The following is a 230,686-nucleotide window of genomic DNA, read 5'->3' as shown; positions in this document are numbered from 1 at the left end:
ACAGATGACGCGCCCGGGAGCCGCCGGCGTCGGCGTCATCGGCGCCGGGAACATCTCCTCGCAGTACCTGGCGAACCTGACCCGCTTCCCCGACGTCGAGGTGCGCTTCGTCGCCGACCTCGACACCGCCCGCGCCGCCGCGCAGGCCGCGGCCTACGGCGTCGGCGCCTCGGGGACCGTCGCCGAACTGCTCGGCCGCGAGGACATCGAGGTGGTGCTGAACCTCACCCACCCCGCCGTGCACACCGAGGTCGGGCACCTGATCCTCGCCGCGGGCAAGCACGTGTGGAGCGAGAAGCCCCTCGCGCTCGACAGCGCCTCCGCAGCGGCGCTGCTCGCCGAGGCGGCCTCGGCCGGGCTGCGGGTCGCCTGCGCGCCCGACACGGTGCTCGGCCCGGGCACCCAGGCCGCGCTGCGCGCCATCGCCCGGGGCGACATCGGCCGCCCGCTGACGGCGACCACGATGTTCCACGTGCCGGGCCCGGAGTCGTGGCACCCCGCCCCCGACTTCCTCTTCGCGCCGGGCGCCGGGCCCCTGTTCGACATGGGGCCGTACTACGTGACGGCGCTCGTGCACGTCTTCGGCGGCGCCACCAGGGTCCAGGCGGTCGCCTCCACCGCGCGGCCGACCCGCACCATCGCCACCGGGCCGCGTGCGGGCGAGGAGTTCCCGGTGCTGGTGCCCACCCACCACGCGGCGCTGATCGAGTTCGGCGAGGGGCGCTCCGCCCAGTCCGTCTTCTCCTTCCAGCACGCCATGCCGCGCGCCGGCGTCGTGGAGGTCAACGGCACCGAGGGCACGCTCGTGCTGCCCGACCCGAACACCTTCGACCAGGACATCGCGCTGTGGCGCTACGGCGCGGACGAACCGGTGGCGATCTCGGCCGGCGGCGCCGACTACGGGCGCGGGGCCGGGGTGGTCGACCTGGTGCGCGCCATCCGGACCGGCGGCGAGGAGCGGGCGTCGGGCGCGGTCGCCTCCCACGTCCTGGACGTGCTGCTCGGCATCCGCGACGCCGCGGAGAGCGGACGGCCGGTGGAGATCGACTCCAGCGTGGCCCCCGTCGCCCCGCTGCCCGAGGGCTGGGACCCGGCGGCGCCCACCCTCGCGGGCCTGCCCGGAACCTGAGGCGTCCGCGGGGCGCCGCCGTGCGGAAGCGCACCGGCGGCGCCCCAAGCGCCGGGCGGTCAGCCGCCGCGGGTCGGGGGGAGCAGCCGGGCGAGGACGGCCAGCGAGCGGCGCACGTCCACCCCGTCCGGATCCAGCAGCCACTGGAGCTGCAGCCCGTCCGACGCGGCGGCCACCAGCGCCGCCGCGTCGTCGGGGTCGATGTCCGCGGCGATCGTCCCGGCCTTCTGGCCGGCCCGCACCCGCTCGGCCAGGTCGGCGCGGACCCGCCGGAAGCGCTCCTGGACGAACTCGCGGGTCACCGGGTGCGCCCCCGCCTGGAGCGCGTCGGTGGTGAGCGTCGCGTACAGCTCGACCAGCCCGGGGATGGCGCGGTTGCGCAGGGCGCTGCGGTCCATCAGGTCGACCGCCGACACCTCCGGCTCCGCGTCGCACTCCGCCCGCGACTCGTGCTCGCGGTACACCTCCACCAGCAGCTCGTCGCGGGAGGCGAAGTAGTAGCGCAGGGCGGCGTGCGACACGCCGATCGCCTCGCCGATCGCGCGCAGTGACGCGCCCACGCCGCGTGCGGCGAAGACCTCGATGGCGCGCGTCAGGATCTCGGCGCGCCGCTGCGGCCCCTGCCGGTACGACCGCCCGCCCGTGTTCGCCGTGCGCTTCGCCATTCCGTCATCGTAAGCGCGGGCCGCCGCCGTGCACCTGCCCGGCCCGCGCGCCGGCGCCACCAGTGACGCCACGTCACGGCCGCACCCGGAGGAACGTCACGGCGGGGTGGTGACACGGCCCCACTGCCGGACACGGCCGCGCGGCGGTGGAATCGGAGCATGCCTTCCACACCCGACGCCGACCTGACCCTGCCGCAGCGCCTCTACCTGCTCAGCTACGACCTGGACAAGGACCGGTTCGACCCCGTCAGCACCGCCTACCGGGGCCAGCTGCTGTGCGCCGCCGCCCTGGCCGACCTGACCCTCGGCGGGCGGCTCAGCGCCCGCGGGGGCCGGGCCGAGCGCACCGCCGCCGGCCCGCCCGGCGACCCCTTCCTGGCCGAGGTGCTCTCCGACATCTCCCCGGACCGGCCGATGCACTGGATCACCGGCCTCTACCACCGGATGGGCGGCGCCGAGGAGGCCGTGCTCGACGGGCTCGCCGCGCGGGGGGCGGTCGCGGTGGACCGCGGCCGGGCGCTGGACCTGGTCCCCACCCGCACGGTCGCCCTCAAGCGGCCCGACCGCGTCCGCCTGCTGCGCGACCGCACCCGCGAGGCGCTCGTCGCGGGCCGCGAGGCGGCGGCGGTCCCCATGGCGGACGCGGCCGTGCTGGTGATCGCGGCCGAAGGCGACGTCTGGGCCGCGCTCAGCCCGCAGGAGCGCTCGGCGCACCGGCCGGCCCTCACCGCGCTCCAGCGGCGCTTCGACGCCGAGATCCCCGGCCTGCGCACCGCCATCCGCACGGCCGTCATGGCCACCGGCAGGGGCGCCGTCTACTAGCCCGGACCCCGAGACCACCAGAGACCCAGAGACAAGGAGGGCCCGCCATGCCGACCCGCCCCGAGCCCCCGCACGCGTCCGCTCCGGCCGCCACCGCCGCCGAGAAGCGCCCGGGCTGGCCCGAGATCATCATCGGCCTGCTCACCGCCCTGGCCGCCACCGCCGCGGTGATCCCCTTCGGCCCGGCCGGGCTGGACCTGGAGCCGGTGGCCTACGGACTCGTGCTGACCGCCTGGTCCGGCCTCATCGGCCTCGCCGGCTTCGCCGCGGCCGCGCTCATCCGCATCCGCTCCTGGGGCGCGTTCGGCGTGCGCCGCACCACCTGGCGCTGGATGGCCATCGGCGTCGCCGCCGGCCTGGCCGCCTTCGTGGTCAAAGGGGTGGCGAACTACGCCGTCATCACCCTGACCGGCTTCGACGCCGATCCCCAGGGCGCCTACTACGACGCGGCCGGCGGCGGCGTGCTGCCGCTGATCCTCACCTTCCTGTTCCTGTCCTTCCTCACCCCTCTCGGCGAGGAGTTCCTGTTCCGCGGCGTCATCACCACCGCCCTGCTGCGCTACGGCCCCGTCATCGGCGTCGTGGCGAGCTCGGTGGTCTTCGGCCTCTTCCACGGCGTCAACATCGCGCTGCCCTCGGCCATCGTGGTGGGCCTCTTCGCCGCCGAGATGCTGCGCCGCAGCGGCTCCATCTGGCCCGCCGTGGCCGTCCACACCGTCAACAACCTCGGCCTGCCCCTGTTCGTAGTGCTGACCGGAGCCACCGGCCCGGCGTGAGGTGCCGCGCAGGTCCCCGAGTCCGCCCCCGAGGGGCGGACTCAGCCGGTCGCGCCGCGGCGCTCCCGGTGCGCGCGCAGCAGGTCCTTGTACCAGTGGTAGCTGTCCTTGGGAGTGCGGGACAGGTCGTCGTAGTCGACGGCGATGATGCCGAACCTGCGGTCGTAGCCGTAGGCCCACTCGAAGTTGTCGAGCAGGGACCAGACGAAGTAGCCGCGCACGTCGGCTCCGGCGGCGATGGCGCCGGCGAGGGCGGTGAGGTGGTCGCGCAGGTAGGCGACGCGGTCCCCGTCGTGCACGCGGCCGTCTTCGGCCGGTACGTCGGCTTCGGCGGAGCCGTTCTCGGTGATGAGGACCGGCGGCAGCTCGGGATAGCGGCGGCGCAGGTCGAGCAGGAGCTCGGCGAAGGACTCCGGGACCACCGGCCAGCCCATGGTGGTGTGGCGCACGCCCTCGATCGGCACCTCCTCCGCGCCGATGTCGACGGCGGTGCGGGCCGCAGCGTCGGGGAGCGGCGCGTGCCGGATCCGCAGCGGCCGGTAGTAGTTCAGCCCGAGGAAGTCCAGCGGCTGGGCGATGAGCGAGGTGTCCGCGGGGCGGCGGTAGCCGCCGTCGGCCATGGCGCCCCAGGTGTCGGCCTCGTTCGCGGGATAGCGGCCGCGCAGCAGCGGGTCGAGCCACACCCGGTTGTGCAGCGTCTCCGCGCGGTCCACGGCCGCGGCGTCCTCGGGGGAGTCGGAGGCCGGGATCAGGCGGTCCAGGTTGAGGGTGATGCCGACCTCCGCCGCGCGCCCGTGCTCCGCAGCCGAGGCCCGCAGCTCCCTGGCGGCGAGGCCGTGGGCCACCAGCAGGTGGTGGGCGGCGGCGAGCGCCGGGGTGCCCTCCCGGGTGCCGGGAGCGTGCCGCCCCACCGCGTGGCCGACGAAGGCGGCGCAGTGCGGTTCGTTGAGGGTGATCCAGCGCCGCACCCGGTCGCCCAGGCGGTCCGCCACCGTGCGCGCGTACGCGGCGAAGTGCTCGGCCGTGGAGCGGACGCGCCAGCCGCCATCGTCCTCCAGCGCCTGGGGGAGGTCCCAGTGGTAGAGCGTGACCACGGGTTCGATCCCCGCGTCGCACAGGGCGTCGACGAGGCGGTCGTAGAAGGCCAGGCCCCCGGGGTTGACCGGGCCCGATCCGGTCGGCACGACGCGCGGCCACGCGGTGGAGAAGCGGTAGGCGTCCACCCCGAGCTCCTTGAGCAGGGCGACGTCCTCCGGATACCGGTGGTAGTGGTCGCAGGCGACGTCGCCGGTCTCGCCGCGGGCGACGCGGCCGGGCGTGCGGCAGTAGGTGTCCCAGATGGAGGGGCCGCGCCCGTCCTCGTCGGCCGCGCCTTCGATCTGGTAGGCCGCGGTCGCGGCGCCGAAGAGGAATCCGGGCGGGAACGCGGGCAGCTCGGGGCCGCTCATGGTGTGTCTCCGATCGCTGTGTGTCCGGGGGCGGGCGGTGGGCCGTCCGGGAAGATCAGTATCCGGCGGACTTGTCGACCACGTTGACCAGCGGCCGGCCCTGGACGTGGCGGCGCAGGTTGTCGACGAAGACCTCCAGCCCGCGGCGCCGGGTCGCCTCCGTGGTGGCTCCGTTGTGCGGGGTGACGATGACGTTCGGCAGCTCCCAGAAGGGGCTGGACTCCGGCAGCGGCTCCTCGCCGTGGGCGTCGAGCCCGGCTCCGGCGATCCACCCCTCGGTGAGCGCCCGCAGCAGCGCCCGGTCGGACACGATGCCGCCGCGCGAGACCACGACCAGGTGCGCCGACTCCTTCATCGCCTTCAGCTCCGGCTCGCCGATGAGCCCCGCGGTGGCCGGGGTGCCCGGGGCGGTGACCACCACGAAGTCGGACTCGGCCAGCACCAGGTGCAGGTCCTCGGGGGGATGGACCGCGTCGACGCCCGGACACGGCAGGCCGGTCCGGCGGCGCACCCCGAGCACCTGCATGTGGAAGGCCCGCGCCTTGGCCGCCAGGTCGAGGCCGCAGTGGCCGAGGCCGATGATCCCGCAGGTGAGGCCGTTGAGCTCGCCGTGCTGGAAGCGCTCCCACCGGTGCCCGGCCTGGGCCCGCGCCCACCGGGGGGCGTCCCTGTTCAGCATCAGCATGAGCATCATGGCGTGCTCGGCCAGCGGGATCGCGCCATTGCCGGTGGAGGAGGTGAGGACCGCCGGGTGCTCGTCCAGGCCGGCCGCGAGATCGCCGTTCACGCCCGCGGCCCAGCTGTGCACCCAGCGCACGGCGGAGGCCGCGGCCAGCTCCGCCCGGTTCGGGCTGCCGGCGATGACGGTCGCCGCGGCCAGCAGTTCGGCGCGGTCGCCGAGCCGCCGGACGAAGTCCACCGGGGCGCCCGCCGCCGCGGCGCGGATCCGCTCCTCCTCGGCGGGCTCGAAGCGCCCGCTCACGAGCACCGGTCCGTGCTCCGGCACGACCATCACACCCTTCGTTGGCTCTGGTATTTTGGTCCGACCGGTCAGGAGAGTACAGGGACGGAGTGTTCCGATGCCACAGGAGGGTCGCCCGGTCTTCCGCGCCGTCGAGCGCTCCAAGGTCTACTCCTCCGTGGCCGACCAGATCCTGGCCGGGGTGCGCTCGGGCGCCTTCCCGCCCGGTACGCCGCTGCCCGCCGAGCGGGTGCTGGCCGAGCGCTTCGAGGTCGGCCGCGGCTCGGTGCGCGAGGCCATCCGGGTGCTGGAGCACGCCGGCGTGCTCGACGTGCGCGTCGGCAGCGGCACCTACGTGGTCGGCGACGGCGGCTCGCAGGAGCGCGTGCTCCGGGCCCGCGCCGCGGTCGCCGGCGAGCACAGCCCGCTGGACCTCATCGTGGCCAGGGCGGCGCTCGAACCCGTGTGCGCCGAGCACGCGGCGAGCGCGCGCAACACCAACGACCTGCGCGTCCTCGAAGAACTCGTGCTCGAACAGGAGCGCGCGGTCCGCGAGGGGGAGGACCCCTCGGCCGCGGACGCCGACTTCCACCTGGCGGTGGCGGCCGCCTCCCACAACAGCGTGCTCTTCGCCCTGGAGCGGACCCTGGTGGAGCTGATGCGCGAGCGCATGTGGAGCGAGCTGAAGGACCACTCCCGCAGCAGGGGCCGGCGCGCCGAGCGCTACCTGGAGCACCACCGCCAGGTGCTGCGCGCCGTCGAGCGGCGCGACCACCGGCGGGCCCGGCAGCTGATGGCCGTGCACATGAGCGAGATCGAGACGGACCTGCTGACGGAGCTGGGCTCCTCGCCCGACGGTGCGCACTAGCGGGCCGCCCCCGGCTTGACATGGCGCGCGGCGCCCACTTAGCTTCACCATCGGTCAGGTGGTCGGACCAATTTCTCGATGCTCCGCAGTGGTCCGGCCGATCGCGGCACCGAAGCGAAGGGGGACGCCGTGGACACACCACGCTACGCCGTGAACTGCTCGATCATGATGAAGGACCGGCCGCCCGAGGGGAGGCTGGCGGCGGTCCGCGAGGCCGGCTTCGAGGCGGTGGAGTTCTGGTGGCCGTTCGGCACGCCCGCGCCCGCCCCGGACGAGGTCGACGGCTTCGTCGGCATGGTCCGCGCCTCGGGCCTGCGGCTGGTCGGGCTCAACCTCTACGCGGGCGACATGGCCGGCGGCGACAGGGGCGTGGTCTCCTGGCCCGACAGCTACCAGGAACTGCTGGCGAGCGCGCGGGTGGCGCGCCGCGTCGGCGAGGCGCTGGGCTGCCGGTCCTTCAACGCCCTGTACGGCAACCGCCGCGACGACCAGCCCGCCGCCGAGCAGGACGCCGCGGCCGTCCGCGCCCTGGGCGCGGTCGCCCGCGAACTCGCCGAGATCGGCGGCACCGTGCTGGTCGAGCCGGTCAGCGGCGCCCCGGCCTACCCGCTGCGCACGGCGGACGCGGTGGTCGAGGTGATCGACCGGGTCGAGCGCGAGACGGGGGCGGACAACCTGGGCCTCCTCTTCGACATGTACCATCTGGCCGCCAACGGCGACGACGTGCCGGCGGCCCTGGACCGGCACCGCGACCGCGTCCGCCACGTCCAGTTGGCCGACGCGCCCGGCCGCGGCGCCCCGGGCACGGGGGCGCTCCCGCTGCGCGACTGGCTGGCCGACCTGCTCGCGGGCGGCTACCAGGACTGGACGGCCCTGGAGCACGCGGGCGAGGGGGCGGAGCCCTTCGGCTGGACGCGTTCGTCGGAGCTGCCGGGCCTGCCCGGCGGCCGGGCGGCGTGAGGCCGGCCCGGCACCGCGGGCCGACCGCCGCGGAACACCCCGCCGCGGAACACCCCGGCGCGCCGTCCGGCGCGCCGGCACCGACACAGACCGGGAGGTCCCATTGAGTGCGCGCACGATCGCGTTCATCGGCCTGGGCGTCATGGGCGCCCCCATGGCGGCCAACCTCGTCCGGGCCGGCTTCGACGTGGTGGGGTACAACCGCACCGCCGCGAGGACCGACGCCCTGGTGGCCGCCGGCGGCCGCGCCGCGCCCTCGGCGGCCGAGGCGGCCGAAGGCGCCGACGCCGTCATCACGATGCTGCCCGACTCCCCGGACGTGGAGTCCGTAGTGCTGGGCGAGGGCAAGGTCCTGGACCGGATGCGGCCCGGCTCCCTGCTCATCGACATGAGCACCATCCGCCCCGACGTGGCCCGCGCCCTCGCCCTGGCCGGGGCCGAGGCCGGCGTCCGGGTCCTGGACGCCCCCGTCAGCGGCGGCGAGCAGGGGGCGGTCGAGGCGAAGCTCTCGATCATGGTCGGCGGCGAGGAGGACGCCTTCGACGCCGCCCGCCCGGTGCTGGACGCGCTGGGCGCGACGGTGGTCCACGTCGGCCCGGCCGGTGCCGGGCAGACCGTGAAGGCGGCCAACCAGCTGATCGTCGCCGGGGTGATCGAGCTGGTCTCCGAGGCGCTGGTCTTCCTGGACGCCCACGGAGTGGACCGCGGCAGCGCCGTGCGGGTCCTGGCCGGCGGCCTGGCCGGCAGCGCGGTGCTGGACCGCAAGGCCCCGTCGATGCTCGCCCGCGACTTCGACCCGGGCTTCCGCGTCGACCTCCACCACAAGGACCTCGGCATCGTGACGGCCGCCGCCCGCGAGGCCGGCGTCGCCATCCCCATGGGCGCCCTGGCCGCAAGCCTCATGGCCTCCCTCCGAGCCCAGGGCTTCGGCGACCTGGACCACTCGGCACTACTACTCCAGGTAGAACGCTTGTCCGGCCGCGAAGGAGAAACCTCCAACTAAGCCCATAGGGCGCCTGCCGGCCTTCCGACAGGCGCCCTCGGCGCGTTCGTCGCAGAACTCGCCCCGCCACGCCGGGCGGCTCACCCGTGTCCCAGGCGGCGAGCGGGGTCCCCAAAGCTCAGAAGGAATCCCCCGCGCCGAAGGCGGCAGAGCGGGGGTCCCGCGCCGAAGGCGCGCCTGCAGGACTCGCCGCGCCGAATGGCGCCTCCCGCGCCGAAGGCGGCAGAGCGGGGGTCCCGCGCCGAAGGCGGTAGAGCGGAGGTCAATTGTTAGGCTTGAAATATTGTCTGACAATGTGCCTATACTGGCCGGCCGCCGCAGCGGAGCGCCACCGGTCCGGAGGGCGGGCCGCGCCCGCGCGGCACCGCCGACGAGAGGACCAGCCATATGGCGCAGGGTGCGACGGAGAAGCGGCCCACGGCCACGGCCTCCGTGCCACGCACATCCGACTGGCATCTGGGCGCGACACGGTGGACCCAGCTCACGCTGACCGAGAACGACCCCGGGCGCTTCGACCCCGGCTTCTGGATCGAGGTCATGCGCGAGAGCAGGTCCAACGCGGCCTGCATCAGCGCGGGCGGCTACATCGCCTTCTATCCGACGGACGTCCCCTACCACTACCGGAGCGCCCACCTCGGCGACACCGACCCCTTCGGCGCCCTGGTCGACGGGGCGCGCGGCCTCGGCATGCACGTCATGGCCCGGGTGGACCCGCACGCCGTCCACGCCGACGCCGCCCGCGCGCACCCCGAATGGCTGGCGCGCACGGCCGACGGGAAGCCGGTGGAGCACTGGGGATACCCCGGCATCTGGCTGACCTGCCCCTTCGGGCCCTACAACCGCGAGTTCATCACCGAGGTGGCCAGGGAGATCGTCACCCGCTACGACGTGGACGCCGTCTTCGCCAACCGCTGGCAGGGCCACGGCATCTCCTACAGCGAGGCGGCGCTGCGCGGCTTCCGCGACGAGACCGGCTTCGACCTGCCGCGCCGGGAAGGCGACGCCGCGGACCCCGCCTGGCGCGCGTACGTGCTGTGGCGGCGGCGCAGGCTGAGCGAGCTGGTGAGCCTGTGGGACCAGGCGGTGCGCGACATCCGCCCGCACGCCCGCTTCATCCCCAACCTGGGCAGCATCGCAGCGCGCGACCTGGACCGCACCATGCTGGCCAGGCACTTCCCCTTCTTCCTCATCGACAAGCAGGGCCGCTCCGGGGTGGAGGCGCCGTGGTCGGCCGGCCGCAACGGCAAGCGGAGCCGGGCGGTCTTCAGAGACCGGCCGGTCGGGCTGATCACCTCGATCGGCCCCGAGCACCACCAGCACCGCTGGAAGGACTCGGTGTCGCCGGGGGCGGAGACGACCATGTGGATCGTCGACGGCTTCGCGCAGGGCGCCTTCCCGTGGTTCACCAAGTTCAACGGCATGGTCCCCGACCGCCGCTGGGTGCGCCCGGTGGCCGACGCCTTCGCCCTGCACGAGCGGCTGGAGCCCGAACTCGCCGCCCGCCGGATCACCGCGGAGGTGGCGCTGCTGGAGACGGGCGGCTCCGAGCCCTCGGGCGGCGGCGCCCGCGCGCACGAGGACGGCTTCTACCACGCCCTGGTCGAGGCCCGCATCCCCTTCGAGATCGTCGCCGAGCAGAACCTGACCGCCGAGGAGCTGGACCGCTTCAGGGTGCTGGTGCTGCCCAACGCCGAGCGGCTGAGCACGGCCCAGTGCCGGACCATCCAGGACTTCGCCGAGTCCGGCGGAGGCGTCGTCGCCGCGCACCGCTCCTCGCTGGATGACGAGTACGGCACCCCGCGGGCCAACTTCGGGCTGGCCGAGGTCTTCGGCGCCGATCTGAGCATGCCGGTGCGCGGTCCGGTCAAGAACAACTACATCGCGCTCACCGGTGAGCATCCCGTCGCCGGCGGTTTCGGCGGCGCCGAGCGGATCATCGGCGGTACCGAGCTGATCGACGTGACCGCCCGGCCGGGCACCGAGGTGCCCTTCCGCTTCGTCCCCGACTACCCGGACCTGCCGATGGAGGAGGTGTATCCGCGGGCGGAGCCGTCGAGCCCCGCGGTCGTCGCCAGGGAGCTGCCCGGGGGCGGGCGCTCGGTCTACGTGCCCTTCAACCTCGGCTCCCTGTTCTGGGAGGCGCTGCAGCCCGACCACGGCACGCTGATCGCCGACAGCGTCCGCTGGGCCCTCGGCGGGCCGGAGCGGGTCCGGGTCCGCGGGCGCGGCCTGGTCGACCTGGCGGTCTGGGAGAACTCCGAGTCGGTCGCGGTGCTCATCGTGAACCTGACCAATCCCATGGCGCTCAAGGGCCCGATGCGCGAGATCATCCCGCTGCCCGAGCAGGAGGTCTCGGTCGCGCTGCCGGAGGGTGCGGTCGGCGCCCGCGCCCGCCTGCTGGTCGCCGGTGCCGAGGTGCCGGTCGGCGTCCGGGACGGGCGCGCGGAGCTCACCGTGGGCGGCGCGGAGCTGATGGAGGCCGTCCGCCTCAGCTGGATCCGGGACGAACGGCCATGAGCGCGGACGAGCTGTGGTGGCGGCGGCCCTTCCAGATGTTCCAGACCAACCTCAGGGAGATCGACGCCGGGCTCGACGTCGAGCGGGTGCTGGACTACCTGGAAGACTTCGGGGCGCGCGCCTGGCTGCTGAGCGTCGGCGGCATCGTCTCCAACTACCCCACCGACCTGGAGTTCCAGACCCGCAACCCCGCACTGGCCGAACGCCCCTCGGGCGACCTGGTGGGCGACGCGGTCGCGGCCGCGGGCCGACGGGGGATACGGGTGCTGGCCCGGATGGACTTCTCCAAGGTCGACCACCGGCGCGCCGAGCGCCATCCGGAGTGGTGCTTCACCGGCGCCGACGGGACGCAGCAGGTGTACAACGGCCTGACCAGCGTCTGCCCGAGCGGCGACTACTACCAGCACCGCCTCTTCGAGGTGGTCGACGAGGTCCTCGACCGCTATGCGGTCGACGGCTTCTTCTTCAACTGGATGTCCTTCAACGAGGTCGACTACAGCAAGGCCCACCGGGGCTGCTGCCACTGCCTGGCCTGCCGGCGCGGCTTCGCCGCCTTCGCGCCCGGCACGGAACTGCCGGCCGGGCCCGGCTCCCCGGGGTACCCCGCCTGGCGGCGGTTCACGGCGGGCGTGCTGGACGAGCTGACCGCCCGGGTGCGCGCCCACGTCAGCGCGCGGCGGCCCGCGGCGCCGCTCATCCTCGGCGACCGCGCCGACATCGTCTTCCACGAGGCCAACAACGCGGTCGGGCGCACCCTGTGGCACCACCGGACGGCCGAGCACGTCAGCGCGGCCCGGACCCACCGGCCGGACGTGCCCGTGCTCACCAACGCCGTGGCCTTCGTGGACATGCCCTACCGGCTGGCGGGGGAGGAGCCCAACCACTTCGCCCAGTACCTGGTCCAGGCGATCGCACGCGGCGCCAACCCCTCCACCTACATCATGGGGACCCCGGACGACGTCGGCTACGAGTGCCTGGACGTGGCCGGGGAGCTGACCCGCTTCCACCGCGACCACGACGCCTTCTACCGCGATCTCGCCCCGGCGGCCCGCGTCCTGCTCGTCCGGCCGGATCCGCTGAAGCTCGCCCCGGAGCGCCTGGAGGAGGCGACGGGGGAGTTCCGCGGCCTGTACTCGGCGCTGCTCGAAGCGCACGTCCCCTTCGATGTGCTGCCCGAGCCCCGGGTGCCGGATGTCGCCGCCCAGGGCCGCCTGGACGGGTACGGGCTGGTCGTGCTGCCCGACCTGGGGCCGCTGGACCCCGCGGCGGCCGCCGCGCTGGGGCGCTTCGCCCGGGGCGGGGGAGGGGTGCTCGCCACCGGGGCGAGCGGCTTCGACGGCGAGGGCTCCCAGCTCGACGGCTCCCCGGTGCTGCGCCGGACCGCGGTCCGCGACACCGTCGAGTCGGTGCGCTCGATGCACCTGCGCCGCCCCGGGCGGGACGGGGCGCGGCCGAGGGGCGAGCTGCCGGTCGTGGGCGCCTTCCATGTGGTCGAGCCGTCGCCGGACGCCGAGACGGACCTGCCGGTGCTGTCCCGCGCCCCCTACGGTCCGCCGGAGAAGTGCCACGGCCATCTGCCCCTGGACATCCCCGGGGCGCTGTGGCGGGCCCACGGGGCGGGCCAGGTGGCGGTGCTGCCGTGGACGCCGGGCCGCGCCTACCACCAGGTGGGCTTGAGCGGGCACCGCGACGTGTTCGTCGAGGCCGCGCTGCGCACCGCGAACGGCCCGGTGCGGGTCGACACCGACCTGCCCGAGCAGGTCGAGGTCGTGCTGGGCGGCTCGGCGGCCGGGGGCGTGGTGCATCTGATCAACCACTCCGGCGAGGTGCCGCAGGGCTTCCGCGCGCCGCTGCCGGTCCACGGGCGCCGGCTGCGGGTGCCGTGGTGGTCGCGCCAGCCCTCCTTCGCGCTGCGCTCCCGTACCGGTCTGGACCCGGACGGCGCCGGCGCGCTGCCCCGCCTCGATCTGTTCGAAGTGCTGGTCGAGCGGCCTCCCGTCGCCGATCGGTAACTTTGTAAAACAAGTATTCATGAATTATTGACAGGCGAGATCTCCATCGGAAACATGGCCTGTCAGCTTGCACACTCACCCGGGTGATTCCCCCCGCAGTGAAGGGACTGTGATGAGAGACTTCGATCGGCGCGCTTTCCTCGCGCTGGCCGGCATGAGCGCGCTGGGGGCGTCCGCGCTCCTGTCGGGCTGCGGCGGCGGCAGCGGTTCGGGGATCGCCCTCAGGTACGCGTGGTGGGGCAACACCGTCCGCCAGCAGAACTACGAGCGCGCGCTGCAGCAGTTCCAGGAGGCGAACCCCGGCATCACCGTCGACCCGGAGTTCGCCGAGTACACCGCGTTCCAGGAGCGGATGACCACCCAGATGGCGGCCCGCAACGTCGCCGACATCTTCTGGATCGCCTCCCCCCAGGTGATGACCTACCAGGCGGCCGGCCTGTACCGCCCGCTCAGCGACATCCCCACCCTGGACCTCTCCGACTACAGCGAGGCCGACATCGCGGCCTTCTCCCTCAACGGCGAACTCCTCACCATGCCGCACGGCGTCTTCGTCCCGGTGGTCCGCTACAACGAGACCTTCCTCGAAGAGGACGGAGCGGAGCTGCCGGGTGAGGACTGGAACTGGGACCAGCTCTCGGAGTTCCTGATCGACTACGCCGCGAACGCCCCCGAGGGGCGCACCGGCGCCAGCTACACGCCCGACCAGGACATGGCCTTCGAGGCCTGGCTGCGCCAGCGCGGCCAGGACCTGTGGACCGCCGAGGGGACCGTCGGCTTCGACGCGGAGGCGCTGGGCGACTGGTTCGAGTGGTGGCGGGTGCTCCTGGACCGGGGGGCGGTGCTCAGCCTGGGCGAGCAGGAGGGCATGCAGCCCGACTTCGCCGACATCGGCGAACGGGTCCTGGTCAACTTTGGCAGCTCCAACCACATCATCGACGAGGCGGCGATGTTCCCCGACTGGCGGTACCGGCTCCGGTCCGTCCCGGTCGCCCCGGACGCGGCCGACGGCCACCGCTTCACCTACTATCCGCGCCTCGCCGTCTACCAGGGCATCGACGACGAGAAGCTGGAGGCCGCCGGGCGGCTGATCGACTACAACGTCAACAACGCCGACTTCCTGCGGACCGTCGGCCTCACCATGGGGGCGCCGCCCAACCCGCGGCTGCTGCAGGAGGCGTACGACTTCGCCTCCGAGGACGAGACGGAGATGCTGGCCGTGGTCGAGGCCGACCGCGCCGAGGAGCAGCGGCCCCGGTACGAGGCGCCGCCCGGGACCGGCACCTGGCGCGAGGCCCTGTCGCGCGCCTCCGAGACCATCGCCCTGGGCGACTCCAGCGTCTCGGCGGTGGCCGAGTCGCTGATCGCCGAGATCCAGGCCGGCATCGACCAGGCGGCGTAGGGCGTGGCGACCGCAGTGAAGAGCCGCCGCTCCGGGCCGGACGCGCCCGAGCGGGGCCGCCCCGCCCGGCCGGTCTCGCCGGAGCGGCGGCAGGGCCGCGCCGCGTACGTCTTCCTGACGCCCTGGCTGCTGGGCCTGTGCCTGGTGACGGCCGTACCGCTGGGCGCCTCGCTCTACCTGGCCTTCACCGACTACAACATCCTCAGCACGCCGAACTTCACCGGGCTCGACAACTTCGAGCGCATGCTCGGCGACGAGCGCTTCTGGGCGGCCTGCGCCGTCACCGCCCGGTACGTGTTCGTCTCGGTCCCGCTGCAGCTGGTCTTCGCGCTGCTGCTGGCCGTCGCGCTCGACCGCGGGCTGCGCGGGCTGGCCTTCTACCGCGGCGGCTTCTACCTGCCCTCGCTGCTGGGATCGAGCGTCGCGATCGCGATCCTGTGGCGCGAGCTGTTCGGCCACGACGGCCTGGTCAACGACGCCCTCGCCTTTGTCGGGATCGAGGGGCAGAGCTGGCTGCAGAACCCGTCGACCGCCCTGTCGACCCTGATCGTGCTGAACGTGTGGACCTTCGGCTCGCCCATGGTGATCTTCCTGGCGGGCCTGCGGCAGATCCCCGAGCAGTACTACGAGGCGGCCCGCGTCGACGGCGCCTCACGCCTCAGGCAGTTCTGGCACATCACCGTGCCGATCCTGACCCCGATCATCTTCTTCAACCTCATCCTGCAGACCATCGGGGCCTTCCAGACCTTCACCCAGGCGCATGTCATCAGCGGCGGGACCGGCGGCCCGGTCGACTCCACCCTCTTCTACACGCTGTACGTGTACCAGCAGGGGTTCAGGGACTTCGACATGGGCTACGCCTCCGCGCTGGCCTGGGTCCTGCTGCTGGTGATCGGCGCCGTGACCGCGGTCCACTTCGTCCTGTCCAAGTACTGGGTCTTCTACGGAGACGACTGATGATCGACGCCGCACCGCTCGCCGACGCGGGCGCCCGGCGGCGGCGCCGCAGGCGTCCGCCGACCGCGCTCCTCAAGCACGGCGCCCTGCTGCTCTTCCTGAGCCTGATGGTCTACCCGCTGGTCTGGATGGTCGTCAGCGCCTTCAAGCCGGCGCACCTCATCCTGACCGACCCCGGGCTGATCCCCGCCGAGGTCACCTTCGAGAACTTCCAGGAGGGCTGGTACGCCCTCAACCGGCCGTTCTCGCTGTTCTTCGTCAACTCCCTCGTGGTGACCGTCGGCTCGATCCTGGGCAACCTCTTCTCCTGCTCACTGGCGGCCTACGCGCTGGCCCGGCTGGAGTTCCGGACCCGCCGCCTGTTCTTCGCGATCACGCTCGTCTCGGTCATGCTGCCGATGCACGTGCTGATCATCCCGCAGTACATCTTCTTCTCCCAGCTCGGCTGGGTGGACACCTACCTGCCGCTGCTGATCCCCAAGCTGCTGGCGACCGACGCCTTCTTCGTCTTCCTCATGGTGCAGTTCATCAGGGGGATCCCGCGCGACCTCGACCGCGCCGCCGCGATCGACGGGGCCGGGCCCTTCCGGATCTTCTGGTACGTGGTCTTCCCGCTGATGCGCCCCGCCCTGGTGACCACGACCATCTTCACCTTCATCTGGACGTGGAACGACTTCTTCACACCGCTCATCTACCTGACGTCGACGGACATGTACACCGTGCCGGTCGCGCTGAGTTCGATGGTCAGCGCGGAGAGCCAGCAGGGAATCGGAATGCTGTTCGCGATGTCGCTGCTCTCACTGCTCCCGGTGATCCTCTTCTTCGTCTTCGCGCAGCGCTACCTGATCCGCGGAATGGTAACCAGCGGCCTCAAATGACGGCCGCCGAGGGCTATTCGGCCTCGGCCGCCTCCTGGGCCGCGGGCTCCAACTGCGCGAGGAGGCGGTCGCGGGCGTGGTCCAGATGAATCGCCAGGCTGAGGCGGGCCGCCTCGGGATCACCGGCCTGGATGCCCGCGAGGATGGTGGCGTGCTCGTGGGCGACGGTGCTGCCCTGCGCGGAGCGGTGGGCCTGGAAGCGGCCCATGGTCAGGTGGACCTCGCCCATGATGAGCTCGTGCATCCTGCTCAGCCGGTCGCTGCCCGCGCCGGAGACCAGCGCGGTGTGGAAGGCGATGTCGGCGTCGACCTGCTTCTCGAAGTTGCCGTCCCTGGCCGCGGCCTCGATGAGCAGCTGCGCCTCCGCCGCCTCGGCGGGCACCCGGCCGGCGCCGGCCAGGACGGTCACCGCCGCGCTCTCCACCGTGCCGCGGCTGAAGAAGAGGTCGCGGATCTCCTCGGCATGGAAATCGGGGACGACCGCCGTCTTGTGAGCCGAGCGACGGAGCAGGCCGAGCACGGTCAGCCGCTCCAGGCACGCCTTCGCGGTCGGGCGCGCGACGTCGTATTCGGTGGCGATCCGGTGCTCGGTCAGTTTCTCGCCGGCCGCTATGTCGCCGTTCACGATTCGGCGGCGCAGGGACTGGTAAAGCGCGTCGGTCAGAGACGAAGGCGCGAGGGTGAAGTTGGCCTGTCGGTTCACGGATTCATGGTGCCACAATCACATCACTGACACATACATCTGTCTGACCAGTGCACCGGTAAAACAGCTGCTGGCGGTACCGGTCAATCCGGCGGGCGCGGATCGGCGGCGCGGTTCAGCCGGGCCGCCTGCTTGAGCAGGTGCGTCAGCTCGGCCGTGCTGGACGCCGCCTCGGCCGCGGCCGCGTAGCGGCGCGCCGCCCCGGCGTAATCCCCGGCCCGCTCCTGCAGGTAGGCGGCGACGGCCTCCCGGCGCGGCAGGCCGGGGGCCAGCTCCTCGACCAGCCGCAGCCCGGCGAGCGGGCCGTCGACGTGCCCGACCGCGACCGCGCGGTTGAGCACCACCACGGGATTGCCGGGGACGAGCCGCAGCAACTCGTCGTACCACTCCAGGATCTGCGGCCAGTCGGTCTCCTCGGCCGACGGCGCGTCGTCGTGCAGCGCGGCGATCGCGGCCTGCGCCTGGTACTCGCCGAGCCGGTCCCGCACCAGCGCGCCCTGCAGCAGTTCGACGCCCTCGGCGATCATCGCGGTGTCCCACCGGGACCGGTCCTGCCGCGCCAGCGGCACCAGCTCGCCCGAGGCGTCGAAGCGGGCCGCGCGGCGCGCGTGGTGCAGCAGCATCAGGGCGAGCAGGCCCGCGACCTCCGGATCGCCGGGCACCGAGGCGGCCAGCTGCCGGGTCAGCCTGATCGCCTCCACGGCCAGGTCGGCGTCGGCGGCGCCCGGATCCCCGGCGGCGAAGCCCTGGTCGAACATCAGGTACAGCACGCGCAGCACGGCGCGCACGTCGCCCGGCCGCTCGAAGCTCTCGCCCGCCAGGGTCCGCTTGGCGCGGGAGATGCGCTGCGCCATCGTCGCCTCGGGGACCAGGAAGGCGCGGGCGATCTGGGCGGTGGTCAGGCCGCCCACCGCGCGCAGCGTCAGCGCGATGGCCGACGCCGGGGTGAGCGCGGGGTGGCAGCAGCGGCTGAGCAGCAGCAGTGTGTCGTCGGCCTGCTCGGCGGGGCCAGGGGGCGGTTCGAGGGTCACCGCCACCTCGCGCAGGGCGCGGGCCGAGGCCGAGCGGCGCGCGTCCAGGAACTTGCGCCAGGCCGCGGTGACCAGCCACGCCTTGGGATCGTCGGGCGCCTCGCCGTTCCGGCGGCGCACCGCCTCCACGAGCGCGTCCTGTACGGCGTCCTCGGCCGCCGCGAAGTCGGCTCCGCGGCGGACGAGGACGCCCAGCACCTGCGGGGTCAGCTCCCGCAGCAGGTGTTCGTCGATCATCGGTGCGGGATCACTCCACCACCGGCGGTTCGACCATGAACGGCCGGACCTCGATCCACTCGTGCAGCGGCTTCCCGCCCAGCCCGGGAGCCGACGACAGGTGGGCGGCGACCTCGTGCGCCCGCTCCTTGGACTCGACGTCGATGATCATCCACCCGGCGATGAGGTCCTTGGTCTCGGCGAACGGGCCGTCGGTGACCGGCGGCTCGCCCGCACCCCCGTACCGGACGAACTCGCCCTCGGCCGCGAGCGCCTGCGCGTCCACGAACTCGCCGCGCTCGCGCAGGTCGTCAGCGACCTGCCCCATGAAGCCGATGTGCGCCGAAATCTCCTCGGGCGTCCACCGGTCCATCTGCGCCTCGGCGTTGGGGTGCGGCTTCGGGCCGCCGCGGTAGTGCTTGAGCAGCAGGTACTTGGCCATGTCGCCATTCTCCGTTCCCCGGCGGCACCTCCTGCCGCCGACACCCCTGGGACGGAGCCGAACCGGGGTTCTCGACATCGGGCGGAGGTCTTTTCCGCGAAGTTTTTCGCGGCAATCCTCCCAGCACCCGCAAGCTCAGCGGCACAAGGCGTTCTCGCCGTCCATGTGCGACAGCTTCTCCGGGTTGCGCACGGCGTACAGGCCGGCGATCCGGCCGTCCGCCACCCGCACCGCCATGACGGCGCTGAGCGCGCCGCCGTCCCGGAAGACCAGCGCCGGATGGCCGTTGACCTGCGCCGGCCGCAGCGAGAGCGTGCCGGAGATTCTGCCCAGGAAGGCGGCCACGGGGCCGGCCCCCGTGATGGGCGCCGGCGCGGCGGGCACCACTCCGCCGCCGTCGCCCACGAGGACGACGTCGGGCGCCAGGATGTCCAGCAGCCCCTGCAGGTCGCCCGTCTCGACCGCCCGCCGGAAGGCGTCGAGCGCGCCGCGGGCCTCGGCGGGCGAGACGGGGCCGCGCGGCCGGCGCTCGGCGACGTGGGCGCGCGCCCGGTGCGCGATCTGGCGGACGGCGGCCGGGTTCTTCTCGACGGCCTGGGCGATCTCGTCGTAGGGCAGGTCGAAGACCTCCCGCAGCACGAACACCGCCCGCTCGACGGGGGAGAGCGTCTCCAGGACCAGCAGCATCGCCATCGAGAGGCTGTCGGCCAAGACGACGTCCTCGGCCACGTCGGGGCTGGTCAGCAGCGGCTCGGGCAGCCAGGGCCCGACGTAGGACTCCCGGCGCCGGCCCAGGGCGCGCAGCCGCATCAGCGCCTGGCGGGTGGTGATCCGCACCAGGTAGGCGCGCTGGTCGCGCACTGCGCCGAGGTCGACGTCCGTCCAGCGCAGCCAGGTCTCCTGCACGACGTCCTCGGCGTCGGCGGCCGAGCCCAGCAGTTCGTAGGCGACGGTGAACAGCAGCCCGCGGTGGGCGAGGAACGCGTCGGTGGCCGGATCCGCGCCGCCGTCCCGGCCGGTGCCCCCGTCCTGGTGGACGGGTGCGGTGTGCGTCCTGTCGGCCATCCTCGCCTCCCTCTCACCCGCGAGTCTGCCAGCTGTCTGACGTCCGATACACCCGATTTGTGACGGCGGGCCGGGGCGCCCGGTGCCGAGGCGGCCGTCCGCGTGGCGCAGGTCACACGGCCGCGCTGTCACACCGGCAGGGCGGCCGGCATCTGGTGGTCGTCGCACGCGGGACCCGGCGGCACGGGCCGCGCGGACACCGACTCGGAAGGAACCCCATGAGCCCAGCTATCGAAATCCTCCGCCGCGACTTCGGCGGCGACATCATCGAACCGGGAGGAGCGGAGTACGAGTCCGCAAGCCGCTCGGTCCTCGCCTCGGGCACTCCGGCCTGCGTCCTGCGGCCCAAGAGCGTCGCCGACGTGCGCGCCGGCGTCGCCTTCGCGGCCGGTGCCGGGCTGGAGCTGTCGGTACGCGGCGGCGGCCACGCCTTCGCGGGCTTCGGCACCAATGACGGCGGCGTCGTAATCGACCTCGGCATGCTCGCCGAGGTGGCGGTCACCGACCCGGAGAACCATCTGGTGCGGATCGGCGGCGGCGCCACCTGGGGCCAGGTCGCCGACGCCCTGGCCCCGCACGGCCTGGCGATCTCCTCAGGCGACACCAGGACCGTCGGCGTCGGCGGGCTGACGCTCAGCGGCGGTATCGGCTGGAAGGTCAGGAAGTACGGCCTGGCGATGGACAGTCTGGTCGCCGCCGAGCTGGTCACCGCGCGGGGGGAATCGGTGCGGGCGAGCGCGGCGGAGAACCCGGAGCTGTTCTGGGCGATCCGCGGCGGCGGCGGCAACTTCGGGATCGTCACCGCCTTCGAGTTCACGGCGCACCCGACGACGGAGGTCCACTACGGCACGATCGCCTTCCCCGCCTCGGAGCTCGCCGACGTGCTCCAGGGCTGGGCGGAGTACCTGCGCACCGCCCCCGACGAACTGACCTCCACCGCGACCGTCGCCAACCCCTTCGCGGGCGGCCCCGAGGCGCCGGTGGTGGTCCATGTCGCCTTCGACGGCGACGATCCGGCACGCGCGGCCGCGGCGATCGACCCGATCCGGCGGCTCGGCACGGTGCTGGCCGACGATGTCGCGCCGCGCCCCTACGCGGACACGCTGGAGGAGGGCGGCACCCCGCCGCTGTCCCTCCGCTTCGTGGCCAGGAGCGCCTTCGTCGGCACGGAGTCAGTGCCCGCCGCGCTGCGGGTCCTCGCCGAGGCCCGCGCGTCGGAGGGCGCGCCGTTCATCGCCGTGCGCGCCCTCGGCGGCGCGGTCTCCCGGGTCCCCGACGACGCCACCGCCTACGCGCACCGCCAGGCGGAGCTGATGGTGGTGACCACCAGCGTGGGTCCGCAGCCGGCCGTCGAGGCCGCCCGTCCGCTGGTGGAGGGCATCTGGACGAGGCTCGCCCCGCACGTCAGCGGCGCCTACGCCAACTTCCAGGCGTCCGCCACCGAGGAGGACGTCGCCGCGGTCTACCCCGGCGAGACCTACCGGCGGCTCGCCGAGCTCAAGCGCCGCTACGACCCGGGCAACCTGTTCGCCGGCAACCACAACGTCCGGCCCCGGTAGGGTGCCCGGCCCGGCCGTGCCGGGCCGCCCGCGCCGGGCGGCTCGGCACGGTGGCCGCACGGCCGGTCAGAGCAGGTACAGATAGGCGGTGAGGCACAGGCCGGCGATGGCGATCACCCAGGTGTAGGGCAGGGTGGACCGCATGGAGCGCTCGGGGCGCACCCCCGCGTACTGGGAGCTCCACACGGTCTGCGTGCTGGTCGGGTCGGAGACGCCCAGGACCTGCCCGTAGGAGGCCATCAGCCCCACCACGGCCGGCGCCGGGTAGATGCCGCCGGCCACCAGCACCCCGGCCACCCCCGCTCCGAGCCCGAAGATGTTCATCGGTCCCCGGTAGAGGCTGAGCGGGGCCAGCAGCGCGAAGACGAGCACGAACAGCACGACGTTCCCGGGGCTGACGGCGACCACGATCGGAGTGAGCGCGCTGACGGCACCGGGCAGGTTCACCGCGGCCAGCAGCATGCCGATGGCGATGAAGAGCACGATGGGTGGCGCCGCCACGTCGAAGGCCCGGTAGAGGGTGCGCAGGGCCGTGCTCGTCATCTCCCGCCAGGGCACGGCGGTGGCCAGGGCGAAGACCACCCCGGCCAGCAGCGCGGCGACGATCGGGACCTCCAGTCCCAGGGCCAGCACGATCGGGACCAGCGGGGTGACCAGCGCGTACCAGGGAGCGTCGCCCCGGCGGCGGCGCTTGGCGGCCCGCTCGCGGCCGGAGCCCGTGCCGCCGCCGGCGCTCGCCCGCACCGCCCAGGTGTGCCGCACGCCCTTGCGGCGCATCTCGACCAGGATGTACGCCAGCCCGCCGAGCAGGGCGATCGGGAAGAGGCGCAGCTGGAAGTGCTGGACGGTGGCGACCGGCACGCCGATGGCGTCCGACAGGAACTGCCAGTTGATCAGCTCCAGCGGCAGCCCGGCGGCGATGCCGACGAGGACCGTCCCCGCGGCGACCGTGGGGGTGACGCCCACGGCGATCATCGCCGGGATGCCGACCACGCCGGCCAGCATCGCCGCCGGGGCCGAGCCCGTGATGCTGCCGCACAGGATCGCCACCAGGAAGATGCCGACCGCCACCGCGGTGGGGCGCTCGCCGCCGAACTCCACGATCTTGCGGACCAGCGTCGACGCGATCCCGGCCTCGGACATGAGCGTGCCCAGCCAGCTGCCGAGCAGGATGGCCACCATGGTCGCGGCCAGCCGCGGCGCTCCCTCCTGGACGACGGTGCCGACCACGCTCTCGCCGTCCCCGGTGAGCGGTGTCCCGGCGATGAGGGCGATGGCGGCGGCGAGCAGGACGAGCGCGAAGGCGGTGGGCAGGCGGCGGGTCAGCATCAGGCCGACGCCCACCGCCATGGCGAGCAGGATTCCCAGGGCGGTCACGGGTGGTCTCCGAGAGGTGTCGCCGGGTCCGGGCCGCTCGGGTCCGTCCCCTGGTGGTCGAGGGTGGCGGCGATGGCCGCGGTCAGGGCGAGCGGGCTGCGGCGCAGTCCGCAGCGGACGCGGGCGTAGGCGTGCGCGGCGATCTCGTCGGCACCGGCGACGTGGCCGCGCAGCCGCAGCGGCCCCCACCGCAGCGGCTCGTGCCCGAGCCGGTCGCGCAGGGCGCGGCCGTGGCCGCCGTGCAGCAGCCGGTGCGCCTCCTCGTGCGCCAGGGCGGCCGCGCGCACGGTCGGCGGCGGGAAGTCGTCGGCCCAGCCGGCGGCGCGGGCCACCCGGTGCGCGTAGTCGAGGGCGTCGGTGTAGACGACGACCCGGTCGCCGGCGGAGCGGTGCAGGTACTCGGCCAGCAGCACCTGTCCGGGCGACACCCCGCCGGCGGCCCGTTCGACGACCTCCGTCTCCGCCGCCGCCCGGTGCGGGGCCCGCTCCGCCAGTTCGCGGCCGAAGGCGACGGCGCGGGAGGCCCACTCGCGCAGCAGCGCGGGATCCCGGTCCTCGTGCAGGGGCACCAGGGAGAGCAGGCCGACGGCGAGTTCCGTCTCGTCGGATCCGCCGATCCGGGCGTAGCTCCGGGCCAGGCCGGCCCCGTCCGCACCGGTTCCGGACGGCGGCCGCCGCTCGGCCGGGCGCACGGCGGCGGGGGCCGGGCGGCGGCTCACCGGCGCCGCTCCATGATCGCGATGACCTTCTCGTCGGGGGAGCGCCTGCCGATCTCGGTGCCGGCCAGGGCGACCAGGTGCCCGGCGTCCATGACCCCCGAGAGGTCGGCGATCTTGGTGCCGAGCAGCAGCCAGGTCGCGGGTGGGACCGCGCCGCCGTCACCGTAGGCGGTGCGCTCCTCGACCAGGTCCCTGAGCCGGCCCTCGGCCTGCCCGGCGACGAGGGTGTCCACCTCCGCGTCGCCGTTGTGCAGCCGGACGACGCCCTCGCCGTCGACCACCCTGATGTGCCTGCGCTCGCGGGCCAGCCGGCCGAACAGGCCCGGGGGCCGGCGCAGCAGCCCGAGCACCCGGTAGCGCCCGTTCGCGGCGTACTCGACCAGCTCCCCGGCGTCGGCGCCGAGGCTGGCCGCCGCCGCCGCGCGGGCGCCGGCCGCGCCGACGGCGGCGGTGCGGTCCTTGGCGCGCAGTTCGGTGGCGCCGGTGGCCACGGCGGTGACGAGGTTGCGCTGCGGGTCGACGGTGACGTCCACCTCCACGCCGTCCGGGTCGGCGCCCTGGGCGACCACGGCCTCCTCCGCCTCGGCCCGCACCGCCAGGACGTCGGCGTGGGTGGCCGCGGGGATGATGCGCTCGACGGACTCCCGCACCAGGGCGAGGGCGACCCCGAGCGGGCTGATCACCTCGCTGTGCGCGGCGATGCGGGAGCGCAGCCCCATCCGCTCGCCCAGGTGGGGGGTGATGGTCGCGGCGCCGCCGCCGCCCCCGACGAGCGTGCAGACCGACCGGTCCAGGGCGTAGTCGCGGACCAGGGCGTCCACCACCGAGGCGACCCGCTCCGTCGCCCGGTCCAGGACGGCGCGGGCGGCCCCGTCGACGTCGGTGCCCAGCGCGCGGGCCAGCGGCGCCAGGGCGGCGCGGGCGGCCCGGGGATCGGCCCGCGCGTAGTCGCCCGCGGGCACCCGGCCGAGGGCGTTCGCCGCGCAGGTGACGGTGAGGGCGAAGCGCCGGGTGCCGTTGTCCAGGACGGCGTGGTCGGCGGAGTCGCCGTCCAGCGGGGAGATCCGCAGCAGCCGGGCCCCGTCGAGTTCGGCGGGGTCGGCGAAGCAGGCGTAGGGGAGTCCGGCGATGTGCGCGCTGCGCGGCCCCACCTGGGTCAGCGCCGCGGCGCCGTCCTCCGTGCCGCCGCCGAGCCGGACGATGGAGCCGCCGCCGACGCCGACGGTGCGCACGTCCAGGGCCGACAGGTAGGTCTCCTTGCCGCCCAGTTCGGCGTGCCTGATCTGGACACGGCCGCGGCGGATGACGCTGATGTCGGTGGAGGTGCCGCCGGTCTCCAGGAAGACGCCCTCGCTGATCCGCTCGCCCATCAGGGCGCCCGCGACCCCGGCCGCGGGCCCGGACAGGACGGTGAGCAGCGGGCGCTTGCGCGTCTCGCCCAGGGACATCACCCCGCCGTCGCAGCGCATCACCATCAGCGGCGCGGTGATCCCGGCCTTGAGGATGCTGCGCTCGACCAGGTCGGCGGTCTGCAGCATGCGCGGCATGACGCCGGCGTTCAGCGCGGCGGTGCGGGCGCGCTTGGCCAGGCCGTAGAGCCGGGTGATCTCGTGGGTGGCGGTGGCGGGCACCCCGCGGCGGGCCGCCGCGGCCAGCACGGCCCGCTCGCCCTCGGAGTCGTCCACGCTGAAGGGCTCGGCGGCCACGACGACCTCGGCGCCCGCGGCGGTCACCGCGTCGACGGCGGCCAGCGCCGCCTCGGGGTCCCCGGGGCGGCGCAGGGCGGCGTAGCGCACCGGCAGCCGGTGCCCGGAGTCGAGGCGGAGCCGGCCCAGCGAGCGGAGCCGTCCGACGGCGAAGGCGTCGTAGCCGGTGCCGACGCCGACGACGCCGATGGTGGCCACATCGCCCTCCAGCAGGGCGTTCGTCGCCTGGGTGGTGCCGTGCGCGAGGAAGCCGACGTCCGCGGCGTCGACGCCGACCTCGGTGAGCAGGCGTTCGAGGGCGGTCATGATGCCGTGGGCGACGCCGTCGGGGTGGTCGTGGCTGGTGGGCACCTTGACCTGGCCGAGGAGTTCGAAGCTGGTGGCGCTGACCGCGACCGCGTCGGTGAAGGTGCCGCCGACGTCGATGCCGACGCGGACGGGGTCGCGGGCCGACCGGGCGGCCGGATCGCTCATGGAGGTGTCCCCTTTCGTGGGACGGGGCGGGGGTGCTCCGTCGGGCGGGCGGTGGTCAGTAGCCGCGGACGTCGGGCCAGTGGCGCTCGACGCCGGTGCGGTCCAGCAGCGCGGTGAACCGGTCCAGCAGCTCGTCCTTGGCGCGCACCGCGTGCGGCGTGGTGCCGTGGTCGAGGGCGAAGGCGGCCAGCCGCCCGGCGGCCTCGCCGATGTTCCACTCGACCGGGTGCAGGCGGAAGCAGCCGTTGGTGATGTGGGTGGTGCCGATGTTCTTGGCGGCGGGCAGCAGGTTGGTCTCCCGCTCGGGCAGCAGCGCCCCCAGCGGGATCTCGAAGGGCACACTGGCGATGTCGATGTAGTTGTTGCCGCCGGTGGAGGGGTGCAGGTCGATGCGGTAGGCGCCGACGCCGACGGAGTCCTCGCGGCGGACGATGCCGCGCGGGCCGCGCAGCTCCAGGGACACGTCGTGCTCGGTGACCGTGGTCGCCGCCCTGATCCGCCGGGACTCGCGCACGTAGGCGGCCTTGGCCAGGCCGTGCTCCGCGCCGGTGACGTCGGGCCGGGGCCGCAGGCCGGGGAAGCCGGTGCCGCCGTCGGGCCTGGGGGCCTCGGTCTGCAGCCAGTACAGGACGGACAGCGACAGCTGGCGGGCCTCCTCGTGCGCGCGGCGGACGGTGCCGGCGTCCACCAGGCCCTCGATCTCCAGGGCCGGGGTGAGCCAGTAGTCGTTCAGCGGCCAGTTGGCGAGGGTGATGTCGGAGTCGAAGGCGCCGGGCAGGTGCAGCCTGCGGGCCAGGATGCGCCGGAAGCCCCACAGCTCCTTGTCGCCGGCGTCGGCGCTCTGGTCGGCGGCGACGTCCAGGGGGTCGGTGCCGGGGTTGGGCACGAAGCGCCGGGTGACCGGCTCCAGGGTGCGCGGGTCCGGTGCCTGGAAGCCGAGCAGTGGGCCGGGCCAGAACCCGGGCCGGTAGGAGCGCCAGAAGCCGTACGTCTCCGGGCGGTCGATGGTGTGGTCCTCGCCCTCGTGGTGGGAGACGGCGAAGCAGTAGGTGATGCCCTGGAGGTTCGCCGGGTCGGCGGTCTCCGGGGCGTGCGGCTCGCCGTGCTCGGAGCGGGCCTCGGCCCCGGTGACGTGCTCGATCCCGGCGAGGGGGAGCAGGTCGCCGTTCTCGGTGGCGTCCAGGACGTAGTCCGCGCGCACCGTGTGCTCGCCGCCCTCGTGGTCGCGCAAGGTCACCGCGAGGACCCGTCCGCCGTCGGTGGCGGCGCCGACCGGCCGGTGCCGCACCAGGACGGTGATCCGCCCGGCCGCCCGGTGGGGGGCGATCATCTCCTCCAGGACGGCCAGGGCGACGCGCGGCTCGTGGCAGAGCTTGCTGACGCGGCCCGCCCCGGGGTTGAGCGCCCGCCAGGACGCGGCCCCGGCGCGCAGCGGATAGGCGCGGCGGTAGTAGTCGCGGATCCCCTCGCGCAGCCGCCGGTAGGAGGCGGTGGCGCCGAACATCTCGATCCAGGGGTGCTCGTCGGGCGGGACGGCCTGGGAGGTGAGCTGTCCGCCGATCCAGTCGGTCTCCTCGGTCAGGACGACCCTGCGGCCGGAGTCGGCGGCCGCCAGGGCGGCGGCGACACCGCCCAGGCCCCCTCCGACGACAAGGATCTCGGTCGCGCTCTCGGTCATATGGCCGGTCGGGCCCGCCGCCCTCCTGCGGGCGGCGGTGCCCTTCTCCTCTCTGCTGCGCCGCGCGGCGGCCGTGGCGGCGGCCGCGCGGGTGGACGTGGACGGGTTCGCCGGTGCGGGCGGGGTGCGCGCCGGGGCGCCCCGCACCGGTTCACTCCCGGCGCGGGTCCCGGCCGGGCGGGCGCGGCGGCGCGATGGTGCCGCCGTCGACCGGCTCGCAGGGCAGCAGGCGCCGGGTCTCGACTCCCTCCGCCCCCTCGATCAGCCGCAGCAGCAGGCGGACCGCGTCGCGGCCCATCTCCCGCATCGGCACGTCGAAGCCGCTGAACACCGCCCCGCCGCCCGGCGCCCGGCCGCGGGCGCCGACGGGCGCCCCCAGTACGGCCAGCGACAGGTCGCGCGGGCAGCGCAGGCCGGCCCGTTCGATGGCGGCCCCCAGCCCGGCCAGGGCGGCCCCCGTGTCGGTCTGCTCGACCACGACGGCCGTGACGCCGTCGTCCAGCCAGGAGGCGAGCAGCCCGTTGAGCCCGGTGCCGTCGGTGCGCACCACCAGTCCGGCGGTCTCGGTCCCCGTGGACCGGGCGCCGCGCAGCACCCCTTCCTCCCGGTCGGCGGAGGACGGGGCCTGGTCGTGCTCGCGCAGGTACCGGACCCTGCGGTGCCCGGCGGCGGCGAGCCCGGCCAGCACCGCGGCCGAGGCCGAGACGTAGTCGGCGCCCACGTAGGGGACGTCGGGCTCGTTCCTGCGGCCGATGTAGACGAACGGGAAGCCGTCCTCGGCCAGCTGCCGGATGGGTTCGTCCGGTACGTGGCGGCCGAAGAACAGGCAGCCGTCGGCGACGCGGACCCGCCGTAGCGAGGCGGGGTCGCCCGCGCCGGTGCCGCTCCGGGACGAGCCGGTGAACAGGATGAGGTCCTGCCCCTGGGCGGCCGCCTCCTCCTCGACCCCCGCGAGGATCGGGTAGTAGGAGTGGGCCACGTCGGTGGGGAAGGTGGCGCTGAAGGTGTAGAGCCCGAGCATGGCGTTGCCGGCCGCGGCCAGCCGCGTCGCCACCGGATCGGGCACGTAGCCCAGCCGCTCGGCGGCGTCCAGCACCCGCTGGCGCGTCTCGGCGGCCAGCGACATCCCGATGGTCGTACCGCGCAGCACCAGGGAGACGGTGGTCTGGGAGACGCCCGCGACCCGCGCGATGTCGGACTGGCGCGGCCGGCGCCGTCTCCTGCCGCCCCGTTGTGCGTTCTCCACCGGTTTCTCCTCGGAAGCGCTGTTCTAATGCGGATTAGTCCATGACTGTGAGCCGCATCTCAGCGCCGTGTCAAGGTTTCGGCGCGATTTCCAGCGTTTCACCCGAAGAGTTTCATTAATGCGTATTAGCGCCTTGACCAGTGCGTCGGCGCTGGTCGACACTCGGAGGCCATCGGTGCACCCGCCCCCTGGAAGGGAACCGTCATGGCCGACGCCCGCCCCCGACCGTCAACCGCACCGCACATCGACCGCAGGACCGCCCTGCTCGGCACCGGCACCGTCGTGGCCGGCGCCGTCCTGGCCGCCGCGATCCCCGCCCCGCCCGCCGCCGCGGACGTGCTGCCGACCTACCGCTTCGTCCGCGAGGCGCTGGACACCTCCTCGCTGGCCTACAACCCGACCGGGGAGCTGATCTTCCCCTGCCTGCGCGGCACCGCGGGCCGCCTCACCGACGCCCCCGGCCGCTTCCTGCTCTACTACGCGCCGCACGACGCGCCCGGCGGGATCTGCCTCGCCTACGCCGACAGCCCGGAGGGCCCCTTCACCGAGCACCCGGGCAACCCGATCGTGTCCCGGGTGTGGTCCCCGCACTACTCGGTGAGCCACGTGTCCTCACCGCACGTGATGTGGAACGCCGAGCACCGCGAGATGTGGCTGTACTTCCACGGCGAGAACCGCACCACCCGGCTGGCCCGCTCCAGGGACGGCGTGCGCTTCACCTACCAGGGCGTGGTGCTGGACACCTCGATGATCCCGGGCACCACCGAGACCTCCTACGCACGCGTCTTCGAGCACCGGCTGCCGGACCGCGGCGCGCGGTACGTCATGGTCTTCATGCGCAACGGGACGAACGACCACCGCGACATCGGCTGGGGCTGGTCCGCCGACGGCATCGACTTCGACTTCGCCCGCGACCCGCTCGTCCGCCACACCGACGTGGGCGTGTCGAACCTGTCAGGTCCGCACCTGGTCGTCCGCGGCGGCCGGACGCTCGTCGTCTACCACACCGACCGCGGCGACATCCGGGCGACCGAGGTCGGCGCCGACTTCTCCCTCCGCCGGCACCTGGGCACGGTCCACACCCCGATGCAGGGGGCCGCCCGACTCCGGCCGCTCCGCCGCGCCGTCCTTCGGCTCCGACGGCGGGGTGCAGTACATGTTCTACGAGGCGGGCCACCGCCTGGGCGCCACCATCGCCATCGCACGCGCCGACTGAATACCCCGGCGCCCCGGCCGGTCGGTGCCCCCGAGCGCGACGCAAGCGATAGATCACCGACCACCGGCCTGTCGCGGGCTCCGACGCCCCGCGAGCACTACGGCATCACCCCCGGCCGAGTTCGTCCGGCCCCGGCACCGCCGGGCCGCCGGCCGGGCTCGGCCGGCGGCCCGCGCGGTGCGGCCGCTATCCGGCGGCGAGGGAGTCCAGGGCGGCCGAGGCGTCGAAGGAGACCAGGCGCGCGTTCTGGAGGGCCGCGACCCGCCAGCGGTCGTCCTGCCACACCACCGCGAGCAGCTGCATCATGACGCGGCTCGTCGGCTCCTGCTCGCCCGGCATCACCAGTCCGACGCGGTGGTGGACCACCCCGGTGCCCGGACGGAGGATCCGGGCGAAGCGGACCTCGCCCCGCACCAGCAGGGCGCCCTTCAGCACCGTGTCGAACAGCGGCTGGTGGAAGGCCACCATCTGCTCGCGTCCCGTGTGGATGGTCCCCTCGAAGTCCGCGAACACGGCGTCGTCCGTGAAATCCGCGAAGAAGGCGGTGGCGTCACCGCGGTTCCAGCCCTCGTTCATCCGGGCCGGGATGGCGCTCATCGCCTCGACTGACTGTTCCATGCGCTCACCTTCCGTGTCAGCCACCATCGTCGCGGGGCCGACCGGGGGACGCCTTGACCGCGCGTGCCCGCTTGTTGGATGTGAGCGCCGCCGGGCTGTACCCGTAGGTCGCCTTGAACAGCCGGCTGAAGTGCGCAGGATCGGCGAAGCCCCAGCGGGCGGCGACGGCCGCGACCGTGCGTGCGGACCCGGCCAGCTCCGCGCGGCACCGCTCCAGGCGGCGCCGGCGGATGAGGGCCGCCACCGTCAGCGGCTGGTCCTCGAAGAGCCGGTGCAGGCGGCGCAGTGACATGTGGTGCGCCGCGGCCACCGCCGCCGGGCCGAGGTTCCGGTCCGGCAGCCGCGCCTCGATGAAGCCGACGATCCGCGCGCGCAGCGCCTCGTCGGAGGCCGGACGCGGATCGCCCAGCTGTGCCGAGAGCGCCACCGCGACCAGCTCGATCACGGCGGCCGCCGACCGGTCGGCCTCCTCGGCGCTGAACCCCGACAGCGAGCGCGCCATGTCTCCCACCAGCGCGGCCACCAGGGCGCCGGGGCCGCGGTCGCCGCGGACGCGCACCCCGGCCAGCCGGTCGGCGTCGCCGGGACGGAGCCGCAGCAGGCGGCGCGGCACCAGCATGGTCACGCTGGCGGTGGCGGAGCTGTCGAAGCGGACCGGCCGGATGGGGTCGACCAGGATCAGGTCGGAGGGGCCGAGCACGGCGGTGCCGCCGCCCTGCTCGGCGCGCACCCGCCCCCGCGTCACCAGGTCGATCTGCCACAGCTCGCCGTCGGCCTCCCGGGCGGAGCGGGCGTCCCGGAAGCACTCGCCCTCCGGGGTGACCAGCCCGGCCAGCCGCAGCGGCCCGAGATCGCGGGTCACCACCTCGGCGAGGAAGGGCGAGGCGGCGTGCCGCCGGCTGAGCAGCGGCGGCAGGCCGCTCGCCGCCATCTTCTCCTGGAAGGCGTCGAGACTGCTCATCCGGGCGGCACCCCGTCACGGTGCCGAGCACCGCCGCGACCACCCGGCGCACCGTGGTCCGCGCCCACTCCCATCGACCCCTCCGCTGCGCTCGGCCCGGCCATGGGGCAAGGCTTCCCGAGCGGCGGCGGGGAGTCAACGCGATGCCGTCGCCATGACGAGCGCCCCTGACAGCGCACCGGCGCCCACCAGGGCCAGGGCCCGCCTGCCGATGGGTGAGAAGGGGCTCACGAGACCGCCGGATAGACCTCCCGGAACGTGCGGGCCGGGCGGCCGGTCAGCCGTTCGACGGTGTCGGTGACCCGGTCTTCGGAGCCGGCCGCGATGCGGGTGTCCAGCTCGGCGAGCGTGGCGGCGAAGTCCGGAGGCAGGCCGTGCGCGGTGAAGTGCCGGGCCAGCTCGTCCGCGCCGACCGTCCGGTGGCGCAGCGGCCGGCCGGTGTGCCGGGCGACGATCTCGGCGACCTCGGCGTAGCTCAGCGGCTTTGGGCCGGTGAGGATGTGCTCGGTGTCGTGCGGCGGCTCGTCGATCAGGGCGCGGGCCGCGACCGCGGCGATGTCGGCGGCGTCGATGAAGGCCACGCGGCCCTCGCCCGTCGCGGACAGGAGTTCGCCGCCCCGCGCCCTGAGGGCGAGGGCGCCGCCGGTGAAGTTCTGCGCGAACCACGACGGGCGCAGCACCGTCCACTCGGGCATGCCGGTGCGCACCAGGCGGTACAGCGCGCCCATCCCCGTCGGACCCTCCGGCACCGCGGACGAGCCGAGCAGCACCACCCGCCGGACCCCCTGGTCCGCGGCCGCCGCCAGGAACGTCGCCACCAGCGGCGCGGGCTCGGCCACGCCGATGGGCGCGACGAGGTAGACGGCCGACACCCCCGACAGCGCGGGCGCGTGGGTCTTCGGATCGGCCCAGTCGAAGCGCACATGCCCGGCGAGCCCTTCGGTGCGGCTCGCGGCCCGCAGCGGCACCCCGCGCCCGCGCAGGAAGGCGGCCACCCGCGAGCCGGTGGTGCCGGTCGCTCCGATGACCAGGACCTCAGCCACCGCCGCCCCCGGCGAAGGCCTTGGTGAACGCCTGCACGCCGCCCATGGCCTCGGCCGCGGCCAGCGGGTTCCAGTAATCGCGGTATCGCCAAATCTCGCCGTCCCGCACGGTGATGACGGCGATGTAGCGCATCCGGTACGGCCGCCCGGTGGCGACCACCAGCCCGGCCGTCTCGATCTCGGCGATCACCACCTCCGGGTCGACGCTCTGGTGCACGGCCTGCTCGGCGATCTCCCGGACGTCGAGGATGCCGGGGTAGCCGCGCAGGTACTCCTCGATCGCGGCCCGGCCTTCGACCCGCTCCGGATAGCCGGGCGGCGCGAACGGGAACTCGATCACCCCGTCCTGCGCCCACAACCGGGCGAAGCCCCGCATGTCCTTGGCTAGTAGCAGTCCGAGAGCATGCTCGACCAGTTCGACTGATTCCATCGATACTCCTACGTCTCGACGGTACGGTACCGTCCCGTCGAGACGTTACACGGGACGGCCCCGTACCGTCCACTCGTTACACTGGCCCTCATGACCCGCCGCCCGCCTACCGGCGCGGCCGTCCTGCAAGCGACGGTCACCGAGGCCATCGTCGAAGCCGCCCTGGACGAACTGGCCGAGCAGGGCTACGCGCGCCTGTCCATGGAGGCCGTCGCCCGGCGCGCGGGCGTGGGCAAGAGCGCGCTCTACCGCCGCTGGCCCTCCAAGCGCGAGATGGCCATCGCGGTGATCGCCGATTTCACCATGGAGCGCGCCACCGTCCCCGACATCGGCTCACTCCGCGGCGACATCCGCGCGAGCCTGGACACCGTCGTCGACTGGCTGGCCCACCCCCGCTTCGCCCGGATCCTCCCCGACCTGGTCACCGAGGTCGCCCGCGACCCCGCCCTCGCCGAAGTGGTCGACGCCATGGTCGGCACCCCCAAGCGCCGACGCAGCGCGGAAATGCTGCAACGCGCCATCGACCGCGGCGAACTACCCCCGGACACCGACCTCGACATCGCCCTGGACCTGATCGCCGCCCCCGTCTACTGGCGCCTCATCGTCCGAGCCGCCCCCGTCGATCCGCCCTACCTCGACCGCCTCACCGACACACTCCTACGCGCCCTCACCGGCACCCTCCCCGAGGACCCGCCCCGGGCCTGACGCGGCGACGGTGATCGGTGAACGGCGCTCGGTATGGATCAGTTCCTTAACCGGCGCCGTGCGAGCCGGAACCTGCCTGTCGGCCAAGGAACGTCGGTGAAAGGTCCGGAGATCATTGTCTGATCTTTGGTGCGCCGTTGGCGAATCGCGCCTTCGAACGCGTGCGCAGAATATGCCACGGGCTTGTCCAGGAGCGTGATCGATTACTGTCTCGGCCGGTTCTCTCCAGACGGCTCTCACGTTTCACGTCCGCGTACATCACGATCTGCGCGGCGAGTACGGCGATGGCGGCCAGTTCGACGAAGGACACGACCAATAAGGTTCTCGATCCTGGCAGGCCTGACCACATGCCGGACCAGTAGACGACGACGGCGACGAGCGGTGCGCCGCAGAAGGTGAGCATGTCGATCGCGAGCTGGAAGTACTTGCGGGAGATGCGGTGCCGGTCGGCGCGGTGCGCCACCTCCCAGCTGAACACAGTCGTCCGGTCGTCGGTGAGACTTGCCAGCCGCGGGGCCAACTCACCGCGAACGTACCTCCCGATCGCGGAGATCTTTTCGTCGTTGACGAGGTACGTCCATCCGAGGACGAGGCAGACTGGTGGAACCAGCAAGAGAAAAACACGGCTGCCCGAAGAGACTGTGACGGCGATGATTCCCGCCAGCGAGGCGAATGTGGCGTAGAGCAGGTTGTCCCTGAAGCCGATCCTGGTTTTCTGCTCATCCTTGATGTGCTCGTACTCCACAATGATCACTCGGGTGGCGACCTCCTCGGCCCAGGTCATCGACGGCCCTTTCCCCAACACCGCACATATCGAATGCCGTCAGTATCCGTGCTTTCCAACGACGAGTCGATAGCTCCGCCGATGATTTTCTGATCGGCATGTCCTATAGGCGGAAGAGGGCATAGCCGTGCCGGGTGGGTTGCCCACGATGATCGACAGCGGAATGCGCATCGTCGGGCCGTCCCGCCTCAGCGACGTTGGGAGCGTGGCAATGCCGCGCTGGTGCACGCTGCCAACTGCCCTCGGGTCACCGAAGTTCCATGCGGAACTCCTGCATGAGGCGGGCGCAGAGTTCCTCGGCGATCCCGCCGGCATCGGCGGTGATGCAGGTCAGCGGCACGACGTCATCAGCGGCGACGCGCACGGGCGCCGTCGAGGGCCGCACGCGGGCGGTGTGGCGCGGAAGATCTGACACGCGACCTTCGGCGACGAGAAGTGGTTCCGTGATACCCACCGCGCAGCCCACTTCGACCGGAGAGAACACATTGATCTGAAGGAGTACATTGAGCAGGAACTCCAGGCGTTCGGCCAAGTCCGCCGGGTCGAGCACTGCGCCGAGCCCGTCTTTCGGCAATGGCTGCCAGGCGGAGCGCTGACCGCCACGGGTGACGGCCAGGCCGCTGCCGGACTCGGAGGTCACCACCGCGAGGTCATCGGTCGACAGTGCCTCCATGGAATCGAACAGCTTCTGCGTCCTGCCCAGAGCCGCCAGCTCGCCATTGAGCGCCGCCAGCCGCCGAACTTCTAGCCGAGCCGTCTGGTCGGCGGGCACCAGGTGAAGTTCGAGACTCGCCGACGCTCGGCCGCGTCTGGATGTGAACTGGGAACACCAGGTGGTCGTCAGCGCCTCGGCAAGTGGTCGCCAGACCGTTCCGTTCTCGGCGACTGGCGCGGCCGTGTCCGACGAGGGCTGGGCCGCGGGCCGCTCGTTGACGTACAGGTTGCCGTGCTGAACCACGTTGAGGGTGTTCCCCGGCGCGCCCACGATCTCCTGCACCATCCGCGGTGTCTCCGGGCGCACTTTCACCGGCAGCACCCCGGCGAGTTTCCTGAGGAGCGCGGCGGCGAACGCTGCAGCATGCGAAGCAGCGATGGGCTGTAGTCCGGCCTCGTCGCTGAGATGCTTCTCTCCATCCGCCAAGTCGCTGATTCCGCGGATCGTCAGCAAGGGCAGATCGTCATTGAGATGTGCGGCGTCGGCAACGCCCGCACTCTCCATTTCGATGGCCACAGCGTCGCGATAGAACGTATTCAGCTGCTGCGCGAGCGGAGTCACCCGCGAATTGAGCACGATCTCACCGGCGGCGATCGGTTTGAAGTGGACGGCAGGTGCGGCGCTTCCGGCCTGCGAGGCGGCCCAGTCGTCATTGCGGCTGACCGCCCGCGCCGCCTCGGTGAGCCGATGGGCGCTGGGCCAGGCGCGGGGTGAGGCGTGGAATCCTGCCTGATCCTCCTTGCCGCCCCCGTAGGCGTACACCCACGAGGACACCACCACGTCGCCCAACCGGATATCGGACTTGAGACCGCCCGCGATGCCGACGACAAGCACCGCCACCGGATCGAATGTGTCGATGGCCCGCTCGGCCAGGACCGCCGCCGGGCGGTTGCCCTCTCCCGTCGCCGCCAAGGCGACCCGCCATGGCACCCCGGAAATCCGCCCGACTTCGAATAGGGTTCCCCGCGAGTGCGGGTACTCCTCCAGTTCGGTGACGAACGCGCGCATCGCGCGATACTCCAGCTCAAGCGGAGTCAGTAGCACCACGGTACCGGCCTGCTCAGCGGAAAGAGTCACACGGAGTTCCTTTTCTCGTCCGGTACAGGCGAATCGAACTCATGCTAGCTTCGGCGATCGGCATTATGGAGCTGTGCCCGAGAATCCGAACCCGCGCCTTCCCGCGCAGTACGTCCAGTGGATCGAGGCCCTGCCCGGCAGCCAGATCAACGTGCTCCAGCACGGGGACATGCACGTGAACCCGGAGGCGCCGTCGGCCGGTTCTCCATTCGAACGGCTTCAGGCCGTCAGCGACAACGCCGTGGCCTACTGCGACATTGTCGCGCCTCGTGACGGGGGATCCGTCGTGCGGCTCGCTGAGGGCGCCTATGTACGCCGCACCGTCGAGGAGAGGCTGTTGCGGCGATTGGACAGCCCCTCGCTCACGGCGCTGGTCGGCGAGGCCGGGTACGGGAAGTCCGTACTGATGTGGCGGCTCCACCAGCGCCTGCGGGCGGCGGGCCGCAATCCGCTGCTGATCCCCGCCACCTCGCTCCTCGGAGACGGCGACATGGAGGCGACGCTCTCCGTGGAGATGATCGCCGCGGCGCTCCAGGAGCGTCCGACGATACTGCTGGTCGACACCCTGGACCTGCTGCTGCACGAGCAGGCGGCCCAGGAGCGGGTCGCCCGCCTACTCGCGGCCGCCGCCGAGGCCCGGACACCGACGCTGGTGACCAGCCGTCCCGTCGAGGCCCGCACGCTTACCCTCCACGAGGACGGCGCCGATGCCGGTGGACTCCCCGGCGGTGCCATCCGCAAGATCACCCTGTCCGACTACGACCCCCGCGAGCGCACCGAAGCCATCGTCACCTACGCCGCGCAGTTCTACCCGGAGGACGGCCGCGCGGAAGTGGTCGAACGGCTGCAGAACGCCAATGTGCGAGGGCTACCGCTCCAAGAGGTGTGCCGGAACCCCCTCGCCCTGCGGCTGCTGTTCGAACTGTACGCACCGGATGAACCACCGGAGACGGACGTCGACACGATCGGTCTGTACGACCAGTACTGGCAACGGCGGGTCGTGTCCGATACCCGCGGTCCGGGCACGGCCGGTTCCGGGCCGGATCTGACCGCACACGCACATGGGGTGGCCCTGGCGCTGCTGTCCAAGGGGTCGATCGAGTCCACGGGCACCGACCTGGCCGAGCAGATCAGGCCGTTGAGCGGTGGCTCGGCCCTCCCCGCTGACAAGGCCGTCGGGGCGCTGCACGCTCGGGGCGTTCTCACGATGCCGCCCAGCAGTCGCCGCCTGCGCTTCTTCCACCAGACGCTGTTCGAGCACGCGGCCGCCCGCGCGGTGGCGGCGGTCGGTGAGCCGGCTGCCCGTGTGTTGTTCGACTGCGTCCGGCGCGAACCCCACGACCTCTTCTACGGTGAGGTCGCCGCCCAGCTGATGCTGCTGGCCAAACGGCGACTCGTTCTTGACGGGCCGGCCACCGCGACGCTCGTCGAATGGCTGAGCGATCAGGAGCGCGGGCTCCTCGCCCTGGCGATGCGCACCTATGCCCGTATCACCGACCCCGGACATGAATTGCGCGAGGCCGCCGCCAGGGCTCTCCAGTCCTGCGAACGAGATGTGGCCATCGACCACCTCACCCTGCTGCCCTCCGTCAACCACGGCTCGTTCGATCGGATCGGAGCCGAACTGGGTCTGCTCTGGCGGAGGGCCGAGAAGCTCCAAGAAGAGGCGGGAATCCAGGACCGGGTGACTCGGCGCGAGGGCCGCGCCATCGCACTCAACGTCCTGGAAGCGCTGTCGCGGCTCGCCGCGGCCCATCCCGACCAGGTCCTTCGATTCCTTCAGGAGCGCGAGTGCCTGTCGTGGCTGAAGAACATGCCTTCAGGCGACATGCGCAACCACAAGAGCCTCTACCTACGGGTCCTCGAACCTCTCTACGCCTACGCCCCACGCCGGTGCGCGTCCGCGCTCGTCGACTTCTTCGAGTCGTTCGCGGCTGATGGAAGCGTCGGCGGTGCAGCCGAAATCCTCGACCTGTTCGACCGCCATCCGACCCCGCCGCTCGCTGAGGCCGAAATGATGAGGATCATGCGGGCGATGCGGGTGTTCCGCAGCGACCAGGACGCCACGGCCCTGGAGATGCTGTACGTCCGTCTCCGTGAGCCGTGGCTCGCAGACCTGTCCGCCACCGAACTGCTCGAACGAACCCAGACCATGCTCGGTGCGAAGGAGTGGGAAACCGTCGGGCGGCGTGCGGAACTCCGGGCGCTGTCGCGGAGCGCGCTCACCCTGACCGCCGGCGAGGCCGGGGCGTACCTAGAGCCGCTGCTGCGCACCAGGAACCGAACGCGGCAAGAGCATCTGCTCACAGTGCTCGGCACCGTGCTCCAGGAAGCGGGTGAACCTCCGGCTCCCCTCACCGAGTACGCGCGCAAGCAGTGCCGGAGGCAACTCGCGCGGCTGCCGGCGAAACGGCGTGCGGACAAGGGCCGACCGCTGCCGCTGCTATTCGTCAATGCCCTTTACGGTGCCCGAACGAGCGGTCCCGCACTGCTTGCCGCGCTCCCTGAGGTCACGTCCGAGGAGCTGTGGTCGGATCCCGACGGCCTCATAGGGATTCTCGCCGCAGCGGCACTCGCCGGCCACGAGACCGCCGCCGCGTCGCTCAGACAGCTCCTGACGTCGCGCAGACGGAGCAACGTCCATGTCGCCGTGCTGGGTCGGCTTCGCGAGGCCGCCGTCGCGGGCTCGGCTGAAAGTGTCGACTATCTAATCCTCCATGCCGAGGCCACCGGTGATCTCACCGCGATTCGCGAGGTGCTTTCCAAAGCACCGGAAAGTCCCGTCGGCGTCAGGGAACGGCTGCACCGGCTCAGGGCTTCCTTCGTCGCCGCCAAGAACAAGGATGTGGTCACGCAGGGCGCCAAGTTGTGGCGCACACTGGTCGACCAACGCGTGGAGCCCTATCCCACACCCTCGGAGATCGTCGGAGCGGGCCTGACCCGGTCGGCGGGCCACTCGCTGTCCATGGCACTGCTGCAACTCGCCGACTCCTGCCTGCGTCGTGACGTGTGGACCGGTCAGGACGTGTCCGTCCTTGTCCAGGCTCTGGGCCCGTACGTGGAGGCCGACCTCGATCGTCGAACCGACAAGGCGGCGACGGTCAGCGCCACCGCACGAACCGTCCTGATCGGACTGCACGCCCGCCACACGCCTCTTCCCGCCGATCCGGTACGGCAGCGTGCTTTCGCGACGGACATCATGGAGCTCGTCTACACTTCGGCGACCGACCTGGAGACACAGCAAGGGCTGGCGGCGTTCACCCGATGCGTCGTCGCCGCGGCTCCGCTGCCGAACCGCATCGCCGATCCCACGACGACCATCGAGCTGGTAACCACCGTCGCCCGCAGACTGCACGAACTCCAGCCGCAATCCACTCGTTGGCGGCGCAACGCCGCCCAGTCCTGGCACACGGCCATCGCCAAGGCCGTCATCAGCGCACCCGCTGACGAGGTACGCCGCATGATCCAGGAGTTGCTGGGATCGGATGAGCAGATGGCCCGCCTCGCCGTGGCCGTCTGCGTCGACCACATGCGCCCGATCCCGGACTGGCTGAAAGAGATGGAGCCCCTGATGACCCCGGAAATCCACAAGAGAATGCGGGGAGTTATGAGCCGGAACGCCCGGGACGGCAGCCCGCGCAAGCTCCCCGCCCTCTACGAGAAGGCCATCGCCGCGGCCTCCTCCCCGGACCTGTAAGGGGTGGTGGCGCCGCCTCAGGCCCTATCCCGGTCCACTGGTGGCCCCGCGTCGCGCCGTGGTGCCCGTACGGATGGAGCCGGTTCGCGGGTCGCCGAGGGCGCGTTCGGCGTTGTCGATGAGTTCCTTGTAGGTGAGGACTTCGACCCGGTTGATGTGGGTGTTGAAAACGCGCAGCGCCTCGTTGATCTCTGTTTCCGGCACGTCGGCTTGCAGATCGGGGTGTCCGATGAGCACGACCGCGCTGGCGCGACGCGTTTCCAGGTCGAATTCGTCCCGGATGCGCTGCCGCTCTTCGTCGAGTCCGACGAGGTAGTTCACGGCCTGGGCGACGGCGTCGTGGACTTCTGCTGTGGGCACCCATGCGTTGCGGTGGCGCTTGACGAGTTTTCCGCTGAGGCCCATGGCGCGCTTGAGTTCGACGATGTGGAGCGAGCCGTCGCCGCGGATCAGCGGGATGTCGACCTCGTCGCCGGGGACGAGTCGTCGATGCTCGGACTCGTCGATGAACCGTCCGCCGAAGATCCAGTGCTGTCCGCTGAGCGCTCGCTGCAGGTCGTGCTCTGAGGCGTCCCGATCCTCGGCGGCCTTGCGCAGGGCGGCCAGGCCCGCCGATCGCCGTTGCAGTTCGGCGGCCCTGAGCAGGGTCTGTCCGTCGGTGTCATTGGCCAGGACGTTCAACGCGTCCGGAGACATCGCGATGCGGCGAGCGGCCTCAGCAGGCTGCTCGATGTCGATCTGACTTCGTAGGACGCGCTCCAGCCAGAGGGACAGTTCGGCACGACCGCGGACAATGCGGTAGCGGCCCGGTCTGTCCTCCGGGGCGTCTAAGAAGTCGGCGTCCGCAATGAGATCACTGACATGTGTGAGCAGGTCATCCAGGGTGAGCCCTGGTTCTTCAATGCGCAGCATGTGGACGGTATCGAGCACGTACTGGTAGGTATGGCGCATGGTCGCGGCGACGGCGTCGCGCCTTATGGAGTTGCGGACGGCTCCCTCCTGGAAAAGGCGGTACCGTTCATCGAAGTCGGGCTGCAGGATGCGCCCCTCCGCGTAGTCCAGGGAATCCTGGAGTATCCGCACGACATGCCACTCGTCCAGGTCCGCGGCCTGTAGGCGAGCGCGGACCAGTAGTTGTACCAGGGCCTTCCCGCCCCTGCGCTTGCCGCCGGACCCTTGAGACATATGCGCCAGCGCATCGCTGATCGCCGCCCGGGTCGATTCGTCGACGGCCTCCTTGCGGGCGGCCTCGAGTTGGAGTTCCAGTGAAAAATCCGCACGTACTGCCATGACAGCAATTATGGGCGGCGATATCTTTCCGGGACTCGTCTTCGGTGGAATCGCTCGACCTCGTCTCCCACGGAGCGAAGTCGGCGGGCTGGGACACAGGGAAGTGACGCGCCCCCCTTGGCGTACGCGATATCACGGCCGTGCGCCGGGGAGGAAGCGGCGGTCGTCCGGGGTGGGGCGGGGCGGGATGAGGTCGGGGTCGTCGTGTTCGGTGAGCTGCCCTTCGTCGGCGGCCTGCTGGGCCTGGGCGGCGGGGGGCGGGTAGGGGTCGTGGTCGGTGTCGCGGGGGGTTTCGGGGCCGTCGATGCCGTGGCGGACGATCGGGATGGTGCGGGCGATGCGGTAGGTGCGGTCGAGCACGGTGACGGCGGTGGGCATGCGGTCGGTGGCGCAGGCTTCGTGGGCGCGGCGGTAGGCGTCGCGGACGTGGGCGGGGGTGTCGTCGTTCCAGTCGACGTCGGTGCGGAACCGGGCTTCGAAGTGCCCGAGCAGGGCGTCGTGGGCGCGTTGCGGACTGGGGTGGTGGTCGAGGAGGATGCCCCACCGCCGCCCGGCGTCGCGGGTCTCCACGAGCTGGAAGCCCGCCGGCAGTAGGACGAGGTCGCGGTGGAGGGCGGTGCGCACCAGGGCGTCGGCGGTCACCTCGCGGGGCATCAGCCCTCCGCCGGGGACGAAGTCGCGCAGCCTGTCCTTGAGCACGGTGGCGGCCCGGGTGGTGACGGCGTCGCGGCTGAGGTCGGTGCCGTAGCCCGGGGGCGCGTCGACCGGGGCGGACGGGTGGTCGCCGGCGTGCGGGCCCTCGGGGAGGCCGCCGCTGAAGACGCAGTAGCGCTCGATGCGCACGACCCGGTAGCGGCGGCCCAGCACGACGAGTTCGTCGTGGGCCTCCCAGTCCAGCAGGTTCGCCACGGCGGCGAACTCCCGGCGGTCCCGCTCGGACTCGCCGGGATCCTGGGTCTTCCTGAGGAAGTGGCTGGCCAGGAGGTCGCGCCCGTCCTGAGGGGCGGGGGCGGTCGGGCCGCACGACAGCCAGCGACCGTCGACCTCCTGGGCGGGCTGGAAGAGCTGGTGCAGCATCCGCACCTGGCTCAGGTCGGGGGCCGGCCAGGAGCCGTAGGCGACACCGTCTTCCCACACGGGGACGATTTCACTTCCGTTCACGGCCGCCATTCTCACTTACCGATCACGCGGTTGTCAGCCGTTTCGCCCTGAATGTTCGACTGGCCGGAAAAGATCAGTGGAAACGGTTCAAAGTGGCCTTTCCGAATTCGGTGGTATGTCCGTTCGCGACCCGGCCGCCGCGGTAAAATCTGCCGCCAATGATCTCCTTTGCGTCGCGTTCGCGCCGCCCGGACCGCGCGGGCGCCGTGCCGTCATCCGCCGTTGGACTGGCGGATGCCCGGGGCGAGCGCGGTGAAGGTGTAGACGAATCCGCCGCCGGGACCGCTGACGGTCAGGTAGGCGTCGGTGGACCCGGGGGCGATGGCGAGGTTGGTCGCGGACGCCGGCTCTCCCTCGGTCGAGGGGGCGGTGATGGTGGCGAGATGGGTGCCGCGCGGGTCGTACACCCGGATCTCGGGGCTGCCGTGGAAGCCCTGGTAGACGTTCCCGTCCGCGTCGACGGCGTTGGAGTCCACCCGGCCGCGGCCGGCGTCGATGTGGATCGCGGGGTGGGTCGAGGCGACGGCCGTGCCGTCCTCGGCCAGGCCGAGGTAGTCGACGCGGTTGCCGTGGTACTGGCTCACCCAGAGTCCGGCGAAGTCCTCGTCGAAGGAGATCCCGTTGGGGGCGGGCAGTTCGTCGGCGAGCACGGTCGCCTCGCCCCCGGCGCGGTCGATGCGCACGATCCGGCCCGCGGGCTCCGCCGTGGGGGAGTCGTGGCCGGTGGTGTCGCTGACGTAGAGGTGGCCGTCCTGGTCGAAGGCGAGGTCGTCGGGGGCCATCGGCTCGCCCTCGACGGAGCCGGAGAAGACGGTGGCGGGATCCTCGCCGTCCGCGGTGATGCTGAGGATCGAGCCGGTGAGGATGTCGGTCAGGTACAGCCGGCCGTCGTGCGGGCTGAACTGGGCCGAGGTGTAGGCGCCGGTCGTGTCGGTGTAGACCGGGGTGACCCGGCCGGTGCCGGGGTCGACGCGGAGCACCTTCGGCTCGCCCGGCGGGGCGGTGACGTCGACGAGGTAGAGGTCCCCGTCCGGCCCCAGCGTCGGGCCTTCGAGCAGCGTCATCCCCGTCGACTCGTGCGGCGAGGTGACGTGCGCGAGTCGCTCGGCGAGCCGCTCGACGGGTCCGGCGGCGGGCGCCGCCTCCGCCGCGCATCCGGCCAGCAGGGCCGCGCACAGTGCCACCGGGCCTGAGGCCGGCGCCCGCCGGACCGCCCGGCGGGCGTGGCCGCCCCGGCGCGGCCGTGCGTCTCGGCCCGGCTCCGGGGCCCGCCAGCGCGCCCTCATGCGCGGGTGCTGAGCGCGTCGTGGTGGACCAGGACGTCGTGCATGCCGCCGTCGCGCCACTCGCGCAGCACGCGCTGGAAGGCGACCGGCCCCGGGCTGTACATCATGCCGGTCGCCGACGCCGTGCCCTCGGCGTTGTAGTAGCCGGGCGTGCACTCGGCCTGGAAGGCGCGCAGGTCCGTCGCCGTCTCCCGTACGGTGCGCACCCACGCGGCCTCGGCCTCGGCCGAGGGCTCGATGTAGGCCGCGTCCACCTCCCTGCCCCGGGCGATCACCGCGGCGATGTGCTCGGCCTGGTCCTGGAGGATGTGCACGAAGTTGGCCGAGTTCGCGTTCTGCAGGGCGCCGAGCTGGAACAGGTTGGGGAAGCCGTGGCTGTAGAAGCCGTGCAGGGTGCGCGGCCCGCGGCTCCACGCCTCCAGCAGCGCGGTGCCGCCGCGCCCGATAACCGGCAGGGTGCCCGAGAGGACGCCGGAGACGCCGGTCTCGAAGCCCGTCGCGAAGATGACGCAGTCCACCTCGTACTCGGTCTCGCCCACGACGACGCCGCGCTCGGTCATCCGGGTGATGCCGCCGGTGTCGGCCGTGTCGACCAGCGTGACATTGGGGCGGTTGAAGGTCTGCAGGTACTCGTCGCTGAAGCCGGGGCGCTTGCACATGTAGCGGTACCAGGGCTTGAGGGCGTCGGCGGTCGCCGGGTCCCGCACGATCGCGGCCACCCGCTCGCGCAGGCGGTTCATGGTGAGCGCGTCGGCGAGCTCGTCGCGGCGCTCGCGCTCCTCCGCCGGCAGCGAGGTGTCGACGGCGCCGGACAGGATCTTGCGCTGCAGCTTGGTGGTCGCGGTCCACCCGTCCTGGACCAGGGACTCCTCGACGGGCTCGCCCGCCAGCACCTCCAGGAAGTTCTGCATGCGCTCCCGCTGCCAGCCGGGGCGCAGCGAGGCCGCCCACTCCGGGTCGGTCGGGCGGTTGTCGCGCACGTCGACGGTGGAGGGTGTCCGCTGGAACACGTAGAGGTGGCCCGCGTCCCGTCCGACGTGCGGGATGACCTGCAGGCCGGTCGCCCCCGTGCCGACGACCGCGACGCGCCTGCCGGCGAGTCCGGTCAACCCGCCCTCCTGGTCGCCGCCCGTGTAGCCGTAGTCCCACCGGCTGGTGTGGAAGGTGTGGCCGCGGAAGTCCTCGATGCCGGGGATCCCGGGCAGCTTCGGCTGGGTGAGGGTGCCCGACGAGGTGATGACGAAGCGTGCGCGCATCCGGTCGCCGCGGTCGGTCTCGACGGTCCACTCGTGCCCGGCCTCGTCCCAGGTCAGCCGGGTCGCGCGGGTGTGGAACAGGGCGTCGCGGTAGAGGTCGAACTTCTCGGCCAGCGCGACGGCGTGCCGCCGGATCTCCTCGCCGGGCGCGTAGCGCCGGCTGGGGATCGTGCCGACCTCCTCCAGCAGCGGCATGTACACGTAGGACTCGACGTCGCAGTGGATGCCGGGATAGCGGTTCCAGTACCAGGTCCCGCCCACGTCGCCCGCCTCGTCCATCAGCCGGACGGACTCCAGACCGGCCTTGCGGAGGTGCACCGCCGTCAGCAGGCCGCCGAAGCCGGCGCCGATGACCAGCGCCTCGACGCGGTCGGCCCGCGGCTCACGCTCGGCCCGCGGCGTGTAGGGGTCCTTGGCGTAGTAGCCGTACTCGCCCGCGGCCCGCCGGTACTGCCGCGGGCCGTCCGGGCGGAGGCGCCGGTCGCGTTCGGCGGCGTACTTGGCGCGCAGCGCGGCCAGGTCGATCTCGTCGGACGGTGACGCCGGGCTGGACTCGGTCATGGACTGCCCTCACTTCGCTGGTGGACCTGCACGGGCTCCGGGGAGCCGCGGGGATCGGCGACGGCGGCCGGCCGCGACCGCCTTCCGGGCGCCCGGTCACCCCGCGAGTTCGCCCCGTCGCCGAAAATAACTTAGACTCAGGTTAAGCAATTCTCAAGAGAGGCCCGAGGATGAGCGCGGTACGGTGTCGGCATGCCGGACGACGAACGGGCACAGCTGCTGCGCGGCATCGAGGCGCTGACCCACGCGATCGCGACCCGCTCGATCCCGCGCATGCTGGAGCCGCTGCTGGCCACGGAGCTGACCGTCCAGCAGGTCAAGGTCCTGACGGTGATCGTCACCGCGCCCGACGCGACCTCCGGCGCGGAACTCGCCACGATGTTCCAGGTCTCGATGGCGTCGATGTCCAAGCTCGTCGACCGGCTCGTCGCCCAGGGGCTCGCCGAACGCTCCACCGACCACAGGGATCAGCGGGTGCGCCGCGTGCGCCCCACCCGACGGGGGCGCGCGGTCGTCCGGCAGCTGATCGGTGCCCGTCCCGAACTGGGCGGCGACATCCTGGCCGGGCTGACGACCGAGGAACTCGGCGCGCTGGAGCAGGGCCTGCGGGCGGTCAGCCGAGAACTCAGGCGGCTCGCGCCGAGGTCCGCCCGGCGCGAGGCACCGGAGCCGGGCGACGACGAGAAGGAGACCAGGGCGCAGACCTCGGCCGACGCCTCCGACTGACGCCGGCCGGCGGTACGTGCGCGGCCGGACCGGCCGCGGCGAGGACGGATGCGCCGACGCGCGGTCCGCGGCGGCAGCGCACGGCCAGGGCGACCTCTTCACGGCACCAGAGCAGAGGAATGGGATGACCGACAACGACAAGCCGCTGACCGGCCACGACACCATCGCCCGCTGGCTCGGCCACCCGGTGGGCGCGCCCCTGATCGGCGAACTGCTCGCCGCCATCGGCCAGGACGAGAGCGTCCTGGACCGCGTCCGGCCGCTGCCGCTGAACACGCTCGTCACCATGAGCCAGGGGCGGCTGAGCCAGGAGGTCGTCGACGGCCTCGTCGCCAGGGCCAACGGCGGCGTCATCCCGGCCGAGGAGCCGGCGCCGGCCCCGGGCGCGCGCTTCGCCGGCCGCACGGTCATCGTCACCGGCGCGGCATCGGGCATCGGCAGGGCCACGGCCGAGCGGATCATCGCCGAAGAGGGCCGCGTCATCGCCGTCGACCTCGCCGCGGACCGCCTGGCCGAGCTCGCCACCGCCTCGCCCGAGGGAGCGGCGGTGCCGGTGGCCGGCGACATCACCAGCGACGATGACATCGAGCGCATCGTCGGGGCGGCGGGCGGCACGATCGACGGCCTCGCCAATGTCGCGGGCATCATGGACGGGATGCTGCCGCTGCACGAACTCGGCAACGAGGTCTGGGACCGCGTGATGGGCGTGAACGTCACCGGCACCTTCAAGCTCAGCCGCGCCGTCCTGCCGGTGATGCTCGCGGCGGGCAAGGGCGCGGTCGTGAACGTCGCCTCGGAGGCGTCGCTGCGCGGCAACGCGGCCGGCACCGCCTACACGGCCGCCAAGCACGCGGTCGTCGGCATCACCAAGAGCGCGGCCTTCCTCTACGGCCCCAGCGGCGTCCGCACCAACGCCGTCGCCCCCGGCCCGACGGCCACGGGCATCTCGGGCGCCGCCGCGTCCGACTTCGGCCGGGACCGGCTCGGCCCGTTCCTCGCGCTCATCCCGCCCGTCACGACGGCCGCGACGCTCGCCGCGTCGATCACCTGGCTGCTCAGCGACGACAGCGCGAACGTCAACGGCCAGATCCTCGCCTCCGACGGCGGCTGGTCGGTGCAGTGAGGCGGAGCCCTCGGGCCAGATTGATATACCAGTGCATGTTTGTATCGGGACCGTTCGAGGTAGACTCTGGTAAGCGCTTTCCAAGGGGGGACCTAGGAGTCGCGAACCGATGAACACCGATGAATGACGTCCCCGTCCCCGAGCCCTCATCGCCCCGTCCGGCCCCACCGCCCCGGCACTCGGCGCGGGCGCGCGCTCCCGACCCGGCACCCGCCCCGCTGGGACCGGCCGCGCCCTGACAAGGGCGACGCCGGCCCTGCCACCGCCCGACCGGCACACCGGTCGACGGCACCGCCGGTCCGGCGATCAGCTGATCCGAACCCGACACCCCGGTTCCGCATGCCCGCGATCACCCCGCGGAGCCCGAGAACCCGGAGCCCGCCGGCCGCGCGCACCGCACCCTCCAGCGGCCACGGCGGTCCGCACCCCCGACGAACACCGTCACGCAGAAAGGGAGAACCATGCCCCGACGAAGGAGATGGAGAACGCTGGTGGCCGTCTGGTCCACCGGCCTGGTCGCCGCCGCGACGGTCCTGTCCGCGGCCGGCACCGCGCACGCCGCGACGGTCCGGTACGAGGCGGAGAGCGCCGCCTGCGACGGAGCGGTCGCCTCGGAGCACTCCGGATTCTCCGGCTCCGGCTTCTGCGACACCACCAACAGCACCGGCGCGTCCCTGCAGTTCACGGTCAACGCCCCCGCGTCCGGCCAGGCGCAGCTCGCGGTCCGCTTCGCCAACGGAAGCTCGAGCGCGCGGGCGGCGAACCTGGTGGTGAACGGCTCGACCGTCCAGTCCGCCTCGTTCCAGGCCACCGGGGCGTGGACCAGCTGGGCCACGCAGAACTTCACCGTGCCGCTGAACGCGGGCGGCAACACCATCAGGCTCGCCGCCACCGGCTCCGGCGGCCTGCCCAACATCGACTACCTCGACGTCACGACCGACGGCGGCAACGGCGACCCGCAGCCGTCGGGGGACACCCTGTACGTCGCGCCCGACGGCCAGGACGGCGCGGCCGGCACGGAGGCGGCGCCGACCACGCTCACCTCGGCGATCAGCCGCATCGCCCCCGGCGGAACCATCTACCTGAGGGGAGGGACCTACCAGTTCTCGCAGACGGTCACCATCCCGCAGGGCAGCAACGGCACCGCCGGCGACCGCACCCGGCTGTCGGCCTACCCGGGCGAGACCCCGGTGCTGAACTTCTCGGCCCAGAGCGAGAACTCCGCCAACCGCGGCCTCGCCGTGAACGGGTCCTACTGGCACGTCTCCGGCATCGTGGTCGAGCGCGCCGGTGACAACGGCATCTTCGTCGGCGGCAGCAACAACATCTTCGAGCGCACGGTGACGCGGTTCAACCGCGACTCCGGGCTGCAGATCGCGCGGGCGACCTCCAGCACCCCCCGCGAGCAGTGGCCCGCCAACAACCTCGTCCTGAGCGCGCGCTCGCACGACAACGCCGACTCCGACGGCGAGGACGCCGACGGCTTCGCCGCGAAGCTCACCTCCGGCCCGGGCAACGTCTTCCGCTACTCCGTGGCCCACAACAACATCGACGACGGCTGGGACCTCTACACCTACGCCGACGAGGGCCCCATCGGCGCGGTGACCATCGAGGACTCGCTGTCCTACGGGAACGGCACCCTCAGCGACGGCACCCAGAACTCCAGCGGCGACCGCAACGGCTACAAGCTCGGCGGCGAGGACGTGCCCGTCGACCACGTCATCCGGCGCAACATCGCCTACGACAACGGCAGGCACGGGTTCACCTACAACAGGAACCCGGGCACCATGACCATCTCCGGCAATGTCAGCATCGACAGCGGCCAGCGCAACTTCAACTTCGACGGCGGGACCTCGGTCTTCCGCGAGAACGTCTCCTGCTTCAGCGGCGACGGCACCAACGACAGGATCATCGGCAGCGCCGACGGCTCGAACCAGTTCTGGTCCGGCTCCAACGGCTCCCGGTGCTCCTCCTACACCGGGACCCTCGGCTGGTCCTTCGCCGCGGACGGCCGCCTGGTGGTGACCTTCGGCGGCAGGGTGGTGACGCCGTAGCCGCCCGGCATCCCCGATCGGCGGCCCCGGCCGGCCCGTCCGCTTCGTCCGGACGGGCCGGCTACCGCGGCGCGGCCTCCGCCGGGCCGTGCGGTGGGTCGCCGGCGGGCCGGTCCGGGTCCGCGAGGACGACTTCGACGCCGAGCGCCGCCACCTGTTCGGACTCCGCCTCGCCGAGGCCGGTGTCGGTGATCACCGTGTCGAGCTCGTCAAGGGTGAGGACGCGGTACTTGGCGTAGCGGCCGTACTTGCCACTGTCGGCGAGGAGCGCCACGGAGCCGGCCGAGGAGAGCGCCGCGCGCTTGGGGTCGATCTTGGCTTCGACGGGCGTGGTGACGCCGTGGCGGACGTCCCATGAGCTCGACGACAGCAGGGCGAGGTCCAGGCACAGCTCAGAGAGCGTGATCGTCGCGAGGCGCCCGATCATGGACTCGTTGTCGCGGTCGACGCGCCCGCCGACGCAGATCAGCTCGGCGCCGGGGTGGTCGAGGAAGGCGTGGATCGTGCTGAGGTCGTTCGACACGATCGTGAGCCCTCGCCGGGCTTCGAGGTGCGGGCGGATGGACTGCACGGTGGTGCCGGCGTCGAGGTAGACCGTCATGGAGTCGGTGACCAGCTCGGCCGCCGCGCGGGCGATCGCGGACTTCTGCGGCAGGTCGGTGCGGGCCTTCTCCGCGCGGAGCGGCTCCGCGTCGAGCCGTTCGATCGCCGCGGCGCCGCCCTGGGTCGCCCGCAGCCGCCCCTGCCCGGCCAGTGCGGCGACGTCGCGGCGGGCCGTCATCTGGCTGACGCCGAGCAGCTCGGTGATCTGGCGGTAGCTGAGCACCTGCTCGGTGCGGAGGATGCGGAGGATCTGCTGCCTTCGCTGTTCGGGGATGAGCGGTGTCGAGCGTGGCATGGGTCCTCCCGGGGTCAGTCTGCGTCCACCCGTGTCCACGGGCTGTTCCATCGGGCCGCGAGCTCGGCCGCCTGGGCGTCGGTCAGCTCGCGGCGGCTCAGGCCCTCGGTGAGCAGCGCGATCCGGCACGCCTCCTCCAGTTCGGTCGCGCACTCGACCGCCTCGGCGACGGTCCCGCCGGCGACCACCGAGCCGTGGTTGGCCAGCAGCGCCGCCCGCACCGGCCACTCCAGCGCCCGGATGTCGTCGCCGAGCGCGGGGTCGCCGGGATGACGGTACGGCAGCAGGGGCGTCTGGCCCACTTTCATCACGAAATACGGGGTCAGCGGCGGCACGGCGTTGTGCGGGCGCCACGGCCGCAGGCACGACAGGGCGACGGCCTGCGGCGAGTGCAGGTGCACGACGGCGCGGTGGCGGTCGTCGCGCCCGTACAGGCCCAGGTGCAGCGGTGTCTCCTTGGACGGGCGCGCACCGGCGAGGTGTGTTCCGTCGAGCGCGACTTCGGCGAAGTGGGCAGCGGTGAGCGCGCCGAGCGGGGCGCCGGTGCCGGTGATGATCACCCGCTCGCCGGCGCGCAGGCTGATGTTGCCGCTGGTGCCCGGGCTCAGCCCGGTGTCGACGAGGGCCCGTCCCGCGGCGATGAGTTCGCCGATGCCCGTCACCTCAGCGCCTCCCATGCGCGGGTGAACAGGTCGGTGCCGCCGAAGTTCCCGCTCTTGAGCGCGATCGCGATGCCCCGTCCGTGCGCGTCGGCGGTGGCCCAGCACACGCCGGGGGCGAGTTCGGGGCCGATGTGCAGCACGCCGACGCCGAGGGCCCTGACCACCGCCCCGCTGGTCTCGCCGCCGGCGACGACCAGGGCGGTGACCTGCCCGGAGGAGACCAGCCGGGCGGCGACGTCCGCCAGCACCGCCTCCACGAGCACCGCGCCCGGTGTGCCGCCGACCTCCGCGCGGACGTCGGCGCGCTCCCGGGCCGCGCACACCACGGGCGCGGTGTCGGGCGGCCGGGTGAGCACCCAGTCGGCGATGGCCGCCGCCTCCGCGCCGGGGTCCGCCAGGGCGGCGTCGAGGTCGATCCGGCGGACGGGCCGGTCGAGCGCGGCATGCGCGACCTGGGCCAGGCTGGTACGGGACACGCTGCCGCACAGCACGGCGCCGCGGCCGGGCGGCGGCGCGACCCACGGCGCGCCGCCGCGGCGCGGCCCCGGGATGCCGAGAGCGAGCCCCGAGCCGCCCGAGACGAGAACGTCGTCCGCGGTCGCGGCGCCGATCGCCAGCAGGTCGGCGTCCTCGATCGCGTCCACGACCGCGTAGCGCGCGGACGTGCCCGCCAGCGCCGAGCGCAGCGCCTCGCCGCCGAGCCGCACCGTCTCCCAGGGGACCTCGGCGACCTCGTGCGCGGTCTGCGGGCGCAGCAGCTCGGCGACGCGCGAGCGCGTCATCGGGGTGAGCGGGTGCTTGCGCATGGAGGAGTTCTCCAGCAGGTCCGGGCCGACGAACAGGTGACCGTGGTACACGGTGCGGCCGTTGGCCGGCAGGGACGGGACCACCACCACCCGCTCGGCGTCGAGCGCGTCGGCGAGGGCGTCGAGGACGGGGCCGATATTGCCCGTGTCGGTGGAGTCGAAGGTGGAGCAGTACTTCAGGTAGCAGCGGTCGGCGCCCCAGGCGCGCAGCCGGCCGAGCGCGCCGATGGACGCCCGCACCGCCTCGGCGACCGGCGCGGTGCGGGTCTTCAGCGCGACGACGACCGCGTCGACCGCACCGCCGTCGCCGGCGGGAAGCGCGCCGTCCTCGATGACGACCGCGACGCGGTGGCCGGACCGGCGCAGCATCGTCGCCAGGTCCGTCGCGCCCGTGAAGTCGTCGGCGATGGCCCCGAGCATGCCGGCTCCTCTCTCGCCGCCCCGCGGCTGCCGTCCGTGGCGGGGTCGCCCGCCTACCTGGTCATCACACCGTATGTGAAGATTTGTTGCAAACTTGTGCGATCTTGGAATCCCTGGCACAGTGACCCGGACCCGGCTCGACGGCCGAGCGGGTGCACACGGGAGAACAACGGTGATCCTCACTCACACCGCTCGCGGCAGGGCCCCGATCCGGATCGCGCTCACCGGCGCCAACGGCGGCTACGGGCGCACCTTCCTCGCGCAGCTCGCGCTGACGCCCGAGATCGTGCCGGCCGTGCTCATCGACCCGGACGTGCCCGGTGTGCGGCGGACGCTCGGCGAACTCGGCACCGACCCGGCCAGGGTCGTCCGCTCCGCCGACCCGGCCGACACCGCGCGGCACGTCGCCGAGGGCATGGTCGTGCTCGCGGCCTCGGGCGACGCGGTCGACTGGGCCGCGGTCGACGTGCTCGTCGAGGCGTGCGGGCGGGTCGCCGACGGCTACCGCTACGCCGCCGCCGCGCTCGACCACGGCGTGCACGTCGTGATGGTGAGCAAGGAGGTCGACACCGTCACCGGGGTGGAGCTGAGCGCCCGCGCCGCCGAGCGGGGGCTGAGCTACCTGCCGGGCGACGGCGACCAGCCCGCCAACCTGCTGCGCCTGCTCGACTGGGTCGCCGCGGTCGGCCTCGACGTGGTCGCCATCGGCAAGTCCGGCGAATACGACCTGGAGCTCGACCCCGCCACCGGCCGGGTGACCCAGGCCGGCGCCACCGTCGACGCCCCCGAGCTGCTCGGCCTGCTCGAACTCGGCGACGACGTTCCGGCCGTGCTCGCGCGGCGGGCCGAGGCGGTGCGGGGCCTGAAGCGGGCCGCGGCCGCCGACTCCTGCGAGATGACCGTCGTGGCCACCCGCACCGGCGCCACGGCCGACGTCGAGGCCCTGCACTACCCGGTGGCCCGGATCGGCGAGCTGGCCGACGTCTACGCCGCCCGCGAGCACGGCGGGATCACCGGCCGCGACGGCATCGTGGACGTCTTCTCCGCGCTGCGGTTGCCCGGCGAGGCGAGCTTCGCCGGCGGCGTCTTCGCCGTCGTCCGCACCGGCGACCCGGCGACCTGGCGCACCCTGCGCGGCAAGGGGCACGTGCTCAGCCGGGACGGCCGCTACGCGTGCGTCTACTGGCCCTACCACTACATGGGCGTGGAGACGCCGCTCACGGTGCACGCCGCCGTCGACCGCGCCGCGGCGCCGCCCGCGCGCTGGACCACCGTGCTGGCCGCGCGGGCCACGGACGACCTGGATGCCGGCACGGCCTTCGCCGTCGCCGGGCACCACCACGAGATCGCGGGCGTCGCGCCGGTCATGATCGCGCCGACCCCGGACGCCGCGCCCTACTACCTGCTCGACGGCGCCCGGCTGCGCCGGCCCGTCCCGAAAGGCGGGCTCATCGCACTGAGCGACGTCGAGGGCACCGACCCCCGCGCGCACGCCGCCTACCTCGCAGGCACCGCCCGCACCATCTAGCTGGAGTGAACCCGATGACGACCCGTACCGCGCGCACCCCCCACCGCGCGCCCGCACACCGCGGCGGCGCGGCATGACCGCCGAGATCATCGCCCTGATCGGGCTCGCCGCGGTCTTCGCGATCTCGTCCCTGCGCAATGTCCACATGGGCGCGCTCGCGCTCGTCGGCGCCTTCGTCGTCGGCATCGGCGTCGTCGGCGAGAGCCTTGACGACGTGCTGGGCGGCTTCCCGGTCGACGCGCTCGTCATCCTGCTGGGCATCACCTACCTCTTCGGCATCGCACGCGAGACGGGCACCATCGACTGGCTGGTCGACCGCTCGCTGGTGCTCATCGGCGACCGGGTGGCGCTGCTGCCCTGGGGCCTGTGGCTGATCGGCACCGGCGTCGCGTGCCTCGGCACCTCGCACGCCGCCTTCGCCGTGGTGCCGATCGCGATGAGCCTGGCGCACAGCCACCGCATCAACTCCACCCTCATGGGCATCGCGATGAGCTCCGCCATCGTGGGCGGTGCCCTCGCCCCGACCAGCATCGTCGGCATCACCGTGCAGACCGTCGCCTCGTCCGCCCAGGTGCCCTACAACGCCGGGCTGATGTTCGCGCTCTCCATCGGCGTGAACGCCCTCGTCGTGCTGGTCGCCTTCTTCCTCTTCGGCGGACGCGAACTCATCGCGCGCTCCCGGGAGGCCCAGAGCGCGGCCGCGCCGGCCGCTGCGGGCGGCACGGAGGGGCGGACCGCGACGCGGACCGGGCCCACGGCGCTGCAGGTCGTCGTCATCGTCTCGATTCTCGTGCTCATCGGCGGCTTCTTCCTGCTCACGCAGGGCGGGGTGGACATCAACCTCGGTGTGGTCGCGCTGACGATCGCCGTCATCATCGCCCTCATCGACCCCGGCGTGGGCCGCAAGGCGATCGGCCGGGTGGACTGGAGCACGATCCTGCTCCTCGGCGGCATCATCACCTACGTCGACGTCCTCACCAGACTGGGCGCGATCGACCAACTCGGCGAGGCGGCCCGCTCGGTCAGCCAGCCGCTGCTCGCGGCGCTGGTCATCTGCGTCATCGCGGCCCTGGTCTCCGCCTTCGCGTCCACGATCGGCATCATCGGCGCGCTGATTCCGCTGGCGGTTCCGCTGCTGGTCCCTGGCGGCGGACTGGAGATGACCGGTTTCATCTACGCCGTCGCGATCTCGGCCTCGCTGGTGGACTGCGCCCCCTTCGGCACCACGGGCGCGACGATCGTCGCCTCCACCGTCGAAGAGCACCGCCCCCGCGTCAACCGCAACCTGATCATCTGGGGCCTGTCCATGGTCGTCATCGGCCCCGTCTTCACCCTCGCCACGATGGTCGTCCCGTTCCTGTGGAGCTGAGCCGCCGTTCCCGCCCTGGCCGGAGCCTCGGGAGGACAGGGCCTGGTCGAGCGGTGCACGGTGCGGTCCGGGCCGGGTCCCGGCCGCGCCGGCTCAGCCCAGGGCGTCCATCAGGGCGGTGACGTAGGCGTCCAGCCGCTGCTCCACGGTGCGCGTCGTCAGGTCCGTCCGCCCTGCCCGGCGCCATTGCCGCGCCACCGGCCGCACTTCTTCCGAACTGGCCAGCGCGTCGCGCACCTGCCAGTACAGCCGCTCGCTCGCGGCGGCGGCCAGCACCCCGCCGGCCTCCTCGTACGCCTCGGGGAACCGCAGGCCCCACGCCGGGCCGTGCAGCAGCGCGAGATTGACGGCGCAGTGCGCCACATCGAGATCCGCCGGGCCCCAGGAGGCCGCGGCCCAGTCGACGACGCCGCTGATCCGGGCGCCGGCCGGCCCGTGGGGCGGCAGGTCGAACAGCACGTTGCCGGGTTGGAAGTCGCGGTGCAGGAATCGCCCCGCATAGGGCGGCGGGGGCCTACGGATCACGTCGATGGCCGCGGCCCAGGCCGCCGCGTCGGCGCCCCGCGGAACCACGACGGTGTCGGCGGTCGTCAAGGCCACATACGTCCGGGGCCGCTCGACGGGCCGTACGGCATGGATGGCCGCGAGCTGGCGGGCCAGCAGCGGAACGCGGGTCTCCACTCCCTCATCATCGAGGACCGGCCGGCCGGGCAGATGCGTCATCAGCAGCGACGGATACGCGCACTGCGCGGCGGTCGGATCGACCGCGACCAGGCCAGGAGCCGGCACGCCGGTCCCGGCGAGCAGGGACAGCGCGCCGGTCTCCCTGGCCAGCCAGTCCTCGGCGTGTTCCAGGTAGAACGGGTCGACGAAGCTCCGCAGCACCAGGTCACGGGTTCGTCCGTCCCGCGCGGCGATGGTCAGCCGCCGCATCTCGGCGGTGATGCCGCCGTGCAGCGCCTCGATCCCGACGATCCGCTCGCCGGCTGCCAGCTGCCGGCCCACCCAGGCCAGTGTCGACGGCAGTACGGCCGCCGCGTCGTCGTCGGTCACCGTGCCACCCCATCATCGGCGGGGCCGTACGCGCGAGTGCTTTATGCCCGCGGCCGCCGGCACCCTCGTCCAGTCCTGGCCGCCGCCGGGTCGAAAGCCGGACCGGCACTGTGGCCCCCGGCTAGACTCCCGCCATGGGGCTGATCTTCGGCACTGTCGCCGGTGAACTCCCGATGGTGCGGCGAGTGTGGACGGCACGCTGTGACGCCGCGACTCCTTTCGCCTCGGTGGTCAAAGGCGCGTCCATGATCGCGTTCGCGCGGTCCGGTGACCGGCTGACGGTGCACCTGCGCGGACCGGAGACAGGGCCACCCCGATGACCTGTCCGGAGGACACGGAGTACTTCGGTGTCGAACTGCGGCTCGGCGCCTATCTGCCCCTGTTCCCGCCCGCCGGACTGGCCGACCTGAACGACGCCGTGCTGCCGACCCCGTCAGGCGACCGGATCCTGCTGGACAACCGCGACTGGGAGATGCCGACCGAGCAGAACGTCGACGTCTTCGTCGACCGGCTCGTGCGAGCGGGGTTGCTGTTCTTCGATTCACTCGCCGAGGAGATCCGGCACGGCGAACGGCCGCGGGCCATGTCGGAGCGGACGGCGCAGCTCCGCTTCCGCCGGGCCGTCGGGATATCGCGCCGCAAGCTCGTCAGCATCGAGCAGGCACGGCACGCCGCGCGGCTCCTGGCGGCGGGGGAGCCGATCGCCGACGTGGTCGCCGGCGGCGGCTACTACGACCAGCCGCAGTTCGCGCGGGCCATGCGGTGGGCGACCGGCCACACTCCGGGCGAACTGCGGTCCGGCCGACCGGTCCTCGCGTTCTGACCTCTGGCCCGGCCCGCCTGGCCGCGCTGCCGCGTCCCTCCTGACCTGCACCGCGAAGCCGGCCGGATTCGGTTCGATACAAGACGGCCCGATCACCGGAATGCTTGACTCCGGGGATGCGGAAACTGATCGAGTTCGACCATCTCTCGATGGACGGGAGATTCGTCGGGGACGAATTCTGGGCCGGACAGCTAAAGGTCGCCCCCAACGACAAGCACTTCGAATACCAGCTGAAGTTGTTGGAGCACGCGGCCGGTCTCGTACTCGGACGGTTGACCTACCAGGGCTTCGCCGAAACCTGGCCGAGCATGACCGGCCCTCTCGCCGACAAGCTCAACTCTCTACCGAAGTACGTCGCCTCCACCACACTGACCGAGACCACCTGGAACGCCCAGGTGCTCCCCGGCGACGCCTTGGAGGCCGTCGCCCAGCTCAAGCAGTCCGGTGACGGCACCTTGCTGAAGTACGGCAACGGCCCGTTCAGCCGCGCACTCATCGAAGCGGGCCTGCTCGACGAGCTGCACCTGAGCATTTCCCCGTTCGTCGCGGGTTCCGGCGAGTCGCTACTGTCGGGCCTCGGCACCACCCGCATGAACCTGGCGGGGGTAACCGAGATCGGCAACGGCGCGGTGGTCCTGACCTATACGCCACGACGGTGACCCCGCCCGTTCATATCGCCCCATAGCCGATCCGCCGATCCTTTCGTGGCACGGAGGGAGGGGCTTCAGGCCGGGGGAGCGAGCTGCCAACCGGCGGCGCCCACGCGCTCGTGCCAGTAGTGGGCGTAGGCGCCGCCGGCGGCGAGGAGCTCGGTGTGGGTGCCGGATTCGCGGATGCCGCCCGCACCGTCGAGCATGATGATCTGGTCGGCGGTCATGATCGTCTGCAGGCGGTGCGCGACGACGACCAGGGTGCGCTCGGCGCGCACGGCGTCGACGGCCGCGCCGATGGCGATCTCGTTGCCGATGTCCAGTGCGGCGGTCGCCTCGTCCAGCAACACGATCGGGGCGTCCTTGAGCAGGGCCCGGGCGATGGAGACGCGCTGCCGCTCCCCGCCGGAGAGCTTCGAGCCGCCCTCGCCGACCCGGGCGTCCCAGCCGCCGGGCAGCCGCTCGGCGATCTCGTCCACGCGGGCCCGTGCCGCGGCGGCGATGACCTCCTCGCGGCCGAGCTCCGGGTTACCGATCCAGACGTTGTTCAGGATCGTGTCGTCGAAGAGGTAGACGTCCTGGAAGACCGGCGAGACGGCGGCCTCCACCACCGCGGTGCCGAGTTCGGGCACGGGGACGCCGCCGATGGACACGGTGCCGGCCTCGGGGTCGTAGAAGCGGGCGATGAGCCTGGTGATCGTGGTCTTGCCCGAGCCGGAAGGGCCGACGATCGCGGTCATGCGCCGAGAGGGCGCGGTGAAGGAGAGGTTCCGGAGCACGGGCGCGCCACCGTAGCCGAAGCTGACGTTCCGGAACTCGACGCCCCAGTCGCGCGGGGTGGCGGGCCGCGCGGGCTCGGGCAGCGCCTTGAGGGCGGCGAGCCCGTCGAGCTGGTCGAGCGTGGTCCTGGCCAGCGAGATGCCGCCGCCGAGGTCGCCGGCGCCCACGATCGGCTCGTTGAAGCGCACCCCGAGCACGAGCAGGGCGATGAGGGTCGCCGGGTCGACCGAGCCGCCGACGGCGAGGTAGGCGCCCAGGACGAGGATGACCGTGAGCGAGAGCTGCACGACCCCGGTGAAGGACGCGATGCCCGCTCCGCCGGTGATGAGCATGCCCTTGTAGGCGCGGTGCTGCCGGTGCAGCGCCTCATCGACCAGCCGGTCGGCGATCGACCCGTCGCCGGCCGTCCGCAGGGCCGGCTGGGCGCGGGCGAACTCGATCACCCGGTTGGAGGCGTCCGCGACCGCCGCGGAGTGGGCGGCGTCGCCGCGGGCGATCCCGGCACGCAGCCACCGATAGACCAGCGCCATGACCGGCACCATGACGGTCATCGCCACCGCGAGGCGCCAGTCGAACGCGTACATTCCGACCAGCACGGTCCCGGGGGTGATGAACCCGGTGAGGATCAGCCGGAGGATCGAGTACGGGGTGGTGGAGACGAACATCGCGCCCTGGATCGCGATGCCGGTGACCATCCCCGAGCGGTCGGGTCCGAACCAGGCGACCGGCAGCTCCACGAGACGGTCGCCGAGCCGGGTCAGCAGCGAGTCGAGCAGCGCGGTGCTCGCCTTCATCCCGATCTGGCCGGCGAACCAGTACGCCGCCGTGTACACGGCCCCGACCGCGGCGAGGGCGAGCAGCCACGGTTCGACGGCCGCCATGTCCGCGAGGAACAGCGCCCGGAGCAGGGGGACGAGCATCAGGAAGGCGACGCCTTGCAGCACCGCCGTGGCGACGATGAACACCAGCTCCGTGATGAGCAGGCGGCGCGCCCGCGGGGAGGAGTAGTGCAGCAGCCGGCGGATCATCCCTGGACTCCTTCCGGGAGCGAACGAGCGTGGTTCGCCTGGTAGTCGGCCCACATCCGGGCGAATCGCCCCCCTGCGGCGACGAGCTGCGCATGGGTGCCGCGCTCGGCGATCCGGCCGCCGTCGAGGACGAGGATCTGATCGGCGCCCACGATGGTGTGCAGGCGGTGGGCGATGACGAGCACGGTCCGGTCGGCGGCCAGGGTGCTGAGCGCCCGCTGGATCGCGGCCTCGGAGTCCGGGTCGGCGAAGGCGGTCGCCTCGTCGAGCACGATGACCCGGGCGTCGGCGAGCAGCGCGCGGGCGATCGTCACGCGCTGGGCCTCACCGCCGGACAGGTTGGCGTCCTCGCCGACGACGGCGTCGTAGCCGCGGTCGAAGCGCAGGATACGGTCGTGGATCTGCGCGGCGCGGGCGGCGGCCTCGACCTCGTCGTCGGTGGCGTGGGGGCGGGTGAGGCGGATGTTGTCGCGCAGGCTCGTCCGCAGCAGCCGGACGTCCTGGAAGACGAATCCGACCTGCCGGTACAGGGCGGCCGAGGCGATCTCCCGTACGTCCGCGCCGCCGATCGCCACCTCGCCCTCGTCGGCGTCGTAGAAGCGGGGCAGCAGCTTGGCCAGGGTGGACTTGCCCGATCCGGACGCGCCGACCAGCGCGGTGACCGTGCCGGGCGCGCAGACGGCGGCGATCTCGTGCAGCACGCGGTGGCGGCCGTCGTAGCCGAACGAGACCTCGTCGAAGGCGACGCCGCGGCCGTCGGGAGTGCGCGGTGCGCGCGGCCGCGGTACCGGCGGCAGCGCGAAGAAGGCGGCGAGGGACTGCCGCGCCTTCGTCGCGTTGCGCAGGAACTGCGAGGACGAGCCGAGTTTCATCAGCGGGCTGGTCAGGCCCAGGCCGAGCAGCAGCCCCGGGAGCACGTCGATCGGGGCGGCGGCGCCGATGCCCACCAGCCATGAGCCGACCGCCAGCAGCCAGACCAGGACCACGACCGGGGAGGTGACGATCTCGATGAGCGTGAACATCGCCGCGGTCTGGCGCGTCCACTCGCCGACGAACTCCACATAGCTCTTCGTCGCCTCGCGGTAGCGGCGATGGCTGCGGCCGAGCTGCCCGAAGCGCTTGACCACGGTGATGCCGTGCACGAACTCGACCGTCGCCCCCGACAGCCGGACGCTCGCCTCGTCGTACTGCCGGTACTTCTCCGCCCCGCCGCGCATCAGGACCGGGTACAGGATCGCGGTGACGACGAGCGGCACGAGCGCGGCCACGGCGAGCTGCCACTGCACCGTGAACAGGTAGACCAGGCTGACCAGGGGGACCGTCACCGCGAAGATCACGTCGTGGATGGTGTGCGCGACGAGCTGGTGCAGCGCGACCACGTCGTTCTCGACGAGCTTGCGCACCGAACCCGAGCTGCGGGCGTCGAACCAGCCGAGCGGAAGTCTCTGCAGGTGGCGGATGATCCGCCGCCGCAGGGACAGCTGCAGTTCGGCGTCCGCGAAGTGGCTCACCATACCGGACAGGAAGGCGGCGCCGAAGCTCACGAACAGGGCGATCACCGCGACGGCCACGACCGCCCACACGCGACCGGCCCCGACCGCGTCGCCGGAGAGCGCCGGCAGCAGCGTCCGGGCCAGCTCGACGATGGCGATGAACGGCACCACGCTGCTCACCGCCCCGAGCACGCTCAGCCCGATGATCGCGGCCAGGCTGCCCTTCACCGGGGCGAAGAAGGACTCGTCCGTGCCGGCGTCCGCATCGCGGTCCGACGCGCCGGCTGTCGGGTCGCCCCTGCCTTCGGGCCGCGCCATGGGCCTGCCCCTCTCACTGATCGAGACTGATAACCATTATCACAGATATAGTGAACACTGTTCTAATGCATCGGCGCCAGGTGGGGCAAGGCAGGCTGTGCCCCAACCCGTTCGTCGGTCAGTGCGCCGGGCCCCACCTGTCGCCCGCTGAGAGGAGACACCGTGAGCGACACGGCCGCCACGCCGTTCCACGTGGGCCTGACGCCCGAGACCGTCATCGACGCCGCCGTGCACCTCACCCGCGAGACACACCTGCTGAGCTGGTCGATCCGCGATCTCGCCGCCCGCTTGCGGGTCGCCCCATCGGTGATCTACCACCACGTCGGCGGCAAGGACCTGCTGTGCCGGCGGGTGGTCGAACGCGTCCTCGACCGGATCCCGCTTCCGCCGACCGAACTGGACTGGCAGGAGTGGTTCCGCCGACTCCTCTACGACGTCGGACCGCTCGCCGCGCGCTACCCGGGTGTCGCGAAGTGGATGCTCATGCACGGCCCGACGATCCCCGCCGTGCTCCCGACGCTAGAGGCCGGCATGGCCGCCCTGCACCGCGCCGGCTTCGCCGACCGAGCGAGCTTCGCCTACGCCCTCCTGCTCAACAACGCCATGCTCACCATCTCGATCGGCGACGACCGCCTACAGCACGAGGGCGACGGCCCCCGCGACCACGCCACGATGATGGCCGAATTCCAGGACATGCCCACAGCGTCCGACCAGGTCCGCAGAATGGGCCGGGAACTGATGCGCCCCTTCGCCCAAGGCGGCGAATCGGCCGCGCGAACCCGAGAGTCCTACTACCGCTTCGCCGTCGACACCACCATCGCCGGCCTCGCCACGGTGCTGCCCAACGGGGCGGACCCCACGGCTTGACCAGGACGGTGGTCGCTGGCGACGAGCGGTTGTTCATGCTGCGCACCAGCCGAACCACTCGAAGACGTCGGGGCAGGACCGTCCACCGTTTCGCTGACTCCCGCCTACCGGGCGAAGGTCGCCTGGGCGGTCGAGCGACGGGTCATCGCCGATTCGGCAGGCTGGCTTCCTGGGACTGCGGGTCCCAGATGACCAGGCGGAATTCCGCGGCGAGTTCCTCGATCGCCTTGAGCGCCGCGTCGCTGCTCGGCGCGGAGCCCAGGCTCATGATCACGTGGTCGATGCCGATCGCCAGTGGCGCCGACACGGTGACTCCGCCCCATGGGACGGGTGGTCCGGGAAGCGCGAGCGGAGGCGCTCGTAGAACCCGACCACCCGCTCGTCCAGTTCGCCCTCATCGTGATCGGTGGACGTGCACCGCTGGAACATCGCCTGCGCCGCCGCGGCGTCGGCCGACTCGTCCATGGCGAGAACCGCCAGATCGAAGCTCACGGGAGCATTGTCCGCCTGGCCGTATCGGCACGACCCGCCGGGTGGACATCCCAGCCGCGGTCGCGTGGACCGGTGCCGCGGCGGCCTATGGCGGCGCGTGAGGTGCGTGCGCGGCCGTCGCGCGGCGGTGGCAACCTGAAGCGGCAAGCGATTGGACCGGAAGCGACAGTTTATTCGGCTATCCGGAAGGTGCGGCGGAGGGCGTGGGTGAGGAATCCGGCTTCGGCGGTGGCGTCGAAGTCCTCGTCGCCGCAGTTCAGGATCAGGCCGTCGACGACGCTGGTGATCCATCGTGCGGCCCGGGCGGGCGGGATGGAGGCGTCCATCAGGCGCTGCTCCTGGAGGCGTTCGATCAGGGTGGTGAGCAGCGGTACGACGAGGGCTTCGTGGTCGGCCAGGAGGGTGGCCAGTTCCGGGTCGGCGCCCAGGCGTTCCAGGATGGCGGCGGACATGCCGGCCGCTTGGGGGTCGGTGAAGTCGGTGCTCAGCACGTCGATCGTCGCCCAGAACGCGGGCAGCGGTTCGGTGGTGTCGATCGCCGCCAGACGCTCGCGCTGCTGCGCGCAGGCGGCTTCGACGACGGCGCGGAAGATGGCGGCCTTGTCGGCGAAGTAGTGGAACAGCGCGCCCGAGCTGAGGCCGGTGGCGCGCCGGAGCTCGGCGACGGTGGTGTTGGCGTACCCGTTCCGGCTGAACGCGGCGACGGCGCCGGACCGGATCTGACGGGTCCGCTCCTCGCGCAGTTGCGGATTGACGGTTCTCACCTATTCAGGCACCTCCCGGCGGTTCTGGACCATCCAGCCGGCCGCCACCAGCACCGCCACGAGGACCAGCAGGGCGATGTTACCGGCGGCCTTCGCCGCCGGGTCGACGTCGCCCAGCGGCGTGACCAGGAACGCGGCGCCGCCGACCGCGAACAGGTAGCCGGCGGCCGAGGCGAGTACGTGCGTGCCGGACCAGCCGGGTGCGCGAGACCAGCGGAGCATCAGGTACGACCACAGCACAACGGCCGCGACCGCGAACAGGGTGGGTCCCCAGGAATTCCAGCCGGGCCCGGCCGGGCTGAGCGCGGCCAGCAGCGGACGGGCGGCGAGCAGGCCGAGGCTCACCACCAGCACGACGAACGGCGAGGGCGCCGGAGTGCGTCCGCTGACCGGCGACGGCCGCGCCGTGCGTAGCGCCGCCCACACCAGCGCGCCGACGGCCGCGACGGTTCCCGCCACCTGCCAAGCGGACGGCTGCCACCCCTCCAAGCGCAGATGGTCGGCCAGCACGTACCAGCCCGCGAGCAGCCAGACGACGGTGGTCGCGGTCAGCCCGAGGGGCCGCAGCCACGGCCGGTCCCGGTTCCTTCCCGCCAGTGCCTCGGCGACGGCGACCGGCGCGTACACGCTGCCGAAGGCGTGCAGCGCGGTGAAGTGGAACAGCATGAAGCCGCTCGTGCCGAGCGGGGCCAGGAAGGTCGGCTGCCGCAGGGCGTCCCAGTAGAAGATGTCCCGGTACGCGGGATTGAACAGGCCCTGGTCGATCAGCCCGGCCTGCACCAGCCCGAACGCGGCGCCCAGCAGCAGGATCGACGGCCAGCCGCCCCCGGTGCGGCGGACGAGCTCCCGGATCAGCAGTGCCGGCGCCCCGTACAGCGGGGCGAAGACCATCAGACCGAACAGCATCGCGAGCGGATCACCGGCGAGGACGTCGTAGCCGATCAGGTACTCGGCGCTGATCGGCGCGAACAGCAGGAGCACCAGCACCGGCCCGAACCGGCCCCAGCCGCGTGCGGCCGGAACCGGGGTCTCGTCGCCAACGGTCGACGGCGAACGCCGCTTTCTTAGAATGCGCATTCTGTTAATGTAGCCGCATGCCGGAGCCGACGCCACCGCCGATCGACCCGGCTGCCCGCCGAGCCCGGCACCCTGGACGGGCCAGGGCCAGCCCGCCGGCCGCGGCCGATCACCGGCGCGAGTTCTTCCGGTAGTGCCGCTGCCGGCACGCGCGTGAGCAGTACCGGCGGCGCCGGCCGGTGGCCGGTTGCCGGAACGGGGCCGCCGCACATAATGGCGGTTCCCGCGGTCTTCTGTGTTTCCGTTCGGGCCGGTACGGTTGAGCCTGTCATTGTCCGGCGGTTTATCGGACCGTGGAGCGTGCTTGGGCATGGGCGATATGGAAACGGGTGCCTTGGGGGTCTGGGGGCGGCCTGCGGAGTTCGCGGTCACCGCTGAGCGAATCGCGGCTTACGCGGAGGCGACGAACGATCCGATCCCGGCGCACCGGCGCGGCGATATCGCGCCGCCGGTGTTCGCCGTGGTGCCCGCGTTCCAGTCGATGATGGCGGTCGTAATGGCGAGCGTGCCGTTCGAGGCCGCGACGAAAGGGCTGCACGAAAGGCACGAGCTCCGTTTCCACCGGTCGGTCTCTCCTGGTGACGCCCTCGTCTGCCGGGCGCGGCCGATCGGGCGGCTGCGGCGTCCGCACGGCTCCACGCTCACCGTGCACGCCGAGTCCAGGACCCTTGGCGGCGCCTTGGTCACCGAGCAGTGGCTGACGGCGGTGTTCGTCGGCTACGACGCGGCCGAGACCGCCGGTGAGCAGGCGCCGGAGCACCGCTTCGACCCGGCCCTGCGGGAGCGGCCCGCTCTGTGCTCGACGGTCGCGCACCTGGACGACGACCAGACCTTCCGGTACGCGCAGGCGGCCGGCGACCCCCTGCAGATCCATCTCGACGACGAGGTGGCGCGGCGGGCCGGATTTCCCGGAATCATCGCGCACGGAATGTGCGTCATGGCATTCGCGTCCTGGGCGCTGCTCACCGGGGTGGCCGAATCGCGGACCGACAGGATAGAGCGCCTGGCGGTCCGTTTCACTCGGCCCGTGCTGCCGGGCCAGGATCTCACCACCGCCATATGGCCGAACGGCGACGGCCATTTCGCATTCGAGAGCACGGTGGGAAAGGCGACCGTTCTGTCGGACGGCCTGGCGCGGTTCGCTCCCGCCGTTTAGCGGCCTACGGCATCGGCGACGTCGTCCGCAGTCCGGACAGGCAGTAGCGACGCTTCCGCGATCGGCTCGAATTCGTGGGTTCCGTAGTAGCCGGAGCCGTGGACGACCACATCGCTTTCGGCGGACACGAGTCCGCGGTCGATGGCGTTCATGACTCCGGTGAAGGCCATGACGAGCGACCATTCCCGCAGCTGCCGGTGGTCGGCCGGCAGCGGCCGCGGCGCTGAGGTCATCAGAGCGCGCACCAGCGGGTACCGCTCCAGGCACTCGGCCCGGGAGACGACGATCCCCGAGCCGCCGTGGCGGTCGATGATCGCGCTCATCGCCTCCGAGGTCGCCGGCCGGTGCGAGTAGAAGGTCGGCTCCAGCACCTCGTCCAGGCTGCCGGCGGTCAACGGGAAGTGCGGGTCGACGTCTTGGGCGAGGGCCCCGGTCCGCGGGTCGCGCGTGTAGGCGGGGAGGCGGTCCCGGGAGAAGTCGCGGTACTTGTGGTGCAGCACCATGTCGGGTGTCGCCAGGTGCTGCACCAGCAGGCTGGCCGGGCGGCGGGCCGGGTCGGCGTCGCCGCGCTGCTCCAGCACCGCGCGGCCGTGGTGGTAGCCGAGCAGGCCGAAGGCGCTGGACACGGCGTGCGCGTGCAGCCGGGGCCGTGCCGCCTCCTCGACCGGGGCGGCCCGCCGCTCGAAGAAGGCGCGGGCCGCGTCGGCGACCACGTAGTTGTCGAGGGCGAGCGTGAACCAGGTGCGCAGGCCGTGCCGCCGCCGCAGCCGGCCGGCGTGCTCGGCCAGGAAGGCCCGTCCGACCGCCTTGACCTCTTCGGGCTCGCTGCCCGGGTAGACGAGGACGGGGTTGAGCGCGCTCAGCGCCGGGTCGGTGCTCAGTCGGCTGGAGCGGAGCTTGCCGGCGCAGGAGCGCGGCGCGATCACGGCCACCCGGAGCATGTCCGGTTCGACCAGGCCGGCGTCGACCGCCCGCAGTACCGCGTCGCGGAGCGCGACGCCCTTGTTCGCCGAGGTCGGCGAGAGGATCATGACGCGCTCACCGGTCCGCCGGCAGTACTCGGCGGCCCGCGCGACGATGAGCAGGGACGCGAAGGTCTTGGTGGTGTGCGTGCCCGGATTGCGGGCCAGGTCGAGCAGGCTGATCCGGTGCCCGCCGTAGCCGTCCAGCTCGTGCCAGCCGGCGGTGGCGGCCGACAGGTAGCCGCGCACCGCCTCGTCGGGCTCCGGCAGCAGGAAGCCCGGCGAGAAGGCCGAGTCGTCGTCCACCGGAGCGGTGTCCGCGACACGCGCCCCGATGACCTCGGGGAGGTCCTGGTAGAAGTCGAGTAGCAGATTGGCGATCGCGGGTTGGGCGAGGGCGCGGTCCATGAGGGGCTTATCCTTCCTCGGCGGCGGTCAGCGCGGCGGCGAGCCGGCGGATGGTCGGATGGCGGAACAGGTCGAGGAGCTCGACGTCGCGGCGCAGGCTGTCGCGCAGCCGGGTGTGGACCTTGAGCAGCGTCAGCGATCTGCCGCCGAGGTCGAAGAAGTTGTCGTCCACCCCGACCTCCGCGAGGCCGAGGACCGAGCGCCAGATCTGCGCCAGGGTCTCGGTCACCGCGTCCTGGGTGGCCGGGCTCGCCGCCTCGCGGCGGCGGAGCCGGCGCAGCCGGTCCAGGTCGGGCTTGCCGCGTTCGGTGACCGGTATCCGGTCCAGCACGACGATGCGGTCGGGGACCATGACCGGCGGCAGGTTCGCGGCGAGGTGGCGGCCGACGTCGGCCGAGGTCACGGCCTGGCCGTCCGCGGGCGCCACGTAGGCGACCAGCTCCGAGGCGTCGCCGTCGACCACGCAGTCGCCGATCCGGGGCTCCGCGAGGGCGGTCCGCTCGATCTCCGCCGGCTCGACCCGGTGGCCGTTGACGCTCAGCTGCCGGTCGCCGCGGCCGAGGAAGTCCAGCCGGCCGTCCGGCCGCAGCCGCGCCCGGTCGCCGGTGCGGTACAGGCGGACGCCGGCCGCCCCGTACGGGTCGGGGCGGAACCGACCGGCCTGCTCGGCACGGGCGTTCAGGTAGCCGGCGGCCAGGTACGGGCTCCGCACCGCGAGCTCGCCCACCCCGTTGGCGGGTACCGGTGCTCCGTCCCGCCCCAGCACCATCAGCTGGGCGTGGGGCGTGCCGGCGCCGAGCGGGGACAGGTCCTCCCGCGCGGGACCGGCGAACTCCTCGGCGAGGTCGACCACGCTGACGCCCTGGGGCGTCTCCGTGGTCCCGTAGACGCTGAGCACCCGTGCGTTCGGGAACAGGCGCCGGGCGGTGGTGCGGTCGTCCCGGCGCACCGCCGCGCCGCCGGAGGCGACGAGCCGGACGGCGGGCAGGGTCCGGCCGTCCAGGGCGGCGGCCGCGCCCAGCATCCGCAGCATCGCCGGGGTCAGGTGGACGACGGTGACCTCCTGCTCCGCCAGCCACGACAGCAGGCGGTGCGGCACGGCCACCGCGTCCGCGGGCGGGACGCACACCGCGGCGCCGATCGTCAGGGGCAGGACCAGCTCTCTGAGCAGCGGGTCGTGCCCGATCCCGGCGAGCAGCGAGAAGCGGTCGCCGCCGCCGAGCCCGAACTCCCGGGCGTACCAGTCGAAGAACACGCGCAGCGGCGGCTCGGTGCCGAGCACCCCCTGCGGGCGGCCGGTGCTGCCCGAGGTGAAGGCCAGGTAGGCGGCGGGCTCCGGCAGCGGCGGCCGGCCGGACGGCGCCGGACCGGACCCGGGGCCGAGCCAGGCGACCCCGTCCCCCAGCGCCGCCGCCAGCTCGCCCGCCGCCCGCGAACCGCCGGTCAGGTCGACGGCGGCCGGCGCCGCCGCCTCGCGGACTAGAGCGGCCAGCCGCGCCACCGGCAGTTCGGCGTCCAGCAGCAGGAACGGGACCTCGGCGGCCAGCGAGCCCAGCACCGCCGCGGCCAGCTCCGGCCGGCGGCGGGTGAGCACCGCGAGCACGGTGCGTCCGTCGAGCCCGGCGCGGGTCAGCGACTCCGAGAAGCGCGCCACCTCGGCGCTCAGCGCGCGGTAGCCGGTCTCGGCGCCGCCGTGGCGGAGCGCCGGCGCCTCAGGGCGGGCGGCGGCCGCCGCCGCGAAGCGCTCCGGGACCGACTCCGCCGCCGCCGCGGGGAAGCGCGCGGGCGCGACGGCCGGGTCGGCCAGCCGCCGCCCGGCCGGGGTCGCGTCCGGATCGCGGGCCACGGTGCGCAGGGCCGCCTCGTACTGCGCCGCGATGGCGAGCGCCTGCTCGCGGTCGAAGAGGTCGGTGTCGTAGACGAGGGCGGCGTCGATGGTGCCGTCCCGGTCGGTGAGGTAGAGCGAGAGGTCGAACAGGGCGCCGGTCACCGGCGGGTCGAAGCGCCGGACCCGGCAGCCGGGCAGCGTCAGCGGCATCGTGTCGTAGGAGAGCATGTTGCACCAGATCTGGTAGATCGGGTTGACGCCGGGCGTGCGCGGCGGGGCCAGCTCCCTGACCAGCTCCTCGAACGGGACGTGCGCGTGTTCGAGCGCGGCGAGGATCGCTTCGCCGGTCCGCCGGATGAGCCGCCGGTAGGGCAGCGCGGGGTCGGTCGCGCACCGCGCGACGACCGAGTTGTTGAAGAAGCCCACGACCGGCTCGGTGCGCAGGTCGTCGCGGCCGGCGACGGGCATGCCGAGCAGCACCTCCCGGCGGTCGCCGTAGCCGCCGACCGTGGCGGCGAAGGCGCCGGCCAGGACCTGGAAGATCGGGACGCCCTCCGCGACGGCGAGGGCGCGCAGCCCGGCGGTGGTCTCCGCGTCGAGCCGGCAGCCGACCCGGTCGCCGCGGAACCTCGGCCGGGCCGGGCGCACCGGCGGCACCGGCAGGAGCACCGGCGGGGGCGGGTCCGACAGGTGCTCGCGCCAGAAGGCGAGGGAGCGCCGCAGCGGCGGGCGGCCCGCCCCGGCGGCGTCCATCACCTCGGCGAAGCCGGGCACCGCCGCGGCCCAGGCCGCCTCCCCGCCCGCCGCGTAGGCGGCGCCGAGGTCGCGCTGCACCAGCTCCCGCGACCAGCCGTCCATGACCAGGTGGTGGCCGATGACGAGCAGGACGTGCCGGCGCGGGCCGAGCCGGTAGCGCACGGCCCGGAACAGCGGCCCCCGGTCGAGCCGCATCGGGCGGCGCAGCTCCTCGGCGATCGCGCGGCCGGCCGCCTGGAACCGCTCCTGCTCGGGAAGCGCGGTGAGGTCCGCCGAGCGCACCGGCACCTCGCCCGCGTCGTGGACGCGCTGCCACACCTCGCCGCCGTGCGTCTCGAAGGTCGTCCGCAGCGCCGGGTGCCGCGCCGCGACCTGGTTCAGCGCACGGTGCAGCGCGCCGCCGTCCACCGCGCCCTCGATCTCGTAGCAGCCCGCGACATGGTAGGCGGTGCAGTAGGGGTAGAGCTGGTGCAGCACCCAGAGCCCGCGCTGGGCCGGCGAGGCCGGCAGCAGGCCGTCGGGGCGTGCCGCGGGGCGCGCGCCGCCCGGCTCGGCGCGCGGCGGCGCGGCCGCCGAGCGCTCGTCCAGCAGCGCCGCCTGCGCGCGCACCGTCGGCCTGCGCAGCAGCTCGACGCCGGTGACCGCCGTGCCGGTGTCGCGGTGGATCCAGGCCGCGAGCCGGATCGCGGTCAGCGAGTGCCCGCCCATGGCGATCAGGTCGTCGTCGCGCCGGACACCGGTGCGGCCGAGGATCTCCTGCCACAGCCCGGCGACGTAGCGCTCGTTCGCGCTCCGCGGCGCCTCCCCGGCCGCGGCGCGCTCGTGCTCCTGGGGCTCGGTCGGCGCCCGCGCGGCGAGCGCCCGGCGGTCGACCTTCCCGGTCGCGGTGAGCGGGAAGGCGTCCACCTCGACGAAGCCGGCCGGGACCATGTAGTCGGGCAGCCGTTCGGCGGTGTGCCGCCGCAGCAGCTCCGCGAGGTCCGGCGGCGGCCGGTGCGTGCGGACGTATCCGCGCAGCCGCTGCCGGTCCGGTTCCTCGGCCACCACGACCGCCTCGACGACGCAGCCGAGTTCCTCAAGCGTCCGCTCCACCTCGGACGGCTCGACCCGGTGCCCGCGGATCTTCACCTGGTGGTCGCGGCGCCCGGCGTAGTACAGCAGCCCGTCCGGTCCGCGCCGGGCCAGGTCCCCGGTCCGGTAGACGCGGACCCCGTCGTCCACGGTGAAGCGCGCGGCGTCCTCGGGTCCGGCCTTCCAGTAGCCGGGGGAGAGGTGCTCGCCGCGGACCGCGACCTCCCCGGCCAGCCAGGCCGGCCGGCCCTCGTCGCTGAGCAGCCGCACCTCGAAGCCGTCGAGCGCCCGGCCGATCGGCACCCCCTCCGCCGCCTCCCCGAGCAGCCGCCCGGGCACGTGGTGCTGGACGGCGAAGCTCACCTCGGTGGCGCCGTACCCGTTGACCAGGACGGAGTCCGGCCGGAAGTGCCGCCGGAAGGCGTCCAGGTCGCGCCGGGTCAGCTGCTCGCCGCCGAGGACCACGGCGCGCACGTCCGGGAAGGCGTCCGGACCGCCGGCGCCGTCCACCAGGTGCCGGTAGAGGGTCGGCGTGGAGTGGTACACGGTCACGCCGGTCGCCCTCAGCACGTCCGCGAGCCCGCCGCCCGCCAGCCGCCGCACGTCGACGGGCACCACCGCGGCTCCGTTCAGCAGGGCGGCGAAGAGGTCGGTCACCGCCATGTCGAAACCGAAGGACGAGAGCAGGCTGAGCCGGTCGCGGCCGGAGATCCGCAGGTTGTCGGTGTGGTTGCGGATCTGGAACAGCACATTGCGGTGCGTCTGCAGCACGCCCTTCGGCCGGCCGGTCGAGCCCGAGGTGTAGAGGACGTACGCCGCGGCCTCGGGCGCGGCCGGGGGAGCCGCTCCGATCTCCGCGTCGGCCAGGTCGCCGAGGTCGAGCACCGGCACGCCGCCGCCGGTGAGCCGGGCGTGCCGGTCGCGTAGTGAGGCCGTGCTTAGCAGCAGCTCCGGTTCGGCGTGCGCCAGCATGGCGCCGAGCCGCGCGGGCGGGTGGCGCGGGTCCAGCGGGACGTAGGCCTTGCCGGCCAGCAGCGTGCCCAGGATGGCGGCGATCATGTCGGGCCCGTGCTCGACGAGCAGTGCGACCCTGCCCGCGCCGCGGCCGGCCCGGTCGAGCACGGCGGCGGCGATGCCGCCCGCCCGCCGCGCCAGCTCGGCGTAGCCGATGGTGCGGTCCGGCGTGATCACGGCGGGGCGGTCCGGGTGCCGCAGCGCCTGCTGCGCGAAGCGCCCGGGAATCGACGTGGCGACGGCCTCCGGTGGGAAAGGCGTGTGGTCCCGGGCCGCGCGGTGGAGAGGGCCGGGCCGGTAGGGCGGCGGGTCGGCGGGCCGGGCGAGGTCCGCGACGGGGGCGTGCGGCGAGCGCGCCAGCGCGTCGACCAGGGTCCGCAGGTCGGCGGCGACGCGGCGGCCGAGTGCGGGGGAGGTGCCGCCGACCGACACGGCCGTCCCGCCGCCCTCGGTCTCGCGGAGCACCACGAGCCGGCCGTAGCCCGGCGGGACCGCCACCGGCTCGGCGGCGGTGCCCGTCCCGCGCCACACGGCCGTCGCGCCCATGGCCGCCCAGGCGAGTTCGCCGCCGCGCCCGGCGGGGCCGGTGTCGGGGTGCGACGGAGGCTCGGCCCTGCTCAGCCGCCGCGTCACCTGGTCGAGCAGCTCGGCGCCGCCCAGGCCCGGCCGCAGCTCGACGGCCAGCCGGCGGGCGGCCCGGCCGGTGTCCGCGGCGGGGCCGCCGTCGTCGGGCAGCAGGTGCACCTCGGGTCGCGCGGTGCCCAGATACCGGCCGATGAGGACCAGGAGGGCCGCGACGACCAGCCCGCCGGCGCGGTCGGGCCGGTCCACCGCGACGTGGAAGACGGCGGGCGGCGCCGCCGCGGGGTGTGTCGTCATACCGGTGTCCCTGGGAGTCGGTCGGCGGGGCGGCCGCGCAGCCGTTCGCGCAAGACGTGCAGTTCGGCGCGGGCCGCGTCGAGGTCCCCGATCGGGAAGCCTCCGGACAGCGCGGGCGCCACCCGGTCCAGTTCGGCCGCGGCGCGGGGCCCGAAGCGCACCCGGTCGCCGTCGAGCACGACGCCGTCAGCGGCGGCGGCCCGCTGGTTGAACGCGACCGCGGCGGCGCGGTCCAGGCCCGCGGGTAGCCGCAGCCGCACCTCGGAGCCGTGGACGCGCACCGGGTAGCCGCCGGGCAGCCCGTGCGGCCCGGGCAGGTGGGTGTCGACCGGTGCGCCCGCCGCCATCGCCGCCACCAGCAGGGCGGCGGCGTGCCCGGTGACCTGGTTCAGCTCCTGCCGCTCGGCGGCGCGCTGCTCGGCGAGGAGCCGGCCCGGTGCCGGGAGCGCTGCGCCGTCCAGCCACAGCCGCACGTCGTCGGCCTCGGCGGCGGGCGCGTGCAGGTGGACGTGGTGGGCGAGCATGTGCAGCCGGCTCTGGCCGGGCAGGCCGAGCGCGGCCTGGGCGCTCGCCGCGAGCAGGGCGATATTGCCGATCCCGGCCAGCACCGGCAGCCCGAGGGCGGCCAGCAGCGGGTTGACCGCGTCCGGGAAGCAGCCGTTGAGCAGCCACGGCCGGGGGGTGCGGCCGGCCAGCAGCCGGGCGACCCGCCGCGCCGGCTCGGCCTGGAACGGCAGGGTGAGGCCGAAACCGGCGCGGGTTAGCAGCGCGGTCCAGGCCGAGGGCGCCCGCGCCGCCTCCCAGGGCGAGTGCTCGGACGCCAGCACCAGCACCCCGTCGGCTCCGTCGACCGCGTCGGCGAGCGTGGTGCCGGGGGTGAAGCGCAGGCCGGTCGCGCCGCCGCAGGCGGCACGGGTCGCGGCGAGGTAGCAGACCTGCCGGGCCCGCTCGGCGCGTCGCCCGACCACGGCCACGTCGAGCGGCGCCCGGCAGACCACCGCGAGCGAGCAGGCCACCGCCCGGGCCAGGCCGCCGGTACCGATCAGGGCGATCCGCCGCCTACCCGGCACGGTCGCCGCCGGCCCCGCCGCCATGGGACGTACCGGCGTCCTCGCGGCCCATCAGTTCCCCGGCTCCCCGACCTTGAGGACGAGCTTGCCCACCGTGCCCCGCGAGGTGATCGCCTCCAGTGCCTTGGCCCCGTCGGCCAGCGGGTACTCGCCCCCGACCACCGGTCGCAGCTGCCCCTTCTTGATCAGGCCGATCAGGCCGGTAACGGTGTCGCGCAGCAGCAGCGGCTGTGCGTGGAAGAGGTCGGAGGCCCAGAAGCCGACGATCGACCGGGAGCCGTGCATCAGGCCCTCCGGCGCCACCGGGGTGCTCGGGGCCGCGGTGACCGACCCGAAGACGACCAGCCGGCCGAACATGGCGAGCGAGGACAGGCAGGCGTCGCGCGTCTTGCCGCCGGTCGTTTCGAGGATGAGGTCGATCGGGCGCCCGCCGTTGGCCTCGCGCAGCGCCCCGGCGAGATCGTCGTCATTGGAGTCGACCGCCGCGTGCGCGCCGAGCGACAGCGCGAGTTCGCGCTTGTCCGCCGTGGACGCGACCGCGATGATCCGCCGCGCCCCCCACGCGCGGGCGAGCTGGACGGCCAGCGAGCCGGTGCCGCCGGCCGCGCCGAACACCGCGACGCTGTCGCCCCGCGTGAGCCGGCCGCAGCGGCGCAGGACCTGCCACGCGGTGAAGCCCTGGAGGCCGAGCGCCAGGGCCTCGCCGTCGGAGAGGAAGTCGGGCAGCGGCACGACGACCGGATTCGCCGCGACGGCCGCCTCCGCCCAACCCGCCTTCATCGTCATGGCGAGGACGCGGCGCCCCGCCGCGTCGAAGCCCACCACCTCCGTGCCCGGGATGACCGGCAGCTCCGGCCGGCGCAGGTAGGTTCCCTCGATCCAGTGCCAGTCCGCGTAGTTCACACCCGCGCTGCGCACCCGGATCAGCTGGTGCCCGGTCTGCGGCACCGGCTCGGGCACCTCGTCGAGCGCCAGATTGCCCACGTCACCGAACTCGTGGAGTACCAGGGCCTTCACATCGCCTCCCACTCGGGTTGGATCTACAGGAACCGCGCCCGCAGCTCACGCCGGTAGCCCGTCGCGGCCAGCACCAGGAAGACACCGGTGTAGGCCGTCAGCACCAGTGCGGACACCGCTCCGAACTCGGGGCCCGCGCCGACGGCGGTCCAGCTGATGCGGGCGTAGTGCCAGGCGGGCAGCAGCTCCGCGGCCACCTGGAGGTATGAGGGCAGCTGGCTGGTGGGGATCAGCAGGCCGCTCGCGAGGGACAGCGGGAGGTAGACGACGGTGGCGAACGGCATGGCGGCCCGCGGCGACAGGTTGTAGCCGATCGCCAGGCCGAGTGCGATGAACACGATGCTGCCGCCGGTCAGGCCGCCGGCCATCCGGACCCAGACCCACCAGCCGATCGAGACGTCCGCGACGGTCACCGCGTAGCCGGCCAGCAGCCCCAGGGTCAGCACCGCGAAGCAGGCCGCCGGGATCAGCTTGGCGGCGAAGTACGCGCTGACGCGCATCGGCGTGGCCCGGGTGAGCTGGTCCCAGCGCATCCCGCGCTCCGTGGCGATGCCGACGCCGAAGCCGAACAGGCCGACCCCGATGGTGCCGTAGGCGCTCAGCGAGGCCAGGCCGCGCACGGCACCCTCGCCTCCGCCGTAGGAGGTGCCGAGGAAGGCGAAGAAGATGGTCGGCATCAGGCAGGTGATCACCACGAAGGTGGTGTCGCGCCAGAGCTTGAGGAACTCCACCCGGGTCTGGCCGGCCGCCATCCGCAGCCAGTGCCGGGCGGTGATTTCGGGCCGCCGCGGAAGGCGCCGCGCCGGCCCGGGGTTCGCGGGGGCGGGCGCGGGCGCGGTGTCGGGGGTCGGTTCGGCGATCGCGCGGTCGCGCAGCGCGGTGGTGACCGCCTCCTCGAAGCTCGCGCCGCGGACCTCCAGGTCCGTGAGGTCGGCGGCCCGGGCGAGCAGCGCCCGCAGCAGCTCCGCGGGGTGTCTGGTGGTCGCCCGGAACTCGCCGTCCTCATACGACACATCCCCGTAGCCGCGCAGTTCCTCGGCCTCCAGCGGCGTCCGCGTGCGGGCGTACACCCGCCGAAGCGTGAACATCGAGGTGATGGCGCCGGGTCGGCCGTCGAAGACCACTCTGCTGCCGACCACCAGCACGACGCGGTCGGCCAGTTCCTCGGCCTCGCCGAGGTCGTGCGTCGCCAGGACGATCGCGCAGCCCTCCGCGGCCAGCAGGGACAGCAGCGTCCGCAGCCGGGCGCGCGCCTCGATGTCCAGGCCGACACTCGGCTCGTCGAGGACCAGCAGCTTCGGGCGGGCGCACAGCGCCAGTGCGATGTAGACGCGCTGCTGCTGCCCGCCGGAGAGGTCGCCGAAGTACCGGTCGCGCAGCTCCGCGATGCCGGCCCGGCCGATCGCCTCCTCCGCGGCCAGCGGCGCCGGGTAGTAGGAGCGGAACAGGGCGACGAGTTCGCCGACGCGCAGGTTCCCGGGCAGGCCGGAGCTCTGCAGCACGGTCCCGGTGATCGAGCGGGCGGCGTAGGACGTGGGCGGATGGCCGTTGACGGCGACGCTGCCGCGGTCCGGGCGCCGCAGCCCGAGCAGCAGGTTCAGGATCGTGCTCTTGCCGGCGCCGTTCGGCCCGAGCAGGGCCACGGTCTCGCCGGCGGCCACCTCCAGGTCGAGGCCGCCGATTCCCGGAACCGCGCCGTAGTTCTTCGACACCGCCGACATCCGGACCACCGGGTGGCCGTCCGGCGCTCGGGCCGCTTCGGCACCGCCGTCCGTCCGCACCGCTCCGAGCGCCGAGTCGGCACCGTCATCCATCGGCGCCGCTCCGCGCGCTGAGCGGCCGCATGTCCGTCCAGGTCCGCTCGATGTGGTCCAGGCAGGGGCCGATCCGGCCGGTGAAGCCGGCCGGCCGCCAGCCGTCGGGCATCCGCAGGTCGGTGGGCCACAGCGAGTACTGCTCCTCGCCGTTGACCACGACCTGGTAGTCGATGGTGTCGTCATCCTCGTCGAAGTACGGCATGCTGCTCCTCCAGGCTGGTGAGATAGCGGACACAGCGGAGTAGGTAGCCGGCGTCCACCCGGGGCGGGCCGATCCCGCTCCCGGCGAGCTTGTCGGCGGTGCGCCGGTCGTCGAAGTCCGGCTCCTCGATCGCGACGGTGAGGTCCACGCCGTAGAGCAGCACGGCGAGCGGGGCGATCCCGGCGTCCCCGCGCGCCACTCCGCGCCGGATCCGGTCCCGCCAGGTCTCCACCGGCTCCAGCCGGGTGCCGAACTCGCTGTCCGCCAGCCAGCCGGCGATCTCCAGCCAGTTCACCTGCTCCCGGTTGACCAGGTGGAAGGTTTCGCCCGCGGCGTCGTCGCTCTGGGAGAGGGCCACCAGCGCGGCCGACACGTAGTCGACCGGGGCGATGGCGAGGGGGAACGGGTGGTGCGGTGCGCAGCCGAGGCGCACCGCCGCGTGCAGCAGCCGGCCCAGGAGGTCGGACGGGTTGCAGGCCCCGGTCTCGGAGTGGCCGCCGACCAGGCCGAGCCGGTAGACCGAGGCCGGCACACCTGCGTCAGCCGCCTGCCGGACCAGGGCCTCGGCCACCCACTTGCTCTGCGCGTAGCCGTCCGGCAGGTTCTCCGGGTCGTCGGGCACGCGGGACTCGCCGATCCGCGGGTCCGCCGCCTCCTGCGGGGAGAACACCGAGACCGTGGACACGTGGTGGACGGCCTTGACGCGGCCGGTGGCGGCGAAGCCGAGCACCTCGCGGGTGCCCTCCACATTGGTGGCGCGCAGCGCCGGGTAGGGCTTGAAGCCGTCGACCGCGGCACCGTTGTGGTAGACGACGTCGATGTCCTCGGCCAGGGCGGTGTGGTCGGCCTCGCCGAGGCCCCACCGCGGCCGGTCGAGCCGCCCCGCGAGCACCCGGACCCGTTCGGCGAAGCCGTCGGCGGGGATGCCGAGCCGGCGGAAGTTCGCCGCCAGGCGCTCCCGGCCGGCGTCGGCGTCCGCGCCGCGTACCAGGCAGACCACCTCAAGGCCGGTCCGGTCGATCAGCTCCCGCAGCAGGAACGACCCGACGAAGCCGGTGGCACCGGTGAGCAGGGCGCGGCGCGGGCGGGTGCGCGCCGCGCGGACCGGCCGCACCGGACGGTCCAGGACCGCGTCGGCGCGCAGCAGGGCGGCGGGGGTGCGCCGCTCCGCCCCCTCATCCACCAGCCGGGCGAGCGCCTCGACGGTGCGGGAGCGCAGGATGTCACCGGGCCGGATTGCGATACCGGCCTCGGCGGCCTTCGCCACGACGCGCAGGCTCGCCAGGGAGTCGCCGCCGGCGCGGGCGAAGTCGGTCCGCACCCCGATGTCCGCGGCGCCCAGTACCTGCGCCCACAGCTCCAGCAGGATGCGCTCGGTACGGCTGCGGGCCGGGACCGGCTCGTCCGGCCGCGCCGGGAGCGGTAGCGCGGCCAGCGCCGCGCGGTCCACCTTCCCGCTCGCCGCCAGCGGCAGCGCGGGTACCACGACCACGGTCGGGACGGCGTGGCTCGGCAGCCGGCCGGCGGCGAAGCGCTCCAGGTCCGCCGGGTCCGCCCCGTCCGCGACCGCGAAGGCCGTCAGGCGCCCGTCGCGTGCGGTGACGGCCGCCTCGGCGACGCGGCCGTGCCGCAGCAGCACAGCCTCCACCTCGCCGGGCTCGATCCGCGTCCCGTTGATGTTGAGCTGCTCGTCGCGGCGGCCGCACAGCAGCAGCCCGCCGTCCGGCAGCCGCCGGGCGAGGTCGCCGGTCCGGTACATCCGCCCACCGGTGGCGGGATCCGGCAGGAAGCGCAGCGCGGTCCCCTTCGCCCGGCCCTCGTAGCCGCGGGCGACACCGCGTCCGCCGACGTACACCTCGCCCACCTCGCCCTCGGCCACCGGTTGCAGCCACGCGTCCAGCAGGTGCAGCACCGTGTGCGGGTAGGCGGCGGCGAGCGGCACCGGCTCGCCGTCTCCGGCCGGGCGGGCGCCGACGGAGTACGCGGCCTCCACCGCGGTCTCGGTCAGGCCGTAGGAGTTGACGATCCGGGCCCGCGGCGCGACGGCGGCGAGCCGCCGGTAGTCGGCGCCGTACCAGGACTCGCCGCCGACCAGCACCGTCGTCAGCGCCTCCCACCGCGTCCCGGTCCGCTCGGCCTGCTCCAGCAGCAGCCGCAGCAGGCTCGGCGGCAGGTCGGCGAACTCGATCCGCCCGTCGCGGAGCAGCTCGGCGAGCGCGCGGGGGTCCGACGCGGTCTCCTGCCGCGCGACCACCAGGGTGTGGCCGAGCGTCAGCGCCCGGACCAGCTCGGCGATCGACACGTCGAAGGCGAGGCTGTTGACGTGCAGGTGCCGGGAGCCGGCGGCGCGCAGGTCCAGCGCCTCCGCCCAGGCCGCCGCCGATTCGGCGAGCTGGCCGTGCTCCACCACCACCGGCTTGGGCTCCCCGGTGGAACCGGAGGTGAAGATGGCGTACGCGGCATGGCGCGGGGACGGCACCGAGGGCGGACGCGCCGGCCCGGGCCCCGGCTCGACCAGCTCCTCGACGGGCAGGACGGTGCCGGGCAGCCGGGCCGCGGCGGCCGGGTCGCCGACCACGATCTCGGCGCCGACCTGGCGGATCACCGCCTCGATCCGGGCACGGGGCCAGGACGGGTCCAGTGGCACGTAGACGCCTCCGGCCCACCAGACGGCGCAGGCGGCCGCGACCGAGGCTGCGCCGCGCTCGGCGAGCAGTGCCACCGGTGTCTCGGCCGCGACGCCGTGCTTGCGCAGCCGCGCGGCGCCGGCCGCCGCCCGTGCCGCCAGTTCGCGGTAGCTCAGCCGCAGCGAGCCGTCGACCACGGCGGCCGCGTCCGGGTGGGCGGCGGCCGCCGCCGCGATGGCCGCGGGCACCGGGCCGACCGCGGCATTGGCGGGCCTCGCGGCCGGGCCGGTGGCGGTGCCCGCCGCCGGTGCCGCATCGGGGTCGGCGGTGCAGCCTTCGAGCAGGTCCAGGTACCACCGGCCGATCCGGGCGGAGTCGGCGGCGGTGAAGTGCTCGGGGGACAGGTGCAGCAGCAGCGCCAGGTACTCCGCGCCGGGCCGGGCGCCGTCGTCGAAGGACACGTCCAGCAGGTAGTTGGTGGGCGACTCCTCCTCGAAGGTGCTGTCCAGCCGCACCCGGCCGCTGCCGTCGATATCGCCGAGCGGGTGGAAGCGCGTGTAGTTGAACGAGGTGGTGAGCAGCCCGGACGGACCGAACCAGCGCTCGACCGCGACCCCGGGGTAGTGCCGGTGCCGCTGCAGGGCCGCCTCGGCCGCCAGGCAGCGGCGGGCCAGCCCGGCGAAGGACTCCCCGGTGAGCTGGAGCCGCAGCGGCAGCGTGTTGAGGTACATCCCGCGGGTGTGCTCGGCCGACACCGCCTCCGGGCGCCCGTTGACCACCAGGCCGGTCACCTGGTCGCGCCGCCCGGTCAGCCGGGCCAGCACCAGGAAGTGGACGGTCAGCAGCACGGTCTTGACCGGGACGCCGAGCCGGGCGGCGGTGTCGGACACCGCGCGGTGCAGCTCCGGCGGCAGGAGGAACACACCGCGGCCGGGCGGCGGGTCCGCCGACGGGTCCGGCAGCGCCGGGAAGCGGACCGCCCGCGCCCCCCGCAGCTCCGCGCGCAGCGCCTCCTCGCCTGCGGTGTCGGCCAGCGCGCGCCGCTCGGCGAGCACGTGGTCCCGGAATGGGATCTCGGGCGGGGGATCGGCGGGGTCCCGCCCGTCGAGCAGGGCGGCGTAGCGGCGGAGGATCTCGGCGTAGGTGGAGGTGAAGCTCCAGCCGTCGAGGACGGCGTGGCACTCGGTGGCGCTCAGCCAGAACCGGTCGTCCGCCTCCCGCTGCACGGTGAAGCGGATGAGCGGGGGCCGGGCGAGGTCCAGCGGCTCGCGGCGCTGCCGGCCGAGCCACTCCGCCAGCCTGGCCTGCGGGTGCGGCTCGTCGCGCCAGTCCAGCACCGAGACGTCCGCTGCCGCGTCCCGCCACACTAGTTGCAGGGGCTCGGGATGGGCGGCGAGGTCGATGCCGGTCCGCAGCACCGGGTGGCGTGCGACCACCCCGCCGATCGCCCGGCGCAGCAGCTCCGCGTCGAAGGGCGCGCGCACCCGGATCGCCGTGGCGTTCTGGTAGGTGCCGTCGTCGGCCTGGTGGTAGAGCATGCCCTGCTGGAGCAGGGTGAGGGGGTAGGCGTCGACCACGCCCTCGGGCAGCGCGGCGCGGACCTCGGGTGCGACCAGCTCGAAGGGCGCGCTCGACGGGCTCGGAGCGCCGCCCTCCTGGAGCGGCGCCCGGTCGGCGGGGACGGCGGCGGCGAGCGCCTCGATCGTCGGCGAGGTGAAGATGTTGGCGACCGACACCGGGTAGCCGCGCTGCCCCAGCCGGGCGGCCACCTGCACGGCGAGGATCGAGTCGCCGCCGAGCTGGAAGAAGTTGTCGGCCACGCCGATGGCGCGGGTCCCGAGAACGTCCTGCCAGACCTCCGCCATTGCGCGCTCGGCCTCGGTGCGGGGCGGGACCGGAACCGCCGCGCCGCCGCCGGGCTCGGGAACGGGCAGCCGGGCCAGCGCGGCCCGGTCCAGCTTCCCGTTGACCGTGCGCGGCACCTCCGCCACCGGCACCACGACGGGGACCATGTGGCCGGGCAGCCGCTCGGCGACGAAGCCGCGGACCTCGGCCGCGGTGACGCCGGGGTCGGCGGGCACGACGAAGCCGATCAGGCGCGGGCCCCGGTCCTCCCGCCGGACCGTGACCCCCGCGGCGGCGACGCCCGGATGGCGGAGCAGGCAGGCTTCGATCTCCGCGGGCTCGATCCGGTAGCCGTGCAGCTGCTCCTGGTCGTCATCGCGCCCGTCGTAGCGCAGCTCGCCGTCGGGCAGCAGGCGGACCCGGTCACCGGACCGGTAGCGCCGCGCGCCGGGCACGTCCGGGTCGGGGATGTAGCGCAGCGCCGTCCGCGCCGGCTCGCCCGCGTACCCGTCCGCCAGTCCGGCGCCGCCGACGTACAGCTCACCCGGGAAGCCCGGGGGAACCGGCCGCAGCCACGGGTCCAGCACCTGCGCGGACAGGTGCGGCAGCGCGCGGCCGATCGGGCTGCCCGCCGAGCCGTCCAGGTCCTCGGCGCGGATCCGCCGGTGCGTGACGTGCACCGTGGTCTCGGTGATCCCGTACATGTTGACCAGCCGCGGGCGCTCGTCGCCGACCCGCTCCAGCCACGGCCGCAGCATCGAGACGGGCAGGGCCTCCCCGGCGAAGACGACCAGCCGCAGCGAGGGCGGGACCGGGGCGCCGAGCGAGCCGACCAGGTGGACCAGCGAGGCGAAGGCGGTCGGGGTCTGGTTGAGCACCGTCACCCGGTTCTCGTGCAGCAGCCGCAGGAAGCGGTCCGGCGCCCTGGCCGTCGACCGGTCGACCACCACCACGGTCCCGCCGCTGGTGAGGGGGGCCCACATCTCCCACACGGACATGTCGAAGGCGCAGGAGTGGAACAGCGTCCAGGTGTCGTCGGGCCCGTGGCCGAGCAGCCGCCCGCAGGCGTCGAGCAGGGTGCCCAGATTGCGCCGGGTGACCGTGACGCCCTTCGGGCGGCCGGTCGAGCCCGAGGTGTAGATCCGGTACAGCGGGCCGGCCCAGTCCAGCGCCGGCCGCGGCCGGCGGCCGGCGCCCGGCTCGCCGGGGCCGGGGTCCGCCACCGCGAGGCCGGGCAGGTCGAGCGCTGCCAGGTGGTGCCGCTGCCCGACGACGAGCCCGACCCCGGCCCGCCGCACGATGTCGCGCAGCCGCTCCGGCGGATGCTCCGGGTCGAGGGGGACGTAGCAGCGGCCGGCCTTGGCCACGCCGAGGATCGCGGCGACCAGGCCGGCGTCCCGGTCGGTGAGCACCGCGACCGGCGCGTCCGGGTCGGCGGAGGCGGCCGCGACCCGTTCGGCGACGGCGTCCGCCCAGTCCGCCAGCTCCCGGTAGCTGAAGCGCCGCTCGCCGGCGACGACGGCGATCCGGTCGGGATGCGCCGCGGCGGCGTCTTCGAACCGGCCCACCACGCCGCGCCGCCCCTCGGGCCGGCCGATGTCCGCCGGGACCGCCCGGGCGGTCCCGGTGAGCGGGTGGCGCGACATCGGCAGTCCGGTGGTGTCCGCCGCGGCGGCGCCGACCAGCCTCAGGTAGGCGTCCAGCCATGACTCGGCCGTCTCCTGGCGGATCAGGTCCCGGTCGTACTCCAGGTACAGGCGGACCCGCCCCGGGCCCTGCTCCACCAGCAGGGTGAGATCGACCTTGGTGCTGCCCAGGTCCACGTCGAAGCGCCGGACCAGCACCCCGTCCACGGTGACCTGGTCGGGCATCCGGGAGTCGTTGTGCGTGAACACGACCTGGACCAGCGGCGGACGGCTGGAGTCGCGCACCGCGACGAGCTCCTCCACCACCAGTTCGAAGGGCGTGTGCCGGTGGTCCAGCGCGGTGGACAGCACCTGCTGCTCGGCGCGGACCAGCTCGGCGAACGCGGGGTCCGGCGGCAGTGGGACGCGCAGGCACAGCACGTTGACGAAGTTGCCGACGGCGGCCGGCTCGTCGGTTCTCCGGGTGCTGACCGAGCAGCCGATGATCAGGTCGTGTCGGCCGGTCAGCTGGTGCAGCAGGTACCGGTAGGCGGCCCGGTAGACGGTCGCCGGCGTCGTCCGGTGCCGCCGGGCCGCCGCCGCCACCGCGGCCGCCGCGCCGGCCGGCACGGTCCGGACGATCCGCCGGCCCCGGAAGCGCCGCCGTGTCCGGGCGGGCGCGTCGGACGGCAGCTCCACGACCTGGGGGGCACCCGCGAGCCGCTCCCGCCACCACCCCAGGTCGGCGGCTGCCCGCTCCCGGCCGGGGACCAGCACCCGCCGCGGGCCGCCGCCGGGCCCCGGGCGGCCCGCGTACCCGGCCATCAGCCCGTGGCACAGGAGGTCGACCGTGACGTTGTCGGCGACGATGTGGTGGATCGCCAGCACCAGGAACAGGTTCCGGTCGTCGCCGCGCGCCGCGTCCAGCCGCACCAGTGGGCCGGCGGCGAGGTCGAAGGGGCGGGCGGCGGCCTCCCTCGCCCAGCCCTCGACGGAGCCGAGGGTGCCGTCCCACGCCCGGCTCAGGTCGCGTACGGCGAACGGGGAGTCAGCGGGCGGCGGCCGGTGGACGGCCCGCGGCACGCCGTCGACGGCGGGGAAGGCGACGCACAGCGAGGGGTGGGCCTCGACCAGCCTCTGGAAGGCGGCGGCGAGCCGGTGCTCGTCGACGGGACCGTGCAGCCACAGTCCGCCCGCGATCGTGCCGTGCGGGCTGTCCGGATCGAGCTGGTGCAGGAACCACATGCCGGCTTCGGGCGGGGACAGCTCGGTCGCGGCCCGTTCCTCGAAGCCGTCACCCGCCGCGGGCGGCACCCGGGCATGGAGGCGGCGCAGCAGCTCGGGGTCGTTCAGCCGCCAGGTCATGACGCGTCCTGGAGGATCGCCGCAGCGGCGTCGGCCACCTCGTCGGCACGGGCCCCCAGCCGGTCGCGGAGCGCCCCGGCCAGCTCCTGGACGGTCTGGGCCGCGAACAGCAGCGACACCGGCAGTTCCACCCCGAACAGCTCGCCCAGCCGGCCGGCCACCCGGATGGCGGTGATCGACTCGCCGCCGAGGTCGAAGAAGCTGCGGTTCCTGGCGACGGCGTCGACGCGCAGCACCTCCGCCCACACCGCGGCGACCAGCCGTTCGAGATTGTCCCGCGGGTCGAGCGGGCCGCCCTCGGCACCGGTCTCGGGCGGGACGAGTTCGTGCAGGGCGCGGAGGTCGACCTTCCCCCCGGCGCTGAGCGGCAGCGCCGCCACCACCCGCACCACCGGGACCATGTACGCCGGGAGGCGCCGGGCGGTCCAGCGGCGCACCTCCGTCGCGTCCAGGCCCTGCTCGGCGGGCTCCACGAAGGTGACCAGCCGGTCGCCGTGCGGGCCGGAGCGGTCCAGCACCGTGGCGGCGGTGCGCACCGCCGGGTGCGCCGCGGCGGCCGCGGTCACCTCGCCCAGCTCGATCCGGTGTCCGTTGAGCTTCACCTGGTGGTCGGTCCGGCCGAGGAACCGCAGGCGGCCGTCGTCGAGCCGGCGGGCGCGGTCGCCGGTGCGGTACATGCGCTCTCCGGGGCGGCGCGGGTCGGGGACGAACCGGGCCGCGGTCCGCGCCGGCGCCGCGTGGTACCCCCGGGCGAGGCAGTCACCGGAGACGTACACCTCGCCCGCCGCGCCGAGCGGCACCGGGCGCAGCCACCGGTCCAGCACGTACAGGTGGACGCCGGGCAGCGGGTCGCCGAGCGCCACCACCGGCAGGTCGAGATCGGACGTTTCCAGGTACGAGCCGGTGACCACGACGGTGGTCTCGGTGGGGCCGTAGCCGTTCCACAGCCGCAGCCCGCGCCCCATCAGGGCGCGGGCGAGGTCGCCGGTCAGCGGCTCGCCCGCGGACATGCCGTGCCGGCCCGCCAGGTCGACCGCGGTGTCGCGCAGCTGCGCCCAGACCGTGGGCGTCGCGTAGAGCTTCGTGGTGCCCGCCCGCTGCACCGACGCGGCCAGCTCGTGCGGGTCGAAGGCCCCGCCCGGTTCGTGCAGCACCACGGTGGCTCCGCACACCAGGGGCAGCAGCAGCTCCATCACGCTCACGTCGAAGACCGGCCGGCAGGTGGTGACCAGCACGTCCCCGGGCGTCCAGCTCGTGGCCGCGGTCAGCGCGTCCATCAGCCAGCCCAGCGCGCGGTGCTCGACCACCACGCCCTTCGGCCGGCCGGTCGAACCGGAGGTGAAGATCAGGTAGGCGGCCTCGCCCGGGTGGACCGCGGTCTCGGGCGGCGGCGCGCCGGTGCGGGCGCCGGGGTCCGCGGGCAGCCGCAGGACGGTGCCGACGAGCGGTGCCACGTGCGCGGTCGCCTGCTCGACCACGGTGACCACCGGTCCGGCGATATCGGCCATGGCCCGCAGCCGCTCCGCCGGGTGGTCCGGGTCGAGCGGCACATAGGCGGCGCCGATCCGCAGCGCGGCCAGGAAGGCCACCACCAGCCCCGCGCCGCGGGTCAGGCAGACGCCGACCCGGTCGGACCGGCCGACCCCCGCCCGGCGGAGTTCTGTCGCCGCCGCGGCGACCTCGGCGTCGAGCCGGGCGTAGGTAAGTACGCGTGAGGCGTCGCGGACCGCCACCGCGTCCGGTCGCAGCTCCGCCCAGCGGCGGATCCGCTCGCCGACCGGGGCGTCCGCCGGCTCCGGCTCCGGGCCGCGCCCCGCGGCCAGCACCCGGTTCAGCTCGTCGTCGGGCACCGGATCGATGCCGGTGACGGCACGGTCGGCGTCGTCCAGCCCCTCCTCCACCAGCCGGGTGAGGATCCGGGTGAGCCGCCGCACCGCCGAGGCGTCGAGCGCGGTCCTGTCGTACCTGATCACCGGGGCGAGTCCGTCGCCGTCCTCGACCAGATACAGCGCGAGCGGCAGCTGCGGGGCGTCGGGCGGCAGCTGCCACCAGGTGAGGCGCAGGCCGGCCGCCTCCAGGCCGCCGCTGACCTCCTGCGGGGTCACCATGGTCTGGAACACCGGGCTGCGGTCGGCGCCGCGGTCCACACCCAGCGCCGCGACCACCTCGGCGAAGGGCATCCGGCGGTGCTCGAAGGCGTCGACGAGCGACCGCTGGACCTCCCGCAGGAAGCCGCGCACCGCGGTGCCGCGCACCGGAGTGGCGCGGACCGCCACCATGTTCAGCAGTGGTCCGACGACCTCGCTGTGCGAGGTGTGGCCGCGCCGGCTCATCGGCACGCCGATCGCGAAGTCGTCCTGCCCGGACCAGCGGGCCAGCGCCAGCTGCCAGGCGCCGAGCGCGACGGCGAAGGGGGTGACGGAGTGCGTCCGGGCCAGCCGCCTGAGCGCCCGCCCGGTGCTCTCGCCGACCAGGACGTCGCCGGCGGTCGCGCCCGCCGGGGCCTCGCGCTCGGCGCGGTCGGCCGGGAAGGCCAGCGGCTCCACCCCGGCGAGCCGGCGCCGCCAGTAGGCCGCGTCCCCGCCGGCGCGCTCCCCGGCCTCGGCCGCCAGCCCGTCCGCCACGTCCGCGTACTGGACGGCCGCCGCCGGCGGCGCGGTGTCGCCCACCGAATGGGCGGTGTACCGGGCGAGCAGCTCCCGGACGACCACGCCGACGGACTGGCCGTCGCAGGCGATGTGGTGCAGGGCGAGGAAGAGCACGTGGTCGTCGGCGGCCCGGCGGAGCAGTGCGACCCGCAGCGGTCCCGAGCGCAGGTCGATCGGTGTCCTGGCCAGCTCGTCCACCGCGGCGTTCAGCGTGTCGTCGTCGGCGCAGGCGACCGGCCGCAGCTCCCGCTCGACCTCCTCGCGGGCGACCGGCCGCACCTCGCCGTTCAGGCCGCCGCCGCCGTCATGGACGGCCAGCCGCAGGGTCTCGTGCCTGCTGACGACGTCCGTCAGCGCCGAGGCGAGGGCGCCGGCGTCCAGCGGGCCGCGGCAGCGGACCGCCACCGGCACCATGTAGGCGGTCGGCTCGCTGTTGCGGTACCCGAACCAGAACCCGCGCTGCGCGGCGCTGAGCGGGTGGCGGGCGCCGGTCCGCGGCGGGCGCGGCCGCACGGCGCCCACCGCGTTCGCCGTCCCGGCCCGGCCGATGCGGTCGGCCAGCGCGGCCACGGTCGGGTGCGCGAAGACGGTGCCGAGGTCCACGTCGGCGCCGAAGGTCTCGCGGCACCGCGCCGCCAGGCGGACCGCGAGCAGCGAGTTGCCGCCGAGCTGGAAGAAGTCGCCGGAATCCCTGGCGGGCGTCCCCAGCAGCTCGGTGAACCAGGCGGCGAGCTGGGCGCGGACCGGGTGGGCGAGGTCGCCGCCGGCCTCCTGCGCGGGAGCGTCGGACGCGCTCCAGCGGCGGAGCAGGCCGCGGTCCGCCTTTCCGCCGTCGGTCCGCGGCAGCCGCTCGCGCACCTCGATCCGGCGCGGCACGACGGCGGCCGGCAGCCGGGCGGCGACGAACTCCCGCAGCTCGGCGGGGCTGACCGGGTGCCGGCCCACGATCCAGGCGACCAGGTGCCGGTCCGCGCCCTCGTGCGGGACCACGACGGCCTCGGCGACGGCGGGGTGGGCGGTAAGCGCCTTCTCCACCTCGCCGGGCTCGAAGCGCAGCCCCATCACCTTGACCTGGGAGTCGGCGCGGCCCAGGAACTCCAGCTCACCGGAGCCGGCCGGCCGCACCAGGTCGCCGGTGCGGTACATCCGCCGGCCCGGCGGGCCGAAGGGGTCTGGCACGAAGGCCAGCGCGGTCCGGCGGGGATCACCGAGGTAGCCGTCGGCCAGGACCCCGCCCAGCCACAGCTCGCCGACCTCGCCCGCGGCGCACGGGCGCAGCGCACCGTCGCACACCTGGCCCCGCCGGCCCGCGGTGACCCGGCCGATCGGGTGGCGCGCCCGCGGCGCGGCGTCCGGCTCCGGGCGCAGCCGGCCCAGGGTGGCCGTCACCACGGCCTCGGTCGGCCCGTAGGCGTTGACCAGCATCACGTCGGCGGGCATCCGCCGGTGCCATTCCGCCACGGCCGCCGGAGCGATCTCGTCACCGCCGGGCATCACCAGCCGCAGCGGACTGTCCGCCAGCTCCCGCCACTGCTCGGCGCTCGCGGCCGACAGGGCGTTGAACCAGGGGGTCGGCAGGTTCGCGACGGTCAGCCGCGTCCGGCGCGCCAGCGTGCCGAAGGCCAGCGGGTCCCAGGTCTCCTCTCCGCGCATCACCACGGCGGCGCCCGCCAGCAGGGGGGCCAGCGCCTGCTCGATCCAGGCGTCGAAGCCGTGGCCGGAGAACTGCAGACACCGGTCGGCCGGGGTGAGTTCCAGCTCCGCTCGGGTGCGCGCCAGATGCCGCAGCAGGGTGCCGGCCGCTACCACGACGCCGTTCGGGCGACCGGTCGAACCCGAGGTGAAGACGCAGTAGCCGCCCTCCGCCGGCCAGCCCGGGGCCGGGTCCGGGGCCGCGCCGGCGGCGTCGAGGCCGCGCACCGCCAAGCCACCGGGCTCCGGGGCGTCGACCACCGCCACGGCCGGCGCGGCGGCGGCCAGGACGGCCTGCCGGCGCCGTTCCGGTACGTCGGCGGGCAGCGGCAGGTAGCTCGCGCCCGCCGCCAGTACGCCCAGCAGCGCGACCACGGCCCGCGGACCCCGGGACACGGTCACCGCCACCGGCATGCCGCCGCCCGCCCCGGCCTCGCGCAGTCTTGCCGCCAGCGAGCGGGCCCGGGCGAGAAGGTCTCCGTAGCCCAGGCGTCCGTCGGCGCTTTCGACGGCCGTGTGCCCGCTGTCGGCCATGCCGGCCTCGATCGCGGCGAGGATGCCGCCCGGCACCTCCTCGGGCGCGGGCTCCGCGGTGGGCACCGCCGCGCCCCCGGGACGGTGACCGGGGCCCGCCGCCCCGCCGGCCGTGGCGGGCCCCGGCGCCTCGGCGCAGGCGGCTTCCAGCGTCTGGACGAAGCCCTCACCCAGCGAGCGCACGGTCGCCGCCGCGTAGCGCGCGGACTGGTAGACGAGCCGGGACCGCAGCCGGACGCCGTCGTCGAAGACCTCCAGCGCCAGCGGGTGCTCGGCCAGGCCCGGCAGCGGGAACTCGGGCATGTCCGGCTGCACCCGGAAGGTGTTGAACAGCACACCCAGAGTCGAGCCCAGCACGGTCGGCGAGCCGTACACCGCGGCCAGCACGTCGTTCACCGGCGCGTCCTGGTGGCGCAGTGCGTCCGCGACCGCCCGCCGGCAGTGCTGGAGAACGTCGGCGAAGCCGCCGCGGAAGGGCAGCCGGACGCGGAGCGGGAGCACGTTCGCGAACGGCCCGATCAGGCCCACCAGCTCCGCGCGGTCGCGTCCGGTCACCGGCATGCCGATCACCAGGTCGCGCTGCCCGGTCGTGCGGGCCAGCACGCTCAGCCAGCCGGCGAGGAGGAAGACGGGCTCGGTGCAGCCGGCCGCCCGCGCACGCCCGCGGACGCGCTCGGCGAGCGCTTCGGGGATCGCGATCCGCTCGACGCCCATGCCGTGGTCGTCCTCGGCGCCGCGGAAGTCCGGCGGCACGCGCACCGGGAAGGGCGCGCCGGCCAGGGCGGCCGCCTGCCGCCGCACCTGCTCCCGGCGGCGGCGGATCCGCTGCGGCGTGTCCTCCCACAGCGCGTAGTCGGGATAGTCGATGGGGCTCGGCGGCACCGGCTTGCCCAGCAGCTCGCTGAACAGGATGGACACCGAGATGCCGTCGCCGACCAGGTGGTGGGCGGCGAGCACCACGACGTCGGTCCCGACGGGCATGGCCACCCGCGTCATCCGCACCGGCCACTCGGCCGCGGTGTCGAAGCAGTGCCCGCGCTCCGCCTGGACGAACGCGTCCAGTTCGCGGCGGGCCGCGGCCTCGTCCAGGTGCGCCAGCGACAGGTGGGCGACGTCGAAGCCGGCCGCGTCGCGCAGCCGGCCGACCGGGCGGCCCTCCCGCTCGACGATGTTCATCCGGAGCGCGGCGTGCCGCCCCACCACCTCCCTGGCCCGCCGGGCGAACTCCTCGGCCGGCATCCGGACGGAGCGCAGGGAGACCAGGGTGAACAGCGGGCTGCGGCCGGCCGCCTGGTGGGCGAACCAGATCCGCTCCTGGGCGGGCGCGAGCGGCAGGTCCTCGGGCCGGTCGTCGACCCGCACCGGCGCGTCCCGGGAGTTCAGCGAGAGCCGGCCGCTGACGAGGCGGTCGATCAGGGCGCGCCGGTCGACCGCCGACGCCTCCGACGCGCTCACCGCGCCTCCCCGCCGTCGAGGATGGCCCGCACCTCGTCGTCGTCCAGCTCGTCCACCAGGGCGCCGAGGCGCTCTTCGGCCACGGTCCTCATCCGGCGCACGGTCGGGTAGTCGAAGATGTCGGCGACCGAGACGTCGACCGCCAGCTTGTCCCGGATCCGCGAGGTGAGCTGGACCGCGGTCAGGGACGAGCCGCCGAGCAGGAAGTAGTCGTCGTCCACGCCGACCTCGCCGACGCCGACCGACTCCCCCCACAGCCCGGTCAGCACCCGTTCCAGCTCGGTCTCCGGCGCCACGTACGGCACGTCGAGCTTGCGCTCGCCGGTGCCGGCCGCCGGTTGGGCCGCGGCTCCCTGCAGGTTCTCACCGGTGAACGCGCGCATCCGCTCGATCCTCGTCGTCACCGGCTCTACGGAGACGTAGACCTGCGGGCCCGGAGCGACCGCGAGCAGCCGGCGCAGGATCGCCGTCGCCTCACCGGTGCCGAGCATCGTCTCGGTACCACCGTGCGAGCCGGCCGCGTCGGTCCGTGCGGCCGGCCGCCGGGCTGCGTCGGTGGACTCCACCGCGCGCAGGGTGTAGCCCTCGACCTCGACGCACACCTCGCCGTCCGCGTCCACCAGGACCTGGTCGATCTCGATGAAGTCCGGCCGGGCGGGATCGGCGCGGTAGGTCTGCACCACCGAGCAGGCGGGCGGCAGCGGGCGCCACACCGTGACGGAGCGGTGGGTGAACGGCAGGTAGCTGCGGCCGTCCAGGCTCGACAGCCCGTAGACCGCGCGGTCCAGTAGACCGGGGTGCAGCCAGTAGGAGCCGGCCTCGCCTTCGTCCTCGGCGGCGACGCGCAGGTCCAGCAGGCCGCGCTCGGAGTCGGCGTAGAAGCGCCGCACCAGGTCGAAGCGCGGACCCAGCTCGACCAGCCCGGTGTCGCGGTCCTCCACGGGGTGCTCGGGCAGTGCCGACCGGTGCCTGTCGACGTCGACGGGCGGCGGCGGCTCGGCGTCGACCAGGCCGATCGTGCCGCGGCACTGCACCTGTCCGTCGCCCTTCTCGGTGTCGAAGGCGACGGTGAACTGCCAGGTCCGGACGGGGTCCGCCGTACCGTCGCCGTCCTGCGGGGTGAACACGACCCGGCCGATCGTCGGCTCGGTCACCGCGATGGGGTCGATGTAGAGCACGTCGCGCAGCCGCATCGGCCGGGCGCCGTACAGGTGCCGGGCCGCCGCGTGCACCATCTCCAGCACGCTGGTGGCCGGCAGCACGCCCTCGCCCTTGATGCGGTGGTCGGTGAGCACCCAGTGCCCGTCCGGTTCCAGCTTCACCTCGAAGGTCTTGCGGTCGGGATCGTCCAGCACGAGCTGGTCCAGCAGCGGATGGTCGATCAGCAGGTCGGCGTGTTCGATCTCCTTGCGCAGCCGGAGGTAGCGGAGGAAGGTCTCGGAGCCGCCGGCCTGCGAGACCATGCCGACCTCGTTCCAGCCGCACCAGTCGATGGCGACCACGTAGGGGTCGCGGCCGCCGTCGTTGTTGGCGCACTCGTCCATGAACAGGTTCGCCGCCACGTAGTCGCACAGCCCGTAGTCCATGCTCGCCGTGGTGATAGACGAGAACAGCGCGACGAAGTCGACCTCGTCGCCGAGCCGGCCGGCGGCGAGCAGTTCGCGCAGCACCAGCGCGCCGTTGATCTTCGGGCGGAGCACCCGGTCGGCGGTGTCCTGGTCGTGTGCGGCGAGCAGTTGGCCGCCGCTCAGCCCGGCGGCGTGGATCACGCCGTTGATCGGGCCGAACCGGGCCGTGCCGGCCGCCACGGCCGCGGCCATCTGCTCGGGCTCGCCGACGTCGGCACCGCACACCAGCACCTCGGCCCCGAGTTCTTCGAGCCGGCGGACCCCCTCGATCCGGCGGCGCAGCGCGGTGTCGGCGCCGCCGGCCAGCAGCGCGTCCCACTCCTCGCGCGGCGGGAGCCCGGACCGGCCGACGAGGATGAGCCGGGCGCCGTTGCGGCGGGCGAAGTCCTCCGCGACGGCGAGGCCGAGCCCGCCGAGCCCGCCGGTGATCAGGTACACGCCGCCGGGGCGGACGGGGTCCTCACGGCGGTGGTCGACCGGCTCGTCGGTGATCCGCTCGTACCGCAGCACGTGCCGCCGGTGCCCGCGCAGTGCCACCTGCTCGGCCGGGTTGTCCGCGCACACCTCGCGCACCACGGCGGCGGCCGACCGGTCCGTCCGCCCGGTGGCGTCCAGGTCGACGTGCCGCGTCCGCAGCGACGGCAGCTCGCGGGGCAGCGTCATCAGCGGACCCAGGAGGGGGGTGGACCACGGAAGGTGACGTTCACCGGGGAGCACCCGGGCGCGGTCGGTCACCGCGACGATCTCCAGTTCGTCGCGCACCACCCGGCACAGCGCCCGGGCCAGCCGCGCCATCCGGGCGTAGGCCGCCCGCGCCGCCGCCGCGGTGTCCTCGCCCTCGGCCGCCCGCAGCTCGAGGGAGTACAGGATCCGGTCCGGGAGCTGGCCGCGGTCCCAGATCTCACCGACCACGGCGTCCACATCGGACTGCTCGGCGGGGTCGAACTCGTACCCGGCGGGGGTCTCGGCGAAGGACGGCCCGCTCACCGCCTCGGTGACCAGGACGCCCGCAGCCTGCGCGGCCGCCACCAGCTCCTGGTACCCGGCATCGCCGGTGCCGATCACCAGCCAGTGCTCGCCGAGCGGATCGGCGCCGGTCCTGCGGGGCACCGGGTGCCAGAGCGGCAGCGAGAACGGCCGCGCCAGCCGGGCCGCCGGCTCCTCGTCCTCGGCCTCCCGCACGTCGGGGCCGACCGGGTCCGGATTCACCCAGCAGCGCTGCCGCTGGTAGGGGTAGGTCGGCAGCGGCACCCGGCGAGCGGCCGGATCGCCGTTCACGCGGGTCCAGTCGACGCCGATGCCGGCGGTCCACAGCTTGCCGGCCGCGGCGGCCAGGTGTGCCTCCTCCTCGACGTTCTCCCAGCGCGGCGGCAGGCTGGGCACCGCGGTGAGCCGGCCGGGCGCGGAGCTCTGCTGGCGCGCGAAGCCGACGAGCGTCTGCCCCGGCCCGATCTCCAGCAGCGCCAGGTCCTCGCGCTGGACCAGCTTGTCGACGCCGGCGGCGAAGCGCACCTCCCGCCGGACCTGGGCGGCCCAGTAGGCGGGGCTGGCCGCCTCCTCGTCGGTGATCCACTCGCCGGTGACGTTGGACAGGAACGGCAGGCTCGGCGCCCGCCGGGGGACGGCGGCCACCGCGGCCTCGAAGCGCTCCAGGACCGGATCCACCATCGCGGAGTGGAAGGCGTGCGAGGTCCGGAGCGGGGTGACGCTCAGGCCCATGCCGGCCAGCTCCGCCCCGAACGGCTCGACGGCCTCGCCGGGCCCTGAGACGACGCACGCCGACGGGGAGTTGCCGGCGGCGATCTCGACCTCGGGCGGAAGCAGCGGCCGCACCGTGTCCGCCGCCGCCGACACCGCGATCATCGAACCGGCCGGCAGCGAGGCCATCAGCGCGCCCCGGGTGGCGATGAGCTTGAGCGCGTCGGGCAGCTCGAACACACCCGCGAGGCACGCGGCGGTGTACTCGCCCACGCTGTGGCCGATCATCGCCGCCGGCCGCACCCCCCAGTCGGCCCACACCTGGGCGAGCGACCATTCGAGGATGAGGAGCGCGGGCTGCGTCACGGCCGTGTCGGTCAGGCGTGCGGCCGCGTCCTCGTCGCTCGGGTCGGCGAGCAGTACTTCCTTCAGATCGAAGCCCAGGTGCGGGGCGATGTTCTCGCAGCAGCGGTCGACCGCCTCCCGGAACACCGGGTTCGCCTCGTACAGGCCCCGTCCCATGCCCGGGTACTGGGCGCCCTGCCCGGGGAACAGGAACGCCACCGAGCGCTCGGCGCTCCGCCCCGCCCCGGCCAGCGCCGGGGTGCCCAGGCCGCGCAGCGCGGCCGCGGCGTTCTCCCGGGTGTCCGCCACCACGATTCGCCGGTCGCGGTACTCCGTGCGGCCCTGCTGCAGGGTGTGCGCGACGTCGGACAGCGCGACGTCGTGGCGCTCCAGGTGCTCGGCCAGCTGCGCGCTCGCGGCCTGCAGAGCCTCTGGGCCGGCCGTCGACAGCGGCAGCGCGTGCCACCGGCGCCTGCCTCCGACCGGCCGTGCCTGCTCCGGCGGTGCCTCGATAATGAGGTGCGCGTTGGTCCCGCCGATGCCGAAAGAGCTGATCGCGGCCCTGAACGGCCGCATGTCCGCCGGCCACTCCGTCGGCTCGCCGCCGAAGACGAACGGTGACGCCGCCATGTCCAGGGCGGGGTTGAGTTCATCGCAGTTGATGCTGGGCGGGACCAGCCCGGTGTTCACCGCGCGCACGGCCTTGATCAGACCGACGGTGCCGGCGGCCGGGCCCAGGTGGCCGACGTTCCCCTTCACCGAGCCGATGACGCAGTACCCGGTGTCCGCGGTGTGCGTGCGGTAGGCGTCGACCAGCGCGTTGAACTCGATCGGGTCCCCGACGACGGTTCCGGTGCCGTGCGCCTCGACCATGCCGATGCTCCGGGCGTCCACACCGGCGTCGGCGAGCGCGTTCAGGACGAGCATGCGCTGGCCGGCGATGCCCGGCGCGGTGAACCCCACCCGCTCGGCGCCGTCGTTGTTGACCGCCGAGCCGCGGATCACCGCGTGGACCGTGCAGCCCGCCTTCCGAGCCGCCTCCAGGGTCATCAGGGCCACCAGCGCGCCGCCGCTGCCGAAGATGGTGCCGGAGGCGTTCGCCGCGAACGGGCGCACGTGCCCGTCCTCGGAGTAGATGCTGCCCTGGCGGTAGACGTAGCCGCCGCCGAGCGGCACCTCGACCTGCACCCCTCCGGCGAGCGCCACCTCGCACTCGCGCAGCCGCAGGCTCTGGCAGGCCTGGTGCACCGCGACCAGCGAGGTCGAGCACGCTGTGTAGACCGAGACGCTCGGTCCGTTGAAGCCGAGCCGGTAGGAGACCATCGGCGCGATGTAGTCGGGGTTGTTGCCGGCGCGGATGCTCATGTGCGGCACCGAGCGGAACACCGCGCGGTTGCGCTCCACGTGCCACTCGCGGTAGTTGTTCGTGCCCGCGCCGCCGAAGACCGCCACCCGCCCGGACAGCCGGCGGTGGTCGAAGCCCGCGTGCTGCAGGGCGGTGTGCGCCAGTTCGAGGAACAGCCGCTGCTGGGGGTCGGTGATCTCGGCTTCCCGCGGTGTGTACCCGAAGACCTCGGTGTCGAAGGCGTCGAGCTCGTCCGCCGTGGCGTGGACGAGACGGTAGTCGGGGTTCTTCAGCGAAGCGTCCTTGACGCCCTGGGTCCGCAGATCCTCGGCATTGGCGGGCCCCACGGACTCGACCCCGGCGAGGAGGTTGCTCCAGAACTGGTCGATGCCGTCGGCGCCGGGCAGGCGCGCCGCCATACCAACGATCGCGATGGCGTTCTCATCAGCCATAGGGCAATCCTCCTGACGCATTGCTGAATAAGGTCCGTAATAGGATCAGGCAGCTTAATCAGAAGTCGCCATCACAACGGGGACGCGAACGCACCGACCAATTCCTGCCTCCACGAAGCGGGCATCGGTATTTGGATCACCGAAACATGCGTGACGGTAGGATGACCTATCTGGGCTGTCAATGAATTTGTCCACTTCATGACAGGACCGGCAGGCCGGCCGGCCTCGGTACGCCGCCGCGGCCTGGGCGGAGCACCACCGTCCGTGCTGCGCGGACGGCTGCGGCGGCGCGGTGTACCGGCCGGTCGGCCGCCTCCCGGCGGGCTGCGGCGACCAAGGTTCCGCTCCGGTCCGCCGCTGTCCCTGAGCCGGTTCTCCCAGTGCGCGGCGAAAGGCGATGGCGTGCTCGGTGGATGAAAAGCAAAGGGTTGACCGACGCGATTCACCGTAGTTAAGTGGCTCTGGCGCCATACCCGGACCCGCGGTGCGCGCATATTGCGTCGCAGTTGTGCGGCGACCGGCCACCGACCAGAACCGGCTTCCCGGCGGCTTCCCGAACCGGCTCGTCCACATCGATCGAAGGGCTTCGCCCCACTTCTCGCCGCACCGGAAAAGGAGAGGCCATGAACCTCCGGGACACTCTCGCGCTATCCGCGGAGCTGGCCAGGGAACGGGCGGGCAGATGGGTGCTGGGCCGGCTGTACGGCGACCAGTTCTGCCTGCTCGGCCTGCGGAGCGGCATCGACGATCCGTACCCGGTCCACCGCCGGATCCGTGCCGCCGGCCCGCTGTCGTGGACCCGGGACGGCGGCTGGGTCACGCCGTCGCACCGGCTGGTCGGCGAGGTGCTGCGCGACCGCCGCTTCAGCAGCCGCGCGACGCCCGGGCCCAGCGAGCCCGGATCCATCACCGAGGAGGAACTGCTCTCCCTGTTCCGGCTCGAACCGCCCGACCACACCCGGCTGCGCAGACTGGTGGCCCCGGCGTTCACCGGGAAGGCGGTCGGCCGGTACCGCGACCGGATCGAGCGGGCCGCGCACCGCCTGCTCGACGCGGTGGTGCCCCGCGGTGCCTTCGACCTGATCGAGGACTTCGCCAGCCCGCTCCCCATCGCCGTCATCACCGAGATGCTCGGGATCCCGGACGCGGACGCGGCACGGCTCGCCAGGCACGGCCTGACCCTGTCGAGCGGCCTGGACGGCATCCGCTCGCCGGCCCACCTGCGCGCGCTGGGGGAGGCGGCGCACGACGTGAGCCGGCTGTTCGCCGAGCTGATCCTGCTGCGGACCCGTGAGCCCGGCGACGACCTGATCAGCGAACTGGTGGTGAAGGTGGCCGAGGGGCGGCTGACCGAGCACGAACTGCTCGGGCTCTTCCGGCTGGTCCTGATCGCCGGCTTCGAGACCACGACCAACGTGATCGGCAACGGGGTCCTCGCGCTGCTCCACCACCCCGAGCAGTGGGAGCTGCTGCGCGAGCGGCCCGACCTCGCCCCCGGCCTGGTCGAAGAGGTGCTGCGCTACGACTCGCCGGCCCAGTTCAGCAGCCGGTACGCCCTTGAGGACGTCGAGCTGGCAGGACGGCGGATCCGGGAGGGGCAGAAGATATACCTGCTGCTCGCCGCGGCCGGCCGGGACCCGGAGGTGTACGCCGACCCCGACCGCTTCGACATCACCCGGGAGGGAGCGCCCGAGCACCTGGCCTTCGCCGCGGGCCGCCACTACTGCCTGGGGGCGCCGCTGGCCCGGCTGGAGAGTGCGATAGCGTTCCAGGCCATGGCCGAACGGCTGCCCGGCCTGGCCCCCGCCGGACGGACCCGCCGCAGACGCACCCGCACGCTCCGCGGCCTGACCCGGTTCCCTGTGTCGGTCGTCCAGCCGATGAGCCGCACCACCGGAGCCGACGGGCGGCTCCGGGGGTGACCCGCCCGGATCGGCCCCGTCCCGGCCGCTCGCCCGCTGCCGCGGCCGCGATACCTCCGCGCTACGCGTCCGCTACGCACGGCTCGGTACGGTCCACCCATGGTGACCGAACCATCACACGACCGGCGCCGGCCGGCGGCGGGCACGCTCACCCGGCTCGACGCGGCGCTGGCCTCCGCCCGGCAGGAGGTCATGGCGCTGTGCACCTCCACCGGTCCGCTGCGCGCCGCCCGCTCCGTCGATCGCGGCAGCCTGCGTCCCGGCGTCCGGTGCCGTGTCCTGCTCCAGGCCGACAAGGGCAGCGGCGACTGGTCGGAGGCGCGGCTGGCGGAGCTGGTGCACGTCGGCGCCCAGGTGCGCGTGGCGCCGAGGGTCCCGCTCGACGCGCTGGTGATCGACCGCGCCGTGGCGATCTTTCCCGGCGGCGGGTCGACCGGTGTCGCGACCGCGACCGCACCGGGCATCGTCACCACCGCGGTCGAGCTGTTCGAGCAGATGTGGCCGCACCACGCCCCGCTCACCGTGGTGGGCGCACCGGACCGGCCGGCCCCGAACTCCCAGGAGCGGGAGCTGCTGCACATGCTCTCGGCGGGCTGGGGCGACGAATCGATCGCCGCGCAGCTGGGCGTGTCCGTCCGCACCGTCCGCCGCCGGATATCGACGATCATGAACCGAATCGGCGCGCGCAGCAGGTTCCAGGCGGGGGTGATCGCCGCGTCCGCCGGCTGGGTGCGGCCCCGGCGGCCGGACAGGGCCCGTTAGAACAGGGCCCTAGCGCAGAGCCCGACCGAATAGAACCCGTTGGGACAGAACCGGTCAGCCGTAGGGGGTAGGCCGCTCGGACAGTGGTGGTCTGTTCCCACCCCCCTCGGTACCCTTTCCTGCTAGACGGAGTGCGCCGCAGATGGACATCGTGGGCGAGGGCCAGCGTGGAGTTTCGGATGCTCGGACCGTTGGAGGTCTGGCACGACGACGACCCACTCCCGATCAGCGCCCCGATGCAGCGGGCACTGCTGGCGAGCCTGCTCAGCCGGCTCGGGAACGCGGTCTCCCTCGACACCATCGTCGCGGACCTGTGGGGAGACGTGCCGCCGAAGACGGCCGTCACCACGATCCGCAACTACGTCCGGCGTCTGCGGGCCGTCTTCCCCGAGCAGGTGCTGCAGAGCACCACGGCCGGATACCGGCTCACCGCGTCCCCGCAGCAGGTGGACGTGCACCGCTTCAACGAGCTGGTCACCGAGGCGCGGCGCCGCGGGTCCGTCGAGCTCTACGATCGGGCGCTGGCGCTGTGGCGGGGCGAACCGCTCATGAACATCGGCGACGTCCCGCTCCGTGCCGTGCAGGCGCCGCTGCTGGAGGAGTCCTACCTCGCCGGCCTCGAACGCGCCATCGAGCTCCGGCTGAGCCGGGGCCAGCACATGGAGGTCCTGGCCGGGCTGGTGGAGCTGAACAGCAGGTACCCGCTGCGCGAGCGCCTCTGCCACCAGCTGATGATCGCGCTCTACCGCAGCGGCCGCGCCGCGGAGGCGCTCTCGCGCTACCGCCAGATCCGCGGCCGGCTGGTCACAGAGGTCGGAATGGAACCGGGTCCTGACCTCCGCCGGCTGGAGACGGCCATCCTCCGCGAGGACGCGCAGCTGATCACCGCGGGCACGATGGGGCACGACGGCGGTCCCGGCCGCGCGCTCACCCCGGCGGGGCCGCCCCCGCTGTGCGCCCCCTTCCTGGGCCGCGAGGACGAGGTGGCCGAACTGAAGGAGCGCCTGCGCACCGACGACGCGCCCGTCCACTGCACCGTCTACGGCCCGGGCGGCTGCGGCAAGTCGGCGCTCGCCGTCAGGGTCGGGCACGAGCTGTCCGCCAGGTACCCGGACGGCACGCTCTACGTGGACGTCGGCGGATCGACCCCGGGCGTGCCGGCGCGCAGCGCCGCGGACGTCGTCGCCATGCTCATCCACGCCTTGGGCGGTATCGAACCGCGGCCCGACCAGGACATCACCGAGCTGCTGCGCGCCTACCGCGTCCGGCTGCGCGGCCGCCGGATGCTGATCATCTTCGACAATGTGGCCGGCGCGGACCAGATCCGCGTCGCGCTGCCCGACGAGCCGGGCTGTGCGGCGATCATCACCAGCCGGGCCCCCATCAGCTGCGGAGACTTCCTGTTCCACCTGGATCCGCTGCGGCCCGCGGACGCCGTGGAACTGCTCGGCCGGATGGGCGGGACGCGGATGGTGGCCGCCGAACCCGAGGCCGCGGCCGCGCTGGCCGAGCTGTGCGGGAGGCTGCCGCTGGCGCTGCGGCTGATCGCCACCCGTGCCGCGCTGCGCCCGCACTGGCCGCTCGCGACCTGGGTGCGGCTGCTCGACGACGAACTCGCCCGGCTCGACCAGCTGCGCCACGAGGACGTCGACGTGCGCGCCAGCCTCCTGATCGGACTCGACGGCCTCCGGACGAGCGGCGACGACGCCGACCAGGACGCCGCCGCCCTGTTCCCCCTCCTCGGCCTGCCGAATCCGCCGCACATCACCGCAGCCCTGGCGGCGGCACTGACCGGCTGGCCGGTCACCCGCGCGAACCGCGCGCTGGAATCGCTGCTCAACGTGCAGATGGCCTTCAGCCCCGGCCCGGAGCGCTACCTGCTCTACGACCTGGTCTCCGTGCTGGCCAAGGAGCGGGCACCGCACCGCCGGGCCGAGCCGCTGGCGCGGGCCGTCGACTGGTACGTCGCGGCGATCCGCGCGTGCAGCCTGACCGCCATCGGGGCGCGCACCGACTACGGGCTCCCGCAGGAGCACCCGACCGACGCCATGGCCACCGTCCGCTTCGACCGCTACGGCCAGGTGCAGTCCTGGCTGGACCGCGAACTCCCCGTCATGGTGGAGGTGCTGCGCCAGGCGGTCGCCGGCGGCCTGCGGACCGCGGTCGACGCCGCCCGCATCGCCCTGCAGACCCTGCCGTTCTACTTCAACTCCGCCCTGTCGTGGACCCAGCGCACCGCCCTGGCCGACATGCTGCTCGACCACGATCCCGACCACGCCGCCTTCGCCCGCACCCACCTGGCCATCGTCGAGGGCCAGCGCGGCAACATCCCCCTCGCCCAGCGGCTCCTCGACCAGGCGAACGAACAGCTCGACAGCCGCGACGTGTACACCTCGCTGCTGTTCAGCTCCACCCAGGGCATCGTGCTGGTCTACCGCGGCGACATGGCCGGCGCCCGCGAGAGGTTCGAGCACATCCTGCGCACCGCGCCCGGCACCGGCCACTGCTCCCTGCACGCGATGGCCCTGTGCAACCTCGCCGACGTCCACCTCCGCACCGGACGCTGCCGCGAGGCGCTGGCCCTGCTGGACCAGGCCCTGACCATCAACCGCGCCGCCGGCCACCAGCTCAACGTCGCCATCAACCTCAACACCATGCTGCAGGCCTACTCCGCCTCCGGCGACCACGACGAGGTCATCCGCCGCGCCCCGGAGGTCCGAGCCCACCACGACCGCCTCGGCGACGTCCACCAGCGCGCGGAGCACCTGCTGACCGTCGCCAACTCCCTCAGAGCCGTCGGCGATACCGCCGCGGCCGAAAGCCACCTGGCCGGCGCCCGCGACTGCATCTCCGCCATCAGCCACCGGGAAAAGGTCCACGCCAACACCCTCTTCGACCACCTCCTCACCGACATCCCGTGACCGAGGCCGAAAAGGCCCCGGAAGGTGTTCGTGCAGGTGGCGGGGCGTTCTCGCGTGTCAACCGGTTTCACCGGGCGCGCCGCACGCCGGCGCACGTGCCACCACCACTGTGACGGCCAAAAAGTATCGACACGCCTCTGGAACGAACTGGCGCCGGGGTGCCGATGACCGGTACCCCGGCGCAGCGAACCGCTCACTGCGCTCCGGACGCGTCCGCCTGGTCGGCGAAGCGGTCGCCCTGGCCGTTTACGGCGCCTGGACCGCCTACGGTCACCGAGGGCCGGGTTCGGCGCCGGCGGCAGGATGGCGGGAGGAGGGGGCGGCGACGGTGGACTCGCGGATGACGAGGCGTCCCGGGTGGCGGACGGCGCCGCCGGTCGGGGCGGCGTTGAGGGCGGCGAACAGGTGGCGGACCGCGGTGGCGCCCAGGCTCTGCAGGTTCAGGTCGACGGTGGTGAGCGGCGGGCGGCACTGCGCGGCGAAGACCTCCCAGTTGTCGTAGCCGACGATGGCGACGTCCTCGGGGACGCGCCGTCCGAGTTCGCGGACGGTCTCGGCGACACCGGTGGCGATCTGGTCGCTGCCGCAGAAGAAGGCGTCCACGTCGGGGCTGGTGCGCAGCACCATGCCCGCGGCGCGCCGCCCCCAGCTCTGGGTCCACTCCCCGTACAGCGGCGCCCCGCCCACCAGCGGCAGGCCGTGCTCGCGCAGCACGGTCTGGCAACCGGTGGCGCGGTCGCGCGCCGCCCGGTAGCCCTCCTCGCCGGTGATGTGGGCGATGCGCCGCCGGCCGGTGCCGACCAGGTGCTCCACGGCCAGCCGCGCGCCGCCCTCGTCGTCGGCCAGCACCGACAGGTCGGCGGGGTCGTCGGACTCCGCGTACACGTAGACGACCGGTACCGGGATCTCCCGGGTGAGCGAGGGCCGCATGTCGTTGCGGTCGCCGAGGATGATCAGCCCGTCGACCCGGCGGGAGACCAGGGTGCGGATGTAGTGGCGGCGACGGATCGCGTCGCCGCGCGCGTCGCACAGCAGCACCGACATCTGCTCGTCGCCGAGCGCGTTCTCCACGCCGAGCAGGATCGGGATGGCGAAGCGGCCGCCGAGTTCGTCGGTGATCAGGCCGATGGTGCCGCTGCTGCCCGAGATCAGCCCGCGCGCCAGGGCGTTGGGCTGGAAGGCGAGTTCGTCGGCGGCCCGCAGTACCCGCGTGCGGGTCTCGGCCGCCACCTCGGCGCGTGCGTTGAGCGCCTTGGAGGCGGTGGCCACCGAGACCCCGGCGCGCTCGGCGACGTCGCTGAGGGTGACGGACGTGGATCGCTTCCTGGGCAACGAAAACCTTTCGGCGAGATTTTCGGGCGGCGCGGCCGAGCGGGTGCTCGGGGGCTGAGCTGGAGCTGGGCCGGTTCTGCCACTGAGCCGCCGCAACCGCGTTCATTCTAGTCGACCCGCTTCCGCCGCCCGGCTGTTGACGCACCCGTCATCGTCCAGTTACCTTCCCGAAAACGATTTCGGAGTGGCCTCCATCACGGAGCGCTGTGAGGTGCAGAGCGCGCGGACGCGCACGGCGCCACGGGGCGCTGCCGGTGGCCGACCGAGGGAGCGCCGATGAACGAACGCGGGAGCCGACGGCCCTGGCGGCGCGCGGCCGCCGCACTGGCGGCGCTGCTCGCCACCCTGCTGGTCACCGCGGCCACGGGCTGCGGCGCCGCGCCGGAGCCCGCCGACGGGCGGCCGACCGGCCACACGCTCACCATGTGGACCCGGGCGGCCACCGAGGCGCAGACGCGCCGGTTCATCGACGCCTACAACGCGCTCGGCCGCAACAGCGTCGAGCTGCGGGTGATCCCCAACGACACCTACCAGCAGCAGATCGCCACCGCGGCCGGCGGCGACAACCTGCCCGACATCCTCGGCTCCGACGTCGTCTACGTCCAGAAGTTCATCGAGCAGGGCCTGCTGGCCGACATCACCGGCCGGATCGACGCGCTGGACTTCGCCGATGCGCTGGTCCCGGCCCACCTGGAGGTCGCCACCGCGGCCGGCGCCCGCCACGCCGTGCCGCACGCGCTCGACCTGTCGGTGCTGTTCTACAACCGGGTGCTCTACGAGCGGGCCGGGCTGGACCCCGACCGGCCGCCGCGGTCGCTGACGGAGATGGCCGAGCACGCCGCGCGCATCCAGCGGCTCGGCGGCGAGGTCAGCGGTGCCTACCTGGCCGGGCAGTGCCAGGGCTGCCTGCTGTTCACCCTCTGGCCGAGCGTGTGGGCGGGCGGCGGCGAAGTGCTCAGCCCGGACGGCACCTCCGCCCACCTGGACGCGCCCGAGATGGCCGGGGTCTTCGCGGCCTACCGGGGGATGGCCGAGGCCGGCGTACTGGCCGAGGGGTCGCGGCGGGAGAGCGGCGCCACCTGGATCACCGCCTTCCAGACCGGGAACATCGGGGTCGCGCCGATGTCCTCCACCTTCCTCGGCCGGATCGAGGAGGGCGAGCGCCTGCGGATCGGCGTCGCGCCGATCCCCGGGGCCGACGGCGGGGCGTCGACCTTCGTCGGCGGCGACGTCGTCGGGATCACCAGCACCAGCCGGCATCCCGAGGCCGCCTGGGACTTCATCTCCTGGACGCTGGGGGAGGAGGCCCAGCTGTCGGTGCTGGCCGCCAACAGCGACGTGCCGGCCCGCACCGACCTCGCCGACGCGCCGCGGGTGCGCGCGAACGAGCGGCTGCGGACCATGTCCGAGCTGGTCCCGCTCGGCCGCACCCCCAGGGCGGTGGAGTTCGGCGCCACCTTCAACGACCCGCAGGGCCCCTGGCTGACGCTCGCGCACAACGCGGTCTTCGGGCCCGACCTGGCGGCGGCGCTGGCCGCCAACGACCCGCTGGTCGACGCCTCGCTCGCCCGCTGACCGGCCGGCCCCGTCCCGACAGGAGGCGCCTTGCCCCCCACCGCGTCCCCGGCCCTGTTCCCCGCCCCGCCCGAAACCGCCCGGTCCCGGCCGAGCCCCCGCCCGGGGGCCGGGCGGCGCGCCCGCGAGGCGCGCACGGGGATCGTGCTCTCGCTGCCGCTGGCCGCCGTGGTGGCGGTGCTCTTCGTCGTCCCGGTCGGCCTGGCCGGGTGGATGTCGCTGCACGACTGGCCGCTGCTGGGCGCGCCCGCGTTCTCCGGCGGCCGCAACTACGCGCTGGCCGTCCAGGACCGGCTCTTCGTCGAGGCGGTCGTGTTCACCCTGAAGTACACCGCGGTCACCACGGTGGTGCTGCTCACCCTCTCCCTCGGCCTGGCGCTGCTGGTGCAGCGGCCGGGCCGGGGCGTCGGCCTGGCCCGCACCGCGTTCTTCCAGCCCGCGGTGGTCGGCCTCGCCGTGGCCAGCCTGCTCTGGTACGTCATCTTCAGCGACGAGGCCGGCCCGCTCGGGCCGCTGCTGGCGGCGCTGGGCATCGGCGACGGCACCGTCGACTGGTTCGGCACCCCCGGCGCCGCCCTGTGGTCCACCGTCTTGATGATCACCTGGCGCTTCGCCGGCTTCTACATGCTGGTGCTGCTCACCGGCCTGCAGGCGATTCCCGACGACGTGTACGAGGCGGCGCGGGTGGACGGCGCCGGCTGGTGGCGCACCCTGCGCCACGTGACCCTGCCGCTGCTGCGGCCGACGCTGGCCCTGGCGCTGACGCTGTGCGTCACCGGCTCGCTGCTGGCCTTCGAGCAGTTCGTGCTGCTCACCAGCGGCGGCCCCGACAACTCCACCGTCACCGTGGTGATGACCGTCTACCGGCAGGCCTTCACTCTGCTCGACGTCGGCGTGGCCGCGGCCATGTCGGTCCTGGTGGCGCTCGTCCTGGTGGTCGGGAACGTGGTCCAGCTGTCCATCCTTCGCGAGCGAGGAGACCGGCGATGAGCCTGCCACCCGCGTCCGCGGCCGCGACACCGCCGGCCTCCCGGCGGGCCGGCCGGCGCCGCCGGATCCTGGTGCGGATCACGGCCACCGGCCGGCACACCACGCTGCTGGCGCTGGCGGTCCTGTTCCTCGCCCCGCTGCTGTGGACCGCGTGGGCGTCGGTGCGCGGACCGAGGGCCGCCGGCGGCGCCGAGGGCGTCGGGCTGGACAACTACCGGCGGCTGGCCGAGTACGGCGCCGGGCTGCCCCAATACACCGCCAACAGCCTGGTGGTCTCCCTGCTGACGGTGGCGGGCACCCTCACCGCCGCCACCCTCGGCGGCTACGCGGCGGCCCGCTTCCGCTTCCCAGGCCGCGACCTGCTGTTCCTGGTCACCCTGGGCATCCTGATGGTGCCGTACCCGACCCTGCTGGTGCCGCTGTACGTCCTGCTCGGACGGCTGGGCCTGGAGAACTCCCACCTCGGCCTCGCCCTGGTGCTCACCATGTTCCAGCTGCCGTTCGCACTGTTCATGATGCGCAACGCCTTCGACGGCGTGCCGCGCGACCTGGACGAGGCCGCCCTCATCGACGGCTGCGGACCGGTGCGCACGCTGGTGCGGGTCCTCATCCCGGTCGTCGTGCCCGCCATGGTCACCGTCGGCCTGTTCGCCTTCCTGGCTTCGTGGAACGAGTTCATCGCGCCGCTGATGCTGCTGTCCGACGACAGCCTGCTCACCCTGCCCACGGCACTGGCCGCGATGCGGTCCAGCAGCCACGGCGCGATCGACTTCGGCGCGCTGCAGGCGGGCGTCATCGTCTCGGCGGTGCCCTGCACGGCCCTGTTCCTGCTGCTGCAGCGGCACTACGTGCGCGGCTTCACCTCGGGCGCGCTCAAGGGCTGACCCCGCCCGGCCGCCCCGCCCCGTCCCCGCCGACGAAAGGACCCCATGACCGCCTCATCCCAGCTGAACAAGGCGCCGGCCGGCCAGGCCGGCGGCCGGCCGGTCGTCCCCTCGCGCGGGGCGCTGCGCCCGCTCGGACTGGCCGAGGTACGGCTGACCGGCGGCTTCTGGCACCGGCGCCAGCAGACCAACGGGACCGCCACCATCGAGCACTGCCGCGACTGGATGGACCGGCTCGGCTGGACCGGCCGCCCCGCCCCGGCGCCCGGCACCCGGCGCGGGCTGGAGTTCTCCGACTCCGAGGTCTACAAGCTGCTGGAGGCGATGGCCTGGGAGGCGGGCCGGACCAGGGACCCCGGTCAGGACTGGGCGGCGCGGATCGGCGGACTGGCCGGGGTGCTGGCCGCCGCGCAGGACGGCGACGGCTACCTCGGCACCGCCTTCGGCGGCCCGGGGCAGCCGGCCCGCTACAGCGACCTCGCCTTCGGCCACGAGCTGTACTGCGCCGGGCACCTGCTGCAGGCGGCGGTGGCCCGGGCCAGGACCCACGGTCTCGACGAGCTGGTGGAGGTGGCCCGCCGGGTCGCCGACCACGTGTGCGCCGCCTTCGGTCCGGACGGGAACCCGGGGGTGTGCGGGCACCCGGAGATCGAGCCCGCGCTGGTGGAGTTCGCCCGGCTCACCGGCGAGCAGCGCTACCTGGACCAGGCGGCGCTCTTCGTCGAGCGGCGCGGCCACCGCACCCTGCCCGAGCACCCGCTGGGCTGGTCCTACTTCTCCGACGACATCCCGCCGCGCACCGCGCGGGTGCTGCGCGGCCATGCCGTGCGCGCCCTGTACCTGGCCTGCGGCGTGGTCGACACGGCCGTGGAGACCGGGGACACCGAGCTGCTGGAGGCGGTCCGGGCCCAGTTCGACCGAACCCTCGCCCGGCGCACCTACCTCACCGGCGGGATGGGCTCCCACCACGAGGGCGAGTCCTTCGGCGAGGACTTCGTGCTGCCCGCCGACCGCGCCTACTCCGAGACCTGCGCGGGCGTCGCCTCGGTGATGCTGGCCTGGCGGCTGCTGCTGGCCACCGGCGACACCCGCTACGGCGACGTGATCGAGCGCGCGCTGTACAACATCGTCGCTACCTCCGTCGCCGACGACGGACGCGCCTTCTTCTACGCCAACACCCTGCACCAGCGGGTACCCGCCGAGCCCGCCGCGCCCGACCGCGCCCGGCTGCGCTTCGGCGGGGGCATGCGGGCACCCTGGTTCGAGGTGTCGTGCTGCCTGCCCAACGCGGCCCGCCTGCTGGCCTCGCTCGGCGGCTACCTGGCGACCGCCGACGGCGAGGGCGTGCAGATCCACCAGTACGCCGGCATGGACGTGCGCACCCGGCTCGACGACGGCCGGCCCGCCGGGGTGCGGGTGAGCACCGGCTACCCCGACGACGGCACCGTCGTGGTACGGATCACCGAGAGCGGCCCCGGACCGTGGACCATCGCGCTGCGGGTGCCGTCCTGGGCGACGGGCGCCGTGCTGGCCGACGCCGGCGGACGGCGTCCGGTGCCGCCCGGCCCGGCGGTGGTGCGGCGCGCCTTCGCGGTCGGCGAGGAGCTGCGGCTCGAACTGCCGCTCCAGCCGCGCTGGACCTTCCCCGACGAGCGCATCGACGCCGTCCGCGGCTGCGCCGCCGTGCAGCGGGGGCCGGTCGTACTGTGCGCGGAGTCCACCGACCAGGACGGCGGCGAGCTCGACGAGCTGCGGGTGGACGTCTCCGCGCCGCCCGAGCCGGCCCCCGGCGGCGCCATCGTGCGCGGGAGCTTCAGGCCACCGGCCGACGAAGCCTTCCCCTACACCCCGGCCGAGCCGGCACCCAGGCAGGCCCCGGCCGTCCCGGTCCGCCTGGTGCCCTACCACCGCTGGGCCCGGCGCGGACCGTCCACCATGCGCGTCTGGCTGCCCCGTACGTGAGGCGGGCGCCTCCCGCCCCACGACCCGAACCCTGACCCCGTCCCCGTCCCAGGAGAAGCAGATGAAACGATCCCGCTGGCTCGCCGCGATCCTCACCGCGGCGACCGCGACCGCCCCGCTGGCCCTCGCCCCCGCGGCCTCGGCGGCCACCACCCTGGCCGTCGACCTGGGCGCGCCGATCCGCCCGGTCACCCACGCCGCCTCCGGCGGGCTGTACGCGCTGATCGAGAACGACCGGCCCGCCGACGAGATGCTGCACCCGATCCAGCTGCGCAACGTCACCCAGCCCGCCCCGGGCACCGTGCACGAGCCCAACGGGCAGCCGCCCGGCGGCGACGCCCTGCTCGTGGCGCCCCAGGCCGACCGCGTCGGCGCGGGCGTGATCATCCGGATGCCCGACATCTACCCGCGCTTCCCCTACCAGTGGGTGAGCTGGCAGGACTGGCTGACCAAGGTCGACCGCCAGGTCCAGGACCGGCTCGCGGCCACCTCGGTGAGCAACATCGAGGGCTACGAGCTGTGGAACGAACCCGACTACACCTGGAACACCCAGGAGGCGGGCCCGTTCAACGAGGGATGGGTGCGCACCTTCCAGCGGGTGCGCGCGGCCGACCCCCTCACCCCGATCATCGGCCCGAGCACCGCGCGCTTCGACACCGGCTACATGCGCTCCTTCCTCACCCACGCCCGCGACCACGGCGCCCTGCCCGACGTGGTGAGCTGGCACGAGCTGACCGCGCCGCCCTCGGCCGTGGCCGCCCATATCGAGCAGTACCGGGCGCTGGAGCGCGAGCTGGGCATCAGCCCGCGCCCCCTCGCCCTCAACGAGTACGCCGCCACCAGCGAGGTCGACGTGCCGGGCCGGATCGCCGGCTACATCGCCAAGCTGGAGCGCGGCGGCGTGGACTCGGCCAACCGCGCCTTCTGGTACGAGTACGGCACCGTCAACGGGCTGGTGGTGAACAACGACCAGCCGACCGGGATGTGGTGGCTGTACAAGTGGTACGGCGACATGTCCGGGAACATGGTCGCCACCACCCCGGCGGCGCAGATCGGCCTGGACGGCTTCGCCTCCTACGACGCCGCCCGCGGTGTCGCGCACGTCGTCTTCGGCGACGGCGACGGCCCCGCCACCATCGACCTGACCGGCCTGGCGGACTTCGGCCCCCAGGTCGAGGTGCTGCTGGAGTCCACCCCGGCGGCCGGGCGGTTCACCCACGTGCCCGAGCCGACCGTCGAGTCCACCGGCATCCACCAGGTCAGCGGCGGCCGGCTCTCCGTCGAGCTGCCCGACATGGACCGCACCCGCGGCTACCACCTCGCCATCCGCCCGGCCCAGGGCGAACCCGCCCACCCGCACCGCTACGAGGCGGAGAACGCGTCGGTCTACCGAGCCCTGCGCCTGGAGTCGCCCACCGCGTCCAACAGCGGCTACGTCGGCAGGATCGACAACTCCGGCGACCCCCGCACCGACAGCTACGTCGACTTCCTGGTCCAGGCCCCCGAGGCGGGCGACTACACCCTCACCATCGGCTACGCCAACGGCGGCACCCGGACCTCCACCCAGGGCCTGTCCGTCAACGGCGGCCCCTGGCGGACGGTCGGCTACCCGCCGACCTCGGGCTGGGGCACCTTCGGCCCGACCGTCACCACCACGGTCCACCTGGAACCCGGCCACAACCGCATCCGCCTCGCCAAGGGCGCCCCCGGCTTCCCCGGCGCCACCGACTACGCCGAACTGGACTACATCGAACTCGGCTGACCCCGTTACCGGCACGGCCCGGGCGGGCGCACTCTCGTCCGGGCCGTGCCCGGGGCCTCAGCAGGGACGCCGGCGCGCGGCTCCGGACCGGGGAAATCCATCCGGCCTCCTGCCGGGTTGGCGCGGTCGCGCGTACTAGCGCTGCAGCGCGGAGGTGATGTGGTTGTGGATCAATCGTGCGACACGGGCGGGCTCGGCGGCCGGGGCGAGGTGCGCTGTCCGCGGCAGAGTCGCGTGGCGGGCGTTCGGAACGGCCTTGGCGATCATCACCTGGTCGGCGACGGGATTGGCGGTGTCGGCCTCTCCGCTGATGACGAGCGTCGGCGCGGTGATCGAGGGGAGGTCGTCGCGGACGTCCGCTGATGCCAGCAGATCGCTGGCGTACGCGTACCCCAGGGGATCGGTGGCTTCCAGCATGGTGCGGAAGCCGCTTACGACGTGCGGGGCTCGCCGCTGGAACTCGGGGGTGAACCAGCGGTCGATGATTCCGGGGACGATCGACGCGAAGCCGGCCGACCGCACCACGCGGCCCCGCTCCACCCAGACGTCCCGGGAGAAGCGCGCGGCGCAGCACATCGCGGTGAGCGACGCGACGCGGCGCGGTTCGCGGGCCGCGGCCCGCAGGCCGACGATGCCGCCCAGGGAGACGCCGACGACATGGGCGGTGGGGGCGTTCGCGGCGTCCATGACCGCGAACAGGTCAGTGACCAGGTCGTCGAGTTCGAACGGCCGGCGCCCGTGGATCCCGCCGCGGTCGCGCTGGTCGTAGCGGACCACGCGGTGACCGGGGGGAAGCTCCGCGACGACGCCGTCCCACATCCGTCCCGTGGTCGCGAGGGAGTTGACGAAGACGATCGTTTCGGGTGCGGCCGCCGGGGTGCCGGTGTGGCCGAGGGACACGTTCATGGCCCCGTTCGTCACGGCGTCGTCTCCTGTCGTTCGGGGTGGGGTCGGTAGAATGCAATCGGTTGCCAGGGCGGTCGGAGGACGGCGCCTTTCCAGTGGTTCCCGGAACGGGCGGTCAGACCTTTACGCGAGCGGTCGAATTGCGGATGACGAACTCGGTCGTCAGATCGACCGCGGAACCGGTGTCGTCGTCATCGAGGCTCGCGATGAGCCGCCGCGCCGCCTCTTCGCCCAGTCGGCCGAGCGGCGTGCGGATGGTGGTGATCGGCGGAGAGGTGAAATCCGAGCCGAAGATGTCGTCGAATCCGATGATGCTCAGATCGTCGGGCACGGTGATTCCGGCTCCCTGGCACGCCTGGAGCAGGCCGATGGCCATGAGGTCGTTGTAGGCGAGCACCGCGCTCGCCGTCGTGCCCGACAGCGCGGGCAGAGCCGCCGCGCCGCCCGCCAGCGTGGGGTCGTTCGGCCCGATCGTCCGCACGCCCATGCCCCGCTCGTCGGCGGCGTTCTTGAGGGTCTGTTCGCGCAGCCGGCTCATCCAGGACTTGGCCGGACCCGCGAGATAGGCGAGCGATGAGTGCCCGAGCTCTTGGAGGTGGTCGAGCGCGTCCTCGATCCCCGGTCCGACGTCGGGGACGAGGCTCGGCGTGCCGCGCAGCCTGCGGTTGACGACGAGCAGGGGCTTCTGCTCGCTGAGGGTCCGGATGGCCGTGTTCTCCAGGCGGGCGGAGACCAGCACCAGTCCGTCGACCGATCCGAGCAGGCGCTGGGCGGTCCGGTGCTCGAGATCGGCGGACTCCTGGCTCTCGGCGAGAATGAGGATGTAGCCGCGGCTCGCGGCCACCCGCTCGGCGCCGCGGACCAGTTCGAAGAAGACCGGATTGGTGATGTCGGACAGGATGAGCGCGATCATCTGGGTCCGGCCGGTCGGCAGCGCCCGCGCCATGGGGTTCAGCCGGTACCCGACCGCCTCGGCCACCTCGCGGATCCGCTGCTCGGTCGCTCCGTTCAGCCGCCCCGGCTTGTTCAGCGCCCGGGAGACCGTCGACGGGCTCACTCCGCTGAGGCGTGCGACGTCATAGATCGTCGCCGGAGGCCGCGTGCGGCCCGTAGCCGATGCTGTGCTCTGCTTGCGGGGCGCCACACCAACTCATTCCAGAAGAACAGCGTCAGATCTGATGACGCGAGGTCACGATTTCGAGGGCTGTCAACGACCGTCCGCGGCCCGTCCTCGTGGGATCATACCGCTTGGCTCCGTGCGTGTACGTGCCGTCTCCGGAGCGTCCGAGGCCAATCGGGGAACGGGTGTCGACCGGTTGCCATGGACTGCTCTGGCGACCGGTCGACATTACTGCTCGGCCTACCGGCTCAGGGCGAACACGCGGATGTCGAACAGGGCGTTCGCGGTTCCGACGTACTCCACTCCGTCCCTGGTCGCCCAGTTGGTGCTCTGCAGGAAGATGGGCGCGGACCAGGCGTTCTCCACCGCGAAGGCATTGATCTCCCGGTAGATCCCGTTCGCCGCCTCCGGATCGGTCTCCGCGGCCAGATCCTCGAGCAGCCCGTCCAGCTCGGGGTCCGTCGTCCCGAAGGGGTTCTGCGATCCGGACTCCTCGAAGTACAGCGCCACCGTTCTGGACGGGGGCGCGACCGCGCCGAGGTTGAAGTACATCCCCCAGTTGGTGGTCTGCCCGGACTGCTGCGCCGGCACGGGCTCCCACTCCACCGTGATGCCGATGTCGGCGAGCGCCTGCGTGATCGTCGGCTGCACCTGCTGGACGAAGAGGTTCGCCGGCATCGTGAGGGTGAACCCGTCGGGGTACCCGGCCTCGGCCAGCAGCTCCCTCGCCCGGTCGGGGGCGTACTCGTACTCGCCGTTGAGCTCCTCGACGAACGCGGGCGAGAGCGTGTTGAAGATCTGCGTGGTCGGCTGGCCCAGGCCGAGGAAGATGGCGTCGATGATCCCCTGGCGGTCGAAGGCGAGGTTGATGGCCTGCCGGACCCGCACGTCCGCGAGCGCCGGCACCACCTCGCCGGCCCGGTCGGCGATCACGATCTGCCCGACCGAGATGCCGTCGACGCGCTGCAGCGTGAAGCCGGCCCTTTCCACCTGCCCGGCCTGCGTCTCGTCGACGGTGCCCGCGTCCAGCTCTCCGGTGAGCAGCGCGTTGAAGAGCGCGGTCCGGTCCTGGATCGCGCGCACCGTGACCGTCTCGAACGGGTAGGCGTCCGCGTTCCAGTGGTCGTCGCGGCGTTCGAGGACGTAGGTGGATCCGTCGACGGTCTCCTCGCGGTTGAGGACGTAGGGACCCGAGCCGACCGGGTTGAGAGCGGTGCTCTCGTCGTCGATGGTGTCGGGGTCGCCGATGACACCCGAGCCGAAGGCCAGGGCGACGAGCAGGTTCGGGTCGGGCTCGCTCAGGTTGAGGACCACGGTGTGCTCGTCGGGGGTGTCGACCGACTCGATCGCGCCGAGGTTGTTCTGCTGGGGTCCCGCGGTGTCCCGGGTCCGTTCCAGCGTGACCCGCACGGCCTCGGAGGTCACCGGGTCCCCGTCGCTGAAGGTCATGTCATCGCGCAGCCGGAGGGTGAGTGTCCTGGCGTCCTCGGAGTACTCCCAGCTCTCGGCGGCGGCGGGCTGGAGTTCGCCTTCGTTGTCGCTGTAGATGAGGGTGTCGTAGAGAGAGCCCCAGACGTACCGCTGCGTCCCGTCGTGGAGCTGTGCCGGGTCGAGTGAGTTCGGCGGCGCCTGCACACCGAAGGTGAGGGTCGCCGCGCCCTCGTCCTGGGATCCGCCTGGGCCCCCGCAGGCCGTGAGGGCGATGGCGAGGACCGCGATGGCGGCGCCGGTCGCCGGTCGGCGCGGTTTGAACTGTGACATGGGCTGAGCTCCTTTGTGCTGCGGTGCCGCGAGGAATGGCGGTATCGGGGAGAGTGGCTACCTCCTGGTGAAGATGTCGCGAGGGCCGAGGGCGTTGAGCAGGGGCTCACCGCGGCGGTACCGGCCGATGTTCTCGACGATCATGTCGATCGAGCGCTGCGTGCGGTCGGGCAGCATGGGCGTCATGTGCGGTGTGATGATGACGTTCGGCAGGTCCCACAGCGGGGATTCGGCCGGCAGCGGCTCGGGGTCGGTGACGTCCAGGCCCGCTCCGGCGATCTGGCCGGTTCGCAGGGCGTCGATGAGGGCGTCCTGGTCGATGACCGGTCCGCGCGCCATGTTGATGATGTAGGCGTCGTCCTTCATCGAGGCGAACTGCTCGGTGGAGAACAGGTGGTAGGTCTCGTCGCTCAGCGGCGCGGCCAGCATGATCACGTCGGCCTCCGCGATGAGCGTGTCCAGGGAGTCGCCCGCGTCGGTGGCGAGCATGAGGTCCACGGCGGGATGGGTCCGGCCGGCCTGGCGCCGGAGCGCGACGACGCGCATGCCGAAGGCCCTGCCGAGTTCGGCCATCTCACGCCCGGTGTGCCCGAATCCGACGATGCCGAGCGTCTTGCCCCACAGGGCCAGCCGGTGGTGGTAGTCGGGGATGCCGCGCCACACGTGCTCGGCCTGCTTCTCCAACAGCCGCCTGGCGTCGAAGGTGAGCGCGAGGGCGAAGAAGAACCCGTGCTGGGCGAGCGCGGGTGCGGAGCGGCCGGCCGAGCCGGTCACGATCAGCCCCTTCTCGAAGACCTCGGGACGGGCCGACCGGGTCAGTCCGGAGTGGTCGCAGTGCACCCAGCGCAGTTTCGGCGCCTTGAGGAAGCGGTCGTCGAGGTCGATGGGCAGCACAGCGACATCCGCGTGCTCCAGTGCCTCGGCGATGCCCTCCGCGTCGCCGGGGTGGAGGTGCACGAACTCGGCGGGAGCGAAGGCGGCGCGGAGCAGGTCGATCTCGTGGGGCTGGTAGAGCACGGTCGCCAGGACGCTGCGGATCTCTCGTTCCTCCGAAGGAGACGGCATCGTGGTGGACTCCCTTGTTCCAAGGACGGAGATGTTCCAGAGACGCAGATGTTCCAGAGGCGGAGACTTCCGCGTCCGGCGGAGCCCCGAGTTGCGGCAGCGTATGGCAGTCGCGGAGATTTTGTCAATCGGTTGCCAAGTTATGGACGTCCCGCCGGAACGGGCGGAGCGTCCGGCACCCGCCGGCGCGGACGATGCCCGTCCGCGCTGCTCAGGCCGCGCCGCGGCGGCCGAGCTCGTCCAGGCCGCGGCGGACCGCGTCGACGAAGCCGCCGTCCGCGGCCAGGACGGGAGACAGGGCGTGGACGGCGGTCTCGACGTCCCCGACCACCGAGGCGGCGGCCCAGCAGGCGACGGCGAAGGCGCACGCGCCGGCCGGGCGCCCGGCCGCACGCTCGGCCACCGCGACCGGGATGATGCGCAGCTTCAGCTTCGCCGCGCTGTCCGCCGCGATCTGCGCCAGCCGGTGCTCGATGCGCGGATTCGCGAAGCGGGTCCGGAGCTGCTCCGCATAGGCCGGCGGCTCGACCTCCGCGGGCAGCTGCGCGGCGGCCTCGTCCCACAGGGCGTCGACCATCTCCCGCAGCCGCGGGTCGCCCATCGCGCCCGCGACGGTCTCATGGCCGAGCGCGAGCCCGCCGTTCGCCAGCATGGTGTGGGCGCCGTTGAGCATCCAGAGCTTGCGGCGCTCCCACGGCTCGATATCGGCCGTGAAGCGCGCTCCGGCGTCCTCCCAGCACGGGCGTCCGGCGGGGAAGTCCCCGCTGAGCACCCAGTCGGTGAACGGCTCGGTGATCACCGGTGCCGCGTCCTGGAACGGGGCGTCCCTGTTCACGGCGGCCACGTCCGCCGCCGTGGTCCGCGGGGTGATCCTGTCGACGGAGGTGGACACGAAGCTCACCTCGGCCGAGATCCACGCCGCCAGCCCGGTGTCCACCTCGGCCGCCGCCTGGAGCAGTCCGGTGGACAGGAACCGGCCGTTGTCCGGCACGTTGTCGCAGGGGACCACGGCGATTCCGGGCAGCCGGGCCCGGCGCCGGGCGTCGAGCCCGAGCAGCAGCCGGCCGAGGAGTGTGGTCGGCGCGAAGCCGCCGAACGGTTCGGACGCGAGTCCGGCGAGGTCGGCGGTGAGGCCGGCGTCCTCGCGGTCGAGGCCGCCGTCCCATGCCAGGCGGTAGCCCCGCTCCGTGACGGTGATGGTGGCGATCGCCAGCTCCGGCCGGGAGAAGGCCGCGATGAGCGCCGGCAGGTCGGAGCCGGGCCGGGCCTGGACGATGCTGGTGACGACCTCGGAGGTATCGCCGCCGGCGCCGCGCCGGACCAGCGTGTAGAGGCCGTCCTGCGCGTCGAGGAGGCGCGCGTTCCGATCGCTGCGCCCGGTGAAGGCGGCGATGCCCCACTGGTCGCGGTCGCGGGCGTGCTGCGTGTACCAGGCCTGGTGCGCGCGGTGGAAGGCGCCGAGCCCGAAGTGGACGATCCGGACCGGCGCGGCCGCCGAGTCCCGGCCCGCGGCGGCGAGGTTCGGCCGGGAGAGCGGGGGCGTCACAGCTTGAAGGCCTTCCGCGGGATGGTGGCGACGAGGTCGTCGATGATGGTCTCCGCCATCTGCAGGCCGAGCCGCCCCTCGGTGACGTACCGGGCGAGGAAGGACGCGTCGACCCGGCGCGAGACGTCGTGGCGGGACGGGATCGACAGGAAGGCGCGGGTGTCGTCGATGAAGCCCGAGGTCCGGTAGAAGCCCGCGGTCTCGGTGATCGCGGCGCGCCAGCGCAGGATGGCGTCGGGGGCGTCGAGGAACCACCACGGCGCGCCGATGAAGACGCTCGGGTAGAAGCCCGCCAGCGGGGCGAGTTCGCGCGAGTAGACGGTCTCGTCGACCGTGAACAGCACGAGGTGGAAGCCGGCTTCGAGGCCGAAGCTCTCGAGGAGGGGCCGCAGCTCGTCGGTGAAGGCGGTGCGCAGCGGGATGTCGTGCCCGGTGTCGGCGCCGAAGCCGCGGAAGGTCCGCGTCGAGTGGTTCCGGCGGACACCGGGATGGAGCGTCAGCACCAGGCCGTCCTCGACCGACATCTCCGCCATCCGCCAGAGCAGGTGGCCGCGGAACAGCCGCCGGTCCGCGTCCGTCGCGCCACCGCCCATGACCCGGGCGAACAGCCGCTCGGCCTCCCGCGGATCCAGTTGCGCGGTGAACGGGTCCTCGACGCCGACGTCGACGGACACGGCCCCGTGCCGCAGGAAGTGCTCGCGGCGGGCCCGCAGCGCGTCGAGGTAGCCCTTGAAGCCGGGGGCGCCGCCGGTGGCGGCGGTGAGCCGCTCGACATTCTCGCGGAAACCGTTTGCACCGGGATCGATGTAGCGGTCCGGGCGGAAGGTCGGCAGCACGCGATGGGCGAACGACGGATCCGCCGCCAGTTCGGCGTGCGCCTCCAACGGGTCCAGCGGGTCGTCGGTGGTCGCGAGCACCGTGATGCGGAAAGCGTCGAACAGCGCGCGCGGCCGCATCGCGGGAGACATGAGTGCCGTGCTGATGGCGTCGTAGAGCTTGTCGGCGTTCTCCTCGTTGAGCGGTTCGTGGATGCCGAACACCGTCTCGAGCGAATCGGCGAACCACACGGCGACCGCTGTTCCGGCGAAGTGGGACTGGTGCCGCGCGAAGGTGCGCCACACCTTCCGGGGGTCGCCGCCCGGGTCGACGAGGTCCTGGAGGGGTTCGCCGGCGGCGTGCAGGAGCCGGATGACGTAGTGGTCCGAGGAGATGAAGAGGTCCGCGGGGTTGCCGAAGGGCAGGTTCCCGGCGACGGTCTCGGCCGGGACGTGTCCGTGCGGAGAGATGACCGGGGCCGACCTCACGCGCTCGTACAGGCCGCGAGCGATGTCCCTGGTGCGCGGCTCACCGGGCAGCAGGCGGTCATGGTCTCTGGCGGATGGCAACTGAAACCCCCGATCTGGTCCACTGGCGGCGCCGCGGACGCGGCGCACGCGCGGGGAGCACGACACCGCGCTGTGGCGGGGCCCGCGTTCCCCGGTTACTGTAGATGACAATCGGTTGCCATGCCACTGCATGGACGCGGTGACCGCTCACATGCCGTCCCTATGCGGAACGCGAGCGATAAACGGAATCGCATTCGTTGGGAATCCCCGGAATGGAAGGGAAGACGAAACGCAATGACGTCGATCGCATTCATCGGACTGGGGGTCATGGGACTGCCCATGGCGGTCAACCTGAAGCGGCGCGGACACGAGGTGACCGGCGTGGTGCGTCCGGGCCGCGCCCACGCCGGTGCGCTCGAAGCGGGGCTGGCGGTGACGGACGACCTGCCGCGGGCGGTCTCCGGCGCCGACGTCGTCATCACGATGCTTCCCGACACCCCGGACGTCCGTTCGGCGCTGACGGACGCGGTGCCGCACCTGCGGGCGGGGGCGCTCGTGATCGATATGAGCACCATCGATCCCACGGCGACCCGCGAGATCCGGGCGCGGATCGTGCCGGAATCGGTGGGGATGCTCGACGCGCCGGTCAGCGGCGGGGAGGCGGGTGCCGTCGACGGCGTCCTGTCGATCATGGTGGGCGGGTCGAAGGAGCACTTCTCGGCCGCGCTGCCGGTGTTCGAGGCGATGGGAAGGACCATCGTGCACGTGGGGCCGATCGGCGCGGGGCAGGTCGTCAAAGCGGCGAACCAGCTCATCGTGGCGGGCAACATCCAGATGGTCGCCGAGGCCGTCGCCTTCCTGGATGCGCAGGGCGCGGACCTGCCCGCCGCCCTGGACGTGATCGGCGGCGGGCTGGCGGGGAGCACGGTCCTGGAGCGCAAGCGGCCGGCCTTCCTGGGGCGCTCCTACCGGCCCGGGTTCCGGCTCGCCCTGCACGCCAAGGACCTGGGCATCGTGCAGGACACGGCCGCCGCGGCGGGCCTGTCCCTGCCGCTCACCGCCGCCGTGACGCAACTGGTGCGCGCGCTGGTCGCCCGCGGCGACGGGCACCTGGACCACGCCGCGCTCCTCAAACTCACCGAGGAACTGAACGGCCGCGGTGTCTAGGCGCCGCGCCGCCTCCCGCCACGAGGCACGCACGGCCGCACCCGTCCGCCCGGCCGCGCCGGCACCGAGATTTGGCGATCGGTTGCCATGTCAGCCGAAAGGGGTCCGGCCGCGAAGCTGCGGTCCGGCCGCCCTGCGGTGATCGGCGAGTACAACTGCCATGTTCAAGCCTGTCGTGCCCTGGTCCGCGCATCGCGATCGATGCGGCGGGGCGGGATCCCCCACGCCCTTGGGTCGTAGCAGCCGGTCGGCGACCGACGGCAAACGGTTGACAGGATCGACGCAGCCATGCACTATCGCTTCTCACCCACGCTGATGTGCGGTCGGTCACGTCCGCCCCGCGCACGTGCGACCGCCACTCGGCTTTCGCCGGTGCGTCCGCACCGGCGATACCCGCGTCGAGAAACCGGGGGCCGCTGATGGTCTCGTACATCCTGCGCCGTGTCGCGACGGGACTGGTGCTCGCCGTCCTCGTCACCTTCATCACCTTCTGGCTGCTCAGTTTCTCCTTCGACGGCGTCGTCACCAACGTCCTGGGGCCGGCCGCGTCACCGGACGCGGTGGAGGCGATGCGGGAGCAGCTCGGACTGAACCGCCCGCTGTTCGCGCAGTACTTCGAGTGGCTCGGCGGAGTGCTCCGCGGCGACTTCGGAGTCTCGCTCTTCACCAGTGAGCCGGTGGCGACCGCGGTCTCGGCGCGGCTGGGGGTGACCCTCTCGATCGTGCTGGTCGCGCTGGTGCTCAGCGTCGTCGTCAGCGTGCTCCTCGGCGTGCTGGCGGCCTCGCGCGCCGGCGCGGTCGACCGCCTCGCCCAGGGCGTGTCGCTGACCGGTCTTCTGCTCCCGAACCTGTTGATCGCGATCGTGCTGGTCGTCGTGTTCGCCATCAACGCGCGACTGCTGCCCGCCACCGGTTACACCCCCTTCGGGGAGGACCCGGTGCGGTGGGCCGCGTCGATCACGATCCCGGTGACCGTCCTGGTGATCAACGGTGTGGCGAACATGGCCGCGCAGGTCCGCGGGACGATGATCGGCGAGTTGCGAAAGGACTACGTGCGCACCCTCCGCACCCGCGGTGTCCCGACCTGGTCCATCGTCTACAAGCACGCGCTGCGCAACGCCGCCGCCCCGGCCCTGGTGGTCCTCTCCCTGGAGTTCCTCGCCATGCTGGGCGGCGCGCTCATCATCGAGAACGTGTTCGCCCTGCCGGGATTCGGTTCGTTCGCGTTCAACTCGTCCATCCAAGGAGACATCCCCGTCATCATGGGCATCACGGTCTTCAGCGTGATGCTCGTGGTGGGTGTGAACCTCCTGATCGATCTGGTCAACGGCTGGCTCAACCCGAAGGCGAGGATCTATTGAGCAGCGAACCGGCTCTCATCGGCACGGAGGCGGCCCCCGCGGCGCCGAAGCGGTCGGCCCTCCGGCGCCTCATCAGGGATCCCCAGGCCGACATCACCGCGGGCCTGCTGCTGGTCTTCGTCATCCTGGGCCTGCTGGCGCCGTGGGTCACCGGCCATGGACCGAACGAGGCCGTGCTCAGCGCGGTGAACGCTCCGGTCGGTACGCCCGGCTACCCCCTCGGCGGCGACCAGAACGGGCGCGACATCTGGGCCCGCCTCATCTACTCGATCAACACCAGCGTGCTCTCCGCGCTGATCGGCACGGGCGTCGCGATCGCCGTGGGGCTGAGCTGCGGGCTGATCGGCGGCTACTTCGGCGGCCGGGTGCGGGGCGCGATCGAGTGGGTCTTCAATCTGATCATGACCTTCCCCGGGATCCTGCTCCTGATCGTGCTCATGCCGCTCACCAGGGGAGACTTCCGGGTCACCATGCTCATCTTCGGCGTGCTGCTCGCGCCGGGGACCTACCGGCTGGTCCGGAACGTCACCGTCGGAGTCCGGAACGAGCTCTATGTCGACGCCGCGCGCGTCGCCGGGCTCTCGACCCTCCGGATCCTGGGGCGCCATGTCATGCCCGTGGTCCGCGGACCGGTGATCATCTCCACCGCCTTCCTGATGGGATCGGCGATCAGCGTCCAAGCGGGCCTGGCCTTCCTCGGCGTGGGTTCGAGCGACGTCCCGAGCTTCGGCGCGATGATCTCCTACGGCTTCCTCAACCTCTACGTGGACCCGCTGCAGTTCGTCTGGCCCGCCCTGCTGCTCGGGGTCTCCACCGCCTCACTGGTGCTGCTCGGCAACTCCCTGCGGGACGCCCTCGAAGGGGCCCGTCCCAAGGCGTCGAAGGTGGGTGCCACGGCGCGGGCGAAGGCGGTGCCGAGATCCGGCGACGACGCCGGTGCACTCCTCAGCATCCGGGACCTGCGTCTCAGCTATCCCGATCCGGGCGGCGAGCCCAAGCCCGTACTGAACGGGGTCTCGGTCACGCTGAACGCGGGCGAGACCCTGGGGCTCGTGGGCGAATCGGGTTCGGGGAAGACCCAGACGGCCTTCGCCGTCCTGGGGGTGCTGCCCGCCGAGGCGACCGTCACCGAAGGCTCGATCAGGCTCGACGGCCGCGAACTCGTCGGCCTTCCGGAGCGCGGACTCCGCGCGCTCCGCGGGCGCGAGATCGCCTACGTTCCACAGGAGCCGATGTCCAACCTGGACCCGTCGTTCACCATCGGCGCCCAGGTGGTCGAGGGCATCCGCGCCACGACGGCGATGTCGCGGTCCGCGGCGCGGGCACGGGCGCTCGAACTGCTCGGCCACGTCGGCATCGCCGATCCCCGGCGCACGATGGGCCTGTATCCGCACCAGATCTCCGGAGGCATGGCGCAGCGGGTCCTGATCGCGTCGGCCGTCGCGAGCCGGCCGAGAGTGCTCATCGCGGACGAGCCGACGACGGCCTTGGACGTCACCATCCAGGCCGAGATCCTGGACCTCCTGCGCGAGCTGCAGCGGGAGATGGGGATGGCCATCCTGCTCGTCACCCACAACTTCGGGGTGGTGGCGGACATCTGCGACCGGATGGCCGTCATGCAGGACGGACGGATCGTCGAGTCCGGAACCGTTCTGGACGTCTTCCGGGAGCCCCGGCACCCGTACACGAAGAAGCTCCTCGCCTCGATCCTGGACGAAAGCGTGGTCCGGGAGGACCCGCCCGTACTGATCGGCGACACGACGAGAGGACCGGGTCATGGCTGAGCCGCTGCTCCAGGTGGAGAAGCTCAGGGTGCAGTTCCCCGGCCGGGGCTTTCGGGCCAAGCCCCACGAGGTCCTGCACGGTGTCTCACTCGCCATCGGACAGGGCGAGGTCCTGGGGCTGGTCGGCGAGTCCGGTTCCGGCAAGACGACGATCGGCCGCGCAGTGCTCGGCCTGGTGAAACCGAGCGGAGGTGCCATCCGCTTCGACGGGGAGGACATCACCCACGCCGGAGCGCGCCGGCGCCGGGAACTGGCCCGGCACATCCAGGTCGTGTTCCAGGACCCGTACTCCTCGCTGAACCCGGCGCTCACCGTCGGCGACATCCTCAGCGAACCGCTCATCGTCCAGGGCGCGAGCCCTCGCGACGCCCGAGCCCGGGTGCGGGGGCTGCTGGAGCAGGTGGAACTCCCCAAGGACACCGCGGACCGGCTGCCGCGCGAGTTCAGCGGAGGGCAGCGGCAGCGCGTCGCCATCGCCCGGGCCCTCGCGCCGCGTCCCAAGCTCATCGTCTGCGACGAGCCGGTCTCGGCCCTGGACCTGTCCACGCAGGCCCTGGTTCTGAAGCTGCTCATCGACATCCAGCAGGAGACCGGGGTCGCGTTCCTGTTCATCTCGCACGACCTCGCGGTGGTGCGGCACATCAGCCACCGCGTGTCGGTGATCTACACCGGGAACATCGTCGAGACGGGCCCGGCGGCGGCGGTCACATCGGATCCGCGGCATCCGTACAGCAAGCGCCTTCTCGTCGCGGCACCGCTCGCCGACCCGGTCGAGCAGCGCAGGCGCCGCGAGGAGCGCAAGCGCCTCGCCGGGCAGGACCTCCCCGAGACGAGGGGGACCCAGGCGCCCTCGCGCTGATCCGCACCACCGTGCCGCGCGGCCCGCCGCGCGGCCGCGCCCACTTTCCATCCCTCCGTCGTTAGGCGTGCCATGCAAGTGGATTCTCCCAGCACCGAAAGAGACCTGCCCCGCGACAGCAGGTGGCGCCTGCCCTACAACATCCTGCAGACGAACCTGCAGGACATCGACGCGAGCATGGACGCCGAGGCCGCCGCGGACGCGGTGCGGGAGTACGGCGCCGATACCTGGCTCCTCAACGCGGGCGGGATCTCGTCCTTCTATCCGACCGATCTCCCGTTCCAGACGCGCAATCCGCTGCTGGGCTCGCGGCCTTCGGGCGACCTGTTCGGCGACGCCGTGGCGGCCGCGAAGCGCCGCGGGATCAAGGTGATCGCGCGCTTCGACATGTCCAAGGTCTCGGCGCGGATCGCGGCCGCTCACCCGGAGTGGCTGTACCGCTCGCCGGCGGGGCGGCCGCAGGTGTACAACACGCTCTCCAGCGCGTGCCCCTCTGGCGAGTACTACCAGGAGCGGAGCCTGGACGTCGTCGACGAGGTACTGGACCGGTACGACGTCGACGGCGTCTTCTTCAACTGGTTCAACTTCAACGAGCGCGACTATGACGAGGTGATGCACGGCCCCTGCCACTGCGGGGCGTGCCAGGAGGGCTTCGCCCGGTTCAGCGGCGGGCGGCCGCTGCCGGCGGACATGAAAGCGCCGGAGTTCGGGCTGTGGCGGCGGTACGTCTCCGCGACCCTCGCCCGGCTCACGGCGAAGATCGTCGACCATGTCGGCTCCCGGGGCCGAGACGTAGGCGTCATCCTCCGGCGGGGCGCGCCCATCGAGTACGTCGAAGGCAACAACGCCTACCGGGCGATGCCGGGGAAGGAGTTCTGGCCGCACGCCACGGCGGAGGCGGTCAGCGCCCAGACCTCCTCCCGGCCGGGGGCGTCGGTCATGGTCAACTGCGTCGCCTTCATCGACCCCGTCTACCGGATGGGCTCCGAGCAGCCCGAGCACTTCGCGCAGTACCTCGTGCAGGCGGTCGCCCGAGGGGGGAACCCCTCCGCCTACTACTTCGGCGCCCCCGGTCGGCTGCCGATGGAATGGGCCGTCTCCGCCGGGCGGGAGGTGATGCGCTTCCGCTCGGCGCACGGCGAGCTGTACCGGGACCTGCGGCCGGCGGCCACCGTCGGCCTGGTACGGCCCGACCACGGTTCGGCGGCCCCAGGGGCGTACTGGGACGTGCTCGAGGAGTTCCGGGGCCTGTACCTGGCGCTCCTCGAGGCGCACATCCCGTTCGACGTCCTCCCGGTCGACCGGCTCGCCCGGCTGGGGGCCGACGGGGCGCTCCGGCGGTACGGTCTCGTGGTCCTGCCCGACGTCGGCACGCTCCGCGACGGCGCGGCCGCCGTGGACGAGTACGTGCACGGCGGCGGCACGCTCCTGCTGACCGGTTCGTCGGGCGTGGGCCGGGACGGCGCCCTGGAGCTGGCGAGTTCACCGGCGCTCCAGGCGCTGGTCCCCGTGCTCTCGGGGGAGGAACTGCGGTCGACCTACGTGACGGACCGCCCGCAGCCGCGAGCCGGCGAGTTCCACTACAGCGGTCCGCTGATCCCCGTGTTCGGCCGCTACCAGCGGTTCGCCTGGAAACCGGGGGCCGAGAAGACCGGCGCCGTGCTGCCCCGGGCGCCCTTCGGTCCCCCGGAGCTGTCCTACGGGCACATCGTCGGCGGCGACCCCGGCCACGTGCGCTCCCGTTTCGGCTCCGGCCGGGTGGTGCATGTGCCGTGGACGGTCGGCCGCACCTACCGCGAGTTCGGCAAGACGGACGTCCGCGATCACATCGTGAGTGTCGCGCGGTCCGTGCTGCGGGTGCCGGTCACCGCGGACCTGCCCGATTCCGTGGAGGTCATCGTCGGTTCGAGCGGCCGGAGCACCGTGGTGCACCTGATCAACCACAGCGGCGCGGGCCGGCGTTCCTACGGGCCGCACCTGCCGGTGCCCGGCGGGCGCCTGCGGCTGGTCGGCGAGGGGGCGCGAAGCCGCACGGCTACCGCACTGGTGTCCGGTACCCCCTTGCGCGCGGAGGCGGACGACGGCGATCTCGTCTTCGAGCTGCCGGCACTCGACCTGTTCGAGGTCGTCGCCATCGCCCCCGAGTGAGGCCGCCGACCGGGAGGCGGGCCCTCGCGGTTTCATCCGGCATGGCGTTTTCCCAATATGTTGACAACCGGTTGCCAAATAAACGGAATGCGGGATAGCATCCGACCATGCGAGACCACTATGCCGTGATACGGAATCGTGCATGAAAGGGCCGGTCGAGGAACTGGCGTCGTCGATAGGCGCGGCCGCCGTGCTCGCCGATCCGGCGGCGATGGAGCCGTACCGCCGGGACCGCGCGCTCGACCCTGCGGCCGGCATGCCGCTCGCCGTGGTCCTTCCGCGGAGCACGGCCGATGTGCAGGCGATCATGCGGTGGGCCTCGGCCCGCGGGGTCCCGGTCACACCGCGAGGGGCGGGCACGGGCCTGTCCGGCGGGGCCACCGCGGTCGAGGGCGGCATCGTGCTGAGCACGGAGCGGATGCGCGCCATCCGGGTGGACGAGGCCACCCGGATGGCCGTCGTGCAGCCGGGCCTGCTCAACTCCGAGGTCAAGGCCGCCGCGGCGGAGCGCGGCCTGTGGTACCCGCCCGACCCGGCGTCCTTCGACATCTGCACCATCGGGGGGAACGCCGCGACGAACGCCGGGGGCCTGTGCTGCGTCAAGTACGGGGTCACGACCGACTACGTCCTCGGCGCGGAGGTCGTCCTCGCCGACGGCAGGGCCGTGAGGGTGGGCGGTCCGCGGCTCAAGGACGTCGCCGGACTCTCGATGCTCAAGCTCTTCGTGGGCAGCGAAGGCACGCTCGGCGTCATCACCGAGCTCACCCTCCGCCTGCTGCCGGCCCCTCCTCTCGCGCGGACGGTCGTGGGCTGGTTCGACAGCACGGAGAAGGCGGCCGCGGCGGGTCTGGAGATCGCCTCGCGCGTCCGCCCGTCCATGCTCGAATACATGGACCGCACCTCGATCGGCGCCGTCGAGGACGTGCTCGGCATGGGACTGCACCGGCACGCCGCCGCTCTGGTCGTGGCGCGTTCGGACGACCGGCATCCCGACGGTGCCGAGGTGGCCGCGATGCTGAGCGCCTTCACCGAGCACGGCGCCTTCGACGCCTTCGAGGCCGCGGGTCCCGAGGAGGGGGAGCGCTTCGCGCACGCGCGCCGCATCGCGATCCCGGCCGTCGAGAAGCTCGGACCGCTGCTCCTCGAGGACGTCGGGGTACCGCTCCCGCGACTGCCGGAGCTGGTGGAGGGCGTGGAGGAGATCGCTCGGAAGCGGGACGTGGTCATCGCGTTCATCGCCCACGCGGGAGACGGCAACACCCACCCGCTCATCGTGTACCGGCCCGAGGACGCCGAGCTCACCGAACGGGCGTATCTCGCCTACGGCGAGATAATGGACCTCGCCATCCGGCTCGGCGGAACCATTACGGGAGAGCACGGAGTGGGGCGCCTCAAGCGGCCGTGGCTGGCCGACCAGATCGGCGAGGACCTGCTGGAGGTCTCCCACCGCGTCAAACGCGCGCTGGATCCGGACGGGATCCTCAACCCGGGGACGATCTTCGCGATGCCCGCCGGCGCCGCGCTCGGTGAAGAGGCGCGGGCGCGATGACGTACACCACGGTCGGGGGACTGTCGGTCGACCGCGAGCTGCACGCCTTCGTGCAGCGGGAACTCCTCCCCGGTGCGGCGGTCGACGCGGCGGAGTTCTGGCCGGGCTTCGCACGGATCATCGAGGAGTTCGGCCCGCGCACCAGGACCCTCCTGGCGGAGCGCGACCGGTTGCAGGCCGCCATCGACGGCTGGCACCGGGAGCACCCGGCCCCGATCGACGCGGCGGCGTACCGGGCGTTCCTGGCGGAGATCGGATACCTGCTGCCCGAACCGGCGAACGTCACCGTGACCACGGCCGGCGTCGACGACGAGGTGGCGCGGCTCGCCGGCCCCCAGCTCGTCGTCCCGGTGTCCAACGCCCGTTACGCGCTCAACGCGGCCAACGCGCGCTGGGGCTCGCTCTACGACGCGCTCTACGGTACGGACACGCTCCCGGGAGCCCCGGCGCCCGGCCGGTACGACGCCGAACGCGGCGCCCGGGTGGTGGCCCGGGTGCGCGAGCTGCTGGACGAGATCGCGCCGCTGACCGAGGGCGGCCACCGCGACGTCGTCGCGTTCTCGGTGGCCGCGGACCGGCTGTCGGTGGCGCTGTCGGGCGGCGGCCGGGCCGCGCTGGCGGACCCCGGCCTGTTCGCGGGCTACGCGGGTGATCCGCGCGACCCGGAGTCGATCCTGCTCCGGCACCACGGACTCCATGTCGAGATCCGGATCGACCGCTCCAGCCCGGTCGGCGCGACCGACCCGGCAGGCGTCTCGGACGTGGTCGTCGAATCCGCGCTCACGGTGATCGCGGACCTCGAGGACTCGGTCGCGGCCGTCGACGCCGCGGACAAGCTCGCCGCGTACCGCAACTGGCTCGGCCTGAACCGGGGCGACCTCGAAGCCGCCTTCGACAAGGGCGGACGCACCGTCGTGCGGCACCTGGCCGATGACCGGCGCTTCACCGCGCCCGACGGCGGCGAACTCGTCGTCCCCGGGCGCGCCCTGCTCTTCGTGCGCAATGTCGGACACCTGATGACCACCGACGCGGTCCTCGACCCGCGCGGCGAGGAGATCGGCGAGGGCATCCTGGACGCCGTCGTCACCACGCTCGCCGCGCTGCCGGGCCGGGACGCGGGCAACCCCCGCCGCAACGGGCGCCACGGGTCGGTCTACATCGTCAAGCCCAAGATGCACGGACCGGCCGAGGTCGCCCTGGCCGTCGACCTCTTCGCCGCGGTCGAAGAGCTGCTGCGCCTGCCCGCGAACACGCTGAAGCTCGGCCTCATGGACGAGGAGCGGCGGACCACGCTCAATCTCAAAGCCTGCGTCGAGCAGGCGAGGGAGCGGATCGTCTTCATCAACACAGGCTTCCTGGACCGCTCCGGCGATGAGATCCACACCTCGATGGAGGCCGGGGCCTTCGTCCGCAAGGCGGACATGAAGCAGCAGCGCTGGATCGCCGCCTATGAGGAGCAGAACGTCGCCATCGGCCTCGAAGCCGGTCTGCCGGGGCACGGCCAGATCGGCAAGGGCATGTGGGCCATGCCCGACCTGATGGCGGACATGATCGAGCAGAAGATCGAGCATCCGCGGGCCGGGGCGAGCACGGCATGGGTTCCGTCGCCGACGGCGGCGACCCTGCACGCGCTGCACTACCACCGGGTCGACGTGTCCCGGCGGCAGCGGGAACTGAGCGGCCGCCGGAGCAGCCGGGTGGAGGATCTGCTGCGCATCCCCGTGGCGGACGAGCCGGACTGGACCGACGCCGAGCGCCGGGAAGAGCTCGACAGCAACGCGCAGTCGCTCCTGGGGTATGTCGTGCGCTGGGTCGACCAGGGCATCGGCTGCTCGAAGGTCCCCGACATCCACGGCGTGGCGCTGATGGAGGACCGCGCCACCCTGCGGATCTCCAGCCAACTCCTGGCCAACTGGCTCCGCCACGGCGTGGTCACCGCCGAGGAACTGCATGAGAGCCTCCGCCGCATGGCCGCCGTGGTCGACGCCCAGAACGCCGCCGACCCCCGCTACCGCTCGATGAGCGCCGACTTCGACGGCAGCCTGGCCTTCCAGGCGGCGCTGGAACTGGTGCTCGAAGGGACTCGGCAGCCCAACGGCTACACCGAGCCGATTCTCCACCGGCGTCGCAGGCAGGCGAAGGCCGCCGCCCGCACGACGAAGCCCGCTTCGGCGCCCGCCGGACGATAGGAGCCGAGATGCCCCAGTACGTGGAGAGCGCCGCGGTGAGTCACGCGACCGCTCAGGAGTTCGCTGCCGCGACGATCGATGAGGGAGCGCGGCGCGGCGTATCCGTCGCGGTGACGGTCGTCGACCCGTCGATGGCGCTCGTCGCCTTCGTGCGCGCCGACGGCACGACGCCGCACAGTACCGAGACCAGCAGGCGGAAGGCGAATACCTCGGCGTCGACCCGGCGGCCCAGCGGCCGGATGCGGGGTGACTTCGCCGTCGCGCTGCCCATGGGGTCGGGCAATCTGCTGACCAATATCCGCGGGGGCTTCCCGCTCTCGGTCGACGGCAAGCACCTCGGCGGACTCGGAGTCGCGGGCGGAACGCCGGAGCAGGACGCGGAGATCGGTGCGGCGGTGCTCGCCGCACTCGGGTTCCGGTCGGATTTCGATTAGCGCGGGGCCTCCGGGCGCGAGTGGCCGTACCGCACCACCCAATTGTCGACAATCGGTTGCCACATGCTCGCGTTCGCGATCCGCCGAGGCGAGATGATCTGTATCCGCAGGAGGAATCAATGCTGAAACCCCGCAGCACGGCCACCCGCGAACTGGTGAACCTCGACGGGATCTGGCGGTTCGCCCTCGACACCGACGCCGGCGGCGAACCCTGGGCCCGGGTGCTCCCCGGCACGCTCGACGTCGCCGTCCCGGCCAGCTACAACGACCAGTTCGTGGACGCACGCGTCCGCGACCACGTGGGCTGGGTCTACTACCAGCGGACGGTCAGGGTGCCGCGGGGCTGGGCCGGGGAGCGCGTCGTCCTGCGCCTGGACGCGGCGACGCACGAGGGGCGCGTCCACGTCGATGACACCCTGGTCGCCGAGCACGTCGGCGGCTACACCCCGTTCGAAGCCGAGCTGACGGACCTGGTGCGGCCCGGCGGGGAGTTCCGGCTGACGGTGGGCGTGTGCAACGAGCTCACCAACACCTCCATCCCGCCGGGAACGATCACCGTGGCGCGAAACGGCCGGCGTACCCAGACCTACCTGCACGACTTCTACAACTACGCCGGTCTCGCCCGCTCCGTGTGGCTCTACAGCACGCCGCGCACGCGCGTCGACGACATCGTGATCACCACGGGCGTCGCGGACGGCGCCGGCCTCGTGGACTACCGGGTCGCCTACAGCGGGGAGGCCCGGGTGCGGGCGACGGTCCTCGACGCGACCGGCGCCGAGGTCGCCGCCGGCACCGGGGACGAAGGCTCCCTCCGCATCGAGGGCGTCCGGCTCTGGCAGCCGGGTGCCGCCTACCTCTACCGGCTGCGGGTGGAACTGCTCGACGGCGACACGGTGCTGGACCGCTACGAGGAGCCCTTCGGCGTCCGGACGGTCGAGGTGCGCGGGCGCGAGTTCCTCATCAACGGCGAACCCTTCTACTTCACCGGCTTCGGCAGGCACGAGGACACCCCGGTGCGCGGCAAGGGCCACGACGACGCCTACCTGGTGCACGACTTCCAGCTCATGGAGTGGATCGGCGCCAACTCCTTCCGCACCTCGCACTACCCCTACGCCGAGGAGGTGCTGGAGTTCGCCGACCGGCACGGCATCGTCGTCATCGACGAGACCGCCGCCGTGGGACTCAACCTCGGCGTCCAGGGCGGGCTCACCGGTAGGCCGACGACGCCGACCTTCTCGCCGGACACCTGCAACGACGAGACGCGGGCCGCTCACGCCCAGCACATCCGCGAACTCATCGCCCGCGACAAGAACCACCCGAGCGTGGTGATGTGGTGCATCGCCAACGAGCCGGCGTCCAACGAGGACGGGGCGCGCGAGTACTTCGAGCCGCTGGTCGAGCTGGCCCGCGAGTTGGACCCGACGCGCCCCCTCACCTACGCGATCGTCCTGTTCGCCACCTTCCGCAACGACCAGGTCATCGACCTCTTCGACGTGGTCAGCCTGAACCGCTACTACGGCTGGTACGTGGCGAGCGGCGACCTCGCCACCGCTGAGGACTACCTGCGCCAGGACCTCAGGGGCTGGATCGACCGCGTCGACAAGCCGATCATGATGACCGAGTACGGTGCCGATACCCAGGCGGGCCTTCATTCCGTCTGGGACCAGCCATGGACCGAGGAGTACCAGACCGCCTTCCTGGAGATGCACCACAGGGTCTTCGACGAGTTTCCCCAGTTCGTCGGCGAGCAGATCTGGAACTTCGCCGACTTCCAGACCTCCAAGGGCGTCCACCGGGTGGACGGCAACAAGAAGGGCGTCTTCACCCGCGACCGGCGGCCGAAGTCGACGGCCTTCGCGCTGCGCGCCCGCTGGAAGGCGATCGGTTGCCGCAAACCCGGGTCCGCGCCCGACGAGACGAACTGAGGAAGCACGGCATATGAGCATCGACAGGGCCGAGGTCATCGTCACCAGCCCCGACCGCAACTTCGTCACGCTGAAGCTCACGACGGCCGACGGCGTCACCGGCCTCGGCGACGCCACCTTGAACGGGCGCGAACTCGCCGTGGTCTCCTACCTGAAGGACCACGTCGTCCCGCTGCTGATCGGCCGGGACGAGAGCCGGATCGAGGACACCTGGCAGTTCCTCTACCGCGGCGCGTACTGGCGCCGCGGGCCGGTGACCATGGCGGCGATCGCCGCGGTGGACATGGCGCTGTGGGACATCAAGGGTAAGACGGCGAACATGCCCGTGTACCAGCTGCTCGGGGGCGCGTCGCGCCGCGGGCTGCTCGCCTACGGCCACGCCTCGGGCAAGACCCTCGACGAGCTGTTCGACTCCATCCGCTCGCACCAGGAGCAGGGCTACCGGGCCATCCGGGTGCAGACCGGTGTCCCCGGACTCAAGTCGATCTACGGGATCGCCTCGAACGCCACCTACGAGGCGAACAAGGGCGTCCGCTACGACCACGAGCCGGCCCAGCGCGGCGCCCTGCCGCACGAGGAGGACTGGGACACCCGCTCCTACCTGCGGCACATCCCGACGGTCTTCGAGGCCGTGCGCAACGAGTTCGGCCCCGAGCTGCCCCTGCTGCACGACGCCCACCACCGGCTCACCCCCATCCAGGCCGCCAGACTCGGCAAGAGCCTGGAGCCCTACGACCTGTTCTGGCTGGAGGACTGCACCCCCGCGGAGAACCAGGAGGCGCTCCGCCTGGTACGCCGGCACACCACGACGCCTCTGGCGATCGGCGAGATCTTCAACACCGTCTGGGACTACCAGCAGATCATCCGCGAGCAGCTCATCGACTACGTGCGCTCCGCCGTCACCCACACCGGCGGGATCACCCACCTGAAGAAGGTGCTCGACTACGCCTCGCAGTACCAGATCAAGTCGGGCATGCACGGCCCGACCGACATCTCCCCGGTCGGGATGGCCGCCGCGATGCACCTCGGGCTGGCCATCCACAACTTCGGCATCCAGGAGTACATGAAGCACGGCGAGAAGACCGACGCGGTCTTCGAGCAGTCCTTCACCTGGCAGGACGGCTACCTGCACCCCGGCGACCGGCCCGGCCTCGGCGTCGAACTCGACGTCGACGGAGCCGGCCGGTACCCCTACGTCCAGGCGTACCTGCCGTACAACCGGTTGCACGACGGAACGGTGCACGACTGGTGAGCGCGCCGGGCCCCGCCATCGTGGTCATGGGGGTCTCGGGGGCGGGCAAGACGAGCGTGGGGGAGCGGCTCGCCGCGGCGCTCGGCGGAGGCTTCGTGGACGCCGACGATCTCCATCCCGCCGAGAACATCCGCAAGATGTCCGCCGGGATCCCCCTGGACGACGCCGACCGCCGGCCCTGGCTGGACCGCGTCGCCGCAAAGTTGCGCGAGCGCTCGGCATCGGGCGCCACCACCGTCATCGCCTGTTCCGCGCTCCGGCGCGGGTACCGGGACCGGATCCGGCGGGGCGCCGGCGTTCCGGTCTTCTTCGTCCACCTGGACGGCACCGAGGAGACCATCGCCGAACGCCTGAGCGGGCGCGCCGGCCACTTCATGCCGATGAGCCTGCTCGTCACCCAGCTGCGCACCCTGGAGGCGCTGGAGCCCGACGAAGCCGGGATCACGGTGGACATCCGCGGTACGGTCGAGGCCATCGTGGCGAGCGCGATCGACGGCGGCCCGGTGCCGACCGGTCAGGTGCGGTGAGAACCGGGGAGCGACCACCGCGCCGGCCGGCGGCACCGCCGGCCCGGCGAACAGCCGAGGCGGACGACACGCGCTGAGGGGGCGTCGCGGAGCACACGGCCGGTGCTCGGCGGCGCCCCCTCAGCGGCCGCCCGGCGGCCGCTTCACGCGCCGTGGCCGCCTCCGTCCGGGCGCGGCCGCGGCTGGTCGGCGGTCGCCGACCCGTCCGGCTCGGGCTGGGTACGGCGGTCGTCGATCTCGCGCACGAGCTCGCGGTGGACGGAGTCCGTCAGCGGATAGGCCAGCATGATCAGCGCCGCTCCGGCGATGAAGACGGCCGGCAGCAGTCCGACCGAGGCCCGGATGCCCCAGAGCGCGCTCTCCGTCTGCGCCGCCGCGGTGCCGACGTACCCGGTCAGGGCGAGCGCGTAGGCGGCGAAACTCGCGCCCAGTGCCTGGCCCGCCTTCCGGGTGAAGGAGAAGACACTGTAGATGATCCCTTCGGCGCGGACGCCGGTCCGCCATTCGCCGTACTCCACCGTGTCCGCTTCGAGCGCCCAGATGACGATGTTGACCACCATGACGGCCGGCAGCGAGATCATCAGCGCGGCCATGGCGATCCACACGGTGGGTGCGGCGAAAGCGACCGCACTGAATACCGCGGCGATGATTCCGGCGCCGATATAGGAGTTCCGCTTTCCCCATTTCCGCACGATCGAAGGGACGATCGGCGCCATTGCGAAGGTGACCACGAGCTGCGAGACCGAAAGGACCGGGACGAGGTCGAGCGCGTCGAAGACGTCGCGCATGTAGTAGATCTGCGCGGTCGTCTTGGCGAACTGCGCCAGCAGCAGGAGCACCGAGCTGATGCAGAGGAACACCAGCGGGCGGTTCGTCCGGAGCACCTGGACGGACTGCCGCAGCGTCACCTTCGGGATGTCGCGCCTGACGGTCTCCCGCACGGTGAAGAAGCAGAACAGGTAGAGCGCCATGCCGACGAACACCAGCACGATCGTGACGGTCGTGAAGAATGCCTGCAGGTCGGTGGTGCGCGACAGCAGCGGCGCCACGACGGCGCTCAGGGCCGCGCCGACGACCGTCCCGCCGACGGTCCGCGCCGCCGCGAGTTTCGAGCGTGCAGCCGGGTCCTGGGTCATCGCCGCGGCCAGGGAGCCGTACGGGATGTTGACGAAGGTGTACGCCAGGCCGAGCAGCGCGTAGGTCGCGTACGCGTACAGCAGCACGCCCGTCTCGCCGATCCGCGGCACGGTGAAGGTGGCCACCGAGAGCAGCAGCAGCGGGAGAGAGCCGAACAGCAGATAGGGGCGGAACTTCCCGAACCGGCTGTCGGTCCGGTCCACGATGCGGCCCGCTATCACGTCGGTGACGGCGTCGAAGACGCGCAGGACGAGGAACAGCGTGCCCGCCGCGGCCGCGCTGATCCCCGCCACGTCGGTGTAGTACAGCAGCAGGAACTGCGTGGCGAGCATGAAGGCGACGTTGTTGGCCGCGTCGCCGGCACCGTAGCCCACGATGTTGATCAACCGCGGATTCGCCGTGCCCGGGGCCGATCTCGCCGTATGCGCCGTCATTGATCAACCCCTCCGCCAGGCGGTCAAGGTGGCAATCGGGTGCAACCGGAACCGCTCGCGCCATACCGGGAAGACACCGATGCAAGCCATTGCCTGAGCGGAGTTAACCAGGTGGAAATCGCAAGTGTCAACCGGTTGCCAAAATTGCCGCCGTGCGGACCCTGGGCTGGTGGGGTGATGGCGAGCCCGGTCGCGGTCTCCCGTACCCCCGGTCGAGGGGAGGAGATCCGTCGGGTGCGGGCAGCCCGGTTCCGGCCGGTGCTGTGGTGCAGTCCGTGTGCCACGATGGCGGCGCGACGGCGTCGGAGGTGATCGACGTGAATCGCGCTCAGCTCGAACGGGCTACCTTCAGCGACTGTTCGCCGTTGGGTTCGTGATCGAGTGGCGCGTGCGCGTTCAGCGATGCGGCCCCTGTGGCGGGTTCGGCATGCCGTAGGGGCCCGGCCGGGCAGGGCGCGGGGCCAGGGCGTAGCTCACCAGCGCGCTGATGGCGGTGGCGAGCAGTGCGGCTAGCAGCAGCGGAATCGCGGCGAAGAACGTGGTGCGGAAGCCGAACGCGTCGGAGAACATCTGGCTGACGAACGGGGCGGCCACGATGGACAGGAGGCCGAAGGCCACGACGACCATGGCCGCGACGGCCCCCCACCGCCCGATCCGCCGTGCCAGTGCCCCGATCACTCCGGCGGCCGCGCCCGCGCCGAGTCCGGTGAGCACCCGCCCCACCGTCATCATGCCGCCGCCCGCGGCGAAGGCCGTCAGCAGCACGCCGATCGCCATGAGCACGACGGCGGCGACGGTCACCGCCGTCGGGAACCGGGCGCCGAGCAGGAACCCGACGGGAAGGGCCACAGCCGCCGCGACCACGTACGCGACCACGCCCTGCAGCAGGAACTGCTGGCCCGACAGGAGGAGTTCGAGTTGCATCCGCGGCATCTGCTCGGTGCCGTACACCGCGGTCACCAGGAACGCACCGATGATCGTGGTCATAGCGGGGCCGATGAGCGTCCACCAGCGGACGCCTCCATTCGGCGCGGCGTCACTGCGCTGCGGCGGCACATTCGGCATCCGGCCAACATAGCGCCTACCGATCGGCTCGCACCACGCTCAGTCGAAGGAGTGCGCGGCCTCGACCGGCCACGGGGCCGCAGGCCCGGTCCCGGCCCAGGTCTCGGCAAGACCGGCGAACACGGCCGCGGTCGCCTGCGGCGTCCCGCGGTGGCGCGGAAGGCGCCTTCGCGGCCGGGGGCGCGGCGGGGTCCGTACCTACCGCCTTTGGTCCCGGCCTGGTGACCGTGTGGCGATGACCTCGGCGATGAAGTCGCAAATCCGGCCGGCTCCGGCGCGATCACCGTCCTGGTCGGGGTCGTAGATGGCGACACTGCAGCCGATGCAGCCTCCTTCCCGGAGGGCACCGGTGGCGGCCGAGGTGAGCTGCTGCCACGTCAGGCCACCGGGCTCGTCGGGGATGTCGGGAAATCCCTGGGCAGGGAACTCCTCGGGGTCCAGCACGTCGAGGTCGATGTGCAGCCACCACCGTGCGGTGTGCCGCTGCAGATGCGCCGCGGCCCGCGCGCCGGATCCCTCCGGATCCGCGTCCACCTCGTGCCAGTCGCGCATCCACACCCCGAGGTCGCGCAGTGAGGCGACGTTGAACTGCCGCCGCCAGCCCGCGTCTCGCGGTCCGAGCATGGCCAGCTCCTCGAGACCCAGCGCCGGCAGGCGCGCGGCCAGCGGCCCGCGCAGCAGTCGTCCGGTCAGGCCGAGCAGCAGCCCGATCTCGGTGTTGGCCGCCTCGCCGTCCTCGGAGACGTCCAGCGGCATGGTGTCCTCGTGGCCGTCGAAGAACAGCAGCCCTACCCGTCCGTCGGCGCGCAGTGCCGGGATGATGCCCAGCAGCGTGGTGCAGTCCCCGCCGTAGACGACCGGGAACCGCCCTGCGGTGACGGCGGCGGCCACCCGCTCGCCCACCTGCTCACTCATCGCGACCAGAGCCGGCTCGTTGACCAGCGAGGTGTCCGCACCGCGCTCGCCCGTCCCCTCGGGCAATGCCAGCGGCTCGGACTCGACCACCCGGTACGGACCGAGCGCCGCCGGCAGGCCCGAACCGCGCAGCGCTTCCGCCGCGGCCGCCTGGTGACCGGCTCGGCCATAGCCATCGAACGGAACGGCGATCAACTCGACATCGGCCATACCACATCCTCGCACCGGTCTCCCCGATCACAAGGACGCTGACAGCCTGACACCACGCAACGAGAACCTCGGCAGGGTCCGCCTGGATAGGGGAGACCTGGACGGTGCGCTTGACGCGCACGTGGTCGCCTTCACCGAAACGGTCGATAACGCCACCTGGCAACGGCTCGACGAACTCAGTGACCAGGAACCCGCATCGCCGTCTCCTCCGATGGGGGACAGGTCTACGCGACTGGAAAATATTTCCGTGTCGGCAATTTGATTGTGCTCATGAATTGAATATGTTGCCGTCAATTTACCGTCTCAACTCTCGTCGGCCGCGTGTAAGGCGGTGCGGCGGGTATGTGGGCGGCGACACGCCGAAAACAGATTGCCGCGTGTTCCCGGTCGCGCGCTTTTTATGTCTGAATTCGTCGGGCGCGCATGGATGGACGGAGACTCGTATGACCAAGATGGACGCGGAGCGGTTGAGGGCACGGCTGGCCGCCGCGGCGAAGGAGTCCAGCAGCCCTACCGATGTCGTGTGGGCGCGATCAGGCAGGGTGCCGGAGAAGAACGATGAGGACCATCACCGGCTGGGCGCCCAGCGCTTGGCGGCCAACCGGCGGGTCAACTACCTGACGCCGGTGATGCTCAACGCCTGCCACAAGGCGGTGACGAAAAAGGAGCTGAGCAAGCTCGAAGCGTCGCTGCTGCGCCTGGCCAAGATCGCCATGCCCCACGAGGGCGAGACCGGGAAGTGGGGCAAGGCATTCGCCGAACTCTCCACCGACCAGCGCAATGCCCTGTTCCCGGAGAAGGTCGCGCACCTCACGCCCGACTCCACCGTCACGCACAAGGACGCGGTCGCGTGGATGCCCGAGGTGTGGAACGTGATCCAGAACATGCCCAATGTCGCCAAACAGACCGAGATCGGCAAGAAGCCGAAGAAGCCGAAAGGGCCGGAGGTCCAGCGCCACGGTTGGACCCGACTCATCCCGGTCCCGCCCAAGAAGCCGCAGCACACCACCGTGATGGTGGGCGGATCCGCCGATGCCGAACGTACGGCGCCGGAGCACACATGCGTCCTGCACCTGGGGAAAGTGAAATGCCTCCGCGTCACGGCCGGCGAGCCCGGCGATGACGAGGTCTACTTCACCTTCGAGGTCATAAGCAACTCTCCGCGAATGTGCGATCCCGCCGGCCGCTCCAAGACGGTGGAAGGATTCAACAACGATGTCGAGAAGGATTACAACGAGGATGTCTCTAACTTCACTGTCCTGATGCCGGACGGCAAGGGCGGCTTCATTCCGCTCAATGAAATGTTCTTCGGGGTGCAGGCATGGGAGGAAGACCACAAGGACCCGGATTTCCTGGGCGAGTTCCACAAGATCGCCAAACAGGTCTCCAAGGACATCGAGGAGGCGCTGCAGGAACCGACCAAGCGCCCGTACTACATCGGACACGCCATCGGCCTGGTCTTCGGCCTCGTCGACATCATCACGTCCTGGCTCACCGACGACCTCATCGCCGCCGACTTCGTCTACTTCAACTTCCCGGAGGGGCCCACGTGGGACCGCTCCACCCTGGTGCAGACATGGATCGACGACTGGGGCGATGAGCACGAGAACCAGTACACCGGCAAGTACGAGGTCGAACTCAGCGTGCGCCGCGCAAGCTGACCGACCAGCGCGCCGGCGAAACCCCGCGCCGCGCCCACCCGGCGCGGCGCCCGCCGTCGGACGCCGACCCCGACATCCCCTGGCCCGAGGACATCGAATTCCTCCCGTCCGACCGTGACCCCTCGGCTCCCGGCCTGCGCGAGCCGCACCGATACGACGCTCGGAAACGGCAGGCCGATGCGGATTCTGTCACTTTCAGTGACGGTTGCCGGCACCTGAAGGCAGGCGGTCTCCGCTCCGTTCACGCAAGGGCGGCCTGCTCGCGTCCGGGCAGTTCGCCGCGCACGCGGTGCCGGTAGCGCAGCGGGGATTCGCCGATCTCGCGCTTGAAGGCGTTGCTGAACGCCGCCTCGGAGGCATAGCCCAGGTCGGCCGCCAGGGAGCCGACGCGTGCGTCGCTGTGCCTCAGGGCGCGCTGCGCCAGGAGCATGCGGTAGCGGCTGAGGTAGGTGAGCGGCGGCATGCCCGCCGCGGCGCGGAAGCGGCGGGCGAAGGACGAGCGGGACATCGCGGCGGCGCGCGCCAGGTCCTCCAGGCTCCAGGATGTGGCGGGCTCGGCGTGCATGAGGGCCAGGGCGGGGCGCAGCCGGTCATCGGTCAGCACCCGGAGCCAGCCCGGCGGCGCCTCGGTCTGGTCCAGGTAGGCGCGCAGCACCTCGAGCACGAGAAGCTGGCCGTACTGCCGGACGGCGAAGGCGGAGCCGGTGCGGTTGCCCGCGACCTCGCCGAAGAGCTGGTCGAGGAGGATGCGCAGCGGAGCCGCCGCCGAGGCCTTGACGACTCCCACGGGCGGCAGCCGCTGCAGCAGCAGTTCGCGGCCGGCCGGGTTGATGTCCACGGCGATGCCGATCACGACATCGTCGGTGCTGCGGTCCGCCTCGGTGAGGCCGGTGAAGTTCTCCTCGGGGCCGATCCGGTGGCGCGGGCCGGGACCCGGGTCTCCGCCCTCGTGCCGGAGCCACGTGCGGTAGTTGAGGATGGCGATGTCACCGGCGGCGAGATGGACCGGCTCGTCGAGACCGTCGGTGAGCAGTCGGCCGTGGCCGGACACCATGGCGATGAGCTTCAGCATGTCGCGGCACGGCCTGCGTGCCTCCCACCGTCCATGGGCGGCGAAGCCGCCCGACACGAGACCGCGGATTTCGACGAGGTCGAACACCTCCGACAGCTGGTCCCTCACGAGTGACACTCTCGCACAAGAAATAGCGCTTCACAATTATTCAACGTGTCACCGATCCGCGCCAGGCTGAGTGTCGACGCCACGACGACCGTCGACCGGCGACGACCGAAGGAGTGGACGGCAATGGCACATCAGACCGCGGGCGAGGCCCGCACGATCGTCATCACCGGTGGCAGCAGCGGCATCGGACTCGCCGCGGCCACCGCGATCCTCAGCGGCGAGCACGGCCGGTGGCACGTGGTGCTGCCCGTCCGCGACACCGCCCGGGGCCAAGAGGCCGTGGCTTCACTGACCGCCGCCGCCGCGCATGGCGGCACGGTGGAGGCGATGGCGATGGACCTGTCGTCGCTCGCCTCCGTCCGGGAGTTCGCCGCGGCGCTGACCGGCCGCGTGGAGTCGGGCTCGATCCCCCGGCCGCACGCCCTGGTGTGCAACGCGGGCGTGCAGATGGGCACCAAGCTCACCCGCACGGCCGACGGCTTCGAGGCCACCTTCGGTGTCAACCACCTGGGCCACTTCGCCCTGGTCAACGCGCTGCTGCCCGTACTGAAGGCCCCGGCGCGCGTCGTCGTGACCTCCAGCGGTACCCACGACCCGGCCAATGCGGGGCCCAGCCCGGCGTGGAGCAGCGCGCAGGCCCTGGCGCGGGGCGAACTCGGGCCGTCGGCCGAGTCGGACAGCACGCTCGTCGCCGGGCAGCGCCGCTACAGCACCTCCAAGCTCGCGAACCTCTACTTCACCTACGCCCTGGCCCGCCGGCTGCCCGACGGTGTCACGGCCAACGCCTTCGACCCCGGCATGGTGCTGGGCACCTCCCTGGGCCGCTCGCTGCCTGCCCCGCTGAGGTTCATCGCCGACCACGTGCTCCCGCGCGCGCCCTGGCTGCTGCACCGGGTGGTGGGGCCCAACATCAGATCGGCCCCGGAGGCGGGCGGCGCGCTCGCCTGGCTGGCGACCGCACCGGAGCTCGCAGCGGTCACGGGCCGGTACTACAACGGCCGCACGCCGATCCGCTCGTCGGAGGAGTCCTACGACACCGTCCGCGCCGATGGTCTCTGGGCCGACAGCGAGGTGCTGACCGGCGTCCGCGTCTGACCGGCCCGAGACCTTCGCTGCCGGCCACCCGTCCCGAGGGGACGGCCACCACGTTGACCACCGAGGAGACGAGACGATGAACGAAACCGCGGTACCCACCCTCTCACCGGCCGAGCGCGACCGCCGCTGGGACCTGGCCCGGGCGCTCATGGCGCGCGAGGGCCTGGACGCGCTGCTGGTCTTCGGCGAGCACGAGGACGCGGGCCCGGCCCCGGTCGCCTACGACACCTGGTTCACCAACGACCGCCCCGGGACGACGGTCGTCTTCCCGCGAGACGGTGAGCCGATCGCGCACCTGCCGGGGCCGGGGTTCATCCTGGACCGCCTGGAGTCGAGCCGGCGCGGTCACGAGCCGTGGATCCCGCCGCGGAACATCAGGGCCTTCCGCGGCTTTGCCGCGATCGCGGCCACCCTCACCGAGCTGGGCCTCGGCAAGGGGAACATCGGCGTCGTCGGACTCGGGCCGCACCTGCCGTGGCACCCTGAAGGCGTGCTGCCCCACACCTTGTGGAGCCGCGTCCTGGAGCGGTTCCCGGACGCCGGCTTCCGGCCGGTCGACCTCGCCGTCGCCGTGATGACGATGCGGCTCGGTGACGAGGAGATGGCGCTTGTGCGGCGCTCCGCGGAGATCGGAGACGCCATGGTGCGGGCGATGGTCGACGCCGCGGGCCCGGGCGTGTCGGAGGCGGAGGTCTACGCCGCCGGTATGGCGGCGGGCTACCGGCGCGGGACGCTCCCCTCGGCCATGCACCTGTCGTCCGGACCGAACGGAGTCGCATCGGGCCTGCCCGCGTGGGGCTACCGCGCGGAGGCACCGCGCCTGCTGGCCGACGGCGACGTCATCTACGCCGAGGTGTTCTCCCAGTTCGGAGGGCGCCATACGCAGCACCAGGTCACCATCGCCGTCGGCGACGTGCACGAGGACTACTGGCGGGCGGGCGAGATCGCGCGGAAGTCCTACGACGCCGGCCTGGCGGTACTGCGTCCGGGCCGTACCTTCGGCGAGGTCGTGGAGGCGATGCACGCGCCGCTCGACGCACACGACGGCCAGATGTACCTCATCACCGTCCACTCGCTCAACCCGGGCCTCGTGCTCGGCAAGGGGCGCGGGGACATCAGCACGCTCCCCGGCGCGGACGCCTATCCTCCTGTGTCCGGCCACCCCACCTCCATGGCCGACCTGCTGCTGGAACCGGGGATGTGCTTCGTCCTGGAACCGCAGTACGCCTTCGACCGCCACCTCACCCACATCGGCGGCACAGTGATCGTGGGCGAGGACGAGCCCATCGCGCTCAGTCCGCTGACCCGAGAGGTGCTGCGCGCCGCCCGGTGACAGGCGCGGGTCGGCGGCCGCGTCGCCGACCCGCCATGCGCCGCACCATCGACCGGACCGGGACCGATGCGTGGTTCAAGGTAGAGAAGCCTTCGAAGAGAACGAACGACTGGCGCGGCGCGGCGGCCCCGCGCCCTTGTGGATTCCGGGCCCGTTGACATTTTCTTGACGCCCGCGGACCTCTACAGGCCGCCGGGGAGGGCCTAGATTCCGAGGCGTTCGGCCCCGTCAGGCGGCGGGCGCCGATGGAGTGCCGGGAAGCCTGGTCGGCGTGACACCACACCTGTGATGAGGAGAGGTCATGCCGAACAGCGGAAGCCGCGCGTCCCGCCGCGCACTGGTCGTCGGAGCGGGGATCGCGGGACTGGCCGTCGCGCTGCGGCTGCGGACCGGCGGCTGGGAGGTCCTGGTCGTGGAGCGCGCGCCGGCGCGGCGCGGCGGCGGCTACCTGGTGAACTTCTCCGACCTGGGCTACGACGCCGCCGAGCGCATGGGCCTCGCGGCCGCCGTGCACGCCGCTGAGCCGGAGCCCGTCGAACTGCGCTACGTCGACCGCGACGGCCGGGTGGAGGCGACCATGGGCGTGCGCGCCCAGACCGACCTGCTCGGCGAGCGGCAGGTCTCCATCTTCCGCGGCGATCTGGAATCCGTGCTGTTCGAGGCGCTGGACGAACCGCCCGACGTGCGGTTCGGCACCACGGTCACGGCCATCGAGCAGGACGCCGGGGGAGTGACGGCCACCCTGAGCGACGGCACCCGGGAGCGGGCCGACCTGCTCGTCGGCGCCGACGGGCTGCACTCGCGAGTGCGCTCCCTGGTCTTCGGGCCCGAGGAGGGCTTCCGCCACGACTTCGGCACCGCCATCGCGATCGTCCCGCTGCCCGAGGTCCCCAGCGGTATCGACCCGGGCACGAGCATCGCCCTGCCGCTGGTCCGGCGCGGCGTCAGCGTGATCACACCGCCGGGCCGCCAGGCGGCGGCCTTCTTCATCTTCCGCACTGGCGACGCCGAGGCCGAACTGGCCGCGGGCGCCGCGGCGACACTGCGCCACCGCTACGGAGATCTGGGCTGGGTGGTTCCCGAACTGCTCGACGCGGCGGAGCGGAACGAGGCGGACGTCTACTTCGACCAGGTCAGTCAGGTCCGGGCCGACCGGTGGAGCGTCGGCCGCGTCGTGCCGGCCGGCGATGCCGCCTGGTGCGTGAGCCTGTTCGCGGGCTTCGGCTCGTCACTGGCGGTCGGCGGCGCCGAGGCGCTGGGCGACGAGCTGGACCGTCAGCCCGGCGATGTGCCGGCCGCGCTGGAGGCGTGGGAGCGGCGGCTGCGACCGGTCGCCGAACGCTGGGGCCGGCAGGGCCGCCGGCTGCGCGGCGTCTTCGTCGCCGCCACCCCGCTGGGCGTGCGGGCACGCGTCCTGGGCCTGCGGATCGCCACCCACCCGGTCGGCATCGGCCTGGCGCGGCGCTTCCTCGCGGTCCCACCCACTCCGGACCAGCGGTGATCCGCGGCGGGATCCTCCCACCGTCCGGTATCCGTCGAGCCCGTTCGGGGAGCGCGCCTGATCGCGTCTGCCGGTCTCAGCGGTGTCGGCTGGGCGAATCCCCGTCGTACGCCGTGCGGTGATGGGTACACGAGGTGTAGAAGGCGCTTACCGGGGCGCGCTCCGGGCGTTTCAGAATCCGATGCTCGCCCCGCTCCACCAGACGCACGCGCCGTTCGTGGTGACGGTGTTGGCGATCGGCACCTCGGTGTCAGTCCGATCCCTGGAGTTCGACGGCGGCCACCGACCGGGCGGTCACCATGCGGCCCGCGTACAGGCCGGCGGCCAGACAGCCGGCGGCGGCCAGGCAGAACAGTACGGGGAGTCCGGCCAGGGCGGCGACCGCCCCGCCCGCGGCGGCGCCCAGGGGGGTGCTGCCCTCGCCGATGAGCCGGTAGCTGGCGTTCACGCGGCCGAGCAGCGGGTCGGGGATGAGCCGCTGCCGCAGCGACACCACGATGACATTGGCGCCCATCTGGGTGGCGCCGACGGCGGCCGCGGCCGGGAAGAGCGCCCACGGGGTGGGGGCCAGGACGGGGACGACCATGATCAGCGCGCCGGTGACGTTCGCGGTGAGCAGCAGGCGGGTCTCGCCGACCAGTCCGGCGAAGCGCTCGGCCGCCAGCGAGCCGGCGACGGCACCCGCGGCCAAGGCCACGCCAAGCAGCCCGAAGCCGGCCGGGCTGAGCCCCACGGCCGACTCGGGGCCGACCACCCACAGCACTAGGACGGCCATGTAGGCGGTGGTGGCGAAGTTCCACGCGCCGGCGTAGACGGCGAGGGCGCGCAGCACGCGATGCCGTCCGAGGTAGCGGAGGCCCTCGGCGATATCGGCCCTCATGGGGCGCGCCGGGGCGGCCGGGGCGCGGTAGCGGCCCGGCATCGCCAGTAGGAGGACGACGGCCACCGCGTACAGGACGCCGGGCAGGCCGAACACCGCCGCGGCGGCCACGCCGACCAGGACGCCGCCGATCGGCGCGCCCAGGAAGGCATCGCCGATGGTCTGCACCGCGAACAAGCGCCCGTTGGCGGCGCCCAGCCGCTCCTTGGCGACGGTCATGGGGACCAGCGACTGCGTGGTGGTGTCTCCGAAGACCTGGGCGCAGCCGATCACGATCACGACGGCGTACAGCAGCGGCAGGCTGAGCAGGCCCGCGGCGGCCGCCACCGCGGCGGCGCCGAGCGCGACGGCGCGGCAGCAGCCGGCCAGCAGCACGATGAGCCGCCTGTCGTAGCGGTCGGCCAGCACGCCGGCGTGCAGGGTGAGGATGAGCCAGGGCGTGGTGAGCGCGGTGGTGAGCAGCGAGACGAGCAGCGGGGAGCGGGTGAGGCCCACCGCGAGGATGGGAACGCCCACCGCGATGACGCCGTCGGCGGTGTTGGACAGGCCCGACGCCAGCCAGAGCCGCTGGAAGGCCGGGCCGAGGGATGTCCGGGTCACCGTGCCTCCCTGGCGGGACGGGGTGCATATCGCGCGGACGCGCCGCGTCTCGCCGCGGCCGTGCTGATCGGAATGTAACGGCGTGCGGACCGAGTGCACCAGGAGCCGCCGTGCACCGGAGGGCGCGGTGGCGCCCGTCGGCCCGCTCGGCGCGTCGCGGCACCCGGACCGCGGGCCGCCGCGCATTGGTCTCATGTGCGCCGGGTGCAGGCCGGTGGTATGTCCGGTTGATCATGGAAGAACACGATCGGTGATGCTTTCATTGCGGTGCGTTGTGCGCTGGAGGCAAAACTTCGAAAGTATACATTGGGGCGTTTGAGAAAGACATGAGGATTGTAAATATTGATGATCAATGGTTATCTCGCTTACAGTTACCTTGTTCGTGCGGAACCTGCGGTAACCCCGGGGGAGTGCGTTTTGTTTTGCTCGGAAGGTAACGTAGAAGCCACTGAGAATAATTCAGTGCTACTTGATATCGACTCGCTCGTGCTGGACGGCTCCCCCCGGCTCCTTGGTGAGGATGTCGACCACACTCAAATTCTGGCCGAGACCGACGCGCGACTTCCGGCCATTCTGGTCCACCGCTCGACCATGCGGGTCATCGACGGCATGCACCGCGTCAGGGCGGCGATCATGCGCGGCGACGAGAAGATCTCCGCCACCTTCTTCGACGGCGATGCGAGCGAGGCGTTCGTGCGCGCCGTGGAGGCCAATATCGCCTACGGGCTCCCGCTGTCGCTGTCGGACCGCCATGCCGCGGCCAAGCGCATCCTCGACCTGTATCCGCAGTGGTCGGACCGGTCGATCGCCGCGGTCGCCGGACTCTCCGCGCGCACCATCCGCGGTATACGCGCCAGTGCAACCGAGGAGATACCGCAGTTGCACAGCCGTGTCGGGCGCGACGGGAAGACCCGACCGCTCAACTTCGCCGACGGGCGCCGGCGCGCGGCCGAGCTGATCGCCCGGCGTCCTGAGGCTTCCCTGCGCGAGATCGCCCGAAACGCCGGGATATCGGTGGGAACGGCGCGCGACGTGCGCAAGCGGATCGACGAGGGGCGCGATCCCATCCCCGAAGGCGTGCGCAAAGGTAAACGTGAACCCGCGCATAGCACTATCTCGCTGAACCGGCCGCGACCGCGGAACGGTGTCGACCCTGCGGTACTGCTGGATAATCTCAGGAAAGACCCGTCGGTGCGATATTCGGAATCTGGACGACATATGGTCCGATGGCTCGGATCCCGGATCGTGCAGAGCGGATCATGGCAGGAAATCGCCGACTCCGTCCCCTCGCACTGTATCCCCGCCGTCGCCCAGATCGCGACCGAATGCGCCACGGCCTGGCTGAGCCTGGCCGAAGAACTGCAAAGTCGGGCCGAAAGGCTCGGCACTCTCGCCTGAAGTGTGAAGACGAGCAAAACGGAGCGACCGTGGGAGTCCACCAGCGCACGTCCGACCTCGCCCGCGTTCTGGACCGGCGTGCGGCCGAGTCGCCGCACCGGACCGCCTACCGTTTCCGGAGGCCCGGCTCCGACACCCGGTCGCTGACCTACGGCGCCCTCGCCGCCGAGGTCGAGCGCAGAGCCGCGGAGATGGGCTCGCTGGCCGGGCGCGGTGAGCGGGTGGCGCTGTACCTGCCGCCGGGACCCGAGTACGTCGTCGGCTTCCTCGCCTGCCAGCGGGCCGGCGCGGTGGCCGTGCCGGTCCCGCCCGCCACCAGCGGACGGGGCGGCGCGGCCGACCTGGCACGGCATCCCGTCATCGCCGACGCCGGCGCCCGGGCGGCCATCACCGCTGACGGGCTCGTCGCGGTCGACACGCCCGACCGCGGCGGCCCGGCGGAGGAGCTCGCCTTCCTCCAGTACACGTCCGGTTCGACCGGGGCCCCCAAGGGCGTGATGGTGACCCACGCCAGCCTGGCGGCCAACCTGGAGGCGATCCGCACCGCCATGGCCCTCGACGAGGACGACCGGGTGCTGCTGTGGCTGCCTCCCTACCACGACATGGGGCTGATCGGCGGCATCCTGGCCCCGCTGTGGACCGGTATCCCGGTCACGCTCATGCCGCCCCAGATCTTCGCCCGCGACCCGATGGAGTGGCTGAGGGCGGTCGCCGAGGAACGGGCCACCGCGTCGGGCGGTCCGAACTTCGCCTACGAGGCGTGTGTCGCCCGCAGTACCGCGGCCGAGCGCGCCGCCCTCGACCTGTCGGCCTGGGAGCTGGCCTTCATCGGCTCCGATCCGGTACGCCCGCGCACGCTGGAGCGCTTCGCCGCCGCCTTCGCCGGCTCGGGCTTCCGGCCCGGCGCCTTCTACCCCTGCTACGGCCTGGCGGAGACGACCCTGATCGCCACCGGAGGACGGCGGGGCGCGGGAGCCGCCACCGTGCGCGACGCGGGCGGCACCGAGCTGGTGGCCGCGGGAACCGCGGTGGCGGGGCACCGCGTGGCCGTGGTGGACCCGGTGAGCGGCGCGCCGGCGGCCGCGGGCGAGACGGGCGAGATCCGCATCGCGGGGCCGAGCGTCACGGCGGGTTACTGGAACCGGCCCGAGGCGACCGCCGCCGCGTTCACCGCCGACGGCTGGCTGCGCACCGGCGACCTCGGCTTCCAGCGCGACGGTGAGCTCTACATCAACGGCAGGGCCACGGACATGATCGTGGTCAGGGGGCGCAATGTGTTCCCTGAGGATCTGGAGGAGGCGGTGCGCGCCGGGGTGCCCGAGCTGGCCGGCTCCACCGCGGCGGCCTTCGGCGTCGACAGCGGCGGTGAGGAGCGCATCGTCGTGCTGGCCGAACTCCCCAGGGGCGTACGCGACCCGGAGCGCTGCCTGGAACTGCTCGACGGCGTCCGGGCGGCGGTGGCCGAAGCGGCGCGGGTGCGCCCCCACGCGGTCGCCCTCGTCGCCAGAGGCGCCCTGCCGCGTACGACGAGCGGCAAGGTACGCCGCTCGACCGCACGCGAACGCTACCTGTCCGACGGCTTCGCCGTGGTGGTGGAAGAGCGCGTGCCCGAGGGGCTGAACGGCAGGACCGCGCCATCGGGCCTGGTCGCCCACCGCGCGCTGGCCGGGCTCGCCCCCGAGCGCCGAGCGGCGGCCGTCGCCGCCTCGCTCGCGGCCTGGCTGTCATCGGCGACGGGGACGGCGGCCGAGCGGATCTCGGGGGACACCCCGCTGGCCGCCTGCGGCCTGGACTCCCTGACCGCCGCCCAGCTCCAGGGCGACATCGCCGCGCGCTGGGCGGCGCGCATCGACCTGCGCGAACTGTACGGGGCGGCCACCGTGGCCGAACTGGCCGGGCTGGTCGCCGACCGCATCGTCGACGAGCCCGCCGCGCCGCGGTCCGCGTCGCCCGCCGAAGCAGCCGCGGTGCCGGGCGCCACCCCGTCCCAGGCGGCCACCTGGTTCCTGGAGCAGCGCCACCCCGGCACCACCGCGCATGTGCTGGCTCGCGCCTTCCGCGTCGAGGGGCGGCTCGACGCCGGAGCGCTGCGGCGCACCCTGGACCTGCTCGTCGCCCGCCATCCGCAGCTGCGCACCGCACTGGTGGGCCGGGACGGCGCACCCGAGGCGCGCGTCACCGAGGCCGCCGCGGAACTGCGCGTGGCAGAGGCGTCGGACTGGGACCCCGCGGAGGTCGACGCCGCCCTGGCCCGCACCGCCGCCCCCTTCGACCTGACGCGCCCGCCGCTGCTGCGGGCGGCGCTGCTGCGCCGCCGCGACCACGACCTGCTCGCCGTCGCCGCGCACCACGCCGCCGTCGACCTGTGGTCGGCCACACTGCTGCTGGCGGAGTTCGACACCGCCTACCGCGCCTTCGCGGCCGGCCGCACCCCGGAGCTGCCCGCGGCGGCCGGATGGGCGCCGCCTCCGCCGGCCGGCGGAGGCGAGGACGACCGGCGGTGGTGGGCGGCGGCGCTGGCCGGCGGGCACCGGCCGACGCCGCTGCCCGCGGAGCGCCACCGCACGGGCCCCGCCCGCCTGGCGGCCGGCGCGGTCGTCCGCGAGCTGCGGCTCGCCGACCCCGCCGCGCCGCGCGCGCTCGCCGAGCGCCACGGCACCACCACCTACACGGTGCTGCTCGCCGTGCTCAAAGCGGTGCTGGCCGGCTACGGCGACGGCTCCGACGTGGTGGTGGGCAGCCCGGCCGCCGGACGGCGCGACACGGCCGCCCGGTCGGCCGTCGGCTTCTTCGCCAACCCCCTGGCGCTCCGCACGCGCGTGGCCGGCGATCCGCGCTTCGACGAACTGCTCGCCCGGGTGCACGCCACGGTCCTCGCCGCCCTCGACCACCAGGACCTGCCCTTCGCCTCGGTGGTCCAAGCGGTGGGCGCCTCCCGGACCGACGGGCGCAACCCGCTGTACGACGTGATGTTCGTCTTCCACAGCCCGCCCGCCTTCGCCGGCGCCTCGGCCGCCGCGGTCGCGATCGGCGCGCCCGGCCGCGCCGTGGAACTCGCCGGGCTGCCGGCCCGTACACTCCCACTGCCGCCACCCGACCTGCCCGTGGACCTGGCGGTGGAGGTCGGTCCGACCGCCGACGGCCTCGTGCTGGTGGTGCGCTACGCCGCCGACCTGCTCGACGACGCGGGTGCCGGCGCGATCGCCGACCGCTACGCGCGGTGCGTGGAGGCGGTGCTCGCCGATCCGGCGCTGCGCCTGTCGGCGCTGTCCGGCAGCGGCGGCCCTGTCGCCGGCACGGGCCGGCTCGCGGTCGCCGCACCGCCCGCCGACCTGGTGGAGCGGGTCGCCGCCACCGCGCGGCGCGTCCCCGACGCGGTGGCCGTGCGCCAGGGCGGGCACGCCGTGACCTACGCCGCGCTGACCGCGGCGGCCGCGGCGGTCGCGGGGAAGCTGCGCGAGCAGGGAGTGGGACCCGAGACGCGGGTCGCCGTCGCGGCCGCCCGCACCCCCGAACTGCTCGCGGGGCTGCTCGGGGTGCTGTGGGCGGGCGGCGCCTACTGCCCCGTCGACACCGCCCAGCCGCCCGCACGCGTGCGGATGCTGCTGGCGGAGCTGAGGCCCGCCCTGGTGCTGGCCGACGCGGACACCGCCGCCGCGCACTTGGCCGGCGCCGCCCCGGTGCTGCGGCTCGACGCGGCCCGGCCCGGCGCGGGGCCGCTTGCGACCCCTGAGCCCGCCCACCCGGCCCAGCTCGCCTACACCCTGTTCACCTCCGGCTCCACCGGCCGGCCCAAGGGCGTCGACCTCACCAGGGGCGGGCTGGCGGCGCTGGCCGACTGGGGGGTGTCGGCATTCGGGCGGCAGGAGCTGGCCGGGGTGCTCGCCGGGACCCCGCTCACCTTCGATCTGTCGGCGTTCGAACTGCTGGTGCCGCTGGCGGCCGGCGGAACCGTGCTGCTGGCCGGGCACACCCTCGACCTGCCGCGGCTGCCCGAGCGCGAGCACGCCACCCTCGTCAACACGGTGCCCTCGCTGATGGCCGAGCTGCTGCGCGACGGTCTGCCCGCGTCGGTGCGGGCCGTGAACCTGGCCGGCGAGCGGCTGCCCGCCGCGCTGGCCGCCCGGATCGGGGACGGCGTACGGCTGCTCAACCTCTACGGCCCGACGGAGGACACCACCTACTCGACCGCGGCCCGGATCGACCCGCGCGGACCCGGCATCGTCTCCATCGGCCGGCCGCTGCCCGGCGGCGCGGCCGAGGTGCTGGGCCCGCAGGACCGCCCGGCCGACATCGGCGTGCCCGGCGAGCTGTTCCTGCGCGGGCCCGGGCTGGCCCGGGGCTACGCGCACGCCCCCGGGCGGACCGCCGAGCGCTTCGTCCCCGCAGCGGGCGGGGAGCGCCGCTACCGCACCGGGGACCTCGCCCGCCGCCGTCCCGACGGCTCACTGGTCTTCCTCGGCCGCGACGACGACCAGGTCAAGCTCAGAGGGGTGCGGATCGAGCCGGGCGAGGTCGCGGCGGTGCTCGCCGAGTGCCCAGGCGTCCGCGAGGCGGCCGTCGCCGTGCACGACCCGGGCAGCGCCGGTGCGGCCCTCGTCGGCTACACGGCGGGAACGGCGACTGCGGAGGAACTGCGCGCCTTCGCCGCGGCGCGGCTGCCGGCCGCCCTGGTGCCGGCCCGCTACGCCGTGCTCGACCGGCTGCCCAGGACGTCGACCGGCAAGGTCGACCGCGGCGCGCTCCGCTCCCTGGCCCCGGCCGCCGCCCGCCCCGCCCCGCCGCGGCGGGCCGCTCCCTCGGCCACCGAGGCCGCGGTGGCCGAGGAGTGGGCCGCGCTGCTGGACACCGGCGACCCGGCCGGCGACGAGGGCTTCTTCGCGCAGGGCGGGCACTCGCTGCTGGCCATGCGCCTGCTGGCCCGCGTGGAGGAGCGCACCGGCGCCCGCGTCACCCTGGAGGAGTTCCTGGCCGCCCCGACGGTCGCCGGCCTGGCCGCGGCCGTCGACGCGGCCCCGGCCCGCGGGCGCCTGTCCGCGCCCGTGCCGCCGGCCGCGGTCGACCTCCCGCTCACCCACACACAGGAGCGGTTCTGGCTGCTGTCCTCGCTCGACCCGGACGACCCCGCCTACCACCTGCCCGCGGTGCTGCACCTGGCCGGTCCGCTGGACCCCGGCCGGCTGGAGCGGGCGCTGCGCGCGGCGGTGGCGCGCCACGACGGGATGCGGCTGCACTTCCCGCTGGTCGACGGCGTCCCGCGCCAGCGCCTGGCCGAGCCGCGGCCGCCACGGCTCCCCGTCACCGAGGTGCGGGACGCGGCCGAGGCGGACCGCATCGCTCGCGAGGAGGCCCGCCGCCGCTTCGACCTGGCCGCCGGACCGCTGTGGCGGGCTAGGCTGCTGCGGCTGGGGCCCGACGACCACCGGCTCGTCTTCGTCGCCCACCACGCCGGCTGCGACGGCTGGTCGCTCGAACTGCTCGCCGAGGACCTCGCCGCCGCCTACCGCGCCGACGGCCCGCCGACCGCCCCGGCCGGCCACTATCCGAGCTGGGCCGCCGCGCCGCCGTCCGCGGGGGAGCAGGGCCTGGCATGGTGGAGCGAGCGGCTCGCGGGGCTGCCGGCTCTGCGCCTGCCGGCCGACGCGCCGCGCCGGGGTGCGGGGCGCCGCCCGGCCGCGACCGTGCGCCGAACCGTGGACGCCGGTACGGTCGGCGCGCTGGACGAGCTGGCGCGAGCCGAGGGGACCACCCGATTCGCCGCGCTGGCCGCCCTGCTCGCCGCCCTGCTGGGCGCCGAGAGCGGCCAGGAGGAGTTCGGGATCGGCACACCCGTCGCCTGCCGGACCTCGCCCGAGTCGCAGCGGCTCTTCGGCTGCCTGGCCAACACGGTGGTGCTGCGCGCCGACCTCACCGGGCGGCCCGGCTTCCGCGAGCTGCTGCGGCGCTGCGGCACTGAGGCGGCCGAGGCGCTGGCCCACCAGGACACGCCCTTCGCGCAGGTCGTCAAGGAGACGGCGGGCTCCGGCACCCAGGCGGGCACGCCGCTGTTCCAGGTCATGCTCGCCGTCGAGCGCCAGGCGCCGGAGCCGGAGCTGAGCGGGCTGCGCACCCGCTTGGAGCCGCTGGAGACGGGCGCCGCCAAGTTCGACCTCACCGTGATGGTCCGCCCCGAGCCCGGCGGCGGACTGGACGTCGCCTTCGAGTACGACGCCGAGCTGTTCGCGGCCGAGTCCGCGGCCGCTCTCGCCGACCGCTTCCTGCGGCTGGCCGCCGCACTTGTCGCCGATCCCGACGCCGCGGCGGCCGGGATCGACCTCGTGGCCGAGGGCGAGCGGCGGCTGCTGGCCGCCTGGGGCGACGGAGGCCCGGCGCCGGCGGCGGGCGCGGACGGCGTGCACGGCGCCGTGCTGGCCCAGGCGGCCAGGACTCCGGACCGGGTCGCGGTGGCCGCGCCCGACGGCGCCCTGAGCTACGCGGGTCTGGCGGACGCGGTGCGCCGGGTCGCCTCGGCCCTGCGCGCGTGGGGGATCGGCGCCGAGGACCGCGTCGCGGTCTGCCACGAGCGCACCTCGCTGCTGCCCGTCGCCGTGCTCGGCGTGCTGGCGGCCGGTGCCGCCTATCTGCCGGTCCGGCTCGCCGACCCGGCGCAGCGCCGCGCCGAGATGCTGGCCGACGCGGGCGTGCGCATCGTCCTCGCCGATACCGAGACGGCCGGGTGGCTCGATACCTGGGACGTCCCGGTGCTCACCGTCGAGACGGCCCTGGCGGCGCCGCCGGCGCCGCCGGCCGCGCTCGCCCATCCCGAGCAGGCGGCGTACGTCCTGTACACCTCCGGCTCGACCGGCCGGCCCAAGGGCGTCGTGGTGACCCACAGCGGCGTGCTGGCTCGCATCGGCTGGGCGGCGCGGGCCTTCAGTCCGACGGAGCTGTCGGGGGTGCTGGCGGGCACCTCGATCGCTTTCGACTTCTCGGTCTTCGAGCTTTTCGGCCCGCTGGCCGCCGGCGGTACCGCCGTGCTGGCCGACAGCGTGCTCGACCTGCCTGAACTGGCCGAACGCGAGCGCGTGATGTGCGTGACCGGCGTCCCCTCCGCACTCGCCGCACTCGCCGAGACGGCACCGCCCGGGGACGGCGGCATCGCGGGGTGGGCCTGCGGACGGGTCGTGGCGTCGGGCGGTGAGGCGCTGCCCGAGCCGCTGGTGCGCCGGCTGCGCGAGGCCGGCGCGGCGCGGGTGCTGAACCTCTACGGGCCGACCGAGGACAGCTTCTGCTCCACCTCCGCCGAGGTGCCGGCCGGTGCCGAGCCGGTACCCGTCGGGTTCCCGCTGCCCGGCTCCCGGCAGACGGTGGTGAACGCCGGGTTGACCGCGGTTCCGGTGGGCGTGCCCGGCGAGATCTTGTGCCAGGGGGTCGGGGTGGCGCGCGGCTACCTGGGCCGGCCGGGCCTGACCGCCGCCGCCTTCCTGCCGGATCCGGCCGGCGGGCCGGGGGCCCGCTGCTACCGCAGCGGCGATCGCGCCCGGTGGACCCGGCGCGGCCTGGAGCTGATCGGACGGATCGACACGCAGGTCAAGATCCGCGGCCACCGGGTGGAGGTCGGCGAGGTGGAGGCGGCCGTCGCCGCGGTCGGCGGAGTGGTGGAGGCGGCGGTGGTGCCGGCCGAGGGACCTTCGGGAACGCGGCTGGCCGCCTGGGTGCGTCTCGGCGGTTCAGGGACCGAGATCCGCGACGTGCGGGCCGCGGTGCGCCGGCGGCTCCCCGACTACATGGTCCCGGCGCTCTTCTCGGCCGTCGACGAGCTGCCCAGGACCCGTACGGGCAAGGTCGACCGGTCGGCGCTGGTGCGCGCGGCGGCGGTGGCCGAGCGCCCGGCTGCGGCGGCCGAGCCGCCCGAGCCCGGGATGGAGACGGAACTGGCGGCGCTGTGGCGCGAGATGCTCGGCGTCGCGGTGGTCGGGCGGCACGACGGCTTCTTCGATCTGGGTGGTGATTCGCTCTTGGCGACCCGGATGACCAGCCGGATCAACGGTCGCTTCGCTGTGGAGCTGCCGCTCCGGCTGGTCTTCGAGGACGACCGGCTGGCCGCGGTCGCCCGGCGGGTCGAGCAGGCGGCGGGCGCTCAGCGGCGCTCGACGCGGGCGCTGCCGCTGTAGGCGGCGGTGTCGATCAGCGCCGTGCAGTGCAGCGGCGTGAAATCGAGGGTGAACTCGCCGCTCAGCGTGATCCGACCGGACTCCTCGGCGAGGGCGGCATCACGCGGGTGCAGTGCGACCCCCACCTCGGTGCCGCCGTCGGTGTCGGGGAAGCGCAGGTGAAGGTAGCCGCGTTCGACGGCGGCGCGCAGCCGCTCGGCCGACGGCTCCGGGCGCAGGACGACGTCGACCCGGTGCTCGGCGCCCGCCAGCCGGTCGGGAAGCGGCGGACCGGCCGGCGCGGCCGGCGGCTCGACGTCCGGTCCGCCGCCTCGGGCCGCCTCCTCCATGGCGCGCCTCAGGCTCAGCGGGCGCATGTCGGTCCACACCTGGTCGATGTAGGCGACGCAGGACTCGCGGTCGCCCTGGAAGCCCTCGGCGGTCCACCCTTCGGGCGGCTCCCGGTCGGCGGGCCAGATCGAGTACTGCTCCTCGTGGTTGACGACGACCCGCTGGAGGCCGTCCTCGGTATTCGCCATTCGGGTTTCCCCTCTCACTGGAATAGCGGAAACCCATAGTCTGGCCGGACGCGGCCGAGCGGAAGAGGGAAATTCGGATGGACGCGATGTCCAAGTCCCTTCCTTGACGCCTGTATGACTGCGTCTCCTAGAATCCGCGGTGGAAAAGCGAAACGAATTCAATGCCCGGGGGAGAGGAATTCTCTCATGCGGATACCCCTGGAACGCGGCCCTGGGGATTCCAGCGCTCCCGCGTCGTCGACGCAGGAGCGGTTCTGGTTCGCCGAGCGGCTCAGGCCCGGAACGGCCGTGCACAATCTGGCCTTCGGCGCCCGTGTCGATGGCGCATTGGACGCCGCCGCCGTCCGCGAAGCGCTGCGCGAGATCGTGCGCAGGCACTCCGTGCTGCGCACGCGCCTGGTCCTCGACGGCGATCGGCTCCTCCAGGTGACCAGCACCGTGCCCGACACTCCGCTGGCCGTGCGGGAGGCCGGCTCCGCCGGGCAGGCCGATGCGCTCGTGAGGAGCTTCGCCACCGAGCCCTTCGAACTCTCGCGCGGCCCGCTGTTCCGGGCGGCCCTCATCCGGGCGCCCGGCGAGCAGGAGCGGCTGGTCCTGGTCGCCCACCACGCCGTCTTCGACGGATGGTCACTCGGTGTCTTCTTCACGGAGTTCGCCGCCCTGTACCGCGCCGCCACCGGACAGGGCCCCGCCGCGCCGCCGCCGGCGCTGCAGTACGCCGACTACGCGCGCTGGCAGCGGGCCAGGGCCGAGGCGCGCGAGCCGGCCGGGCAGTACGCGTTCTGGGAGCGGGCGCTGGCCGAGGAGGTGGAGCCGCTGGAGCCGCCGCTCGACCACCCGCGCGCCCCGGTGCCGCGGTTCCTCGGCGGCCATCGCGCCGTCACCGTGGACGGGCCGGCGGCCCGCCGGCTGTCCGCACTGGCCGCCGAGGAGTCGGCCACCCTCTACATGGCGGTGCTCGCCGCCTTCCAGGTGCTGCTGTACCGGCACACCGGCCGGCGCCGCTTCCACGTCGGCACCCCCACCGCCAACCGGCCCGACGAGCGGCTGCACGCGCTGATCGGCCCGTTCGTCAACGTGCTGCCGGTCCGCGCCGACCTCACCGGCGACCCCAGCTTCCGCGAGCTGCTGGTGCGCACCGCGCGCACCGTCACCGACGTCCTCGACCACCAGGAGGTGCCGCTCCAGGCACTGGCCGGGCGGCCGGCCCGCCCCGGCGGGCCGGCGGCTCCGCTGTTCCGCACCGCGGTCGCCTTCCAAAACTTCCCGGCGGTCCCACTGGACCTCGGCGCGGGGACGGCCCTGCTCCCCTTCCCCGTCGAGACGGGTACGGCGCAAGACGACCTCGCTCTCTTCGTCTCCCCCGGGGCGGCGGGCCTGGACGCCGTCCTGCGCTATGACGCCGACCTGCTGCGCGCCGACACGGTCGCGGAGCTGGCCGCCGACCTGTCCGGGCTGCTGCGGCGGCTGGCCAGGGACCCCGAGCTGCCGATCAGCAGACTGGCCGCGGCGGGGGTGCCGGTGCCGCGCCGGGTCGACCGGGCCCAGCCGGTGCCGCCCACCCCGCCGCAGCGCCGGCTGCACGCGGCGCGCGCCGCCGGCGCCGCGCCCGAGCGCAGGATCGCGACCGCTCCGCTGCCGGCGGACGCCTCCGCCGAGGCGGTGGGCGCGGCCCTGGGCTGGGTCGAGGAGCGGTACGAAGCGCTGCGCACCGTGCTCGTGGACGACGGCGGACCGCTGCGCCAGGTCGTCGGCCCTCCGGGCCGAGCCCGGCTGCGGCGGCTGGACCCGCTCGCGGCCGGCACCGGGGCCGGCGGCCTCGCCGCCGCCCTCGCCGCAGGCGCGGGGCCGGACGAACCGCTGGCGGTGGGACTGGCCCGGTCGCCCGGTGCGTCGCTGCTGATCGCGGCAGCCGACCCGCTCGCCCTGGACGCATGGTCGCTGCGCAGGGTCATGGACGCACTGGTGCGCGGCTACCACGCCGCGGCGGCCGGCGGCTCCCCCGGCGACGGCGCGGATCCGCCCCTGCAAGCCGCCGACCACGCGGTCTGGCTGCGCCGCGCCGTCGGTGGCGCTGATGGCCGCGCGAGGGCCGCCTACTGGCGCGAGCGCCTCGCCGGGATGCCCGCGCGGCTGCCGCTGGCCGGAGCCCAGGACGGCCCCGGCCCGGGCCGCTGGGTCACCGCCGCGGTCGCGGCGCCCGTTCCCGCTCCGGCCGGCCCGGCCGGGGCTGCTGATGACGCGCTGCTCGCCGGAGCGGCGGTCGCGCTGAGCAGGTTCGGCGCGGGACGCGACGTCGTCATGGCGACCCCGGCGGCAGGCCGCACCGGCGGTGGTCAGCGGGCGGTGGTCGGGGCGCTGGCCGACGTGGTACCGGTGCGGATCGCGGTGCGCGAGGACGAGAGCGCCGCCGAGCTGATCGCCCGCGTGCACGCTGAGCGGACCCGCGACAGCGCCGCCGAACTGCCCTTCGACACCATCGCCGCCGGTCTGGACGGACCCTGCGAGGCGCTGCGCCAGGTGCTGGTGCTGGGTCCGGGCGACGGCTCGGCGCAGGACTGGGAGCCCGACGCCGACGCGCTGGGAACCGCGCTCGTGCTCGCGGTCGGCGACGGCGGCGCGGCCCTGCGGTACCGCACCGACCGCTACCTGGCCGCCGCGGCCGAGGAACTGGCCGCCGTGCTGGCCCACCTTCTGGAGTGCTTCGCCGCGGATCCGCACCGGCCGGTGGGCGAGGCCGAGTCGCTGCCCGACGAGCGGCGGCTGCGCATTCTGGCCGCCGCCGACGCGACCGGTGCCGCGGGACCCGACACCACTCTGCTCGACCAGTTCGAGCGCCGGGCGGCCGAGGCGCCGGAAGCCGACGCCGTGATCGACGGCGCGACGGTGCTGAGCTACCGCGAAGTGGCGGCGCGGGCCGCGCGCCTGGCCGGCCGCCTCACCGAACTGGGCGCGGTGCCGGGACGCCCGGTCGCCGTGCTGATGGACGCCGGCGCGGCCGCGATCGTCGCGCTGCTGGGTGTGGTGAAGGCCGGCGCCGCCTTCGCCTGCGTCGACCCGGTCAACCCCGGTGCACGCGTGCGGGGGCTCATCGATGAACTGCGGCCCGCCCTGGTCGTCGCCGACGCCGCCGCGGCCGGGCGGCACGCCGGCGCGCTGGCCGGGGCGGCGCCGGTCGCGGTGGTCGACGCCGGCGGCGGCGCGGAGCCGTCGAGCGTACCGGGAGTGCCACCGCGCGGTGCCGCGGCGCCGCGGCCCGTCGCCGCGCCCGTTCCGCGCGACCTCGCCTACATCGCCTACACCTCAGGCTCCACCGGCCGGCCCAAGGGCATCCCGCACACCCACGCCGATCTGGCGGAGTTCGTCCGCTGGCAGGCGGACGCCCTCGGCATCGGCCCGGGGCAGCGGGTCGGCCAGCTCGCCGCGCTCTCCTTCGACGTCGCCTACTGCGAGATCTTCGGCGCGCTGTGCAGCGGTGCCGCGCTATGCATGCGCCCGGCCGGAGGGCGCGCCGACCCCGGTGCGCTGGCCCGCTGGCTGCGCGAGCGGCGCGTCACCGTGCTCCAGGTCATCCCGCGGCTGTTCCGCGAGGTCCTGCGACGGCTGCGGTCGGACGGCGGTGGCACCGCCCTGCGGACCGTCGCCTTCGTGGGAGAGCCGCTGCCCGCCGACGTGGTGGCGGCGGCGCGCGCTGTGCTGGGAGCCGGGGTGCGCATGGTCAACATCTACGGGCCGACCGAGGCGGTGGCCGCCACCTCCTTCACCGTGGACGCGGTGCCGCCCGATGGCGCGGCCGTTCCGATCGGCCGCCCCATCGACGGCCGGGCCGTGCTGGTCCTGGACGACCAGGGGCGGCTGTGCCCGGCCGGCGTCACCGGGGAGCTGTGGATCGCGGGGCCGTACCTGTCCGCCGGCTACCTGGGCGACCCCGACGACACCGCCGCGCGCTTCGCCGCCTCGGTGCGCGCCCGCCCGCGCGGCCGGGCGTACCGGACCGGCGACCTGGCCCGGCTGCGCCACGACGGCGAGCTGGAGTTCGTCGGCCGGACGGACAACCAGGTGAAGCTGATGGGGGTCCGCGTCGAGCTGGAGGAGGTCGAGCGGGCCGCCGCCCGCTTCCCCGGGGTGCGCGAGTGCGCCGCCGCGGTGCAGGAGGCGGGGCAGGGGCAGCACCTCGTCCTCTACGTCGTGGCCGATCCGGCGCACGACACCGCCGCGCTGCGCGACTTCCTCGCCGAGCGGCTGCCGCGGACCATGGTGCCCGGCGTGGTGGTCCGGCCGGCGGCGCTGCCCCGCACGCCCAACGGCAAGCTCGACCGCCGCGCGCTGCCGCCGGCCGGCGAGCGGACGTCCGCGCGCGGCTCCGCCCCGCCGCGTACGGGCCTGGAGCGTGACCTCGCCGAACTGGTCGGCGAGGTCCTGGGCGCAGCCGAGGTCGGGCGCGACGACGACTTCTTCCAGCTCGGCGGCAACTCACTGCAGGCCGCTCGGCTGGTGAACCGGATCAGGGAGCGCCACGGAGCGGACGTACCGCTCCAGGACCTGTTCGCCCGGCCCACCGTCGCGGGGACCGCAGCGGAGGTCGAGCGCCGACTGGCCGAGGCGGGTCTGGACGGCCGACTGGCCGGAATCGAGGAGCGGCTGGCCGGGCTCACCGATGACGAGGTGGAAGCCCTGCTGGCCGAGTACGAAGCACCTCCTGACGCCGACGAATCGAGAGCGATGTGAGCGCAGCCGCCGACCGTCCCACGGTGGAGATCTCCACCGACTTCTACTCGCTCGACGCGCTGATGGCGCTGGTCGATGAGCCGCCGCGGCTCGCCCTCGCGCCCGAAGTGGCCGAGCGCATCGACGCCGGCGCCCGCTACGTCGAGCGCATCGCACCCCAGGACCGCCACATCTACGGCATCAACACCGGCTTCGGCCCGCTGTGCGAGACGCGCATCCCCGCCGACCGCATGTCCGAGCTGCAGCACAAGCACCTGGTCTCACACGCCTGCGGGGTCGGCGAGCCGGTGCCCGAGCGGGTGTCCCGGCTGGCGATGCTGGTCAAACTGCTCACCTTCCGGGCCGGCTACTCCGGCATCTCGCTGGAGGCGGTGCAGCGGGTGCTCGACCTGTGGAACGCCGACGTGATCCCGGTGGTGCCCAAGAAGGGCACGGTGGGCGCCAGCGGCGACCTGGCGCCGCTCGCGCACCTGGCGCTGCCGCTCATCGGCCTCGGCAAGGTGCGGGTGGACGGCCGGATCACCGACGCGGGCGCCGTCCTGGAGGCGATGGGGTGGAAGCCCCTGCGGCTCAAGCCCAAGGAGGGGCTGGCGCTGACCAACGGGGTGCAGTACATCAACGCGCTCGCTCTGGACTCGGTACTGCGGAGCGAGCGGCTGATCAAGGCGGCGGACCTGATCGCCGGCCTGAGCATCCAGGGCTTCAGCTGCGCCGACACCTTCTACCAGCCCATCCTGCACGCCACCTCGCTGCATCCGGAGCGTTCGGCGGTGGCCGGCAACCTGGTGCGGCTGCTCGACGGGAGCAACCACCACACCCTCCCGCAGGGCAATGCGGCGCGCGAGGACCCCTACTCCTTCCGCTGCGCACCCCAGGTGCACGCCGCCGTCCGCCAGACCTGTGGATTCGCACGCGATATCGTCGGCAGGGAGTGCAACAGCGTCTCGGACAACCCGCTGTTCTTCCCCGAGCACGACCAGGTGATCCTGGGCGGGAACCTGCACGGGGAGTCCACCGCCTTCGCGCTGGACTTCCTGGCCATCGCGATGAGCGAGCTGGCCAACATCTCCGAGCGGCGCACCTACCAGCTGCTCTCCGGCCAGCACGGGCTGCCGGACTTCCTGGCCCCCGAACCGGGGGTGGACTCGGGGTTGATGATCCCGCAGTACACCTCGGCGGCGCTGGTCAACGAGAACAAGGTGCTGGCCACTCCGGCGAGCATCGACACCATCCCCACCTCGCAGCTGCAGGAAGACCACGTCAGCATGGGCGGCACCAGCGCCTACAAACTGTGGACCATCCTGGACAACTGCGAGTACGTGCTCGCGGTGGAACTGATGACCGCCGTTCAGGCCATCGATCTCAACCAGGGGCTGCGGCCGTCGCCCGCGACCCGCGGCGTGGTGGCGGAGTTCCGCCAGGAGGTCGGATTCCTGCGCGAGGACCGGCTGCAGGCCGATGACATCGAGAAGTCGCGCCGCTACCTGCGGGGGAGGCTGCGGACGTGGGCGAAGGACCTGGACTGAGCGGCCGCCCCGGGTCTGCGGACCGCAGGCGGCGGCTGGCCGAGCTGCTGCTGCGGCGCGAACTGGCCGCCGAGCGCGCGGCGGGCGCTCCGGTCCGGCGGCCGCGTCCTGCCGAGCCCGCGCCCCTGTCGCCGGCGCAGGAGCGGCTGTGGCTGGTGGAGCGGATCTACCCGGAGTCGGCGGCCTACAACGAGCTGAGCGCCTTCACGCTCCGCGGCCCACTGGACACCGCGGTGCTGCGCGCGGCCCTGGCCGAGCTGGTACACAGGCACGAGGCACTGCGGACGGCGATCGTGGAGCGCGACGACGTGCCGATGCAGGTGGTGGTGCCCGACGCGGCCCTGACACTCACCGTCGACTCGGTGGACGGCCTGCCGGTGCGGCGGCGCGAGGCGGCCGCGGCCGAGCGGGCCGCCGCGCTGGGCGCGGCCCCGTTCGACCTCGGCGCGCCGCCGCTCCTGCGGGTCGCGCTGATCCGGCTGGCCGAGCGGCACCACCTGCTGGTGCTCGCCGTCCACCACATCGTGAGCGACGGCTGGTCGATCCGCGTACTGGCGGGGGAGCTGATCGCGCTGTACGCGGCGGCGTGCGAAGGGCGGCCCGCGGCGCTGCCGCCGCCTGGCGTCCAGTACGCCGATTACGCGGTCTGGCAGCGCGAGCGGCTGGAATCGCCCGAGGTCGCGGCGCGGCTCGCGCACTGGCGGAACAGCCTGGCCGGGGCGCCGGAACAGCTGGAGCTTCCCACCGACCGGCCCAGGCCGGCCAGGGAGAGCCACGCCGGCGCCGAGTACCTGTTCACCCTCCCGGAGGAGTTGGTGGAGCGCTTGGAGCGGCGCGGCCGCGAAGAGGGCGCGACGCTGTTCATGGTGCTGCTCGCCGGCTACTTCGTGCTGCTGTCGCGCTACTGCGGCCGCGAGGACCTGCTGGTGGGCACCCCGTACGCCAACCGGGCCGGCAGCGGGCTCGAAGGAGCGGTCGGCTGCTTCGCGACCACGCTGCTGGTCAGAGGGAGGCTGTCGGAGGATCCGACCGTGCGCGAGCTGCTGCGGACGGTGCGCGGCACCGTGCTGGCGGCGCTCGACAACGGCGACGTACCCTTCGAGTGGCTGGTGCGCGAGCTGCGCCCCCAGCGCGCCCTGGACCGCAACCCGCTCTTCCAGACCGTGTTCGCGCTGCACAACCAGCCGGTTCCCCTGCCGCCTCCGCCCACGGGGCTGACCGTCGAACCCGTGCCGCGGCCGGTGGTGGCGGCCAAGGTGGACCTGGAGCTGTCCTTCCTGCGCACCCCGGCCGGACTGGACGGCCACCTGGAGTACAGCACCGACCTGTTCGACCCGTCGACCGTCCAGCGGATGGCGGCGCACCTGGGAGTCCTGCTCGCCGCCATGGCCGAGGATCCGGACCGTGCCGTGCACGACCTGCCGCTGCTCACTCCCGCCGAGGCGGCCGGGCTGGCGGCCGAGTGGCGCGGCGCCGCGCGGCACGGCGGGCAGGACGGCCGGCTGCGCGCGGTGGCGGGCATCCTCGGCTGCACCACGGACGATGTGTGGCTCCTCGCGCACGACCGGGGCTGGGAGCAGGCGGCCGCGCGGCACTGCGCACGGGAGGCGATGCGGCAGGACGCCTCCGCGGGGGGTCTGGCCCGCGCGCTGGCCGCCGGCGCCGATGTGCTGTGCCTGCCGGCCTCGGCGCTGCCGGCCTTGACGGCGGCCTACCGCGGTCCGCGGTCCGGGAACGGTCCCCGCCTGGTCCTCCTGCGCGGTGACGGGCCGGTGCCGCCCGATACCGGAGCCTGGTTCGCCCGTCACGGGGACCGGGGGCCGCAGCTGGTGAGCGTCTGGGGGCCCGAGCGCACCGGGGGCTGGGGGACCCTGCTCGTCCACCGGTCCGACGGCGGTGTGCATGGTCCGCTGGGCGGCGCGGCGCCGGGGACGGCGCTGGCCGTGGTGGACGCACGCGGTCGGCCGGTGCCGCCCGGGGTGCCGGGTGAGCTGCTGATCTGGGGGCCGTCCCTGGATGGTGCGGGGGAGGGGAGTGCGGTCACCGCCCCCGCCGGGGTGGACCTGCCCGAGGGGGCCGGCCCCTGCCTGGCGACCGGGCTGCGGGTGCGCCGCCACCCGGCCGGCCACCTGCTGCCCGCGGAGCCGCCCAGCGCCGCGCAGGCGGCCGCGCTGATGATCGAGGAGGCGCTGCGCCGCCATCCGGGCGTGCGCGACGCGCGGGTACAGCGGCGCGGAAGCGGACTCGTCGCCTATGTGGTGCCCGCGCTCGCCGCGCCCCCTCCGGTTCCCGCGCTGCGGCGCTTCCTGAGCGAGACGCTGCCCGGCCGGCCCGCGCCGGGCGCGTACGTCTACGCCGAGAGCCTGGACGCCGGCTGAGAGCGGTCCGGCTCAATCCTCCCAGGGCAGGATGTCGAACTCGTTGCCCTCGGGATCGGCCAGGACCACCCAGTCCTCGACCCGGGCCACCTCGCGGGCACCGAGTTCGATGACCCGCTTGATCTCGCCCTCCATATCGGGAGCGTGCAGGTCCAGGTGGACGCGGTTCTTGGCCGCCTTGGGCTCGGGCACCCGGTTGAAGAAGTACCTGGTCCCCTGGCCGCTGACCGGGCGCACCAGGACCTGGGGATCGTCCTCAGGGTCGTCGTAGCCCTGCCGGCGCAGCTCGGCGAGGTCGTCCTCGTCATAGGGGGCCACTTCGTAGCCGTCCAGGACCGCCGCCCAGAAACGGGCCAGTGAGGCGGGATGACGGCAGTCGAAAACGATATCGCGCAGCTTCGCCATGCCGCCGATTGTAGTCACCGGGCCGGGGCGATCGCAGGATTATCGCGGCGGCTCGGTGTGCAACCGATCAGGTGTTTTCGAATGGTGCTGCTGTTAGCCTCCACGCAGCACGCAATTCGGGCGGCGGTATCCGATCGGGGCGGCGCAGCGGCCGAGCAGGTAAAGCGCCACCGTAATGCGACGCGGAATACCGGCGGCCAATCCGGTACGCACGGATTTATCCCTGGTGGCCAACCCGGAAGAGATGATTCCTATGACGGTGAACGGCTGGGGCGGCGGCGCCTCGTCGCGTCCGGCCGCCGCTGACCGGCCGGAGCGGATCCCGCTCTCCTTCGCGCAGCAGCGGCTGTGGTTCCTCGCCCAGCTCGAAGGCCCCAGCGCCACCTACAACATCCCGGTGGTGCTCCGCCTGAGCGGATCGGTCGATTCCGACGCGCTGGAGCAGGCGTTCCAGGACGTCGCCGAGCGGCACGAGCCGCTGCGCACCGTGTTCGAGGCGCCGGAGGGGGAGCCCTACCAGCGCATCCTGGGGATCGAGGAGTGCGGCCGCTGGCTGGAGGTGCGGCCGTGTACACCTGAGTCGCTGCCCGAGCGGGTGCGCGAGGCGTCGGGCCGGCCCTTCGACCTCGACAGGCGGCCGCCCTTCCGCGCCTGGCTGTTCACCCTGGCGCCGGACCAGGGCGTGCTGGTGCTCGTCCTGCACCACATCGCCGGGGACGGCTGGTCGATGGGGCCGCTGACGCGCGACCTGATGACCGCCTACCAGGCGCGCGCCGAGGGGCGCGCCCCCGGCTGGGAGCCGCTGCCGGTGCAGTATGCCGACTACGCGCTCTGGCAGCGCGAGAGCATGGACGGCGGCGGGATCGCCGAGCAGCTGGACTACTGGACCGACGCGCTGGCCGATATGCCGACGCATCTGGGCCTGCCCACCGACCGCCCCCGGCCCGCGGTGGTCAGCGGCGCCGGAGACGCCGTCCACTTCTCCATTCCCGAAGCCACTCACCGGCGGCTGGCGGAGTTCTGCCGCGAGCGCGATATCACTCCGTTCATGGCGCTGCACGCGGTGTTCACCGCGCTGCTGCACCGGCTCGGCGCGGGCGACGACATCGTGCTGGGCACGCCGATCGCGGGACGCACGGACGAGGAGCTGTGGGACCTCGTCGGCTTCTTCGTCAACACCCTGGTGCTGCGCACCGACCTGTCCGGCGATCCCTCCTTCGACGAGCTGCTGACCCTGGTGATGGAGACCGACCTGCTCGCCTACGCGCACGCCGACGTGCCGTTCGAGCACCTCGTCGAGGCGCTGCGCCCGGTCCGCTCCGTCGACCGGCACCCGCTGTTCCAGGTCATGCTCGCCTTCCACACCGAAGCGGCGGTGCCGGAGTTCAGCCTCGGCGGCGTCGAAGTGCGGCCGGAGCCGGTGGACCTGCCGGTCGCCAAGTTCGACCTGTCGCTGCTGCTGCAGGAGCACCGCTCGGCGGCCGGCGAGCCCGCCGGCATCGCGGCCTCGCTGGAGTTCGCCACCGACCTGTTCGAGCGGGAGGGCGTCGAGCGGATGGCGCGCCGGCTGCTCGGCGTGCTCGACCAGATGGTCGGCGATCCCGCGCTCCCGCTGTCGCGCGTCCAGGTACTGCTGCCCGACGAGAAGGAACTGCCGGCCCGCCACAAGCCCGCACCCCAGCCCGGCTACCCGGCTCCGGGCGGGCGGCCCGAACGGCGCGCGCCGGCCGGAGCGGTGGAGGCGGCGCTGTGCGAGCTGTTCGGCGAGGTGCTCGGCCGCACGGACGTCGGACCCGACGACGACTTCTTCGAGCTGGGTGGGCACTCCCTGCTGGTGATCCGGTTGATCAGCCGGGTCCGTTCCGTGCTGGCAGCCGAACTCGACGTGGTCCAGGTCTTCCAGCGTCCCACCCCGGCGGCCATGGCCGAACTGATCAACGCGGCGAAGGCGCCCACCGGCGGCGCCTCGTCGCGTCTGACCGCCGCTGACCGGCCGGAGCGGATCCCGCTCTCCTTCGCGCAGCAGCGGCTGTGGTTCCTCGCCCAGCTCGAGGGTCCCAGCGCCACTTACAACATCCCGGTGGTGCTGCGGTTGAGCGGTTCGGTCGACGCAGCCGCGCTGGAGCAGGCGTTCCAGGACGTCGCCGAGCGGCATGAGCCGCTGCGCACCGTGTTCGAGGCGCCGGAGGGGGAGCCCTACCAGCGGATCCTCGGGGTGGCGGAGTGCGGCCGCTGGCTGGAGGTGCGGCCATGTGCACCGGAGCTGCTGGCCGAGCGGGTGCGCGAGGCGGCGGCCTGGCACTTCGACCTCGGCGCACGGCCTCCGTTCCGCGCCTGGCTCTTCCCGGTGGCGCCGCAGGAGTGCGTGCTGGTGCTCGTCCTGCACCATATCGCCGGGGACGGCTGGTCGATGGGGCCGCTGACGCGTGACCTGATGGCCGCGTACCAGGCGCGCACCCGCGGGGAGGCCCCGGGTTGGGAGCCGCTGCTGGTGCAGTACGCCGACTACGCCCTGTGGCAGCACGAGCGGCTGGGCGACGGCGGGATCGCCGATCAGCTGGACTACTGGACCGACGCCCTGGCGGATATGCCGACGCATCTGGGTCTGCCCACCGACCACCCCAGGCCCGCGGTGGTCGGCGGCGGTGGGGACACCGTCCACTTCTCCATTCCCGAAGCCACTCACCGGCGGCTGGCGGAGTTCTGCCGCGAGCGCGACGTCACCCCCTTCATGGCGATGCACGCGCTCTTCGCGGTCGTGCTGCACCGATTGGGCGCCGGTGACGACATCGTGCTGGGCACGCCGATCGCCGGGCGCACGGACGAGGAACTGTGGAGCCTGGTCGGCTTCTTCGTCAACACGCTGGTGCTGCGCACGGACCTGTCAGGGGACCCGTCGTTCGAGGACGTCGTGGCCCGGGTGATGGAGACCGACCTGCTCGCCTACGCGCACGCCGATGTGCCGTTCGAGCATCTGGTGGAGGCGCTGCGCCCGGTGCGTTCGGTCGACCGGCACCCGCTGTTCCAGGTCATGCTCGCCTTTCACACCGAGGCGGCGGTGCCGGAGTTCAGCCTCGGCGGCATCGAGGTGCGGCCGGAGCCGGTGGACCTGCCGGTCGCCAAGTTCGACCTGTCGCTGCTGCTGCAGGAGTACCGGTCGGAGAAGGGCGAGCCCGCCGGCATCGCGGCCTCGCTGGAGTTCGCCACCGACCTGTTCGAGCGGGAGAGCGTCGAGCGGATGGCTCAGCGGCTGCTCGGCGTGCTCGACCAGGCGCTCGGCGATCCGGCCGTCCCGCTGTCGCGCGTCCAGGTGCTGCTGCCCGACGAGACGGAACTCCCGGCCCGCCACACCGCCGCCCCCGAGCCCGGCTACCTCGCCGGGGCCGGACGCCCCGAACGGCGCGCGCCGGCCGGAGCCGTGGAGGCGGCGCTGTGCGAGCTGTTCGGCGAGGTGCTCGGCCGCACGGACGTGCGGCCCGACGACGACTTCTTCGCGCTGGGCGGGCACTCGCTGCTCGTGGTCCGCCTCATCAGCCGGGTCCGCGCCGTGCTCGGAGCCGAACTCGACGTGGTCGAGGTCTTCCAGCGGCCCACCGTGGCCGCCATGGCGGAGCTGGTCGGCGCGGCGCGGACACGCACCGGCGGCCGGCCCCCGCTGGCCCCCCGCGAGCGGCCCGAGGAGGTCCCGCTCTCCTTCGCGCAGCGCAGGCTGTGGTTCCTCAAGCAGATCGAAGGTCCCAGCGCCACCTACAACATCCCGGTCGCGGTCCGCCTGCACGGCCGGGTCGACGCCGCCGCGCTGCGCGCCGGCCTGGCCGACGTGGCGGCCAGGCACGAGTCGCTGCGCACGGTCTTCCCGGTGCGCGACGGCCGCCCCTTCCAGCGGGTGCTGCCCGCCGACGAGGCCAGGCCCGCCCTTGAGGTGCGGCACTGCGCCGAAGACGAACTGCCCGGCCTGGTCGACGCGGCCGCCGCGGTCGACTTCGACCTCGCCGCCGACCTACCGCTGCGCGCCGCGCTGCTCACGCTCCGCCCTGACGAGCACGTCCTCGTGCTGGTCGTGCACCACATCGCCGGGGACGGCTGGTCGATGGGGCCGCTGATCCAGGACCTCTCGCTGGCCTGCGCCGCCCGGCTGCGCGGGCAGGCCCCCGACTGGGAGCCGCTGGCGGTGCAGTACGCCGACTACACGCTCTGGCAGCACGAGTGGCTGGGCGACGGCAGCGGGCCCAGCCCGGTGCTGGAGCGGCAGACCGACTTCTGGACCCGGGCCCTGGCCGGCCTGCCCGAGCAGATCGCGCTCCCGGTCGACCGGCCCCGTCCGGCGGTGGCCGGGCACAGCGGCGACACCGTGGACTTCACCGTGCCCGCCGAGCTGCACACCGGCCTGGTGAAGCTGGCGCGCGCGCACGGGGCCACCTCCTTCATGACCCTGCAGGCCGCCTTCGCCGTACTGCTGGCCAAGATGGGCGCGGGCACCGATATCGCCATCGGCTCGCCGACCGCGGGACGCGGCGACGAAGCGCTCGAACCGCTGGTCGGCTTCTTCGTCAACACCCTCGTGCTGCGCACCGACCTGTCCGGCGACCCCGACTTCACCGAGGTGCTCGCCCGGGTCGTGCGCGCCGACCTGGCCGCCTTCGACCACCAGGACGTGCCCTTCGAGTACCTGGTTGAGCGGCTCAACCCGGCCCGCTCCACCGCCCGCCACCCGCTGTTCCAGGTGATGTTCCAGCTCAACCCGGCCGCGGTGGCGCCCGGCTCGGTCGAGATCGCCGGCACCCGCGTCACTCAGGAGCCCTTCCGCACCCGGACCGCCAAGTTCGACCTCAACCTGGCGGTCCGCGAGGACTGGGACGCCGACGGCGGGCCGGCCGGGCTGGCGGGCTCCCTGGAGTACGCGACGGAGCTGTTCGACCGGCGCACCGCGGCCGCGCTCACCGCGCGGCTGGTGCGGGTGCTCGAACAGGTCGCGGCGGACGCCGCCGTGCGGCTCAGCGGGATCGACGTGGCGCTGCCCGGCGATCCGGGCACGGCCGACTGGCGCGCCACCGCCCGCGCCGTCCCGGAGCGCACAGCCGTCCAGCTCTTCGAGGAGCAGGCCGCCCGCACCCCCGACGCCGCCGCGCTCACCTTCGCCGGCCAGACCCTCTCCTACGCCGAACTGGACCGGCAGGCGAACCGGCTGGCCCGGCTGCTCGCCGAGCGCGGTGCCGGCCCCGAGGACTTCGTCGCCCTGCTGCTGCCCCGCTCGGTCGAACTGGTCACCGCCCTGCTCGCCGTGCTCAAGACCGGGGCGGCCTACCTGCCGCTCGACCCCGCGGGCCCGGGGCGGCGCACCGCCGCGCTGCTCGACGACGCGCGGCCGCGGGTGCTCGTCGCACTGGAGGGTACGGCTGAGCCGCTGCCCGAGGCGGCCGCGGCCGGAGCGCTGCTACTGGACGCGCCCGATGTGCGCTCCGCGCTGGCGGCCCGCTCCGCCCGCCCGCTCGCCGGCGCCGAGCGCACCGCCGCGCCCGACCCGGGCCAGGCGATGTACCTGATCTACACCTCGGGCTCCACCGGGCGGCCCAAAGGCGTGGTCAACGCGCACCGCGGCGTGGTGAACCGCCTCAGCTGGATGGTGGACGCCTTCGGGCTCGGCCCCGGAGACGCCCTGCTCAACAAGACCCCCTACACCTTCGACGTCTCCGTCTGGGAGCTGTTCACCCCGCTGGTCTGCGGCGCCCGGCTGGTGCTGGCCGAACCGGACGCCCACCGCGACCCGGCCAGGCTGTCGGAGGTGATCCGCGCCGAGCAGGTGACCGTCACGCAGTTCGTGCCGTCGATGCTGCGGGCCTTCCTGTCAGCCGAGGACCTGGGCGCCTGCACGTCCCTGCGCGCGGTGGTCTGCAGCGGCGAGGCGCTCACCCCGGACCTGGTCAGGGCCGCGCAGCGCGGCGGTGCGGCACCGCTGCACAACCTCTACGGCCCTACCGAGGCCGCGATCGAGGTCAGCCACTGGCCCTGCGCGGTGGACGACCCGGGGCCGGTGGTGCCGATCGGCCGGCCCATCGACAACACCGGACTGTACGTGGTGGATCCCTCAGGCGGACTCGCCCCCGCGGGGGTGGCCGGCGAGCTGATGATCTCCGGGCTCCCCGTGGCGCGCGGCTACCTGGGCCGGCCGGGCAGGACCGCTGAGCTGTTCGTGCCCGACCCCTTCGGGCCGGCCGGCTCCCGCGCCTACCGCACCGGCGACGTGGCCCGCCGCCGCTGGGACGGCGCGATCGAGTACCACGGCCGGCTCGACCACCAGGTGAAGATCCGCGGCTTCCGGATCGAACTCGGCGAGGTCGAGGCCGCCCTGGAGGAGCACCCCGGCATCGCGGCCGCCGTCGTGGTGGTGGCCGGCGACCAGGAGCGCAGGCGGCTGGCCGGCTACGTGGTGCCGGCCGGCCCCGGTGAGCTGGACACCTCCGCGGTCCGCCGCTTCCTGTCCGAGCGGCTGCCCGAGTACATGGTGCCCGCGGCACTGGCCGTGCTGCCCGAACTGCCGCTGACGTCCAGCGGGAAGGTCGACCGGGCCAGGCTGCCGGCCGTCGCGACGGCGGAATCCGGGCGGCGGCGGGCGCGCACCGAGCGGGAGCGGCTGCTGTGCGAACTCTTCGCCGACGTGCTCGACCTGCCCGATGTGGGCGCCGACGACGACTTCTTCGCGCTGGGCGGCCACTCTCTGCTCGCGGTTCGGCTGGTGGGCCTGGCGCGCAGCGTCCTCGGTGCCGAGCTTCCCGCCGCGGCCGTGTTCCGCGCCCCCACGCCGGCCGCGCTGGCCGCCGAGATCGAGGCCGCCGAGCGCGCCGGCGCTCCGCGCCCGGCGCTGGCCAGGCGCGAGCGGCCGCAGCGGCCGCCGCTGTCCCACGCGCAGCAGCGACTGTGGTTCCTGGCCAGGCTCGAAGGGCCGAGCGCCACCTACAACATCCCGCTGGCGCTGCGGCTGGACGGCCCCGTGGACGCCGCGGCGCTGCGCGCCGCGCTCGCCGACCTGGCGGCCCGCCACGAGACGCTGCGCACCGTCTTCCCCGCGCCCGGCGGCCGCCCCTACCAGCAGGTGCTGGAGCCCGGCCTGGCCGAGCCGCCGCTGACCGAGGCCGACTGCACCGAGGACGGCCTGGCCGACGCGATCGCGGCCGCCGCCGACACCCGCTTCGCCATCGAGTCCGAGCCGCCGCTGCGCGCCTGGCTGCTCACGCTGGATCCGCGGCGGCATGTGCTGGTGCTCGTCCTGCACCACATCGCCGGCGACGTGCTGTCGATGGAGCCGCTGCTGCGCGACCTGGGCGCCGCCTACCGGGCCCGGTGCGCCGGCACCCGGCCCGACTGGGAGCCGCTCCCGGTGCAGTACGCCGACTACACGCTCTGGCAGCGGGAACTGCTGACGGGCGGCGAGGAGGGGGACGACCCAGACGCCGGCGGGGGAGCGGACGGCCGGGAGAACGGGGCCGGCGGGGTGCTGCGCGGCCAGGTGGAGTACTGGACCGAGCAGCTCGCCGACCTGCCGGAGCCGCTGCCGCTGCCCACCGACCGGCCCCGTCCCGCGGCCGTCAGCTACCGGGGCGACCACGTCGCCTTCGGCATCTCCGCCGATCTGCACACCCGGCTGCGGGCGCTGGTCCGGTCGAGCAGGGCCACGTCCTTCATGGCGGTGCAGGCCGCCTTCGCCGCGCTGCTGAGCCGGCTCGGCGCCGGCACCGACATCCCCATCGGCGCCCCGTCCGCCGGACGCGGCCACGAGCTGCTGGACGGCCTGGTCGGCTTCTTCGCCAATACATTGGTGCTGCGCACGGACCTGTCCGGCGATCCCACCTTCACCGAACTGCTCGACCGGGTCAGGGAGACCGACCTGGCCGCCTACTCCAACGCCGACCTGCCGTTCGAGCACCTGGTGGAGGCGGTCAAGCCGGTCCGCACCACCGCGTGGAACCCGCTGTTCCAGGTGATGCTGGCCTTCAACGCCGGAGTCGGCGCGGCCGAGCAGCACCTGGGCGGCGCGCGGGTCGGCTTGGAGCCGGTGCGCGCGACGACCGCCAAGTTCGACCTGACGCTCAACGTGCACGAGGCCTTCGCCCACGACGGCCGCCCCGAAGGCATCTCAGGGGTGCTTGAGTACGCGACGGACCTGTTCGAGCGGCGCACGGCCGAGCGGATGACCGCCCGCCTGGTGCGCGTGCTCGAACAGGTGAGCGCCGATCCCGGCATCCGGCTGAGCCGCATCGACGTGCTGCTGGCCGGCGAGCGCACCGCGGCGGGGCGGCCGGCTCGGGCCGCCCAGAGGCCGGCGGCCGCACGCGGCACCGCGACGGCGCCGGCGCCGGTGCCGCCACGGGAGCGCCGGCCGCCGCGCACCCCGGACGAGACCCTGCTGTGCTCGGTCTTCGCCGAGGTCCTCGAACGGCCCCAGGTCGGCGTCGATGACGGCTTCTTCGAGCTCGGCGGCCACTCCCTGCTGGTGGTGCGGCTGGTCGAGCGGGTCCGCGAGGTCATGGGCGTGGAGCTGGCGGTCGCCGACGTGTTCCGCTCCCCGACCCCGGCGGGACTGCTCGGCGAGCGCGGCGCCGGAGGCGATCCGCTGGACCCCCTGCTGCCGCTGCGCACCGCGGGCGAGGCGCCCCCGCTGTTCTGCGTCCACCCCGCGCTCGGTCTGAGCTGGTGCTATGCCGGACTGGTCAGCCGCATCGGCACCCGGTACCCGGTCTACGGGCTCCAGTCGAGCCGGCTCACCGGCGTACGGCCTCCCCGCGAGACGGTCCAGGCGGTCGCGGCCGACTACCTGGAGCGCATCCGCGGCGTCCAGCCGTCAGGCCCGTACCACCTGCTCGGCTGGTCCTTCGGCGGCCTGGTAGCGCATGCCGCGGCCACCCGGCTGCGGGCCGAAGGCGAGCACGTCGCCCTGCTGGCGCTGCTGGACGCCTACCCGGACCAGCCCCTGGACGCGCGGCCCGGATCGTGGCCCGCGATCCTGCCGGACCTCCTCGGCGGCACCCGCGCCGCGCGGCGCGTGCTGGCGCGCCACCCGCGGCGCCCTGCCCCGGCCGAGTTGGCCCGCCTGGTGGCCAGGTACAACCCGCCGCTGGCCGCGCTGTCCACGGAGCAGATCGCGGCGCTCACCGACACGCTCGGGGCGCACACCGCCATGATGGCGGCCTTCGCCCCTGAGCGCTTCGACGGGGACGTGCTGTTCTTCAGCGCCGACCGGAACCGGCGCGGACGCCCGGCGCCCGCCGACGCGTGGCGCCCCTATGTCGAGGGCGCGGTGCTCGACCACCCGGTCGACTGCGCCCATCTGGAGCTGGCCTCTCCCGAGGCCCTGGACAGGATCGCGCCGGTGCTGACTCGGCACTTGGACGCAGTGGGAAAGGAAGGTGGGTGACCAGTGAGGCCGAAGGCCGCAGCGCTGCGCGCTACCCCTGGAGGCGGCGCGGACCCCGGCGCGCCGAGGCGCGGTGAGGCCCGGTGACCACCGAGCTGCTCGCGCATACCGGCCCGCGCCGGGCCGACCACGACGAGACCTGCCGTACCCGCCTGCCCGACTGGCTCCCGGCGGCCGAGCCGCCCGGTTCAGGACGGCACACCGCCGAGGTGCCCGCCGGCCTGGCGCGAGCGGTGCGCGAGCTGGCGGCGCGGGAGGGGACGTCAACGGACGCCGTGCTGCTCGCCGCGCACACCAAGGTGCTGAGCGTGCTCACCGGCGAACCGTGGATCGCGGTCGGTGTGGCCGAGGGCGCGGTCCGCCGCGGTGTGGCGGTCGAGGTGCCGGGCGGCAGCTGGTCGGAGCTGGTGCGCACGGCGTCCGCCGCACTGGAGGCCGCCGGCGCAGGGGCCGAGGCACCCGCCGCCGACTACGACACGCTGCTCGACCGCGGCCCTGACCCCGCCGGCGATGCGCAGGCCGGATTGGTGCTCCACGTCGACCTGGGCGAGTGTCCCCGGATCAGTGTCGGATACCCGCCTGAGCGCTTCAGCGCCGACTACGCCGCACGCGTCGCCGGATACCACCTGACGGCGCTGAAGGCCATGACCGCCGAGCCCGAAGCGCCGCACGCCGACACCGCGCTGCCGGACGCCGACGAGACCGAAGCGCTGGTGCGCGCCCAGGAACGGAACTTCGCCGAGCTGCCCGACGTGCGCGCCCACGAACTGGTGGCCGAGCAGGCGCGCCGTACCCCGGACCGCCCCGCCCTCACCTTCCAGGGCACCACCTGGAGCTACGCCGAACTCGACGCCTGCGCCAACCGCATCGCGCACCGGCTGCTCGCCGACGGGCCGCTGCGCGAAACCGTCGTCGCGGTGCTGACCGAGCGCACGCTCGAATGGGCGGCCGCGCTGCTGGCCGTCCTCAGGGCCGGAGGCGTCTACCTGCCCGTCGACCCGGCCTATCCGCCCGAGCGGATCGGCACGCTGCTGACGCAGAGCGGCTGCCGCTCCGTGCTGGCCGCCGAGGGGCACGACGAGCACCTCGCGGACGCGCTCGCCGCCGGCCACGCGCCCGCGGTCCGGGTCATCCCGCTCAGCGCCGCCGCGCACACCGCCGGGCCGGACACCGACCCCGGTGTGCGGGTCGAGGCCGGCCAAGCCGCCTACATCTACTTCACCTCCGGCTCCACCGGCACGCCCAAGGGCGCCGTCTGCGAGCACCTGGGCATGTCCAACCACCTGAGGGCCAAGATCCACGACCTGGAGCTGTCGGCCGCCGACACCGTGGTGCAGAGCGCGCCGCTGTGCTTCGACATCTCGCTGTGGCAGCTCATGGTCCCGCTCACCACCGGCGGCCGCGCCGTGATCGTGAGCGATGCGGAGATTCTCGACGTCGGGACCTTCCTCGACCGGATCCGCGCCGAGCGCGCGACCGTCGTCCAGCTCGTCCCGTCCTACCTCGATATCGTGCTCGCCGAACTGGAGGCCAGGCCGCGTCCGCTGCCCGCGCTGCGGTGCGTCTCGGTCACCGGCGAGGCGGTCGGCAAACCGCTGGTGCAGCGCTGGCTGGCCCGCTATCCGGACGTCTTCCTGGTCAACGCCTACGGCGCCACCGAGGCGTCGGACGACACCACCCACGCCGTCATCCGCTCCGTCCCGCCGCAGCGGCTGGTCCCGGTGGGCCGGCCGGTCACCAACGCGGCGGTCTACGTGGTCGACGAGCGGCTGCGGATGGTGCCGCCCGGGGCACCCGGCGAGGTCGTCTTCTCCGGACCCTGCGTGGGCCGCGGCTACGTCAACGACCCCGAGCGGACCGGCCGCGCCTTTATCGACGACCCCTTCCGACCCGGCCGCCGCGCCTACCGGACCGGCGACTTCGGCCGCTGGCTGCCCGACGGCGAACTGGAGTTCCTGGGGCGGCGGGACGAGCAGATCAAGATCCGCGGCATGCGGGTGGAGATCGGCGAGGTGGAGAACCACATCCTGGACGTCGCCGGCGTGCGCACCGTTGCCGTGGTGGCGCGCAAGGCGGCCGGCGGAACCAGGCTCGCCGCGTTCTTCACCGGCGAGCCGACAGCGGCGGAGCTCACCACCGCCCTGCGCGCCACCCTCCCCGCGCACATGGTCCCCGCCGGCTGCTACCGGCTCGGCGAGCTGCCGGTGACCGAGAACGGCAAGATCGACAAGAAGGCACTGGCCGCGGAGGCCGAGCGGCGGGGTGCCTCCGCCGCGGCGGCCGCCGCCCCCGGTACCGAGGCCGAGCGCGCAATGGCGGTGCTCTGGGCCGAACTGCTGGGCTATGCGGTGGAGGACATCGGCGCCGACGATGACTTCTTCGCGCTGGGCGGCGACTCGCTGGCCGCGGTGCGGCTGGTGATGCGGCTGGACGGTGCGGTGTCGCTGGCCGACCTGATGCGCGAACCGACGCTGCGCGGCCTGGCCGCCGCGGCGGCGGGAGAGGACACCGGGGGTGCCGCGCAGCTGCTGCAGTCCCTCAGCCGGCCGGCCCGCCCGCTCGCCGTACTGCTCTGCGTGCCCGACGCGGGCGGCAACGCGGTCAACTTCCAGCGGTTCGCCCGCGCCCTCGCCTCCGGCCGGCTGGCGGTCTACGGGCTCGAACTGCCCGGGCACGACGTCGCCCGGGCCGATGAGGAGCCGGTCGAGCCCGAGCAGGCGGCCGCTCGGGCGGTGGCCGAGCTGGCCCGCCTGCTCGAGCTGCCGCTGGCCGTATGGGGCCAGGGCGCCGGAGCCGCGGTGGCGGTCGAGACGGCCAGGCAGGCGCACGCCCGCGGCCGGCAGGTGAGCGGCGTGTTCCTCGGCGGCCGGCTCCCCGGCGCGCAGCCGCCGGCCGGCCAGGTGGCCGACGAGGTGGTCCGGATGGACGACGACGAGGTCAAGGCGGTGCTGGCCGCCGGGGTCGGCTTCACCGAGCTGGACGATCTGCGGTCGGAGCGCTCCCGCGTGGTGGCCGCCGCCTACCGGCACGATGTCGTCAGCGATGCCCGCTACTTCGAGCGCTGGGGCGGCGGGCGCGCGGGACTGCCGGACGGGATCCCCGTCGTGGCAGTGCTGCCCGCCGGCCACCCGGCGAGCGGCGAAGCCGCCCCCGGCGTGGCCGTGGAGGAGCTGTCCGACCGGGAGGGCGGCCGGCCCGGGGACCTGTCTCCGGAGCGGGCTGCCGAGGTGGTGCTGCGCCACCTGTCCGGTCGGCTTGACCAGGCGCCGGCGGGAGCGGCCGGGTGAGCGGCACGGGCGCGGCGCCGCACCCGCCCGTCACCGGCCGGCTGGCCGAGGTGCCGCGCGGCATCGTGCACACCGAGGTCCTCGAACCCCAGTTCCGGTTCGAAGCCGAGCACCTGCTCGACCACTACGTGCACCTGGAGCGCGTCCTGCTGCTCGAATACCGGCGGATGGGGCTGATCGACCGAGCCCAGGCGGCCGGGATCGCCGCGGCGCTGGACGGGGTGGACGCCGGCACGCTGCGGGCCGACCCCGAGGCGAACCTCTCCGACATCTCCCTCGCGCTGGAGCGGCACGTCGCCGACCGGCTCACCGCGCCCGTCCCGGCCTGGCACGTCGACCGCAGCCGCAACGACGTCCAGGCCACCGCGCAGCTCATGTACGGCCGGGCGGAGCTGCTGCGGGCGGCCGGCCTCCTGGCCGGACTGGCGCGGGCGGCGCAGCGGACGGCGGCCGGGCTGACCGAGACGCCGATGCCCGGCTACACCCACCTGCAGGCCGCCCAGGTCATCAGCCCGGGCTTCTACCTGGCCGCCGTCTCCGAACAGGCCCTGTTCGCGCTGCGCCGGCTGCTGGCCGGCCACGACGACGCCAACCGCTGCCCGATGGGAGCCGGCGCCATGGCGGGCCAGCAGCTCGCCTGGGACCGCGAGCGGATCGCCCGGCTGGCCGGCTGCGACGGACCGCAGCGCCATGCGCTGACCGCGGTGGCGGGGCGGGACTGGGCCGCGGTGCTGGCCGGGGAGCTGTCGGCCTTCGCCGTGGTGCTGAGCAGGTTCACCACCGACTTCATGGCCTGGGCCGGCGAGGCCCACGGCTTCCTGGAACTGCCCGACTCCCTGGCCGGCGTCTCGGCGGCCATGCCGCAGAAGAAGAACTACCCCGTGCTCGAACGCGTGCGCGGCCGCTCGGCGCACGTGGTCGCGCTCGCCCACGACCTGCGGATCGCCACCCGCAACACCTCGTACTCCAACTCCGTCGAGGTGGGCAAGGAGGCGAGCCGGTACCTGTCCGAGCTGTTCGCGTCGTTCCGCTTCTGCGTCGCCCTGCTGACGGAGGCCATCGCGGAGATGCGCTTCCGGCCGGCCAGGATGCGCGCCGCCTGCGAGGCGGCGTTCACCGGCGGCATGGCGCTGGCCAACGAGCTGACCCTCGCATACGGCGTACCGTGGCGGACCGCGCAGACCATCGCGGGCGCCTACATCCGCGCCGCCCTCGAATCCGGCGGACCCGACGCCCGCGACGGCGCCCTGCTGGCCGGCTGCGCCGCCCGCCACGGCCACCGCGTCAGCGAGCCCGACGGCGTCCTGAAGCGCGCCTTCGATGTGGACCTGGCGCTGCGGCGCTTCACCTCCAGCGGATCGGCCCATCCCGACGAGGTCCGCGCGCTGCTGGCCGATCAGGCGGCCGAACTGGAGGCACTGGAGGCCGAGGTGGCCGCACGCGTGCGGCGGGCCGCGGACGCCGCCGCCGAAGTGCGCCGGCTGCTGGGCGGGCCGACCGGGGAGGACCGATGAACGGCACGGTGCGGGCGCCCTTCGCCCGCTTCAACCGCCTGGTCGGAGTGAGCAGCTGCTTCGGCACCTTCGGCGAGCTGCTGCAGGGCGCCGATCCCGACGGCACCGACTTCCTGGTGACGATGCCGATCGCCTGCTGGACCACGGTGCGCTTCACTCTGGAGCCCGACGTGCCCGGTATCCGGGTGTATCCCGCGCACAAGTACAAGGCGGTCCGCCTGGCCCGCGCGATGCTGTCGGAGGCCGGCTACGCGGGCGGCGGGCGCATCGTCGTGCACAGCGGCATCCCCGAGGGCAAGGGCCTGGCCAGCTCCACCGCCGACCTGGTGGCCACCGCCCGGGCGATCGCCAATACGCTGGGCACCCCGGTGGGGCCGCGCGCCGTGGAGCGGCTGCTGCGCGGGATCGAACCGAGCGACGGCGTCATGTACGACGCGGTGACGGCCTTCGACCACCGCAGGGTCGCCCTGCGGGGGGTGCTGGGCTCGCTGCCCGCCCTGACCATCGTCGCGCTCGACGAGGGCGGCGCCGTCGACACGGTCCGCTTCAACCAGCTGGCCAAGCCCTACACCGCGTCCCAGCGGCGCGAATACGCCGGGCTGCTCGACGCGCTCGCGGCCGCGGTCGCCGAACACGACCTGCGCACGGTCGGCCGCATCGCCACCCGAAGCGCCGAGCTGAACCAGCACCTGCACACCAAGCGCACCTTCACGCGCCTGCGCGCGGCCGCCGAGGAACTGGATCTGCTCGGCGTGCTCACCGCCCACAGCGGGACCGTGGCGGGACTGCTGATCGCCGACAGCGACCCCGACTACCGGAGCAAGCGCGACGCCGCCGAGCGGGCCTGCCTCGTCCTCGCCGGCAACGCGACCGTGTACCACTCGCTGGGTTTCCAGTGCTGAACCGAGACGGATGGGATGTGCGGTGACCGCCTTCGAGGACGTGGTGGCAGCGATCGGACACACGCCGCTGGTCCGGCTGCGGCTGGGCCGGGACGGCGTCAGGGTCTACGCGAAACTGGAAATGCAGAACCTCTACACCATGAAGGACCGCGTCGGACGGGAGATGGTCCTGGCGGCCAGGCGCAGCGGGGCGCTGCGGCCCGGGGCGCCCATCGTGGAGAGTTCGTCGGGGAGCATGGCGCTGGGCCTGGCCGTGGTCGGCCGGTCGCTGGGCCACGCCGTCCACATCGTCACCGATCCCCGCATCGACCCGATCACCTTCGCCAAGCTGCGCGCGCTCGGCTGCGAGGTGCACGTGGTGGCGGAGATGAACGGCGCCGGCTGGCAGGGCGCGCGACTGGAGCAGGTGGACCGCCTGCTCGAGCGGATGCCCGACGCCTTCTACCCCCGCCAGTACTCCAATCCGAACAACCCTGCCGCCTACGCCGCCCTCGCCGAGGAACTGCTGGCCGATCTGGAGTCGGTCGACGTCCTGGTCGGCAGTGTCGGCAGCGGCGGCTCCCTCTGCGGCACCGTGCGCGCACTGCGCCGGGCCGGGAGACGGGTGCGCGCGGTGGCCGTCGACTCGGTGGGCAGTGTGCTGTTCGGTGCCCAGCCCGACCGGCCGGGGCGCCTGCAGAGCGGCCTCGGCAACAGCCTCCACGTGCTCAACGTGGACCACGCGGTCATCGACGAGGTGCACTGGCTCAACGACCGCGAGGCGTTCCTCGGCACCCGCGAGCTCGCCGCCGAGCAGCAGCTCTTCGCCGGCAACACCGCCGGCTCGGTGTACCGGATCCTGCGCCAGGTGGTCGCCGAGGCGCCGCCGGGCAGCACCGTGGTGGGAATCCTGCCCGACCGCGGCGACCGCTATGTCGAGACCGTCTACGACGACGCCTACTGGGCCGCCAAGGGGGTGGACGCGCTGGAGGTGGCCGACGCGCCCAAGCCGGTCCGCTACGGCGAAGCCGTCACCGGCTGGTCCCGGGCCCGGCTGCGCGAGTACGGGGCGCCCGACCGGCTGGCCTTCGTGGAGTCCAACACGACAGGCAGCGGGATGGCCGCGCTGGCCAAGGCGCGCGAGATGGGGCTGCTCCCGGTCCTGTACGCGGCTGACCCGTCCAGGTACCCCGCCGCCGCGCAGGCCGGCGCCGAACTCGTCGAGCTGCGCACCGCCGACCCGGCGGCGCTCAGGGCCGCCCTCGCCGCGAGGCCGCTGGCCGGGCTGACCACTACCAGCGACTACTACGTGCAGGCTGTCGCCGAACTGGCCGGCGGGCTCGGCCTGCCCGGCAACAGCCCCGAGGCGGTGGCCTGGTGCCGGGACAAGTCGGCGACCCGGCGCAGGCTGGCCGAGTCCGGGGTGCCCCAGCCGGCCTGGCGGGTGGTGGAAGCCCCCGGTGAGGTGGCGGCGGCCGTGGCCGCGGTCGGCCTGCCGTGCGTCGTCAAGCCGGTGGACGACTCCGGTTCCTCCGGGGTGCGGCGCTGCGAGGACACCGCGTCGGCCGGGCGGCAGGTGGCCGCGATCCTCGCCAGGACCGTCAACGACCGCGGCCAGCCCACGGCGGGGCGCGCCCTCGTCGAGGAGTACGTCGAAGGGGCGGAGTTCAGCGTCGAGACCTTCAGCGCCGACGGCACCTGCACCGCGGTGGGCGTCACGGCGACCCGGATCGGGCCGGCGCCCTGGTTCGTGGAGATGGGGCACGCCTTCCCGGCCCGCACCGCGGACCTGCCGGACGCGGCCGAGCCGGCGCAGGTCGCCCGGCAGGCGCTCAAGGCGGTCGGCTACACCTGGGGGCCGGCCCACACCGAGCTGCGGCTGTGCCCCGGCCGCGGACCCGTCGTGCTGGAGATCAACGCCCGGCTGGCCGGCGGCATGATCCCCGAACTGGTGCGGCTCGCCCACGGCGTCGACCTGGTGCAGCAGCAGCTCTGCCTGGCCGTGGGCCGCCCGGTGCACCTGGCCGGGCGGCTCGCGCGGCACGCCGGGATCAGGTTCCTGACCGCCCCGGCCGAGGGCGTCCTCGCGGAGCCGACGGGCCTCGCGGCGGCCGCCGCGGTACCGGGCGTCACCGAGGCGGTGGTGACGCGCGCGCCGGGTGCCGTTGTGCGGCCGGCGCGCAGTGCGCTCGACCGGCTCGGCCACGTGATCGCGGTGGCCGATACCGCCGCAGAGGTCGAGCAGGCACTGGACGCCGCCGTCGCGTGCGTCCGACTCCGGGTGACGAGAGGAGACGAACGGTGATCGAACTGCGCAGCGACACCTTCACCCTGCCCACCGCGCGGATGCGGGCCGCCATGGCCGACGCCGAGGTCGGCAACGACGTCTACGGCGAGGATCCGACCGTGCGCCGCCTCGAGGAGCGGGCGGCCGAACTGCTGGGGGCGGAGGCGGCCTGCCTGACCCCCACCGGCACGATGGCCAACCTGTGCGCGATCCTCAGCTGGATCCCGCGCGGCGGCAAGCTGCTGTGCGGCGACGAGAGCGATATCTACCTGCACGAAGCGGGCGGCGCCTCGGTGTGCGGCAGCGCCGTCTACGCGCCGGTGCCCACCGGTGCCGACGGCTCGCTGAGCATCGGGGACCTGGCGGCGGCGCTGCCGGAGGACCCCGACGACCCGGAGTTCGCCCCGGCCGCGCTGATCTGTCTGGAGAACACCCACAACAGGCGCGGCGGCCGTCCGCTGGGCCCCGGGTACCTGGCCGGGGTCGCCGGCTTCGCACGCGAGCACGGACTCCCCGTCCACCTCGACGGCGCGCGGCTGTTCAACGCGGCCGTGAGCCTCGGCGTCGCCCCCGCCGAGTTGGCGCGGCACGCCGACTCCGCCCAGTTCTGCCTCTCCAAGGGGCTGGGCGCGCCGGTCGGGTCGGTCCTCACCGGCTCGGCCGCGTTCATCAGACGGGCCCGGCGGGTCCGCAAGATGCTGGGCGGTGGGATGCGGCAGTCCGGGGTGGTCGCGGCCGCGGGCCTGGTCGCGCTGGCGGAGTGGCCGCGGCTGGCCGAGGACCACGCACACGCCGCGCGCCTGGCCGCCGGACTGGCCGGGCTGCCGGGCGTCGAGCTGGACCCCGCGGCCGTGCGGACCAATATCGTCATCTTCCGGCTGACCGGGACCGCCCCCGGCCACGAGCGCTTCATCGCGCTGATGCGCGACCGCGGTGTCGCGCTGGCCGAACTCGGGCGGGGCCGGCTGCGCGCCGTCACCCATGCGGGCGTGTCCACCGCGGACGTCGACCGCGCGGTCGCCGCCGCGGCCGCGGTGCTGGACGAGGCGGCGGCCCGGGGGACCGCGTCCGGGGCGGTGGCCCGGTGACCGCGGTCCGGCCGGACGCGACGGCCGGCCCGGTGGAGCTGGAGCTGCCGGAGTCCGCGCGCACGAGCGTCGGCGCCGCGGCCGACTGGCTGGCCGCCCGCCGCGACCGGCTGCGCGAGGACCTGGCCGAGCGCGGTGCCGTCCTGGTGCACGGCGCACCGGTCCGGCTGCCGGCCCAGGCCGCCCGGCTCCGCGACGCGCTCATCGAGACGCCGACCGCTCCAGGGGAGTCCTTCGGTGCCCGCGAGGACCTGGGACGCAAGCTCTTCTCCGCCATCGACTGGCCGGCCGAGCGCGTGATGTGCCCCCAGCACGAGGAGAGCTACTCGCTCACCGTGCCGCGGGTGCTGCTCCTGGCCTGCCTGCGTCCCGCCCGCACCGGCGGCGAGACACTGCTCAGCGACGCCCGCACCCTGATGCGCGTGCTGCCCGATGAGATCACCGAGCGCTTCCGCCGGCACGGCTGGCGCATGTCGCGCACCTTCAGGGAGCGGATGGGCCTGTCCTGGCGCGCGGCCTTCGGAGTGGCCGACGCCGCGGAGCTGGACCGGCGGTGCGCGCGGGAGGGCATCGGGGTCGAGTGGCGGTCCGGGGGCGAGGTGCGCCTGACACGTCGCCGCGCCGCGGTGGTGCGCCACCCCGCCACCGGCGAGGAGTGCTGGTTCAACCACGCCGGCTTCTTCAACGAATGGGCACTCGACCCGCAGGAGCGCGAGGTGCTGGTCGCCGCCTTCGGCTCCGACGGGCTGCCGCTCAACACCCGCGCCGGCGACGGCGGCCCGCTCACCCGCGAGGACGTGCGGCGCATCGAGGACGCCTACGAGGCCAACGCGGTACCGGTGGCCTGGCGGGCGGGCGACCTGCTGCTCGTGGACAACATCGCGATGGCGAACGGCAGGCGCCCCTACACCGGGCAGCGGGTGATGGTGGAGGCGATGGGCGAGCCGGTCGCGCTCCCCGGCCCGCCGCCCGGCGGCTGAGCGGCGGCTCAGCCGGGAACGACCAGTCGGCGGTCGTGCAGCCTGCGGTAGAACGGCAGATGGTGATCGAGGTAGCCGGCCAGTAGCGCGTTGTTGTGCACCGTGTCCTGGTAGCCGGGCGCGGTGGCGGTGAAGCCGCTGGTCCGGCTGGTCGCCTCGTGCCAGGGGCGGGTGCCGCGCCACTCCGGCAGCAGCGAGGGGCGCCAGTTCAGCGCCTCGGGCCGGAAGCGCAGGCCGACCCGTGCGCAGTAGGCGCGCACGGTCTGCTCGGGACGGGCGATGAGGTCGTTGGAGTCGATCACCACCGGCTCGGCCCCGGTGGCGGCCGCGACGGCGTCGTAGATCTCCGCGAGGCGTTCGAAGCCGATATCGTCCCGCGTCACCCGTGGGTTCACCGCGAAGTGCGAGGCGATCGCGTCGGCGGGCTCGCGGATGATGAAGGTGTGCGCGCCCGCCCGCCAGAACTCCTCGTCGGCGAGCGCGGCAGCGTAGCGGAAATCGGTGGTGTCCTTGAAGAACACCCGCCGGTCCGCCGGCAGTCCACGCAGGCGCCGGATCAGCTCGGCCTCGTCGCGCACCTCCTCGCCGTCCACGACCGTGCGGCCGAAGTCGGCGACGTGGGAGAAGGGCTCGTGCAGCACGGTGTAGTCGCCGCGCTCCACCATCATGCGCAGGAAAGCGGTGGAACGTGACCGCGGCGCGCTCCACAGCCCGAGCAGCCGCGGCCCGGCGGACGGCGGCTGGGGGCGGCGGCCATCGTCAGGGCTGGTCATGCCCTGACGATAAGCCGGGAGCCGCGGGCGCGAAACGGCCGGTCGAACGGGGGCGCCGCGGTGTTCGAGCCGGCCATGGACGCCGTTCCGGCCGGGCACCGGCCCCTGGTACCGTCCCCGCCGTGGCCGCGCATCCGCACCTGTGGGAGTGGGCACCGTGAAACTCGTACCGGCCGTCCTGTGCCCGCTGGCGCTGCTGCTCGTGGCGGTGGCCGCCGTCCTCGACGTGCGGGCCGCCCCCGAGGCGCCGGCCGACGGCTCGCCCGGCGCCTTCTCCGTCGCCCGCGCCCGCGCCGACCTGGAAATGATCAGCGCGGAGCCGCACCCCACCGGTTCGGCGGCCAACGACCGGGTCGCCGATTCGCTGGTGCGGCGCCTGGACGAGCTGGGGCTGGACGCGTCGGTGCGGGAGCGGACCGCCGCGTCCAGCCCGCCGGGCTCCTCGCACGCCGTCGGCTGGGCCCGCAATGTGGTGGCGACGCTGCCGGGCGAGCGGCCCACCGGCCGGATCCTGCTGGTCGCCCACTACGACTCGGTGCCGACCGGGCCGGGCGCGGCCGACAACGGCATGAACGTGGCCGCCCTGCTGGAGATCGCCAGAGTCCTGGCGGACGGTGCGCCGCCGCGCAATGACGTGACCTTCCTGTTCACCGACAGCGAGGAGTTCCGGCTGCTGGGAGCCGAGGCGTTCCTCGGCGAACCCGAGGCGGAGCCGGAGCGGACCGTGGTGCTCAACCTCGACGCACGCGGAGTCCGCGGGCGCTCGGTGATGTTCGAGACCGGCGGGCACAGCGCCGGTCTGGTCCCCGCACTGGCCGACCGCGCGCCGGTGACCACCTCGCTGGCCGCCGACGTGTACGCGCTGCTGCCCAACGCCACCGACTTCACGGCCTTCCTCGGCGCCGGCTTCACCGGACTGAACTTCGCGGTCATCGAGGAGGGGGCCTGGTACCACACCGAACGCGACGTGCCGGCCCATGTCGACGACGCGACCATGCGCGACGTCGGTGAGGTGGTGCTGGCCGCCACCGGAAACCTGGCCGCCGCGGACCTGGCCGAGCTGCGCGACGAGGGCGAGGCCGCCTACTTCACCGTCTTCGGCCGCCTGGTGGTGCACGGCTCCGCGCTGGTACTGCCCTTCGCGCTGCTCGCGGCGGCGGTGGCGGCCGCCGCGGTGCTGTGGGCCCGCCCCGCGGTGCCGCTGCGCGAGCTGGGGCGCGCCTGCCTGGGGGTGCCGCTCGTCGTCCTGGCCGCCGCCGCGGCGGCCTGGGCCGGGTGGCAGGTGGTGCCGGCGCTCGCCCCGTGGCTGCGCGGATTCCCGCTCGGCGACCCGTACGGGGCCGAGGGGGCCAGGATCGGCCTCGCGGTCGCCGCGCTCGCCGCGGGCGGCGTCGCCGGAGCGTGGCTGCGCCGCCGCGTCCCCGGCATCGCCGTGGCGCTGGCAGCCGCGCTGTGGATGTGCGCGCTCGCCGTGGCCGCGGCCGTCTGGCTGCCCGGCGGCGGCTACCTGTTCACCTGGCCGGGCCTGGCCGCGGCGGTGGGGGCGGCCGCCGCGGCGCGCGCTCCGGCGGACTCCGCCTGGCGGCCGCTCGCGCTGGGCCTCGGCGGCCTGCCGTCGGCGCTGCTGCTGCCGCCGCTGGCCTGGCTGCTGGCCGCCGCGCTCGGCCTGGCCGCTGCCGCGGTGCCCGCCGCTCTGGTGGCGCTCGGCGTGCTCGCCTGCCTTCCCGAGGCGCCGCGGCGGCCGGCGGCGGAGCCGGGCCGGGCGGTACGCGCGACCCGGGCGGCGCTGCCGGTCGGCGCGGCCCTGATCGCCGTGGCCGCGCTGCTGTGGGTGAACCGCGCTCCGACCGCGGACACCCCGGCGCAGGCCGGACTGATGTACGCGCTGGACGCCGAAGAGGGCGGCGCCTACTGGGTGGCCGAGGGCGGCGCTCCCGACCCGTGGATCGACCTGCACACCGCGGGCCCCGCGCCCGAGTTGGAGCACCGCTTCCCCGACCTGTACTCCGAGACCGGGGTGCGCGCCGGCCCGGCGCCCGAGCTGGCGGTGCCCCGGCCGGAGCTGCGGGTCCTGGGGGAGCGGCCCGGCCCCGAAGGGGGGCGCCTCGTGCGCGTGCGGGTCTCGTCCGTGCACGGCCGGGCTCTCCAGCTCGCGCTCTACGCCGGCACGGGCGGCGGCGCCAGACTGGTGGAGGCGAGCGCCGGCGGGCAGCGCCTGACCGGCGGGGTGAACCGTCCGTTCACCGCGACGGAGTGGGACTGGGGCCTGCTGCTGTCCGCCCCGCCCACCGACGGCGTCGAGGTCGAGCTGGCGGTGCGGGGCTCGGAGCCGCTGCCGCTGATGCTCGTGGCGCAGAGCGCCGGGCTGCCCGAGGCGGGCCTGCGGGAGCCCCGCCCGCCGCACCTGATGTGGGGCGGCCCCTCGTCGGGGCTGTCCTACGCCTCGCGGGGTTTCGAGGTCTGAGCGCGCAACCGCGTATCCTGCGCGGTTGAACGCGTCGGCCGCAATTTGAACACGTTGGTCGTCAAAACATCCGGGTGTTACCGTCCGGATATGCCGTCGAGTGCGATCGATGAATCAGAAATCCGACCGGCGCTGGGACATCCATTTTCGCATGTCGATATCAGCGCCCACACGAACAGCGCCGGGTTCACCTTCGCGGACTCGACCGGCTCGGGTGCGATGAACGTCTGGCGGAACTCCCTGCCCGCGGAGGAGTTCCCCTCCGGTGAGCTGGTCATCGAGGGCGTGCCTTTCCACCCGCCGCGGCCGCGGCGGGGCGCCGACGACCACGTCACGTGTGACGGCCAGCTGCTCGCGGTGGCGGAGGGCGGCTACGACTGGCTCTATCTGCTGGCCTGCTCGGAACGCAGGGTGGAAGAGGAAATCGCGCTGCATTTCACCGGAGGGCAGGTCGACTTCGAGCCGCTGCGCGTTTCGGATTTCTGGGCCGCCGTACCGTTTTTCGGTGAGAGCGCCGCATTCACCTCCGCGGTGATGCACTATCCGCACCATGTGCAGCCCCGCGTGCCGGGGACGATCTGGTGCCAGCGGGTCCCGGTCGTCCGCAGGGCGCCGCTGGCCGCCGTCCGGCTGCCGCGCAACGCCGCCGTGCACGTCTTCGCCGCGACCCTGGTCCGGTGCGGCTGACATGGCGGCACGACCGGAGGCGGCCGCCCCACCCGTGCGGCAGTGGTACCGCGATCCCCTCAGCTGCCTGCAGACGACGCTGGCGACCCTGCTGCTGCGCGCCGGGGAGGACCCCCTCGGCGCGCTCGGGCTGGCCTGGGAGTTCGTCTACCCGCCCGGTGAGGTGCACGCGGTGGAGTACTACTGGCCGTGCCGTCACCCCGGCGACCTGGCCCGCAGCGTGCTGCCGCACCACTCCGTCACCTCGGCCTGGCGGCGCGCCGGCGACGCCGACCCGCTGGGTGAACTGGAGCGCGCGCTGGAGCGCGGCGTGCTGCCCATCGCGGCCGTGGACAACTTCCACCTCCCGTTCCGGCCCGCCTACCAGGATGTGCACGCCGCGCACCTGGTGGTCGTCTACGACGTCGACCGCGGCCGCGGCGAGGTCGGCGTCTCCGACGTGATGCCGCCCGACCACCTCGGCCCGGTGGCGGCGGCCGACTTCCTGCGCGCGTGGTACTCGCCGATGCCGCACGACGAGCAGGACGCGTTCTTCAGCGGCTCGCCCACCGCCGGGGGCCGGTGGCTGGAGGTGCACATGCGCACCCCGTTTCCCGCGCTCACCCCCGGCCGGCTGGCGGCCGCGCTGCGCGCCGACTCGGCGCTCCTCACCGGCCCCGACGACGACGGCGGCCTGCGCGGCCTGCGCCGCTACACCGCTGAGCTGGTCGAGCGGGCCGAGACCGGCGACGGGGACGCCGTGGGCCGCGTCTACACCTTCGGCTGGGCCCCGCAGGCGCAGGCGAGCCTGCACGGTGAGCTGCTGCGCCGCCAAGGCGCCGCCTGGGGGCTGCCCGACCTGGCGGAGGCAGGGCGGCGGGTGGAGGGCGTCGCGCACGCCTGGACCTCGCTGCGAGTGGCCGGAGCGCACGGCCGGCGACGGCCCCGCGCGTGCGCGCCGCAGCTCAAGCGGCACGCCGCCCGCCTGGACCGCCGCTACCACGAAGCGGTCGAGGCGGTCGGCCTCGCGATCGACGCACTCCAACCCGAGGCGATGGGAGCGGTGGACGGATGAGCGATCTGAGGGAGCGGCTCGGCCGGCTGCCGCTGGAGCGGCGGGTGCGGTTCCTCGCCCTGCTGCGGTCCGGCGAACAGAACGGAGCCGCCGACGTGCCGGTGCCCCGGGCGCCCGACGCGGCCGTCCCGCTGTCGCACTCGCAGAACCTGCTGTGGTTCCTCGACCGGGTGGCGCCCGGCTCGGCCGGCTACAACGTGGTGCTGAGCTTCTGGTTGCACGGGCCACTGGACGCCGGCGCCCTCGAGACGGCGCTGGCCGCCGTGGTCGGCCGGCACGAGGTGCTGCGGACCAGCCTGCGCGAGTCCGATGACGAACCCAGGCAGGTGGTGCTGGACGCCGTGCCGGTGCGGCTGCCCGTCACGCCGGCGGACGGCCCCGACCCCGCCGCCCGCACCGCGCACGCCCGCACCCTGGCCGACGGGCTGTTCGCCGAGCCCTTCGATCTCGAGGCCGGCCCGCTGTGGCGGGCCGGGCTGATCCGGGTCGACCAGGAGCGGCACCTGTTCGTCTTCGTGGTGCACCATGTCGTCTTCGACGGCCCCTCGGCCGCGGTCTTCACCACCGAGCTGGCCGAGCACTACGGCGCGGCGCTGGCCGGGCGCCCGGCCGAGGCGCCCACGCTGCCGATCCAGTACGGCGACTTCGCGCTGTGGCAGCGGGGCAGGCTCACCGGTCCCCGACTGGAGCGGCTGAAGGGCTACTGGCGGGAGCGGCTCCGCGACGCCCCGCTGCTCGACCTGCCCACCGACCGGCCGCGCCCGCCCGAATTCACCTTCCGCGGCACCCGGCTGCGCGCCGCGGTGCCCGCCGCCGCGGTCGACGGCGCCCACCGATTGGCCCGCGACCTGGGTGTGACGCCTTACACCGTGTACCTGGCGGTGCTGGCCGCGCTGCTGCGCCGCTACACCCAGCAGGACGACCTCGTCATCGGCTGCTCCACGAGCGTGCGCGGCCGGGCCGAGCTGGACGGGCTGATCGGCTTCTTCGTCAACATGCTCGCGCTGCGCCTGGACACCGGCGGCGATCCGTCCTTCACCGGGCTGGTCCGCCAGGCCGACTCCGTCGTCAAGGAGGGCTTCGCCCACGTCGACCTGCCCTTCGAGCAGGTGGTGCAGACCGTGGCGCCCGTGCGCGACCTCTCCAGGTCCCCGCTGGTCCAATGCTGCTTCCTGCTGCCCGAGCAGCCGCACTGGGTCGACATGCACGGCCTGTCGGTGCGGGTGGAGGAGCCGACCAGCACCACGTCGAAGTTCGACATGACCTGGCAGATGTACGAGGCCGGCGAGGAGTCGGCGATCGTCGTGGAGTACTGCACCGACCTCTTCGAAGCGGAGACGGTGCGCATGATGCAGGAGCACTTCACCCGGCTGCTGACCAGCGCGCTCGCCGCCCCTGACCGGCCGCTGTCCGGCCTGGCGCTGCTCACGGCCCAGGAGCGGGCCGAACTCGTCGAGGGCTGGAACGGTGCGAGCGCCGAGCGTCCCGACACCACGCTGGACCGCTGGTTCGCCGAACAGGCGGCGCGCACGCCTGATGCGGTCGCGGTGGTCGCGGGCGAGGAGAGCATGAGCTACGCCGAACTCGACGCCCGGGCGGCGCGGCTGGCGTGGACGCTGCGCGAGCGCGGCGCCGAGCGGGGCCGCCTCGTCGCGCTCTGCCTCCCGCGCGGCCTGGACTACCCCGTCGCGGTGCTCGCCACCCTCAAGGCCGGCGCCGCCTTCGTCCCGCTGGATCCGACCCATCCGCCGGAACGCATCGCCGCCCTGGTGCGGGACGCGCGCCCGGCGGTGGTGGTGGCCTCGGCGCCGGGCGCGTGGACCGACGCGCTCGGCGGGGCCGAACTGGTGGTCCTGGGCGCCCACGAGTCGTCCGGAGCGGACCGGCCCGCGCATGGCCCCGAGCCGACCAGTTCGCCCGGCGACCTCGCCTATGTGCTGTACACCTCGGGCAGCACCGGCACCCCCAAGGGCGTGCTGATCGAGCACCGCAACGTCGTCAACTTCATCTGCACCACCCGCGAGCTCTTCGCCTTGAGCGAGCGCGACCGGGTGCTCGCCTACGCCGCGTACACCTTTGACGTCTCGGTCTTCGAGATGTTCGCCGCGCTGCTCACCGGTGCACGGCTGCACATCGCGCTCGACACCGACCGCCTTGACATCGAGCGGCTCCAGCAGTTGCTGGAGCACGATCGCATCAGCGTCATCGACCTGCCGCCCTCGGTGATGGCGCTGCTGGAACCCGAACGGCTGACCGAGCTGCGGATCTCCTTCGTCGGCGGCGAAGCCTTCCCCGGTTCGCTGGTCAACCGCTGGAACAGGGTGTCGACCTTCTACAACGGCTACGGCCCCACCGAGTGCACCGTCACCATGATCGTGCACGAGTGCGCCGGGGAGTGGGCCGCCTCGCCCCCGATCGGGCTGCCGATGGCCAACCACGTGGCGCACGTGCTGGACGAGCGGCTCGAACCGGTGCCCTACGGCGTCCCGGGCGAACTGGTGATCGGTGGCGCCGGCCTGGCGCGGGGGTACCTGAACCGGCCCGAGCTGACCCGCGAGAAGTTCGTGCCGGACCCGTTCGGCACCGTGCGGGGAGGCCGGCTGTACCGCACCGGCGACCTGGTCAAGCGGCGTCGCGACGGCGCCATCGTCTTCCTGGGCCGGCTGGACCGGCAGATAAAGATCCGTGGCGTACGGGTGGAGCCCGGCGAGGTGGAGGCGGCCGCCGCGGGCCACCCGGCGGTACGCGGCTGCCATGTGGTCGGCTACGACGACCCGCGCGGCCAGCGCCACCTGGTCGCCTACGTCGAGATCCCCGAGGCCGACACCGGCCCCGAGGAGGTGCGCGCGCACCTGGCCGCCGCCCTCCCCGCCACGCTGGTGCCGCACTACGTCGTGGTACTCGACCGGCTGCCGGTGACCGCGAGCGGGAAGATCGACACCCGCGCACTTCCGGCGCCGGACGCCGCCGGCGGCGGGGTGGCGGCGGCCGTCACCGAGGCCAGGACCGAGACGGAGAAGATCCTGGCGGAGGAGCTGTTCGCGCCGATGCTGCACCTGCCGGCCGTGGACGTCACCGCCCGCTTCTTCGAGCTGGGGGGCAGCAGCCTGCAGGCCGCCCAGATCATCGCCAAGATCCGGCGCCGCTTCCAGGTGCGCGTCAGCGTCACCGACTTCTTCCGCGACCCCACCGTCGCCGGGATCGCGGCTCTGGTCGACCGGGCCAGGGCCGAGCGCCTGGACCATGACGAGCTGCTCGGACTGCTGGACGGGCTGTCGGACGAGGAGGTCGAGCGGATGGCGGGCGACCGGGTGGAAGGAGCGGGCCGGTGAGGTTCGAAGACGACGACACCGAACGCAAGCTGCGCGAGGAGGTCGGCCGGGTCTTGGCCGAGCCCGACGTGGCCGAACTGCTGGCCGAGGTGCGCACCAGCGGGCTTGCCGAGCCCGACGTGCGCCCCCTCTACCGCGCGCTGGGCCGGCGCGGGCTGCTGGCGGTGGGCTGGCCGGTCCGCTACGGCGGCCGCGACGCCGGGCACGCGGCGGCCGCCGCGGTGGCCGAGGAGCTGGTCGCGGCCGGTGTGCCGGACATGCTGCACGTGCTGAGCGTCCAGATCGTCGGCGCGTTCCTGGCGCAGGCCGGCACCGACGAGCAGAAGGAGCGCCACCTGCCCGCGCTGGCCGCGGGCGAGCGCTTCGCCACCGTGCTCTACACCGAGCCGGAGACCGGCTCGGACCTGGCCGCGCTGCGGTGCGCGGCCGTGCGCGACGGCGACGGCCACCGGCTGACCGGTACCAAGGTGTGGGGCCTGAAGAGCTCCTTCAGCGATCTCGCGCTGTGCGCCGCGCGCACCTCGCGCGGTGCCAGCAAGTACGACGGCATCAGCCTCTTCCTGGTCGACCTCAACGCGGACGGGGTCTCGGTCGGCTCGGTGCCCGGCATCGCCGACGAGCAGTTCGACCGGGTCGAGTTGGACGGCGTCCATGTGCCGGCCGCCGACCTGCTCGGCGAGGAGGACGAGGGCTGGCCGCTGCTCAACCGCTGCCTGGCCGTGGAGCGGACCGGCCTGGACTACTCCCTCAAGGCGCGCACCTGGTTCACCGCGGCCCTCGCCGGGATCGGGGCGGCCGACGACGCGCTGGCCGAGGCGGTCGGGCGCCGCGGAGCGCAGGCGGAGGCGGCCCGGCTGCTGGCCTGGGAGGTCATCAGCGGGCTCGACCGCGGCGAGGCCGACCCGGTCGCCGCGGCACGCGCGAAGTACTACACGAGCGAGGCGGCCCAGGAGATCGCGGTGTGGGCGGCTCTCGTACACGGAGCGGACTACGGCTGGCGTGAGCTGCCCGCCGACGCGGCGCGCACCCTGGAGGCCGCCTACCGCGAGGCGCCCGGACTGACGCTGTCGGCCGGCACCTCGGAGATGATGCTTGAGCTGGTGGCCAGCGCGCTGCCTGGCCGCTCGGGAGAGGAAGCAGCCGGTGGACCTACGAGCTGACCCCCTGGTGCGGCGGCTGGCAGCGGCCGTGCGCGACGCGATCGGGCACAACCCCGACCAGCCGTGGGAGGCGCTGCGGCGCGTCGAGGCGCCCGCGCTGGAGGCGCCGGCCGCCGTCGGAGGCTTCGATCTCGGCCTCACCTGCGGCATCGTGGTCAGCGCCGAGCTGGGCCGGCGCGCTTCGCCCGATGTGTACGGCGCGGTGCCCATGGCGGTCGAAAGCCTGCTCGCAGCGGACGGCGACCACCGGGCCGCCGCCGCGCTGGCCGGCGGCGAGCGCCCCGTCGTGTCCGCCGGCCTGGACGCGGCGGTCCCCGGCGGACGTCCGGCGCCGCGCGCCGAGCGCACCGCGGCCGGGTGGTCGCTGACCGGTGCGGTTCCGGCGCCTGACGGAGCGCCTCCCGGCGCCGACCTGTGCGTGCCCGTGCGCACCGGCGAAGGCGTGCGGCTCGCGCTGCTGCCCGCCGCGGCCTGGAGCGAACGCGCCGCGGGAGAGCGCGTCGACCTCGCCGGGATCGAGCTTCCCGGCGACGCGCTCGGAGGCGGGCTCGACCCGGCCGACCAGGCCGGCCCCCTGGCGCGCGCCCGGGTCCGGCACGCCGGCCGCCTGCTGGGACTCGGTGAGGGCGCGCTCGGTCTGGCGGCCGACCACGCCGCGGCGCGCAAGCAGTTCGGCACCGCGCTGCTGGGCTTCCAAGGGGTGGCCTTCCCCTTGGCCAAGGCGGAGATCGACCTCGCGGCGGCCCGTCTGATGACCGCGCGGGCCGGCTGGCTGGCCGACGCGGGCCGCCCCTTCGGCACCGCGGCGGCCGAAGCGCTGGCGCTGGCCGCCGAGGCCGCGCTCACCGCGGTGCGCACCGCCCTCCAGGTCCACGGGGCACGCGGCATGAGCCGGGAGGCCGAGGTCTCCCGCTATCTGCCCGCGGTGCGGCGGGCGGTCGCCCACCTGGGCCCGGTGGGCGCCCTGTGGCGGGAGGCCGGCCGGCACCGCCTGGCCGAGCGGCGGGCCGCCGAGGCCGCGCCGGCGGAGGGGGAGTGAGATGCTGACGGCTCCCGCCGTCCCCGGGTTCGTCCCGCTGGACGGCATCGACCTCTACCCCGGCGAGCTGTACGCCTCGGGCGATCCGCATGCCGCCTGGCGCACCCTGCGCGCCAAGGCGCCGCTGTGGCGGCAGCAGGCCCCCGACGGCACACCGTTCTGGTCGGTGACCCGCTACCGGGACGTGTCCGCCGTGCTGGAGGACCCCCGGCGCTTCAGCTCCGAGCACAGCACGATGCTCACCGTCCTGGACGCCGATCCGGCGCGCGGGCGGGCCATCCACCTCACCGACCCGCCCCGGCACGACGACGTGCGCACCGCCACGGTGCGCGCGGTCTCCATGCGGGTGATGCGCCGGCACGGGGAGCGCATCACCGAACGGGTCCGCGCGCTGGTCGACGGCGCGGGCGAGGAGTTCGACTTCACCGCGGTCGCCGAGGCGCTGCCCATGGCGGTCGCCGGTGAGCTGCTGGGTGTGCCCGAGGACCAGTGGGCCGAAGCGTCGCGCTGGGCCGTGGCGAGCATGGCGCCCACCGACCCGAGGTTCCAGGCCGGTTCGGCCGAGGAGACCCTGCGCCAGGCGCACGTGTACCTGTTCACCCTGTTCTGCGACCTGATCGCCGAGCGGCGCGAGGAACCGGGCGACGACCTGGTCTCCGCGCTGGTCGCCGCCTCGCGCGACGGCGCACCGCTCGGCGACGACGACGTCCTCGTCAACTGCTACGCCTTCATCATGGGCGCCAATCCGACGATCCCGCAGGCGTCCTCGCACTTCATGCTGGCCGCCGCCGAGGCCCCCTCGGTGTGGGCGCGGCTGCGGGCCGAGCCCGCACTGCTCTCCACCGCCGTGGAGGAGGCGCTGCGCTGGGCCAGCCCGGTCAACCACGTGCTGCGCCGCACCGCCGAGCCGGTCGAGCTGTGCGGTACCGCCCTGCCCGAGGGGAGCCTGGTCGCCGCCTGGCTGGGCTCGGCCAACCGCGACGAGGAGGTCTTCACCGACCCCTACGCCTTCGACATCGCCCGCAGACCCAATCCGCACATCGCCTTCGGCGACGGGGTGCACCGCTGTGCCGGCCTGGCGCCGGCCCGCGTGGGACTCCAGACGCTGCTCCAGGTGCTGCTGGAGCGCTACGAAGGCTGGGAGCTGACCGGCGAGGTGGACCACCTGGACTCCAACTTCCTCAACGGGATCACTCGCCTGCCACTCGCCGTCCGCAGGAGCCGGCGGTGAGCGCGGTGCGCGGCGCGGCCCTGGGCGAACTGGCCGCCTTCGGCGGCGCCCCCGCCGTTCCGGCCGGTCTGCGCACGCTGCCGTGGCCGGTGGTGACGGACGCCGACCGGGCCGCCGTGGCGGGTGTTCTCGACGAGGGCCCCCTGGTCTCCAACGCCGATGGCCCCACGGCCGTCTCGGCTCTTGAGGAGCGGTGGCGGGCGCTGTGCGCGGCCCGGCACTGCGTGGCGACCTCCAACGGCACCACCGCGCTCGCACTGGCGCTGTTCGCGCTGGGCATCGGGCCGGGGGACGAGGTCATCGTGCCGGCCCTGAGTTTCGTCGCCTCCGGGCTCGCGCCGCTGCACCAGCTGGCGGTGCCGGTCTTCGCCGACATCGACCCCGTCTCGTTCACCCTCGACCCCGCCGCCGCGGCCGCGGCGGTCACCCCTCGCACCGCGGCGCTGCTCGCCGTTCATCTGCACGGTCAACCCGCCGACATGGACGCGCTGCGTGCCATCGCCGACCGGCACGGACTGGCCGTCATCGAGGACGCCGCACAGGCCGTCGGCGCGCTCTGGCGCGGCCGCCCCGTCGGTTCGCTCGGGGACGCGGCCGCCTTCAGCCTCCAGGTCACCAAGAACGTGCCGACCTGCGGTGAAGGCGGGCTGCTGACCTTCGCCGACGAGCAGGCCGCGCACCGCGCCGTGATGGCGCGGCAGTTCGGCGAGGTGATGGAGGCGGGCCGGCCGCGCGACTACATCTCGCACCTGCTCGGCTGGAACCACAAGATGAACCCGGTGCAGGCCGCTTTCGCCCTCTCCCAGCTGGACCGCTTCGCCGACTACGAGGCGGCCAGGCAACACAATGTGGCCGACTTCCTGGCCAGGATCGACGGCCTGCCCGGACTGCTGCCGCCCTCCGCCGCCCCCGGCAGCACCCACGCCTGGCACATCCTGCGGTTCCGGCTCGACCCCGCCGCGGCGGGGCTCGACGGGGTGGACCCCGCCGGGATGCGGCGGGCGGTGCACCGGCTGCTGCGGGCCGAAGGCGTACCCGTCTCCCGCTACCAGGTGACGACCCTGCCCAGGCAGCGGGTCTTCACCGACCGCGAGGGCTTCGGCCGCGGCCTGCCCTGGTCGCTGGGGCAGCCGCCGCCCGAGCCGCCGGTGCCGGTGGCCGAGGCCGTGGTCGCCGACTCCCTCACCCTCCAGAAGCGGCACCTGCACCCCGACGCCGGCCTGGCACTGCGAAGCTACGCCGAGGGCTTCGCGAAGGTGTGGCGGCACCTGGACGTGGTGCGCAACATGGCGCTGCGGAGCGGCCGGTGAGCGCGCCCGCCGACACCGGTACCGCGGTGCTGCGCGCGGCGGCGCTGCGCATCCGCCGCCACATCGTCGGCATGTGCGCCGGCGCCACCGGCGGCCACCTGGGCGGATCGCTCTCCATCGCCGACATCCTCGCCGCGCTGTACTTCCGGGTGCTCCGGGTGGACCCTGCCGCCCCGGACGACGAGGACCGCGACGTGTTCCTGCTCAGCAAGGGGCACGGCGCCGTCGCCCTCTACGCCGCCCTGGCGGTCCGCGGCTTCTTCCCCGAGGACGAACTGGCCGGCTTCGCCGCGCCCGGCGGGCGGCTGATGGCCCACCCCGTCCGCGCCGTCCCGGGCGTCGAACTGCCCACCGGCTCGCTGGGGCACGGCCTGGCGCTCGGGCTCGGCTTCGCCTGCGCCGCCCGCCTGTCCGGTGGGCCGCGCCGCGTGTACGTGCTGCTGGGCGACGGCGAACTCCAGGAGGGGGCGTGCTGGGAGAGCGCCATGGCCGCCGCCGCGCTGCGCGCCGACCGGCTGACCGCGATCGTGGACCGCAACGGCCTCCAGCTCACCGGCCCCACCGAGCGGATCGTGCCGCTCGAACCGCTCGCCGACAAGTGGCGCGCCTTCGGCTGGGAGGTGCGCGAAGTGGACGGCCACGACTTGGAGGCGCTACCGCCGGCCCTGCTGGCCGGCCCGTCCGTGCCCGGCCGGCCGGTCGCGGTGATCGCGAGCACCGTCAAGGGCCGCGGACTGCCGTACGCGGCCGGGCGGGTGGAGAGCCACTACGCGCGCCTGTCGGAGCGGGCGCTGGCCCGGGCGTACCGGGCGCTGGACCGGCCCGGACAGGAGCCGACGTGATCGCGGCGCGGCAGGCCTACCGCGACCACCTGGTCGCGCGGATGGCCCTCGACTCCCGGCTGGCCTGCCTGGACAGCGATACCGGCCTGTTCACCGGCGTCGACTTCGGCGCGGACGCCGCCCGCTACCTCAACCTGGGGATCGCCGAGCACACCCTCATCGGAGTGGCCGCCGGTATGGCCGCCGCCGGCTGGACCCCCTTCGTGACGACCATGGCCGCCTTCGCCGCCTCACGGGCCCTGGAGGCGGTCAAGATCGACGTCGCCTACAACGCGCTGCCGGTGCGGATCGCCGCCACGCACGCCGGGGTGGCGGCGGGATCGCTGGGCCCCACCCACCATGAGCTGGCCGACCTCGCCGTGATGCGGGCCCTGCCGAACATGACGGTGGTGGTGCCCGGAGACGCGGCCGCGGTCCCCGTGCTACTCGACCAGCTGCGCGCGGTGCCCGGCCCCGTGTACCTGCGGCTGGGACGCGGCCCCACCCCGCCGCTGCCCGCTTCGGCCCCCGCACCGGAACTCGGCCGGCTCCAGCCGCTGCGCGGGGGACGGCGGGCGGTGCTGGTGGCGACCGGGCCGCTGCCCGTGCTGGCCGCGCTGCGCGCCGCGGAACTGCTCGCGGCGGCGCGGGTCGACGCCGGCGTGCTCCAGGCCCACACGCTCAAGCCCTTCGACACCGCGACGCTGCTGGAGTGGACCGCGGACGCCGAGCTGGTGGTCGCGGTGGAGGAGCACTGGCGCACCGGCGGTCTGGGCTCGGCCGTCGCCGAGACCCTGGCCGAGAACGCGCCCGCTCCGCTGCTGCGGGTGGGCTGGCCGGACGCGTTCGTGGCCGAGGTCGGCGGCCAGGAGCACCTGCTCGACCGGGCCGGGGTGTCGGGCGCGGCCATCGCGGCCGCGGTTTCGGCCCGGCTGGACGGAACCGAACTGTGAGGAGACAGTGATGATCACCTGTCCTGAGTGCGAAGGCCGGGTGGCCGCGCCTGAGGAGCCGCGCGTCCACGAGATCGTGGAGTGCGCCGAGTGCCGCAGCGAGCTGGAGGTCGTCGGCCTCGACCCGCTGCTGGTCGCGCTGGCCCCGGAGGTCGAAGAGGACTGGGGCGAATGAGCCGCGACCGGATCGGGGTCATCGCCTCCCGGGTCCGGACCGAGGAGAAGTCGATCATGGCGGCCCTGGACGCACGCGGCGCCGGCTACGACTGCGTCGACGCCCGCACGCTGTGGCGCGGCGACCAGGGCGCACCGCGGTGGTCGGCCGTGCTCAACCGCGAGATCGCCGCGAGCCGGGCGCTGTACACCGCGCGCTCCCTGGAGGCCCACGGTGAGACCGTGGTCAACTCGGCCGCCGCCACCGAGGTGTGCACCGACAAGTGGCGCACCTCGCTGGCGCTGCGCGCGGCCGGGGTGCCCTCCCCGCCCGCGGTGATCGCGATGACGCCGCAGGCCGCGCTGGCGGCGCTGGACGAGCAGCTCGGCTATCCGGCGGTGCTCAAGCCGCTCGTCGGTTCATGGGGGCGGATGGTGTCGCTGCTGCCCGACCGGCGCACCGCGCAGACCGTCCTCGAGTACGTCGGCGAGCGTCCCGCTCCGCAGGCCCGCCTGGTCTACCTCCAGCGCTTCGTGCCCAAGCCGGACCGCGACATCCGGGTGCTGGTCGCCGGCGGCGCCGCCGTCGCCGCCAGCTTCCGCACCGGTGAGTGGCGGACCAACGCGGCGCTGGGCGGACGCAGCAGCCACTGCCCGCTCGGCCCCGACCTGGCCGAACTCGCCCTCGCCGCGGCGCGGGCGGTCGGGGCCGAGCTCGCCGGAGTGGACGTCATCGAGGACGAGGCGGGTGGGCTGCACGTGCTGGAGGTCAACGACCGGGTGGAGTTCGCCGGCCTGCAGTCCGCGGTGCAGGGCCGGGCCGACGTGGCCGGCGCGGTCGCCGACCACATCATCGCCGCCGGGCGCCGATGACCACCGCGTGCGTCGCCGGGGGCGCGGGATACATCGGCGGCGAGCTGATCCGGCTGCTCCTGGGGCATCCGCGCGTGGAGTTCGCCGGCGCCTCGTCGGCGACGCTGGCCGGGCGCAGGATCGACGGCGCGCACCCGAACCTGCGCGGCCTCACCGACGCCTCCTTCACCGAACCGGGCCGGCTGCCCCGCTGCGATGTGCTGTTCACGGCCGCTCCGCACACCCGCGCCATGGCCGCCGTCCGCGAGCACCTGGACACCGGCGCCGTGGTCATCGACCTGTCGGGGGACTTCCGGCTGCGTGACCCGGGTGAGTACGAGCGCTACTACGGGGTGCCGCACACCGAGCCCGAACTGCTGGACGGCTTCGTCAGCGGCCTGCCCGAACTGCACCGGGCCGAGATCGCCACGGCGGACCGGATCAGCGTGCCCGGCTGCATGGCGACGGCCGCGATCCTCGCCCTGCATCCGCTCGTCCGCTCCGGTCTGGCGGTCGGCGAGCCCCGGGTGGACGCGCGCACCGGGTCCAGCGGCTCCGGCGCATCCGCCGCGCACAACACCCACGCCGAACGCAGTGGCGCCCTGCGGGTGTACGCGCCGCTCGGCCACCGACACGAGGCCGAGATCCGGCAGGCGCTGGGCCGTCCGGTACGGATGACCGTCACCGGGATCGGCGCGGTCCGCGGCGTCCAGGTGCTGTGCTGGACGCGGCTGGCACCCGGAGCAGGGCCGCGCGAGGTGCGCGCCGCCTACCGGACCCGCTACGCCGCCGAACCCTTCGTACGCGTCGTGGCGGCCCGCCGGGGGCCGCACCGGCTGCCCGACCCCAAGATCCTGGCCGGCGCGAACTTCTGCGACGTGGGATTCGCCGCCGACGAGGCCGGCGGGGAGGTCCTGGCGGTCGCCGCACTCGACAACCTGGTCAAGGGCGGCGCCGGCAACGCGGTCCAGTGCATGAACCTGCGGCTTGGACTGCCCGAACGGAGCGGCCTGGAGTTCTCCGGCCTGCACCCCGTGTGAGTCACCGACCGGTGCCGCCCCTGGGAGGACGACCGATGAACGATCCGGCCGACGACGGCTACGCCGTCGCCCTGCTCAAGTCGATGCTCGACACGCCCTCGCCCTCCTACCAGGAGGGTGAGCTCGCCGCGGACCTGATGGTCCAGATGCGGGCCATGGGGTACACCGCCCACCTCGACAAGGCGGGCAACGTGGTCGGGGTGCTCGACCGCGGCCGCGGCCCGACCGTGATGATGCTCGGCCATATCGACACCGTGCCCGGCAGTGTCCCGGTCCGTTTCGAGGAGGGCCGCCTCTACGGCAGGGGCGCCGTGGACGCCAAGGGCCCGATGGCCGCGATGGTGTGCGCGGGAGCGCGCGCCACCGGTTTCTGCGGGCGAGTGGTGGTGGTCGGCGCGGTCGAGGAGGAGACGCCCGGCTCGCGCGGCGCCGTGCACATCCGCAAGAACCACCCGCCGCCCGACGCGCTCATCGTGGGGGAGCCCAGCGGCTGGTCGGCCGTGGTGCTGGGTTACAAGGGCAAGCTGGACCTGCACTACCGCGTCGAGCGGCCGGCCACCCACCCGAGCAGTCCGTGGCCCAAGGCCGTCGAACTGGCCGCGGAGGTGTGGCGAGCGCTCCTCACCCACCTCGGCCCCGACACCTCCCACACCCGCTTCGACCGGCCCGGAGTGACGCTCGTCTCGCTGATGGGCGACCTCACCCGAGCGTCGGCGGAGTTCAGCGTGCGGACCCCGCCCGGCTTCGACGGCGACGCCTGCCTGGACGCGCTGCGCCGCGCAACGCCGGAAGGCGAGCTGCTGGTGCGCAACGCGGTGGCGGCCTGCCGGGTGGGCCGCTCGGATCCGGTCGTGCGCGCGCTCAGCGCGGCGATCAGGGATCAGGGCGCCCGGCCGACGGCGAAGGTGAAGACGGCCACCTCGGACATGAACACCCTCGCGGAGGAGTGGCGGATTCCGATGGCCACCTACGGCCCCGGCGACAGCACCCTGTGCCACCACGACGACGAGCACATCGAGCTGGCCGACTACCTGGCCGCCGTCCGCGTGCTGACCGGGGCGCTGACCGCGCTGCCCGCCGCCGAATCGACGGCGTCGTGATCGTGGTGAAGTGCGGTGGGGCGGCCGGGGTCGACACCGCCGCCGTCTGCCGCGACCTGGCGGCGCTGGCCGCCGGCGGCGAGCGCCTGGTGCTGGTGCACGGCGGCTCCGCCGCCACCGACGCGCTGGCGCGCCGGCTCGGCCTGCCGGTGCGCCGCATGGTCGCACCGAGCGGGATCAGCAGCCGCCGGACCGACGCCGCCATGCTCGACGTGCTGCTCATGGCGGTGCTCGGCACGGTCAAACCGGCGCTGGTCGCCGAACTGGCCGGGTACGGAGTACGCGCCGTCGGACTGTCCGGGCTCGACGCCGGCATGGTGCGCTGCCGGCGCAAGCGCGCGGTGCGGGCGCTCGTCGACGGGCGGCCGACAGTGGTCCGCGATGACCGCAGCGGCCGGATCATCGCGGTCGACACCGCGCCGCTGCGGGCGGTGCTGGCCGCCGGCGGGCTGCCCGTGCTCTCGCCGCCCGGGCTGGACGAGGACGACCGGCCGGTGAACGTGGACGCCGACCGGATGGCGGCCGCCGTCGCCGCCGCGCTCAAGGCCGCCCACCTGGTGCTGCTCACGGCGGCCCCCGGAGTACTCGCCGACCCGGCCGACCCGGCCAGCCTGCTCGGCGAGTACGCGGTCGACACCTCGCCCCGCTCCGGGATCGGCGGCGGGATGGCCGTCAAACTCCTGGCGGCGGGCGAGGCGCTGGCGGGCGGGGTCGGCGCGGTGACCATCGCGGCCGGCCGGGGCGATCGGCCGGTGCAGCGGGCACTGCGCGGCGCCGGCACCCGGATCGTGTGGACGGACGGGCCGGCGCACGCCGGCGCGAGGGGAGAGGACCGATGACCGACGACCGCTTCGCCGCCGCTCCGACGGTGGTCGCGCTCATGCTGGCCCGTGCCCGCGCGACCCCGGACGCCACCGCGGTGCGCCGGGGCGGCGAGACGCTGAGCTACCGGGGCCTTGCCGCTGCCGCGCTGCGGATCGCCGGCCGGATCACCGCGCTGGAACTGCCGCCCGAGAGCGCGGTCGCCGTCCTGCTGCGGCGCCGGGCCGCCCTGCCCGCCGCGCTGCTCGGCGTCATGGCGGCCGGGCACGCTCCGCTCTTCCTCACCGAGGAGTACCCGCGCCACGATCTGCCGCGCCTGCTGGCCGGGGTGCCGCTGGCGCTGTGCGAGGACGGCTTCCCACCGCCGCCCGGCCCCCTGCGCGCGCTCGAACTGTCCAGCGCGCTCGAAGGGCCCGCCGCACCCGTCGACACCCTGCCCGTCCTCTCACCGGGCCGGCTCGCCTGCGTGCTGCACACCGCGGTCGAATCCGCCCAGGTCGCCGTCGACCACGGTGCGCTGCTCGCCCGGCTGCGCGCGCTGTCCGCGGCGCTGCCGTTCGGCCCGGCCGACCGCTTGCTCGCGCTCGCCCCGCTCTCGCTGGCGCCGTCCGCCGTCGAACTGCTGCTCCCGCCGGCCTCCGGGGCGTGCCTGGAACTCGTCGACAGCGCCGACACCGTCGATGCGGCGCGGCTGGCCGAGGTGGTCGAGCGGGTGCGGCCCACCGTGCTGCACGCGACGCCGACCTGCTGGCACGCGCTGCTGGACAGCGGATGGGTGCCCGGGCCCGAACTGGCCGCGGTGTCCAGCGGCGAGCCGCTGCCCGCGGGGATCGCGGCACGGCTCGCAGCCGACGCGCGCTGCGTGGTGAGCGCCTACGGGCAGGCCGAAACGCTGATGTGGACCAGCCTGCACCGGACGGCCGGCGAAGGGCCGCGGACGGGCACCGCCCTGCCCGGCACGACCCTGCGCGTACTCGGCCGGGGACCGGAGAATCAGCGGCCGGGGGAGGGTTCGGCGCCGGATGAGCCCGGCGAGCTCGCCGTGGGCGGTGTCGGCCTGGCCCGCGGCTACCTCGGCCGACCGGGGCGCACCGCCGCCGCCTTCGAGCCGGATCCCTGCGGCGAGCCGGGAGCGCGGCGGTTCCGCACCGGCGAGCTGGCGCGGGTACGGTCCGACGGCTCACTCGAGTTCGCGGGGCGGCCGCACGACACCTGGGACGGGGTGCGCTTCTTCGACGTCGAGCGGGTCCTGGGCGGGGTCGAGGGCGTCGCACGGTGCGTGGTGCTGCCCGGCGACCCCGGCCTGACCGCCCACCTCGTCGCCGAGCCCGGCTGGCGGCACGCGGACCTGCGCGAGGCCGCGGCCGCGCTCGGCACCGGATGCGAGGTGGTCGTCCACGCGGCGCTGTCGGCCGGCCCCGACGGCCGGGTGGACCGGCTGCGGCTGCTCAGCGTGCGCCCCGCGCGGCCGGCTCGAACCCACGAGGAGCGGGTGATCGCCGAGATCTGGGCAGAGCTGCTCGACCTGCCCGATCCGCCGGCCGAGACGAACCTGTTCGAACTGGGCGGCCACTCGATGACGGTGATCAAGCTGGCCGCGCGGCTCCAGCGCGCCTTCGGGCTCTCCATTCCGGTCGCCGACCTCTTCGACCACGCCACCATCGCCCAGCAGGCCGAGCTGATGGAGCGGCTGTACGAGGAGCAGCTGTCGGGCCTGAGCTAGCGCGGTGCCGCGGCGAGCAGGCGGTCCAGCCGGCCGGCGAGGTCCGCCAGCACCTCAGCCCGGCGGGGCACCAGGTAGAAGTGATCGCCCGGCCAGACGCGGACCTCGACCGGACCGGTCGTCGCCTCCGTCCAGTGCCGCACCTGCTCCGGATGCACGTAGGGGTCGCGATCACCGGTGTAGGCCACGACGGGCACCCCCACCCGCGCCCCCGGATCGGGCCGGTAGCCGCCGATGAGCCGGAAGTCGGCCCGCACGGCGGGCATGACGATCTCCAGCAACTCGGGGCTGTCGAACAGCTCGGCTTCGGCACCGCCCAGGCGGCGCAGCTCGCCGAGCAGCGCCGCATCGCCCTCGATCACGGCGTTCTCGGCCGCCAGCAGGCGCGGCGGGAACTGGGCCGACACGAAGAGCGCGGCGGGCGCACGGCCCAAGGACTCCAGCGCGGCGGCCACTTCGAAGGCCACCGAGGCACCCATACTGTGGCCGAAGAGCGCGAGGGGGACGTCCGCGCGCTCCTCCGCGCAGGACAACTCCGCCACGACCGGAGCCACCAACTCCGCCATCCGGGTGGCCGGTGCCTCGTCCAGGCGGTCGTGCCGCCCGGCATACTGGATCGCCGCCACCTCGATATCGGCCGGTATCCACCGGTGCCATTGCGCGAAGGTCGAGGCGGCGCCGCCGGCATGCGGAAAGCAGACCAGCCGCGCCCGCGCCAGCGGTCGCGGCGAGAAGCGGCGCAGAAATCCATGAGAGTGTGCACCAAGCGCGGCCACTCCATACCTCCGCCCGCCATCGCGACCAGCCGACCGCACGAATCCCCACCGTAACGCGGCGGTCCCCGTTCAAGCCATTCGCACGAACCCGCGGCCTGCGCCGCCGTCGGCGTCGAAGGCGGCCGGACGGCAGCCACGGGCACGTCACCCGCCATAGCCCCCGTCCGAACCGACGGCGTACGAGTCCACTCATTCCCGCAATCGGGGGTCCAGGGGGCAGAGCCCCCTGGCGCGGGGGCCCGGGGGCCGTGCCCCCGGACAAGCACAAAGGCGGGGCCGAGGTGAAGCAAGCCGTAAGGCTTGCGAACACTCGGCCCCGCCCCAACGTGGGCGATACTGGGATTGAACCAGTGACCTCTACCGTGTCAAGGTAGCGCTCTCCCACTGAGCTAATCGCCCTAGGTGTTGCAGAGGTGGAGACGGGATTTGAACCCGTGTGGACGGCTTTGCAGGCCGCTGCCTCGCCTCTCGGCCACTCCACCGCGTTGGATCGGGGTGCGATCCTACTCCGAGCGGACGACGGGATTCGAACCCGCGACCCTCACCTTGGCAAGGTGATGCTCTACCAACTGAGCCACGTCCGCATGCTGTCCCAGGGAGTCGGGCCGCTTGGCCGGGGCTCCTGTTCGGGGCTGCAGGTAGAACTCTAGCCGAATCTGCGTATCCGGCAACTCGAATTGGCAGGTGCGGCCGCGGGCGTGGCGGAGGCGGGACGCCGGGCGGGGTCGGGTGATCGGAGCGGCGCGGAGGGTGAGGATGGTCTTGCTGAACCGGTTGTGTTCGGTGGGGGTGGCTGTTTCACTTGGGGCGGGCCGGTTCGCCGGTCTTCGACGCCCGCGGTCAACTGGCTCTGAGAGTTGGTTCGTCATGCGTGGAAGACCCTTCCGCCCGTCTGCTCTGGTGGCCGTGTTCGTGCTGGTGGGGGCGGTGCTCGGGTTCGGGGCTCCGGCCTCGGCCGGGGCCGGGCCGGTGCGGATCATGCCGCTCGGCGACTCCATCACCGGGTCGCCCGGATGCTGGCGGGCGCTGCTGTGGAACGAGCTGCGGGACGCCGGCCACACCGCGATCGACTTCGTCGGCACGCTCGGGCCGCAGGGCTGCTCGGTGCCCTATGACGGCGACAACGAGGGCCACGGCGGGGCGCTGGTCACCAATGTCGCGGCGCAGAACCAGCTGCCGGGATGGCTGGCCGCCACCGAGCCCGACGTGGTGCTGATGCACTTCGGCACCAACGACGTGTGGAGCGCGCGGCCCACCGCGACCGTCCTGGACGCCTACAGCACCCTGGTGCGGCAGATGCGGGCGCAGAATCCGGACATGACGGTGCTGGTGGCGCAGATCATCCCGATGGACCCGGCGCGCAGCTGCGCCGACTGCGGGAACCGCGTCCGGGAGCTGAACGCGGCCATCCCCGGGTGGGCGGCCGGGATCAGCACGGCGCGTTCGCCGGTGGTCGTGGTGGACCAGTGGACGGGCTTCGACACCGGAGCCGACACCTACGACGGCGTCCACCCGAGCGCGTCCGGCGACGCCAAGATCGCCGCCAACTGGTTCGCCGCCCTCGACGGCGTGCTGGGCGGCTGACGGACCGGCGGTGGCCACCGTGCCGCCGGAAAGGGAACCGGCGCCGGCCGAGGGGGCTCGGGCGGCGCCGGAGGTATCCGGACCGGTCGGCGCAGGGGGCGGGTCGCCGACCGGTCCGTCGCCCACGCGAGTGGGCGGGTGGTTCAGCCTGGCGCCGCCATTGGCGTCGGAGACGCCGCTTCCAGGTTGAGCCGGTCCCGTCCGGCGTAGACGTTCATCGTGGTTCCGCGCAGGAAACCAATCAGGGTGACGCCGGACTCCTCGGCGAGGTCGACCGCGAGCGACGACGGCGCCGACACCGCCGCCATCACCGGGATGCCCGCCATCACCGCCTTCTGGGTCAGCTCGAAGGAGGCGCGGCCGGAGAGCATCAGCACGGTGCCGCGCAGCGGCAGCCGGTCCTGCTGGACGGCCCAGCCGACGAGCTTGTCGACGGCGTTGTGCCGGCCGACGTCCTCGCGCAGGCACAGCAGCTCGCCGTCGGCGTCGAAGAGCCCGGCGGCGTGCAGCCCGCCGGTGCGGTCGAAGACCTTCTGCGCCGCGCGCAGCTTGTCGGGCAGGGCCGCGATCTGCTCCGGGGTGAAGCGCACGGGGTCCTCGGCCACCGTCCAGTGCGCGATGGTGCGCACGGCGTCCAGGCTGGCCTTGCCGCACAGCCCGCACGAGGAGGTGGTGTAGAAGTTGCGCTCCAGGGTGGCCTCGGGCATGGCCACCCCCTCGGCGAGCGACACGTCGAGCACGTTGTAGGTGTTGGAGCCGTCGGCGGTGGCACCCGCGCAGTAGCGGATCGCGGTGATGTCGGCCGCGCGGCGCACCACGCCCTCGCTGACCAGGAAGCCGGCCGCCAGGTCGAAGTCGTGTCCGGGCGTGCGCATGGTGATCGTGAGCGGCTTGCCCTTCAGCCTGATCTCCAGCGGCTCCTCGACCACCAGGGTGTCGACCCTGGCGGACGGCTCGCCGTCGCGCACGCGCACCATCGGGGTGCGCACCGTGACCCTGCCCATGAGGCTCTCAGTCCCTCCGGCGGTTCTGAACGTGCTGGAAGCCGAAGCGTCCCTTGATGCAGAGGTTGCCGTGGGTGACCGGGTTCTCGTGCGGCGAGGTGACCTTCACGATCTCGTTGTCCTGGACGTGCAGGGTGACATTGCAGCCGACCCCGCAGTAGGTGCAGATCGTGGTGGTCTGCGTCTGCCGCGACTCGTCCCAGCTGCCCTCGGCGCGCCGGTCGAACTCGCTCTTGAAGGAGAGCGCTCCGGTCGGACACACCTCGATGCAGTTACCGCAGTACACGCATGCGGAGTCCGGAAGCGGATTGTTGTGCTCGGTGGAGATCCGAGCGTCGAATCCACGGCCTGCGACCCCGATGGCAAAGGTGTTCTGCCACTGTTCGCCGCATGCGTCAACGCATTTGTAGCACAGGATGCACTTGGCGTAGTCGCGTACGTACAGCTCGTTGTCGACCTTCGGCGGCTGGTGGACGGTGGCCGCCGCCTCGCCGCTGGGCAGCTCGTGCGCGCCCGCGTGCAGCTTGTCGCGCTCGCCGATGGCGGCGGGCGCGGCCGCCGGGCCGAAGCGCTCCGGTTCGGCGCCGTAGGACTCCAGCCACTCCGCGGCGCGCGGGGTGGTGGACAGGTCGACGGAGGAGGCCAGCAGCTCCAGCACCAGCTTGCGGCTGTGCCTGGCCCGCTCGGAGTCGGTCTTGACGACCATGCCCGCCTCGACCTTGCGCGAGCAGGCCGGGGCGAGCACGCGGGCGCCCTCCAGCTCCACCACGCACACGCGGCAGGCGTTCTTGGGGGTGAGGGTGTCGCCGTAGCACAGGGTCGGGATGTCCTTGCCCGCGGTCTCGCACGCGGTCAGGATCGTCTCGCCCTCGGGCACCGCGATGGTCTCGCCGTCGATGGACAGCTCCACCAGCCGGCGCGGTGGCGCCAGCGGGACGCTCATGCCGGTGCGCCGCACGGTGTCGTCCTGGATGGTCATGGCTGCTCCGTTCCAGCAGAGGTGCCGCCGGACCCGCCGGCAGGTTCCAGCGGGAACACGCCGAGCCGGTCGATGGCCGACTCCACCGCGTTCCACGCGGTCTGGCCGAGGCCGCAGATGGAGGCGTCGCGCATGGCGCCGCCCACCTCCCGCAGCAGGGTGAGGTCGGTGCGGCGCCCGGCGGGGGCGTTCACCATGCGGTGCAGCGCCTCCTCCTGGCGCACCGTGCCGACCCGGCACGGCACGCACTGGCCGCAGGATTCGTCCCGGAAGAACTGCGCGATGCGCAGCAGCACACCGCCGAGGTCGACGGTGTCGTCCAGCACCAGGATCACGCCCGAGCCGAGCGTGGTGCCGGCCTCGCGGGTGCCCTCGAAGGTGAGCGGGATGTCGAGTTCGTCGCCGCGGACGAAGCCGCCCGCGGCGCCGCCGAGCAGGACGGCGCGGATCTCGCGCCCCTCGGGGGCGCCGCCGGCCAGCTCCAGCAGTTCGCGCAGGGTGGCGCCGAAGGGCAGTTCGTAGATGCCGGGGCGGCGTACCGTGCCCGACACGCAGAACAGCTTGGGCCCGGTGGAGCGGCCGGTGCCGATCGCGGCGTAGCCGGGGCCGCCCATCTCCAGGATGGGCAGCACGTTGATCAGCGTCTCGACGTTGTTGATGACGGTGGGCTTGCCGAACAGGCCCTTCTCCACCGGGAACGGGGGCTTGCTGCGCGGCTCGCCGCGCTCGCCCTCGATGGAGTTGAAGATCGCGGTCTCCTCGCCGCAGATGTAGGCGCCCGCGCCCCGGCGGACCTCGATGTCGAAGTCGAAGCCGGTGCCGAGGATGTCGGTGCCCAGGAGGTTCCGCTCGCGTGCGGCGGCCAGCGCGTTCTCCAGCCGCTGGAGCGCCCGGGGGTACTCGCCGCGCAAGTAGACGTAGCCGTGGGTGGCGCCGATCGCGTAGCCGGCGATCGTCATCGACTCCACCAGCGAGAAGGGGTCGCCCTCGATGACCACGCGGTCCTTGAAGGTTCCCGGCTCGCTCTCGTCGGCATTGCAGATCAGGTACTTGGGCCGGTCGGGCTGGCGGGCGGTGGCGTCCCACTTGCGGCCGGTGGGGAAGGCGGCGCCGCCGCGCCCGACCAGGCCGGAGTCCAGCACCTCCTGGATGACGCGGGCCGGCCCGATCTTGAAGGCCTGCCGCAGCGCGTTGTAGCCGCCCGCGGCGCGGTAGTCGTCCAGGCTCTCGGGGTCGACGGTGCCGATCCGGCGCAGCAGCACCAGCTCGGGGTCGCCCGCCTGCGGTACGGCCGCCTCGGCGGGCGGCTCGGGCTCGCCGCCCGGGATCAGGGCGGTGCCGAAGGTGAGCGGGGAGGCCGCGGCCGGCTCGACGGAGGGGTCGGCGGTGCGCGCCGGGGGCTCGGCCGAGGCGTCGGCCGGTGCCCCGGCCGGCGGGGCGGCCGCACCAGCGGGCTCGGCCGCGCCGGTGAAGGCGGCGCCGTCGACCGGGGCCAGCCCGACCTCGGCGCCCTCGCGGTGCCCGTTGGCCGAGGCGTCGCCGGGGGCGGCGGCCGGGGCGGCGCGGCCGCCCAGGCGCGCGAGCACCTCGCAGGTGGCAGGGGCGGAGACGGCGTAGGTCGGCGGCTCGCCGGCCTCCAGGGTGAGCGCGGCCGGGCCGCGCTCGCACATGCCCAGGCAGGGGCTGTGGTGCCACTCCACCTCGGCGTCGGCGCCGCGCGGGCCGTGGTGGCCGACGCGCTCCTCCAGCTCCGCGACCAGCGCGTCGGAGCCGAGCGCCTTGCAGGCGATGTCGGTGCAGACGTGCATCACCTTCTTCGGCCGCTCGCGCACCGCGAACATCGCGTAGAAGGTGGCCACGCCGTACGCCTCGGCCGGCGGCACGGTGAGCCGCCGGCAGACGTAGTCGAGCGCGGCCTGGCTCAGGTAGCCGACCCGGTCGTTGACCGCGTGCAGCACGGGCAGCAGCAGGTGCCGCTGCCCCCGCGCGGCGTGCCCGCCGTGCGCGCGGCGCAGGTCGTCCTCGGTGCGCGCACCGCCGACCCACGCGGAGTCGGGTGGCCCGAGCACCGCGTCCACCGCGGCCTGTTCCTCCGACGACGGCAGTGCGTCGAGGAAACGTAGATCCACGTCAACCTCAGCTTTCCGATGGGGCGCCGGTCAGCGCGGTCGTCGAAGCGACCCGTGGAGCGGGCTGATGCCCCGCGGATGTGCGTAGACGATACGGAGCCACTGTTACCTGGATTCTGTATGCCGTCTACGGTATGCCTCGGTGCGACGTGGTGCAAGACACAAGCACTGACGCAACGCTCAGACTACTCCTGCCGTCCGCCACGGGCCGTCGCGCGGCCCGGTACGTCCGGTCCGGAGCGGTCCGTCGGCGTCGCCGGCGGACCGCTCCGCTGGATGGTGGTTCCCGTCCGGGCGGGCCGGGAGGGGTCGCCCGCCCGGACGGGGGTCAGCGGGCCAGGGCCGCGCGGTCCTGGGCCTGTTTGCGCTGGGCGATCAGTCCCTTCTCGGCCTCGGCGCGGGACAGGCGTTCGACCCGTACCGCGGTCGCCTTGTACTCCGAGGTGCCGGCGATGGGGTCGGTCGCCTCGATGGTGAGGGCGTTGACGTCGATCTCGTCGGGGAAATGGAAGGTCATGAAGACCAGCCCCCGGCGCAGAGCGGTGTCGAGCCGGACCGGGGCGATGATCGACCCCCGCCGGGAGACGATCCGCACCAGTTCGCCCTCGGTGACGCCCAGCTGCTCGGCGTCCTCGGGGCCCAGGTCCAGGGTCTCGCCCCGGCGCAGCGGGGAGTCGTAGCCGCTGGACTGGACACCCGTGTTGTAGGAGTCCAGCCGCCGGCCGGTGGTCATCCGCAGCGGGAAGTCGTCGTCCAGGACGTCGACGGGCAGGGCGTGCTCGACCGCCTTGAAGGGCGCGGGTTCGCCGCGCTTGTCAGGGTCGGCCTCCCACAGGCGGTGGTGCAGGTAGGTCGGCTCCAGCTCGTCCAGGCTGAAGCACGGCCACTGGATGCCGTGCAGGCGCTCCAGCCGCTCGTAGGTCATCCCGTAGTGCATCGGCGACAGCGAGCGGACCTCGTTCCAGATGTCCTCGGCCGACGGGTGGTTCCAGTCGTGCCCCATCCGGCGCGCGATCTCGCAGATGATGTCGATGTCGTCCCGGGCTCCGGGCGGCGGGTCGAGCGCCTTGCGGACGCGCTGCACCCTTCGTTCGCTGTTGGTGACGGTGCCGTCCGACTCGCACCACGCCGCCGCGGCGGGCAGCACCACGTCGGCCAGTTCGGCCGTACGGGTGAGGAAGATGTCCTGCACCACCAGGTGGTCCAGGCCCTTCAGCCGCTTGATGGTGTGGCCCGCGTCGGCCTCGGACTGCGCCGGGTTCTCGCCGATGCAGTAGACCGAGGTCAGCGTGCCCTCGTCCATCGCCTCCAGCATCTGGGTGAGGTGCTTGCCGTAGCGGGGCTGGATCTCCACGCCCCACGCCGAGCCGAACTTCTGCCGCACCTCGGGGTCCAGGATGTCCTGGAAGCCCGCCAGCCGGTTGGGGATGGCGCCCATGTCGCCGCCGCCCTGCACGTTGTTCTGGCCGCGCAGCGGGTTCAGGCCCGAGCCGTACCGGCCCACGTGGCCCGTGAGCAGGGACAGGTTGATCAGCGCCCGGACGTTGTCGGTGGCGTTGTGGTGCTCGGTGATGCCCAGGGTCCAGCAGATCTGCGCCCGGTCGGCCCGCGCGTAGGCGTGGGCCAGCTCCCGGATCGAGTCGGCCGGAACCCCGGTCTCCTGAGCGGCGACCTCCAGGGTCCAGGGTTCGACGGCGGCCTTGAGCTCCTCGAAGCCCGTGGTGGCGCGCCGGACGAAGGTCTCGTTGTACAGCCCGGCATGGATGATCTCGCGGGCGACGGCATTGGCGAGCGCGATGTCCGTGCCGACGTTCAGGCCCAGCCAGCGGTCGGCCCACTTGGCCGAGCTGGTGCGCCTGGGGTCGACGACGAACAGCCGCGCGCCGTTGCGCACGCCCTTGAGGAGGTGGTGGAAGAAGATCGGGTGCGTCTCACGCGCGTTCGAGCCCCACATCACGATGACGTCGGTCTCTTCGATCTCCTGGTAGGAGGAGGTGCCACCACCGGCACCGAACACTGCCGCCAGACCGGCGACGCTGGGAGCGTGTCAAGTTCGGTTGCAGGAGTCGACGTTGTTGCTGCCCATCACCACGCGGGTGAACTTCTGGGCCATGAAGTTCATCTCGTTCGTGGCGCGCGAGCACGAGAACATCCCGTACGCGTCGGGCCCGTGGGCGTCCAGGTTCCGCTGGAAGCCCGCGGCGGCGCGGTCCAGAGCCTCGTCCCAGCTGGCGGGGCGCAGCTCTCCGTTGTCCCTGACGAGCGGCTGGGTGAGCCGGGTGTACTTCATGGTCGTCTCCAGGGGGCCGGTGTATACAAAGCCTGTGTCTCAGTCAATCATGCGGGCGTCGGAACGAGATCGCCAGCCTGCACCCGCTCGTTGAGCAGGCCCGCCACCGCGTTGACCGCGCGCAGCGTGGGCACCTCGGCCCCGGTGAGGTCGGCCAGTTCGACCACGGCGGCCAGGATGACGTCGAGTTCGAGCGGCTTGCCCTTCTCCAGGTCCTGGAGGGTGGAGGTCTTGTGGTCCCCGGTGCGCTCGGCGCCGGCCAGCCGCCGCTCGATGGAGATGCTGGGGCTGCTGCCCACGCGCTCGGCCACGTCGACGGTCTCGCGCATCATCGTGGTGACCAGTTCGCGGGTGTCGCGGTTGCGGCAGATCTGGGCCATCGTGGAGCGGGTCAGCGCGCTGATCGGGTTGAACGCGATGTTGCCCATCAGCTTGACCCAGATGTCGTTGCGCAGGTCGGTCTCGACCGGGCACTTCAGCCCGCCGGCCACCATGGCCGCGCTGAAGTCCAGGCAGCGCTGCGACCGGGTCTGGTCGGGCTCGCCGATCGAGAAGCGGGTGCCCTCCAGGTGGCGGATCACGCCGGGCGCCTCGATCTCGGTCGCCGCGTAGACGACGCAGCCGATGGCGCGCTCCATGGTGAGGGTCTTGGTGACGGCGCCGTCGGGGTCGACCGTCTGGATCCGGTAGTTCTCATAGGGCCCGGACAGCTTGTGGAAGTACCACCACGGGATGCCGTTCTGCGCGGCGATCACGGCGGTGGTGTCGTGCAGCAGCGGGTTGAGGAGTGGGCCCGACGAGGCGTAGGAGTTGGCCTTGAGACCCAGGAAGACATAGTCGACCGGGCCCACCTCGTTCGGGTCGTCGGTGGCATGCGGGTGCGCGGTGAAATCGCCGCGCGGGCTGAGCACGCGCACACCGTCGCGGCGGAGCGCCTCCAGGTGCGCCTTTCGAGCGATGAGATGGACCTCGGCTCCGGCGCGCGACAAGGCTGCGCCCACGTATGCGCCGATGGCACCAGCGCCAAGAACAGCGACCTTCACGTGAACTCCGTCCTCGAGAACTGAATTCTGTGTACAGTATGCTACACGCAGGCCATCCTGGCGAGACTTGGGTCACACGTAAATTGTGAAGGGATGCACAAGAGCAGGTCAGCGACTGTTCGACGCCTCCGTGGCCGGGCGTGTCGCCGGAGCGCGGCGGGAATCAGGGCAGGTGCTCCGGAGGAAGCGTCCGGTGCGCGGGTGGCCCCGCGGGCGTCGTGGACAATCGAGGGACCTTTCGACCATCCGGGAGCGCAGGTGGAAGTGATCGAGTCCGGGCACCCCCGAAGCGGCCGAGCCGGCCACCGGCACGCCGGCACCACCTGGCCCCAGGCCCGCGCCGCCGCCGTCCGGCTGGCCGAGCGCGCACGGCCGGCCGCCCCCGCCAGGGTCCCGCTGGCCGACGCGGCCGGCGCCACCCTCGCCGAGCCGCTGTACGCGCTGACCGGGCTCCCCGGCCACGACGCCGCCGCCATGGACGGCTACGCCGTGGCCGGCGCGGGGCCGTGGCGGATCACCGGCCGCGTGCTGGCCGGGGAGGGCGCCCCGGGGCCGCTGCGGGCGGGGGAGTGCGTGGAGATCGCCACCGGCGCCCCCGCGCCGCAGGGCACCGAGGCGGTCCTGCCCTACGAGTACGCCGACCGCGATGGCGACACCGTGCGCGGCGAGGCCGAACCCGGGCGGCACGTCCGGCGGCGCGGCGAGGACTGCGCCGAGGGTGAGCGGGTGCTGCCGGCCGGCGCGGCCGTGACCCCCGCCGTGCTGGGCCTGGCCGCCGCGCTGGGCCACGACGCCCTGTCCGTGCGCCGCCCCCGGGTGTCCGTGCTGGTCACCGGCGACGAGCTCGCCACCTCTGGGCGGCCGGCGCCCGGACTGGTGCGCGACGCCGTCGGGCCGCTGCTGCCCGGCCTCACCGCCTGGGCCGGGGGAGCGGCCGAGCCGGTGCGCTACGTGCCCGACACCTACGCCGCCATGGTCGACGCCGTCGCCTCCTGCCGCGCGGCCGACGTGGTGGTGGTCTGCGGCGCCTCCTCGGCCGGACCCGCCGACCATCTGCGCGCCGCGCTGGCCGAGCTGGGCGCCGAGATCGCGGTCGACGGCGTCGCGGTGCGCCCCGGCCACCCCCAGCTGCTCGGCCGGCTGCCCCGCGGCGGCGGCCGCGACGCCGTGGTGATCGGGCTGCCGGGCAATCCCTACGCCGCCCTGGGCGCCGCCGTCACCCTGCTGGTGCCGGTGCTGCGCGGCCTGGCCGGGCGCCCGCCCGCCGGGGTGTGGCGCACCGCGCCGCTGCCGGAATCGGTGCGCGCCCACCCCGCCGACACCCGGCTGGTGGCGGTGCGGTTGGCGGACGGCCGCGCGGTACCCGTCGGCCACGACCGACCCGGCGTGCTGTGGGGCGCCGCACTGGCCGACGCGCTGGCGGTCGTCCCGCCCGGCTGGACGCCGGGGGACGGAGAGGCCGAGCTGCTGCCGCTCCCGGGCTAGCGGACCACCAGCGGGTACTCGCCGGCCGGCACCAGTTCGCCGATGACCGGCGCGCCCGGCACCTCGCCGGCGAGCAGCAGGCCGCCCGAGGTCTGGGCGTCGGCCAGCAGCAGCCGGTCGGTCTCGGAGGCGGCGCCGAACTCGGTGTGCGGGGCCACCCAGTCCAGGTTGCGGCGGGTGCCGCCGGAGACGTAGCCCTCGCGGACGGCGTCGCGGGCGCCGAGGATGTAGGGCACGGCGGCGGAGTCGACCACGGCGGTCACCCCGCTGGCGCGGGCCATCTTGTAGAGGTGGCCGAGCAGCCCGAAGCCGGTGACGTCGGTGGCGGCCCGGACCCCGGCGGCCAGCGCGGCGCGCGAGGCGTCGCGGTTGAGGGCCGTCATCGCGGCCACGGCCTCCTCGAAGACCTCGCCGGTCGCCTTGTGCCGGTTGTTGAGCACGCCCACGCCCAGGGGCTTGGTCAGCGACAGCGGCAGGCCGGGGGCGGCCGCGTCGATGCGCAGCAGCCGGCCGGGGTCGGCGATGCCGGTGACGGCCATGCCGTACTTGGGCTCGGGGTCGTCCACGCTGTGGCCGCCGGCGACGTGGCAGTCGGCGGCGTGCGCCGCCTCCAGACCGCCCCGCAGCACCTCGGCGGCCAGCTCGAAGGAGAGCACGTCGCGCGGCCAGCCGAGCAGGTTCACCGCGATCACCGGCTCGCCGCCCACCGCGTAGACGTCGGAGAGCGCGTTGGTGGCGGCGATCCTGCCCCAGGTGTAGGGATCGTCCACCACGGGGGTGAAGAAGTCGGCGGTGGCGACCAGGGCGCGCCCGCCGGCCACCCGCACGACCGCCGCGTCGTCGCCGTCGTCCAAGCCCACGATCAGCTCCCCGGGGGCCTTCGCGGGGTGCCGGCCCACCAGACCCGACACGACGGACTCCAACTCGCCGGGCGGGATCTTGCACGCGCACCCGCCGCCGTGGGCGTACTGGGTGAGCCGGATCGGGGCCGCGGCCTGCGTCTGCGTCATGTGGCCTACAGTATGCCGCCGTGTCCGGGTTCTGCCATCGGCATGGAACACGTCACGCATCGACATATCCGGTCTCGGAGCGCGTCATTTCCGAGGTAGCACCGGTACACTGTAGACAACAAACAATCCCGGCGGCGCGGCTCGATCTGGTTCTGTACGGTGCTGTACGCCGCCGCTCGTGGGCACGGTGCCCGGCAGCCGACACGGCGCGGTGACCGCGGAAGCGATCATCTGGAGTTGACACCCATGCCATCTTCGCCCCTGGCCAAAGGCTCGAATCGGATCCAGCGGCCGGTGCCGCTGCGCGAGGGCGTCTACGAGGCGCTGCTCGAACTGATCATCATGCGCGAGCTGCAGCCCGGCCAGCACCTGGTGGAGAGCGAGCTGGCGATGCAGCTGGGCGTGTCCCGCCAGCCGGTGCGCGAGGCGCTGCAGCGGCTGAGCACCGAGGGCTGGGTCGACCTGCGCCCCGGCTACGGCGCCTTCGTGCACACCCCCACCGAGAAGGAGGCCGACCAGCTCCTCGCGGTACGCGCCCTGCTGGAGACCGAGTCGGCCGGGCTGGCCGCGGTGAACCGCACCGAGGAGGGCCTGGCCCGGCTCCGCGAGCTGTGGGACGCGGGCGTGGCCGCCGTCGAGGCCGGCGATGTCGACGCCGTCGTGCTGGCCAACGCCGACTTCCACATGCACGTCGTGCAGCTGTCGGACAACGCCGTGCTGGCCGAGCTGGCCGCCCAGGTCGACCGCAGGGTCCGCTGGTACTACGCCCCCGTCGCCCGGCTGCGCGGCCGCCGCTCCTGGGAGGAGCACGCCAAACTGATCGAGGCCATCGCCGAGGGCGATGCCGACGCCGCCCGCCGGGTGATGCGCGACCACACCGAGAACACCCGCCGCACCTACCACGAGCAGGTCGACGGCGCCGGCGTGGAGGCGGCCGGAGTCTAGCGGCCGCCGCCGAGCGTCCCCGCGACGGCCCAGCGCACGCATCCGGTCCCGGCACCGCGCCGGGAGCGGCTGCGCCGCTACCGTCGGTGGTTCGACCGGCACGATTCGCCCGGACCGCACGAGGTCCGGGCGGAATGATCAACGGTTCCAGGCCCGTTCAACACGGGACGGGTAGCTTGCCCTCATGAAGATCGGATTCGGAGCGCCGGTGGCCGGCGCATGGGCGACGCCTCGCGGCCTCGCGGACTTCGCGATTCGGGCCGAAGCACTTGGCTACGACTCGCTGTGGACCTTCCACCGGCTGCTGGTGGCCGAGGGCGACGAGGTCGCCCCGGTGTACCGCAGCGTGCTGGACCCCCTGGTGGCGCTCGGCTTCGCCGCCGGGATCACCAAGCGCATCCGGCTGGGGGTGGCGCTGGTGAACCTCCCCTTCGTCTCACCCGTCTACCTGGCGAAACAGGCGTCCACCCTGGACGTGCTCAGTAACGGCCGCCTCGACCTGGGCCTCGGCATCGGCTGGTCGCCGGTCGAGTTCGCCGCCACCGGCGCCGTGCCGAAGCGGCGCGGCGCCCGCGCGGAGGAGTACCTGCGGGTGCTGGACACGCTCTGGAACGACGAGATCAGCTCCTTCGAGGGCGAGTTCTACACGGTGCCGCCGGCCGCGATGCAGCCCAAGCCGGTGCAGCCCGGCGGCCCGCCGGTGCTGCTGGGCGGGGCGGTGCCCGCCGCGCTGCGCCGGGCCGGGCGGCTGGCCTCCGGGTGGATGAGCCGCAGCGCCACCGACCTGGACCGCATCGGCGAGGGCATCGCGATCGTCAAGCAGGCCGCCGCCGACGCGGGCCGCGACCCCGACGCGGTCCGGGTGGTGGTGCGCGGCGTGGTGCGCGCCGAGCCGGGTGGCGCGGGCGTGCCCGGCCCCGACGGGCGGCGGCTGCGGCTGTCGGGCTCCTACGAACTGATCCGCGAGGACGCCGCCTGGCTGGCCGAGCAGGGCGTCACCGAGCTGTACTACGACCTCAACTGGGACCCCGCCGTCGGCCACCCGAAGGTGTCGGAGGAGGCGGCCGCCGATCGCGCCGGGGAGATCATGGCGGCGCTGGCCCCGGGCGCCGGCTGACGGCGCCGCACAGCGACGACGGCGGCCCCGGGCGCGATGCCCGGGGCCGCCGTCGTGTGTCGGGCCCGTGGTGCGACCCTTACCGGTTCCGGCGCGCGGGCGATGGCGGGCCGGAACCGGTAAGGGAGTAGGGGAGGGCGGGCGGCTCAGCGCCGCTCGCTGGGCTCCGCCTCGTCGTCGCGGCTGAAGCGGTTCGACGTGCCGCCCGGCGGGGTGTCGGAGTCCATGTCCGCCACCTCGGCCGGGTAGTCGCCGGGCCGGTCCGCCGCCGGTGCGGCGGCGGCCGCCTCCCGCTCGTCCCTGCGCGCCTTCATCAGGCTGAGCACGGTCGTGACGGTCAGCACGCCGATGATGACGCCCAGGGAGGTCAGGGTGTCGATCTCCGGCACCGGCCAGTGCAGCGAGGTGTGCATGGCGTGCAGCACGAGCTTCACGCCGATGAAGGCGAGGATGATCGCCAGCCCCTTGCTCAGGTAGACCAGCTTGTTGAGCAGGCCGCCGATGAGGAAGTAGAGCTGCCGCAGGCCCATCAGCGCGAAGGCGTTCGCGGTGAACACCAGGTAGGGCTCCTGGGTGATCCCGAAGATCGCCGGGATCGAGTCCAGCGCGAACAGGATGTCGGTCATGCCCACCGCGATCATGACGATCAGCAGCGGGGTGGCGAAGCGCTTGCCGTCCAGCCGGACGGTCAGCTTGGCGCCGTGGTAGCGGTCGGTGGTCGGCATCACCCGGCGCACGTAGGAGACCACCGCGGGCTCCTTGTACTCCTCGTCCCCGTCGTCATGGGAGACGATGAGCTGCCAGGCGGTCCACAGCAGGATGCCGCCGAAGATGAAGAAGACCCACGCGAAGGCGTTGACCGCCGCCGCGCCCACCGCGATGAAGATGCCGCGGAAGATCAGCGCCAGCGCGATGCCGACCAGCAGCACGCGCTGGCGGTGCTCGGCCGGGACGGCGAAGGAGCCGAGGATCAGGATGAAGACGAACAGGTTGTCCACGCTCAGCGAGTACTCGACGATCCAGCCGGTGAAGAAGTCGAGGCTCTGGTCGCCGCCGGCGAAGAAGCTGAGGCCGATGCCGAAGGCGATCGCCAGGGACACGTAAATGGACACCCAGATCGACGACTCTCGCATCGAGGGTTCGCGGGGATTGCGGACGATGAGGTAGAAGTCGAAGCAGATGACGGCGAGGAGCGTGGCGATCGTCGTCGCCCACACCCAGAAAGGCACATCCACACTTGTCTCCTGGGGTTCGGCAGCTTGGCGCACCTGCCCGCCGGGGCCGGGTGCCGTCGGTGTGACGGCATCGGCCCGGCCCCGGTGAGCAGTGCTGTATCGGTTTATTGACGGGTGGTGCTCAACGCACGGACGGCTTCTTCGCCGCCCTGCGCTCCCGGGCCCGCCGCGCGGCGTCCCGGTCCTGTGCTTCGCGCGCCTCCTTGCGGCGCACCTGGATCGCGGCATGCGCCAGGTAGCGTTCGGCGAGGTCGCCCGCCAGCGGGTTGTGCACCCGCGCCCACAGCAGGAAGCGCGGGGCGATCCGCTCGTGCAACCAGAGGAAGCCGATCGTGAAGCCGATGCTGAGCATCGCCTGGAACAGCAGGAACGACCACAGCGGCTCGCTCAGCATTTCGTCGTAGCCGAACACCACCGCCAAGGTCGCCTCGTGCAGCAGCCGAGCCAGCGGGAAGGCGGCGGCCCAGTAGGCCGCCATCGGCGCCACCGTGCCGACCTTGAACACCCCGCGTGCCAGCAGCACGCAGTAGCCGAGGCCGGCCAGCGCCAGCGGGATGCCCAGCCCGAGGCCGTTGGCCACCGCGTACCCGGCGGTCAGCGGGCCGAGCAGCGTGATCACGCCCGCGAACAGGCCGCAGAACAGACCGATCGCGATGCCCGGCAGTCCGACTTCGACGGCGTCCCGCAGGGACACGGGCGGAGCGGGCCGCTCGTCCTGCCGACGCTGTTGGTGAGTAGTCATCAGTCCAACACGACCCCGAATGCGAAGAGGCTGTAGAACAGGGCGCCCAGGTAGAACACGGCCGCGAGGGCCAGCACCACGTTCTGGAAGATGTTCGGCCGGATCGGCTTCGGCAGCGTCAGGTTGTTCACCAGCAGCAAGGTAACGCAGTAGGCACCCATGGCGAAGGACGACAGGAAGGCCAGGGTGTCCAGGATCGCCGCCGGGCCGTCGGCCGGACCGAACAGCAGCACCAGGATGCCGAAGAGGATCAGACCCCACAGGAAGAACGCGTAGAGCTGCGAGATGCTGAACCGCTTCGCGCCGGGCACGAAGAAGAAGGTCATGTCCGCCTGGCCCCGGGAGAAGGAGTCGAACAGGCCCAGGGTGGCGTTCAGACCGATCAGCGCGATGAAGCAGAAGAAGACGGTGCCCAGGATCGGGCTGCCCGCCGCGGCGAAGGAGCCCGCCATGGCGTCCAGCGCCGCGTCGCGGTCACCGGCCCGCAGCAGGTCGGCGACGCCCGGGTCGTACCGGACGGACGCCTGCGCCAGCACCGTGAAGGAGATGGTCACCAGCATCGTGATGCCCCAGAACATCACGAGGGCGTCGTAGGTGACCCAGCGGCGCCAGCCCTTCCACTTCTTCATCTCCTCGGGGTCTTCGGTGTCGAACATAAAGCCCCGCGACGGCATGCTCTCCTGCTCGTCGGCGTTGACCAGGCCGCGGATGCGCGGGATGTGCGCGCCCATGCCCGCGCCCTTGTCGCGCAGGTGCAGCGTGTACCACATCTGCTGCATGCCCGAGGGGCCGGCGAAGGCGAGCGCACCGACGATCACCGGGAACCACTCGGCGGTCAGCGCCTCGTCCGGCACGTAGCCGAAGGCGAACATGCCGGTGATGGTGCTCGTCAGGTCGGCGAAGCTGCCGACCATGGCGGCGACGACCGCGGTACCGACCACCAGCAGGCCGATACAGATCGACAGCACCGTCTCCAGCAGGTTGTAGACCACTTTGGCGAGTGTGAAGACCACACCCACCAAGAGCATGCCCGCGACCGCCGTGGCCTGCCAGGGTATGCCCGTCACCCGCTCGAACGCGGAGGCGCCCGCGCTGAGGTGGCCCGGCCAGATGTAGACCAGGATCGCGGTGAGGAAGAAGAACCACATGAGTGGCTTGAAGACCCGCGCGGCGCCGAAGAAGATGCTCTCGCCGGTCGCCATGGCGTACCGGGACATCTCCAGCATGACGAACGCCTGGAGGGTCACACCGATCAGGAACAGCCAGCGGATCTCGGGCCCGAACAGCAGCACGAGCCGCGGCCACATGTACGACTCGCCCATACCGACGCCCAGGGCGACCAGGAAGATGGTCGGACCGAGCAGGTGGATGGACGGTGGGGCGTCGGGGAGCTTCCGGATCGGCATCGGCTCAAGCCGACCCGCCTTCCAGAATCGTTCCTCGGCGACCTCGCCCGACGGCTGTCCGCCGGCGGATGAGGTTGGGGTTGAATCCACGGTTGGCCCTCCAAATGGGATGCGTGAATGCGGGCGCTGCCCCCAGGTGGCCCCCTCGGGTGTGGTGCGGCTTCCTCCATCTGTGGTCGTGCCGGGGGAGGACGGCCGGTCGCGTCCGCTGGCGGTGCTCGCGCGACCGACGGGGTCCGGCAGCCGGATCAAGCGGCGGCGTCGCCGGCTGCCGGACCATGTCGTACTTCTTTGTATTCGGTATACGGGAGACAAGTACCGCTGATCAAGCCTTGCCGCCCCGTTCGGTTACAACGGGCTTACAACAGTCCGGCGGCCCGGGCCCACCTGTACTTGGCGCCCAGGACCTGCACCGGCTTCTCCGTGGTGTACGGGTAGGCGACGATGCCGCGCTCGAACAGGTACTGGCTGGCCGCCTCCACCTCGGTGTCCCCCGACAGCGAGGCGACGATCGGCTTCTGGATGCCCTTGGCGCGGGCCTCCTCGACCACCTTGGAGACGACCTCCGCGAAGACCATCGGCGGCGTAACGATCGTGTGCCAGTAGCCCAGGATCAGCGCGTGGATGCGCTCGTCCTCCAGGCCCAGCCGGATCGTCGCCTCGTAGGTCGACGGCGGCTCGCCACCGGTGATGTCCACCGGGTTGCCGGCCGCGCCGAAGGGCGGGATGAAGGCCCGGAAGGCCTTGTCCAGGTCCGGCGGGATCTCGTACAGCGACATGCCGTTGTCGACCACGGCGTCCGACAGCAGCACGCCCGAGCCGCCCGCACCGGTGATGATGACGACGTTCTCGCCGGTCGGCGCCGGCATGACCGGCAGGGCCCGGCCGAACTCCAGCAGCTCGTTGAGGCCGGGCGCGCGGACCACGCCGGCCTGCCGCAGGATGTCGTCGTACACCTTGTCGTTGCCGGCCAGCGCGCCCGTGTGGGAGCTGGCCGCCTTGGCGCCGGCCGAGGTGCGGCCGGCCTTCAGCACGATGATCGGCTTCTTCGGCACGATCTCCTTCGCGGCCTCGACGAACGCGCGTCCGTCCTTGAGGTCCTCCAGGTGCATCGCGATCGCGTTGGTGTTCTCGTCCTGCCCGAAGAAGGTCAGCAGGTCGTCCTCGTCGATGTCGGCCTTGTTGCCGACGCCCACGATGGCCGACACACCGGTCTTGGTGGAGCGGCTGTAGCCGAGGATGGCCATGCCGATGCCGCCGCTCTGCGAGGTCAGCGCGGTACCGCCGCGGACGTCGTAGGGCGTGCAGAAGGTCGCCGACAGGTTCTCCGGCGTGTAGTAGTAGCCGTAGATGTTCGGGCCGAGCAGCCGCACGTCGTACTTGCGCGCGATGTCGAGCACCTGCTGCTGGAGCTCCACCTCACCGGTCTCGGCGAAGCCCGACGGGATGAGGATCGCGCCGGCCACGCCCTTCTTGCCGACCTCCTCCACCGCCGCGGCGACGAACTTGGCCGGAATGGCGAAGACGGCGACGTCGACGTCGCCGGGGACCTCGCTGATGCTCTTGTACGCCTTGCGGCCGAAGACCTCGTCGGACTTGGGGTTCACCGGGTAGATCTCGCCGGTGTAGCCGCCGTTGACGATGTTCTTGATGACCGAGTTGCCGATCTTGCCGGTCTCGTTCGAGGCGCCGATGATGGCGATCGAGCGCGGCTTGAAGATGCGGTTCATCGCGCCGAGGATCTCGTCCTTGCTGAACTTCTTCGGCCCCTGGCGGGCCTCGAAGTCCAGCACGATCCGCACGTCGGCGGCGACCGCGTCGCGGGAGGTGGCGAAGACCGGGTTCAGGTCGGCCTCGGCGATCTCCGGGAAGTCCGTCACGAGGTCGGAGATCCGGGTGATCAAGTCGGCCAGCTTCTCGCGGTCGACGCCCTCCTGGCCGCGCACGCCGTGCAGCACGGCCGCGGCCTTGATGTCGTCCAGCTGCGAGAGCGCGTCCTCGCGCGAGACCGGGGCGAGCCGGAAGGTGACGTCCTTGAGGACCTCCACCAGCACGCCGCCGAGGCCGAAGACCACGATCTTGCCGAAGGTGTCGTCGGTGGTGGCACCGATGATGACCTCCTGGCCGGCGCCCACCTGCTGCTGCACCTGCACGCCGGTAATCGTCGCCGAGGCGTTGTAGGCGCGGGCGTTGGCCACGATGCGCTCGTAGCCCGAGGCGACGGCCTCGGGGGAGTCCACGCCGACCAGCACGCCGCCGGCCTCGGTCTTGTGCAGGATCTCCGGCGAGACGATCTTCAGCACCACCGGGAAGCCGATCTCGACGGCCTTGGCCACCGCGTCGTCGGCCGAGGTCGCCACCGCCTCCTTGGGCGTGGCGATCCCGTAGGCGTCGGTGACGGCCTTGCCCTCGGGGGCCGTCAGCGATGACCGGCCCTCGGCGCGGGCCTTGTCGAGTACGGCCCGTACCGCGTCCTTGTCGTAGGACATACCTCAGATCACTCCGTTCGACTTCAACTCGGCGAGCTCATTCGCCGAGAGTCCGAGTTCGCGGCCGTATACGGCGTCGTTGTGCTCGCCGAGCAGTGGAGAGCGCTCCACGTCGACGGGCGAGTCCGACAGCCGGATGGGGCAGCCGACCGTCTTGTAGGTGCCCCGTTCGGGGTGGTCCACGGAGACCACCACCTTGTTCTCGTTCAGGGTCGGGTCCTCGGCCAGCTCCTTGGTGGAGAGGATCGGACCGCAGGGGATGTTGTGCTCGTTCAGGGCCGCCAGCACGTCCCACTTGCCGTGCTGGAGCGACCACTCCTCGATCAGCGCGAAGGCCTTGTCGAGCTTGTTGAGCCGGGCCTCGGGGGTGGCCCACTCGGGGTCGGTGGCCAGCTCGGGCTTACCGATGATCTTGGCGATCGGCGCCCAGCCCACCGGCTGGATGATCACGTAGACGTAGTCGTTGGGGCCGCCGGGCGCGGTGCGCACCGCCCAGCCGGGCTGGCCGCCGCCGGAGGCGTTGCCGGAGCGCGGCACCTCGTCGCCGAAGGTCTCGTTGGGGTACTCGGCCAGCGGGCCGTGCGCGAGCCGCTGCTGGTCGCGCAGCTTCACCCGGGTCAGGTTCAGCACGGCGTCCTGCATCGCGACCTGCACGCGCTGGCCGCGGCCGGAGTGGGTGCGCTGGTAGAGGGCGGCCAGGATGCCGGCCACGGTGTGCATGCCGGTGCCGGAGTCGCCGATCTGCGCGCCGGTGGCCAGCGGCGGGCCGTCCTCGAAGCCGGTGGTGCTCATCGAGCCGCCCATCGCCTGGGCGATCACCTCGTACGCCTTGTAGTCGGCGTACTTGCCGGGGCCGAAGCCCTTGATGGAGGCGTAGATCAGCCTGGGGTTCAGCTCCTGCAGCCGCTCCCAGGTGAAGCCCATCCGGTCGACGGCGCCGGGGCCGAAGTTCTCGACCAGGACGTCGGAGGACTCCACCAGCCGGGTGAAGATCTCCTTGCCCTTGTCGCTCTTCATGTTGAGGGTGATGCTGCGCTTGTTGGAGTTCAGCATCGTGAAGTACAGGCTGTCGGCGTCGGGAAGGTCGCGCAGCTGGCGCCGGGTGATGTCACCGGTCGGCGCCTCCAGCTTGACCACGTCCGCCCCCAGCCAGGCCAGGATCTGGGTGCAGGACGGACCCGACTGCACGTGGGTCATGTCGAGGACGCGGACACCCTCAAGAGCCTTCGTCATGGGTGTTCTCTTTCTCTGGTCCGCCCCGCCGCCAGGGTGCGCCGACCCTGACGGCGGGGCGGGCGGAAGGGGAGAGAGGTAGTCGGTGCCGGTTGCCGGCGGCTTACTTGTACATGGTCTGGTTCATGGTCCCGGGGGCGTAGACCTCCGGGTCGATCCAGACGTTGATCAGCGACGGCTTGCCGGACTCGCGGGCGCGCTGCAGCGCGGGGCCGATGTCGGCCGGGTCCCTGACCTCCTCGCCGTAGCCGCCGAGCATCTTGGCGAACTCCGAGTAGCGGACATCGCCCAGCGTGTTGCCGATGTTGCCGCGGTCGGCGCCGTACTTGGCGATCTGGCCGTAGCGGATCTGGTTCATCGACGAGTTGTTGCCGACGATGCCGACGAACGGCAGGTTGAACCGGACCGCGGTCTCGAAGTCCCAGCCGGTGAGGCTGAAGGCGCCGTCGCCGAAGAGCGCGACGACCTCCTTGTCCGGGCGGGCGTACTTGGCGGCGAGCACGAAGGGCATGCCCACGCCCAGGGTGCCCAGCGGGCCCGGGTCCATCCAGTGGCCGGGGGACTTGGGCTGCACGACCTGGCCGGAGAAGGTGACGACGTCGCCGCCGTCGCCGATGTAGATGGAGTCCTCGGTCAGGAAGTCGTTGATCTCGCTGACCAGCCGGTACGGGTGGATCGGCTGGGCGTCGGAGCGCATCAGCGGCAGGCGCTTCTCGTAGGCCTTGGCCTCCTCGGCCCGCAGCTCCTCAAGCCATGCCTTGCGGCCCTGGGCGCCGTTGTCGCTGCGGCCCGTGGTGGCCTGGAGGACCTGGCTGAGGATCAGGTCGGCGTCGCCGACGATGCCCAGGTCGATGTCGCGGTTCTTGCCGACGGTGGCGTAGTTCAGGTCGATCTGCACCACGGTGGCGTCGGGCGACAGGCGCTTGCCGTAGCCCATCCGGAAGTCGAACGGGGTTCCGACGATGATGATCAGGTCGGAGTTGTTGAAGGCGTAGCGCCGGGAGAGCTGGAAGTGGTGCGGGTCGCCCGGGGGCAGGGTGCCTCGACCCGCACCGTTCATGTAAGCCGGGACGTTGAGCGCGCGGACCAGCTCGATGGCGGAGTCGGTGGCGCGGGTGGTCCAGACCTGGTTGCCCAGCAGGATGCTCGGCTTCTCCGAGCGGACCAGCAGGTCCGCCAGGCGCTCGATGTCCTCGGGGTTGCCGGCCTGCCGGGTGGAGGCCCGGTACTGGCCGGCCTTGGGGATGCGCGCCTTCTCCACCGGGACCGAGGCGTCCAGGATGTCGCGGGGGATCTCCAGGAAGGCCGGGCCGGGGGCGCCGTTGTGCGCTTCGCGGAAGGCCATCGAGACCAGGTCGGCGACGCGCTCGGTGTGCGGCACGGTGGCCGCGAACTTGGAGATCGGGGCGATCATGTCGACGTGCGGCAGGTCCTGCAGCGAGCCCATCTTGTGCTGGCTCAGCGCACCCTGGCCGCCGATCACCAGCATCGGGCTCTCGGCGCGGTAGGCGTTGGCGATACCGGTGACGGCGTCGGTGGTGCCGGGGCCGGCGGTTACCACCGCGCACCCGGGCTTGCCGGTGATGCGGGCGTAGCCGTCGGCCGCGTGCGCGGCCACCTGCTCGTGCCGTACGTCGATGACGTCAATACCCTCGTCGACACATCCATCGTAGATGTCGATGATGTGACCGCCGCAGAGCGTGAAAATCACATCGATACCCTCGGCTTTGAGGGCTTTGGCCACAAGGTGGCCTCCCGAGATGGTGCCTCCGGAGGCGTTGTCGCGCTCGGCCATCTGCGTCGTCATCTCCTCACCTGGCGCCCGCTTCTACGAGCGCGTGTGGCTGGCAGTGCGTTGATGCATACTGCATACCGTATGTTCTCATTGCTACAGGACAGCCCTTCCGGTGTCCAGAGGGTGAACACGATCCGGGATGTGTTTCTGATCCATTTCCGCCGCTGGCCGGCCGCGCTAGCGGGGGTGCGCCGGAAGCGTCCTGGGGTGCCCGGGCTGGCGCAGCAGCCGGGTCAGCGCGGCCGCGAGCAGACCCGCGGCCCCCGCCGCGCAGAACGCGATGGCGTACCCCTGCTCCGGCGGGCCGGCGCCGGTGACGGCCAGGGCCGTCAGGCCGATGCCGATGACGCCGCCGACCACCTTCGCACTGTAGATCGCCCCGGTGTTGGATCCCACGTCCCGGGCGCCGTAGTACTCCAGCGCGAGCGAGGAGAACAGCGGGTAGAACGAGCCGCCGCCCAGGCCGGCCAGCAGCGCGGCGGCGAGCAGCACGCCGAGTGAGCCGGTCGAGCCGCCGTAGAGCAGGCCGAACTGGGCCAGGGCGCCGACGGCCAGCACGAGGCTGAGGGTGCGGCGGCGGCCCAGCCGGTCCGAGAGCCTGCTGGCCACCACCCGACTGGCCCCGTTCGCGCCGACCAGCACGCCCGCGGCAAGCGCGGCGGCGCCCAGCCCGAAGCCGCCCACCCGCAGGGTGAAGTCGGCCAGGTAGGCGATGTTGAACAGGGAGACCGCGCCGGCCAGCGCGAGCGTGCCGAACAGCAGCGGCCAGCAGCGGCTGCGCAGCGCCTCGGCGGGAGAGAACTCCCGCACCGCGGGCGGGTTGGCGGCCCGGCTCCGGTTCAGCCGCTTGTCAACGGCCCAGCTGCGCGGGTCGATGGCCGTGGGCCACCAGTCGCGCGGCGGGTCGGCGAAGTGCCACCCGCAGGCGGCCACCACCGCGCCGACGACGAGGGCCAGCACCGTCAGCAGCATCTCCAGGCCGGCCGGGGTGGCCCACAGGCCGAAGACGGCGATGACCGGGATGGCGCCGTAGGCGAAGGCGCCGCTGACCAGGCCGGCGCGGGTGGCCGGGCGCTCGGGGTACCAGCGCGCGACCGTCGAGGTGCAGGTGTGGTAGACGAGCCCGGCGCCGACACCGCACAGCACCGAGTAGCCGATCAGCGCCCAGGCGAGGCCGTCGGTCCAGGCGAACAGCAGCAGCCCGGCCGCGCACAGCCCGGCGCCGAGCAGCATGGCCGTGCGGGGGAGCAGCCGGCCGGCCGCGCGCAGCCGGGCGGCCGGATAGGCGACGGCGCCCTGGCAGACCGCCCACAGGGCGAGCACGCCGAAGGCCTGCGCGTGCGTCCAGCCGTGCGCGCTCAGCAGGGTGGGGACGGCGACTCCGTAGGCGTACTGGAGGAAGCCGATGGTGACCAGGGCCAGCCAGGCGCCGCGCAGCAGCTGGACGCGGTCGCGGCCGATGATCTCGCGCGGTGGGGGGCCGACGACGTAGCGGCGGCCGTAGCAGTCGCGGACCTCTCCGCGCAGCGGTGCGCCGTAGGGCGGGTAGACGGGGCCGGACTGCGCCGGGACCTGTGGCCGGGAGGCGGCCGGCGCGCTGCCGGCCGGGGGTGCGGGCTGGGCTTGCATAGGGATCGTCCCTTGCGAGTGGCGTATTGCATACTGTATGGAGACATTAGTCACTTGACCATGTGATGTCGAGACCCGCGACAAAAATTGTCTACTGCATACAGTTTGGGTCGGCTCGGCCGCCCACCTGCGGGAGGTCTACGCGGGGGAGCCGTCCGGACACCGATCGGCCGGCCGTGTGACGGTCCGGACGCCGCTCGGACTCGACCGGCCGCCGCCGCCCGCGGCCCGTCGTCCGGATGGATCGAATCGGCCGCGCACCGCGCCGGCGGACTGGGCTGGGCGAACGGAAACAGTTCGAAACTAGCCCTCATCAGCTATTGCATACTGAATACAGTCTGGAGTACACAAGTACGGGTACAGGGCAGCGCGGAGCGTCGCACCGCCAGCGTCAACTCCCCTAGCCATCGGTCCCCCATGAGGAAGGACGCGCCCGTGGACCTCTATGAGCACCAGGCGAAGCAGCTCTTCGCGGAGCACGGTGTCCCGGTCGGACGCCGCCAGCTCGCCGCGACCCCCCAGCAGGCCCGACTCAGCGCCGAGCACCTGGGTGGCCGGGTGGCCATCAAGGCCCAGGTCAAGACCGGCGGGCGGGGCAAGGCCGGTGGTGTGAAGGTCGCGAGCGGTCCGGCGGACGCCGAGGACAAGGCCCGCCAGATCCTGGGCATGGACATCAAGGGCCACACCGTGCACACGGTGCTGGTCGAGGAGGCGACCGCGATCGCGGAGGAGTACTACGTCTCCTTCCTGCTCGACCGCGCCAACCGCACCTTCCTGTGCATCGCCTCCGCCGAGGGCGGAGTGGACATCGAGCAGGTGGCCGAGAGCGACCCCGACGCGGTCGCCAAGATCCCGGTGAACCCGCTGACCGGAGTCGACCGGGCCAAGGCACTGGAGATCGTGACCGCCGCCCGCTTCCCCGAGGACGTGCGCGACGCCTCCGCCGACGTGCTCGTCAAGCTCTGGGAGGTGTTCGTCGGTGAGGACGCCACCCTGGTCGAGGTGAACCCACTGGTCAAGACCGCTTCCGGTGAGATCGTCGCCCTCGACGGCAAGGTCACCCTGGACGACAACGCCGCCGAACGCCACCCCCAGCACGCCGGCTTCGCCGACACGGCCGCGGGCGACGCCCTGGAGGCCCGCGCCAAGGAGAAGGGCCTCAACTACGTCAAGCTCGACGGCGAAGTGGGCGTCATCGGGAACGGCGCCGGGCTCGTCATGTCCACCCTCGATGTCGTCGCCTACGCGGGCGAGGGCTTCAACGGGGTGAAGCCGGCGAATTTCCTGGACATTGGTGGTGGTGCGTCGGCGGAGGTGATGGCCAATGGTTTGGACATCATTCTGGGTGATCCTGCGGTGAAGAGTGTGTTCGTGAACGTGTTCGGTGGGATCACGGCGTGTGATGCGGTGGCGAACGGGATCGTGCAGGCCCTGGAGTTGCTGGAGAGTCGCGGTGAGTCGGTGGACAAGCCGCTGGTGGTGCGTTTGGACGGCAACAACGCGGAGTTGGGCCGGTCGATTCTGACCGAGCGGGCGCATGCGGCGGTGCAGCAGGTGGACACGATGGACGGCGCGGCCGCGCGGGCCGCTGAGCTGGCTGCGGCCAGGTAAGGGCGGTTGGAGCGATGGCGATCTTCCTGACGGACCAGTCCCGGGTGCTGGTGCAGGGTATGACCGGGTCGGAGGGGTCCAAGCACACCGCGCGGATGCTGGCGGCCGGTACCAACATCGTGGGTGGGGTGAATCCGCGTAAGGCGGGCACCGCGGTGGATTTCTCCGGTACGCAGGTGCCGGTGTTCGGCTCGGTGGCCGATGGGATGAAGGCGACGGGCGCGGACGTATCGGTGATCTTCGTGCCGCCGAGGTTCACCAAGGACGCGGTGATCGAGGCGATCGACGCGGGGATCGG

At 73.4% G+C, this 230,686-nt stretch carries 150 protein-coding genes, 3 tRNA genes and 2 pseudogenes (1 of these 155 cut by a window edge); 82 read left to right on the top strand and 73 right to left on the bottom strand.

The window, feature by feature from the left end:
- Both CLV72_RS22695 and CLV72_RS22690 read left to right on the top strand, forming a co-directional pair.
- Positions 1 to 8: the 3' portion of a sugar phosphate isomerase/epimerase family protein gene (locus CLV72_RS22695; RefSeq protein ID WP_170141079.1), read on the top strand. 730 nt of this gene lie to the left of the window's left edge; 8 of the gene's 738 nt are visible here — the last part of the coding sequence; the start codon falls outside the window, past its left edge; its stop codon occupies positions 6 to 8.
- Positions 5 to 1,129, top strand: coding sequence for a Gfo/Idh/MocA family protein (locus CLV72_RS22690; protein ID WP_106249966.1), 1,125 nt, complete (start codon positions 5 to 7; stop codon positions 1,127 to 1,129). The genes CLV72_RS22695 and CLV72_RS22690 overlap by 4 nt, the downstream gene beginning before the upstream one ends.
- Before the next feature lie 59 nt (positions 1,130 to 1,188).
- On the opposite strand, the gene CLV72_RS22685 is transcribed toward CLV72_RS22690, so the two are convergent.
- Positions 1,189 to 1,794 (bottom strand): TetR/AcrR family transcriptional regulator, encoded by a 606-nt coding sequence (locus CLV72_RS22685; RefSeq protein WP_106249964.1) that lies wholly within the window; start codon positions 1,792 to 1,794, stop codon positions 1,189 to 1,191.
- 159 nt (positions 1,795 to 1,953) lie between these two features.
- Here CLV72_RS22685 and CLV72_RS22680 point away from each other — a divergent pair, with 159 nt between their 5' ends.
- Together CLV72_RS22680 and CLV72_RS22675 are read left to right on the top strand one after the other, a co-directional pair.
- On the top strand, positions 1,954 to 2,616 hold the full coding sequence (locus CLV72_RS22680; protein ID WP_106249961.1) for a GPP34 family phosphoprotein: 663 nt from the start codon (positions 1,954 to 1,956) through the stop codon (positions 2,614 to 2,616).
- 47 nt (positions 2,617 to 2,663) lie between these two features.
- The gene (locus CLV72_RS22675; protein WP_106249958.1) at positions 2,664 to 3,392 is read left to right on the top strand and encodes a CPBP family intramembrane glutamic endopeptidase; all 729 of its coding nucleotides are present in this window, start codon (positions 2,664 to 2,666) and stop codon (positions 3,390 to 3,392) included.
- Between the two features lie 41 nt (positions 3,393 to 3,433).
- Here CLV72_RS22675 and CLV72_RS22670 read toward each other — a convergent pair whose 3' ends face one another.
- Together CLV72_RS22670 and CLV72_RS22665 are read right to left on the bottom strand one after the other, a co-directional pair.
- Positions 3,434 to 4,840, bottom strand: coding sequence for a GH1 family beta-glucosidase (locus CLV72_RS22670; protein ID WP_106249956.1), 1,407 nt, complete (start codon positions 4,838 to 4,840; stop codon positions 3,434 to 3,436).
- Between the two features lie 55 nt (positions 4,841 to 4,895).
- Positions 4,896 to 5,852, bottom strand: coding sequence for a D-2-hydroxyacid dehydrogenase (locus CLV72_RS22665; protein ID WP_106249953.1), 957 nt, complete (start codon positions 5,850 to 5,852; stop codon positions 4,896 to 4,898).
- A 67-nt stretch (positions 5,853 to 5,919) separates the two neighbouring features.
- On the opposite strand from CLV72_RS22665, the gene CLV72_RS22660 reads away from it, so the two are divergent.
- The 8 genes and pseudogenes from CLV72_RS22660 (at position 5,920) to CLV72_RS22625 (ending at position 16,395) form a co-directional block, all read left to right on the top strand.
- A complete protein-coding gene (locus CLV72_RS22660; protein ID WP_106249950.1) occupies positions 5,920 to 6,669 on the top strand; it encodes a FadR/GntR family transcriptional regulator in 750 nt (249 codons plus the stop codon).
- A 129-nt stretch (positions 6,670 to 6,798) separates the two neighbouring features.
- Positions 6,799 to 7,629, top strand: a complete 831-nt coding sequence (locus CLV72_RS22655; protein ID WP_106250440.1) for a hydroxypyruvate isomerase family protein — start codon at positions 6,799 to 6,801, stop codon at positions 7,627 to 7,629.
- 97 nt (positions 7,630 to 7,726) lie between these two features.
- Positions 7,727 to 8,632: pseudogene (locus CLV72_RS22650) on the top strand (2-hydroxy-3-oxopropionate reductase); the annotation flags it as partial.
- 432 nt (positions 8,633 to 9,064) lie between these two features.
- Entirely contained in the window at positions 9,065 to 11,149 is a 2,085-nt protein-coding gene (locus CLV72_RS22645) for an alpha-amylase family protein (protein ID WP_245930381.1), read from the top strand.
- Positions 11,146 to 13,161, top strand: a complete 2,016-nt coding sequence (locus CLV72_RS22640; RefSeq protein WP_106249942.1) for an alpha-amylase family protein — start codon at positions 11,146 to 11,148, stop codon at positions 13,159 to 13,161. The genes CLV72_RS22645 and CLV72_RS22640 overlap by 4 nt, the downstream gene beginning before the upstream one ends.
- Positions 13,162 to 13,273: 112 nt before the next feature.
- Positions 13,274 to 14,560: an ABC transporter substrate-binding protein gene (locus CLV72_RS22635; RefSeq protein ID WP_106249940.1), complete on the top strand. Its 1,287-nt coding sequence runs from the start codon at positions 13,274 to 13,276 to the stop codon at positions 14,558 to 14,560.
- A gap of 3 nt (positions 14,561 to 14,563) precedes the next feature.
- Positions 14,564 to 15,517 (top strand): carbohydrate ABC transporter permease, encoded by a 954-nt coding sequence (locus CLV72_RS22630; RefSeq protein ID WP_211303045.1) that lies wholly within the window; start codon positions 14,564 to 14,566, stop codon positions 15,515 to 15,517.
- On the top strand, positions 15,517 to 16,395 hold the full coding sequence (locus CLV72_RS22625; RefSeq protein WP_106249935.1) for a carbohydrate ABC transporter permease: 879 nt from the start codon (positions 15,517 to 15,519) through the stop codon (positions 16,393 to 16,395). The genes CLV72_RS22630 and CLV72_RS22625 overlap by 1 nt, the downstream gene beginning before the upstream one ends.
- 13 nt (positions 16,396 to 16,408) lie before the next feature.
- Here the strand turns inward: CLV72_RS22625 and CLV72_RS22620 are convergent, their stop codons facing one another.
- From CLV72_RS22620 to CLV72_RS22605, 4 genes are all read right to left on the bottom strand, one after another.
- Complete coding sequence (locus CLV72_RS22620; RefSeq protein WP_106249934.1) at positions 16,409 to 17,098, bottom strand: GntR family transcriptional regulator; 690 nt, start codon at positions 17,096 to 17,098, stop codon at positions 16,409 to 16,411.
- Positions 17,099 to 17,181: 83 nt separating this feature from the next.
- Complete coding sequence (locus CLV72_RS22615; protein ID WP_106250438.1) at positions 17,182 to 18,363, bottom strand: RNA polymerase sigma factor; 1,182 nt, start codon at positions 18,361 to 18,363, stop codon at positions 17,182 to 17,184.
- Positions 18,364 to 18,376: 13 nt separating this feature from the next.
- Positions 18,377 to 18,787, bottom strand: a complete 411-nt coding sequence (locus tag CLV72_RS22610; RefSeq protein ID WP_106249933.1) for a YciI family protein — start codon at positions 18,785 to 18,787, stop codon at positions 18,377 to 18,379.
- Between the two features lie 135 nt (positions 18,788 to 18,922).
- Positions 18,923 to 19,852 carry an RNA polymerase sigma-70 factor gene (locus tag CLV72_RS22605; protein WP_106249932.1) on the bottom strand — a complete coding sequence of 310 codons (930 nt, stop codon included), beginning with the start codon at positions 19,850 to 19,852 and terminating at the stop codon, positions 18,923 to 18,925.
- Between the two features lie 218 nt (positions 19,853 to 20,070).
- Between CLV72_RS22605 and CLV72_RS22600 the strand changes: the two genes are divergently transcribed.
- A complete protein-coding gene (locus CLV72_RS22600) occupies positions 20,071 to 21,411 on the top strand; it encodes an FAD-binding oxidoreductase (protein ID WP_106249931.1) in 1,341 nt (446 codons plus the stop codon).
- Between the two features lie 66 nt (positions 21,412 to 21,477).
- Here CLV72_RS22600 and CLV72_RS22595 read toward each other — a convergent pair whose 3' ends face one another.
- From CLV72_RS22595 to CLV72_RS22550, 9 genes are all read right to left on the bottom strand, one after another.
- The gene (locus tag CLV72_RS22595) at positions 21,478 to 22,788 is read right to left on the bottom strand and encodes a transporter (RefSeq protein WP_106249930.1); all 1,311 of its coding nucleotides are present in this window, start codon (positions 22,786 to 22,788) and stop codon (positions 21,478 to 21,480) included.
- Positions 22,785 to 23,507, bottom strand: coding sequence for a hypothetical protein (locus tag CLV72_RS22590; RefSeq protein WP_211303044.1), 723 nt, complete (start codon positions 23,505 to 23,507; stop codon positions 22,785 to 22,787). Before CLV72_RS22590 ends, CLV72_RS22595 begins: the two co-directional genes overlap by 4 nt.
- Positions 23,504 to 25,687, bottom strand: coding sequence for a hydantoinase/oxoprolinase family protein (locus tag CLV72_RS22585; protein ID WP_106249929.1), 2,184 nt, complete (start codon positions 25,685 to 25,687; stop codon positions 23,504 to 23,506). The genes CLV72_RS22590 and CLV72_RS22585 overlap by 4 nt, the downstream gene beginning before the upstream one ends.
- Positions 25,688 to 25,742: 55 nt before the next feature.
- On the bottom strand, positions 25,743 to 27,512 hold the full coding sequence (locus CLV72_RS22580; protein ID WP_245930380.1) for an FAD-dependent oxidoreductase: 1,770 nt from the start codon (positions 27,510 to 27,512) through the stop codon (positions 25,743 to 25,745).
- Positions 27,513 to 27,516: 4 nt separating this feature from the next.
- The gene (locus CLV72_RS22575; protein WP_106249927.1) at positions 27,517 to 28,611 is read right to left on the bottom strand and encodes a LacI family DNA-binding transcriptional regulator; all 1,095 of its coding nucleotides are present in this window, start codon (positions 28,609 to 28,611) and stop codon (positions 27,517 to 27,519) included.
- Between the two features lie 1,402 nt (positions 28,612 to 30,013).
- On the bottom strand, positions 30,014 to 30,445 hold the full coding sequence (locus CLV72_RS22565; protein WP_106249926.1) for an SgcJ/EcaC family oxidoreductase: 432 nt from the start codon (positions 30,443 to 30,445) through the stop codon (positions 30,014 to 30,016).
- 16 nt (positions 30,446 to 30,461) lie between these two features.
- A complete protein-coding gene (locus tag CLV72_RS22560) occupies positions 30,462 to 31,406 on the bottom strand; it encodes a helix-turn-helix domain-containing protein (RefSeq protein ID WP_106249925.1) in 945 nt (314 codons plus the stop codon).
- 227 nt (positions 31,407 to 31,633) lie between these two features.
- Positions 31,634 to 32,449, bottom strand: a complete 816-nt coding sequence (locus CLV72_RS22555) for an NAD(P)H-binding protein (protein ID WP_106249924.1) — start codon at positions 32,447 to 32,449, stop codon at positions 31,634 to 31,636.
- Positions 32,442 to 32,879, bottom strand: coding sequence for a nuclear transport factor 2 family protein (locus tag CLV72_RS22550; RefSeq protein ID WP_106249923.1), 438 nt, complete (start codon positions 32,877 to 32,879; stop codon positions 32,442 to 32,444). The genes CLV72_RS22555 and CLV72_RS22550 overlap by 8 nt, the downstream gene beginning before the upstream one ends.
- Before the next feature lie 90 nt (positions 32,880 to 32,969).
- Between CLV72_RS22550 and CLV72_RS22545 the strand changes: the two genes are divergently transcribed.
- On the top strand, positions 32,970 to 33,584 hold the full coding sequence (locus CLV72_RS22545; RefSeq protein ID WP_106249922.1) for a TetR/AcrR family transcriptional regulator: 615 nt from the start codon (positions 32,970 to 32,972) through the stop codon (positions 33,582 to 33,584).
- A 112-nt stretch (positions 33,585 to 33,696) separates the two neighbouring features.
- Here the strand turns inward: CLV72_RS22545 and CLV72_RS22540 are convergent, their stop codons facing one another.
- Positions 33,697 to 34,368, bottom strand: coding sequence for a hypothetical protein (locus tag CLV72_RS22540; protein WP_211303043.1), 672 nt, complete (start codon positions 34,366 to 34,368; stop codon positions 33,697 to 33,699).
- Between the two features lie 247 nt (positions 34,369 to 34,615).
- Entirely contained in the window at positions 34,616 to 36,160 is a 1,545-nt protein-coding gene (locus CLV72_RS22535; RefSeq protein ID WP_106249921.1) for a 5'-methylthioadenosine/S-adenosylhomocysteine nucleosidase family protein, read from the bottom strand.
- A gap of 73 nt (positions 36,161 to 36,233) precedes the next feature.
- Here CLV72_RS22535 and CLV72_RS22530 point away from each other — a divergent pair, with 73 nt between their 5' ends.
- On the top strand, positions 36,234 to 39,857 hold the full coding sequence (locus CLV72_RS22530) for an NACHT domain-containing protein (RefSeq protein ID WP_106249920.1): 3,624 nt from the start codon (positions 36,234 to 36,236) through the stop codon (positions 39,855 to 39,857).
- A gap of 24 nt (positions 39,858 to 39,881) precedes the next feature.
- On the opposite strand, the gene CLV72_RS22525 is transcribed toward CLV72_RS22530, so the two are convergent.
- From CLV72_RS22525 to CLV72_RS22510, 4 genes are all read right to left on the bottom strand, one after another.
- Positions 39,882 to 41,147 (bottom strand): Shedu anti-phage system protein SduA domain-containing protein, encoded by a 1,266-nt coding sequence (locus CLV72_RS22525; RefSeq protein WP_106249919.1) that lies wholly within the window; start codon positions 41,145 to 41,147, stop codon positions 39,882 to 39,884.
- Positions 41,148 to 41,279: 132 nt separating this feature from the next.
- The gene (locus tag CLV72_RS22520) at positions 41,280 to 42,308 is read right to left on the bottom strand and encodes a DUF5954 family protein (protein WP_146159529.1); all 1,029 of its coding nucleotides are present in this window, start codon (positions 42,306 to 42,308) and stop codon (positions 41,280 to 41,282) included.
- A gap of 212 nt (positions 42,309 to 42,520) precedes the next feature.
- On the bottom strand, positions 42,521 to 43,492 hold the full coding sequence (locus tag CLV72_RS22515) for an SMP-30/gluconolactonase/LRE family protein (protein WP_342755686.1): 972 nt from the start codon (positions 43,490 to 43,492) through the stop codon (positions 42,521 to 42,523).
- Between the two features lie 98 nt (positions 43,493 to 43,590).
- Positions 43,591 to 45,411, bottom strand: a complete 1,821-nt coding sequence (locus tag CLV72_RS22510; RefSeq protein WP_106249916.1) for a flavin-containing monooxygenase — start codon at positions 45,409 to 45,411, stop codon at positions 43,591 to 43,593.
- Between the two features lie 192 nt (positions 45,412 to 45,603).
- Here CLV72_RS22510 and CLV72_RS22505 point away from each other — a divergent pair, with 192 nt between their 5' ends.
- From CLV72_RS22505 to CLV72_RS22495, 3 genes are all read left to right on the top strand, one after another.
- Entirely contained in the window at positions 45,604 to 46,137 is a 534-nt protein-coding gene (locus CLV72_RS22505) for a MarR family winged helix-turn-helix transcriptional regulator (RefSeq protein ID WP_106249915.1), read from the top strand.
- 124 nt (positions 46,138 to 46,261) lie between these two features.
- A complete protein-coding gene (locus tag CLV72_RS22500; RefSeq protein WP_106249914.1) occupies positions 46,262 to 47,260 on the top strand; it encodes an SDR family NAD(P)-dependent oxidoreductase in 999 nt (332 codons plus the stop codon).
- A 491-nt stretch (positions 47,261 to 47,751) separates the two neighbouring features.
- A complete protein-coding gene (locus CLV72_RS22495) occupies positions 47,752 to 49,314 on the top strand; it encodes a CBM35 domain-containing protein (protein WP_425428105.1) in 1,563 nt (520 codons plus the stop codon).
- A 61-nt stretch (positions 49,315 to 49,375) separates the two neighbouring features.
- Here the strand turns inward: CLV72_RS22495 and CLV72_RS22490 are convergent, their stop codons facing one another.
- The 3 genes from CLV72_RS22490 to otnK are packed head-to-tail and all read right to left on the bottom strand — an operon-like array spanning position 49,376 to position 52,100.
- The gene (locus CLV72_RS22490) at positions 49,376 to 50,212 is read right to left on the bottom strand and encodes a DeoR/GlpR family DNA-binding transcription regulator (RefSeq protein WP_106249912.1); all 837 of its coding nucleotides are present in this window, start codon (positions 50,210 to 50,212) and stop codon (positions 49,376 to 49,378) included.
- 14 nt (positions 50,213 to 50,226) lie between these two features.
- Positions 50,227 to 50,874: a class II aldolase/adducin family protein gene (locus CLV72_RS22485; protein WP_211303042.1), complete on the bottom strand. Its 648-nt coding sequence runs from the start codon at positions 50,872 to 50,874 to the stop codon at positions 50,227 to 50,229.
- Complete coding sequence (otnK, locus tag CLV72_RS22480) at positions 50,871 to 52,100, bottom strand: 3-oxo-tetronate kinase (protein WP_106249911.1); 1,230 nt, start codon at positions 52,098 to 52,100, stop codon at positions 50,871 to 50,873. Before otnK ends, CLV72_RS22485 begins: the two co-directional genes overlap by 4 nt.
- A 172-nt stretch (positions 52,101 to 52,272) precedes the next feature.
- Here otnK and CLV72_RS22475 point away from each other — a divergent pair, with 172 nt between their 5' ends.
- Together CLV72_RS22475 and CLV72_RS22470 are read left to right on the top strand one after the other, a co-directional pair.
- Entirely contained in the window at positions 52,273 to 53,628 is a 1,356-nt protein-coding gene (locus tag CLV72_RS22475; RefSeq protein WP_106249910.1) for a homoserine dehydrogenase, read from the top strand.
- 73 nt (positions 53,629 to 53,701) lie between these two features.
- Positions 53,702 to 54,997 (top strand): SLC13 family permease, encoded by a 1,296-nt coding sequence (locus CLV72_RS22470; RefSeq protein ID WP_106249909.1) that lies wholly within the window; start codon positions 53,702 to 53,704, stop codon positions 54,995 to 54,997.
- A gap of 93 nt (positions 54,998 to 55,090) precedes the next feature.
- On the opposite strand, the gene CLV72_RS22465 is transcribed toward CLV72_RS22470, so the two are convergent.
- The gene (locus tag CLV72_RS22465; RefSeq protein ID WP_106249908.1) at positions 55,091 to 56,050 is read right to left on the bottom strand and encodes a phosphotransferase family protein; all 960 of its coding nucleotides are present in this window, start codon (positions 56,048 to 56,050) and stop codon (positions 55,091 to 55,093) included.
- A 134-nt stretch (positions 56,051 to 56,184) separates the two neighbouring features.
- Between CLV72_RS22465 and CLV72_RS31850 the strand changes: the two genes are divergently transcribed.
- The 3 genes from CLV72_RS31850 to CLV72_RS22455 all read left to right on the top strand — a co-directional run bounded on the left by CLV72_RS31850 (position 56,185) and on the right by CLV72_RS22455 (position 57,532).
- On the top strand, positions 56,185 to 56,370 hold the full coding sequence (locus tag CLV72_RS31850; RefSeq protein ID WP_146159528.1) for a hypothetical protein: 186 nt from the start codon (positions 56,185 to 56,187) through the stop codon (positions 56,368 to 56,370).
- Positions 56,367 to 56,873: a helix-turn-helix domain-containing protein gene (locus CLV72_RS22460; RefSeq protein ID WP_106249907.1), complete on the top strand. Its 507-nt coding sequence runs from the start codon at positions 56,367 to 56,369 to the stop codon at positions 56,871 to 56,873. Before CLV72_RS31850 ends, CLV72_RS22460 begins: the two co-directional genes overlap by 4 nt.
- Positions 56,874 to 56,989: 116 nt before the next feature.
- Complete coding sequence (locus tag CLV72_RS22455) at positions 56,990 to 57,532, top strand: dihydrofolate reductase family protein (RefSeq protein ID WP_106249906.1); 543 nt, start codon at positions 56,990 to 56,992, stop codon at positions 57,530 to 57,532.
- Between the two features lie 65 nt (positions 57,533 to 57,597).
- Here the strand turns inward: CLV72_RS22455 and CLV72_RS22450 are convergent, their stop codons facing one another.
- Complete coding sequence (locus CLV72_RS22450; protein ID WP_106249904.1) at positions 57,598 to 59,331, bottom strand: ABC transporter ATP-binding protein; 1,734 nt, start codon at positions 59,329 to 59,331, stop codon at positions 57,598 to 57,600.
- Positions 59,328 to 61,142, bottom strand: a complete 1,815-nt coding sequence (locus CLV72_RS22445; protein WP_106249902.1) for an ABC transporter ATP-binding protein — start codon at positions 61,140 to 61,142, stop codon at positions 59,328 to 59,330. Before CLV72_RS22445 ends, CLV72_RS22450 begins: the two co-directional genes overlap by 4 nt.
- 162 nt (positions 61,143 to 61,304) lie before the next feature.
- Here CLV72_RS22445 and CLV72_RS22440 point away from each other — a divergent pair, with 162 nt between their 5' ends.
- On the top strand, positions 61,305 to 62,009 hold the full coding sequence (locus CLV72_RS22440; RefSeq protein WP_106249900.1) for a TetR/AcrR family transcriptional regulator: 705 nt from the start codon (positions 61,305 to 61,307) through the stop codon (positions 62,007 to 62,009).
- A gap of 142 nt (positions 62,010 to 62,151) precedes the next feature.
- On the opposite strand, the gene CLV72_RS33705 is transcribed toward CLV72_RS22440, so the two are convergent.
- The 4 genes from CLV72_RS33705 to CLV72_RS22425 all read right to left on the bottom strand — a co-directional run bounded on the left by CLV72_RS33705 (position 62,152) and on the right by CLV72_RS22425 (position 64,342).
- Positions 62,152 to 62,283: a hypothetical protein gene (locus tag CLV72_RS33705; protein ID WP_281262429.1), complete on the bottom strand. Its 132-nt coding sequence runs from the start codon at positions 62,281 to 62,283 to the stop codon at positions 62,152 to 62,154.
- Positions 62,280 to 62,501 (bottom strand): hypothetical protein, encoded by a 222-nt coding sequence (locus CLV72_RS32915; protein WP_211303041.1) that lies wholly within the window; start codon positions 62,499 to 62,501, stop codon positions 62,280 to 62,282. The genes CLV72_RS33705 and CLV72_RS32915 overlap by 4 nt, the downstream gene beginning before the upstream one ends.
- 170 nt (positions 62,502 to 62,671) lie before the next feature.
- Positions 62,672 to 63,265, bottom strand: a complete 594-nt coding sequence (locus CLV72_RS22430) for a TetR/AcrR family transcriptional regulator (protein ID WP_106249897.1) — start codon at positions 63,263 to 63,265, stop codon at positions 62,672 to 62,674.
- Positions 63,266 to 64,342 (bottom strand): hypothetical protein, encoded by a 1,077-nt coding sequence (locus tag CLV72_RS22425; protein ID WP_146159527.1) that lies wholly within the window; start codon positions 64,340 to 64,342, stop codon positions 63,266 to 63,268.
- 310 nt (positions 64,343 to 64,652) lie between these two features.
- On the opposite strand from CLV72_RS22425, the gene CLV72_RS22415 reads away from it, so the two are divergent.
- On the top strand, positions 64,653 to 65,498 hold the full coding sequence (locus CLV72_RS22415; protein ID WP_106249893.1) for a MaoC/PaaZ C-terminal domain-containing protein: 846 nt from the start codon (positions 64,653 to 64,655) through the stop codon (positions 65,496 to 65,498).
- Here CLV72_RS22415 and CLV72_RS22410 read toward each other — a convergent pair.
- The 9 genes from CLV72_RS22410 to CLV72_RS22370 are packed head-to-tail and all read right to left on the bottom strand — an operon-like array spanning position 65,495 to position 95,781.
- Complete coding sequence (locus CLV72_RS22410) at positions 65,495 to 66,868, bottom strand: DUF6002 family protein (protein WP_106249891.1); 1,374 nt, start codon at positions 66,866 to 66,868, stop codon at positions 65,495 to 65,497. The genes CLV72_RS22415 and CLV72_RS22410 overlap by 4 nt on opposite strands.
- A gap of 7 nt (positions 66,869 to 66,875) precedes the next feature.
- On the bottom strand, positions 66,876 to 72,416 hold the full coding sequence (locus CLV72_RS22405) for a non-ribosomal peptide synthetase (protein ID WP_106249888.1): 5,541 nt from the start codon (positions 72,414 to 72,416) through the stop codon (positions 66,876 to 66,878).
- Positions 72,413 to 73,510 carry a potassium transporter TrkA gene (locus CLV72_RS22400; protein ID WP_106249885.1) on the bottom strand — a complete coding sequence of 366 codons (1,098 nt, stop codon included), beginning with the start codon at positions 73,508 to 73,510 and terminating at the stop codon, positions 72,413 to 72,415. The genes CLV72_RS22405 and CLV72_RS22400 overlap by 4 nt, the downstream gene beginning before the upstream one ends.
- Positions 73,511 to 73,537: 27 nt before the next feature.
- Positions 73,538 to 74,503, bottom strand: coding sequence for a quinone oxidoreductase family protein (locus tag CLV72_RS22395; protein WP_106249883.1), 966 nt, complete (start codon positions 74,501 to 74,503; stop codon positions 73,538 to 73,540).
- A 23-nt stretch (positions 74,504 to 74,526) separates the two neighbouring features.
- Entirely contained in the window at positions 74,527 to 76,317 is a 1,791-nt protein-coding gene (locus CLV72_RS22390; protein ID WP_106249881.1) for an ABC transporter ATP-binding protein/permease, read from the bottom strand.
- Complete coding sequence (locus tag CLV72_RS22385; protein WP_106249879.1) at positions 76,310 to 76,522, bottom strand: MbtH family protein; 213 nt, start codon at positions 76,520 to 76,522, stop codon at positions 76,310 to 76,312. Before CLV72_RS22385 ends, CLV72_RS22390 begins: the two co-directional genes overlap by 8 nt.
- Positions 76,500 to 83,984: a non-ribosomal peptide synthetase gene (locus CLV72_RS22380; protein WP_106249877.1), complete on the bottom strand. Its 7,485-nt coding sequence runs from the start codon at positions 83,982 to 83,984 to the stop codon at positions 76,500 to 76,502. The genes CLV72_RS22385 and CLV72_RS22380 overlap by 23 nt, the downstream gene beginning before the upstream one ends.
- A complete protein-coding gene (locus CLV72_RS22375; protein WP_106249875.1) occupies positions 83,981 to 90,313 on the bottom strand; it encodes a non-ribosomal peptide synthetase in 6,333 nt (2,110 codons plus the stop codon). Before CLV72_RS22375 ends, CLV72_RS22380 begins: the two co-directional genes overlap by 4 nt.
- Positions 90,310 to 95,781, bottom strand: a complete 5,472-nt coding sequence (locus CLV72_RS22370) for a type I polyketide synthase (protein WP_170141077.1) — start codon at positions 95,779 to 95,781, stop codon at positions 90,310 to 90,312. Before CLV72_RS22370 ends, CLV72_RS22375 begins: the two co-directional genes overlap by 4 nt.
- A gap of 623 nt (positions 95,782 to 96,404) precedes the next feature.
- Here CLV72_RS22370 and CLV72_RS22365 point away from each other — a divergent pair.
- The 3 genes from CLV72_RS22365 to CLV72_RS22355 all read left to right on the top strand — a co-directional run bounded on the left by CLV72_RS22365 (position 96,405) and on the right by CLV72_RS22355 (position 101,386).
- On the top strand, positions 96,405 to 97,703 hold the full coding sequence (locus CLV72_RS22365) for a cytochrome P450 (RefSeq protein ID WP_106249871.1): 1,299 nt from the start codon (positions 96,405 to 96,407) through the stop codon (positions 97,701 to 97,703).
- A 99-nt stretch (positions 97,704 to 97,802) separates the two neighbouring features.
- A complete protein-coding gene (locus CLV72_RS22360; RefSeq protein WP_106249869.1) occupies positions 97,803 to 98,465 on the top strand; it encodes a helix-turn-helix transcriptional regulator in 663 nt (220 codons plus the stop codon).
- Between the two features lie 179 nt (positions 98,466 to 98,644).
- Positions 98,645 to 101,386 carry an AfsR/SARP family transcriptional regulator gene (locus CLV72_RS22355; RefSeq protein WP_106249866.1) on the top strand — a complete coding sequence of 914 codons (2,742 nt, stop codon included), beginning with the start codon at positions 98,645 to 98,647 and terminating at the stop codon, positions 101,384 to 101,386.
- A 270-nt stretch (positions 101,387 to 101,656) separates the two neighbouring features.
- Here CLV72_RS22355 and CLV72_RS22350 read toward each other — a convergent pair whose 3' ends face one another.
- On the bottom strand, positions 101,657 to 102,718 hold the full coding sequence (locus CLV72_RS22350; protein ID WP_106249864.1) for a LacI family DNA-binding transcriptional regulator: 1,062 nt from the start codon (positions 102,716 to 102,718) through the stop codon (positions 101,657 to 101,659).
- A 276-nt stretch (positions 102,719 to 102,994) separates the two neighbouring features.
- Between CLV72_RS22350 and CLV72_RS22345 the strand changes: the two genes are divergently transcribed.
- The 5 genes from CLV72_RS22345 to CLV72_RS32345 all read left to right on the top strand — a co-directional run bounded on the left by CLV72_RS22345 (position 102,995) and on the right by CLV72_RS32345 (position 109,891).
- Positions 102,995 to 104,293 carry an ABC transporter substrate-binding protein gene (locus CLV72_RS22345; RefSeq protein WP_106249861.1) on the top strand — a complete coding sequence of 433 codons (1,299 nt, stop codon included), beginning with the start codon at positions 102,995 to 102,997 and terminating at the stop codon, positions 104,291 to 104,293.
- Positions 104,294 to 104,323: 30 nt separating this feature from the next.
- Positions 104,324 to 105,283, top strand: a complete 960-nt coding sequence (locus tag CLV72_RS22340; protein ID WP_106249859.1) for a carbohydrate ABC transporter permease — start codon at positions 104,324 to 104,326, stop codon at positions 105,281 to 105,283.
- Positions 105,280 to 106,167: a carbohydrate ABC transporter permease gene (locus CLV72_RS22335; RefSeq protein WP_106249857.1), complete on the top strand. Its 888-nt coding sequence runs from the start codon at positions 105,280 to 105,282 to the stop codon at positions 106,165 to 106,167. The genes CLV72_RS22340 and CLV72_RS22335 overlap by 4 nt, the downstream gene beginning before the upstream one ends.
- A gap of 45 nt (positions 106,168 to 106,212) precedes the next feature.
- Positions 106,213 to 108,129, top strand: coding sequence for a glycoside hydrolase family 127 protein (locus tag CLV72_RS22330; protein WP_106249855.1), 1,917 nt, complete (start codon positions 106,213 to 106,215; stop codon positions 108,127 to 108,129).
- Positions 108,130 to 108,190: 61 nt separating this feature from the next.
- Complete coding sequence (locus tag CLV72_RS32345) at positions 108,191 to 109,891, top strand: carbohydrate-binding protein (RefSeq protein WP_170141076.1); 1,701 nt, start codon at positions 108,191 to 108,193, stop codon at positions 109,889 to 109,891.
- Positions 109,892 to 110,026: 135 nt separating this feature from the next.
- On the opposite strand, the gene CLV72_RS22320 is transcribed toward CLV72_RS32345, so the two are convergent.
- The 6 genes from CLV72_RS22320 to uxaC form a co-directional block, all read right to left on the bottom strand.
- On the bottom strand, positions 110,027 to 110,812 hold the full coding sequence (locus tag CLV72_RS22320) for an alpha/beta fold hydrolase (protein WP_146159526.1): 786 nt from the start codon (positions 110,810 to 110,812) through the stop codon (positions 110,027 to 110,029).
- A gap of 100 nt (positions 110,813 to 110,912) precedes the next feature.
- Positions 110,913 to 111,941, bottom strand: coding sequence for a LacI family DNA-binding transcriptional regulator (locus tag CLV72_RS22315; RefSeq protein WP_106249849.1), 1,029 nt, complete (start codon positions 111,939 to 111,941; stop codon positions 110,913 to 110,915).
- A gap of 216 nt (positions 111,942 to 112,157) precedes the next feature.
- A complete protein-coding gene (locus CLV72_RS22310; protein ID WP_106249847.1) occupies positions 112,158 to 113,678 on the bottom strand; it encodes an ABC transporter substrate-binding protein in 1,521 nt (506 codons plus the stop codon).
- A gap of 57 nt (positions 113,679 to 113,735) precedes the next feature.
- The gene (locus CLV72_RS22305; protein ID WP_106249845.1) at positions 113,736 to 114,743 is read right to left on the bottom strand and encodes a D-2-hydroxyacid dehydrogenase; all 1,008 of its coding nucleotides are present in this window, start codon (positions 114,741 to 114,743) and stop codon (positions 113,736 to 113,738) included.
- 211 nt (positions 114,744 to 114,954) lie between these two features.
- Complete coding sequence (locus tag CLV72_RS22300; protein ID WP_106249843.1) at positions 114,955 to 116,289, bottom strand: mannitol dehydrogenase family protein; 1,335 nt, start codon at positions 116,287 to 116,289, stop codon at positions 114,955 to 114,957.
- Entirely contained in the window at positions 116,286 to 117,674 is a 1,389-nt protein-coding gene (uxaC, locus tag CLV72_RS22295) for a glucuronate isomerase (RefSeq protein WP_211303040.1), read from the bottom strand. Before uxaC ends, CLV72_RS22300 begins: the two co-directional genes overlap by 4 nt.
- 162 nt (positions 117,675 to 117,836) lie before the next feature.
- Between uxaC and CLV72_RS22290 the strand changes: the two genes are divergently transcribed.
- The 11 genes from CLV72_RS22290 (at position 117,837) to CLV72_RS22240 (ending at position 132,809) form a co-directional block, all read left to right on the top strand.
- Positions 117,837 to 118,781 (top strand): NAD(P)-dependent oxidoreductase, encoded by a 945-nt coding sequence (locus tag CLV72_RS22290; RefSeq protein WP_342755685.1) that lies wholly within the window; start codon positions 117,837 to 117,839, stop codon positions 118,779 to 118,781.
- A gap of 419 nt (positions 118,782 to 119,200) precedes the next feature.
- A complete protein-coding gene (locus tag CLV72_RS22285; RefSeq protein WP_106249836.1) occupies positions 119,201 to 120,142 on the top strand; it encodes an ABC transporter permease in 942 nt (313 codons plus the stop codon).
- Positions 120,139 to 121,926, top strand: a complete 1,788-nt coding sequence (locus tag CLV72_RS22280; protein WP_245930379.1) for a dipeptide/oligopeptide/nickel ABC transporter permease/ATP-binding protein — start codon at positions 120,139 to 120,141, stop codon at positions 121,924 to 121,926. Before CLV72_RS22285 ends, CLV72_RS22280 begins: the two co-directional genes overlap by 4 nt.
- Entirely contained in the window at positions 121,919 to 122,785 is an 867-nt protein-coding gene (locus CLV72_RS22275; protein WP_106249834.1) for an ATP-binding cassette domain-containing protein, read from the top strand. The genes CLV72_RS22280 and CLV72_RS22275 overlap by 8 nt, the downstream gene beginning before the upstream one ends.
- Before the next feature lie 72 nt (positions 122,786 to 122,857).
- The gene (locus tag CLV72_RS22270; protein WP_106249831.1) at positions 122,858 to 124,933 is read left to right on the top strand and encodes an alpha-amylase family protein; all 2,076 of its coding nucleotides are present in this window, start codon (positions 122,858 to 122,860) and stop codon (positions 124,931 to 124,933) included.
- A gap of 142 nt (positions 124,934 to 125,075) precedes the next feature.
- Positions 125,076 to 126,482: an FAD-binding oxidoreductase gene (locus CLV72_RS22265; RefSeq protein WP_106249829.1), complete on the top strand. Its 1,407-nt coding sequence runs from the start codon at positions 125,076 to 125,078 to the stop codon at positions 126,480 to 126,482.
- Complete coding sequence (locus tag CLV72_RS22260) at positions 126,479 to 128,671, top strand: malate synthase G (RefSeq protein WP_106249827.1); 2,193 nt, start codon at positions 126,479 to 126,481, stop codon at positions 128,669 to 128,671. Before CLV72_RS22265 ends, CLV72_RS22260 begins: the two co-directional genes overlap by 4 nt.
- An 8-nt stretch (positions 128,672 to 128,679) precedes the next feature.
- Positions 128,680 to 129,105 (top strand): GlcG/HbpS family heme-binding protein, encoded by a 426-nt coding sequence (locus CLV72_RS22255; protein WP_106249825.1) that lies wholly within the window; start codon positions 128,680 to 128,682, stop codon positions 129,103 to 129,105.
- A 119-nt stretch (positions 129,106 to 129,224) separates the two neighbouring features.
- Positions 129,225 to 131,030 (top strand): beta-glucuronidase, encoded by a 1,806-nt coding sequence (uidA, locus tag CLV72_RS22250; protein ID WP_106249822.1) that lies wholly within the window; start codon positions 129,225 to 129,227, stop codon positions 131,028 to 131,030.
- Positions 131,031 to 131,043: 13 nt separating this feature from the next.
- Positions 131,044 to 132,282 carry a D-mannonate dehydratase ManD gene (gene manD / locus CLV72_RS22245; protein WP_106249819.1) on the top strand — a complete coding sequence of 413 codons (1,239 nt, stop codon included), beginning with the start codon at positions 131,044 to 131,046 and terminating at the stop codon, positions 132,280 to 132,282.
- Positions 132,279 to 132,809, top strand: a complete 531-nt coding sequence (locus CLV72_RS22240) for a gluconokinase (protein ID WP_245930378.1) — start codon at positions 132,279 to 132,281, stop codon at positions 132,807 to 132,809. The genes manD and CLV72_RS22240 overlap by 4 nt, the downstream gene beginning before the upstream one ends.
- A gap of 143 nt (positions 132,810 to 132,952) precedes the next feature.
- Here CLV72_RS22240 and uidB read toward each other — a convergent pair whose 3' ends face one another.
- The 3 genes from uidB to CLV72_RS22225 all read right to left on the bottom strand — a co-directional run bounded on the left by uidB (position 132,953) and on the right by CLV72_RS22225 (position 136,570).
- Entirely contained in the window at positions 132,953 to 134,332 is a 1,380-nt protein-coding gene (uidB, locus tag CLV72_RS22235; protein WP_211303039.1) for a glucuronide transporter, read from the bottom strand.
- A gap of 444 nt (positions 134,333 to 134,776) precedes the next feature.
- Positions 134,777 to 135,367, bottom strand: a complete 591-nt coding sequence (locus CLV72_RS22230; RefSeq protein WP_106249813.1) for an MFS transporter — start codon at positions 135,365 to 135,367, stop codon at positions 134,777 to 134,779.
- Between the two features lie 276 nt (positions 135,368 to 135,643).
- Positions 135,644 to 136,570, bottom strand: a complete 927-nt coding sequence (locus tag CLV72_RS22225) for an arginase family protein (RefSeq protein ID WP_106249810.1) — start codon at positions 136,568 to 136,570, stop codon at positions 135,644 to 135,646.
- 443 nt (positions 136,571 to 137,013) lie between these two features.
- On the opposite strand from CLV72_RS22225, the gene CLV72_RS22220 reads away from it, so the two are divergent.
- Positions 137,014 to 138,231, top strand: coding sequence for a hypothetical protein (locus tag CLV72_RS22220; RefSeq protein ID WP_146159525.1), 1,218 nt, complete (start codon positions 137,014 to 137,016; stop codon positions 138,229 to 138,231).
- A gap of 241 nt (positions 138,232 to 138,472) precedes the next feature.
- Here CLV72_RS22220 and CLV72_RS22215 read toward each other — a convergent pair whose 3' ends face one another.
- A complete protein-coding gene (locus tag CLV72_RS22215) occupies positions 138,473 to 139,411 on the bottom strand; it encodes an AraC family transcriptional regulator (RefSeq protein WP_211303038.1) in 939 nt (312 codons plus the stop codon).
- A 123-nt stretch (positions 139,412 to 139,534) separates the two neighbouring features.
- On the opposite strand from CLV72_RS22215, the gene CLV72_RS22210 reads away from it, so the two are divergent.
- The 3 genes from CLV72_RS22210 to CLV72_RS22200 all read left to right on the top strand — a co-directional run bounded on the left by CLV72_RS22210 (position 139,535) and on the right by CLV72_RS22200 (position 143,340).
- Positions 139,535 to 140,506, top strand: a complete 972-nt coding sequence (locus tag CLV72_RS22210) for an SDR family NAD(P)-dependent oxidoreductase (protein ID WP_106249801.1) — start codon at positions 139,535 to 139,537, stop codon at positions 140,504 to 140,506.
- A 76-nt stretch (positions 140,507 to 140,582) separates the two neighbouring features.
- Positions 140,583 to 141,839: a M24 family metallopeptidase gene (locus CLV72_RS22205; RefSeq protein ID WP_106249799.1), complete on the top strand. Its 1,257-nt coding sequence runs from the start codon at positions 140,583 to 140,585 to the stop codon at positions 141,837 to 141,839.
- Positions 141,840 to 142,140: 301 nt separating this feature from the next.
- Positions 142,141 to 143,340 carry an FAD-dependent monooxygenase gene (locus CLV72_RS22200; RefSeq protein ID WP_106249796.1) on the top strand — a complete coding sequence of 400 codons (1,200 nt, stop codon included), beginning with the start codon at positions 142,141 to 142,143 and terminating at the stop codon, positions 143,338 to 143,340.
- 250 nt (positions 143,341 to 143,590) lie between these two features.
- Here CLV72_RS22200 and CLV72_RS22195 read toward each other — a convergent pair whose 3' ends face one another.
- Positions 143,591 to 144,820: an MFS transporter gene (locus CLV72_RS22195; protein ID WP_170141075.1), complete on the bottom strand. Its 1,230-nt coding sequence runs from the start codon at positions 144,818 to 144,820 to the stop codon at positions 143,591 to 143,593.
- Between the two features lie 462 nt (positions 144,821 to 145,282).
- On the opposite strand from CLV72_RS22195, the gene CLV72_RS22190 reads away from it, so the two are divergent.
- A complete protein-coding gene (locus tag CLV72_RS22190; protein WP_211303037.1) occupies positions 145,283 to 146,218 on the top strand; it encodes a ParB/RepB/Spo0J family partition protein in 936 nt (311 codons plus the stop codon).
- 29 nt (positions 146,219 to 146,247) lie between these two features.
- A complete protein-coding gene (locus CLV72_RS22185; RefSeq protein WP_170141074.1) occupies positions 146,248 to 154,371 on the top strand; it encodes a non-ribosomal peptide synthetase in 8,124 nt (2,707 codons plus the stop codon).
- On the opposite strand, the gene CLV72_RS33985 is transcribed toward CLV72_RS22185, so the two are convergent.
- Entirely contained in the window at positions 154,338 to 154,889 is a 552-nt protein-coding gene (locus CLV72_RS33985) for an MbtH family protein (RefSeq protein WP_106249786.1), read from the bottom strand. The genes CLV72_RS22185 and CLV72_RS33985 overlap by 34 nt on opposite strands.
- Before the next feature lie 186 nt (positions 154,890 to 155,075).
- Here CLV72_RS33985 and CLV72_RS22175 point away from each other — a divergent pair, with 186 nt between their 5' ends.
- From CLV72_RS22175 to CLV72_RS22165, 3 genes are read left to right on the top strand one after another with little or no spacing between them, the layout of a single operon-like run.
- Positions 155,076 to 159,617, top strand: coding sequence for a non-ribosomal peptide synthetase (locus CLV72_RS22175; protein ID WP_170141073.1), 4,542 nt, complete (start codon positions 155,076 to 155,078; stop codon positions 159,615 to 159,617).
- On the top strand, positions 159,614 to 161,143 hold the full coding sequence (hutH, locus tag CLV72_RS22170; RefSeq protein WP_245930377.1) for a histidine ammonia-lyase: 1,530 nt from the start codon (positions 159,614 to 159,616) through the stop codon (positions 161,141 to 161,143). Before CLV72_RS22175 ends, hutH begins: the two co-directional genes overlap by 4 nt.
- Positions 161,122 to 163,521, top strand: coding sequence for a condensation domain-containing protein (locus CLV72_RS22165; protein ID WP_106249781.1), 2,400 nt, complete (start codon positions 161,122 to 161,124; stop codon positions 163,519 to 163,521). The genes hutH and CLV72_RS22165 overlap by 22 nt, the downstream gene beginning before the upstream one ends.
- 12 nt (positions 163,522 to 163,533) lie before the next feature.
- Here CLV72_RS22165 and CLV72_RS22160 read toward each other — a convergent pair whose 3' ends face one another.
- Positions 163,534 to 163,926 (bottom strand): VOC family protein, encoded by a 393-nt coding sequence (locus CLV72_RS22160; RefSeq protein WP_106249779.1) that lies wholly within the window; start codon positions 163,924 to 163,926, stop codon positions 163,534 to 163,536.
- Between the two features lie 226 nt (positions 163,927 to 164,152).
- On the opposite strand from CLV72_RS22160, the gene CLV72_RS22155 reads away from it, so the two are divergent.
- From CLV72_RS22155 to CLV72_RS22125, 7 genes are all read left to right on the top strand, one after another.
- Entirely contained in the window at positions 164,153 to 173,335 is a 9,183-nt protein-coding gene (locus CLV72_RS22155; protein WP_170141072.1) for an amino acid adenylation domain-containing protein, read from the top strand.
- An 83-nt stretch (positions 173,336 to 173,418) separates the two neighbouring features.
- Positions 173,419 to 176,622, top strand: coding sequence for a non-ribosomal peptide synthetase (locus CLV72_RS22150; RefSeq protein WP_106249775.1), 3,204 nt, complete (start codon positions 173,419 to 173,421; stop codon positions 176,620 to 176,622).
- A complete protein-coding gene (locus CLV72_RS22145) occupies positions 176,619 to 178,136 on the top strand; it encodes an argininosuccinate lyase (RefSeq protein WP_106249773.1) in 1,518 nt (505 codons plus the stop codon). The genes CLV72_RS22150 and CLV72_RS22145 overlap by 4 nt, the downstream gene beginning before the upstream one ends.
- Positions 178,133 to 179,038 carry a GHMP family kinase ATP-binding protein gene (locus CLV72_RS22140; protein WP_106249771.1) on the top strand — a complete coding sequence of 302 codons (906 nt, stop codon included), beginning with the start codon at positions 178,133 to 178,135 and terminating at the stop codon, positions 179,036 to 179,038. Before CLV72_RS22145 ends, CLV72_RS22140 begins: the two co-directional genes overlap by 4 nt.
- A gap of 22 nt (positions 179,039 to 179,060) precedes the next feature.
- The gene (locus tag CLV72_RS22135; protein ID WP_211303036.1) at positions 179,061 to 181,322 is read left to right on the top strand and encodes a pyridoxal-phosphate dependent enzyme; all 2,262 of its coding nucleotides are present in this window, start codon (positions 179,061 to 179,063) and stop codon (positions 181,320 to 181,322) included.
- A complete protein-coding gene (locus CLV72_RS22130) occupies positions 181,319 to 182,392 on the top strand; it encodes a GntG family PLP-dependent aldolase (RefSeq protein WP_106249768.1) in 1,074 nt (357 codons plus the stop codon). The genes CLV72_RS22135 and CLV72_RS22130 overlap by 4 nt, the downstream gene beginning before the upstream one ends.
- Positions 182,389 to 183,372 (top strand): TauD/TfdA family dioxygenase, encoded by a 984-nt coding sequence (locus CLV72_RS22125; protein ID WP_106249766.1) that lies wholly within the window; start codon positions 182,389 to 182,391, stop codon positions 183,370 to 183,372. Before CLV72_RS22130 ends, CLV72_RS22125 begins: the two co-directional genes overlap by 4 nt.
- An 8-nt stretch (positions 183,373 to 183,380) precedes the next feature.
- Here the strand turns inward: CLV72_RS22125 and CLV72_RS22120 are convergent, their stop codons facing one another.
- The gene (locus CLV72_RS22120) at positions 183,381 to 184,145 is read right to left on the bottom strand and encodes a sulfotransferase-like domain-containing protein (RefSeq protein WP_106249763.1); all 765 of its coding nucleotides are present in this window, start codon (positions 184,143 to 184,145) and stop codon (positions 183,381 to 183,383) included.
- Positions 184,146 to 184,302: 157 nt separating this feature from the next.
- On the opposite strand from CLV72_RS22120, the gene CLV72_RS22115 reads away from it, so the two are divergent.
- From CLV72_RS22115 to CLV72_RS22040, 16 genes are all read left to right on the top strand, one after another.
- Positions 184,303 to 186,609 (top strand): M28 family peptidase, encoded by a 2,307-nt coding sequence (locus tag CLV72_RS22115; protein ID WP_146159524.1) that lies wholly within the window; start codon positions 184,303 to 184,305, stop codon positions 186,607 to 186,609.
- A gap of 90 nt (positions 186,610 to 186,699) precedes the next feature.
- Positions 186,700 to 187,296, top strand: coding sequence for a hypothetical protein (locus CLV72_RS22110; protein ID WP_211303035.1), 597 nt, complete (start codon positions 186,700 to 186,702; stop codon positions 187,294 to 187,296).
- A 1-nt stretch (position 187,297) separates the two neighbouring features.
- Positions 187,298 to 188,350: a BtrH N-terminal domain-containing protein gene (locus tag CLV72_RS22105; protein ID WP_106249758.1), complete on the top strand. Its 1,053-nt coding sequence runs from the start codon at positions 187,298 to 187,300 to the stop codon at positions 188,348 to 188,350.
- The gene (locus CLV72_RS22100; protein ID WP_106249755.1) at positions 188,347 to 191,682 is read left to right on the top strand and encodes a non-ribosomal peptide synthetase; all 3,336 of its coding nucleotides are present in this window, start codon (positions 188,347 to 188,349) and stop codon (positions 191,680 to 191,682) included. Before CLV72_RS22105 ends, CLV72_RS22100 begins: the two co-directional genes overlap by 4 nt.
- Positions 191,679 to 192,842 (top strand): acyl-CoA dehydrogenase family protein, encoded by a 1,164-nt coding sequence (locus CLV72_RS22095; protein WP_106249752.1) that lies wholly within the window; start codon positions 191,679 to 191,681, stop codon positions 192,840 to 192,842. Before CLV72_RS22100 ends, CLV72_RS22095 begins: the two co-directional genes overlap by 4 nt.
- Complete coding sequence (locus tag CLV72_RS22090) at positions 192,826 to 193,881, top strand: acyl-CoA dehydrogenase family protein (protein WP_146159523.1); 1,056 nt, start codon at positions 192,826 to 192,828, stop codon at positions 193,879 to 193,881. Before CLV72_RS22095 ends, CLV72_RS22090 begins: the two co-directional genes overlap by 17 nt.
- Before the next feature lies 1 nt (position 193,882).
- Entirely contained in the window at positions 193,883 to 195,112 is a 1,230-nt protein-coding gene (locus CLV72_RS22085) for a cytochrome P450 (RefSeq protein ID WP_106249747.1), read from the top strand.
- Positions 195,109 to 196,422 carry a DegT/DnrJ/EryC1/StrS family aminotransferase gene (locus CLV72_RS22080; protein ID WP_211303034.1) on the top strand — a complete coding sequence of 438 codons (1,314 nt, stop codon included), beginning with the start codon at positions 195,109 to 195,111 and terminating at the stop codon, positions 196,420 to 196,422. Before CLV72_RS22085 ends, CLV72_RS22080 begins: the two co-directional genes overlap by 4 nt.
- Positions 196,419 to 197,264 carry a transketolase gene (locus CLV72_RS22075; protein ID WP_245930376.1) on the top strand — a complete coding sequence of 282 codons (846 nt, stop codon included), beginning with the start codon at positions 196,419 to 196,421 and terminating at the stop codon, positions 197,262 to 197,264. The genes CLV72_RS22080 and CLV72_RS22075 overlap by 4 nt, the downstream gene beginning before the upstream one ends.
- Positions 197,261 to 198,196 (top strand): transketolase family protein, encoded by a 936-nt coding sequence (locus CLV72_RS22070; RefSeq protein ID WP_211303033.1) that lies wholly within the window; start codon positions 197,261 to 197,263, stop codon positions 198,194 to 198,196. Before CLV72_RS22075 ends, CLV72_RS22070 begins: the two co-directional genes overlap by 4 nt.
- Before the next feature lie 10 nt (positions 198,197 to 198,206).
- Positions 198,207 to 198,371, top strand: coding sequence for a lysine biosynthesis protein LysW (gene lysW, locus CLV72_RS22065; protein ID WP_106249745.1), 165 nt, complete (start codon positions 198,207 to 198,209; stop codon positions 198,369 to 198,371).
- A complete protein-coding gene (locus CLV72_RS22060; protein WP_106249743.1) occupies positions 198,368 to 199,222 on the top strand; it encodes a RimK family alpha-L-glutamate ligase in 855 nt (284 codons plus the stop codon). The genes lysW and CLV72_RS22060 overlap by 4 nt, the downstream gene beginning before the upstream one ends.
- Complete coding sequence (gene argC, locus CLV72_RS22055) at positions 199,219 to 200,241, top strand: N-acetyl-gamma-glutamyl-phosphate reductase (RefSeq protein WP_106249740.1); 1,023 nt, start codon at positions 199,219 to 199,221, stop codon at positions 200,239 to 200,241. Before CLV72_RS22060 ends, argC begins: the two co-directional genes overlap by 4 nt.
- Before the next feature lie 35 nt (positions 200,242 to 200,276).
- Positions 200,277 to 201,341 carry a M20/M25/M40 family metallo-hydrolase gene (locus tag CLV72_RS22050; protein WP_106249738.1) on the top strand — a complete coding sequence of 355 codons (1,065 nt, stop codon included), beginning with the start codon at positions 200,277 to 200,279 and terminating at the stop codon, positions 201,339 to 201,341.
- On the top strand, positions 201,338 to 202,180 hold the full coding sequence (locus CLV72_RS22045) for a [LysW]-aminoadipate kinase (protein ID WP_211303032.1): 843 nt from the start codon (positions 201,338 to 201,340) through the stop codon (positions 202,178 to 202,180). Before CLV72_RS22050 ends, CLV72_RS22045 begins: the two co-directional genes overlap by 4 nt.
- Complete coding sequence (locus CLV72_RS22040) at positions 202,177 to 203,886, top strand: non-ribosomal peptide synthetase (protein WP_106249736.1); 1,710 nt, start codon at positions 202,177 to 202,179, stop codon at positions 203,884 to 203,886. The genes CLV72_RS22045 and CLV72_RS22040 overlap by 4 nt, the downstream gene beginning before the upstream one ends.
- Here the strand turns inward: CLV72_RS22040 and CLV72_RS22035 are convergent.
- From CLV72_RS22035 to CLV72_RS22020, 4 genes are all read right to left on the bottom strand, one after another.
- Positions 203,883 to 204,662, bottom strand: a complete 780-nt coding sequence (locus CLV72_RS22035) for a thioesterase II family protein (RefSeq protein ID WP_106249733.1) — start codon at positions 204,660 to 204,662, stop codon at positions 203,883 to 203,885. The genes CLV72_RS22040 and CLV72_RS22035 overlap by 4 nt on opposite strands.
- A 327-nt stretch (positions 204,663 to 204,989) precedes the next feature.
- A tRNA-Val gene (locus CLV72_RS22030) sits at positions 204,990 to 205,061 on the bottom strand.
- Positions 205,062 to 205,073: 12 nt separating this feature from the next.
- Positions 205,074 to 205,144, bottom strand: a tRNA-Cys gene (locus tag CLV72_RS22025).
- 29 nt (positions 205,145 to 205,173) lie between these two features.
- A tRNA-Gly gene (locus CLV72_RS22020) sits at positions 205,174 to 205,246 on the bottom strand.
- 283 nt (positions 205,247 to 205,529) lie between these two features.
- On the opposite strand from CLV72_RS22020, the gene CLV72_RS22015 reads away from it, so the two are divergent.
- Complete coding sequence (locus tag CLV72_RS22015; protein WP_106249731.1) at positions 205,530 to 206,246, top strand: SGNH/GDSL hydrolase family protein; 717 nt, start codon at positions 205,530 to 205,532, stop codon at positions 206,244 to 206,246.
- Between the two features lie 143 nt (positions 206,247 to 206,389).
- Here CLV72_RS22015 and fdhD read toward each other — a convergent pair whose 3' ends face one another.
- The 5 genes from fdhD to CLV72_RS21990 form a co-directional block, all read right to left on the bottom strand.
- The gene (gene fdhD / locus CLV72_RS22010; protein WP_106249729.1) at positions 206,390 to 207,250 is read right to left on the bottom strand and encodes a formate dehydrogenase accessory sulfurtransferase FdhD; all 861 of its coding nucleotides are present in this window, start codon (positions 207,248 to 207,250) and stop codon (positions 206,390 to 206,392) included.
- A gap of 7 nt (positions 207,251 to 207,257) precedes the next feature.
- Entirely contained in the window at positions 207,258 to 208,193 is a 936-nt protein-coding gene (locus CLV72_RS22005) for a 2Fe-2S iron-sulfur cluster-binding protein (RefSeq protein WP_106250412.1), read from the bottom strand.
- Positions 208,194 to 208,225: 32 nt separating this feature from the next.
- Positions 208,226 to 210,358: an NAD(P)H-dependent oxidoreductase subunit E gene (locus tag CLV72_RS22000; RefSeq protein ID WP_106249726.1), complete on the bottom strand. Its 2,133-nt coding sequence runs from the start codon at positions 210,356 to 210,358 to the stop codon at positions 208,226 to 208,228.
- A 328-nt stretch (positions 210,359 to 210,686) separates the two neighbouring features.
- Positions 210,687 to 212,648, bottom strand: coding sequence for a molybdopterin oxidoreductase family protein (locus CLV72_RS21995; RefSeq protein WP_106249723.1), 1,962 nt, complete (start codon positions 212,646 to 212,648; stop codon positions 210,687 to 210,689).
- 47 nt (positions 212,649 to 212,695) lie between these two features.
- A complete protein-coding gene (locus tag CLV72_RS21990; RefSeq protein WP_106249720.1) occupies positions 212,696 to 213,691 on the bottom strand; it encodes a 2-dehydropantoate 2-reductase in 996 nt (331 codons plus the stop codon).
- 267 nt (positions 213,692 to 213,958) lie between these two features.
- Here CLV72_RS21990 and CLV72_RS21985 point away from each other — a divergent pair, with 267 nt between their 5' ends.
- A complete protein-coding gene (locus CLV72_RS21985) occupies positions 213,959 to 215,176 on the top strand; it encodes a molybdopterin molybdotransferase MoeA (protein WP_425428109.1) in 1,218 nt (405 codons plus the stop codon).
- Here CLV72_RS21985 and selD read toward each other — a convergent pair.
- Entirely contained in the window at positions 215,173 to 216,186 is a 1,014-nt protein-coding gene (gene selD / locus CLV72_RS21980; RefSeq protein ID WP_106249715.1) for a selenide, water dikinase SelD, read from the bottom strand. The two genes, CLV72_RS21985 and selD, sit on opposite strands and share 4 nt — an antisense overlap.
- A 246-nt stretch (positions 216,187 to 216,432) precedes the next feature.
- Here selD and CLV72_RS21975 point away from each other — a divergent pair, with 246 nt between their 5' ends.
- Together CLV72_RS21975 and CLV72_RS21970 are read left to right on the top strand one after the other, a co-directional pair.
- Positions 216,433 to 217,131, top strand: coding sequence for a GntR family transcriptional regulator (locus CLV72_RS21975; protein WP_106249713.1), 699 nt, complete (start codon positions 216,433 to 216,435; stop codon positions 217,129 to 217,131).
- Between the two features lie 184 nt (positions 217,132 to 217,315).
- Positions 217,316 to 218,248 (top strand): TIGR03619 family F420-dependent LLM class oxidoreductase, encoded by a 933-nt coding sequence (locus tag CLV72_RS21970; RefSeq protein WP_106249711.1) that lies wholly within the window; start codon positions 217,316 to 217,318, stop codon positions 218,246 to 218,248.
- A gap of 146 nt (positions 218,249 to 218,394) precedes the next feature.
- Here CLV72_RS21970 and CLV72_RS21965 read toward each other — a convergent pair whose 3' ends face one another.
- The 7 genes from CLV72_RS21965 to CLV72_RS21935 all read right to left on the bottom strand — a co-directional run bounded on the left by CLV72_RS21965 (position 218,395) and on the right by CLV72_RS21935 (position 228,777).
- Complete coding sequence (locus CLV72_RS21965; RefSeq protein ID WP_106249710.1) at positions 218,395 to 219,483, bottom strand: TerC family protein; 1,089 nt, start codon at positions 219,481 to 219,483, stop codon at positions 218,395 to 218,397.
- A 121-nt stretch (positions 219,484 to 219,604) separates the two neighbouring features.
- A complete protein-coding gene (locus CLV72_RS21960; RefSeq protein WP_211303031.1) occupies positions 219,605 to 220,177 on the bottom strand; it encodes a hypothetical protein in 573 nt (190 codons plus the stop codon).
- Between the two features lie 47 nt (positions 220,178 to 220,224).
- Positions 220,225 to 221,631 carry an Nramp family divalent metal transporter gene (locus tag CLV72_RS21955; RefSeq protein WP_106249708.1) on the bottom strand — a complete coding sequence of 469 codons (1,407 nt, stop codon included), beginning with the start codon at positions 221,629 to 221,631 and terminating at the stop codon, positions 220,225 to 220,227.
- A gap of 359 nt (positions 221,632 to 221,990) precedes the next feature.
- Entirely contained in the window at positions 221,991 to 224,120 is a 2,130-nt protein-coding gene (locus CLV72_RS21950; protein ID WP_106249706.1) for an acetate--CoA ligase family protein, read from the bottom strand.
- A gap of 3 nt (positions 224,121 to 224,123) precedes the next feature.
- On the bottom strand, positions 224,124 to 225,353 hold the full coding sequence (gene frc / locus CLV72_RS21945; protein WP_106249704.1) for a formyl-CoA transferase: 1,230 nt from the start codon (positions 225,351 to 225,353) through the stop codon (positions 224,124 to 224,126).
- 103 nt (positions 225,354 to 225,456) lie between these two features.
- A complete protein-coding gene (locus CLV72_RS21940; protein WP_245930375.1) occupies positions 225,457 to 227,160 on the bottom strand; it encodes a thiamine pyrophosphate-binding protein in 1,704 nt (567 codons plus the stop codon).
- Positions 227,161 to 227,325: 165 nt separating this feature from the next.
- Complete coding sequence (locus CLV72_RS21935; protein ID WP_106249699.1) at positions 227,326 to 228,777, bottom strand: MFS transporter; 1,452 nt, start codon at positions 228,775 to 228,777, stop codon at positions 227,326 to 227,328.
- 435 nt (positions 228,778 to 229,212) lie between these two features.
- Here CLV72_RS21935 and sucC point away from each other — a divergent pair, with 435 nt between their 5' ends.
- Both sucC and CLV72_RS21925 read left to right on the top strand, forming a co-directional pair.
- Positions 229,213 to 230,388 carry an ADP-forming succinate--CoA ligase subunit beta gene (sucC, locus tag CLV72_RS21930; protein WP_106249697.1) on the top strand — a complete coding sequence of 392 codons (1,176 nt, stop codon included), beginning with the start codon at positions 229,213 to 229,215 and terminating at the stop codon, positions 230,386 to 230,388.
- A 14-nt stretch (positions 230,389 to 230,402) separates the two neighbouring features.
- A pseudogene (locus tag CLV72_RS21925) lies at positions 230,403 to 230,686 on the top strand (succinate--CoA ligase subunit alpha); the annotation flags it as partial.

The sequence above is a fragment of the Allonocardiopsis opalescens genome, from assembly GCF_003002095.1.
Taxonomy (GTDB): Bacteria; Actinomycetota; Actinomycetes; order Streptosporangiales; family Streptosporangiaceae; genus Allonocardiopsis; species Allonocardiopsis opalescens.
Note: the sequence above shows the minus strand (reverse complement) of the source record. Positions and strands in the feature narration are given on the sequence as shown.

What these genes read in the sequence shown, in the direction of transcription:
- CLV72_RS22690 (WP_106249966.1), top strand. Translation starts at nt 5, where the DNA reads ATGACGCGCCCGGGAGCCGCCGGCGTCGGCGTCATCGGCGCCGGGAAC.
- CLV72_RS22685 (WP_106249964.1), bottom strand. Translation starts at nt 1,794, where the DNA reads ATGGCGAAGCGCACGGCGAACACGGGCGGGCGGTCGTACCGGCAGGGG.
- CLV72_RS22680 (WP_106249961.1), top strand. Translation starts at nt 1,954, where the DNA reads ATGCCTTCCACACCCGACGCCGACCTGACCCTGCCGCAGCGCCTCTAC.
- CLV72_RS22675 (WP_106249958.1), top strand. Translation starts at nt 2,664, where the DNA reads ATGCCGACCCGCCCCGAGCCCCCGCACGCGTCCGCTCCGGCCGCCACC.
- CLV72_RS22670 (WP_106249956.1), bottom strand. Translation starts at nt 4,840, where the DNA reads ATGAGCGGCCCCGAGCTGCCCGCGTTCCCGCCCGGATTCCTCTTCGGC.
- CLV72_RS22665 (WP_106249953.1), bottom strand. Translation starts at nt 5,852, where the DNA reads ATGGTCGTGCCGGAGCACGGACCGGTGCTCGTGAGCGGGCGCTTCGAG.
- CLV72_RS22660 (WP_106249950.1), top strand. Translation starts at nt 5,920, where the DNA reads ATGCCACAGGAGGGTCGCCCGGTCTTCCGCGCCGTCGAGCGCTCCAAG.
- CLV72_RS22640 (WP_106249942.1), top strand. Translation starts at nt 11,146, where the DNA reads ATGAGCGCGGACGAGCTGTGGTGGCGGCGGCCCTTCCAGATGTTCCAG.
- CLV72_RS22635 (WP_106249940.1), top strand. Translation starts at nt 13,274, where the DNA reads ATGAGAGACTTCGATCGGCGCGCTTTCCTCGCGCTGGCCGGCATGAGC.
- CLV72_RS22625 (WP_106249935.1), top strand. Translation starts at nt 15,517, where the DNA reads ATGATCGACGCCGCACCGCTCGCCGACGCGGGCGCCCGGCGGCGGCGC.
- CLV72_RS22610 (WP_106249933.1), bottom strand. Translation starts at nt 18,787, where the DNA reads ATGGCCAAGTACCTGCTGCTCAAGCACTACCGCGGCGGCCCGAAGCCG.
- CLV72_RS22605 (WP_106249932.1), bottom strand. Translation starts at nt 19,852, where the DNA reads ATGGCCGACAGGACGCACACCGCACCCGTCCACCAGGACGGGGGCACC.
- CLV72_RS22600 (WP_106249931.1), top strand. Translation starts at nt 20,071, where the DNA reads ATGAGCCCAGCTATCGAAATCCTCCGCCGCGACTTCGGCGGCGACATC.
- CLV72_RS22585 (WP_106249929.1), bottom strand. Translation starts at nt 25,687, where the DNA reads ATGAGCGATCCGGCCGCCCGGTCGGCCCGCGACCCCGTCCGCGTCGGC.
- CLV72_RS22565 (WP_106249926.1), bottom strand. Translation starts at nt 30,445, where the DNA reads ATGGAACAGTCAGTCGAGGCGATGAGCGCCATCCCGGCCCGGATGAAC.
- CLV72_RS22560 (WP_106249925.1), bottom strand. Translation starts at nt 31,406, where the DNA reads ATGAGCAGTCTCGACGCCTTCCAGGAGAAGATGGCGGCGAGCGGCCTG.
- CLV72_RS22550 (WP_106249923.1), bottom strand. Translation starts at nt 32,879, where the DNA reads ATGGAATCAGTCGAACTGGTCGAGCATGCTCTCGGACTGCTACTAGCC.
- CLV72_RS22545 (WP_106249922.1), top strand. Translation starts at nt 32,970, where the DNA reads ATGACCCGCCGCCCGCCTACCGGCGCGGCCGTCCTGCAAGCGACGGTC.
- CLV72_RS22540 (WP_211303043.1), bottom strand. Translation starts at nt 34,368, where the DNA reads ATGACCTGGGCCGAGGAGGTCGCCACCCGAGTGATCATTGTGGAGTAC.
- CLV72_RS22525 (WP_106249919.1), bottom strand. Translation starts at nt 41,147, where the DNA reads ATGGCAGTACGTGCGGATTTTTCACTGGAACTCCAACTCGAGGCCGCC.
- CLV72_RS22510 (WP_106249916.1), bottom strand. Translation starts at nt 45,411, where the DNA reads ATGACCGAGTCCAGCCCGGCGTCACCGTCCGACGAGATCGACCTGGCC.
- CLV72_RS22505 (WP_106249915.1), top strand. Translation starts at nt 45,604, where the DNA reads ATGCCGGACGACGAACGGGCACAGCTGCTGCGCGGCATCGAGGCGCTG.
- CLV72_RS22500 (WP_106249914.1), top strand. Translation starts at nt 46,262, where the DNA reads ATGACCGACAACGACAAGCCGCTGACCGGCCACGACACCATCGCCCGC.
- CLV72_RS22490 (WP_106249912.1), bottom strand. Translation starts at nt 50,212, where the DNA reads ATGCCACGCTCGACACCGCTCATCCCCGAACAGCGAAGGCAGCAGATC.
- otnK (WP_106249911.1), bottom strand. Translation starts at nt 52,100, where the DNA reads ATGCTCGGGGCCATCGCCGACGACTTCACGGGCGCGACGGACCTGGCG.
- CLV72_RS22470 (WP_106249909.1), top strand. Translation starts at nt 53,702, where the DNA reads ATGACCGCCGAGATCATCGCCCTGATCGGGCTCGCCGCGGTCTTCGCG.
- CLV72_RS31850 (WP_146159528.1), top strand. Translation starts at nt 56,185, where the DNA reads ATGGGGCTGATCTTCGGCACTGTCGCCGGTGAACTCCCGATGGTGCGG.
- CLV72_RS22460 (WP_106249907.1), top strand. Translation starts at nt 56,367, where the DNA reads ATGACCTGTCCGGAGGACACGGAGTACTTCGGTGTCGAACTGCGGCTC.
- CLV72_RS22455 (WP_106249906.1), top strand. Translation starts at nt 56,990, where the DNA reads ATGCGGAAACTGATCGAGTTCGACCATCTCTCGATGGACGGGAGATTC.
- CLV72_RS22450 (WP_106249904.1), bottom strand. Translation starts at nt 59,331, where the DNA reads ATGATCCGCCGGCTGCTGCACTACTCCTCCCCGCGGGCGCGCCGCCTG.
- CLV72_RS22445 (WP_106249902.1), bottom strand. Translation starts at nt 61,142, where the DNA reads ATGGCGCGGCCCGAAGGCAGGGGCGACCCGACAGCCGGCGCGTCGGAC.
- CLV72_RS22425 (WP_146159527.1), bottom strand. Translation starts at nt 64,342, where the DNA reads ATGCGCATTCTAAGAAAGCGGCGTTCGCCGTCGACCGTTGGCGACGAG.
- CLV72_RS22415 (WP_106249893.1), top strand. Translation starts at nt 64,653, where the DNA reads ATGGGCGATATGGAAACGGGTGCCTTGGGGGTCTGGGGGCGGCCTGCG.
- CLV72_RS22410 (WP_106249891.1), bottom strand. Translation starts at nt 66,868, where the DNA reads ATGGACCGCGCCCTCGCCCAACCCGCGATCGCCAATCTGCTACTCGAC.
- CLV72_RS22405 (WP_106249888.1), bottom strand. Translation starts at nt 72,416, where the DNA reads ATGACGACACACCCCGCGGCGGCGCCGCCCGCCGTCTTCCACGTCGCG.
- CLV72_RS22400 (WP_106249885.1), bottom strand. Translation starts at nt 73,510, where the DNA reads ATGGCGGCGGGGCCGGCGGCGACCGTGCCGGGTAGGCGGCGGATCGCC.
- CLV72_RS22390 (WP_106249881.1), bottom strand. Translation starts at nt 76,317, where the DNA reads ATGGATGACGGTGCCGACTCGGCGCTCGGAGCGGTGCGGACGGACGGC.
- CLV72_RS22385 (WP_106249879.1), bottom strand. Translation starts at nt 76,522, where the DNA reads ATGCCGTACTTCGACGAGGATGACGACACCATCGACTACCAGGTCGTG.
- CLV72_RS22380 (WP_106249877.1), bottom strand. Translation starts at nt 83,984, where the DNA reads ATGACCTGGCGGCTGAACGACCCCGAGCTGCTGCGCCGCCTCCATGCC.
- CLV72_RS22370 (WP_170141077.1), bottom strand. Translation starts at nt 95,781, where the DNA reads ATGGCTGATGAGAACGCCATCGCGATCGTTGGTATGGCGGCGCGCCTG.
- CLV72_RS22365 (WP_106249871.1), top strand. Translation starts at nt 96,405, where the DNA reads ATGAACCTCCGGGACACTCTCGCGCTATCCGCGGAGCTGGCCAGGGAA.
- CLV72_RS22360 (WP_106249869.1), top strand. Translation starts at nt 97,803, where the DNA reads ATGGTGACCGAACCATCACACGACCGGCGCCGGCCGGCGGCGGGCACG.
- CLV72_RS22355 (WP_106249866.1), top strand. Translation starts at nt 98,645, where the DNA reads ATGCTCGGACCGTTGGAGGTCTGGCACGACGACGACCCACTCCCGATC.
- CLV72_RS22345 (WP_106249861.1), top strand. Translation starts at nt 102,995, where the DNA reads ATGAACGAACGCGGGAGCCGACGGCCCTGGCGGCGCGCGGCCGCCGCA.
- CLV72_RS22335 (WP_106249857.1), top strand. Translation starts at nt 105,280, where the DNA reads ATGAGCCTGCCACCCGCGTCCGCGGCCGCGACACCGCCGGCCTCCCGG.
- CLV72_RS22330 (WP_106249855.1), top strand. Translation starts at nt 106,213, where the DNA reads ATGACCGCCTCATCCCAGCTGAACAAGGCGCCGGCCGGCCAGGCCGGC.
- CLV72_RS32345 (WP_170141076.1), top strand. Translation starts at nt 108,191, where the DNA reads ATGAAACGATCCCGCTGGCTCGCCGCGATCCTCACCGCGGCGACCGCG.
- CLV72_RS22310 (WP_106249847.1), bottom strand. Translation starts at nt 113,678, where the DNA reads ATGTCACAGTTCAAACCGCGCCGACCGGCGACCGGCGCCGCCATCGCG.
- CLV72_RS22305 (WP_106249845.1), bottom strand. Translation starts at nt 114,743, where the DNA reads ATGCCGTCTCCTTCGGAGGAACGAGAGATCCGCAGCGTCCTGGCGACC.
- CLV72_RS22290 (WP_342755685.1), top strand. Translation starts at nt 117,837, where the DNA reads ATGCGGAACGCGAGCGATAAACGGAATCGCATTCGTTGGGAATCCCCG.
- CLV72_RS22285 (WP_106249836.1), top strand. Translation starts at nt 119,201, where the DNA reads ATGGTCTCGTACATCCTGCGCCGTGTCGCGACGGGACTGGTGCTCGCC.
- CLV72_RS22275 (WP_106249834.1), top strand. Translation starts at nt 121,919, where the DNA reads ATGGCTGAGCCGCTGCTCCAGGTGGAGAAGCTCAGGGTGCAGTTCCCC.
- CLV72_RS22270 (WP_106249831.1), top strand. Translation starts at nt 122,858, where the DNA reads ATGCAAGTGGATTCTCCCAGCACCGAAAGAGACCTGCCCCGCGACAGC.
- CLV72_RS22265 (WP_106249829.1), top strand. Translation starts at nt 125,076, where the DNA reads ATGAAAGGGCCGGTCGAGGAACTGGCGTCGTCGATAGGCGCGGCCGCC.
- CLV72_RS22260 (WP_106249827.1), top strand. Translation starts at nt 126,479, where the DNA reads ATGACGTACACCACGGTCGGGGGACTGTCGGTCGACCGCGAGCTGCAC.
- CLV72_RS22255 (WP_106249825.1), top strand. Translation starts at nt 128,680, where the DNA reads ATGCCCCAGTACGTGGAGAGCGCCGCGGTGAGTCACGCGACCGCTCAG.
- uidA (WP_106249822.1), top strand. Translation starts at nt 129,225, where the DNA reads ATGCTGAAACCCCGCAGCACGGCCACCCGCGAACTGGTGAACCTCGAC.
- manD (WP_106249819.1), top strand. Translation starts at nt 131,044, where the DNA reads ATGAGCATCGACAGGGCCGAGGTCATCGTCACCAGCCCCGACCGCAAC.
- CLV72_RS22230 (WP_106249813.1), bottom strand. Translation starts at nt 135,367, where the DNA reads ATGACCACGATCATCGGTGCGTTCCTGGTGACCGCGGTGTACGGCACC.
- CLV72_RS22225 (WP_106249810.1), bottom strand. Translation starts at nt 136,570, where the DNA reads ATGGCCGATGTCGAGTTGATCGCCGTTCCGTTCGATGGCTATGGCCGA.
- CLV72_RS22220 (WP_146159525.1), top strand. Translation starts at nt 137,014, where the DNA reads ATGACCAAGATGGACGCGGAGCGGTTGAGGGCACGGCTGGCCGCCGCG.
- CLV72_RS22210 (WP_106249801.1), top strand. Translation starts at nt 139,535, where the DNA reads ATGGCACATCAGACCGCGGGCGAGGCCCGCACGATCGTCATCACCGGT.
- CLV72_RS22205 (WP_106249799.1), top strand. Translation starts at nt 140,583, where the DNA reads ATGAACGAAACCGCGGTACCCACCCTCTCACCGGCCGAGCGCGACCGC.
- CLV72_RS22200 (WP_106249796.1), top strand. Translation starts at nt 142,141, where the DNA reads ATGCCGAACAGCGGAAGCCGCGCGTCCCGCCGCGCACTGGTCGTCGGA.
- CLV72_RS33985 (WP_106249786.1), bottom strand. Translation starts at nt 154,889, where the DNA reads ATGGCGAATACCGAGGACGGCCTCCAGCGGGTCGTCGTCAACCACGAG.
- CLV72_RS22175 (WP_170141073.1), top strand. Translation starts at nt 155,076, where the DNA reads ATGCGGATACCCCTGGAACGCGGCCCTGGGGATTCCAGCGCTCCCGCG.
- CLV72_RS22160 (WP_106249779.1), bottom strand. Translation starts at nt 163,926, where the DNA reads ATGGCGAAGCTGCGCGATATCGTTTTCGACTGCCGTCATCCCGCCTCA.
- CLV72_RS22140 (WP_106249771.1), top strand. Translation starts at nt 178,133, where the DNA reads ATGAACGGCACGGTGCGGGCGCCCTTCGCCCGCTTCAACCGCCTGGTC.
- CLV72_RS22120 (WP_106249763.1), bottom strand. Translation starts at nt 184,145, where the DNA reads ATGACCAGCCCTGACGATGGCCGCCGCCCCCAGCCGCCGTCCGCCGGG.
- CLV72_RS22110 (WP_211303035.1), top strand. Translation starts at nt 186,700, where the DNA reads ATGCCGTCGAGTGCGATCGATGAATCAGAAATCCGACCGGCGCTGGGA.
- CLV72_RS22105 (WP_106249758.1), top strand. Translation starts at nt 187,298, where the DNA reads ATGGCGGCACGACCGGAGGCGGCCGCCCCACCCGTGCGGCAGTGGTAC.
- CLV72_RS22100 (WP_106249755.1), top strand. Translation starts at nt 188,347, where the DNA reads ATGAGCGATCTGAGGGAGCGGCTCGGCCGGCTGCCGCTGGAGCGGCGG.
- CLV72_RS22085 (WP_106249747.1), top strand. Translation starts at nt 193,883, where the DNA reads ATGCTGACGGCTCCCGCCGTCCCCGGGTTCGTCCCGCTGGACGGCATC.
- lysW (WP_106249745.1), top strand. Translation starts at nt 198,207, where the DNA reads ATGATCACCTGTCCTGAGTGCGAAGGCCGGGTGGCCGCGCCTGAGGAG.
- CLV72_RS22060 (WP_106249743.1), top strand. Translation starts at nt 198,368, where the DNA reads ATGAGCCGCGACCGGATCGGGGTCATCGCCTCCCGGGTCCGGACCGAG.
- argC (WP_106249740.1), top strand. Translation starts at nt 199,219, where the DNA reads ATGACCACCGCGTGCGTCGCCGGGGGCGCGGGATACATCGGCGGCGAG.
- CLV72_RS22050 (WP_106249738.1), top strand. Translation starts at nt 200,277, where the DNA reads ATGAACGATCCGGCCGACGACGGCTACGCCGTCGCCCTGCTCAAGTCG.
- CLV72_RS22040 (WP_106249736.1), top strand. Translation starts at nt 202,177, where the DNA reads ATGACCGACGACCGCTTCGCCGCCGCTCCGACGGTGGTCGCGCTCATG.
- CLV72_RS22015 (WP_106249731.1), top strand. Translation starts at nt 205,530, where the DNA reads ATGCGTGGAAGACCCTTCCGCCCGTCTGCTCTGGTGGCCGTGTTCGTG.
- fdhD (WP_106249729.1), bottom strand. Translation starts at nt 207,250, where the DNA reads ATGGGCAGGGTCACGGTGCGCACCCCGATGGTGCGCGTGCGCGACGGC.
- CLV72_RS22005 (WP_106250412.1), bottom strand. Translation starts at nt 208,193, where the DNA reads ATGAGCGTCCCGCTGGCGCCACCGCGCCGGCTGGTGGAGCTGTCCATC.
- selD (WP_106249715.1), bottom strand. Translation starts at nt 216,186, where the DNA reads ATGACGCAGACGCAGGCCGCGGCCCCGATCCGGCTCACCCAGTACGCC.
- CLV72_RS21975 (WP_106249713.1), top strand. Translation starts at nt 216,433, where the DNA reads ATGCCATCTTCGCCCCTGGCCAAAGGCTCGAATCGGATCCAGCGGCCG.
- CLV72_RS21970 (WP_106249711.1), top strand. Translation starts at nt 217,316, where the DNA reads ATGAAGATCGGATTCGGAGCGCCGGTGGCCGGCGCATGGGCGACGCCT.
- CLV72_RS21955 (WP_106249708.1), bottom strand. Translation starts at nt 221,631, where the DNA reads ATGCCGATCCGGAAGCTCCCCGACGCCCCACCGTCCATCCACCTGCTC.
- CLV72_RS21950 (WP_106249706.1), bottom strand. Translation starts at nt 224,120, where the DNA reads ATGTCCTACGACAAGGACGCGGTACGGGCCGTACTCGACAAGGCCCGC.
- frc (WP_106249704.1), bottom strand. Translation starts at nt 225,353, where the DNA reads ATGACGAAGGCTCTTGAGGGTGTCCGCGTCCTCGACATGACCCACGTG.
- CLV72_RS21940 (WP_245930375.1), bottom strand. Translation starts at nt 227,160, where the DNA reads ATGACGACGCAGATGGCCGAGCGCGACAACGCCTCCGGAGGCACCATC.
- CLV72_RS21935 (WP_106249699.1), bottom strand. Translation starts at nt 228,777, where the DNA reads ATGCAAGCCCAGCCCGCACCCCCGGCCGGCAGCGCGCCGGCCGCCTCC.